Annotated in this window: 209 protein-coding genes, 4 tRNA genes and 1 other RNA gene (1 of these 214 only partly in view); 126 read left to right on the top strand and 88 right to left on the bottom strand. The window is 44.0% G+C overall.

Annotated elements, in window-relative coordinates; all coding sequences use genetic code 11:
* Positions 1-303: 303 nt before the first annotated feature.
* The gene (locus tag MHUN_RS05605; protein ID WP_011448099.1) at positions 304-786 is read left to right on the top strand and encodes a PAS domain-containing protein; all 483 of its coding nucleotides are present in this window, start codon (positions 304-306) and stop codon (positions 784-786) included.
* On the opposite strand, the gene MHUN_RS05600 is transcribed toward MHUN_RS05605, so the two are convergent.
* On the bottom strand, positions 773-2506 hold the full coding sequence (locus MHUN_RS05600; protein ID WP_011447340.1) for an IS1634-like element ISMhu4 family transposase: 1734 nt from the start codon (positions 2504-2506) through the stop codon (positions 773-775). The two genes, MHUN_RS05605 and MHUN_RS05600, sit on opposite strands and share 14 nt — an antisense overlap.
* Positions 2507-2586: 80 nt before the next feature.
* On the opposite strand from MHUN_RS05600, the gene MHUN_RS05595 reads away from it, so the two are divergent.
* The 6 genes from MHUN_RS05595 (at position 2587) to MHUN_RS05575 (ending at position 6791) form a co-directional block, all read left to right on the top strand.
* The gene (locus MHUN_RS05595; protein WP_011448098.1) at positions 2587-3633 is read left to right on the top strand and encodes a PAS domain-containing protein; all 1047 of its coding nucleotides are present in this window, start codon (positions 2587-2589) and stop codon (positions 3631-3633) included.
* Positions 3634-3781: 148 nt separating this feature from the next.
* Positions 3782-4105, top strand: a complete 324-nt coding sequence (locus tag MHUN_RS05590; protein WP_083758407.1) for a HEPN domain-containing protein — start codon at positions 3782-3784, stop codon at positions 4103-4105.
* Between the two features lie 6 nt (positions 4106-4111).
* Complete coding sequence (locus MHUN_RS19955; RefSeq protein WP_083758505.1) at positions 4112-4291, top strand: nucleotidyltransferase domain-containing protein; 180 nt, start codon at positions 4112-4114, stop codon at positions 4289-4291.
* A 293-nt stretch (positions 4292-4584) separates the two neighbouring features.
* Positions 4585-4980 (top strand): PEGA domain-containing protein, encoded by a 396-nt coding sequence (locus MHUN_RS05585; RefSeq protein ID WP_158498170.1) that lies wholly within the window; start codon positions 4585-4587, stop codon positions 4978-4980.
* Between the two features lie 334 nt (positions 4981-5314).
* Positions 5315-5827 (top strand): PEGA domain-containing protein, encoded by a 513-nt coding sequence (locus tag MHUN_RS05580; RefSeq protein WP_011448095.1) that lies wholly within the window; start codon positions 5315-5317, stop codon positions 5825-5827.
* A 334-nt stretch (positions 5828-6161) separates the two neighbouring features.
* Positions 6162-6791: a hypothetical protein gene (locus tag MHUN_RS05575; protein WP_143709375.1), complete on the top strand. Its 630-nt coding sequence runs from the start codon at positions 6162-6164 to the stop codon at positions 6789-6791.
* An 11-nt stretch (positions 6792-6802) separates the two neighbouring features.
* On the opposite strand, the gene MHUN_RS05570 is transcribed toward MHUN_RS05575, so the two are convergent.
* Positions 6803-7051, bottom strand: a complete 249-nt coding sequence (locus MHUN_RS05570) for a hypothetical protein (RefSeq protein WP_048067314.1) — start codon at positions 7049-7051, stop codon at positions 6803-6805.
* A 366-nt stretch (positions 7052-7417) separates the two neighbouring features.
* Between MHUN_RS05570 and MHUN_RS05565 the strand changes: the two genes are divergently transcribed.
* Positions 7418-7825, top strand: coding sequence for a hypothetical protein (locus tag MHUN_RS05565; protein ID WP_011448093.1), 408 nt, complete (start codon positions 7418-7420; stop codon positions 7823-7825).
* Between the two features lie 200 nt (positions 7826-8025).
* Here the strand turns inward: MHUN_RS05565 and MHUN_RS05560 are convergent, their stop codons facing one another.
* From MHUN_RS05560 to MHUN_RS05545, 4 genes are all read right to left on the bottom strand, one after another.
* The gene (locus tag MHUN_RS05560; protein ID WP_011448092.1) at positions 8026-9507 is read right to left on the bottom strand and encodes a DUF1254 domain-containing protein; all 1482 of its coding nucleotides are present in this window, start codon (positions 9505-9507) and stop codon (positions 8026-8028) included.
* A 143-nt stretch (positions 9508-9650) separates the two neighbouring features.
* Positions 9651-10499 carry a phosphoribosylformylglycinamidine synthase subunit PurQ gene (locus MHUN_RS05555; RefSeq protein WP_011448091.1) on the bottom strand — a complete coding sequence of 283 codons (849 nt, stop codon included), beginning with the start codon at positions 10497-10499 and terminating at the stop codon, positions 9651-9653.
* 2 nt (positions 10500-10501) lie between these two features.
* Positions 10502-13441 carry a phosphoribosylformylglycinamidine synthase subunit PurL gene (locus MHUN_RS05550; RefSeq protein ID WP_011448090.1) on the bottom strand — a complete coding sequence of 980 codons (2940 nt, stop codon included), beginning with the start codon at positions 13439-13441 and terminating at the stop codon, positions 10502-10504.
* 157 nt (positions 13442-13598) lie between these two features.
* Entirely contained in the window at positions 13599-14918 is a 1320-nt protein-coding gene (locus tag MHUN_RS05545; protein WP_011448089.1) for an AIR synthase-related protein, read from the bottom strand.
* Between the two features lie 183 nt (positions 14919-15101).
* Between MHUN_RS05545 and MHUN_RS05540 the strand changes: the two genes are divergently transcribed.
* The 3 genes from MHUN_RS05540 to MHUN_RS05530 all read left to right on the top strand — a co-directional run bounded on the left by MHUN_RS05540 (position 15102) and on the right by MHUN_RS05530 (position 19730).
* A complete protein-coding gene (locus tag MHUN_RS05540; protein ID WP_143709373.1) occupies positions 15102-17615 on the top strand; it encodes a S8 family peptidase in 2514 nt (837 codons plus the stop codon).
* A gap of 72 nt (positions 17616-17687) precedes the next feature.
* A complete protein-coding gene (locus tag MHUN_RS05535; RefSeq protein ID WP_158498169.1) occupies positions 17688-19481 on the top strand; it encodes a S8 family peptidase in 1794 nt (597 codons plus the stop codon).
* 30 nt (positions 19482-19511) lie between these two features.
* Entirely contained in the window at positions 19512-19730 is a 219-nt protein-coding gene (locus tag MHUN_RS05530; protein WP_011448086.1) for a hypothetical protein, read from the top strand.
* Between the two features lie 26 nt (positions 19731-19756).
* On the opposite strand, the gene groL is transcribed toward MHUN_RS05530, so the two are convergent.
* Both groL and groES read right to left on the bottom strand, forming a co-directional pair.
* The gene (gene groL / locus MHUN_RS05525) at positions 19757-21367 is read right to left on the bottom strand and encodes a chaperonin GroEL (protein WP_011448085.1); all 1611 of its coding nucleotides are present in this window, start codon (positions 21365-21367) and stop codon (positions 19757-19759) included.
* A gap of 9 nt (positions 21368-21376) precedes the next feature.
* Entirely contained in the window at positions 21377-21649 is a 273-nt protein-coding gene (groES, locus tag MHUN_RS05520) for a co-chaperone GroES (protein ID WP_011448084.1), read from the bottom strand.
* 132 nt (positions 21650-21781) lie between these two features.
* Between groES and MHUN_RS05515 the strand changes: the two genes are divergently transcribed.
* Entirely contained in the window at positions 21782-22243 is a 462-nt protein-coding gene (locus MHUN_RS05515; RefSeq protein WP_011448083.1) for a winged helix-turn-helix transcriptional regulator, read from the top strand.
* Between the two features lie 16 nt (positions 22244-22259).
* Here the strand turns inward: MHUN_RS05515 and MHUN_RS05510 are convergent, their stop codons facing one another.
* Both MHUN_RS05510 and amrS read right to left on the bottom strand, forming a co-directional pair.
* Positions 22260-22736 carry a Mut7-C RNAse domain-containing protein gene (locus MHUN_RS05510; protein ID WP_052288819.1) on the bottom strand — a complete coding sequence of 159 codons (477 nt, stop codon included), beginning with the start codon at positions 22734-22736 and terminating at the stop codon, positions 22260-22262.
* Positions 22733-23740 carry an AmmeMemoRadiSam system radical SAM enzyme gene (amrS, locus tag MHUN_RS05505; protein ID WP_011448081.1) on the bottom strand — a complete coding sequence of 336 codons (1008 nt, stop codon included), beginning with the start codon at positions 23738-23740 and terminating at the stop codon, positions 22733-22735. The genes MHUN_RS05510 and amrS overlap by 4 nt, the downstream gene beginning before the upstream one ends.
* A 101-nt stretch (positions 23741-23841) precedes the next feature.
* Here amrS and pyrH point away from each other — a divergent pair, with 101 nt between their 5' ends.
* The 3 genes from pyrH to nth all read left to right on the top strand — a co-directional run bounded on the left by pyrH (position 23842) and on the right by nth (position 25329).
* Entirely contained in the window at positions 23842-24552 is a 711-nt protein-coding gene (gene pyrH, locus MHUN_RS05500) for a UMP kinase (RefSeq protein ID WP_011448080.1), read from the top strand.
* A gap of 45 nt (positions 24553-24597) precedes the next feature.
* Positions 24598-24672, top strand: a tRNA-Pro gene (locus MHUN_RS05495).
* A 9-nt stretch (positions 24673-24681) separates the two neighbouring features.
* Positions 24682-25329, top strand: coding sequence for an endonuclease III (nth, locus tag MHUN_RS05490; protein ID WP_011448079.1), 648 nt, complete (start codon positions 24682-24684; stop codon positions 25327-25329).
* Positions 25330-25427: 98 nt separating this feature from the next.
* On the opposite strand, the gene MHUN_RS05485 is transcribed toward nth, so the two are convergent.
* Positions 25428-25499: transfer RNA gene (locus MHUN_RS05485), tRNA-Ala, on the bottom strand.
* A 133-nt stretch (positions 25500-25632) separates the two neighbouring features.
* Here MHUN_RS05485 and MHUN_RS05480 point away from each other — a divergent pair.
* Positions 25633-26307, top strand: coding sequence for an MTAP family purine nucleoside phosphorylase (locus MHUN_RS05480; RefSeq protein WP_011448078.1), 675 nt, complete (start codon positions 25633-25635; stop codon positions 26305-26307).
* Between the two features lie 102 nt (positions 26308-26409).
* Complete coding sequence (locus MHUN_RS17270) at positions 26410-29313, top strand: PAS domain S-box protein (RefSeq protein ID WP_338040855.1); 2904 nt, start codon at positions 26410-26412, stop codon at positions 29311-29313.
* Here MHUN_RS17270 and MHUN_RS05470 read toward each other — a convergent pair.
* From MHUN_RS05470 to MHUN_RS05450, 5 genes are all read right to left on the bottom strand, one after another.
* Positions 29305-29691 carry a type VII toxin-antitoxin system HepT family RNase toxin gene (locus MHUN_RS05470; RefSeq protein WP_158498168.1) on the bottom strand — a complete coding sequence of 129 codons (387 nt, stop codon included), beginning with the start codon at positions 29689-29691 and terminating at the stop codon, positions 29305-29307. The genes MHUN_RS17270 and MHUN_RS05470 overlap by 9 nt on opposite strands.
* Positions 29692-29723: 32 nt before the next feature.
* Positions 29724-30098 carry a hypothetical protein gene (locus MHUN_RS05465; RefSeq protein WP_143709371.1) on the bottom strand — a complete coding sequence of 125 codons (375 nt, stop codon included), beginning with the start codon at positions 30096-30098 and terminating at the stop codon, positions 29724-29726.
* 79 nt (positions 30099-30177) lie between these two features.
* Complete coding sequence (gyrA, locus tag MHUN_RS05460; protein WP_011448074.1) at positions 30178-32697, bottom strand: DNA gyrase subunit A; 2520 nt, start codon at positions 32695-32697, stop codon at positions 30178-30180.
* The gene (locus MHUN_RS05455) at positions 32687-34699 is read right to left on the bottom strand and encodes a DNA topoisomerase subunit B (protein ID WP_048067810.1); all 2013 of its coding nucleotides are present in this window, start codon (positions 34697-34699) and stop codon (positions 32687-32689) included. Before MHUN_RS05455 ends, gyrA begins: the two co-directional genes overlap by 11 nt.
* Before the next feature lie 105 nt (positions 34700-34804).
* Positions 34805-35731, bottom strand: a complete 927-nt coding sequence (locus MHUN_RS05450; RefSeq protein WP_048067310.1) for a DUF475 domain-containing protein — start codon at positions 35729-35731, stop codon at positions 34805-34807.
* Between the two features lie 169 nt (positions 35732-35900).
* Between MHUN_RS05450 and MHUN_RS05445 the strand changes: the two genes are divergently transcribed.
* Positions 35901-36578, top strand: a complete 678-nt coding sequence (locus MHUN_RS05445; RefSeq protein ID WP_011448071.1) for a hypothetical protein — start codon at positions 35901-35903, stop codon at positions 36576-36578.
* Between the two features lie 3 nt (positions 36579-36581).
* Here MHUN_RS05445 and MHUN_RS05440 read toward each other — a convergent pair whose 3' ends face one another.
* On the bottom strand, positions 36582-36998 hold the full coding sequence (locus tag MHUN_RS05440) for an aconitase X swivel domain-containing protein (protein ID WP_011448070.1): 417 nt from the start codon (positions 36996-36998) through the stop codon (positions 36582-36584).
* 42 nt (positions 36999-37040) lie between these two features.
* Here MHUN_RS05440 and MHUN_RS05435 point away from each other — a divergent pair, with 42 nt between their 5' ends.
* Together MHUN_RS05435 and MHUN_RS17265 are read left to right on the top strand one after the other, a co-directional pair.
* Positions 37041-38204: a proteasome-activating nucleotidase gene (locus MHUN_RS05435; protein WP_011448069.1), complete on the top strand. Its 1164-nt coding sequence runs from the start codon at positions 37041-37043 to the stop codon at positions 38202-38204.
* Between the two features lie 11 nt (positions 38205-38215).
* Complete coding sequence (locus tag MHUN_RS17265; protein WP_011448068.1) at positions 38216-38719, top strand: hypothetical protein; 504 nt, start codon at positions 38216-38218, stop codon at positions 38717-38719.
* Here MHUN_RS17265 and MHUN_RS05425 read toward each other — a convergent pair whose 3' ends face one another.
* A complete protein-coding gene (locus tag MHUN_RS05425; protein WP_011448067.1) occupies positions 38720-39958 on the bottom strand; it encodes a proteasome-activating nucleotidase in 1239 nt (412 codons plus the stop codon).
* Positions 39959-39992: 34 nt separating this feature from the next.
* On the opposite strand from MHUN_RS05425, the gene MHUN_RS05420 reads away from it, so the two are divergent.
* The 11 genes from MHUN_RS05420 (at position 39993) to tpiA (ending at position 51905) form a co-directional block, all read left to right on the top strand.
* Positions 39993-40511, top strand: coding sequence for a multiprotein bridging factor aMBF1 (locus MHUN_RS05420; protein ID WP_011448066.1), 519 nt, complete (start codon positions 39993-39995; stop codon positions 40509-40511).
* Positions 40512-40803: 292 nt separating this feature from the next.
* Positions 40804-41604: a 2-amino-3,7-dideoxy-D-threo-hept-6-ulosonate synthase gene (locus MHUN_RS05415; protein WP_011448065.1), complete on the top strand. Its 801-nt coding sequence runs from the start codon at positions 40804-40806 to the stop codon at positions 41602-41604.
* Positions 41601-42374 (top strand): 2-amino-3,7-dideoxy-D-threo-hept-6-ulosonate synthase, encoded by a 774-nt coding sequence (locus MHUN_RS05410; protein WP_011448064.1) that lies wholly within the window; start codon positions 41601-41603, stop codon positions 42372-42374. The genes MHUN_RS05415 and MHUN_RS05410 overlap by 4 nt, the downstream gene beginning before the upstream one ends.
* A 6-nt stretch (positions 42375-42380) precedes the next feature.
* Positions 42381-43367 (top strand): 3-dehydroquinate synthase II, encoded by a 987-nt coding sequence (locus tag MHUN_RS05405; RefSeq protein WP_011448063.1) that lies wholly within the window; start codon positions 42381-42383, stop codon positions 43365-43367.
* A gap of 1 nt (position 43368) precedes the next feature.
* Positions 43369-44193 (top strand): prephenate dehydrogenase/arogenate dehydrogenase family protein, encoded by an 825-nt coding sequence (locus MHUN_RS05400; protein ID WP_011448062.1) that lies wholly within the window; start codon positions 43369-43371, stop codon positions 44191-44193.
* Positions 44190-44984 (top strand): prephenate dehydratase, encoded by a 795-nt coding sequence (locus tag MHUN_RS05395; RefSeq protein ID WP_011448061.1) that lies wholly within the window; start codon positions 44190-44192, stop codon positions 44982-44984. Before MHUN_RS05400 ends, MHUN_RS05395 begins: the two co-directional genes overlap by 4 nt.
* Positions 44975-46267 (top strand): 3-phosphoshikimate 1-carboxyvinyltransferase, encoded by a 1293-nt coding sequence (aroA, locus tag MHUN_RS05390; protein ID WP_011448060.1) that lies wholly within the window; start codon positions 44975-44977, stop codon positions 46265-46267. The genes MHUN_RS05395 and aroA overlap by 10 nt, the downstream gene beginning before the upstream one ends.
* Positions 46243-47625: a shikimate dehydrogenase gene (aroE, locus tag MHUN_RS18165; RefSeq protein ID WP_048067309.1), complete on the top strand. Its 1383-nt coding sequence runs from the start codon at positions 46243-46245 to the stop codon at positions 47623-47625. The genes aroA and aroE overlap by 25 nt, the downstream gene beginning before the upstream one ends.
* Positions 47622-48629 (top strand): chorismate synthase, encoded by a 1008-nt coding sequence (locus MHUN_RS05380; RefSeq protein WP_011448058.1) that lies wholly within the window; start codon positions 47622-47624, stop codon positions 48627-48629. The genes aroE and MHUN_RS05380 overlap by 4 nt, the downstream gene beginning before the upstream one ends.
* Before the next feature lie 9 nt (positions 48630-48638).
* Positions 48639-51143, top strand: a complete 2505-nt coding sequence (locus MHUN_RS05375) for a U32 family peptidase (RefSeq protein ID WP_011448057.1) — start codon at positions 48639-48641, stop codon at positions 51141-51143.
* Positions 51144-51221: 78 nt separating this feature from the next.
* Complete coding sequence (tpiA, locus tag MHUN_RS05370) at positions 51222-51905, top strand: triose-phosphate isomerase (RefSeq protein WP_011448056.1); 684 nt, start codon at positions 51222-51224, stop codon at positions 51903-51905.
* Here tpiA and MHUN_RS17255 read toward each other — a convergent pair whose 3' ends face one another.
* Entirely contained in the window at positions 51906-53585 is a 1680-nt protein-coding gene (locus MHUN_RS17255) for a response regulator (protein ID WP_011448055.1), read from the bottom strand.
* A 180-nt stretch (positions 53586-53765) separates the two neighbouring features.
* On the opposite strand from MHUN_RS17255, the gene MHUN_RS05360 reads away from it, so the two are divergent.
* From MHUN_RS05360 to MHUN_RS05340, 5 genes are all read left to right on the top strand, one after another.
* Positions 53766-54293 (top strand): hypothetical protein, encoded by a 528-nt coding sequence (locus tag MHUN_RS05360; protein WP_143709369.1) that lies wholly within the window; start codon positions 53766-53768, stop codon positions 54291-54293.
* Between the two features lie 73 nt (positions 54294-54366).
* Complete coding sequence (locus tag MHUN_RS05355) at positions 54367-54999, top strand: DUF47 domain-containing protein (protein ID WP_011448053.1); 633 nt, start codon at positions 54367-54369, stop codon at positions 54997-54999.
* Positions 55000-55002: 3 nt separating this feature from the next.
* Positions 55003-56208, top strand: coding sequence for an inorganic phosphate transporter (locus MHUN_RS05350; RefSeq protein WP_011448052.1), 1206 nt, complete (start codon positions 55003-55005; stop codon positions 56206-56208).
* A gap of 48 nt (positions 56209-56256) precedes the next feature.
* Positions 56257-56886 (top strand): DUF47 domain-containing protein, encoded by a 630-nt coding sequence (locus tag MHUN_RS05345; protein ID WP_011448051.1) that lies wholly within the window; start codon positions 56257-56259, stop codon positions 56884-56886.
* Positions 56887-56891: 5 nt separating this feature from the next.
* The gene (locus MHUN_RS05340; RefSeq protein WP_011448050.1) at positions 56892-58067 is read left to right on the top strand and encodes an inorganic phosphate transporter; all 1176 of its coding nucleotides are present in this window, start codon (positions 56892-56894) and stop codon (positions 58065-58067) included.
* Here the strand turns inward: MHUN_RS05340 and MHUN_RS05335 are convergent.
* Complete coding sequence (locus MHUN_RS05335) at positions 58042-58941, bottom strand: DNA glycosylase (RefSeq protein WP_011448049.1); 900 nt, start codon at positions 58939-58941, stop codon at positions 58042-58044. The two genes, MHUN_RS05340 and MHUN_RS05335, sit on opposite strands and share 26 nt — an antisense overlap.
* A 104-nt stretch (positions 58942-59045) precedes the next feature.
* Between MHUN_RS05335 and MHUN_RS05330 the strand changes: the two genes are divergently transcribed.
* The gene (locus tag MHUN_RS05330; RefSeq protein ID WP_011448048.1) at positions 59046-59702 is read left to right on the top strand and encodes a hypothetical protein; all 657 of its coding nucleotides are present in this window, start codon (positions 59046-59048) and stop codon (positions 59700-59702) included.
* A gap of 11 nt (positions 59703-59713) precedes the next feature.
* Positions 59714-60994 (top strand): phosphopyruvate hydratase, encoded by a 1281-nt coding sequence (gene eno / locus MHUN_RS05325; protein WP_011448047.1) that lies wholly within the window; start codon positions 59714-59716, stop codon positions 60992-60994.
* On the opposite strand, the gene MHUN_RS05320 is transcribed toward eno, so the two are convergent.
* Positions 60989-61468: a DNA-deoxyinosine glycosylase gene (locus MHUN_RS05320; RefSeq protein ID WP_011448046.1), complete on the bottom strand. Its 480-nt coding sequence runs from the start codon at positions 61466-61468 to the stop codon at positions 60989-60991. The genes eno and MHUN_RS05320 overlap by 6 nt on opposite strands.
* A gap of 16 nt (positions 61469-61484) precedes the next feature.
* Positions 61485-62522, bottom strand: a complete 1038-nt coding sequence (locus MHUN_RS17250) for a glycoside hydrolase family 26 protein (protein WP_011448045.1) — start codon at positions 62520-62522, stop codon at positions 61485-61487.
* Between the two features lie 139 nt (positions 62523-62661).
* Here MHUN_RS17250 and MHUN_RS05310 point away from each other — a divergent pair, with 139 nt between their 5' ends.
* The 17 genes from MHUN_RS05310 to MHUN_RS05235 all read left to right on the top strand — a co-directional run bounded on the left by MHUN_RS05310 (position 62662) and on the right by MHUN_RS05235 (position 83096).
* Positions 62662-63651, top strand: coding sequence for an asparagine synthase C-terminal domain-containing protein (locus MHUN_RS05310; protein WP_011448044.1), 990 nt, complete (start codon positions 62662-62664; stop codon positions 63649-63651).
* A 7-nt stretch (positions 63652-63658) separates the two neighbouring features.
* On the top strand, positions 63659-63928 hold the full coding sequence (gene gatC / locus MHUN_RS05305; RefSeq protein WP_011448043.1) for an Asp-tRNA(Asn)/Glu-tRNA(Gln) amidotransferase subunit GatC: 270 nt from the start codon (positions 63659-63661) through the stop codon (positions 63926-63928).
* Position 63929: 1 nt separating this feature from the next.
* A complete protein-coding gene (gatA, locus tag MHUN_RS05300; protein WP_011448042.1) occupies positions 63930-65225 on the top strand; it encodes an Asp-tRNA(Asn)/Glu-tRNA(Gln) amidotransferase subunit GatA in 1296 nt (431 codons plus the stop codon).
* Positions 65225-66649: an Asp-tRNA(Asn)/Glu-tRNA(Gln) amidotransferase subunit GatB gene (gatB, locus tag MHUN_RS05295; protein WP_011448041.1), complete on the top strand. Its 1425-nt coding sequence runs from the start codon at positions 65225-65227 to the stop codon at positions 66647-66649. Before gatA ends, gatB begins: the two co-directional genes overlap by 1 nt.
* A gap of 4 nt (positions 66650-66653) precedes the next feature.
* The gene (locus tag MHUN_RS05290; protein WP_011448040.1) at positions 66654-69449 is read left to right on the top strand and encodes a DNA topoisomerase I; all 2796 of its coding nucleotides are present in this window, start codon (positions 66654-66656) and stop codon (positions 69447-69449) included.
* 72 nt (positions 69450-69521) lie between these two features.
* Positions 69522-70208, top strand: coding sequence for a phosphoglycerol geranylgeranyltransferase (locus MHUN_RS05285; protein WP_011448039.1), 687 nt, complete (start codon positions 69522-69524; stop codon positions 70206-70208).
* 3 nt (positions 70209-70211) lie between these two features.
* The gene (locus MHUN_RS05280) at positions 70212-70967 is read left to right on the top strand and encodes an RNA methyltransferase (protein ID WP_011448038.1); all 756 of its coding nucleotides are present in this window, start codon (positions 70212-70214) and stop codon (positions 70965-70967) included.
* Between the two features lie 21 nt (positions 70968-70988).
* Positions 70989-71546: a dCTP deaminase gene (dcd, locus tag MHUN_RS05275; protein WP_011448037.1), complete on the top strand. Its 558-nt coding sequence runs from the start codon at positions 70989-70991 to the stop codon at positions 71544-71546.
* A gap of 119 nt (positions 71547-71665) precedes the next feature.
* Positions 71666-73498 (top strand): threonine--tRNA ligase, encoded by a 1833-nt coding sequence (locus tag MHUN_RS05270; protein WP_011448036.1) that lies wholly within the window; start codon positions 71666-71668, stop codon positions 73496-73498.
* A gap of 72 nt (positions 73499-73570) precedes the next feature.
* Positions 73571-73990 carry a 4Fe-4S binding protein gene (locus tag MHUN_RS05265; protein WP_048067307.1) on the top strand — a complete coding sequence of 140 codons (420 nt, stop codon included), beginning with the start codon at positions 73571-73573 and terminating at the stop codon, positions 73988-73990.
* Complete coding sequence (locus MHUN_RS05260; protein ID WP_011448034.1) at positions 73980-75749, top strand: aldehyde ferredoxin oxidoreductase N-terminal domain-containing protein; 1770 nt, start codon at positions 73980-73982, stop codon at positions 75747-75749. Before MHUN_RS05265 ends, MHUN_RS05260 begins: the two co-directional genes overlap by 11 nt.
* Before the next feature lie 177 nt (positions 75750-75926).
* A complete protein-coding gene (locus tag MHUN_RS05255; protein WP_011448033.1) occupies positions 75927-76640 on the top strand; it encodes an ABC transporter ATP-binding protein in 714 nt (237 codons plus the stop codon).
* 2 nt (positions 76641-76642) lie between these two features.
* Positions 76643-78049, top strand: a complete 1407-nt coding sequence (locus tag MHUN_RS05250) for a hypothetical protein (RefSeq protein ID WP_048067306.1) — start codon at positions 76643-76645, stop codon at positions 78047-78049.
* A 623-nt stretch (positions 78050-78672) separates the two neighbouring features.
* Positions 78673-78849, top strand: coding sequence for an SWIM zinc finger family protein (locus MHUN_RS19950; RefSeq protein ID WP_083758504.1), 177 nt, complete (start codon positions 78673-78675; stop codon positions 78847-78849).
* Positions 78850-78957: 108 nt separating this feature from the next.
* Complete coding sequence (locus MHUN_RS05245; RefSeq protein WP_011448031.1) at positions 78958-80184, top strand: tyrosine-type recombinase/integrase; 1227 nt, start codon at positions 78958-78960, stop codon at positions 80182-80184.
* Between the two features lie 367 nt (positions 80185-80551).
* Positions 80552-80932 (top strand): hypothetical protein, encoded by a 381-nt coding sequence (locus MHUN_RS05240; RefSeq protein WP_011448030.1) that lies wholly within the window; start codon positions 80552-80554, stop codon positions 80930-80932.
* A complete protein-coding gene (locus tag MHUN_RS05235; protein ID WP_011448029.1) occupies positions 80925-83096 on the top strand; it encodes a phage/plasmid primase, P4 family in 2172 nt (723 codons plus the stop codon). Before MHUN_RS05240 ends, MHUN_RS05235 begins: the two co-directional genes overlap by 8 nt.
* Before the next feature lie 415 nt (positions 83097-83511).
* Here MHUN_RS05235 and MHUN_RS05230 read toward each other — a convergent pair whose 3' ends face one another.
* Positions 83512-83955, bottom strand: coding sequence for a hypothetical protein (locus MHUN_RS05230; protein WP_011448028.1), 444 nt, complete (start codon positions 83953-83955; stop codon positions 83512-83514).
* Between the two features lie 168 nt (positions 83956-84123).
* Here MHUN_RS05230 and MHUN_RS05225 point away from each other — a divergent pair, with 168 nt between their 5' ends.
* From MHUN_RS05225 to MHUN_RS05210, 4 genes are all read left to right on the top strand, one after another.
* Positions 84124-84417 (top strand): hypothetical protein, encoded by a 294-nt coding sequence (locus MHUN_RS05225; protein WP_011448027.1) that lies wholly within the window; start codon positions 84124-84126, stop codon positions 84415-84417.
* A gap of 198 nt (positions 84418-84615) precedes the next feature.
* A complete protein-coding gene (locus MHUN_RS05215; RefSeq protein WP_048067304.1) occupies positions 84616-84873 on the top strand; it encodes a hypothetical protein in 258 nt (85 codons plus the stop codon).
* A complete protein-coding gene (locus tag MHUN_RS18940) occupies positions 84863-85027 on the top strand; it encodes a hypothetical protein (protein ID WP_158498166.1) in 165 nt (54 codons plus the stop codon). The genes MHUN_RS05215 and MHUN_RS18940 overlap by 11 nt, the downstream gene beginning before the upstream one ends.
* Before the next feature lie 218 nt (positions 85028-85245).
* Positions 85246-85809, top strand: coding sequence for a hypothetical protein (locus MHUN_RS05210; protein ID WP_143709367.1), 564 nt, complete (start codon positions 85246-85248; stop codon positions 85807-85809).
* Between the two features lie 139 nt (positions 85810-85948).
* Here MHUN_RS05210 and MHUN_RS05205 read toward each other — a convergent pair.
* Positions 85949-86020, bottom strand: a tRNA-Thr gene (locus tag MHUN_RS05205).
* 262 nt (positions 86021-86282) lie between these two features.
* On the opposite strand from MHUN_RS05205, the gene MHUN_RS05200 reads away from it, so the two are divergent.
* The 13 genes from MHUN_RS05200 (at position 86283) to MHUN_RS05140 (ending at position 105340) form a co-directional block, all read left to right on the top strand.
* Positions 86283-88187 carry a tetratricopeptide repeat protein gene (locus MHUN_RS05200; RefSeq protein ID WP_011448025.1) on the top strand — a complete coding sequence of 635 codons (1905 nt, stop codon included), beginning with the start codon at positions 86283-86285 and terminating at the stop codon, positions 88185-88187.
* 83 nt (positions 88188-88270) lie between these two features.
* Positions 88271-90115, top strand: a complete 1845-nt coding sequence (locus MHUN_RS05195; protein WP_011448024.1) for a tetratricopeptide repeat protein — start codon at positions 88271-88273, stop codon at positions 90113-90115.
* Positions 90116-90203: 88 nt separating this feature from the next.
* Positions 90204-91175, top strand: a complete 972-nt coding sequence (locus MHUN_RS05190) for a replication factor C small subunit (protein ID WP_011448023.1) — start codon at positions 90204-90206, stop codon at positions 91173-91175.
* Entirely contained in the window at positions 91156-91659 is a 504-nt protein-coding gene (locus MHUN_RS05185; protein ID WP_011448022.1) for a chemotaxis protein CheW, read from the top strand. The genes MHUN_RS05190 and MHUN_RS05185 overlap by 20 nt, the downstream gene beginning before the upstream one ends.
* Positions 91656-93197 (top strand): CheR family methyltransferase, encoded by a 1542-nt coding sequence (locus tag MHUN_RS17245; RefSeq protein ID WP_011448021.1) that lies wholly within the window; start codon positions 91656-91658, stop codon positions 93195-93197. Before MHUN_RS05185 ends, MHUN_RS17245 begins: the two co-directional genes overlap by 4 nt.
* Before the next feature lie 9 nt (positions 93198-93206).
* Complete coding sequence (locus MHUN_RS05175) at positions 93207-93758, top strand: chemotaxis protein CheW (RefSeq protein ID WP_011448020.1); 552 nt, start codon at positions 93207-93209, stop codon at positions 93756-93758.
* A gap of 102 nt (positions 93759-93860) precedes the next feature.
* Positions 93861-96335, top strand: a complete 2475-nt coding sequence (locus tag MHUN_RS17240) for a HAMP domain-containing methyl-accepting chemotaxis protein (RefSeq protein ID WP_011448019.1) — start codon at positions 93861-93863, stop codon at positions 96333-96335.
* A 10-nt stretch (positions 96336-96345) separates the two neighbouring features.
* The gene (locus MHUN_RS05165; protein ID WP_011448018.1) at positions 96346-98640 is read left to right on the top strand and encodes a hybrid sensor histidine kinase/response regulator; all 2295 of its coding nucleotides are present in this window, start codon (positions 96346-96348) and stop codon (positions 98638-98640) included.
* Positions 98637-99689 carry a chemotaxis-specific protein-glutamate methyltransferase CheB gene (cheB, locus tag MHUN_RS05160; RefSeq protein ID WP_011448017.1) on the top strand — a complete coding sequence of 351 codons (1053 nt, stop codon included), beginning with the start codon at positions 98637-98639 and terminating at the stop codon, positions 99687-99689. The genes MHUN_RS05165 and cheB overlap by 4 nt, the downstream gene beginning before the upstream one ends.
* Positions 99686-101041: a hybrid sensor histidine kinase/response regulator gene (locus tag MHUN_RS05155; RefSeq protein ID WP_011448016.1), complete on the top strand. Its 1356-nt coding sequence runs from the start codon at positions 99686-99688 to the stop codon at positions 101039-101041. The genes cheB and MHUN_RS05155 overlap by 4 nt, the downstream gene beginning before the upstream one ends.
* Entirely contained in the window at positions 101034-102335 is a 1302-nt protein-coding gene (locus MHUN_RS05150) for a hybrid sensor histidine kinase/response regulator (RefSeq protein WP_011448015.1), read from the top strand. Before MHUN_RS05155 ends, MHUN_RS05150 begins: the two co-directional genes overlap by 8 nt.
* Positions 102336-102396: 61 nt before the next feature.
* A complete protein-coding gene (locus tag MHUN_RS05145) occupies positions 102397-104517 on the top strand; it encodes a minichromosome maintenance protein MCM (RefSeq protein ID WP_011448014.1) in 2121 nt (706 codons plus the stop codon).
* Between the two features lie 49 nt (positions 104518-104566).
* Positions 104567-105340, top strand: a complete 774-nt coding sequence (locus tag MHUN_RS05140) for a hypothetical protein (protein ID WP_011448013.1) — start codon at positions 104567-104569, stop codon at positions 105338-105340.
* A gap of 8 nt (positions 105341-105348) precedes the next feature.
* Here the strand turns inward: MHUN_RS05140 and MHUN_RS05135 are convergent, their stop codons facing one another.
* Entirely contained in the window at positions 105349-106137 is a 789-nt protein-coding gene (locus MHUN_RS05135) for a carbon-nitrogen hydrolase family protein (protein WP_011448012.1), read from the bottom strand.
* 89 nt (positions 106138-106226) lie between these two features.
* Between MHUN_RS05135 and MHUN_RS05130 the strand changes: the two genes are divergently transcribed.
* Entirely contained in the window at positions 106227-108812 is a 2586-nt protein-coding gene (locus MHUN_RS05130; RefSeq protein ID WP_011448011.1) for a heavy metal translocating P-type ATPase, read from the top strand.
* A gap of 1 nt (position 108813) precedes the next feature.
* Here MHUN_RS05130 and MHUN_RS05125 read toward each other — a convergent pair whose 3' ends face one another.
* The 6 genes from MHUN_RS05125 to lonB all read right to left on the bottom strand — a co-directional run bounded on the left by MHUN_RS05125 (position 108814) and on the right by lonB (position 115387).
* Positions 108814-109473 carry an Ig-like domain-containing protein gene (locus MHUN_RS05125; protein WP_143709365.1) on the bottom strand — a complete coding sequence of 220 codons (660 nt, stop codon included), beginning with the start codon at positions 109471-109473 and terminating at the stop codon, positions 108814-108816.
* Positions 109474-109687: 214 nt separating this feature from the next.
* Positions 109688-109948: a DUF504 domain-containing protein gene (locus MHUN_RS05120; protein WP_011448009.1), complete on the bottom strand. Its 261-nt coding sequence runs from the start codon at positions 109946-109948 to the stop codon at positions 109688-109690.
* A 15-nt stretch (positions 109949-109963) separates the two neighbouring features.
* Entirely contained in the window at positions 109964-110734 is a 771-nt protein-coding gene (locus tag MHUN_RS05115) for a type I 3-dehydroquinate dehydratase (protein ID WP_011448008.1), read from the bottom strand.
* Entirely contained in the window at positions 110735-112024 is a 1290-nt protein-coding gene (locus MHUN_RS05110) for a TldD/PmbA family protein (protein WP_083758403.1), read from the bottom strand.
* Positions 112011-113345, bottom strand: coding sequence for a TldD/PmbA family protein (locus tag MHUN_RS05105; RefSeq protein ID WP_011448006.1), 1335 nt, complete (start codon positions 113343-113345; stop codon positions 112011-112013). Before MHUN_RS05105 ends, MHUN_RS05110 begins: the two co-directional genes overlap by 14 nt.
* Positions 113345-115387: an ATP-dependent protease LonB gene (lonB, locus tag MHUN_RS05100; RefSeq protein ID WP_011448005.1), complete on the bottom strand. Its 2043-nt coding sequence runs from the start codon at positions 115385-115387 to the stop codon at positions 113345-113347. Before lonB ends, MHUN_RS05105 begins: the two co-directional genes overlap by 1 nt.
* Before the next feature lie 85 nt (positions 115388-115472).
* On the opposite strand from lonB, the gene MHUN_RS05095 reads away from it, so the two are divergent.
* From MHUN_RS05095 to thsA, 4 genes are all read left to right on the top strand, one after another.
* Entirely contained in the window at positions 115473-116312 is an 840-nt protein-coding gene (locus MHUN_RS05095; RefSeq protein ID WP_011448004.1) for a ribose-phosphate diphosphokinase, read from the top strand.
* Between the two features lie 15 nt (positions 116313-116327).
* Positions 116328-116810, top strand: a complete 483-nt coding sequence (locus MHUN_RS05090) for an NOB1 family endonuclease (protein WP_011448003.1) — start codon at positions 116328-116330, stop codon at positions 116808-116810.
* Between the two features lie 22 nt (positions 116811-116832).
* Positions 116833-117429, top strand: a complete 597-nt coding sequence (locus tag MHUN_RS05085; RefSeq protein ID WP_048067800.1) for an orotate phosphoribosyltransferase-like protein — start codon at positions 116833-116835, stop codon at positions 117427-117429.
* Positions 117430-117508: 79 nt separating this feature from the next.
* Complete coding sequence (thsA, locus tag MHUN_RS05080) at positions 117509-119107, top strand: thermosome subunit alpha (protein ID WP_011448001.1); 1599 nt, start codon at positions 117509-117511, stop codon at positions 119105-119107.
* A 6-nt stretch (positions 119108-119113) separates the two neighbouring features.
* On the opposite strand, the gene MHUN_RS05075 is transcribed toward thsA, so the two are convergent.
* Complete coding sequence (locus MHUN_RS05075) at positions 119114-119476, bottom strand: hypothetical protein (protein WP_011448000.1); 363 nt, start codon at positions 119474-119476, stop codon at positions 119114-119116.
* Positions 119477-119827: 351 nt separating this feature from the next.
* On the opposite strand from MHUN_RS05075, the gene MHUN_RS05070 reads away from it, so the two are divergent.
* Positions 119828-119911 (top strand) — tRNA-Ser (locus MHUN_RS05070).
* Between the two features lie 67 nt (positions 119912-119978).
* A complete protein-coding gene (locus MHUN_RS19715; protein WP_011447999.1) occupies positions 119979-124565 on the top strand; it encodes a PKD domain-containing protein in 4587 nt (1528 codons plus the stop codon).
* On the opposite strand, the gene corA is transcribed toward MHUN_RS19715, so the two are convergent.
* The 3 genes from corA to MHUN_RS05050 form a co-directional block, all read right to left on the bottom strand.
* Positions 124562-125614, bottom strand: coding sequence for a magnesium/cobalt transporter CorA (gene corA, locus MHUN_RS05060; protein ID WP_158498165.1), 1053 nt, complete (start codon positions 125612-125614; stop codon positions 124562-124564). The two genes, MHUN_RS19715 and corA, sit on opposite strands and share 4 nt — an antisense overlap.
* Positions 125615-125652: 38 nt before the next feature.
* Positions 125653-127185, bottom strand: a complete 1533-nt coding sequence (locus MHUN_RS05055) for an amino acid permease (protein ID WP_011447997.1) — start codon at positions 127183-127185, stop codon at positions 125653-125655.
* 220 nt (positions 127186-127405) lie between these two features.
* Positions 127406-129424, bottom strand: coding sequence for a NosD domain-containing protein (locus MHUN_RS05050; protein WP_158498164.1), 2019 nt, complete (start codon positions 129422-129424; stop codon positions 127406-127408).
* A gap of 244 nt (positions 129425-129668) precedes the next feature.
* Between MHUN_RS05050 and MHUN_RS05045 the strand changes: the two genes are divergently transcribed.
* The 4 genes from MHUN_RS05045 to MHUN_RS05030 all read left to right on the top strand — a co-directional run bounded on the left by MHUN_RS05045 (position 129669) and on the right by MHUN_RS05030 (position 133213).
* Positions 129669-130076, top strand: a complete 408-nt coding sequence (locus tag MHUN_RS05045) for a bacteriohemerythrin (protein ID WP_011447995.1) — start codon at positions 129669-129671, stop codon at positions 130074-130076.
* A 67-nt stretch (positions 130077-130143) separates the two neighbouring features.
* Positions 130144-132165 carry an ATP-dependent DNA helicase gene (locus tag MHUN_RS05040; RefSeq protein ID WP_048067300.1) on the top strand — a complete coding sequence of 674 codons (2022 nt, stop codon included), beginning with the start codon at positions 130144-130146 and terminating at the stop codon, positions 132163-132165.
* A complete protein-coding gene (locus tag MHUN_RS05035) occupies positions 132165-132632 on the top strand; it encodes a methylated-DNA--[protein]-cysteine S-methyltransferase (protein ID WP_011447993.1) in 468 nt (155 codons plus the stop codon). Before MHUN_RS05040 ends, MHUN_RS05035 begins: the two co-directional genes overlap by 1 nt.
* Entirely contained in the window at positions 132629-133213 is a 585-nt protein-coding gene (locus MHUN_RS05030) for a molybdenum cofactor guanylyltransferase (protein ID WP_011447992.1), read from the top strand. Before MHUN_RS05035 ends, MHUN_RS05030 begins: the two co-directional genes overlap by 4 nt.
* On the opposite strand, the gene MHUN_RS05025 is transcribed toward MHUN_RS05030, so the two are convergent.
* The gene (locus MHUN_RS05025; protein WP_011447991.1) at positions 133210-134433 is read right to left on the bottom strand and encodes a hypothetical protein; all 1224 of its coding nucleotides are present in this window, start codon (positions 134431-134433) and stop codon (positions 133210-133212) included. The two genes, MHUN_RS05030 and MHUN_RS05025, sit on opposite strands and share 4 nt — an antisense overlap.
* A gap of 95 nt (positions 134434-134528) precedes the next feature.
* Here MHUN_RS05025 and MHUN_RS05020 point away from each other — a divergent pair, with 95 nt between their 5' ends.
* Complete coding sequence (locus MHUN_RS05020; protein ID WP_143709363.1) at positions 134529-134819, top strand: hypothetical protein; 291 nt, start codon at positions 134529-134531, stop codon at positions 134817-134819.
* A gap of 7 nt (positions 134820-134826) precedes the next feature.
* On the opposite strand, the gene MHUN_RS05015 is transcribed toward MHUN_RS05020, so the two are convergent.
* Genes MHUN_RS05015 through MHUN_RS05005 form a run of 3 tightly spaced genes read right to left on the bottom strand, consistent with a single transcriptional unit; the run spans position 134827 to position 138893 of the window.
* Positions 134827-135678, bottom strand: a complete 852-nt coding sequence (locus MHUN_RS05015) for a CheR family methyltransferase (RefSeq protein WP_011447990.1) — start codon at positions 135676-135678, stop codon at positions 134827-134829.
* Positions 135679-135705: 27 nt separating this feature from the next.
* Positions 135706-138045 carry a chemotaxis protein CheW gene (locus tag MHUN_RS18155; RefSeq protein WP_011447989.1) on the bottom strand — a complete coding sequence of 780 codons (2340 nt, stop codon included), beginning with the start codon at positions 138043-138045 and terminating at the stop codon, positions 135706-135708.
* Positions 138045-138893, bottom strand: coding sequence for a ParA family protein (locus MHUN_RS05005; protein WP_275039210.1), 849 nt, complete (start codon positions 138891-138893; stop codon positions 138045-138047). The genes MHUN_RS18155 and MHUN_RS05005 overlap by 1 nt, the downstream gene beginning before the upstream one ends.
* A 162-nt stretch (positions 138894-139055) precedes the next feature.
* Between MHUN_RS05005 and rnpB the strand changes: the two genes are divergently transcribed.
* Both rnpB and MHUN_RS05000 read left to right on the top strand, forming a co-directional pair.
* Positions 139056-139354: RNase P RNA component (gene rnpB / locus MHUN_RS17990), an RNA gene on the top strand.
* Between the two features lie 48 nt (positions 139355-139402).
* Complete coding sequence (locus tag MHUN_RS05000) at positions 139403-140143, top strand: SagB/ThcOx family dehydrogenase (RefSeq protein ID WP_011447987.1); 741 nt, start codon at positions 139403-139405, stop codon at positions 140141-140143.
* A 1-nt stretch (position 140144) separates the two neighbouring features.
* Here MHUN_RS05000 and hisF read toward each other — a convergent pair whose 3' ends face one another.
* Positions 140145-140960, bottom strand: coding sequence for an imidazole glycerol phosphate synthase subunit HisF (gene hisF / locus MHUN_RS04995; protein ID WP_011447986.1), 816 nt, complete (start codon positions 140958-140960; stop codon positions 140145-140147).
* 113 nt (positions 140961-141073) lie between these two features.
* Between hisF and MHUN_RS04990 the strand changes: the two genes are divergently transcribed.
* The gene (locus MHUN_RS04990; protein ID WP_011447985.1) at positions 141074-142300 is read left to right on the top strand and encodes an adenosylhomocysteinase; all 1227 of its coding nucleotides are present in this window, start codon (positions 141074-141076) and stop codon (positions 142298-142300) included.
* A gap of 9 nt (positions 142301-142309) precedes the next feature.
* Here the strand turns inward: MHUN_RS04990 and MHUN_RS04985 are convergent, their stop codons facing one another.
* Positions 142310-144217 (bottom strand): tetratricopeptide repeat protein, encoded by a 1908-nt coding sequence (locus tag MHUN_RS04985; RefSeq protein ID WP_011447984.1) that lies wholly within the window; start codon positions 144215-144217, stop codon positions 142310-142312.
* 57 nt (positions 144218-144274) lie between these two features.
* A complete protein-coding gene (locus MHUN_RS04980) occupies positions 144275-145618 on the bottom strand; it encodes a small ribosomal subunit Rsm22 family protein (protein ID WP_011447983.1) in 1344 nt (447 codons plus the stop codon).
* 197 nt (positions 145619-145815) lie between these two features.
* Between MHUN_RS04980 and MHUN_RS04975 the strand changes: the two genes are divergently transcribed.
* Both MHUN_RS04975 and MHUN_RS04970 read left to right on the top strand, forming a co-directional pair.
* Entirely contained in the window at positions 145816-146223 is a 408-nt protein-coding gene (locus tag MHUN_RS04975; protein ID WP_011447982.1) for a response regulator, read from the top strand.
* Between the two features lie 13 nt (positions 146224-146236).
* Positions 146237-146788, top strand: a complete 552-nt coding sequence (locus tag MHUN_RS04970) for a CheB methylesterase domain-containing protein (RefSeq protein WP_011447981.1) — start codon at positions 146237-146239, stop codon at positions 146786-146788.
* Between the two features lie 2 nt (positions 146789-146790).
* Here MHUN_RS04970 and MHUN_RS04965 read toward each other — a convergent pair whose 3' ends face one another.
* The 11 genes from MHUN_RS04965 to MHUN_RS04915 all read right to left on the bottom strand — a co-directional run bounded on the left by MHUN_RS04965 (position 146791) and on the right by MHUN_RS04915 (position 165591).
* Positions 146791-150789 (bottom strand): methyl-accepting chemotaxis protein, encoded by a 3999-nt coding sequence (locus tag MHUN_RS04965; RefSeq protein WP_011447980.1) that lies wholly within the window; start codon positions 150787-150789, stop codon positions 146791-146793.
* 205 nt (positions 150790-150994) lie between these two features.
* On the bottom strand, positions 150995-151744 hold the full coding sequence (locus MHUN_RS04960; protein ID WP_011447979.1) for a hypothetical protein: 750 nt from the start codon (positions 151742-151744) through the stop codon (positions 150995-150997).
* A 50-nt stretch (positions 151745-151794) separates the two neighbouring features.
* Positions 151795-155073 carry a NosD domain-containing protein gene (locus MHUN_RS17235; protein WP_158498163.1) on the bottom strand — a complete coding sequence of 1093 codons (3279 nt, stop codon included), beginning with the start codon at positions 155071-155073 and terminating at the stop codon, positions 151795-151797.
* 169 nt (positions 155074-155242) lie between these two features.
* The gene (locus MHUN_RS04950; RefSeq protein WP_143709361.1) at positions 155243-156229 is read right to left on the bottom strand and encodes a hypothetical protein; all 987 of its coding nucleotides are present in this window, start codon (positions 156227-156229) and stop codon (positions 155243-155245) included.
* Positions 156230-156819: 590 nt separating this feature from the next.
* A complete protein-coding gene (locus MHUN_RS17230; RefSeq protein WP_158498162.1) occupies positions 156820-158943 on the bottom strand; it encodes a S8 family serine peptidase in 2124 nt (707 codons plus the stop codon).
* Positions 158944-159129: 186 nt separating this feature from the next.
* Entirely contained in the window at positions 159130-160326 is a 1197-nt protein-coding gene (locus tag MHUN_RS04940) for a hypothetical protein (RefSeq protein WP_011447975.1), read from the bottom strand.
* Between the two features lie 58 nt (positions 160327-160384).
* Complete coding sequence (locus tag MHUN_RS04935; RefSeq protein WP_011447974.1) at positions 160385-161587, bottom strand: PKD domain-containing protein; 1203 nt, start codon at positions 161585-161587, stop codon at positions 160385-160387.
* A gap of 98 nt (positions 161588-161685) precedes the next feature.
* Positions 161686-162804 carry a DUF373 family protein gene (locus MHUN_RS04930; RefSeq protein WP_011447973.1) on the bottom strand — a complete coding sequence of 373 codons (1119 nt, stop codon included), beginning with the start codon at positions 162802-162804 and terminating at the stop codon, positions 161686-161688.
* Between the two features lie 59 nt (positions 162805-162863).
* Complete coding sequence (locus MHUN_RS04925; protein ID WP_011447972.1) at positions 162864-163724, bottom strand: coiled-coil protein; 861 nt, start codon at positions 163722-163724, stop codon at positions 162864-162866.
* Positions 163725-164231: 507 nt separating this feature from the next.
* Entirely contained in the window at positions 164232-165401 is a 1170-nt protein-coding gene (gene ftsZ / locus MHUN_RS04920; RefSeq protein ID WP_011447971.1) for a cell division protein FtsZ, read from the bottom strand.
* 19 nt (positions 165402-165420) lie between these two features.
* Positions 165421-165591 (bottom strand): ribbon-helix-helix domain-containing protein, encoded by a 171-nt coding sequence (locus tag MHUN_RS04915; RefSeq protein ID WP_011447970.1) that lies wholly within the window; start codon positions 165589-165591, stop codon positions 165421-165423.
* A 190-nt stretch (positions 165592-165781) separates the two neighbouring features.
* Here MHUN_RS04915 and MHUN_RS04910 point away from each other — a divergent pair, with 190 nt between their 5' ends.
* Genes MHUN_RS04910 through MHUN_RS04900 form a run of 3 tightly spaced genes read left to right on the top strand, consistent with a single transcriptional unit; the run spans position 165782 to position 168617 of the window.
* Positions 165782-166786 (top strand): pyridoxal phosphate-dependent aminotransferase, encoded by a 1005-nt coding sequence (locus MHUN_RS04910; protein WP_011447969.1) that lies wholly within the window; start codon positions 165782-165784, stop codon positions 166784-166786.
* Positions 166771-167364, top strand: a complete 594-nt coding sequence (locus MHUN_RS04905) for an NTP transferase domain-containing protein (RefSeq protein WP_011447968.1) — start codon at positions 166771-166773, stop codon at positions 167362-167364. The genes MHUN_RS04910 and MHUN_RS04905 overlap by 16 nt, the downstream gene beginning before the upstream one ends.
* Positions 167365-167387: 23 nt before the next feature.
* A complete protein-coding gene (locus MHUN_RS04900) occupies positions 167388-168617 on the top strand; it encodes a TIGR00300 family protein (RefSeq protein WP_011447967.1) in 1230 nt (409 codons plus the stop codon).
* A gap of 1 nt (position 168618) precedes the next feature.
* On the opposite strand, the gene MHUN_RS04895 is transcribed toward MHUN_RS04900, so the two are convergent.
* Positions 168619-169608, bottom strand: a complete 990-nt coding sequence (locus MHUN_RS04895; RefSeq protein WP_011447966.1) for an archaeosine biosynthesis radical SAM protein RaSEA — start codon at positions 169606-169608, stop codon at positions 168619-168621.
* A gap of 194 nt (positions 169609-169802) precedes the next feature.
* On the opposite strand from MHUN_RS04895, the gene MHUN_RS04890 reads away from it, so the two are divergent.
* The gene (locus tag MHUN_RS04890) at positions 169803-171005 is read left to right on the top strand and encodes a hypothetical protein (protein WP_011447965.1); all 1203 of its coding nucleotides are present in this window, start codon (positions 169803-169805) and stop codon (positions 171003-171005) included.
* A gap of 4 nt (positions 171006-171009) precedes the next feature.
* Here MHUN_RS04890 and hypE read toward each other — a convergent pair whose 3' ends face one another.
* From hypE to MHUN_RS04860, 6 genes are all read right to left on the bottom strand, one after another.
* Positions 171010-172005: a hydrogenase expression/formation protein HypE gene (hypE, locus tag MHUN_RS04885; protein WP_011447964.1), complete on the bottom strand. Its 996-nt coding sequence runs from the start codon at positions 172003-172005 to the stop codon at positions 171010-171012.
* A complete protein-coding gene (locus MHUN_RS04880) occupies positions 172006-172341 on the bottom strand; it encodes a hydrogenase maturation nickel metallochaperone HypA (RefSeq protein ID WP_011447963.1) in 336 nt (111 codons plus the stop codon).
* A gap of 133 nt (positions 172342-172474) precedes the next feature.
* Entirely contained in the window at positions 172475-173221 is a 747-nt protein-coding gene (locus MHUN_RS04875) for a small multi-drug export protein (protein ID WP_011447962.1), read from the bottom strand.
* Positions 173222-173270: 49 nt separating this feature from the next.
* Positions 173271-174338, bottom strand: a complete 1068-nt coding sequence (locus MHUN_RS04870; protein ID WP_011447961.1) for a GHMP kinase — start codon at positions 174336-174338, stop codon at positions 173271-173273.
* Positions 174335-174922, bottom strand: coding sequence for a ferredoxin domain-containing protein (locus MHUN_RS04865; protein WP_011447960.1), 588 nt, complete (start codon positions 174920-174922; stop codon positions 174335-174337). Before MHUN_RS04865 ends, MHUN_RS04870 begins: the two co-directional genes overlap by 4 nt.
* A 2-nt stretch (positions 174923-174924) precedes the next feature.
* Positions 174925-176187: a hypothetical protein gene (locus tag MHUN_RS04860; RefSeq protein WP_158498161.1), complete on the bottom strand. Its 1263-nt coding sequence runs from the start codon at positions 176185-176187 to the stop codon at positions 174925-174927.
* Between MHUN_RS04860 and MHUN_RS04855 the strand changes: the two genes are divergently transcribed.
* The 6 genes from MHUN_RS04855 to MHUN_RS04830 all read left to right on the top strand — a co-directional run bounded on the left by MHUN_RS04855 (position 176138) and on the right by MHUN_RS04830 (position 181010).
* Positions 176138-177583, top strand: a complete 1446-nt coding sequence (locus MHUN_RS04855) for a hydantoinase/oxoprolinase family protein (RefSeq protein WP_011447959.1) — start codon at positions 176138-176140, stop codon at positions 177581-177583. The genes MHUN_RS04860 and MHUN_RS04855 overlap by 50 nt on opposite strands.
* The gene (locus tag MHUN_RS04850; RefSeq protein ID WP_011447958.1) at positions 177580-178674 is read left to right on the top strand and encodes a histone deacetylase family protein; all 1095 of its coding nucleotides are present in this window, start codon (positions 177580-177582) and stop codon (positions 178672-178674) included. The genes MHUN_RS04855 and MHUN_RS04850 overlap by 4 nt, the downstream gene beginning before the upstream one ends.
* Positions 178675-178740: 66 nt before the next feature.
* Entirely contained in the window at positions 178741-179028 is a 288-nt protein-coding gene (locus MHUN_RS04845) for a glutaredoxin family protein (RefSeq protein ID WP_048067293.1), read from the top strand.
* Positions 179025-179528, top strand: a complete 504-nt coding sequence (locus MHUN_RS04840) for a ferredoxin-thioredoxin reductase catalytic domain-containing protein (RefSeq protein ID WP_011447956.1) — start codon at positions 179025-179027, stop codon at positions 179526-179528. The genes MHUN_RS04845 and MHUN_RS04840 overlap by 4 nt, the downstream gene beginning before the upstream one ends.
* 47 nt (positions 179529-179575) lie before the next feature.
* Positions 179576-179920 carry a hypothetical protein gene (locus MHUN_RS04835; protein ID WP_011447955.1) on the top strand — a complete coding sequence of 115 codons (345 nt, stop codon included), beginning with the start codon at positions 179576-179578 and terminating at the stop codon, positions 179918-179920.
* A gap of 64 nt (positions 179921-179984) precedes the next feature.
* Positions 179985-181010 carry a PAS domain-containing sensor histidine kinase gene (locus MHUN_RS04830; RefSeq protein WP_011447954.1) on the top strand — a complete coding sequence of 342 codons (1026 nt, stop codon included), beginning with the start codon at positions 179985-179987 and terminating at the stop codon, positions 181008-181010.
* 10 nt (positions 181011-181020) lie between these two features.
* Here MHUN_RS04830 and MHUN_RS17225 read toward each other — a convergent pair whose 3' ends face one another.
* The gene (locus tag MHUN_RS17225) at positions 181021-182100 is read right to left on the bottom strand and encodes a methyltransferase (protein WP_158498160.1); all 1080 of its coding nucleotides are present in this window, start codon (positions 182098-182100) and stop codon (positions 181021-181023) included.
* Positions 182101-182246: 146 nt separating this feature from the next.
* Between MHUN_RS17225 and MHUN_RS04820 the strand changes: the two genes are divergently transcribed.
* Genes MHUN_RS04820 through hisB form a run of 4 tightly spaced genes read left to right on the top strand, consistent with a single transcriptional unit; the run spans position 182247 to position 185644 of the window.
* The gene (locus MHUN_RS04820) at positions 182247-183449 is read left to right on the top strand and encodes a methionine adenosyltransferase (protein WP_011447952.1); all 1203 of its coding nucleotides are present in this window, start codon (positions 182247-182249) and stop codon (positions 183447-183449) included.
* Positions 183449-184351: an ATP phosphoribosyltransferase gene (gene hisG / locus MHUN_RS04815; protein ID WP_011447951.1), complete on the top strand. Its 903-nt coding sequence runs from the start codon at positions 183449-183451 to the stop codon at positions 184349-184351. The genes MHUN_RS04820 and hisG overlap by 1 nt, the downstream gene beginning before the upstream one ends.
* Before the next feature lie 4 nt (positions 184352-184355).
* Positions 184356-185066, top strand: a complete 711-nt coding sequence (gene hisA, locus MHUN_RS04810) for a 1-(5-phosphoribosyl)-5-[(5-phosphoribosylamino)methylideneamino]imidazole-4-carboxamide isomerase (RefSeq protein ID WP_011447950.1) — start codon at positions 184356-184358, stop codon at positions 185064-185066.
* Entirely contained in the window at positions 185063-185644 is a 582-nt protein-coding gene (gene hisB, locus MHUN_RS04805) for an imidazoleglycerol-phosphate dehydratase HisB (protein WP_011447949.1), read from the top strand. Before hisA ends, hisB begins: the two co-directional genes overlap by 4 nt.
* A gap of 90 nt (positions 185645-185734) precedes the next feature.
* Here hisB and MHUN_RS04800 read toward each other — a convergent pair whose 3' ends face one another.
* From MHUN_RS04800 to MHUN_RS04790, 3 genes are all read right to left on the bottom strand, one after another.
* Entirely contained in the window at positions 185735-185941 is a 207-nt protein-coding gene (locus tag MHUN_RS04800; protein WP_011447948.1) for a histone family protein, read from the bottom strand.
* A 167-nt stretch (positions 185942-186108) separates the two neighbouring features.
* Complete coding sequence (mtxX, locus tag MHUN_RS04795; protein WP_011447947.1) at positions 186109-186903, bottom strand: methanogenesis marker protein Mmp4/MtxX; 795 nt, start codon at positions 186901-186903, stop codon at positions 186109-186111.
* Positions 186887-187921 carry a methanogenesis marker 2 protein gene (locus MHUN_RS04790; RefSeq protein ID WP_239441570.1) on the bottom strand — a complete coding sequence of 345 codons (1035 nt, stop codon included), beginning with the start codon at positions 187919-187921 and terminating at the stop codon, positions 186887-186889. The genes mtxX and MHUN_RS04790 overlap by 17 nt, the downstream gene beginning before the upstream one ends.
* 106 nt (positions 187922-188027) lie before the next feature.
* On the opposite strand from MHUN_RS04790, the gene MHUN_RS04785 reads away from it, so the two are divergent.
* Positions 188028-189479, top strand: a complete 1452-nt coding sequence (locus MHUN_RS04785) for a replication factor C large subunit (protein ID WP_011447945.1) — start codon at positions 188028-188030, stop codon at positions 189477-189479.
* On the opposite strand, the gene MHUN_RS04780 is transcribed toward MHUN_RS04785, so the two are convergent.
* Positions 189469-189867, bottom strand: coding sequence for a UPF0146 family protein (locus tag MHUN_RS04780; protein ID WP_011447944.1), 399 nt, complete (start codon positions 189865-189867; stop codon positions 189469-189471). The two genes, MHUN_RS04785 and MHUN_RS04780, sit on opposite strands and share 11 nt — an antisense overlap.
* A gap of 17 nt (positions 189868-189884) precedes the next feature.
* Between MHUN_RS04780 and MHUN_RS04775 the strand changes: the two genes are divergently transcribed.
* Positions 189885-190430: an archaemetzincin family Zn-dependent metalloprotease gene (locus MHUN_RS04775; protein ID WP_011447943.1), complete on the top strand. Its 546-nt coding sequence runs from the start codon at positions 189885-189887 to the stop codon at positions 190428-190430.
* Positions 190431-190433: 3 nt separating this feature from the next.
* Here the strand turns inward: MHUN_RS04775 and MHUN_RS04770 are convergent, their stop codons facing one another.
* The 7 genes from MHUN_RS04770 to MHUN_RS04740 form a co-directional block, all read right to left on the bottom strand.
* Positions 190434-191276 carry a tetratricopeptide repeat protein gene (locus tag MHUN_RS04770; RefSeq protein ID WP_011447942.1) on the bottom strand — a complete coding sequence of 281 codons (843 nt, stop codon included), beginning with the start codon at positions 191274-191276 and terminating at the stop codon, positions 190434-190436.
* Positions 191277-191334: 58 nt separating this feature from the next.
* Positions 191335-192372, bottom strand: coding sequence for a M42 family metallopeptidase (locus MHUN_RS04765; RefSeq protein WP_011447941.1), 1038 nt, complete (start codon positions 192370-192372; stop codon positions 191335-191337).
* A gap of 1 nt (position 192373) precedes the next feature.
* Complete coding sequence (locus MHUN_RS04760; protein ID WP_011447940.1) at positions 192374-193477, bottom strand: pyridoxal phosphate-dependent aminotransferase; 1104 nt, start codon at positions 193475-193477, stop codon at positions 192374-192376.
* 5 nt (positions 193478-193482) lie between these two features.
* On the bottom strand, positions 193483-194082 hold the full coding sequence (gene hxlB, locus MHUN_RS04755) for a 6-phospho-3-hexuloisomerase (RefSeq protein WP_048067292.1): 600 nt from the start codon (positions 194080-194082) through the stop codon (positions 193483-193485).
* 61 nt (positions 194083-194143) lie between these two features.
* Positions 194144-195652 carry an MBL fold metallo-hydrolase gene (locus MHUN_RS04750; RefSeq protein ID WP_011447938.1) on the bottom strand — a complete coding sequence of 503 codons (1509 nt, stop codon included), beginning with the start codon at positions 195650-195652 and terminating at the stop codon, positions 194144-194146.
* Between the two features lie 5 nt (positions 195653-195657).
* On the bottom strand, positions 195658-195966 hold the full coding sequence (locus tag MHUN_RS04745) for a hypothetical protein (RefSeq protein ID WP_011447937.1): 309 nt from the start codon (positions 195964-195966) through the stop codon (positions 195658-195660).
* Positions 195963-196844 carry an Mrp/NBP35 family ATP-binding protein gene (locus tag MHUN_RS04740; RefSeq protein ID WP_011447936.1) on the bottom strand — a complete coding sequence of 294 codons (882 nt, stop codon included), beginning with the start codon at positions 196842-196844 and terminating at the stop codon, positions 195963-195965. Before MHUN_RS04740 ends, MHUN_RS04745 begins: the two co-directional genes overlap by 4 nt.
* 165 nt (positions 196845-197009) lie before the next feature.
* Here MHUN_RS04740 and MHUN_RS04735 point away from each other — a divergent pair, with 165 nt between their 5' ends.
* Positions 197010-197660 (top strand): hypothetical protein, encoded by a 651-nt coding sequence (locus MHUN_RS04735; RefSeq protein WP_011447935.1) that lies wholly within the window; start codon positions 197010-197012, stop codon positions 197658-197660.
* A gap of 6 nt (positions 197661-197666) precedes the next feature.
* The gene (locus MHUN_RS04730; protein WP_011447934.1) at positions 197667-198926 is read left to right on the top strand and encodes a hypothetical protein; all 1260 of its coding nucleotides are present in this window, start codon (positions 197667-197669) and stop codon (positions 198924-198926) included.
* Positions 198927-198941: 15 nt separating this feature from the next.
* Here the strand turns inward: MHUN_RS04730 and MHUN_RS04725 are convergent, their stop codons facing one another.
* The gene (locus MHUN_RS04725; RefSeq protein ID WP_011447933.1) at positions 198942-199325 is read right to left on the bottom strand and encodes a translation initiation factor IF-5A; all 384 of its coding nucleotides are present in this window, start codon (positions 199323-199325) and stop codon (positions 198942-198944) included.
* A gap of 83 nt (positions 199326-199408) precedes the next feature.
* Here MHUN_RS04725 and MHUN_RS04720 point away from each other — a divergent pair, with 83 nt between their 5' ends.
* The 6 genes from MHUN_RS04720 to MHUN_RS04695 all read left to right on the top strand — a co-directional run bounded on the left by MHUN_RS04720 (position 199409) and on the right by MHUN_RS04695 (position 204714).
* Positions 199409-200185 carry a bifunctional fructose-bisphosphatase/inositol-phosphate phosphatase gene (locus tag MHUN_RS04720; protein WP_011447932.1) on the top strand — a complete coding sequence of 259 codons (777 nt, stop codon included), beginning with the start codon at positions 199409-199411 and terminating at the stop codon, positions 200183-200185.
* 18 nt (positions 200186-200203) lie between these two features.
* On the top strand, positions 200204-201013 hold the full coding sequence (locus tag MHUN_RS04715; protein ID WP_011447931.1) for an NAD(+)/NADH kinase: 810 nt from the start codon (positions 200204-200206) through the stop codon (positions 201011-201013).
* A 57-nt stretch (positions 201014-201070) separates the two neighbouring features.
* The gene (locus MHUN_RS04710; RefSeq protein ID WP_011447930.1) at positions 201071-201784 is read left to right on the top strand and encodes a DUF169 domain-containing protein; all 714 of its coding nucleotides are present in this window, start codon (positions 201071-201073) and stop codon (positions 201782-201784) included.
* Positions 201785-201859: 75 nt separating this feature from the next.
* On the top strand, positions 201860-202378 hold the full coding sequence (locus MHUN_RS04705) for a tetratricopeptide repeat protein (RefSeq protein ID WP_011447929.1): 519 nt from the start codon (positions 201860-201862) through the stop codon (positions 202376-202378).
* A gap of 44 nt (positions 202379-202422) precedes the next feature.
* Positions 202423-204096, top strand: a complete 1674-nt coding sequence (locus tag MHUN_RS04700) for a CARDB domain-containing protein (protein ID WP_011447928.1) — start codon at positions 202423-202425, stop codon at positions 204094-204096.
* Between the two features lie 54 nt (positions 204097-204150).
* Entirely contained in the window at positions 204151-204714 is a 564-nt protein-coding gene (locus tag MHUN_RS04695) for a chemotaxis protein CheW (RefSeq protein WP_011447927.1), read from the top strand.
* A 4-nt stretch (positions 204715-204718) separates the two neighbouring features.
* On the opposite strand, the gene MHUN_RS04690 is transcribed toward MHUN_RS04695, so the two are convergent.
* Positions 204719-205735, bottom strand: a complete 1017-nt coding sequence (locus MHUN_RS04690; protein WP_048067291.1) for a phosphate uptake regulator PhoU — start codon at positions 205733-205735, stop codon at positions 204719-204721.
* Between the two features lie 105 nt (positions 205736-205840).
* Here MHUN_RS04690 and MHUN_RS04685 point away from each other — a divergent pair, with 105 nt between their 5' ends.
* The 3 genes from MHUN_RS04685 to MHUN_RS04675 all read left to right on the top strand — a co-directional run bounded on the left by MHUN_RS04685 (position 205841) and on the right by MHUN_RS04675 (position 208837).
* A complete protein-coding gene (locus MHUN_RS04685) occupies positions 205841-206290 on the top strand; it encodes a GNAT family N-acetyltransferase (RefSeq protein WP_011447925.1) in 450 nt (149 codons plus the stop codon).
* Positions 206277-207170, top strand: a complete 894-nt coding sequence (locus tag MHUN_RS04680; protein WP_011447924.1) for a DUF2156 domain-containing protein — start codon at positions 206277-206279, stop codon at positions 207168-207170. Before MHUN_RS04685 ends, MHUN_RS04680 begins: the two co-directional genes overlap by 14 nt.
* 248 nt (positions 207171-207418) lie before the next feature.
* Positions 207419-208837 (top strand): hypothetical protein, encoded by a 1419-nt coding sequence (locus MHUN_RS04675; RefSeq protein ID WP_011447923.1) that lies wholly within the window; start codon positions 207419-207421, stop codon positions 208835-208837.
* 5 nt (positions 208838-208842) lie between these two features.
* On the opposite strand, the gene MHUN_RS04670 is transcribed toward MHUN_RS04675, so the two are convergent.
* The 9 genes from MHUN_RS04670 to MHUN_RS04630 form a co-directional block, all read right to left on the bottom strand.
* Complete coding sequence (locus tag MHUN_RS04670; RefSeq protein WP_011447922.1) at positions 208843-210192, bottom strand: CAP domain-containing protein; 1350 nt, start codon at positions 210190-210192, stop codon at positions 208843-208845.
* 44 nt (positions 210193-210236) lie between these two features.
* Complete coding sequence (gene ruvB / locus MHUN_RS04665) at positions 210237-211250, bottom strand: Holliday junction branch migration DNA helicase RuvB (protein ID WP_011447921.1); 1014 nt, start codon at positions 211248-211250, stop codon at positions 210237-210239.
* Positions 211251-211256: 6 nt separating this feature from the next.
* Entirely contained in the window at positions 211257-211871 is a 615-nt protein-coding gene (gene ruvA, locus MHUN_RS04660; protein WP_048067289.1) for a Holliday junction branch migration protein RuvA, read from the bottom strand.
* On the bottom strand, positions 211841-212335 hold the full coding sequence (gene ruvC, locus MHUN_RS04655) for a crossover junction endodeoxyribonuclease RuvC (protein ID WP_011447919.1): 495 nt from the start codon (positions 212333-212335) through the stop codon (positions 211841-211843). Before ruvC ends, ruvA begins: the two co-directional genes overlap by 31 nt.
* A gap of 24 nt (positions 212336-212359) precedes the next feature.
* On the bottom strand, positions 212360-214522 hold the full coding sequence (gene ppk1, locus MHUN_RS04650; RefSeq protein WP_011447918.1) for a polyphosphate kinase 1: 2163 nt from the start codon (positions 214520-214522) through the stop codon (positions 212360-212362).
* 59 nt (positions 214523-214581) lie between these two features.
* Positions 214582-214908, bottom strand: coding sequence for a hypothetical protein (locus MHUN_RS04645; protein ID WP_143709359.1), 327 nt, complete (start codon positions 214906-214908; stop codon positions 214582-214584).
* A gap of 140 nt (positions 214909-215048) precedes the next feature.
* Positions 215049-215597, bottom strand: coding sequence for a CheB methylesterase domain-containing protein (locus tag MHUN_RS04640; RefSeq protein ID WP_011447916.1), 549 nt, complete (start codon positions 215595-215597; stop codon positions 215049-215051).
* Positions 215594-216007 (bottom strand): response regulator, encoded by a 414-nt coding sequence (locus MHUN_RS04635; RefSeq protein WP_011447915.1) that lies wholly within the window; start codon positions 216005-216007, stop codon positions 215594-215596. The genes MHUN_RS04640 and MHUN_RS04635 overlap by 4 nt, the downstream gene beginning before the upstream one ends.
* A complete protein-coding gene (locus MHUN_RS04630) occupies positions 215994-218555 on the bottom strand; it encodes an ATP-binding protein (RefSeq protein ID WP_048067287.1) in 2562 nt (853 codons plus the stop codon). The genes MHUN_RS04635 and MHUN_RS04630 overlap by 14 nt, the downstream gene beginning before the upstream one ends.
* Before the next feature lie 118 nt (positions 218556-218673).
* On the opposite strand from MHUN_RS04630, the gene MHUN_RS04625 reads away from it, so the two are divergent.
* On the top strand, positions 218674-220029 hold the full coding sequence (locus MHUN_RS04625) for a DNA-methyltransferase (RefSeq protein WP_011447913.1): 1356 nt from the start codon (positions 218674-218676) through the stop codon (positions 220027-220029).
* On the opposite strand, the gene MHUN_RS04620 is transcribed toward MHUN_RS04625, so the two are convergent.
* Entirely contained in the window at positions 219917-220588 is a 672-nt protein-coding gene (locus tag MHUN_RS04620) for a tetratricopeptide repeat protein (RefSeq protein ID WP_048067286.1), read from the bottom strand. The two genes, MHUN_RS04625 and MHUN_RS04620, sit on opposite strands and share 113 nt — an antisense overlap.
* Before the next feature lie 233 nt (positions 220589-220821).
* On the opposite strand from MHUN_RS04620, the gene MHUN_RS04615 reads away from it, so the two are divergent.
* Positions 220822-222324: a sodium:solute symporter family protein gene (locus MHUN_RS04615; protein ID WP_011447911.1), complete on the top strand. Its 1503-nt coding sequence runs from the start codon at positions 220822-220824 to the stop codon at positions 222322-222324.
* 76 nt (positions 222325-222400) lie between these two features.
* Entirely contained in the window at positions 222401-224236 is a 1836-nt protein-coding gene (locus tag MHUN_RS04610) for a KUP/HAK/KT family potassium transporter (RefSeq protein WP_011447910.1), read from the top strand.
* Here MHUN_RS04610 and MHUN_RS04605 read toward each other — a convergent pair.
* Positions 224233-224448, bottom strand: a complete 216-nt coding sequence (locus MHUN_RS04605) for a hypothetical protein (RefSeq protein ID WP_143709357.1) — start codon at positions 224446-224448, stop codon at positions 224233-224235. The genes MHUN_RS04610 and MHUN_RS04605 overlap by 4 nt on opposite strands.
* A gap of 120 nt (positions 224449-224568) precedes the next feature.
* Here MHUN_RS04605 and MHUN_RS19190 point away from each other — a divergent pair, with 120 nt between their 5' ends.
* Positions 224569-224721, top strand: coding sequence for a hypothetical protein (locus tag MHUN_RS19190; protein ID WP_011447909.1), 153 nt, complete (start codon positions 224569-224571; stop codon positions 224719-224721).
* Positions 224722-224816: 95 nt separating this feature from the next.
* Positions 224817-225188 (top strand): alpha/beta hydrolase, encoded by a 372-nt coding sequence (locus tag MHUN_RS04600; protein WP_204223027.1) that lies wholly within the window; start codon positions 224817-224819, stop codon positions 225186-225188.
* Here MHUN_RS04600 and MHUN_RS04595 read toward each other — a convergent pair.
* The gene (locus tag MHUN_RS04595) at positions 225169-225429 is read right to left on the bottom strand and encodes a hypothetical protein (protein ID WP_143709355.1); all 261 of its coding nucleotides are present in this window, start codon (positions 225427-225429) and stop codon (positions 225169-225171) included. The two genes, MHUN_RS04600 and MHUN_RS04595, sit on opposite strands and share 20 nt — an antisense overlap.
* 430 nt (positions 225430-225859) lie before the next feature.
* Here MHUN_RS04595 and hgcC point away from each other — a divergent pair, with 430 nt between their 5' ends.
* From hgcC to hgcB, 3 genes are read left to right on the top strand one after another with little or no spacing between them, the layout of a single operon-like run.
* Entirely contained in the window at positions 225860-226150 is a 291-nt protein-coding gene (gene hgcC, locus MHUN_RS04590; protein ID WP_048067284.1) for an HgcAB-associated protein HgcC, read from the top strand.
* Positions 226134-227180 carry a mercury methylation corrinoid protein HgcA gene (gene hgcA / locus MHUN_RS04585; protein WP_143709353.1) on the top strand — a complete coding sequence of 349 codons (1047 nt, stop codon included), beginning with the start codon at positions 226134-226136 and terminating at the stop codon, positions 227178-227180. The genes hgcC and hgcA overlap by 17 nt, the downstream gene beginning before the upstream one ends.
* Positions 227180-227488: a mercury methylation ferredoxin HgcB gene (gene hgcB, locus MHUN_RS19710; protein ID WP_011447904.1), complete on the top strand. Its 309-nt coding sequence runs from the start codon at positions 227180-227182 to the stop codon at positions 227486-227488. Before hgcA ends, hgcB begins: the two co-directional genes overlap by 1 nt.
* A gap of 203 nt (positions 227489-227691) precedes the next feature.
* On the opposite strand, the gene MHUN_RS04575 is transcribed toward hgcB, so the two are convergent.
* Complete coding sequence (locus MHUN_RS04575) at positions 227692-228123, bottom strand: arsenate reductase ArsC (protein ID WP_011447903.1); 432 nt, start codon at positions 228121-228123, stop codon at positions 227692-227694.
* A 115-nt stretch (positions 228124-228238) separates the two neighbouring features.
* Between MHUN_RS04575 and MHUN_RS04570 the strand changes: the two genes are divergently transcribed.
* Both MHUN_RS04570 and arsB read left to right on the top strand, forming a co-directional pair.
* Positions 228239-228643, top strand: coding sequence for an ArsR/SmtB family transcription factor (locus tag MHUN_RS04570; RefSeq protein WP_011447902.1), 405 nt, complete (start codon positions 228239-228241; stop codon positions 228641-228643).
* A 155-nt stretch (positions 228644-228798) separates the two neighbouring features.
* Positions 228799-230001: an ACR3 family arsenite efflux transporter gene (gene arsB / locus MHUN_RS04565; protein ID WP_011447901.1), complete on the top strand. Its 1203-nt coding sequence runs from the start codon at positions 228799-228801 to the stop codon at positions 229999-230001.
* Positions 230002-230103: 102 nt separating this feature from the next.
* Here the strand turns inward: arsB and MHUN_RS04560 are convergent, their stop codons facing one another.
* A protein-coding gene (locus tag MHUN_RS04560; RefSeq protein ID WP_158498159.1) for a DUF166 family protein crosses the window boundary here: on the bottom strand, positions 230104-230686 show its 3' portion. 92 nt of this gene lie beyond the right edge of the window; the window shows 583 of its 675 coding nt (coding positions 93-675); its start codon lies off the right edge, out of view — the gene reads right to left on this strand; the stop codon is at positions 230104-230106.

Below are 230686 nucleotides of genomic sequence, written 5' to 3'. Positions count from 1 at the left end.
TATTCAGCCACACAGCTGGTCATAACTGGATTGCTACACAGGATGGGGTTAAGAAAACGATGAATACCTTGATTTTTTTTTCATAAATCATGCTTGATGGTAACTGTTATTCTCCCGTATTAATGATTCTCATTCACCATGGTATCTGAATGATCAGGTCTGGACAAAGTCTGGACTGAGCTGAACCAGGTCGGGACCAGGTGAGAGTCATAAGCTGATATCAAATGCCTTTTCTCATCCTGTATTATTTATAAATATTTATAAACACAAAGATTATCATGTCAAAGATTGTTATCTCTGCTTATGGCAGAGGATACCGATATTCCAAGTCTGGTCCTCAAAAGCCTGAAGTCAAATCCCCGGGGACTGACCATAACCGATCTCTCGAAAAAACTTCATAAGGACCGCAATAGTATAGCCCGATGTCTGAATATTCTGAAAGCCGAAGGGAAAGTTGAATCAAAAACAATAGGTTCAGCCCACGTCTACTGGATATCACAACGGATTCCCCTATCTGCTTTTTTGTGTTTTACCCGGAATATGATCCTTATCGTGGATGATAATCTCAATATCGTCCAGGCAAATGAGCATTTCATACAGTTTTGTAATATGCAGAAAGAAGACCTCATCGGGCGGCATATCATTGAGGATATGATACCAGTCGTCTCATCTCCAGAATCCGTTGCGACGATTACCTCGACGAAAGGTGATCATGTCATGAATGAGATCCGCTACTCCACCGAAAAAAATAATCTCTTTTTTAAAATGGAGCTCACCGTTCGCTGATCTTAAATTCAGATTCCTGAATTGATCCCAATTGAGTATAAACACTAATATCAACATTCATCAGATTTAAAATCTCTCGATGCTTTTGATTTATCCCAGTAATTGTGTAAAAAACCTGTTCACCATAAAATGAAACTAACAAATAAATCTCTTTGAAAAACTCAATAATTCTTTCAGTTTTAGGATTATTTACTATTTTCGTTGGATTATATTCGAAAAGACCACTCAAACCCTGACCTCTACTTTTCAGCGAATCCCTGACTTTTTTCTCAATAATAACAAGTGGTCTCATTACAATAGTCAAAAACTTCACTAAACCATCAATTCTGTCATCTCGTTGAATAAACATTGGGGCAAGTGAAAGTGCCTTTCCCTTCAGCCGATGAAATTGATGCTCTATGATATACTGATCACGGTAAGTCAGAACAACATCTTGCATCGATAATTCATTTTCTGGTTTATTTGTTACATATACCCTCCATCCTGATAATTCCTGCGCTTGTTGAAGGGCTTGCAAGTTAATAGTTGGTTTAACCTCAATTCTCGTCGATTGTTCAATTCTGGCGGGATTGTTTCCGTATTTTCGTTTTGGAGTATTACTAATATGCTCGATATACTCAACTTCGAATACCGCTGTTAATCCCTTATCTCCAAGAATAGCATGTACTTTTTCTTTTGCTTCCTCGATTGTTCGGTAAATTTTCTTTCCCTTTCCTCTTTTATTCATTGAATTTATCTCAAAGAAAGCTTTTTTTACTTGCTCTTCAAGTGATAATCTGAATTTATTTGCATGAGCAAATGATTTTGCGTAGATTAGCCGTTCCTCCCAGGTTATGATTTTCCCCTCATATTCCATTGAATGAGATATTTTTTTCTCAAATCCTTCGGCTATAATCGCATCGCTTCCATCATAGTACGATCGTGAAACTTGTGTGAAGGAAAGATTAGACTCCTGATGTGCTATGATTGCAGAATAAATTTCCTGAGTAGGATGAGAGACTTCTGATAACGGGCATAAATAAAAGTCATTATTGATAGTCGTATACAAACGAGTTGCTATGGCACCCATTTTGCAATCTCCCACAAAAAGTAATCCAGATTGTCCCGTAGATTTTTTCACCTTTTCCATTGCAGGGATATAGAGAGGATCATCAGCACAATTTCCAGGGACTACACTAACGGTGAGGGGCAAACCCAGCACATCAAGCACTGAAAGTACGATTTTTATTTGAGGGAGGGAGGCGTCATCTTTTGAGTTGCCAAATTGTATTAATCCGTTTTTATCGATAATTCCATTGCTGTTTACTGTTGTCATATCAAGACGGACGATGTTTTCATCCGTTAAACCATATATACGCAGTGTAGAACGATTTAATTCAGATTCAAATCGGTTCCAAAGTTCATTATTGTGCAATAGAGATAATATACGAGCCAAATGGTCATCAGTAAAGCATTTTGGACTAAATTGAAAACCAATCAATTTTTCCAGTAAATTTTTTTTGGTAGTAACCCACTTCTCCAAGGGACACATACGATGATCATTTTCGGTCAGGCAGTAGCAGATCCAAATGGCAATCGTTTCACCAATCGGCAAACCCACCCAGTTTCTGTGAGGCGAATATACCTCATTCAAAATTCGTATGATTTGAAGTTCTTTTAATGTTTCAAAGATATATGGGATTCCGCCGATGTGTTCAATTTGATGTGTCGGAGCGATCATCCCATATATATGTACACTTCTCAGATATAAAGTTAAGCTTTATAATTTAACATTTACCTTATAAGATCAGCGAAAGGTAAGTGGAGGTTATTCAAACAATATTTGACGAAGGTGATACCGGTCTTACTATCATTCTTGAGGATATTACAGATACGAAAAAATACCTGAAAAATATGGAATTTCTAGCTCATACTGCCATGGAACTGGTTGATCTGCCATCCGATGCGAATATTTATGAGTATATTGCCGACAAGGTTTCAGAACTCCTCCCCAAACCCCCCCGGACCTGGGTTGTTTCGTATGATCCATTGAAGAAAGGGTACAAGATCGAGTCAATCCGGGATGCATCATTTTTCGAATGTTCAAGACAGCTCAATAACGGGAATGATGTATCCGGTCTTGTTTTTCCCATTCAGGAATATATGAGTAAGCCTCCCTATTATGAGACCGTTGAAACGATGAAGATTATGAGGGAGTTTCCATTTCGGCCCTTTTTTCCGTATGAACCGCTTTCTTTTTATGATATCTGTAGTGAGGTATTTTCAAGGGAAGTTTGTGAAGCCTTTATCGTGCAGCAATCAATAGGGAAGATGTGTATCGCTGGTCTGGCCTGGCAAAACCAGCTCTTTGGGTTTGTAGGGATGTGTCTTCGGCCTGATGAAGAACTGGAAAACCATATGGTTATTGAGTCATTTATTCGTCAGGCTTCCATAGCGATTGCCAGAAGACTTACGCAGGAGTGTATGAGCAAGAGTGAATCCCGGTTCCTGGATGTTATCGCATACATTGGTGATCCGGTTCTCATTACCGACTATGCTGGTGGAGTAACCTACCTGAATCCTTCGTTTATCTCTGAATTTGGATATACCATCGATGATATTCCTGAATGGAATACCTGGGTCCGGAAAAGTAGTCCTGATAGTAAAAACCGGGAGTTGTTGATGCATATGTATGAGCGATTGCCTGAAATGGCATATCAGGAGATCATGTGCTCAGTTCAATGCAAAGATAATTCTCTAAAACCTGTTCATGTCCGATGCGTTGTATCTCCTGATGGCATGAGGACGATAATTTTCCGGAATAGTACTAATATATCCGGTTCATCTGCATCGGCTTCGTGTATATAGATGGATCTAATTGTATAGAATCTGGCCTAATAGAAAGAAAATTCATCCATTAACAATTTTATCTTACCATTGACAAGGATATATGAATAATGGATCCTGAAGTATTAGAATGGGTATTTCAGGCAGAATAAGATTATGAAGATGCTGAATACCTTTTTCAAGGAAAAGATTTCCTAAAGCAATATTTTGTTGTCATTTGACGCTTGAAAAGGGGTTGAAAGCGCTGTATCTTTATTATTCAAAGACACAACCTCCAAGAACTCATAGTCTTGAATTTTTGATCCAAACTATTCCTGGTGGAATTCCTGAAAAGTATGATAATTTCATAGATCTATTAGAGGATATAAGCGTGAAGATACGATATCTTCCAATGCTTGAAACACTCGTCAATGATATTTCTGAAGAGACTGCACAGATGATAATTGATGATACCGGAGATTTTTTATCATGGATTCGTGGATTGAATCTTTAATACAAGATTTATCTGAAGAAATTAAAAAAAAACATTAAGCTCAATGCTATCATCATATTTGGTTCACACAATGAAGGAACTGCAACGAACGAAAGTGATGTTGATCTTGCAATAGTTTCTCCATCATTTATTGGAATGAGCTCACTTGATAGAAGAAAAGCAATAAAAAACCTATCCGTCAAGTAATTAAAATATACCGTAAACAAATTGATTACATTCTTCTTACTCCCGATGAGTTTGAAAACGAAATGTCTCTTCGAATGTCATTTATCCGCCAAGGTATTAATTTTCCTATTCCTGCTTGATATGAAGGCGAAGTATGAAGAACTACCGTTCTTTTCATGCTCCTCTCCCTTCCCTGGTAACGATTAAAAAATTCTACTGAGCGTAAATGGGAAACGTCACACCAGAAAGTTGATTATCCTCCGATTTTTTCAAGAAACCTTATCTTCAACCGGGGAAAATGTATGGTGCATCATATGATCAAGTATAGTATTGGAATGTTCGGACTCCTGTTTATCATGGGGTGTCTGGTATCTGTTGTAACAGCCGACTATGATTATAACGATTACTATGGAACCTGGGGAACCAAGTTAAAAACTGACTTTACTTTAGATTCAACTGTGAATACCGAGCGTGTATATAATCCGAACACCGGGTTTAGCATTACCAGCACCCCTCCCGGAGCAGAGATCTTTGTCAATGGTGAAAGTGTAGGTATTACCCGCTCATTAAAGGCGAAGGAAGTAAAAGGCCTTATTCCAGGTGAATATAATGTGAGCATAAGTTTTCCGGGATACAAGGATTATGCTGGTAACTATACGGTAAATGAGGGTGAGATTAAAAGTATTGAAGCAATTCTTTCAAAGTTGTAAGGTCTGATTCATAATCAAATTTCCCCTTTTTTACATCTCTTATCGCTGACTGATTTCAGCCATTTTAGCATCTTTTCTGATATTCGAGTGAGAAAATCAATGAAGTAGTTTTTTCATCATGATACCATTATAATAATTTCGCTTCCCAGGTTTTGATGAAATGGAGCTCTTTTCCAATATCGCATATTATTTTGCAATGAACTGCTCGCATGAGAATCCTGGCTAATCTCTGACACCGGAAATGGCCGTAAATTTTCGATGAAAAGTTGGGTAACTCTCAAATACTATTGAGTCACGAATACATTCATATCAACAAGTGATGTTGGTGAAATCAATGATCAAATATGCCTTGTGTATACTTTTTTTCATAATCATAGCAGGATGCCTGGTTTCAGCTGCCACTGATGAAGACCAAATTGACTGGTTCAAATATTATCTTGATCACCATCTCGGGTATGGATCCACATGGTATTATACCGGCATTCATGCTCCAACGTTTGATTATTCTGATATGTTCAAGACACCAAAAATTTCAAATATTCAGGATTTACTCAAACCCTCTGGTTCGGATACCAATAGTGCACAATCGAATTACTATCAAAACACCGGATTTTTGATTACAAGTTCACCACCCGGAGCGGATGTGTATGTGAATGGTGAATATAAGGGGAAAACAAGAAATTTGAACTCGTTGAAAGTATTTGGTCTGGAGTCTGGGGCCAATGAACTGGTCATTAAATATCCGGGGTATTTTGATTATACCCGATCGTTCACCCTGTTCCATGATGAGGTTCTGAACATAAAGGCGGTATTAGTGCCTCTTGGAAACTCAACCGGCGAGGCGTGAGAAGATCATATCCTCTCTTATACAATGTGATTGGGCCATGAGGAACTCACAGGTATTTTCTGTATTATATGCAAACATTATTATTAAGAGTTAGACCCACATTACCATTTTCTGAATATAGTACAATATTCGTAAATTTTTTATAGCGAATGATATTCCTCCTCGCATCAAAACATTTAAATAATAAATGGTATTATGATATGTTATATGAAAAAATGAGTCTTTATCTGATTACTATCTTCAGTCTTCATGGAGAATAAAAAGATAATTCGGTTTTTTTCATATACATGATTGGGATGGTGATATGTCTATGAATGTATTACCTGAGAAAAAAATGATATATTATTGTTTCCTTCTCATCCTTCTCGGTATGCTCGTGACCTTTCCTGTTACAGCAGTAACATTAGTCGATCTTGAGCTGGCATCAAAAGAACGAAGATATACTTCTGATAATCCAGTCCAACGAGTTAAAGCTAATTTTGAAATTCCGACAACCGGCTGGCTCACTGTCACCTGGAAAGTAGATCCCTATTATCCTGGATTTAAGTCATTAAAGACCCGCGGAGGTGGAGGATATTATCCAGCAGATAAGGGAAATGAATACCTTGGTCCTGAATGCCAGAAGGAAGAAACAGCTGCAATATCTGGATCTCCCTATAAAGTAGTCTATACATGTTATGTAAACAATCCGCAAGGAAACCGTCCCTGGGTTGCAGAACTCATTGCTCCTCATGAATGTCAGGCCTTTCAAGTATGTAATGAAGGAAGCCAATTTTCAGCATATCAGCGGTATACGATCGAATTTGAGAGTGATTCAGGAACGTATGATGATAATTATGGTGGATTAGAAGGAGGCGGATCCTGTGATTGTGATTCATATGATCTGACATATGAATCTGATGACTGCATACTGTATGAAGAAGATTGTTCTGATTGTTATTACGAATGTGAATATTACTGGTAAAATACCTTTTTTTAAATTCGTGAACCGATACGGATCATAGCAATCCCTATTCCACCGGACAGAACCCCGCTCCCTGAAAAATACAGGCAATTAATAATCCCTCTGGCATAGCCCAGGCATATCCCTGAAATGATTACCATTATCCGACCATACGATCTGACCGAATTGAGTCTGATTCCTTCAAGCCGGATCACATCGGTCCAGAACAGTCCCCATGAACGTACCCTTGGGTATAAGACAAGCATGAGCGGAAGACTCATTATAAAGACAGGAATAGATGAGCATATATTTTTCTCCCATTTAGCATATATGATTCAACCTTTTTTAAGAGATTGAGAATTTCGCTAAAAATTAATCAAATTGAAAACTCACGCTCGATTCTTCTTTTTTCACTACAATACTTTCCTAAGGTCGCGGTTGAACATGACATTTCAGAGATAGTATGGACACCGATTATAGAGGATATCTAAAAACCCCCCTTTGATGATCGCAAATTTATATAGTATTTATAAAACTTAATTTGTTGGAAGGGAGTTATTAGCTAATATCTATATATTGAATGTGTCTGATTCTGATTATCTGGGGTTGGTCGGTAATTATATGTTTTCAGGGAGTGATTCTATCGTATGAAAGGGTTAATGGCAGTGTTACTGTTGGGCCTGATTGTTGGTATGGCAGGAATAACGACCGCAGACATTCCGGATCTGGTCGGGAACTGGACAGGGCCGTATGTTGAATATAAGAGTGGTCAGGGTTTTTCTGAGGTAGAAAGCGGATTATTCTTTCTGAATATTACTGAGCAGAAGGACCGGATTATTATCGGATATTCCTCGTTTAAGAAGAGTGATGGTACTGAAGTTACCCGTGAACTTGCCGGAGTGATCAGTGCAGACGGAACTGAGTTATCACTTGCAGAACAGAATAACGGATATTCAAATGGGAAGATCATCGGTCCTGATGAATTTGAGCTGACATATCTTTCTGATAATGATCCGATAAGCGTAGCAATTGATAAATTTTACAGAATCACATAAATTTTCTTTTTTATTTGATTTTCCAAGGCAGATAATCAGGAGAGATGGCTATTTGCCATTTCGTTTAAATGAGGATTGTTAAGCAAAAGGGTTTATGTAGGCTTATATCTTAAAAATCGGTTGAATTTTTTTCTGATAATGATTCTAACCCACATAAAGTATATGAAAAGCCCAGAAAAACAGGAATGAAATCGGTTATCTCATACTTCTACGACCGATTCCCGGATTTCTGTAGAATTATCGTCTGAAATATTTTCATCATTCATAACCCTGACAATTTTCGGAGGGGTCCAGGTACTCTTTATCTTCTCCAGATCTGGCCCGTATATGCGTAAATAGATATGAAAATCTGCTGTCCCGACCGGTAGCCAGTTATTCATCATCTCCTCAGCTGGTTTGTCAGCCTGGAGCAGAATGTCCAGTGATCCATCCTCATTGAAGGTCACATTACTTCGGTCATTGATACAGTACCGGTCAATTTCATTCGGAATTAAAAAGTTATCACTTCCATAGATGGTAAAAGACCAGAACCCGTCATTCTTAACCGGTGGAAGCATGTCTTTATCGATATGAAGGCGATATGTATGAGCCCCAGTTAATATCTGGCCATCAGAGTCTGAATCGGCCTCAGGATAGATAGCTACATAGGTGGGATTGGCACCAAGTCCTTTGATGGCAATCAGTCCCCGGTACGCATAGACAGTACCCCATTCTCCGATTGGCTCGCCATAAAATTTCCAACCATCAAGAGCATTCATGTATTCTTTTGTTTTGCTGATAAGATCAGATTCGATCTGACCAACCATGGAATTCCACCGTTCAGGCCCGTCTGGTCCCAGAATAGCAGCATCAAAGATGAGGCCTGGTCCGACGTTTATCTGCTTCATTTTTTCCAGTATTTCAGTGTCATCCGGTGAGGGAGGATTTTTTATCATGAGGGCATTTGCCGTGGTAAAGAACTCTTCAGCTGACATGTTGAATACATATTCGGCTGGGTTGAAGTTGTATTTCTCATTATATGTTCCTTTTTCCGGGACATAGATCTCGTTATTCAGGTATACATCAAGGGGCACCAGCATCATTTTTTGCTGGATTGCTGTAACATTCGGGATGTCTGAAGGCCCGTTTACCACAGTCCGGATAATGATCCAGGCCATGTCTGTTGGTATCACGATATGTTTCATACCGTCAGGAACATCTCCCTCGTAATCTTTGCCGGTTATCAGACAGATGACTTCATCTTCTGGATTATCTGTCTTGCTCCCTGACCCGACCACATCAATGGTGTTTGTATAGGCATCCAAAAACTGTGCTGAGCAGAACCGATAGGTTGGTGGTTTCACAAAAACAAAAGCAGTATTATTCAGATCCAGAAATGCACTCGAATAGATATCATCAACGTTCGGTGAAACAACAAGTCTGTTTTCTGCTGTAAACACAAAATTACTGTGGGCCAGTTGGTTTATCGGTGCCTGTGTGGGATTCGGGACCTCAGTGTTCGTAAATTTTTTCTGCGTGGCATCAACCACAACCAATGGGTAACAGTATACATAGGCATCTTCAACGATATCCCAGAGATCTGTGTTCTGTGCATCGATTGGTTCGGCTGAAACTCCCCCTGGAGATGAAAGGGAAAATAGAAAAAGAGAAAAAATCAGCAGACATGTACCATCTTTTCGCATAGGTTACCATTACGTTACAAATACATAATGGTATAGGTTAGAATAAGTTACTCGAAAATGAAAGATTTTTGATTAGAATTAGTGGATGGTTAAAAATTTTGGAGATTCCCCTCCCTGAAAAAGGGACAGTTTTTCTGTGAGAATTATCTGAAATACTCAACGATATTTCGAAATAGTTTCATATTCATCGATTCGGTCGGAATCGGCTGCTGCTGACGTCGAAGTCTCTCTTTCTGTAATGGCCAGTCATATTCATTGACAAACTCCATAGCCCGCTCAGGGTGAGGCATCATGGCAAGGACTTTTCCGTCTGCTGAAGTGATTCCGGCAATGTCCGCGACCGAGCCGTTCGGATTGTAGGGGTATTCTCCGTCGGCAGGTTTCAGATTCTCCCGGCAGTAGGTGAAGGCTATCATCTTTTGGCTCCTGAGCTCAGTAAGCACTTCCTTAGAGCAGGAAAAGTTCCCTTCTCCATGAGAGACCGGGCAGACGATTCGTTCTATTCCCTTCGTCCAGAGGGTTTCTGAAGCCGGTTTGATGGTTACATAGCGGCATTCTAGCACCCCCTTCCGGTTTGGCATGAGAGCGATATCTCGTTTGTACTGCTTGTTAAATGCCGGTACAAGCCCAAGATTTGCGAGGATTTGAAACCCGTTGCAAATACCAAGGACCAGGTTATCTTCCTCGAGGAATTCGGTCACATCATTCCAAAGATTATTCCTGACCCGGTTGGCATAGGCATTTCCTGCTCCGGTATCATCACCATAGGAGAACCCGCCAGGGAAAACCAAAAGACGATAATCGCACATCCGGTATTTCCGGTCGATAAGATCGTTGATGTGAATGATGTCAGCATCCATGCCGGCACGTAAAAGCACCTCCCTGGTCTCAATCTCTGAATTAATCCCGTACCCGCTCATAATAAGCGCCTTATCCGGGATCAACTCCTGCTCCTTCTGTCCGGAGGCGTGTCGTGTCGCTGTCGGATTCATGATTAGTACCCTCCGAATGGTTTTTTATACGCAGATTCAAGCTCACTGACCGGAACAGATATTCTGAGTGAGGGGCCGGTTATCTGCAGGTTCTTCCCCGTTACCCTGCCAATCAGTGTTGCGTCAGATCCCATTGCCAGTTCAAATGATCGTTTCTTATCAGGATCAACCGTCACAATAAATCGTCCGAGTGTTTCTGAAAAGAGAAGGACATCTGATCGCAGGTCTCCGGAAAGGGTGACATCCATACCAAGTTTTCCACCGATTGCAACCTTGGCAAGGGCAACGGCAAGTCCTCCGTGGGTAACCGGGAAAGCAGATGCAACAAGATCGTGTAAAATAGCATGGGTGAGTCGATGGTATCTGGCCTTCATGGCTGGAATATCAATGGCAGGGACGATGCCACCGGAGATATTAAGATGAGCAGCGTATTCAGAACCGCCAAGTTCATCCCTGTTCTCTCCGATCAGATAAACGAGATCTCCTTCGATCTTCGCATCAAGGGAGACTGCTTTTGTCACATCCGGATGGATACCGATGGAGGATATAAGGAGCGTCGGGGGCACGGAGACCAGCACCGGATTACTCTCCCCGTCATATCCCCTGAAGTCGTTGAACATACTGTCTTTTCCTGAGATGAATGGTGTCTCAAACCCGGTGGCCCCGTCATAACAACCACGAGCTGCCGCTTTAAGCTGGGCCAGACGCTTTGGATCATCTGAAGAACACCAGCAGAAATTATCAAGAATGGCTATCGCATCAAGCGGAATACCAAGGGCGATAAGACCACGGATCGCGGTGTCAATACAGGCAATCGCCATCCGGTAGGAGTCAATCTCTGAGTAGGACGGGAAGATGCCCTGTGATAAACCCACTCCTTTCTTTGAACCAGGAACTACTTTCATAAGGGTTGCCATCCCCTGCACTCGTCCTGGTCCCTGGACCGGGCCAAGAACATGACCGCCCTGGACGGTATGGTCATATTGGATGGAGATGAACTCCTTGGAACAGATATTCTTTCTCGCAAGCATCTCTTTGAGGATCAGATCCAGTTGTTCCGGGCACGGTGGCATGGGATCTGATGGAACCGGGACTGTTGGTTCTGTCTTTAATTGTTTTACCGGAACACCGTCGTGCAGGAAGGAGAGTTCGATATCCATCACGACAGATCCATGATACTCCACAATACACCGGCCGGTGTTGGTGAATGTTCCGATAACCGTTGCCTCTACGTCCCGGCTGGCCAGGAGGTCCATGAATTCATCCAGTTTTTCTGGTGGAACCGCAAGTGTCATGCGTTCCTGTGATTCAGAGATCCAGATCTCCCAGGGTGCCATCCCCGGATATTTGAGCGGTACTTTATCGAGCAAGACATGACATCCATTACATTCCTTTGCCATCTCTGCAACCGAACAGGAGATTCCACCGGCGCCGTTATCGGTGATACTGGTATACAGTCCCCGGTCACGGGCCTCCTTGACGATAACATCGGATAATTTCTTCTGAGTGATGGGATCTCCTATCTGGACGGCGGTGACCGGACTTTTCGGGTCCAGTGCCTCTGAGGAGAACGTTGCCCCATGAATGCCATCTTTCCCGACCCTCCCGCCAATCATGACAATAAGATCTCCCGGCCGTGCCTGTTTCTCATAGAGCTTGCGTGTTCCGTCAGTTCGGGGCATTATGCCGACCGTTCCTGCAAAGACCAGGGGTTTTCCAACATACCGGTCATCAAACCAGACAAATCCCTGGGGGGTGGGGATGCCTGAACAGTTCCCGCCAACACCGACACCTGACACCACCCCGTCAAGAATCCGTCGCGGAGAGAGGATCGGATTTGACCTATTTTTCCCACGATAGAGGACCGGATTGCTCTCCGGGTCGCCGACACAGAACCCGTAGATGTTGATACAGGGCTTTGCTCCCAGACCAAACCCGATGGTGTCCCGGTTTACCCCCACAATGCCGGTTAGTGCCCCGCCAAAAGGATCAAGTGCAGACGGGGAGTTATGGGTTTCGACCTTATGGGTGACAAGATAATGGTCGTCAAAGATAATCGCCCCTGAATTGTCGGAGAAGACACTCAGGCAGATGTCCTTGTCGCCTTTTTGTGCCCGTATGGTATTGGTAGCTGCCTGGATGCAGGTTTTATACAGCCCTCTTGGCATATCATCGTCCATTGGTGAGGCAAAGATCGTATGCTTACAATGCTCACTCCAGGTCTGGGCCAGTGATTCTATCTCAACATCGGTCGGTTTTCTCCCCTGAGCTTGAAAATAGTCACGGATTGCATGCAACTGCACCAGATCGAGTGCGAGCGGGCCTCTTCTCTGTCCGGTCTCAGCGTCTATGATGCCTTCCTTTCCGATTCTGATAAGTTCCTGGTCGTCAACGTCAAGATCTACCGGTTCAGCAGTCGGGAGTTCGTGCAGGCTGACAACCGGGACAACTCTGTCCATCCCTGTCGTGCCGTACTCTGCTCGTGATTTTATATGAACCCGGTTGATAAGGGGATTGGCAAGTGTTGCGGCCAGGTTTTCAATCGCTGCTGGTGAAAGCCTTCCTTTGACAAAGAAGAGCTGAGATGAGTATACCGCTTCTCCTGGCCCGAATTTTCGTTTGGTGTAGTCTTCGATGGTCTGGCGTGCGGTTGTTCCTACGTTGTCGGTCACTCCGGGAAGAAACCCGACTTCAATGGCCGTATCAAAGTGTGCGATTGTGGCCGTATCAACGGTACATGTCTGTACCACCGGGTTTATGAGCTGAGTTCCGATCTCACGCAGTTCTTCAGGGCTAAAGTCATGTGAATTCGTTGAGATGGTATAGATATCGATCACATGAAGTTCATCAATGGGAAACCCAAGTGAACGGATCCGATCAGTTCTGACCTTTAGTCTGGGATCGGTTTTATATTGGACTTCTATCCGGTGGACATATGCCATGTATACCTGGGTAGTACTTGGTTGTAATCCATCATAAGTCTCAAGACTGAAGGATATTTAACGGGGTAAAAAAAGTATGATTAAAAATGACATATTTTTGGCTTTCCTGACCGTACTGTGTATATTCGGGGTAATCGGGGATGATGTGAGGCAAAGATCAGGGCTTGAGCCTTTCCATCACCCGCATCTTTTTGGCTATAGCGGCCTGTGCAGCCCGGTCAACCTCCGTTTTCATCAATTCAAAATCCTGTTGTTCTTTCTCTACCAGTTTCTTGAGCGGAGTATATGCCGCCTCTCTGAACCGTGGGTTAAATTCCTCTTCTTTTCCGTTTCTCAATAGAACTGGTTCAGCCCGGCCCTCTTCGACCCGGCCTATGACTGATGATTTAACCCCGATATCAGAGAGCAGGGCCTGGGCCTTTGAGATGACATCAGGCTGGGCGATGATGAGAAGGGCATCGATGGATACGCCAAGCGGATCGATCTCAAGGTCCATCAGCATCCGGTAAACGTGTGGATCGACAAGTCCCTGAACTGCTTCCTCTTCTACAATGAACCGAAGACCGGCAGTCTTTGCCATCTCGTGAACATCTCCCCGAAGTCCTCCGTTCGTTACATCGGTCATTGCATGGATGGAACCAAGCAGGTTACTTCTCAGGATGGCATCTGCCGCACGAAGGAAGGTAAGGTTGATAGTCCGATCTACCACGTCATGATACCCGTAGTAGAGGGCTGTTGTAGCAATGGTCCCCCCTCCGGCACCCTCGGTCATAAGAAGCAGATCCCCTGGGGCCGCCTGTCGTCGTGCGGTGATGTGGTCTGCAACTCCGACGGTCCCGACACACCCGGTCATGCGGTCACCAATGACCATGTCCCCGCCTATCCTGAGAGTTGATCCGCTGACAAGAGGCACCTCGGTCAGTTCTCCAACCGTCGTCACCCCGGCGGTATAATCAAAGATCTTTGCAACGTCCCCGTCATCGGCAACGTGAATGTCAGAAAACAACATGACCGGGCGTGCTCCCATCACATAGCAGTCACGAAGGGTCGCACGGGTCACATGAAAACCGGCAAGGTAAGGAAAATCTGAGAGACGTGAATGCATCCCGTCAACGGTGCAGACAATAAACTGACCCCCGGCCTGAACCACACCGGCATCATCCATATCTTCGACTCCCACGGTGGCCCCTGATTTTCCGATGATCTCTGCTATCTTCCGGTGTGCATAAAAGTCGCCGGTCCCTCGTGAGCCGACTCCGAAGGCACCCATAGTGACACCGGCCTTTTCATAGGTGAGAATGTCGCTCGTAAGATCAGAGGTAGCGGTCACTTCTACCAAGACCGCCTGTGCAAAGGAAAGAGCATATTCCCTGCTGGTCCCTTTTATCTCAACAATACGGTCAGCAAGATCTGATATAATATCCTGGGACGCCCTGCCTCTCTTCAGATTCCGGCGGGCATAACCCTCAACATCCATGTCACAAGGTTTGCCCTCCTAGTAAAATAAGGGTATATATGGCGAAAGACTTCTTATGATTCATAGGTAAACCTATTTCTCACTGGTGGGCCGGTGCAAAAGGATTTGGTTTTTTTATTACCCGTCATACTAGTACTCACAATATTTTCTATATGCGGGTTTGGGGAGGCAGACAAAGCCTTAGTGAGCGACAACTCCGCATCCGATATCCTGTCCAGCGACCTTCTTCAGATCTTACATAAGGCCTCCTGTCCGCCTGGTCAGTCGCCTGATGACATCATAGACAACATGGAGAAGAACGGGCAGATACGGAGAAATGAGACCGGTACCTGGTCAGTTCATATCCTTTTGGAACTTGAGAAGAATCAGACAAGTGAAAATATCCTCCCTTTGCTTTCTCATCCGGCAGAGGACACATCCTATCATCTTGTCACGGGATGGGCAACATCTGAAAACCTGACTCTTCTTTCTGGTATGAGCGGGATTAAAAGTATCATGCCAGTAATTCCTCCGGCCAGTTCAGGGTCATTCGAGAATATACTGGATGAACCAGCATCAGTTTTTGTTCCTGAAAATTCATGGAAGAAAAAACTCTCCACTGACCTTTTGCAGCTTCTTGATGATACCTACCTCTCTCCCGGACAGTCACGGGCAGATATGATGGCGCTCATGGAAAAGACCGGTGAAGTGAGGATTCGGGATGCTGATATTGAGGTCCGTATATCGGCGAAGACTAGCCCTTCCTTTTCACCCTCCTCATTTTTGGATTATTTCTCTTCTCCGGTTGCGGATTCGGTATATGGCCGTATCGGGGGATGGATACGGGCAGATAATATCACCCGTCTGGCCATGCAGGATGGTATACTCTCCCTTGTTGTTCAGATACCCCCCCGGACATCCAAAATAACGACCGAGGGCGATTATCTGCTTAAGACACGGGAATTTCGTAATATTTCAGGATTGTCCGGGGAAGGTGTCAAAGTCGGCGTCATATCAGACGGGGTTGATGGTCTTGAAGATCTGAAGGCTCTTGGAGAACTCCCGGATGTGGAGGTTATATCTGATACTGTTGGCGGTGACGAAGGACTTGCCATGCTGCAGATCATCCATGATATTGCTCCGAATGCAACACTCGTCTTTCATGACCGGGGATCAAGCCAGATAGAATTTGTCCGTGCCCTGGACCAGCTGATTATCCATGGTTGTAACATTATTTGCGATGATATCACCTATGTGGAACCATTTTTCGAGGACGGGTATATCAGTCAGAATATAATCGACCGTGTTCTTTCGTATAATGTTCTCTATATTACTGCAGCTGGTAACTTTGCAAAGGAGCATTACCAGGCTCCATTTCACGGGTACGAGGATCAGGGATATCTGTGGCAGGATTTTCAGGGATCAACCGGACGAGACATGAAATTTACCGTTCCATCAGGTCTTGCCGGGCATGTAATCCTGCAATGGGACGATCGGTTTGGCACATCGGCGAACAATTATGATCTCTTCCTGTATGATGACTCGGGGCGGGAGATTGCAAGAAGTGTAAATATTCAGGATGGAGATGACGATCCCATGGAGTGGGTCAGGTTTGTAAATTCTGCTGACCGACCACGGGAGTTTACCGTGAAGGTTGTCCAGGCAGCTGCAGAGGATGCCCTGCTCGAGATCTATGTCCTTCCCTTATCAGGCAGATCAGTTGAATTAGATCCGTACACTCCTGAAGATTCTGTTTTTGGTCAGCAGGCAGTAAAACAGGCTCTGGTGGTGGGGGCTGCGGCACCTGGCGGGAAAAATCTCACCGTTCAGGAGTATTCTTCCCGGGGGCCGGCACTTATCAGGTACCCTGTCTATGAGCTTCGAAAAAAGCCGGATCTGGTTGCGCCGGATCATATCACGGTTCTGACCGGTTCAATGCAACATGCAGTCTTTACCGGGACCAGTGCAGCCGCCCCTCATATTGCAGGGCTTGCAGCTCTTGTTATGAGTGGGTCTTTGGGTATGAAAGAGAGTGAAGTCAGGAAGATAATTCTGAATGCGACCGGTACATCTACTGATGCTTGGGATCCCGTATATGGGAGGGGGATACCGGTTGCAACAAACCTGTCACTTCCAGAGAACACATCAGGGAATATCTTGTACCCGGTGATGAATGGGTGTAATTTTGAGCCACGGATGTATGATGCAGCAGAAAAACTGCTCCTCTATCCTGGATGGAATATGGTATCAATTCCCTATCCACTTACGAGGGGGAATGAAACCGCACAGATCTTCAACCCGGTTCAGACTGCCTGCCATTCTATCTGGCGCTATAATCCGGCAGGAGGGTTCTGGAGTGTGGTTCGCCCAAATGATACTCTCCTTCAGATGGATGTGGTCTGGGTATATTCTGAACAGGAGGCTGGTATCAACCTGCATTTTGATACAACCGGGACCAACCAGACGGTGAAGCAACTGTATCCGGGGTGGAACCCGGTCGGGGTCCCAGGACGGGAGAGTATCACTGCACGGGATCTGCTCTCCCCGCTTACCGATGCATGGACTACGGTTTTGGTCTTTGATCCCAGGACCCAGGAATTCAGGCCTTCCATTATAAATGGTGGTTCAGGAACCTATTCTCCATCACGGTTATTATATCCGTCAGAAGGTTGGTGGATCTATATGAACCGGCCTGGAATTTTGTTCCCTGGCTGCTGACAAATCAGAGGGTTTTTGTCTCCCTGATACAGATGTTGAAGTACTCGGGCAGTATACATGGTGGGGCTTAACTTGGGTTGCCTGAATGAGAGCGGATGCTTTATAAAACCAGTGATGATGGGGTTCATTGGTATTCTCTTATTCTGTGGGCTCTTCATTCAGGTTTCCGGCGCTGATAGCGATGAAGTGCGTCTTATCGTGTATGCAGCTCCTAATGAGACTGGTGGCTATGAACCTGTTCCACCTGATGTCCCGCTTCCTGAAAATGTTACCTATTCTCTCCGGTCTCCCCTGCTTGGTTTTGTCGCAGTCGATACAGATCCAAATGAGACCGAATATGTCACAAATGAACTGTTAAACCTGCCGTGGGTTCATGAGATTGAGCAGGATGCACAGCGCAAGTCGGGATCTGTCACCAAAGATGACCAGATTATCAATAGTTCTCCTGACCAGTGGGCTCTTGTCAGAACCGGGGTTGATACGGTCAGACGGTCGGGTCTTAATACATCGGTCCTCAAAGTTGCAGTCATTAGTACCGGGGTAGATCTCTCTCATCCGGATGTCGGTCCCATTGACCAGGGCTATGACTGGGCAGGGCAGGACAGCAGACCTGAAGATGCGGATGGGTACGGGACTGCTCTCTGTGGAGTTATCTCCCTGATCGCAGGGAATGTATCACAGAATTCGACCAACTCTTCACTTGTTTTAATCCCTGAACGAATCGGGGTAACCGGAAATGATATGTCCGCATCCCGTTCTGCTCTAGCTATTGCTCATGCAACCGATGCCGGTGCTGATATCATCCTGATGGGATATGGCGGGACTGAACCTTCACGAGCCGAGGATCGGGCCATAGCTTATGCAAAGGACCATGGGGTTCTTCTCATTGCACCGGCTGGTGATGAGGATTCCAACGCCATGCATTATCCTTCTGATCATTTTGATGTACTATCAGTCGGATCCGTTGCGAAAACGGACGGTTTATCATACTTTTCCAATTACGGGATATATAACGAGCTTGTCGCACCAGGTGAGGACATTATCACTCCATGTCTGAACACGTCCTATTGCCGGGGCACAGGAACAGGATTTGCAGCTGCAGAGGTTGCAGGGGTTGCAGCTCTCATAAAGAACGGGTATCCGGGGCTGACGTCTGCAGAAATCCGCTCTCTGCTTCAGTCATCAGCAACTGACCTGGGCAGAACCGGGAGGGATATTTACTATGGATACGGGCTTTTGAATGCTCCGGCTGCGATGAAGGCCGCTGAGGATCTGACGTTGCAAAAGACCCTCATCGCATTTAATTCAGGCACCGGTTCCCGTGAGATGAGACGGACTCTTGGTTCAGGAAATACAACCCTGCATGAGCTGCAGCTGGTACCTGGCTGGAACTTTGTCTCAATCCCTGCCCCGCTCCGATCCCAGAAGACCTGTCGTGATCTCTTCTCAAAGGTCAATACCGATGGTCATACCATATGGACTTACAAAGGAATTGGTGGATGGATTGCTCAAAACCCTGAGATCTCTCCGGCACCTCTGGACGGACTTCTGGTTTACTCTGATGCACCGGTATCTGTGCCCCTTGTTCTTAATATGAACTCAAACAGTACAAAACCTGTGGAAAAGGGATGGAATCTTGCCGGATCACCTTTTCTGAAAGAGATCCCGGCCCGTGACATTCTTTCCCCGAATGAATCATCATGGGTGAGCATTCTTCCCTTTAATGTATCCACGCAGCAGTATGATCCGGCTATTATTAGTGGAGCAGAGGGCAGGTTCTCAGATACCCGGAATATCTCCCCCTTTACCTCGTTCTGGATCTTCATGGATACAAACGGAACGTTTATACGGTCATCAGAGGTATAAAATATTTGATCTGCAGGAGAATAGAGCACAATGGTCCAGCTCGGTGAACGGTTTTTATATGCCTTTGAAATAACCGGAGTATGCATCATCGGTCTGATATTTGTTGGTATGGCCATGACGTCAGAATCTGCTGATATGGACTGGAAACTGGTGATTGCTGCAGTTCTGTGTTTTTGTATCGCCCTCTTCTTTGGGGTGATGTATATTACGAACACAAAGGAACGAGAGAAAAGAAAGTTCAGAATGTGAAATGTGATCAGAATCTAAAAAAAAGATTAGATGATGATTGCAGCAGATGTCTTATCTTTTTCTTCGTCGAAATCGACAACAACTGCTTCAGTTGACAGGAGCATTCCTGCAATAGATGCTGCATTCTGAAGACCGGATCTGACAACCTTTGTCGGGTCAAGAACTCCTGCCTGGAGAAGGTCTTCATAGGTGTCAGTCTTTGCATTGTATCCGTAGGTCTCGCTTGCATTGCTCTTGATCATAGCGATGACTTCGGCTCCCTCGCGACCTGCATTATCTGCAATCTGGCGGAGTGGTTCTTCAAGTGCACGCTTTACAATGTTGACACCGATCATCTGTTCAGGGTCAGCCTTCATGGATTCAAGTGCCTTGATTGCACGGAAGAGGGTTACTCCACCACCGGCGACATACCCTTCCTCGACTGCTGCCTTGGTTGCATTGAGTGCGTCATCGATACGCATCTTCTTCTCCTTGACTTCAGTCTCGGTTGCTGCGCCTGCCTTAATGACGGCGACCCCACCGGAGAGTTTTGCAAGACGGTTCTGAAGAGTGGTCTTGTCGTATTTCTTCTCGGTGATATTAAGCTGGGACTCTATCAGTTTCTTACGGGTGTCGATGTCTGATTTCTTCCCCTTACCGCCTACGATGGTGGTCTTGTCCTGGTCAACCTTGACGGTCCGTGCCTGTCCAAGCATGTCAAGGGTGACATCCTCGATTGCAAGGTTGCGTTCCTCGCTGATGACGGTTCCGCCGGTGAGGATTGCAATGTCCTGGAGAACTTCCTTTCTGACATCTCCAAATTCAGGTGCCTTTACTGCACAGACCTTGATGGCGCCACGGATGATGTTCAGGATGAGGGCAGTCTGGGCTTCTCCGTCGACATCGTCTGCGATGATGAGCAGTGGCTTTCCGCTCTGGGCGATCATCTCAAGAACCGGGATTAAAGTTTTCAGACTTGAGATCTTCCGGTCGGTGATGAGTATGTATGGTTCTTCAAACTCAACAACCCGGCGTTCCTGATCGGTGACCATGTAGGGTGATATGTACCCACGGTCAAACTGCATACCTTCGACATGCTCAAGGGTGGTCTCAAGGGTCTTGGAGTTCTCAACGGTGATGACACCATTGTATCCGACCCTGTCCATGGCCTCAGAGATCAGGTTTCCGATCTCTTCGTCATTGTTTGCAGAGATGATTGCGATGCGGTTAATAGTCTCCTTGTCCTTGACTTCGATACTCTTTGCCTTAATGGAGGCGACTGCAGCATCGACTGCCTTCAGGATACCCTTCTTGATCTCGATTGGGTTTGCACCGGCGGTGATATTCTTGATACCCTCGGTGATCATGGCCTGAGCAAGCACTGTTGCGGTGGTGGTTCCGTCTCCGGTGGTGTCCTGGGTCTTGGAAGCAACTTCCTTGATGAGTTTTGCACCAACATTCTCGAACTTGTCTTTGAGTTCGATCTCTTTTGCGATGGTTACTCCGTCGTTTGTGACGACCGGGCCACCTGCCTTGTCAAGGACAACATTTCTTCCCTTTGGTCCCAGGGTGATTTTTACGGTATTGGCAACTTTATTAACGCCTTCAAGGAGTGCATGACGGGCGTTTTCATTGAACATGAGTTGTTTTGCTGACATGAATGACACCTAGTTCAGTTTTGCAACGACATTCTTGAACTCGACGATAACATAGTCTTCTTTGTCAAATTCAATCTCTTCCTGGCTGTATCCACCATAAAGAATAATGTCTCCTGGCTTGATGGGGAGTTCTTTTCCGTCTTCGAATGTTCCGACGGCGATTACTTCTCCCTGTTTCTTCTTTTCCTTGGCAGAGTCAGGGATGTAAATGCCTCCCTTGGTCTTCTCTTCCTGCTTATAAGGTTTAATCAGGACACGTGGTCCGATTGGTGTAATTGCCATACGCTAACTCCTTTGAAATGCAATATGCACATAATTGTTGATTAAAAATTCTATATATATTTTTCTAATTCCTTCAAGATCATTTCGATAATATTGATATGATATCAACAATAACCTGATTGTATCTCATCCATGCATCAGCGGCTTATCCTCCAAAACCTCCCCCGTCCACATAAAAAAGACCTGATTGAAGAGACCTACTGGTTATGCGACACCCTGGGTCTGTCATCCGGTCGGGATATCGATAACCTGTCAACGCAGATTATTCTGAAAATACTGGAGAATTTATCTGGTAATGACGGGATATCCTCAGAGGATCTCGGATCTCTGCTGGAGATATCGCAGGGAAGAGTAAATCATCATTTAAGAAATCTGTCACGTTCAGGGATGATCTACCGGGACCGTCGTCTTATCCATCTGCGGGGTAGGAGCCTTCGTGATTCAATACGGGAGATTCGCCGGGATGCAAACCGGATATTTGACGAACTGGAATCGGTAGCAGATGAAATTGACGGAATTATAGGAATCAGCGGGAAATCTGAAGAGAAGTCGCTTGTAATCAGAATGAAATCCGGAATTATGGTACAAAAATAAATCCTGCTACAATTTTTTATTTTTTATTCACCATCTGAAGCAGGTTGTCTCTCATATTTTTTGTATGTGTTCCTTCCCAGTACTGCCGGTTACAGACTGGACAATATACAAGTGGAATATCTTCTGGAATTGGTGTATTGGGTTTTTCGGGAGATGTTCCCTCCTGTAACAGCGCATTACATCGTGAACACCTTGTCAGTCTTATCTCCGGATGAATAAGGCCTGCCTGGACAAGTTGTCTGATCTGTGCAGCAAGATCTGATGAAACAAGCCTGATAGCATTTCCTTCTCCCCGTCGTGCAAGTTCTGCATCCTGTGTCAGAATAATCCTCTTCTCCTCCCCTGCGATCTTTAGGATATCAGTATCTTCACGGGGATTTCCTGGTGGTAGATCATTTGCGCTTCTGCAGTCATATCCCATAAAACGGAGGTATTTACATAATGATCCTGCCATCCGATCACAGAAAAAGGAGTATTCCTGGTCGCCAGTCATATGTATGTGATGATGCCGGTCTCTTTTCCACAATGGGCGCATTTGCCATGATGCAGATGAATTGGTCCGACTGTATATCCTGACCGCCCAATCAGGAGGTTATTGCAATGGGGGCACCATGTCTGTTCATATTCATGTCCGGGGACATTCCCAAGATAGGGATACCGGAGTCCTTTCTCCTTGGCGAGGTGGAAAGCACGTTCGAGGGTTCTGATAGGGGTTGCTGGTGTTTCCTGCATTTGGAAATCAGGATGAAACCTGGTAAAGTGAACGGGAGTGTCTTGCCCAAGATTGTCAATCACCCATGAGATTAGTCGGCCGGTCTCTTCCGGTGAATCGTTCAGGCCAGGGATCATAAGATGGACTACCTCTATGTGAAGCCCAAGTTCTTTTGCACGTATGGCTGTGTCAAGAACGGGTTGTAGACGCGCCCTGCAGACCTTATGGTAGAACTCCTCGGTAAAGGCCTTGATATCTACCCGCCAGGCATCAAGGTCAGGGGCAAGATCTGTCAGAGCATCTTCGGTCATGTATCCATTCGTCACGTATACGGTTTTCAGACCCTGCTGGTGGGCAAGTCTGGCCATATCCTGGGTATACTCAAACCAGATGGTCGGCTCATTATATGTCCATGATATCGATGATGATCCTGATGCAATCGCCCTTTTTACTCCCTCTTCAGGAGAGAGAGTCTTTTGCCGGATGCTGTCAAAACTGGCGTGTGAGATATGCCAGTTCTGGCAATGGCTGCAGGAGAAGTTACACCCGACTCCGCCCAGGGAATATGAGAGTGTTCCGGGGAGAAAATGGTATAGTGGTTTTTTCTCGATGGGATCAACGGCTTCAGATGAAACCCTGCCATAGGTCTCTGCGATTAGCTGGCCACGTATGGATCTCCTGACACCGCATATACCAGTTTTTGTATCAGCAATCCTGCAATGATGATTACACAGATTGCAATGCATGATACCCGCATCATCACGGGAATAGTGTCGCGCTTCCATGATTACCCTGTTTTGTATGAGAAAGATGGTGGCTGGTTTATAAATGATGTAATTGTGCTGAATAACCTATATGCTTTCGATCAGGTAACGTATGAGGTTGAATGCCTACTATCGTGCTCTCACTGGGCGGGTCTATTCTTCTTCCTGATATAGATCGTCCGAATATCAAACCCTATATCTCTGTTTTGACCAGAATTTCTGCGAAAAATCGTCTTTTTGTTGTTGTTGGCGGGGGTGGAACTGCCCGTCAGTATATCTCTCTGGCACGATCCTTCGAGGCGGATGAAGCGTTTTCAGATGAACTTGGAATCATGGTTACCAGGCTTAATGCGACATTGCTCGTCGGCGCACTCGGGCAGGCTGCCTACCCCTGTGTCGTTACCAGTCATACCGAAGCACTCTGCGCTGCTGAAACCGGGAAGATTGTTGTGATGGGGGGTATCACACCCGGGCAGACTACAGATGCGGTGGCTGCAGTGCTCGCAGAGCGGACTGGCGCAGATATTTTCATAAATCTGACTGCGGTTGATGGGATTTATTCAGCTGATCCACGCAAAGATCCTGCAGCAAAACGCTTTGAGACGATGAATCCTGCAGAACTCTTAGATGTTGTCATCGGTCAGCAGGCTGTGGCAGGAGTCAATACGGTCATGGATATTGTGGCCGTGAAGATGGTTGAGCGGTGCGGTATACCCCTCCTGGTGATGGACGGACGTGATCCTGCTCTTCTGGAATCAACCCTTGAAACGGGCAGATTTGTCGGAACGCTCGTTACCAGGAATGGAAAAAATCCATTTCCACTCAAAAAATAAAAAGGAAGGGTATAAATGGTACCGGGTTCAACATATGTCCCGCACGGGGTAATAGGGTAGCCTGGTCCATCCTAGAGCGTTTGGGACGCTTTGACCGCAGTTCAAATCTGCGTTACCCCATCTTCTTTTATGACTGATTTAGACCCTAATACGATTCTTTCACGTCTGCGGTCACGATACGATCTCTTAAACAGCAGGGATGAATTTCTGCATTTCAAAAATCCGTATGAAACTCTGATTGCTACCATTCTTTCCGCACAGACTACTGATCGGTGCGTAAACATGGTCACCAGGGAACTTTTTATGAAATATCCGGATGTAGCTGCCCTTTCAGAGGCGCCCGTTCAGGATGTGGAGAAGCTAATCCACCCGACCGGATTTTTCCGCACCAAGGCAAGGAATATCATTGCGGCATCGCAGATGGTCATGAAAGAATTTGATGGCCGGGTGCCTGATGAGATGGATGATCTGGTACGGTTACCAGGAGTAGGGAGGAAGACTGCAAATATCGTTCTTGATCATGCATTTTCCAAAACGGTGGGAATCGCTGTTGATACCCATGTAAGAAGGGTGTCCATGCGCCTTGGACTTACCGACGAGAGCGACCCGGATCGGATAGAAATGGATCTGGTACGGGTTTTCCCAAAGGAATTCTGGGCAGAGATTAATGGGCTCTTCATCCTGCATGGGCGACGAGTCTGTACTGCACGACATCCGGCCTGTGATAATTGTAATCTGGCTGACCTGTGCAGGTATGCATCATCAAATAAGATGTGATCTCTTGGGATGAGTAATCCCTGTATCATTCATCCTTTATTTTCACTATTTTCCAGATCTTCGGAGATTATTTTGTCAGAAAAAAACGTAAAAACTGATGGACCGAGCGGGAATTGAACCCGCGGCCTCTACCATGCCAAGGTAGCGATCTCCCACTGATCTACCGGCCCGCCTTATTAGGTTGATACTTATCACATATATACTCATCCATCTCTCTCGAAAAGATGGATTTCGTACTCGTTCCCTCTGTTATTCTTCCTGAAAGAATTTTGATTCCTGACAACCAATAGATTGACCTCATACATGCTTGGTATTATTGGTGGAACTTCATTACTGGACTATCAGGGCTCAGAATTTACAAAATTTGAACAACATACACCTTATGGCACAAGTGAATTATTTAAAGGTGAAGGATTTTTTCTTCTTCTCAGACATCAGAACCGATGTGCTCCCCATATTATTCCATATCGTTCCCATATCGCTGCGCTCAAACTTGCCGGCGCAGATCGCATCATAGCGCTTGGATCAACCGGTTCATTACAGGAAGATATCCCTCCGGGATCCCGTGTTATTCCTGATGATTTTATCTGCCTGACTCCGGTTCCGACCATTATGAATCACACAATCGACCATGTTAATCCTGAATTTGATGCTGATCTTCGGACACTTCTGATGAAACTCTCTCCTGAGGCAATCCAGAGAGGAACCTATATTCAAACCCGTGGACCCAGGCTGGAGAGTAAAGCTGAGATCTCATGGATGAAGAGGTTCGCAGACATTGTTGGAATGACCATCGGAAGTGAACTGACCGTTGCCGCGGAACTGGGACTTCCTTTTGCAGCTATTTGCACTGTAGACAATTATGCCAATGGAGTGTGCGATGCTCAAATCACCTATGAATCCATCATCAGAACTGTCAGGGAAAACCAGGAGAAAGCGCTTGATCTCCTCGGACGGATTATAAATTCGGTTAGATAATGCTTTACATCCCGTGTATCTGGATACCCCTTCGGGAGCAGATGGTTTTAATCATTTAGCAGAGTATCTTATGTTGTTCATCGTACCTTCAGGTGATTTGATCTGGCTGTCATCACAATCCTGACTATTGGAGATCCAAAGCAGTTTTCCTTTATAACCCAGTTATTTACAGAGAACGGGGCGAAGATATCCATTAGCGCAGCCTCTGATGTGAAGGACACCATCAATAAATTACAGACTGCTCATTATGATGTCGTCATTGGGGATTTTGATCTTGGAAAAGAAAATGGGCTGGATTTCATCGCGAAGGTAAAAAAACAAATTCAATACAGTCCGGTTACCATCTTCACCGGAAATCAGGCGCCGGCAGTGGTAAAAGAAGCGGTCAAAGCAGGAATTGATTATTTTTTTCTGCAGAATGATGAAACCGAACTGGAAACTCTCCGGCTGAATACATTTATCAGACAGATCGTCAGACAGAAACAAGGGGAAGAGGCGCTTCATTATGCAGACACCAATTTCAGGACCATTGTAGAAGCAACTGACGATTCCATCTACATGGTGGACCGCCATTTCAGGTATCTATTCATCAACAGTCCTCATCAGAAACGACTTGGTATTTATGGCGAAAATTATGAGTCAAAGATGTACAAGGATCTCCATACTGAAGAGGAGACCCAGCGTTTCGTTCATTCCTTAAACCAGGTTATTACGCATAACAATTATTTTTCTGAAGAGTATGAGAAAGAGGGCAGGTTTTACAATAGAAAGTTTATCCCTGTCCGATACCAGACGTCGCAGCAGACCCTTGCGGTAACGGTTGTCTCAATAGACATCACTGACCGCGTCAGGCTTGAAGATGAGGTGGCCAGGGGGGCATCACTGGTTACAGCAACATTTGAGTCCACGTCTGATGGAATCTTTGTTGTTGACCGGGTTGGGAAGATCATCAATTATAATCAGAAGTTCCTGGACATGTGGTTTGTTCCTGAGTCGGTTATTGGGGAACGGGACGAAGAAGTCCTGTTGGCGTATCTTGAAGACCAGCTTGAGGACCGCGAATCTTTTATTGAAAAGATCAATTACCTCAAGACTCATCCGGAAAAAGAAGCATTTGATGTTCTGGAGTTTCGTGATGGCCGGGTATTTGAACGCAATACACTCCCACAACGTATTGGCGGGACAATCATCGGCCGGGTCTGGACCTTTAAGGATGTAACCGAACAGCGAAAGACGCTTACCACGCTCCAGGTTACTCAGGCCAACTACCGGAGCGTTGTTGAGTCAACCGGTGATTCAATCTTCATGGTTGATCGTGAAGGCTGTTACCTCTTTATGAACTCATATCACCGGAACAAACTTGGGGATATTGCTGATAAGTATCTTGAAAAACGTATGCGGGTCATGCTCCCGCCAGGTGAAGACCAGCGGTTTGACCAGGCACTTCAAAGGGTGATTTCTACAAAGCGTCAGGTTCAGGATGAGTTCCACTGGCTTTCAAAGGATTATATCCGGCGGTTTACTCCGGTAAAGGATGATGAATCTGATGAGATCAGAGCGGTGACCGTAGTCCTCACAGATATTTCCGATTGGAAAGCTGCGGAACAGGAGGTAAAAAATAATGAGGAACGTCTCAAGATCCTCTTTGATTATGCGCCTGAAGCTTATCTATTGACCGATATTAAAGGTACCTTTATCGAATCCAACCGGGCTGCGACAGAACTTACCGGGTATACACCTGATGATTTGAAAGGACGGAATATCTTCACGATGGGTCTGATTGGGTCGATGCATATCACCAAGACAGCTGTTCTCTTTGCGAAAAATGCCCTGGGCCGGCCGACAGGTCCTGATGAGGTTCATATCAGCAGGAAAGACGGGAAGATTCTCTATGCTGAGGTTATGACCTATCCAATCCGGATTAGGACTCAGAGTCTTGTGATGACAATTGCCCGGGACATCACTGACCGCAAAGCCTCTGAAGAAGCATTAAAACAGCGTGAAGAGCAGTACCGACTGTTGGTCAATAATGCAGGTGAAGGTGTTTTTGTTCTTCGTGATACCAGGATTATTTTTGCAAATCCAAAGTCATCTGAAATATTTGGGTATACTTCACAAAACCTTACCCAGTCTACTATTTCAGATATTATCCATCCCGACGATCTGGAAGAATTCTCCACCCTTCTGGAACGTGCCCGTGAAGGAGAGCAGATACATGCCGGTGTATCTCTTCGTGCCTTAACAAATACCGGAGAACTTCGGTGGCTTGAAGTTGGTATGGCAGAGATTGTCTGGCAGAATAACCCGGCTATCCTGCTCCTGTGTATGGATATTACCAAGCAGAAGATAGCTCAGGATGCCCTTGTTCAGAGTAACCGAAAGCTCAACCTGCTCTCATCTATTACCCGTCATGATGTTCTGAACCAAATTACTATTTTACTGGCATACCTTGATCTTCTGAAAAAGAAGAATAAGGATCCTGACCTCGAGCCATTTATCGCAAAACAGGTAGAAGCGACCCAGTCAATTAGAAGCCAGATTGTGTTTACCAAGGAATACCAGGATGTTGGTGTCAAAGAGCCTCAGTGGCAGAATCTGGGATCTACCATTGCCAATGCCCGTGAGTATGGACGGGTGGAGTGTGTGAGCTGGGATGATAATCTCAACTCTATCGAGATATATGCCGACCCGCTTTTGGAAAAGGTCTTCTCAAATCTTATCTCAAATTCCCTGATGCATGGAGAGACTGTCTCTCAGATCAGGTTCTTTACCGAGGAGACTCCTTCGGCCCTTCTTTTAATATATGAAGATAATGGTGTCGGGATTCCTGAAAAGGATAAAAAGAAGATATTCCATCATGGGTTTGGAAAAAACACCGGTTTCGGGTTATTCCTGTCTCGTGAGATCCTCTCAATTACCGGACTTTCTATTACTGAAACCGGGAAAGAAGGAAAAGGTGTCAGGTTTGAGATATCAATACCACGAAACCTGTACCGGTTAGTGTAATTTTTTCAAACAATCTTCCACCTCTTCCATAAATTGATAAATATATGCCCTCCCATGAAAGATATTGTTGTAAACGAGGGCATCATTGAGTGATGTATATCCATGTACTAGGATATTTCGAAAACCTTTCATATGTCTGATTTTTTCACACAGTTCTGTGGAAAGACAATGTTCTGATAATTTTTCCAATATGGACAATTCATCTCCCGCTATACCTGAACATACATATCGATAGAGCATAGCACAAATGTCATTTATTTGTTCAATTATGATCTGTATTTGTCGCTCAGATGATCTTCTGATGATGAGTGATTTTTTATATTCATCGTAATTTTCCGGAAATATTTTGTTTAATTCATCGATATACTGGTCAAGCAAACGGATTGAATTGCGGATTCTTTCTTTATTGGTCACTCTATCATTATCCTGTAAGATGGTTCATAATCGTCCCATTGTCTGTTCGTTTTTAAGATTTTATCAAAAAGAATATCATCATCACGAATAAAGACTGGTATTCCTTCCCTGATAACTTGTATTTTTATATAAAGAGGGAGAAGAGAGAATAACGTAATATCCAGGGGAACCGTACCCATTGCTGCATAAGATCCTGAATAATGGAGTAATCTATCAAAGAAAGCAGATTGCTCATCATTATATGAAATGATACATATATCAATGTCTCTGAAATCACTTCTGTTTACTGAACTTCCATAGTGATACACTGCAAGAATGTCATTATCTTCTTTTACTTCTCTGATGAAACCCGGATATAACGGATGATTCATGAGGGAATAACCCGAGTAAATAGAAAGTGACATTTCTTCAATGTCTGTTTTTTAAGTAATAAAAGGCTTACACAAAAAATTATTCGTCAGAAGAACCGTTTTCATCCGGTCCCTCGTCGATTATTTCTGCCTGGGGTATATCATCACTGATATCTTTTTGCTCTTCCGGAGAGAGTGAGGTGACACCAACCACCCGGTCACCTGCCGCAAGTCTCATTATCCTGACACCCTGGGTTGAACGACCCTGTATCGTGATCTTTTCAACGCTGGTTCTGATGACAATTCCTTCAGCACTCATGAGGATGATCTCTTCTTCAGGCCCTGCGGAGAATGCCGTGACAATACCATCATTTCGTTTGAGTTTGATGTTTCTGACACCCATCGTCCCACGGCCATGACCACGGTACTCATCAAAGTTCGTCCGTTTTCCATACCCTGAAGAGGTGATGGTGAGGAGATGCTTCCCTTCTTCGATGACGGTCATACTGGTTACGATATCATCATCTTTCATTCGCATTCCGATTACACCAAGAGCATTGCGGTGTCGAAGAGGTATTTGTTCCTCATGGAACCGAAGACTCTGACCATATTTTGTCGTGATGATGATCTCCTGGCTACCATCACTGACCATGACATGTACCAGGTTATCACCCTCACGCAGGGAAATAGCGTTTACTCCGGTAGATCTCGGGCGTGAAAACTCATCCTGTGGGATCTTAATGATCATACCTCGTTCGGTCAGGAAGAGGAAGAACCGATCAGATGAGAACTCCTGGACCGGGATGACTGCGGTTACCCGTTCCTCACTCCGAAGGTCAAGAAGATTTACAATTGCCTTCCCTTTACTCTGCCTGGAGCCTTCCGGTATATCAAAGACTCTGAGCCAGTATGCCCGTCCAGTTGAGGTGAAACAGAGGAGATGGTCATGGGTATTTGCAACAAAGACCTGTTCTACATAATCTCCATCTTTAATGGAGATTCCCATAACACCTCTGCCTCCCCTGCCCTGAACCCGGTAGGCATCCACATCCATGTGCTTGACATAATTCTGGTGAGTCAGACAGACAAGAACCTGCTTGTTAGGGATAAGATCTTCCCTGACAATCTCCTGTAGATCACCGGTGATCTGGGTTCTTCTCTTGTCGGCGTATTTTTCCCGAAGTTCCTGAAGTTCCCGGGAAATTTCAGCCCTGATATTATCCTCGGATGAGAGAAGTTCGATAAGCTTTCTGATTTCAGCTTCCAGTTGTTCCCGTTCATCGATAAGTTTCTGCTTTTCAAGAGCTGCAAGCCGGCGAAGCTGCATCTGAAGGATTGCACCGGCCTGTGCTTCATCAAGGGAGAATTTGGCAATAAGTGCTTCCTTTGCCTCATCTGCAGTCTGTGCTGCTCGGATAGTCGTGATTACTGCGTCGATATTGTCGATTGCATGGAGCAGACCCCGGAGGATATGAACCCGTTCTTCAGCTTTTCGCTTGTCAAACTCGCTCCTTCTCGTAATAACCGTTATTCGATGACGGACAAACTGCTCAATCAGAGGGATAAGTCCAAGGATCTTTGGCTGACGATCAACGATTGCGTAGTTAATAATCCCAAAGGTGCTTTCAAGAGCAGTGTGCTTATAGAGGTGATTCAGGATCAGCTGAGGTCGTGCATCTTTCCGAAGATCGATGACAATCCTCATGCCGTCCTTGTCAGATTCATCCCTGAGATCCGAAATCCCTTCAATCCTCTTCTCTTTGACTAACTCTGCGATATGCTCGATAAGTTTGGCTTTATTAACCTGGTACGGGATCTCGGTGATGATGATCTGGTTGCGTTTTCCTGATTCATCTATCTCTGCAACCCCCCTGACGGTCAGTTTCCCCTGTCCGGAGAGGTATGCATTCTGAATCCCGTCGGTCCCCATGATGATACCTCCGGTCGGGAAATCAGGACCGGGCATAATCTGCATGAGTTCATAGACCGTCGTATCCGGGTGTTCCAGGTAGTGACAGACGGCATCACATACTTCTCCCAGGTTGTGGGGTGGCATTTTGGTTGCGATACCAACAGCAATACCGTCAGATCCGTTAATGAGAAGGTTGGGCAGTTTTGCCGGAAGGACAGATGGTTCCTGCAGGGATTCATCAAAGTTCGGGACAAACTCGACGGTCTCTTTTTCAAGATCGGTGAGAAGTTCTTCTGCTTCCCGTTTCAGTCTGACCTCAGTATAACGCATTGCTGCAGGGGCGTCACCGTCAACAGAACCGAAGTTCCCCTGACCGTCGACCAGCATCATCCGGTACGAGAAGGGCTGGGCCATCTTGACGATGGTATCATAGATGGATGCATCACCATGCGGGTGATACTTACCCATGACATCTCCGACTACACGGGCGGATTTTTTATATGGCTTGTCATGGGTGTTTCCCATCTCCCACATGGCAAAGAGTGACCGCCGGTGCACTGGTTTTAATCCATCCCTGACATCAGGAATTGCACGCCCGATGATGACAGACATTGCATAATCGATATAGGAGGATTTCATCTCCTCTTCGATATTGACAGGATTGACCTTCGGGACAAAGAGTGGCTGCTGGGATTCTTCAGATGTCAAGGTTCGTCACCTCTTTTGCATGCCGTTTGATAAAATCCCGACGGGCGGTTACATCATCACCCATCAGCTTTTCAAAGATCTCATTTGCGTATGCTGCATCCTCGATGACTACCCGTTTGAGCACTCTTGTCTCCGGGTCCATGGTTGTTGCCCAGAGCTGGGATGCATTCATCTCTCCAAGACCTTTGTACCGCTGAACGTTCACGCCTTTTTCACCCATCTCCTGTAAAATCTCTTTCATCTCCTCTTCGGTGTAGGCGTACTTCTCCTGTTTTCCCTTCGCAATCCGGTAGAGAGGAGGCTGGGCCAGGTAGATATATCCTGCTTCAATGAGTGGCTGCAGATATCTGAAGAAGAATGTCATGAGAAGAGTGCTGATATGGGCACCGTCCACATCCGCATCGGTCATGATGATGATGTGGTGATACCGTGCTTTTTCGATATCGAATGACTCGCCCACGCCGGTCCCGATTGCTGAAATGAGTGCCTGAATTTCATTATTTTTCAATATCTTATGGACCGTTGCCTTTTCAACGTTCAGGATCTTACCACGAAGGGGAAGAATCGCCTGGAACCGTCTGTCCCGCCCCTGTTTGGCACTGCCACCTGCAGAGTCTCCTTCCACGATGTATATCTCACTCTTTTCTGCAGAGCGTTCTGAGCAGTCGGCAAGTTTTCCTGGAAGTCCTGATGATTCAAGTGTGCTCTTTCTTCTGGCAAGTTCTTTTGCTTTACGTGCTGCTTCCCTGGCCTGATATGCCAATACAGCCTTGTCAACAATAGCGGCGAGTTCTTTTGGATGCTCTTCGAAGTATTCACAAAGTGATGCATAGACCAGTGAATCAACAATTCCTTTGACTTCACTGTTCCCCAGTTTCATCTTGGTCTGGCCTTCAAACTGGGGATTTGCCATCCTGACTGATATAATGGCAGTAAGACCCTCTCTGACATCATCACCCTTGAGGGAGAGGTTCTGGTCCTTGATCGCCTTGTTTTCCTTTCCCATTTTATTGATGGCCTTGGTAAGGGCAGATCGGAAACCCTCAAGGTGTGTCCCGCCTTCCTTGGTATTGACACTGTTTACGTAGGTGTATACTTTTTCTGAATATGCGGCTGCATACTGGAATGCGATGTCAACCTCAACCCTGGCTTCTTCATCTTTTCGGCTAAAAGAGATGACCGATTCATGGATTGGCTGAGCTTCGTGATTGAGATATCTGACATATTCTGATATCCCGCCCTCATAAGAGAAGACTTCGCTGCATTCCTCCAAATCCTCACACCGCTCGTCAGCAATGCTGATGGTGATCCCGGAATTCAGAAATGCGAGTTCACGCAATCGGTGAGCAAGAATATCATAGTCAAACTCAATCGTTTCAAAGATCTTCGAATCCGGTTTGAACCTGATCATTGTTCCGGAGATCTTGGAAAGATATCTATTCAGAAATTCTTCTTTTGTTTCCGGGCAGTTGTCGGGAAGGCTCCCGTACCGCTTTATATACCGATCCTTGATCTCTTCAAAGTCTTCTTCTTTTTTCTCAAGGTCTGTCTGTGGCTGACCTCGTGAAAAGAACATCCGGTACTCATACCCGTCTTTCCAGACCGTAGCAGTCAGTTCAACAGAGAGTGCATTGACAACTGAGACACCTACCCCGTGCAGACCCCCTGACACCTGGTAGGTATTTTTATCAAACTTTCCACCTGCATGAAGGACCGTGAGAACTGTTTCAAGAGCAGTTTTGTTATCATTGTCCTTCATCGGGTCAATTGGGATACCACGCCCGTTGTCCTCCACACTGACGCTCCCATCCTGGTGGATGACAACCTGGATATGGGTACAGTATCCTGCAAGGGCTTCGTCAATGGAATTGTCAACCACCTCATAAACAAGATGGTGAAGACCACGGCTATCGGTAGACCCGATATACATGGCCGGCCGTTCCCTGACCGGTTCAAGGCCCCGTAGAATTTTGATATTCTCAGAATTGTATGTATTGGACAGACAAAAACCTCCCAAAAAATATGTGATGCGAAAATGTGTCCAATACTATTGGTGTTTGTACAACTAAAACATGGTGATTCAGCTGCAAAAATATGCATGGATCAATCAGGCTGATTCAGTCTTACTCCCTGCTTCGCGCACTGATTTCATGTAAAATAACCCTACAACTGTGAATGTAATCACCGGCGAGACAAATTCAGGGATGTGAAATCCGAAACTGTCAATGAGCATGATAATCCCCAGACAAAGGATTGAATACATTGCTCCGTTCTTCAAAAACCGGTATTTTTTTATCCTGTCAATATTGCCGACGGTTATCTGTCTGACAGCAATGGCACCAAGGGCGTTTCCAATCAGAATGAGCGGGACTGACATAGTAAAAGCAAATGCCCCAAGAACTCCATCAATAGAGAATGTCGCATCAATGACTTCCAGGTACAGGATTTTACTTATGTCAGACATATCCCCGTTGATAAGTTTCTGCTCCTGCAGTTCTGCATTCTGGCGGAAACCATGAACAATAAAAAAGGCCGTGGATCCGACAACTGCTCCAAACGCCATCATGGCATTTTTTTCAATTGCAAACCAGACAATTGCCATGAGCAGGATGGATACTACTGCATAGAACCAGACCCCCTTGGAAAAGAAGTACCGTTCTCCAGGAAGCCCGAAGTGTTTCTCTTCAAGGAAGAGCCAGTGAAAAAAGAGAAAGATAAGAAATGTTCCCCCACCAATGAGCAGAATAGGGGAAGAGGTTTCTATGGCCTCTTTTATATCAGGATTGTCACTGAACATGGCAGTGAAAGCCTCCCATAAAGTCAGTTCAGGTGTTGAAAACCAGACAAGGAGGAGAGGAAGCAGTCCGCGGACCAGAAATACGGCGAATAGGATTCCCCATAGCAGAAACCATCTCCGGTATTTTGGTTGCATGGAGCCGAGCACTTCTGCATTGATGATAGCGTTATCAATACTACAGATTATCTCGAACATGCACAGACCTATTATGGTCAGGATGATTGTGAAGAGTTCCACAAAAGAAGGTATGAGACGAAAAGGATATGAATACCATCTATTCTGTTATCTTTACATGGCAGAAGATTGATAATTATAGCACGTATATTATCAGGATTAAAAGGGAGAGCACGATGGTACCTTCTGGTCACCAGTTCACTATATATATTCAGTCCTCCTATCCGATGATATGAAGAATCAGGTCCTCCTCATTCTTGTATTTATATTGACCATAGGTATTCTGTCATCAGGTTGTATAAATCAGGACTTAGGTTCGCTCTCTGATAGTGGTCCTGTTCCGGTATCGACCGCCGGAGAGCCGGTGGTAACAATGACACAGATCCCTTCTTCTGCAGAGCCTGTTCAGAAACGGGTGATGACTCCTGATACACCCGGTTCCGGGCAGCTAAGAGTTTTTATTGAGGACACCTTTCCAGAACTAACGAAAGCTTATATGGCAATCAGGACTGCTGATCGTGCTCTTGATGCAGCTGGTATTCAGGAAAAGGCGCTGGCTCTTGAGACGGCTATTAATGACCTGACAGATGAGTATTCCCTTGACCGGTCACTTCCTGAAAAAAATGTCTTCCCTGGTCTCACATCAAAAGAGGAAGTTATTTTTAACAAATACCTGGGTTTTATCAGATCTCTTGGATCCTATGCATCAAGTCTGAAACAGGCTGTGTACTGGAAGAATGCAGGGACTGATGCGGCATCTCTTGGAAATTACCGTCGATACCAGGATCTTGCAGATAATTATGGGAAGAAAGTGATTACCGATATAAAAACACTTGATGGCTATTGTTCGGAATGGGGATTTCCATACCTTGATAAAAAATATGTCAGGGAATATTCTTTTAGTTCCTGATTTTCAGACCTGATTCACTTTTTCATCAGGGATGGTCAGAGTTCCTGCTGTCCCGTCTACCTCTACGATTGTGCCGGATGGAAGGCTGGTAAGGGGAGTTTTAATCCGGTCGATCATGGGTATCTTTCCCATTATGGCGCCGACAACGATGATGGTCTCTGCTTCCTGGTTGATGATCGCCGCTGGAGCATGTCCATTGCGCGAGAGGGCATAGAGAATATAACTCCCGACTGTTGATCCTTTCCCATATTCAAAGGCCAGAACCGACCCCGTGATGTCTTTTCCTTCAAGCGGGTGACCGGGTTCTAATACAATTCCAGTCTCCGGATCTACGCCGGAGAGAAATGAGATTGGATCAGGACCAATGAGCAAGGGCCCTTTTCCAATACCACGCGATATTCCGCGTCCCTGTATTATCATGCACACTCACGTATAAGTAGAACGACTGGATAATTATGTACTATGGAACAGCCTCTTGCACGTATCTCCTGTGAAAATGAGATTCACTATCAGATCCGGATCCAGGAGCTGGAGGCCCAGAATCTTGAGTTGTCTATCAGATCAGAGGAATTAATCAAGGAAAATTCTGTACTGAAAAGAGAGAATTCACAACTCAAACGAATGCCCCTCTTTGTTGCGCTGGTAGTGGATGTTTTTGAAAATGGCGAGGTTTATCTTCGTCAGATGGGGAACAACCAGGAGTATGTAACTGTACTCGCTGATGAACTGCGCCCCCACATCTATCCGGGATGTAAAGTCGCTGTAAACAATGCTCTTTCAGTGGTGAAGGTGCTTGAAGAGACCTATGACTCAAGGGTCAGGGTAATGGAGCTTGATGAATCCCCCGAGGTGACCTTTGAGTATGTCGGAGGTCTTAGTGGTGAGATAGAAGAGATCAGGGAAGCGGTTGAATATCCGCTGACAATGCCTGAAGTTTTTGAGCGGATTGGTGTCGAACCCCCCAAAGGAATTCTTCTCCATGGGCCTCCGGGGACTGGAAAAACCCTTCTTGCAAAAGCAGTCGCTCATAATGCAAAAGCCACTTTTATCCGGATGAGTGGCAGTGAGCTGGTTCATAAATACATTGGTGAAGGTGCCCAGATGGTCCGCGAACTCTTTTCACTGGCACGTGACCGGGCCCCGTCTATTGTGTTTATCGATGAGATTGATGCAATCGGAACAACACGGACCAATGACGGGACAAGCGGGAGTGCTGAGGTGCAGCGTACCCTGATGCAACTGCTGGCAGAGATGGATGGGTTTGATAACCGGGGGGATGTCAGGATTATGGCAGCAACCAACCGGGTTGATATGCTTGATGCGGCACTTCTTCGTCCTGGTCGTTTTGATCGGATCATTGAGATACCGGTACCTGATATCATCGCCCGTGAGGAGATATTAAAGATCCATACCCGAAAGATGAATCTTTCCCCTGATGTAAATCTTGCTGAAATATCTGTTCTGACCGAGGGGCTCACCGGTGCACAGATTCAGGCAGTCTGCAGGGAAGCAGGTATGTTTGCCGTTCGGAAGAGTGCATTTGAAGTAACGAACCAGGATCTGCTTGATGCCATAAACAAGGTTACCGGCGAAGAGCATGATTCTGAAGAGCGGATGTTCCGCTAATATCGTTTTTTATGAATCTGCTGATTTTCAGCAGACCGGGGATAAGGTTATATCAGGAACTCAGGAGATCCGAGACCGCATGGAATGCGCTTCGGTTTTATGGTCCTGTAGAAACTCCGGTCGGCATAATTGTTAAGGTCAGTTCACTATCTGCAGCGCTCTCCCTGGCTTCAGATTTGAAGTACTTTATCAGGAAATTTGGGTCTGATTATCTTTTTGAGATAGCTCCTGGTATGTATTGTACCCCGTCCGTTGCCAGATCACGGTATCTTGAAAGAGAACCTCACGCAGATCCCTGGCCCTGGAAGATCTGGTACCGGGTCAAAGGAGATGGTAACCTGGTAAAATATGATACCTTTCCAGAATTATGCACTCGTGATAGAGATCAGGCGTGTGACGAGGATGTTTTCGAAGTACTCTGTTCTGAAGAAGAGTGCACCGTCTGCCGGCTTTGTGCACCTGAAGCTGTCAGACCGGACAATCTTCAAAAAACAGAAGAGGGAGAAGAAGAGTAATCAGGCAAACATAACGCCTGCGGTCGTCAACCTGTGATCCCTCTCAAAGTCACATCTGAATTTATTTAGAGCAGTCAGGAAATCTTCCTGATCAACTTGCGGGTGTTCCTTCCTGATAGCAAACATGCCGGCTTCCATACAGATTGCATTCAGTTCTGCTCCGTTTCTCCCTTCAGTAAGCCGGGCTACCTCCATAAGATCAACATCCTCTGACAGGTTCATACACCGGGTATGGACTTTCAGAATGGAGTATCTGCCTTCGGTATCAGGGAGAGGAATTTCAATAATCCTGTCAAAACGTCCCGGACGCAGGAGAGCTGCATCAAGAATATCAATCCGGTTTGTTGCACCGATAATTTTCACATCACCACGTGGCTCAAAACCATCCATGGCTGCGAGGAGTTGCATAAGTGTACGCTGCACTTCACGGTCTCCAGAGGTCATGGCTTCTGTGCGTGATGCACCGATGGCATCAATCTCATCGATGAATACGATTGATGGTGCCTTCTCTTTCGCAAGGTCAAATAGTTCCCTGACAAGACGGGCTCCTTCACCAATATATTTCTGGACCAGTTCTGAACCGACAGTGTGCAGGAAGATTGCATGGGTCTCATGTGCAACGGCCTTTGCAAGAAGGGTTTTACCCGTACCAGGAGGGCCATAAAGCAGGACTCCTTTGGGTGGGTTAATACCTATCTTCTCAAACAGATCAGGTCTTGTCATCGGAAGTTCGACCGCTTCACGAATCTCCATAATCTGCTTTTCAAGGCCGCCTATGTCCTCATAGGTCTCAGTCGGAGCGTCAACCAGTTCCATACCATATACCTGTGAATCATATGTGCTTGGGAGCACTTCCACTATAGCCAGGGATTGCTGATTTAAGGTACATCTGACACCGGCTTTCAGGGTGGTCGGATTAACTGCCTGTGACACCCTGACGAGAAACCGGGGCCCCGCACTAGAACGCACAACAACGCGGCCGGAATCGATGATATCAGTTATGGTTCCGACAATGAGCGGGGGGGTTTTCAGGTGTTCAATCTCGCTTTTCAGCTTCCTGACCTCCCGTTCGTACCGGATCTTCTGGGTCTCAATATATCGCTTATCTGACTCCAGTTGCCGTATCTGCTCTTTCAATTCCTGGTTTTGCGATTCCATTCCTGCAACCCGGTCTACTAAATACCGGTATAACTCGTCAGGAGTTTTCATGTCATCCGGGTGGCGGGCTGCTTCTGCCATCTGATCAATCAGGTATATAGGGGTAAGTGACTATATGATGTTTGCGAAAATGCAGTGTGAAATGTGCGGCGCAGAAGCCAAAGGCCCTTTGAAAAGGATCAAGATCGAAGGGGCCGAGCTCTCGGTGTGTAATGGCTGTGCAAAATATGGCACTGAAGTCCAGGGAGCAGTTCCCCGGACATCTGCAGCACAGGCAGTACGAACATCCGCCTATTCCGGTTCCACAAGACCACAGGTCCAACGATCCAGGGATCTGTTTGACCGGATGGGAGGCGATCTTGTTGAAGATTATGCTGACCGGATTCGGGATGCACGGATGAAACTGGGAATGACCCAGAAAGATCTTGCCCTTGCCATGATGGAGCGTGAGCTCCTCGTAAAGAAACTTGAAAAAGGCGAACTGATACCGGAAGATGAGGTTCGAAAGAAGTTGGAAAAGATACTCAATATCAGTCTGCTGGACGAAGGTTCATCAGAACCGACTGATCTGCACCACGCCAGGATGACTACCACGATGGGGGATGTCATCCAGATCAAGAAGGCGAAGAAGTAATTTTCCTCATTTTTTGTGCGTGAAATGATAATGTAGGCATTGTACATCATCCATGCTATGCTATGGCATGGCACGATAGCGATAGGTTTATAAGTAACAACACTGACCCCTGATCATGACAAACTGTGTGGAGGGTGTGAAGTCTGTTGCGTTCTGCAGTTCTGCTTCTTCCAGCTTGTCTTTTGTACCGAACGACCGTTCTGACGAGTATCGTTTTTATTCGTTCTTTTTTAGCTTTTATCAGTTTTTTTGGTACTGAGTGATTACTCGTATCAAAAAGGAGTGATCTGTTATGAGAGGGAAAGATATCAGACTTGAAAGAATCATGAATCGCAACACCAGAAAGACAATTATTGTTCCCATGGATCATGGAGTAACCCTTGGACCCATTGAGGGCCTTGTGGATCTTCCTGATGCAGTAAATTCTGTTGCAGAGGGGGGGGCAAATGCAGTCCTAGGTCATGTGGGTCTGGCCCTGCATGGTCACCGGCAACGGGGCCATGATGTCGGCCTTATTCTGCATCTCTCGGCATCGACTGCTATCGGGCCGGATCCGAATGAAAAAGTGCTGGTCAATTCGGTAACAAATGCCCTGAAGATGGGTGCAGATGCAGTTTCGATGCATGTGAATATCGGTGCCGATTCTGAAGCACATATGCTGACCGATCTCGGGCATGTTGCCATTGAATGTATGGAATGGGGAGTTCCGCTCCTTGCCATGATGTACCCGCGTGGCCGGAAGATTGATGACGAACATGCCGTGGAGCATGTACGGCTTGCGGCCAGGGTGGCTGCAGAACTAGGAGCTGACCTTGTGAAGACCAATTACACCGGTGATCCTGATACTTTCCGTGAAGTTACCAGGGGCTGTCCGGTTCCGGTTGTAGTGGCAGGAGGATCAAAGACGGATGATCTTACCACTCTTGAACTTATCGAAGGTTCGATGGAAGGCGGGGCAGCCGGACTCTCTATCGGAAGAAATGCGTTCCAGCATGCAAATCCGGCATCATTTGTCCGTGCTTGTGCAAAAATTGTTCATGACGGTATGAGTGCAGCTGAAGTGCATGAGATGCTGAAAGGAGGCATGTTATGATTGGAAAACAGATCCGTATCGAACGGATAATGGATAGAAATACCGGAAAAGCGGTAATAATCCCCATGGATCATGGGATGACTCTGGGACAGATTGACGGTCTTTTAAATATGACCGAGACTGTTGCCGAAGTATCTGACGGTGGAGCAAATGCCATCATCCTGCATAAAGGCCTTGTACGTCCGGGTCATCGGAGAAAAGGACGGGATATAGGGCTTATTATTCATCTTTCTGCCGGTACAAGCATGAATCCTGACCCGAATGACAAAGTCCTCATCTGCAGTGTTGAAGAAGCGGTATCACTTGGAGCAGATGCGGTATCCATTCACATAAATCTTGGTGCACCACAGGAATCAAAGATGATTGAATCTGCCGGCATGGTTGTCCGTGACTGTAACCGTTGGGGGATTCCTCTCCTCGCAATGATCTACCCGCGTGGGAAGGGTATTGATCCAAATGATCCACGACATGTCGGTCATGCGGTTCGTGTGGCTGAAGAACTGGGTGCTGATCTGGTAAAAACGAACTACACCGGTGATCCGGAATCATTTGCAAAGATTGTGAAGGCATCGTCCATCCCGGTACTGATTGCAGGTGGAGAGAAAGGAGAGGACCTGGACTGTTACAAGACCATCTACGATGCTGTCCACTTTGCAAAATGTGCCGGGGTCTGCATGGGAAGAAATGCTTTCCAGCGTGACAATGTTGCAAAATTTGTGTCCAATATATCGCAGGTCGTACATCAGGGAGTCCGTCCTGAGGCTATTTGAGGGAATATGAAACAGGTATTTGTAGACCTTCGTCCGTGGGATAAGGAACTTGCAATAGCCGCCCTTGAATCAGGAGCTGCAGGAGTAATTGCAGATTCAGCAGGTCCGGTCAGAGAACTGGGCCGTATTCTGGTCATCGCTCCTGATGGGGATCTAATTCCGGGGCAGGATATTCATGAGATTACTATTGGGAATACAGAGGACCAGGCTCGTGCAATGGAAGCTGCCAGGACCTGCCGCATTATCGTGCACACTCCTGACTGGACGATAATTCCTCTTGAAAACCTGGTGGCATGCGGGGACAATGTAATAGCCGTCGTTTCAGATATAAAAGAGGCTGAGCAGGCTCTGACTGTACTTGAAAAAGGAGTCTCGGGTGTCCTCGTGAAAACGGATGATCCGGACCTTGTCAGATCCATATGTCGGATGGTTCAGTCAGGAATATCCGGACAACAACTCCACCGTCTGACCGTAACCACTGTAAAACCTGCCGGAATGGGTGAGAGGGTCTGTGTCGATACCTGTTCTCTTATGGTTGACGGCGAAGGGATGCTTGTTGGAAATACATCATCCGGATTTTTTCTCGTTCATGCAGAGACGCTTGTAAATCCCTATGTAGCGCCCAGGCCGTTCAGGGTGAATGCAGGTGGCGTTCATGCATATCTGCAGGTTCCGGAAGGAAAGACTGCATATCTGGCTGACCTGAAGGCAGGTGACCGGGTGATGATAGTTCATGGAAACGGATCCTGCCGGGAAGCGACTGTTGGCAGGGTGAAAATTGAACGGCGTCCGCTCTTTCTTGTTGAAGCAGAGAGCGAGTGTCAGAAGGTATCAATTATCCTGCAGAATGCAGAGACCATCAGGCTTGTTCGCCCGGATAATTCGGCAGTATCTGTAACCTCACTCAAACCCGGTGATGTTGTCCTGGGCCGTGTAGAAAGTGGCGGTCGTCATTTTGGTATGGCAATTGATGAGACCATCATTGAGAAATAACATGAAGATTGGCATCATTGGCGGGACCGGGGGCATGGGAAATCTGTTTTCACAGGTTTTTCGCAACGCCGGTCACGAAGTACTCATAGCCGGACGGAATACTCCCCTAAAGAAAGAGGATATTGCCCGCCTGGCTGATGTCATAGTAATTTCTGTTCCGATCAGAGACACGGTCTCTGTCATTTATGAGATAGCCCCCCTCCTTGGTGAACATCAGATCCTGGCAGATCTGACTTCATTAAAGATTGATCCGGTCAATGCTATGATGTGTTCGAAAGCCAGGGTTATCGGACTTCATCCGATGTTTGGCCCGACTGTCGGGACCATCCAGGGACAGACGATAGTTGCTACCCCCGCCCGATGTCATGAGAATGATTTGAGTTTTTTTCAGAAGATTTTTGAAAGCCAGGGTGCCCGGGTTACGATAACGACAGCTGAAGAGCATGACAGGATGATGGCAGTGATTCAGGGGCTGACTCATTTTAAGGCAATATTGCTAGCCGGGACCATGAGGAGGCTTGGGATATCCCCGGCAGATACTGAATCATATATGAGTCCGGTGTACCGGATCGAAACCGGAATCGCAGGAAGATTACTTGCTCAAAATCCAGACCTTTACGCTGATATCCTCTGTATGAATCCTCAGGTTCCTTCAGTTCTGGATACCTGTAAGCAGGCGTTTGATGAGATGTTATGTATAATTCAAGAAGGAGATCGGAATGCATTTACCGGAGAATTTCTTGCATCCCGCGAATGGTACGGATCATTCTGCGACCAGGCACAAAAGGAGACTGACCTCCTTATTCAGGCGATGGTGAGCAGGTGACTCTCATAACTCTTGGTCCAGCAGGGACTTTTTCGCATGATCTTGCATGTATGATAGATACGGAGATCATTCTCGTCCCGACAATCGGCCGGGTTTTTACTCAGGTACTTCAGACCGGCATCCCGGGTCTTGTTCCTCTTGAGAACAGTGAAGCCGGTGGAGTTACAGCAACCATGGACGGCCTCATGCAGCATCCGGTTTACATCTCTGAAGAACGGTACATGCCGATTCATCATACTCTGGCATCACATACAACTCTCGATAAAATTTCAGTTATCTTCGCTCATCCGCAAAGTCATGAGCAATGCAGCAAATTTATTGATGATCTGGGCATTCCGGTCATTCATACCGAGAGTAATGCTGCAAGTGCCCTTGCCCAGAAAGAACGACCAGGATCTGGTGCCATTCTTTCACAGACTCTGGCTGATAGTTCAGGTATCCCGGTACTTGCCAGTAATATTGAGAATAATCCCGATAATATCACCCGGTTCATTGTGATTCGGAGAGAGCCCTACAGCAATGAACATCCAGAAAAATGCAGTATAATAGTTGATCCAGGAGAAAACCGCGCCGGTCTTTTATATGATCTTCTCAGTCCATTCAAGGAGACCGGAGTAAATTTGACCAGGATTGAATCACGGCCTTCAAAGAGATGTATGGGAAATTATGTCTTCTTTATTGACCTGCAATGCGAAGGTGAATGGAAAGAGGCAATTGATCGTATCAGGAAAATCACCAGGGTAAAACATCTGGGTTGTTATCATCTGACCGGAGAGAATCCATGCAGATGAACATAGGACGATGCGGACCGGTCTGTTTCAGCTGTTCAGCACCTCCTTCGAAAAGTTATACTCATCGGGCACTTATCATTGCGGCACTTGCAGATGGTCAGTCTGAGATCATCGGACAACTGGATGCCGATGACACACGAATGACTGCGCGTGCTCTTATGCAGCTTGGAGTACGGCTTGACTGGTCCAGAGAGAATATCCGCGTTCAGGGTACGGGAGGGCATCTAAAGGCCCCTGTTGAGGAGATTAACATTCAGGATTCAGGAACCTCGATGCGGCTCTTAACCGGAGTCTCTCTTCTTGCTGATGGCCCTGTCGTTCTGACCGGCAGTGGGCGAATGCAGGAACGACCCTTAGGCCCTCTTATTGATACCCTGAATAATGCCGGTGCAAAAATTACCTGTCTTAAGAATCCGGGATGTCCGCCGGTGAGGATAGATGGGACATTTCCTGCTGGAGATATGTATGTGGACGGGAGTATCTCAAGTCAGTTTATTTCATCTCTTCTGATTGCAGCTCCCTATGCAGACAATGATGTTCATATTCACCTGACCGGCGATCCGGTTTCGCTCCCCTATATTATGATGACTATTGACAGCATGCGTGCTTTTGGCGCTGAAGTTTTAGTCGATGGAGATGACAAAGAACCGGTTTTCACGATCTCTTCGCAGAGGAGGTACAAACCACAGACCTATGGTATTGAAGGAGACTTCTCATCATCATCGTACTGGTTTGCCCTTGCAGCGATCTGCGGGGGATCTGCTACCATATCAGGACTGAATCCACAATCTGCCCAGGGAGATCGGAGACTACTTGAGATCCTTGTCAATATGGGATGTTCCATAACCGAAAAACGGGAGTCGATCATCCTTTCCCGTGATCCAGATGTTCTCCTCAAAGGAATAAAGGTTGATATGGCTGATTGTCCGGATATCGTACAGACCGTCTGCATGGTTGCCGCGGTATCCTCCTCACCAACCCGGATAACCGGGGTCCACCATCTCAGGATGAAGGAGAGTGATAGGATTGCGGCGATTGCGAATGGACTGACTACTCTCGGGGGAAGAGTTGAGACAGAAGAGGATGTTATTGTCATCCATCCTGCTCCGTTGCATGGAGGAATCATCCATCCGGAGAATGATCACCGGACTGCAATGAGTTTTGCAGTACTTGGATGTTTTATCGGGGATGTTACAATCCTTGATGCTGAATGTGTGACAAAATCTTATCCAGGTTTTTGGGAGGAATTACGACGGATATGGCAAAACGCCGTATTGTGCTGATCGGTTATCGGGGGACCGGTAAAAGCAGTATTGGAAAGGCGCTTTCCCGAATGACCGGTCAGGGATACCTCGATACAGATCAACTCATTGAGGATGTGACGGGAAAGAAGATTTCTCAGATATTCGAATCAGAAGGAGAAGCCGGATTTCGTGAGATTGAGCAACATGTCATTGCACGAATACCATCTGATGCAGGGATAATCAGTACCGGGGGTGGAGCAGTTATTCGGCCTGTCAATGTCCGGATGCTGAGAATGAATAGTCTTGTAATCCTTCTGAATACAAGTCCTGAAGTGATTTTTAATAGGATTCATAAATCTGACCGTCCTTCCCTTACCGGACTTTCTCCCAGGGAAGAGATAGAACAGGTCCTGAAAGAACGAATGCCGATATACCGGAGTGTAGCTGACATTGTGATAGATACCACCATCACCACACCAGAGGAGGCAGCAAAACAAATTCTGAATCTGATTGAAAATGGAATTTGTGTTCCGGATAAACGGAAAGAGCTCTTTGCCTCTGTCATGAAGACTGCAATCCCATCAGGAGAAAAGATTCATCTTAAAAAGATATCCGGGGATTATGATATTTTCCTCTATGGAATTTTGGGATATCCATGTATGCATAGTAAAAGCCCGGGGATATACAATCATTTATTTGCAGATTATGGGATGCCAGCTCATTACACCTGGTTTGAACACAAGGATCCCGGTCGTTTCCTCTCACTTTTGCCAGGGACCGGAGTTCGGGGACTATCGGTGACCATCCCTCACAAAGAGACAGTCATTCCCTACCTGGATGAGATCAAGCATGATGCTGAATCCATTGGTGCGGTAAACACCATTCTCATTCAGGATGATAAAAAGTATGGATTTAATACCGACTGGAAAGGTATCTACCGGCCTCTTGAAGGGACTCATGGAGACACAGCAGTAATTCTCGGAGCGGGTGGGGCAGCAGCTGCGGCAGTATATGCTGTTTCTATGCGGGGATTTACACCGGTGATCCTAAACCGGACACCTGAACGTGCTGAGCATCTTGCAAGAAAGAGTGGTGCAGAGATTGGAACCCTTGCTGATATTGGAAAATATCATCCGGATCTTCTTATCAATGCAACGCCTATCGGAATGGGATCAGACCCGCATACCCCGATCCCTCCATCCGCCCTGGAACCTGGGATGAAGGTATTTGATCTGGTCTATACTCCCCGCGATACTCCCCTTCTTCAGGCCGCCCTGGCTTCAGGTTGCTCTGTAATCCCTGGAACCGAGATGTTTATTCATCAGCTCGCTGAACAGTTCCGGATTCTTACCGGGATTGAAACTCCGATCTCGCGACTTCGGGAAATACTGGCATGAATACCTTTGGTCGGAATTTTCGGGTTACCACATTTGGTGAGAGTCATGGAGCAGCAATTGGTGTGGTTATTGATGGATGTCCTCCCGGCTTTGCAATTTCTGAAAACGAAATTCAGTATTATCTTGATAAAAGAAAACCAGGACAGAGTGATTTCGTAACTCCACGAAAAGAAGCAGATGCAGTGCAGATCCTCTCCGGAGTGTTTCAAGGATATACTCTTGGCACTCCCATCTGCCTTCTTATTCAGAACACTTCAATGAAATCTGCAGATTATGATGAATTACAAGAGATATTTCGTCCAGGTCATGCAGATCGGGGGTATTTTGAAAAGTATGGAATACGGGATCATCGTGGCGGAGGGCGGAGCTCAGGCAGGGAGACTGCTGCACGGGTAGCAGCGGGTGCTATAGCCAGACGGTATCTTGAGAAAGAAGGCATCATTATCTCCGGTTCCCTGACTTCTGTTCATGGTGAAGAAGTTCCTGAAAGAATGGAACAGGTTATCCGTGACGCGAGGGATCAGGGAGAGTCTGTTGGTGGCGTGGTCAGTCTTGTGGTATCAGGATGTCCGCCTGGTCTTGGTGACCCGGTATTTGGAAAACTCGATGCTCTCATCGCCTATGCGATGATGGGTATCGGCGGCGTTAAAGCAGTGGAGATCGGATCAGGTGTAATGGCTGCATCAATGACTGGTTCGGAACACAATGATCAGATAACTTCCGAGGGATATCTTTCAAATAATGCTGGAGGTATTTTAGGGGGGATCTCATCAGGACAGGATATCCTCGTACGACTCAGTATCAAACCGACCCCGTCTATCAGGACTCTTCAGCAGACGGTGGATACGAATGGCATGGAACGGAAGATTTCAGTTAAAGGAAGGCATGATCCCTGTATTGCGGTTAGGATTGTGCCGGTGGCTGAAGCGATGATGGCACTGGTTCTCATGGATGCCCTTCTGGAGCAGAGAAAGATCATCCCAGATTGCAGACAGGAGCCATGATTATCATCTATGACTATTCACCTTCCCCTTCTTCTTGCACCGGCCGGATCACCTGAAGCTCTCATCGCTGCCTGTGCTGCCGGTGCTGATGCGGTCTATCTTGGTGGTCGTGAGTTTGGGGCACGTCAGTTCGCGTCAAACTTCTCTGATGATGAACTGAAAGATGCGGTTAGATATGCTCACCTTCGCGGTATTGAGGTATATGTGACCGTAAATACTCTGATAACGGAACAGGAGATGGAAAGAGCACTTTCGTACCTTCTGTTCCTGTTTTCTATCGGGGTAGATGCTGTCCTTATTCAGGATATCGGACTTCTTTCCTATGCACGACAGTTCATCCCTGATCTCATTCTGCATGCATCCACGCAGATGGGTGTCCATAATATTCCTGGTGCCCGGTATGCTGCAAAAAACGGGTGCAGAAGAGTCGTGCTGGCACGCGAATTGACCGGAGAAGAGATAGAAGAAATTTCAGAGGCTTTGAGCGAATATACGGTTGATCTGGAAGAGTTTGCACATGGGGCTCTCTGTTATGCATACTCAGGCCGGTGCCTGTTATCCTCACTTGTCGGAGGGAGAAGCGGGAACCGGGGGATGTGTGCTCAGCCCTGCCGGAAACAATACCGGATGATGGAAGGACCACTTGACCAGTATGGCAGGGTTAATGCTGCCCGTGAGATTGGAAAATCCGGATACCTGCTTTCAACGAAAGATCTCTCACTCTATCCGTTTCTTGATAAAATTGTCAAATTGCCAATTGCTGCTCTCAAAATTGAAGGCAGAATGAGATCTCCTGCCTATGTTGCAACTGTCACCTCAATCTATCGAAAGGCTCTCGATGCAATCAGGACCGAATCATTCCATCCAGATCCTGAAGATATTGCAGATCTCTCGATTGCCTTTTCCCGTGGATTTACATCCGGATATATCAATGGGTCAGATTATTCACAGGTTATGGGCCGTGATTATCCTGGTAACCAGGGATATTATCTGGGTTCTGTCATCTCATCAGATAACCGAAAAATCAGGGTAAAACCAGTATCGGATATTACTCTCCGGCAGGGTGATGGACTTGTCTTCAGAAATGAGCATTTTATGGAGGGCCTTGTCCTCAGGGATGATCCGGTTTTTCGAGATGGCTTCATAGAATTGAAGGCTCCCTTTGTCCCGAAGGCCGGTGTCTGTTGCTATATAACGGGAAGAAGGGAACTGGAGCGAAAAATTTCAGCCCTTCTTGCCCAGCCGGATGAACGGTATGCTGGGTCGCTCACGATATCATGTTCTCTTCTGTTCTCTCCTGAAGGGATCATTTTTGGAAATGGAGTTGTATATGACAGACGTGAACATGCATATCAGTTTGAATTCATAGGTCCTGATATCGTTGAACCTGCAAAGACACGATCTCTGACACCGGATCAAATCCGGAAACAACTTATGAAGACCGGAGGGACGGTTTTTACCTTCGATGATATTAAGATCTCCGGTGAAGAAGGATGGTTTGCTCCTGTTCGTGTACTAAATAGACTCCGGCGTGAGATCCTAGAGGCCGCTGAAGACATAATTATTCAATCCCACCTTCCAAAACCAGAAATCGTTTATAATATCCGGAACGTGATTGGTGACCATGTATCTTCTGATAATAATGGTAATCAGAAACCGGCAATAGAGAGATCTAACCTGATAGTTCTTGTCTCATCCATACCTGATGCAAATACTGCTTTGAATCATGGTGCTGACCGGGTATATCTGGATTGGCAGGATTTCCCTGATAAAATGTGTGGATTATCAGATCATGCTCGTAAGATCGGCATTGTAGTCCCCGGAGTGATTCGCCAGAAAGATCTGGCTCTCTTCCTTACTCATCTGAAAAAATTTGCTTCTTTTGGTATCCGTCATTTTCTCGTCGATTCAGTTGGTATTGGTGAATATATCCTGGAATGTAACCCCGATTGTTCGGTTTCCTCTTACTATGGTCTGCCGGTGACAAATACCGCATCGATAACATCATGTGACCGGTATGAGTTCTGCACCCTGTCTCCTGAATTGTCAGAACAAGAGATCTCTGATATCTGTCAGGTATACAGGAAAAAAACCGGCCCTTCCATAGCTCTATGTTGTCAGGGTCTCATTGAAGCCGCGGTTACAGAAGATCATATATGTGCATATGCTCACAAACAAAAAGGAACCGGGCTCGTTCTTCAGGATGAAAAGGAGTATTCATTCCCGGTATGGTGCGAACAATCAGGAAGAAGTCATATCATGAATTCATCTGAGCACAGCCTGATTAGTGAATATCCGGTACTGTATCAGATGGGAATTAGGTGGTTTATTATTGACGCCCGCGGCCGGGGTGTTACCTATTCAGGTGAAATGACACGGTTATGGAGGAGACGGATGATGCCTGATATTTCAGAAGAAGAGGTGCATCAGTTGAGAGATACCATTATCAGTATGAGCTGGGGAGGAATAACCCGATCAGGGTACAGAAGGGGTCTTTGTAGTGTTAAACCATAACCAATAAGACTCCTTTATCGTGTATCATACGTGAACAATTGTTAACTGATAAGTATTCCAACGACGAATGAATGCCATATGAAACAACAGTCATTGAAAACACCACTCGTCCTCGTTAATCTGAAGTGTTATACCGAATCAATCGGAAACGGAGCTCATCGGATTGCCAGGGCCGCCCGTGAAATAATGGATGAATCTGGGGTTACCATTGCACTGGCACCATTATATACAGATATTCATCCCATAAATCATCATTATGATATTCCGGTTTTTGCCCAGCATGTAGACCCGGTTGATCCTGGTGCCCATACCGGCCGAATGCCTCTGGCTGCGATCAAATCTGCAGGAGCAATCGGATCACTGGTAAATCACTCAGAATACCGGCTGAATGTTGCAGACATTGAAAAGAATGTCAGTGCCCTGAAAGGTGCCGGGCTTCTCTCATGTGTCTGCTCGAATAATGTGGCAACCACTGCTGCTCTTGCTGCCCTGAATCCGAATTATGTGGCAATTGAACCACCAGAACTTATTGGTGGAAAAATATCTGTATCTGAAGCAAATCCGGATATTATTACTGACTCTGTAGATGTTGTCAGAAAAATCAGTCCTGCAGTAAAAGTTCTTACCGGTGCCGGAATCCACTCAGGAAAATGTGTAAAGACAGCAGTTGACCTGGGAACGGATGGAGTCCTGCTGGCATCCAGTGTGGTTAAGGCAGAAGATCCTGCAGCAGTTCTTCGCGACCTTGTTTCACTTCTCTGATTATTCTGAGTAATGGGGATCGAGAGTGATAAGAACCTCAGCTTCCCCTCCGTTTTCCGGGACCAGCAGTCCTACCATACAGTACAGATCTTCAGAGGTTCTGGTAACCGAGCGTGATGTCAGGAAAGAAATGCCATTTCCAGTCGATATCACTTCACGAACTGCATCTGATACTTCCATCTCACGGAGAATCCGGTTTTTACTGAGGGATGTTCCAATTATCTCACTTTTTCGTGCATCCAGTAATTCCAAGGCACGGGGATTAATATCTTTGATAACTCCATCTCCTGAAACCACAAGTATTCCGATGTGGATGGCACGGATGATATTTTCATATCTCTTCTCCGATATTCGAAGACCCTGCTCAATTTTACAATAATTGGTAATATCCCTGCCTAACGTAACAGTTCCTATCTGGTTTCCTTCGGTATTGACAAATGGGACCGTGATAATATCCAGTTCAGTGACCTCTGATCCGGTTTTGAGAGATATTCTCCCATTTATATTATGATGGCTCACATTTTTGCACTCTGACATTCCATGATGAATAAGTCCACAGGGATAATCCTCCTCTCTTTTGCCTACCGGATCACTGGTATTTTCTGCACAGAGCAGATGAGAACCTGCCTGGTTTACAAAGAGGAATGATCCATCAATATCTTTTGCCCATAAAATGTCCGGGACCGTATCACAAAGCCGTCTCATCAGGGCATACATGGATGCATATTCTTCCTTGGCTGCAATAAGCGATCGTCGCATCTGATCCTGCTGGATAGCAGAACCTATCATGGCTGATGCGGCGAGCAGAGCATCAATCTCCACACCAGTCCATGTCCGCTCACTCATGTAATCAGCAAACCAAAAGATACCCCAGACTTTCTGATCAACAAAAACCGGAAATACGGCGATGGATTTTGCACTTATTCCACCCTTAAGAGGATCATACATCTGGATCTCTGATGCATTGAGGATGAGGGTCTCACCCCTTACAAGACGGGATAAAAGTCCCTTTTCCACCGGGATATTATTGGTTTTTATGTATTGCTCCCGTTCATCTGTCTGAATCGTAATCCTTGTCCATGAAGCTATATTTTTTATGGAGTGATGTGTATCTGTGTCTTCTGAATCTGAATTCAGTCTGAACAGTCTGACGGTATCCACTTCGGTTGCCAGACCAAAAAGGGTAATTGCCTCCTGCAGGGCCCGATCAAATGCTTCACCACCAAGAAACAGATTCGCGACCAGGCTGACGGCTTCCAAAATACCATCTCTTCTTTTAAGTGCTATGCGCGTATTACGCTGTTGAATGGCATACTCCACTTTATGCTTGAGTTCGGCAAACAGTGCTTTTGGTTCGCCGCCTTTTTGGATGTAAAAATCTGCTCCGGTATTTATAGCATCAATGATGACTGTCTCACGCCCTCTTCCTGAAAAAAGGATGAACGGAATGTCCTGGTCAATATTTCGAACCTCTTTTAAAAAATCGAGCCCGTTCATTATTGGCATTTCATAGTCTGAAATGATGCAAGAATATGAACCCGACCTGATAAGATCCAATGCTTCTTCAGCTGAAGAGGCCACATCGACTTTGAGTCGTCCACCTTTTTCAAGGCTCAACTTGGTTAAATCACATATGACGGGCTCGTCATCAACATGGAGTACACGGACTTCAGAATTCACTCACTAACCTGCCCCTATTTTTTGTGCATACCCTTTTTTAATGGTTTCTTGTATCCGGTTACAATAATCTGGATTTTATTAAATGATTTTCAGGGCTGATACCTTCAAATGTCTCCAGAGATAAACTCAATGATCAATAGAGGTTTATAGGAGATAATTATGCGTTTTTGTCTGACATATATGTCCATCATATATCTGTCAATTTTTCTCATGTGTATTTATCCCTGTATAGGGGAGGATGTCGGTATATCGGGGAATCATACCAGTAATGACACCGAATTTCTGTTTATGATGAACCAGTACTGGATTCCTGATTTATATGAGATCAAAGGACGGGTTGATGGCTCTGTCACCTATGACATCCCTGATGTGCTGAATCTCTCTGTAGAATATGCAAATATTCGCCTGAAGAAGAATTTGAATGAAACGTACTCGTATAATGTGTCACAGGATTTGTCTTATTTGAGGCAGGCATATAACCGGACAGTCCAGTCAGAACTGACCAGTCTGAACCGGATTCCTGGATTAAACAGATCAGATCCTCAGTACCCTGCACAGATCTCCGGGATTACTGCCCGCCTTTCATTGTATGGTGCATGGCTTGAATATCAGGTAATGCAGCGGTATTCGGTGCAGAACAGAACCTTTCCAGCACTTGCAACCGTTCCGGCAGACGAATTTTTTGCAATAATGAGCAATATGACCTGAAATTTCAGGTCCTTTTGTGTAATTTGGAGCCGGAACACATACTCATATAATATATCAGGTATCACCAGAAGATATGCGGATACGGAATATTATTCTCCCGGAAGATCAATATTTTCTGGAAATTTTTCGTGAAATATCTGAAAAGATAGTTCAAGCCTCATCGCATCTGACCGAACTGATATCTGATATGAATCAACACAGGGGCATTACCTGCCAGAAGATACATCAGCTTGAGCATGAATCTGACGAACTGTTAAGAAAAATTTTTGCAAGATTGGAGGAGTCACTTATCACTCCTCTTGAACCAGATGAAATTCACCGTCTTGCAAAAGCTCTTGATGATGTCATTGATATCATCGACTGGGTTGCACATCAGATATGCAATTATCAGTTGATCGGGACCTACCCCCATTTGAATACCTTTGCCGAATTTATATCTATATCAGTCGCAGAAATTCGGGAAGGTGTTGGACTGCTCGGGTCCTGGAATGAGATTCATGAGATAAAAAACTCCTGTCAGAATATCAATCATGTATATAACCGGTCCAGTGATCTCCTCTCTTCTGCTGTAACTGAACTATTCTCTATGCAGGATCCGATACTTCTTATAAAACTCAAGGATATCTATGAAAATCTCGAAGAGGTTTTGCAGGAATGTAATGATGTGGGACATGTCCTCAATGAGATTATCATTCGTCATACGTAAGCCATGGAATTTATCATCATCTTTGGGATTTTCCTGGCACTATTATTTAATTTTGTCAATGGTCTGAATGATGCCGGGAATTCGATTGCCACGATAGTAGCCACACGGGCAGTGAGACCACTATATGCCCTCATTCTGGCGGCAGTCTGCAATATTGCAGGACCATTTTTATTGACGACTGCTATTGCAAAGACCATTGGAACCGGTGTTGTACAAGCGGGTGCCCTGACTCCTGTAACTTTGGTAATTGCACTTTTTTGCGGGGTCCTGCTCCTTAGTATTTTAACGGCGAAAGGATTTCCGATATCAGCAAGTCATGCCCTTATCGGATGTATGGTTGGATCATCAATCGCAGCATTTGGCCTTTCCACGGTAATATGGCCGTCTCTTCTGATGCTCCAGTCTGTTGCCATGTCTGGTTTTGTGGGAGCACTCTGCGGAGGAGTTTGTCTTTCTATCATCTTCTGGATACTCAAAGGACCAGTAAAGCTGGGAGTTGTAGCAGGAGCTGTCGGGGGGTTTTCCCTTATGATTGTTTCTCTTATGGGCGTTGGTGCTCTCGAAGTAAGCGGCCTTCTGGCGATTTTTATTTTTATCGTGATATCCCCGACTATCGGTTTTCTTGGAGGGTTTTTTCTCGATATCCTGGTCTCTTATATCTTCAGATTTTCCCGGCAAAGTACAAGAAATAAAATTTTCTTCCCCCTTCAGGTCGTCGCCGGTGGAATTCAGGCGATAGGACATGGGGCCAACGATGGCCTGCATGCAGTGGGTATTATCGCCGCCCTTTTTATTGCCGGAGGTCTGGCTGAAGATTTCTCGGCTCCATTCTGGGTGATGGCAGCATCAGCCCTTGCCATCGGCGCCGGGACGGTCTTCGGAGGGTGGAATGTCATTACCAGGATGGCAAAAGGGATAACCCGGATTCGGCCATACCAGGGATTTTGTGCATCTACTGCAGGAGGGCTTGTCATATCTGCCCTGACAATATCCGGTATTCCTACCTCCTCCACTCATATCATCAGTGGCTCTATCGTCGGGGTCGGTGCTACCAGGGGAAAAAATGCTGTTGACTGGAATGTTGTGAGAGATATTGTAACGACATGGATAGTTACGTTCCCGCTTGCGGTTACGACATCTGCGGCATGTTATATTGGGTATTCATTTTTTCTGCAGGCAGGTCTTATCATCCTTGATATGGTATGGTGACAGACCGGTGTCTTTTTACGTATGTAAGGGGTATTTGTTCAGATTACTGTGGGGATTAAGGAATGGCTGATTCCACAGGACAAAGTATTTTTTGACCTTTTTGAGCAAATGGCCGGTATTGTAGTTCAGGCGGCCGACAAACTGGAGCAGATGGTTACAAAAAAGACTGAGCCTGAATCAACCTATAAAGAGATTAAAGAACTGGAACACAGGGGCGATTTAATCACCCATGAAATATACGAACATTTAAATCGCACATTTATCACTCCGCTTGATCCGCTGGAGATATCAAGACTCGCATCAGCACTTGATGATGTTTTGGACTACATTGATGATTCGGCTGAGAAACTTTTCATTTATGGAATAAAGGACTATGACAAGACGATGCAGAACTTTGCCCAGCTTATCAGGTTGTCAACAGTCCAGCTGCAATGCGGGGTGAAGGGAATTCGTTCTTTCAGGAACAGTAATCCACTGGAAAGTTGTGGCATAGAAATTAACAGGCTTGAGAACATGGCAGATGATCTGTTATCTCATGCAATCCAGCGGCTGTTTGCCTTGGAAGATCCCATGACGACGATAAAATTAAAGGATATTTACGAGTGTCTGGAGACTGCTACTGACAAATGTGAAGATGTTGCGAACGTCCTTTCGGATATCAGTATCAGGCATTCGTGATCAGTATGGAAAGCATCCTCATCATTGGCATTGCTATCGCTCTCCTTTTTAATTTTTTAAATGGTCTTCATGATGCGGCAAATTCCATTTCTACCATTGTTGCAACCCGTGTCCTGACACCCCTGCAGGCAGTTTGTCTGGCAGCATTTTTTAACCTTATTGGCCCGTTGTTCTTTACCACGGCTATTGCAAAGACGATTGGGAAAGGGATTGTGGCACCTGAATGGCTTACGCTTGAGGTTATTATCGTTGGTATTCTCGTCGCATCTTTCTGGATTTATGCGACTGCATATATCGGGATTCCGATATCATCCACCCATGCGATGGTTGGGGGTCTGATTGGAACTGCGGTTGCCTATGGGGGGATGAGTGTTGTCATCCTTCCTTCATTGCCGTTGATCGGAGGGGTGATTCTTTTCGGGCTTATCGGGGCACTTATCGGTGCAGTCTTTCTGGCAGGGATTGCCAAGCGAAAACATGAGCCCGATCTTAATCATTATCTGAAGATAGGAGGATTTTTTGGATTTGTGTTCTCAATTCCCCTTTGTATTATGTTCCATATTCTTCCTATCAGCGGCCTATTAGGAATCATTCTCTTCATTGTCATCTCACCATCACTGGGATTTGCAGGAGCGTTCATCTTCGGATGTCTGGTTATCAGGTTATGCCGGAATGCAGACCAGCAGGTAATGAATAAAATATTTAATAAACTGCAGATCGTATCGGCTTCGTTTTACAGTATCGGTCATGGGAGTAATGATGCACAGCATGCAATGGGTATAATTACTGCTATGCTGGTTACAGCAGGGGTATTGAATGACTTCCATGTCCCTCTCTGGGTAATCCTCATGTCTAGTGCGGCAATATCACTGGGAACCCTGACCGGAGGATGGAAGATCGTCAGGACAATGGCGAAGCGGATTACTCACCTGCGTCCGTATCAGGGCTTTTGTGCTGAAGCAGGCGGCGGTTTTGTTCTTTTATTTGTAACACTTTTTGGTGTTCCGGTATCCAGCACTCATGCAATCAGTGGATGTATCATGGGGGTTGGTGCAACGCAGGGAAGTTCAGCAGTTCAGTGGTCTATTGTGAGGCAGATTGTCACGGCATGGATCATTACGATTCCGCTGACCGCAACGTGTGCTTATTGTGTATTCATGGTAATTCAGCAGATCTGGTAACCTCTCCTTTTTCCAAATCGCGGGTAGCAAAGAGATATTGTTGGGCATATCCGGCATAAGGACCAAAGTACTCCCTGCAGAATCCGCCAATAGTATCATAGGGGAGTTTTCCACTCTTATCGGTGTGGATAAGACTGGCGTATTTATCTTCAATTATCTTCCGTATCCGGATGTCCACCGGGACTGCATTGAGATGTTCAAATGCAAAGAGTAAAACGCAGTCTGCAACTTTTGGTCCGACTCCGGGTAAATTCATCAACGTGTCTTTTGCCTGATGGTATTCCATTTTTCTGACCTGATGAAAGAAGTCAGGATGCTCATGAATATACTGAGCGGTTTTTATCAGGTAGGGAGCCCGGTATCCTGTCAGGCATTCCCGAAGTTCTGGTTCCTGGCATTGAGAGAGTACTGCTGGATCCGGGAACGTGTTCTCGAATAGTGTGCATGAGGTGCCATATCGCCCAAGAATGAGGTTGATTCGTTTCCCGATAGTGCTGACATTCGAGTTTGCCGAACAGATGAAACTCACCAGGCATTCCCAGGGATGTTGCCTGAGTATCCGGAGTCCCCGTGACTGGCTGTACCTGGTTTCAAAAAATCGATCTGGTGAACCTTTGTATGCGATGATATGTTCTCTTATGGATTCGATAATATCAGAGATGGGATCAGATAACCCTAAAAACCGGATGACATCCTGCTGTGATAATCCATCATATTCGATGAGAATGCCCTTCTGTCTGATTGTTACAATACTCCCATTATGTACCCCTTTCCATGTATCCCTTGTTTTCTTCCATCCAAATATCTGCCCGCATGAGAGTGAGAGATCGAGATCGAAAGGAAGTTGTGACTCTGTGAGTGAAAAGGATTTCACAAAAGAGCATATGTCTGCCTGATGTAAAGAGAATATCTCATGACGACAAAGTGAAATATAGTTACACAGAAATGCTTTTAATTGGAAAAGCAGGTAAGGACGTTATGACCAGATTATCACTATTCGGTGTACTCTGCATTTTTTTATTTGTATGCAGTTTTTTAGTATCAGGGGAAGAATCTGTTACAGGTGAACAGACACCTGTTCTATCAGGGCCAGGTGATCAGGAAGTATCCGACTATCTAAATGGGTCTATAAACCTGGTTGCGGGTTGGAATTTTGTATCTGTCCCCCGACGTCTGGCAAATGATGCAAATACAGCCTCTATTTTTAACGGTCTTGACTCTGCCGGTCACAGTATCTGGACCTATAATCAGAAGGATGGAGGATGGAATGATCTGACGGCTGATGATAAAATTCTCCCGCTTGAGGGATACTGGGTTTACTCCACCACTCCATTTCGCGTTCACCTTCGTTTTTCAGATGACCCCCTCCAGGTCCCCCCGGTAAAGGATATGACTGCCGGATGGAACATGTTTGGATTTACTGGAAATACTCCGGCATCAGCCCGTGATTCATTGCTTTCTATCAGGAATACCTGGACTGAGGTTATCGGGTGGGACCCTGCTATCCAGCAGTTTGAGGTAACCATCGTCAATGGTGGATCAAATGAGCAGGCTGATTCAAGGATGTTGGAGCCCACCCGTTCATACTGGGTATATGTGACAGAATCCTGCAGCCTTGCAAGCATTGGAGCATAAAAGGAAATCCTATGGTTCAGATAGAGAAGGTTTTTGGAAGAGAGATCATTGATTCACGTGGTAATCCCGCTGTTGAAGTAGATATAACTCTGGTCGGCGGGTATTTTGGACGGGCAGCATGCCCCTCCGGAGCATCGACCGGAACACATGAAGCAATAGAAAAGCGTGATGGTGATTTTCGTTTTTTTGGTAAAGGTGTTAAAAAAGCGGTAGAGGCTATCAATACCGATATTCGCAAATCCCTGTTGGGAATGGACAGTACTGATCAGCCTGCTGTAGACAACCAGTTGATTTCATTGGATGGAACGGATAACAAAGGCCATCTTGGAGCAAATGCGATCCTCCCGGTTTCCATGGCAGTAGCTCGTGCAGCTTCCCAGGCATTACAGGTTCCATTATATGAACACCTTGCAGACCGGACATATCTTCTCCCGGTTCCGTATATGAATATTTTAAATGGAGGTGCCCATGCAAACTGGCAGGGAGCGGATTTCCAGGAGTATATGATAGCTCCGGTCGGAGCTCCTGATTTTCCTGAAGCTGTCAGATGGGGATGTGAGGTCTATCACACTTTAAAAGCAATCCTGAAAAAACGAGGTCTCTCAACTGGTGTCGGGGATGAGGGGGGTTTTGCTCCCAAAGTCTCATCAAACCGGGCTCCTCTGGATTTTATAACCGAAGCAATTGAGATGGCCGGATATAAACCCGGGAAAGATATCTCACTTGCACTTGATCCTGCATCGAGTGAGTTTTATTCAGATGGTGTATATGAATTGAAGAGTGAAGGGAAGAAACTCTCATCCGAAGAAATGACAGGATATTATGAGGATATGGTCGCAGTATATCCGATCATCTCCATTGAAGACGGGCTCTCTGAAGATGACTGGAATGGGTGGATTGCGATGACAAAAGCCATCGGAAAGAAGGTCCAGCTGGTCGGAGATGATATTTTTGTGACGAATACGAAACGCATTTCACGAGGTATTTCAGAAAAGGCAGCAAATGCAGTCCTCATCAAACTGAACCAGATAGGGACAGTCACTGAGACAATATCTGCCGTTACTATGGCGCGAAATGCCGGGTGGAGTTCAATGATATCACATCGGAGTGGTGAGACTGTGGATTCCTTTATTGCGGATCTTACGGTAAGTCTCGGCACCGGCCAGATTAAAACCGGGGCACCCTGCAGGGGAGAACGGGTAGAAAAATATAACCAGCTTATGAGAATTCATGAAGAACTCGGCTCCCGTGCAACTTACGCAGGAAAGAAAAGGGAGATCAGGCACCTATAGAAACTTGGTTATTTCTCTCCACCGTTTGATTTTTTCCTCTAGATGTACTGCATGAGCAGGGCTGGATGATGGCAGATAGATAGTTTGTAAAGATATATCCGGAAAAAATTTTCTGAAGCCTTTTTCAGCTGCCCGGCCATTTAAAAAAATGATCCTGATATCCTGATGATTCAGGATGAGAGTTTTCAATTCGTTTGGAACCGGGTCCTTGATATGGGCATCTGCACTTTTCTCTCTTGAACATGCTGCATACACGTCCCATAATCCTATTCCATGATTTAATAGAAGTGAGATACGGGTAGTATATGTCTGATTATGCGGGATATTGAGAATTATTTCCATGATCTTCCAGAACATGTTCCGGGGATGAGCATAATATTCCCCGGCTTTTATGGATAAGACTGAGGGGTAACTTCCAAGGATCAGAACTCTGCAATCAGAAGAAAGCAGAGGAGATAGTCCGCATTTGTGCATGGGATTTATTAAAAAATTATGAACAGGTCAGAAGCCCCTGGATCTGTATGGTCTGCAGACCCGATTTGAATGCAGCTGCCACCGTTGCATTATCCTGCAGTCTCATTGATGTATCATGAAGTGGATTATTATCATTCTTCCAGGCAGCATTGAGCCAGATAAGACCCTTGATATCAGGCCAGGTCTGTCCGGAAAGTGATGAGAGAACATTTGATACAAACGTAGCAGGATCCTCAAATCTGCTCTGCACATCTGTCCCGGTGATAAGCAGGATGGGTTTTTGGATTCCCCCTGCCTGCAGGGTGGACAAAGTACTATAAATGGCATCGCTGAATTTTTTTGTTCCGGTCTCAAAGGGTTTTTTGGTTCCAAACAGCGATACTGCCACTAGGTCACAATATTCATCTCCTGGATAATACCCGGTCATATTATTCCATTCATCTGCTGGCTGACTCTCTGCATTTACATGATAAATCCAGATAAGATTTGAGGCACCCTCTTCTCGCATAATACGAATAATATGGCGGTATGCATCTTTGAATAAATCCTGACCCTTCTGGTTACCATTCCAGTATCCGTTCCAGGGATAGTTCCACTGGTTTATTTCAGTACCATATTCAATGAGGATCGGTGAACCAAAAGATCTGGCTTCCCTGGCCCAGGATATGAGTTCTCCATCAAATTTACCCAATGCAATGTTGCTAAGAGTATAGAACGGTTCTTTCTGATATGGTGTATCAGAGCTTCGCATCATGAACCTGATATAGGGAACCATTCCTTCATTGCGCAGGGTTTTTGCATTTTCTGCAGGAAATTTCCGGTCATTCATCCATTCATCTGAAAACACTCCAATTGCTATAGGTCTTCCGATTTTTTCCCTGAACGCCTGAATCTCATCCAGAAGGATATGTTCTTCTCCGGATGGAGTTTTTTCTGGAGCAAATACCCCAAGCGCAAGGCCCCCCTCCTCTCCCAGGCAAAAACCTGGGGGCAGAGCTGACGCAAATGAACAGAACAAAGTAAGGATTATTATCAGTCCGAGTCCTCGATTCATAATTACTCCCCCCTTCATAGCCACAAACCTATTGGAGGTATATATATTTGTATGGTAAAAGTCTGTCTCAACGTGATCAGGTGGTGGAAGAGGTATTCAGATCACATTTATAATTCGTGTAGCTCACCTCCTGAGATATATGCATCTGACCGGTTGGATCGAGCTGGATGGAATACCGTTATCTCATGAAGAAATTATTCAAAAATTATCCGAGGATCCTCAAATTGTCACACACTTTGGCGGAGAATTCTATCTAGAATATGATTCATGTGTTGCACGGGATCATTTTGGCATTATTCAGGGTCCATGTCCGGCCGGGACAATCATCTGCAATGGTTCTGTTACTGGTTCGGTAAAGCCGTCCTGCCCGTGTCTTCCCCTTGCTGATGCAATCAGGACTGCCATTGAACTGAGATCAGATTCCGGTATTACTGCTCTATCCGGTGGTGTGGATTCAGCTCTGGTAGCAGCAATCGCAAAACGTCCCTGTCTAGTGGTAGGCATGGAAGGATGCCATGATATCAGGCAGGCTACTGCAGTTGCACAAGTTCTGGATCTTCCCTTACACGTAAGGACTATAACACCGGAGGATGTCGCAGCAGCTCTACCGGTTGTTATCTCCCTCATTGATGATCCAAACCCGGTTGATGTGGCCATTGGAACAACTCTGTTTTTTGTTGCAGAAACAGCCCAAAGTCTTGGGTATGAGCGAATTCTGACTGGTCAGGGAGCAGATGAGGTCTTTGGAGGATATTCCAGGTACCTGGAGACTCCGGAACATCTCCTGGAAGAGGTCTTTGCCCGTGACTTTGCTTCTCTTCCCCGTCAGGGATGCCGGGATCAGAGTATTGCAGGATCCATGGGTGCCTACCTGTCAATGCCATATCTTGATATCAGGGTTGTATGCGCTGCACAGGCAATACCCCCTCGTGATCGGGTTACGGGTGGGGTCCGAAAAAAACCACTTCGGGAAGTTGCCAGACTGTATCTGCCTGAATCATTCGCATATTATGATAAAAAGGCAATGCAGTACGGGACCGGGATCTGGAAAGAGATAAAACGGATTGCCCGGCAGAATGGTTATCACAGTTCTGTTTCAGATTTCATTACACATTTAAGGAGGACGTAAACGTACAATGGTTACCGCTGAAGACGTCAGAAAAATAGCAAAACTCGCTGATGTCGGCATTGATGATTCCGAAATAAATGAATTTACGAACCAGTGTTCAGGTATTCTTGAATATTTTGCCGTTCTTGATACCCTGGATCAGAATCAGCCGCTTATCCGTGAACGATATAATATTCTTCGTGACGATGAAGTTCTTCCCTCCTTGTCTCAGGAGGAAGCCCTGCAGAATGCAGGCCAGACAGAAAAAGGGTACTTTAAAGCACCACGGGTGATGTGACGTGAAAAAGCTGACATTTCATCCGGATGATTCTGTTCATGCGTTTATTACCACCATTCCTGAAGTTACCTATGGTGACGGGCCGCTCTCCGGGGTCACCGTTGCGGTGAAGGACAATATATCAACAAAAGGAATTGAAACCACCTGCGCTTCCAAAATATTGAAAGGATATATCCCTCCCTATGATGCCCATGTGGTCACGCTGCTTAAAAATGCCGGAGCAGCGATTGTCGGGAAGACCAATATGGATGAGTTTGGTATGGGCACGACCACTGAGAACAGTGCCTATGGCCCGACATTAAATCCACTTGATCACCAGCGGGTTCCTGGTGGTTCATCAGGAGGATCTGCTGCAGCAGTTGCAGCCGGCCTTGTTGATTGTGCCATTGGTTCAGATACCGGTGGTTCAATCAGGTGTCCTGCAGCTTTTTGTGGTATTGTCGGATTAAAACCGACATATGGGAGAGTCTCCCGTTTTGGTCTTATTGCGTATGCAAACTCTCTTGAGCAGATTGGACCGATGGCACGGGATGTACAAACGCTTTCAAACCTTTATTCGGTTATTGCCGGCCATGATTCCCGTGATGCCACCTCGGTTGACAAACCCTACAAACATAATCCGGTATCTGACATTACGGGCCTGAAGATTGGAGTGCCTGATGAGTTCTTTGGCGAGGGTGTAAATCCAAACGTTGCTGAAGTAGTCAGGCAGGCAATTGATACACTTGAGTCAATGGGCGCAACGGCAGTACCATGCACTATACCCTCAATGAAATATGCCTTATCAGCATACTATGTCACCTGTACCAGTGAAGCATCCAGTAATCTGGCCCGGTTTGATGGCGTAAGGTATGGTCCTGCTGTCGGGACGCTGAAGAGCTGGCATGATGCCTACTCCGAGCAGAGAAAAGCCGGGTTTGGAAAAGAAGTTCGCCGTCGGATCATTCTGGGGACATTCTCACTTGCAGCCGGGTACTATGGCAGGTACTACCAGAAAGCCCAGACTGCACGACAGATGGTCAGGGATGACTTTGAACGAATATTCAGGGATGTAGATGTAATTGCCGGCCCTACTATGCCAGATATTGCTTTTAAACTTGGGGAGAAGAGTGACCCTTTGCAGATGTACCTCTCTGATATCCTGACCGTCCCGGCAAACCTGGCAGGAGTTCCTGCCTTGTCTGTGCCATGTGGAAAAATAAACAGCATGCCGGTCGGATTACAGCTTATCGGACGATATTTTGAAGATGAGCGGATTATTGACACTGCATATGCCTATGAACAGGGGAGAGCATAATGGAAGACCTGGAGACAATCATCGGCCTTGAGATCCATTGTCAGCTGAACACGAAGTCTAAGATGTTCTGTAGCTGCTCAACGGATTTTCGTGACAACGAACCGAACACTCACACCTGCCCGGTCTGTCTTGGTCTTCCGGGTAGTATGCCGATGGTAAACAAGCGGGCCATAGAGTTTGCACTGAAGGTTGGAAAGGCGCTCAACTGTACCATAAGGGATGAATCAGAGTTCTCAAGAAAGAACTATTTTTATCCTGATCTGAATAAAGCATACCAGATCACCCAGTATGACAAACCTCTTGCAGAATGGGGAAAACTTCTGATTGACGGTGATAATGGTGAGAAAGAGGTCAGGATTACCAGAATACATCTTGAGGAAGATCCCGGACGTTCTGTCCACATGGGGACCACTGATCGGGGAAAATATACTCTTGTTGATTACAACCGTGCGGGTATCCCGCTTATTGAGATAGTTACCGAACCTGATCTCCGGTCTCCAAAGGAAGCTCGGAAATTTTTGAACAAACTGCGGGCAACTCTTGAATATCTCAATGTATTTGACTCGGAAAAAGAAGGTTCTCTTCGTGTTGATGCAAACATATCACTGAAGGGATCAGAACGGGTTGAGGTTAAGAATATCTCCTCCTATAAAGGTGTGGAAAAGGCACTCACCTTTGAAGTAACCAGGCAGCGAAATCTGCTCCGGCGTGGCCAGATCGTTACACGGGAGACCAGACATTTTGTTGAGGCACGGGGGGTGACCACGTCATCCCGTTCAAAAGAAGAGGAGAATGATTACCGGTACTTCCCTGAACCAGATCTTCTCCCCCTCCGGGTTGCATCCTGGGTTGATGCCATAGAACTTCCTGAGCTTCCCGATGCACGAAGGGAACGGTTTATTTCACAGTACGGAGTCTCACCAGAGCATGCAAAAACCCTGACCGGCGGTCTCAAACTTGCAGAGTTTTATGAGACGGTTGCATCAGAAGATCCTGCCCTTGCTGCCACGTGGACCGCAGACTACCTGCTTGGTGAGCTCAATTACCGTGACTTTTCCATCGATGCAATGCCTTCAGACCTCTTCCGCGAACTCCTCACACTTATAAAATCCGACACTATTACCGACAAGTCTGCGGTGGAGATACTCCGGCTGATTCTTGATGCTGTCAAAGATGGGAAAAAACCAGAGCGCCCTCAGGAGATAGTGAGCCGGCTCGGACTTGCAAAGACCAGTGGTGATCAGGTCACTGCAATGATACAGGAAGTAATCGCCGAGCAGCAGGCAGCCATAGATGATTATTATGCTGGAAAGATGCAGGCGCTCAATTTCCTCGTCGGGCAGGTCATGAAAAAATGCCGGGGACGTGCAGATCCCGGACATCTGAATACGCTTCTCAAAGAGATTCTGGATAAGAAGGTCTGATATCATGCATCTGATTATTGCCGAAAAAAACATTGCAGCAAACCGGATAGCACAGATCCTTTCCGGAAAGGATAAAGTTTCGGCAAAAAAGGAGGGTGGGGTGAATGTATACACCTTTGGCGACAAGATATCAATCGGACTTCGTGGCCATGTGGTTGAGGTCGATTTCGTTGAAGGGTATACCAACTGGCGGTCACAGGAACGACCTCCCCGGTCATTAATCGATGCAGAGACCATTAAACGTCCTACAGAACCTGCAATAGTAAAATTGATCCATAAAATAGCCAAAAAGGCAAACCGTGTTACCATAGCAACTGATTTTGATACCGAAGGGGAACTTATCGGGAAGGAGGCATATGAGCTGGTCCGGGCAGTCAATCCGAAAGTGCCCATTGATCGTGCACGGTTTTCAGCTATTACCAAGGAAGAGATCAACCGGGCCTTTTCAGAACCCAGTGATCTGGATTTTGATCTTGCAGCGGCAGGGGAAGCCAGGCAGGTAGTTGATCTCATCTGGGGAGCATCACTTACCAGGTTTATCAGTCTGGCTGCAAAACGGGGTGGAGGAAACATACTTTCCGTGGGACGTGTCCAGTCACCAACACTTGCGATGATAGTTGATCGCGAGAAAGAGATTGAGTCTTTTATTCCCGAACCCTACTGGGAGATCTCCCTGACAACTGAGAAAGATGGTCAGTCTATTATTGCACGTCATGCAGAAGGCCGTTTTACTGATAAGAAACTCGCCGATGCGGCATATGCCGGGACAAAGGATCCGCTTGTTGTTACCGAAGTCAAGGAAGGAAAACGGGTAGACCGGGCGCCGACTCCATTTGACACAACCCAGTTTATCGTTGCCGCAGCACGGATTGGTTATTCTGCAGCAAATGCAATGCGAGTTGCAGAAGAACTCTATATGAACGGATTTATCTCATATCCGCGTACAGACAATACCATCTATCCTCCATCCCTGAACCTTGACAATATTCTGACCACGCTAGAAAAGACAAAATTTGCCCGGGATGTTGCTTGGGTCAGGAAAAACAGGCGGACAAAACCGACCGAAGGAAAGAAATCCTCAACCGATCACCCTCCAATCCATCCGACAGGTGTTGCGACCGAAGAGCAGCTTGGTGAGAACTGGAAATTGTATGAACTGGTAGTACGCAGATTCCTTGCAACCCTGTCACCAGATGCCGAGTGGGCAACCATGCGGATCGGGATGGATGCAACCGGACAAAATTATGTTGCAACCGGATCCCGTCTGACCGAGGCCGGATGGAGGACGGTATACCCATACTCAGAGGCGAAAGATTCCATCCTCCCTGTAGTCAAAAAGGGAGAAAAACTGAAGATACAGGATCTGAACCTTGAAGAGAAGCAGACGCAGCCACCACCGCGGTATTCACAGAGTAAACTTATCCAGGTGATGGAAGAGCTGGGTCTTGGGACAAAATCCACCAGACATGAAGTGATCCAAAAGCTCATCTCCCGTAAATATATCGAAGGAAATCCACTCCGGCCAACTCTTGTCGGGAAAGCTGTAACTGAATCACTGGAAGCGCATGCTTCAACCATCACCAGACCTGATATGACCCAGAAGCTTGAACAGGCGATGGAAGCTATCAAGGTCAGAAATAAGTCCCGTGATGGGGTGGTTGATGATTCCCGAAAGATGCTTCATCAGGTATTTGATGAATTGGAACCAAATGAGGCAGTCATCGGCCAGGAGATTATGGGTCAGACAGATGAAGAGCTGACCATCGGACCATGCCCGGTGTGCGGAAAGGATCTTCGTATTCGTCGGAAGGGTGGTTCTCAATTTATCGGGTGTAACGGGTATCCGGACTGTACTTGTAACATATCTCTTCCAGGGACGATGTGGGGATCAGCGGTCAGGACAAAGAAGGTCTGTGAGGTTCATAATCTCTTCCACGTCAGTCTTATCGCAAAAGGTGCCCGACCGTGGGAGATGGGATGTCCGCTCTGTCAGCTCATCGAGCAGCAGAAAGAGCACTATGCAAAGATGCCCGCAATGACCGAGGCTCTTCAGCAGAAACTTCTTGATGCAAAGATATTTTCATTGTATGAACTCTCGAAACTGGAGCCTGCAGTTCTGGCGAAAAAGCTAGGAATCACCAAAAAGCAGGCTGAAACGTTAATTCATGAAGCAAATGACGTTCTTGATCTCATCCGGAGAAGATCGGAATGTAAAAAGTTCATGAAGCAGTTTGTACCCCCAAAACGGGGCCGGAGTCATACAAAGGTCATGAACGGTTTTACCGAGTCGGGGATAAACTGCATCGGAGACATTGCATCGGCTACCATTGAATCACTAAAAAAGACCGGACTCTCCGAAGAAGAAGCAAAGACATTAAAAAGTGAAGCCATCTCCCTGATTGCGAAAAACCAGCTTAAAGATATCGGCATTCCTGCCGTATCACTAAAGCGGTATCAGGAAGCCGGTTTTTTAACACCAGAAGATATCGCCTCTGCTCATCCGGCATACCTTGCATTCAAGACCGGCATCTCCATTGAGACGGTTGGAAAGCACGCAACCCTGATTACGCAGTCATTAGGAAAGCCGGATCCGGTAAAGATATCCAAAAAAGCATTTGAATCAGGGAAAATTGAACTTACCTCCCTTCCCGGGGTCGGGGAGTCTACCCTTGAGCACCTGTATCGAGCTGGAATCTTTGATAAAAAATCCCTTATTTCTGCAGATCCGGCTAAGGTTGCAAAATCAGGTGGCCTGTCAAAAGATCATCTGAAAAAACTGCAGGCTGCAGCAGTGGTATGATCCCCCGGATCTCCCGAATGTTTTTCAGTCAGAAGTAATGAAGCTGTACAGCACTTTTGAGGACAGGCATATATGCATACAAAATGGAAGACCTGGGCTCACGTTACCAAGCTTGACCCGGACAAACATCTCACCGAAGATGAAATCGCAGAAATTGCAACAAGTGGAACAGATGCCCTCATTCTTTCAGGCACGCTCAATATTACCAAAGACAACATGTCACAGCTCCGTGACCAGGTGAAGGAATACGGGCTCCCACTTGTTGTTGAACCAGCCGGACCTGAATCAGTAATTTTTCACGGCATCGATCTGTTGTATGTTGCAAGCGTTATGAACACCTCCGATGCCCGGTGGATAGTTGGCAAACACCGTGACTGGGCAATGAATCCTGATATCGTATGGGAAAAGGTCATTCCCGAAGCTTACATTGTATTAAATCCAAACTCAGCAGTGGGCCGTGTTACGGGGGCTGACTGCGGGATTTCTGCTGAAGAAGTGGCCGCATATGCTTCCATCGCTGATCATTACTTCAAATTTCCGATAGTATATATTGAATACAGCGGTATGTACGGAAATCCTGACATTGTAAAACGGGCCGGCGAGGCTATCGATCATGCGGTTCTTTACTATGGCGGTGGCATCGACTCCGCAGAAAAGGCTGCAGAGATGGCAAAATATGCTGATACGATAGTTGTTGGAAATGCAGTCTATGAAAAGGGTGTTAAGACCCTTCTTGAGACCGTCCAGGCAGTTCAGTGATAAATGCCCCATATACGGATTGTCCTTGTTGAACCGCTATATGAGGGAAATGTAGGATTTGCCGCCAGGGTGATGAAAAATTTCGGATTTACCGATCTCATCCTCATCAATCCCTGTACCATCGGAAACGAAGCCAAAATCCGGGCTTCACACGCGGATGATGTGCTCGAACATGCAACTGTGATGACACTAGATGAGGTATTTAGAACATCACACCGGGTGATTGCCACAACCGGATCACTCTCTTATTCTGCCTGTCATCCGACCCGAATGCCCTTTTATTCTCCTAAGGAAATCCGGGATCTTATTAGAGATCTAGATGGAACGATATCAATCCTCTTCGGGCGTGAAAACTGGGGGCTTTCAAATGAAGAGGTGAGACGGGCAGATATTATCTGCACCATTCCGACATCACCTCTCTATCCTATCATCAACCTCTCCCATGCTGTCGGAGTTATCTGTTATGAACTCGCAAATCTCCCAAAAGGAGTCATACCTCTGGCGACAGTAGATGAGATGAATCATCTCTATGAGCATATTGATCAGTACCTGGACCTGGTGGATCATCCAGGGTTCAAACGAGAATCGACTATGACCCTGATTCGACGGGTACTTGGGCGGTGTAATCTGACCTGGCGCGAGTGCAGTACCATTCATGGTCTTCTCAGGCGTTCTGAGTGGCATTTTGCACCACCACAGGGAGAGGAAAGCTCTTCACATCCGGATCGTACTGATCCTGATCATAATGATAAACAGTAATCGGAAACAACAGATCGGTACATGATCCTTGTTGACTGGCAGATAACGGATCGCATCGAGCGTGGATATATAGGTATTGACCCGTATAATCCTGAGTTAATACAACCAAATTCAATTGATATCAGGCTTGGAAATCATTTTGTCTGGTATACACCAGGTGATGAGATTATTGATCCATATATCCGTGATACTGTGACCGGCGGCACTGAGGAGATGACTGCCGAAAGTATTGTCCTCCATCCCGGCCAGTTTGTTCTGGCAGAAACTATGGAAGCCATCCGCCTGCCTGATAACATAGTAGCCAGTATTGAGGGAAAGAGCAGCATTGCACGACTTGGTATTGAGCTTCATCAGACCGGAGGATGGATTGATGCCGGATTTGCCGGCTCTATCACCCTAGAGATGTGTAATGTAAATCAGCGCCCGGTCAGGATGCATGCCGGAATGCCAATTGGTCAACTGGTCTTTTACACGACTGAGCGGGCACTTTGTCCGTACAATGCTAAAAAGGATGCAAAATACTTAAACCAGCGACAAGCCACGCTTTCACGATACTACGAGAATAAAAAACGAGCATGATACGCTCATATCTTCAATACTTTTTTTAAGAAACGTTTGTTCACATTGATGGAACCTACCCGGGTTTTATACCCGATAAACATCAACATATATGGATATTGTACGGAGAGATCTGATTCATGCGCCTTCTTTTAATACATTCTGATTTCATTGAATATGAAGCGAAGAAGAAAACAAAATTTGCAGAGGATCCCTGTAATCCGGCCGATCGCCTCGATGATGCCCTGGTAGCATTTTGTGCGGTTGAGTCACCGGATGCTGATGATATTGATGATGTCATATGTCAGACGGTCACCGCAATAGGTGAGATGGCCGGTAAGGTAGAATGTAACCGGGTAATGGTATACCCGTATGCACACCTCTCCTCTGATCTTGCAGCACCGGATCTTGCAGTTGCAGCCCTGAAGGCTATCGAAGAATCCCTGGAAAAAGCAGGATACGAAGTTAAACGAGCTCCTTTTGGATGGTATAAATCGTTCTCCCTCTCCTGTAAAGGGCACCCGCTTTCAGAACTCTCCCGGTCAATCACCCCATCTGAAGATGCGGTAAAACCTGAGAAGAAACATATTGAACATAAATTCTTTGTTCTTACACCCGAAGGCACTATTCATGATGTTCAGGAGTACATGGATGACTCTCCGTTTGCCGCTCTTATAAAAAAGGAGATCGGGACCGCTGTGCCGGTAGGTGGCGAACCGGTCCATGTTGATCTGATGCGTTCCAAGGAGTTTGTGGATTATGAACCGGTATCAGATGTCGGTCATCTCCGCTGGCTCCCCCGTGGAAAGCTGGTCCGTGATCTCTTAGCAGACTATGCCCTATCCCTTGTTCTTGACTATGGTGCAAGTCCGGTTGAGACTCCGGTCATGTATGATCTTGCTGATAAAGCCATCTTTGAACACGCAGACAAGTTTGGTGAGCGGCAGTACCGGTTCAAATCAGGTAACCGCAACATGATGCTCCGATTTGCAGCCTGTTTTGGTATGTTTACCACCATGCGGAGTATGCATATCTCACCAAACCATCTGCCGATGAAGATGTACGAGCTTTCGACCTATTCATTCCGTCATGAACAGAAGGGTGAGGTTATTGGTCTGAAAAGACTTCGTGCTTTTACCATGCCTGATATGCATTCTCTGTGCAAGGATCTTGAGAATGCCCTGACCTGTTTTGAAGAACAGCTTGCCATAGGGTGGAAGACCGGGCGTGACTTCGGGACCCAGCTGGTTGCAGTATTCCGCTGCACTGAGGAATTCTATTCAGAGTATGAAGGCTGGATCAAAAAGATTGTAAAAGACTCCGGTGTTCCAATTCTGATTGAAACTCTTTCAGACCGTGTACATTACTGGATAGCAAAGATTGACCTTGCTGCAATCGACGGGCAGAATCGGCCGATTGAAAACCCGACCGTCCAGATTGACGTTGAAAGCAGCAAACGGTTTGGGATAAAATATCATCTTGCTGATGGAACAGAAGTTTATCCACCAATTCTTCACTGTTCTCCAACCGGTTCAGTTGAGCGTGTATTTTGTGCAATTCTTGAAAATACTGTGAATCAGAAGGTTGCACATCTGCCCACCTGGCTGACCCCAACCCAAGTTCGAATAATTCCGGTCACCGATAATCATCTTGGATATGCAAAAGACATTGCAGAAAAACTTACAAAGGCACGGATCCGGGCCGATATTGATGATCGAGATGATTCCTTAAATAAAAAGATCCGTGCAGCAGGAATGGACTGGGTATCATATGTGATCGTGGTTGGAGATTCAGAGATGAACTCCGGAAACCTTACTGTTACTGTCCGTTCTGAATCTGAACCCAATAAACCACAGAAGATTACCTGCACTGCAGAGAAGCTGATTGAGATGATCGGGAAAGAGACTTCCGGAAAACCATTCAGACCTTTATACACTCCCCGGATGTTATCTCTCAAACCGAGATATATCTAAAACCTGTTTTTCTGTTATTCTCTTCTTACTAATTTTACGAATATTGATTATCTTTCATTCCCATTTCATCATATGCCAAAAAAGCGGCTCTCTGTCATCGACGCTGACAGGTGCGTCGGGTGTCAGTCCTGTATGTTTGCCTGTACCCGAAGGCTTGGATTTGGCGGAGTATCCAAATCTGCTATTCATGTAAGTTCAGTCGGGGGGATTGAACGAGGTTTTTCGGTGAGGGTGTGTCGGGCATGCCAGGATCCCCCTTGTGTTCATCTCTGTCCTGAAGAAGCTCTCCTGCCCCGTCCGGGTGGAGGAGTTACCCTCAATAAAGATAAATGCACCGGGTGTAAAAAATGCCTGGAAGGGTGTATCCTTGGGGCAATATCCTGGGATCATGAAGAGAACCGTCCCATTATCTGTATTTATTGTGGGTATTGCGCACAGTACTGCCCGTACGAAGTTATTGAACTGCAGGAGTTGATGGCTGATGAGTCCTGAAGCACTGTTATCACGGGTTCTGTTTATTGATCTTTCTTCGTGGTCATTCCATACAGAAGAAAGGTCCGATCTGTTTCAGGAACGACTTGGTGGTGCCGGAGCAGCTATCAGGCTGCTGGAGGAATTCTGTCCACAAGGGGCTGATCCATTAGGTCCGGAAAATCCGATTATATTTTCCGTCGGAGTTGCTACAGCACTCTTCCCTCTCGCTTCGAAATGTGTTGCAATGTTTAAATCCCCTCTGACCGGAAATCTTGGTGAGAGTCATGCAGGGGGCCGGACAGCAGTTGCAATCAGGTCGGCTGGATATGGCGCCATAGTTATCACCGGGAAAGCCTCACATCCGGTGTATCTGTCTATTACAAAAGATGGTGTTGCATTTCGTGATGCCCGGGCATTGTGGGGGACTGGCCGGAGTGATACTGCAGCACGTATCATCCGGTCAAAAGATGGAACACCAGGAACCAGGACGATATTACGGATTGGAAGAGCCGGAGAGAATCTGATCAGATATGCAAGTGTGACTTCAGAAACCTACCGGCATTTTGGCAGAATGGGGCTTGGGGCAGTATTTGGATCTAAAAAACTTAAGGCAGTTCTGATTTCAGGGGATAATCTCATCGAGTTATCTGACCGGAAGAGATACCGGGAACTTTATGACCGGCTTTACGACCAGGTAACCAGATCTCCCCTTATGCAGAAGTATCATGAGATAGGAACACCGGTAAATGTGAAATCACTCTCTGCAATGGGATCTCTTCCGGTGAAAAATCTCACTGAACAGAGACTGGGGGGCTCTGATCAGTTATCTGGAGAAGAGTTTGCCAGGCTCTTTCTCTCCCGTCGTGTTGCCTGTTCCCATTGTCCGGTCAGTTGTATTCATATCGGTCAGATCCGGATTCCCTATCCGAATGATCCGTACTTTTACAAAACCATCCCGGTGAGTTATGACTATGAACTGATCTATGCTCTTGGATTCATGCTCGGTGTCTCTGATCCCACTGATGTTCTGTATCTGATTGACATCATTGAACAGATCGGAGTTGATGCCATGTCAGCCGGTGTCTGCGCCGCATGGGCAACTGAAGCGATGAATAATGGACTAATTGATGAAGAAATGACCGGAGGTATCAGGCTCTCGTTTGGTGATGCCAAGCATTATCTTGCATTTTTCGAGTCTCTGGCACGACAAAAGGGTGAGTTTTACCAGATCCTGGGGAAAGGAGTGTCGTTTGCAGCCTCAGTCTATGGTGGCGAAGAGTATGCTCTTGCCTTTGGGAAAAATGAAATGCCCGGGTATCACACCGGTCCTGCGGCATATATCGGATATATCTGTGGAGCTCGCCACAGCCATCTTGACAATGCAGGGTATAGTGTTGATCAGAAGCCTGAAGAAAAATTCCCTGAAACACCGGAAAAAATTGCTGAAGAATTGTATGAAGAAGAAGCGTATCGTCAGATCCTATCAGGCCTGGTGGTGTGTTTCTTTGCCCGTGGCCTGTATACCCGTGAAATAATTCAGGAAGTCTTGTCCGTCTGTGGGATACCCATTACGGTGGAAGAACTTGATATCCTTGGAAGATCGATCCTTGCTGAAAAATACCGTTTTAAAGTCCGTGAGGGTTTTTCATTAGAGCCAGAATCCATACCTATACCAAAAAGAATTCTTGAGCTCCCATCCGGCAGGGGAGAAATTAATGAAGAGGTTATCCGGAGAGGAATTGCCCGGTACAAAGAGTTACTTGAAAAAAATATGTGAGTTCTGAATAGTGACATTGATTTTTATCAGTCCGGATAAATTTGCTCACTATCTGTCCCGAAAAATAATCGATGAAATACAATCTTCTCCAAAATTCTGGGAAAGGCTAATAGTATTTTTTTATAATTAACCAAACCTATCTCTCACTATACGAAAATGAATAATAGTCGCGGTACCATGGAAAATATTATTAAAACCGAATCACTGACCAAAAAATTTGGTGATCTGATCGCAGTCAATGCAGTAACCCTGAACGTCAGGAAGGGATCTCTGTTCGGTCTGTTAGGTCCGAACGGATCTGGAAAGACAACGATGATAAAGATGTTGACCGGTCAGATAGTCCCTTCATCCGGGAATGCCCATGTTTTTGGTCTTGATGTGGCAACTGATCCGGTAGGTATCAGAACTTTGGTTGGAATCATTCCAGAACAGGAATCTCCGCCAAGTTTCCTGACTGCCATGGAATACCTGGAATTTATCGGTGATATAAGGAAGATCCCTGATCTGGAACAAAAAGCAGACTGGTGGTTTGATTTTCTTGAGTATGAGGATAAAAGAAATGTGCTCTGCAAGGATCTCTCCCGTGGAACCAGGCAGAAACTGATGCTCACTCAGGCATTTATTCATAACCCTGAACTTGCCCTCATTGATGAACCGCTTATCAACTTTGATCCAATCATGCAGGACAAGGTCAAGGCATTCTTTGTTTCATATACGAAGCAGGGGAATACGCTCTTCATCTCCACTCATCTACTGGAAACGGCTGAAGAGATCTGTTCTGAAGTTGCAATTCTCCATGTGGGAAATCTGCTCTACACCGGAACCATGGAGTCAGTCAGAGAGGGCAATCGTCATCTGTCAGATTTGTTCCTATCACTTGTCAGGACATAACCATGGCAGGGCTTTTTTACAATATGTTAAAGGAAGAATGGCGGATTCATTCGACTATGTTCGGGAGTCTTAATTTTGCCCTCTTTCCAGTTATGATATGTGCCATTGCGTTCATGGGTACATTTCTTTTTCCCCTGATCCAAACGACAATGCCGATTGGCGATCTTGTCATCCTGATACATGCACAATATCTGATGCTGGGATTCATGGTTGGAGCATTCGGCCTTCTTGGGAATGAAGTAATGAACCGCCGGTTTGGTCAGGCCAGCCTTCTTGCATTCTCTGCCCGGACCCTGCCTCTCAGCCCCCGGTATATCTTCACTATTTTTGTGCTTAAGGATACCTTGTATTATTTTTTCCTCTGGATCTTTCCCCTGGGTGCCGGTTTTCTTGCGGGATCACTCTTCACCGGAATTCCGGTTTTTTATCCGTTGAATATCCTTCTAACGCTGACTCTCTCATTTCTCACCGGTATGTCTGTTGTTTTTTTCCTGTCATCACTGTACGGGCGATCAGTAAGGGCCCTCTTTCTCTTTCTGATTTTAGCAGGTTTTGTATTTCTTGGATGGTTCATGTTCACCGGAACAAACCCGACAACACTTTTTCCACCGCTTATACTCTTTTACCAATTTTCCTGGCATCTTCTTCTTGGAAGCGTTATGTTGGTTCTGGTTCCCTGTTGTATTGCTCTTCTCCTGTTTTCACCTGATATTCAATCCGGTACAAAAAATTACCCGAACCGGATGAAACCCCTCATTCGTCATCTCAACCGATTTCCAAATCCGCCCCTTGCTGCAAAAGATGTAATAGATCTCTGGCGGTCCGGGAGTATTGTTGGTCAGACTATCTTTTCATTTCTGGTACCGCTTATCACCATCTGGTTCTTTCTCTCCCTGCTTGATGAGTATGTTTCTACTATTCATCTTCTTCTCACCTTTGCGATGATTACCGGAATTATCGCGTCAACCATGTACACCTGGCTGTGTATGTTTGATTCATTCAGTATCTACGCTCTTCTTCCGCTTCATGTCAGAGATGTTATTACCAGTAAAATTACCTCCTTTACACTCCTTCAGGTGATCCCGATCTTCTTTATGGCAGTGATTACTTTTCTTTCCGGTCAGGGAGAATTCCTGCTCCCGGTTCTGGTATTGACCTTATCGGTGTCGTATTATGTCCTAGCGGTATCTATCTGGCTGACTGGATTATCTCCCAATGTTCTGGTGTATAATGGCCGGGTGATGGTTCAGTATTTTCTGCTTATCGGCATTGCGTTATCGATATTTGGTTCATTGACTGTGATGAATCCCTGGTTTGGTCTGGCTGGAGTTGGGCTGTTTATCCCAGCTTTTGTGCTGGTACGATTAGGGATGAGGAAATGGGACCGGGAGGAGGTGGTTGTGTATTAAATCTATTACCTGTTAATCAAGAGGTATCAGGAAAAATCTTATGAATATTTACCGATATTCATGAAACACATTGGCAAACTCATTTCTATCCTTCTTCTTATGCGACAATCTGTAGGCTTGTTAACCGGTATGTTTCTTTCATATCTCTGATAATCTTACAATAGACTGCTGCTTATTCATGAGACACGTGTCGATTACTGTGGTGAATAGAAGGGTATTTGAAGATTTCGATCATGGTTTCTAAATATCTTGTTCGTCGGTAAATTTCATGAGAAGTTTGACCGGCTTCGATGGGTCATTGAATTAAAATCATCTCTCATAATGAGTGGGCGGGAATGAAAATATCCTTGGAAGAGTTCACTATTCGGGAAGAAGATGCCATCCAGATTCACAGGTTTGGAGAAGGACTTAAGCAAGAGTTTCCCGAAGCAAATGTTCGGTTGTTTGTGATATATTGTATAGAAACCTGGTTTTTCAGGTTTTGGAAGTGACGGAGTAAGAACCGGGTTAGTGATAGGGCATATATGAGTGACCCTCTTGCTAATCTTGATCTATGATACCCTTATGATAGAAAGATGAAGAATCGAATAATCCAGAAATATTGAGGAAGAGGAAAGCATGCCATATGGCTCGTAAACGAAGGGGCAATAGTTCGAAAAGATCTGAATGCCTATTTTGTTCATGAGAGATCAAAAGAGTATATAGTCATTGAAGATGGATGCACCTGTCCGGACTATGAGCAGAATGAAGACCTCTGTATCCATATGATTGTTGTTGAGATCGCTCGATCTGGCGATTAATTTAAAAAAAAAGATTTTTAGATCCAGAAAGTTGAACTCTTAATGTTAAGCCGCTGGGGGGATTGTTAACATAAGTTTAATGCCTCAAGGAATTAATTAATATACTATATGCCAAACAATCCGAATCAACATTTTTACAGATCTGATGATCAATATCGTGAACAAATTGACCGGACACTAACCCGCAAAAAGGAAGCGTCCGAAATTACAGAGTCTGATGAGAAGATCATACGGGCGTTTATTGCTGAACTCCGGGCGGTAAATGGTATCAGCGATACCAGAGCCTCGAAACTTGTTAGCAATATATCCGGACTTCGCCGATGGTTGCCACCATTTGATCAAATGGTCACATCGGATATTTATCATGCAATTGATCAGATTCAGCATCATGGTTTCAAACAGAACACAATGGCTGATCTCATTCGAGGGATGCGAAGGATCGCACTATACCTATGTGAAAATAATATGGCTGCACCTGGGCTTGATGCTTTGAAGATTCGAAAGATACATCCGCCTGGTTATGATTCGGCGACTAAAGACATATCAGATCTATTGACTCCCGATCAAGTGATGAGTATGATTAGTCACGCTGGCAGCATAAAGAATCAGGCTATTATTAGCACGTTATACGAAGGCGGAATGAGAATTGGTGAGATAGGTAACTTACAATGGAATCAGGTAAAGTTCCATGAAGAGCACGTGTCTATCAGCACCACATTTAAGACTGGCAAAGCGAGGACAATTCCTCTATTTAACAGCCGTGGATATCTGGCACAATGGAAAAATGAATATTCAGGAAATGCAGATAAACCGGGGGCTTTTGTATTTGTAAAAAGTGATGGAAGTCCATATTCCTATGCCGGACTAGTAAAAATGATTCGGAAGGCTGCAACCAATGCAGGCATTGAACATACGATAACCCCCCACGTGTTCAGACATAGTAGAATCACGCATTTGATAAAAGAAGGTTGGAAAGAATCAATAATCAAAAAAATGTGTTGGGGCAGCGTCGAGACTGATATGTTCAAAGTTTATTTACATCTCTGCGATGAAGATATCGAAAATGAAGCAGCGGGATCATTAGGCATTAAACGGCGTGGAAGACCAACAATTGAGTCGAAGCGGCTTGAACCTATCCAATGTCACAAATGTGGCGTTGTCAATCCGTTTACTCATTCGTTTTGTTCATCATGTGGAGCACCGCTTAACAAGGATGCAATTCAGACCGCTGAAGCAGCGACATCGATCTTAAGTGACTTATTGACCGGGGAAAAAGGTGAAGACATCCTTCGGGAGTTAATTCTTCTGCAAAAGAAGAAAATAACTTCAGAATGAATAGATCATACAATACTTTTTTATACTTTCACTGTCTAATATAGTATTACTATTTATAGGTATCGGTTTTTTATATTTTCAAGTCAAACAATATTATATGAAGTATCACACTTCAGAAACTCGAAAACGCGAAAGAGTAACTGTTTCACTCGATGGCGCTATAATTGAACGCATTGACAGCAAGCGCGGGTTAATTAACCGATCACGCTATGTCGAAGAACTTCTAAAAACGGGTATGGAGGCCACCAATGGAAAACAATCAGCCTGAACAGCCAAAACGTATATCTCGTGAATGCCTTCGAGCACTACCTGAACTGTATCAGAAAATTGCAGAAATAGCCGAACGGCGGGGGTTAATTGAACTTATATGATCGAGAAAAAAAAGTGCCTTCTTTCACCACAAAAGAAGACAAACAAACACTCACGCTGTAATCATATATTACACGTTTCAGCCAATAAGCGTTTCGCTCAAAATGCTTCAGCGATTTGGGCTCGCTTGATGCGAGGAAAATATGACTTTCCATCGCAGGAAGAGCGAAAAGCAGCAATGGCTTTTGCAAATGCCATAAATCTTCATTTCGCTAGCAGAAAGAAACCCTTAATGCTTCCTGTAATTTGTGGCGATCTTTGCTCGCATCACAAAATAGGAAGAAATGATGTTTATTTTCCTATCGGACAATGGAATGAAGCGCTTCCAGTCATGCTGAAAGTTCTTGCCCTGATCAGGAAGGTTGATCGCCATGACTGAAGCGGTAAGCGTTCAGAACCATTCTGAAGAGGAAACATGCATCCCTCCTGAAATCATGGCTCTTGGTGATAATATTCGTGTCATTCCTGTTAAACCGGGTATAAAGAAACCTATCGGGGACAAATGGCAAAACGAAAACAATCATCCGCTCGATTATCGTGGTATCCACTATTGGTTTAAAAACGGCAACAATTACGGAATTATACCGCAGGGCGATCTCGTTATTTTAGACGCTGATGAACCGGAAAAGCTCGGAGAGGTCATTGATTACATCGGCGATAGCCTCACTGTTCGGACGCCTTCCGGGGGATACCACATTTATTTTTATTGCGCCGAATTGGGCACTAAAAAGATAATCCTCTATGAATTTGAAGAAAATCACGACGGGAAAAGAAAAAAAGGTCTTCATCTTGCCGAGATATATATGGCTGGTTGTCGTGGCTTCGTGGTTGGCGCAGGAAGCCGAACTGACAAAGGGGTTTATCGTGTTGTAAACGCATCAGCACCTCGGAGACTGCCAGATCCGGGAGATTTTAAGCGTATAATCAGACCATTTCGGGATGACATAAAATACGACGATGGCAGTCACAAACAAAACCAAAAAGAAAGGGATTCAATCCCAAAACTCTATAAAAACGAAGTATATCAAGACGGTGAACGAAACAACGCCTTAATTTCTTTGGCCGGCCGTTTAGTGGGCACGGGGATCACAGATGAATCAGAACTGTTTCGGATGCTTTCAGACGCGAATAATAATCGGTGTATACCAACATTGGATGAGGCGGATGTCCAACGCATAGCCCGAAGTGCCCTTCGATATGAACCCAACCAGCGGCGCCCATTAACCGATTTAGGGAATGGTGAGCGCTTCTTCGATATGCATGGTGAAACCACCAAATTCATACCAGCATGGCAAAAATGGTTTATCTGGGATGGTCATTTATGGCGGGAAGACCGGAAGCAAGAGATCCGCAAACTTGCCAATAAGACCGTTCGATCGCTGTATGTTGAAGCCTCAAAAATCGAAGAGGACGACTTACGAAAGAAATTGGTTTCTTGGGCTCGGGCATCCGAAAGCGCATCTAAAATACAGGCGCTTTTAACTTCTGCTGCTGCACTGGTCGCTGATGTTCCTGAATCGTTTGATAATAAGCCAGACTTGTTCAACTTAAAAAATGGAACATATAACCTTCACAGTCATGAATTCAGGGACCATCTCCAGGCGGATATGCTCACAAAATGTGGCAATTTCTCATATGAGCCTAATGCTTCTTGTCCTGTTTGGGAAAAGCACATACAGACCATATTTTTGAATGACCAGAGTTTGATTGGTTCATTTCAGGAATTATGTGGATACTCGTTCCTTTCAGGTAATCCTGATGAAATCTTCGTTATTTGTCATGGTTCGGGGAGAAATGGCAAAGGCAAAACCCTTGACCTTCTGAAGCATTTACACGGCGATTATGCTAAAACTGCTGATTTTAAGACGTTCCTCACTCCGAGTTACACCAATTCAGGATCAAATCCCAGCCCTGATCTGGCTCGGCTGTATCGTTCACGTCTGGTTATCGCATCTGAAACCGGTAATGGCTCCGTTCTTGATGAATCGATTATAAAACGCCTTTCTGGCAATGATACCATATCGGCAAGGTTTCTTCGACAGGAAATATTTGAGTATACACCCGAATTTGTAATATTTTTGCAAATGAACCCCATACCACGCTTTAACGATTGGGATAAAGCCATTGAGAATAGGCTTTGGCTGGTGCCATTCAATCATTATTTCGAACCAAAAGACCGCGATCCGGATATACTTGACAAATTCAAGGCTGAATCGGCAGGTATCTTCTGCTGGTGCATGGAAGGCCTGAAGCGCTATCAGGCGCTTGGTCGGCTCACCCGGGCTGCTGCAATCGAAACGGCTTGTGAATCAGTCCGGAAGGAAAACGACAGTATATCGTGTTTTATTGAAGATTGTTGCACCTTAAGCGGTAAAATTTCAAGAAAAGACCTGTATAACCATTATGCTGTGTGGTGTGGTGGTGTCGACATGTGCCCTGAAGTGCCCCGAAAATTCACAAGTGCCCTGCTAAAAAAACACGGGGTTAAAGATGGCGTAAAGTCAAACGGAGTTAGATATTTGCAGGGAATTTCTATCCAGTAACCCGGATCAGGGCACATAGGGCACATACCCTAAGTTAACCCTATATAACATTTTTTTACATACAACTTTAACTTAGTACAAGTGCCCTATGTGCCCTATAATAATATTAAAGAAATAAAATAAAAAAAATATTGGCAATAAAAGCAAATAAAAAACCTTATATGGTCATAAAAAATTAGGGCACTTATCGAAAAAAAAGCAGGGCACTTGGGGCACTTGTGATCTATGTGCCCTGAAAAACGAACACACACACACAAAATGGTTATATCTCCCCACACTGCTGGTTTTTTGATTTGAAGATCCATAATCCCCGAAAAGTCGGGTATTCTAACTCCCTCACTTTCGAGGGAGATAAAAAAAGATGGTGGTTTTTGGAGATAGATAAATATGGTAGAACGAGCCTCAAATCAAGATATCAGCGTAAATCTTGGTTTTCATCGACTAATTTGATTAATGTTCTTACATCGAAGATACAAACCGCAAATAAGACCTTTTGCTGTTCCGGGTCTTTAATATTGTTCTTTTCACAAATGGTTTTGAATTCATCGAATTTTGCTTTACGATTTGCTGAAAACCACTGTATACAACTCGTATAGTCTAACAGACGTTTGTATGCTGTTCTTTTCCTTTCAGTGAGTTTTGGTATACCGTCAATATCGGGCTGCCCCCCCGGAAGCCCCCAGCCTGCCCGGAATGAATCACAGGCTTTTAAGAAGGCCTCATGGCATTCAATGCGTGTTTCAGCCTTGGTTTCATTTCTAACTAATTCGGCTGCGTCAACAAACGTTTTACACGCAGCATCAGCGGCTTTAACGATTTGGCCGTATATTTCTTGAGATTTTATATTAAGTTCAGACATAGAAATTCCTTCTAGAAGTAAGCGCGCGGGCGCGCCTGTGGGGATGAAGGGACCACAGGCACGGTCTCCACGCGCTACATTAATATTAGATGCGCGCGTATTTATAAACAGCGGTTAACGCGCATGTATCGCGCGCTTAAAATAACATAAACTTAAAGAGGCGTTTATATGTCTGAAAAAGTTGTCTATAACTTCCAAAAAACAGATGTGATCCCCCCGTGTCACAGTATGTCACGGTCAGAAATCCTAAAAGTTTTGAGTGAAATCATCAGACTGTGCTGCAAGAAAACTTCAGGAGAAGGCCGGATTCGAGATCCAGAAGCAGATAAGATTCGGATTCAGTATCTCCGGACTGCAATTATGGCAGCATCAACAGCGCTTGCAGGACTGAAGGATCTTCAATTGGACGAAATAGAAACGAGATTATCAAAATTGGAGGAAGGAAATCATGACTCAATATAAAAAATATTGTGGATTCAAAGTTCCATTACTGGATAAGAATTTCTGTCAAGCATCGGGCACGAATATCTGTTTATCGAGATGTATGGCCTGTTATAGTGCTCTGATGGTCCGAAGTGCTGTTGCAATTCAAAATTCAAGTCCGGCTGAAAAACTCACGATTGGTTCATTTAACGCAAAAACCGGGAGATTTGAACGAGTATGAACCCAAATACACTTAAACGATTGATAGCACTTGAGAACATCCGAAAGACTGTGTCTCCTGGTAGGAAGGGCAGGAGCCATGAGGAAGTGGTAACCTTGCTGACAGATGTATATCCCTCTGTGTGGTCAAGTGATGCAACCTTACAAACACGTGAGGAACGCTATCACAAAAACCTTGAACTGCTTGAAGAGTGGAGTCATACCAGTCTTCAGGATAAATTACAAAAACATTCGGGGCTGTTCAATGAGATTTGAATCCATCCAGAGGCGGTTATCAGACCTTGAGGAGGCATATAATGAGGCCGCCTTCTCTGTGGTTCTTGAGCGTGCAGTTTTTAGGAAAGGATCGGCCCGCGTTGTAGGAACGATACTTGTAAAGCCGGGGACAGGTGGTTACGTTGCAATCTGATGAGCACACTAGAGAGTGGGCAAGCAGACACCTATTCTTCCGGTCAGAAATCCCCCGGATAGAACGGCTGGGAATTGCTAGAGATGCACCCATACCTGGTGAAATGGGAGAGCACGAATTATAATTCTTTTTTTGTTTGGGTATAACTTGGTATAACTGACGGTATGAAAGCCTTAAGTATGACCGAGTCATACTATGGTTATACCAGAGGTGAAGAGATGAAGACCGCAATCAGTATGCCAGATGAACTGTATAATGCTGTCAAGGAGTATACAGGAGACAAACCTTTCAGCACAACCATATGTGAATTAATCAGGAAGGCTCTCTATGGCGAGGTTATACCGAATCATACCGCAGTTATACCTTCCATATCTCCCGGTGAGTTGGAAGAGATTAAGGAACGCATTTCCACATTGGAGGCATGGCGTGAAGAAGTATTGGAAAGTCATACCTACGTTATACCCGAAGTTATACCAACAGTAGAAGAGAGCGCTCCAATAGTTGAGGAAGTCATACCCGAAGTTATACCAACAGTGGAAGAGGTTATACCAACAGTGGAGACAACCATACCGGGAGATGATGAGCCTATACCCATAACTCCGAGTATGCGGGCAGAGATGATCAAATGTATCGAGAGATTTGTTTCCCATGGTCACATGCAGAAGGAAGCAGCACAGAAGATCGGTATGCCTATAGGTTCATTCAATAAGATAGGAAATGAGAAACACCCATTGGTGAACATCCGGCCTTCGTGGTATCGTGCAATCTTAAGGTTGTCATAGAGCACCCTAGAAGTGCCTATCTTTTTTTAGCCTATAGTTGATATGGTTTGATAGTAACTTTCTGATATCGTGAAGATATGGGTTTATCTTTTGAGAGAACGAGACAATATATGTTTAGGGCATTATACTTCGGTATTAGAGCCGCTGGGGGGACTTGAACCCCCGACCTGCTGATTACGAATCAGCCGCTATACCGCTAAGCCACAACGGCGTGCCCCGTACTATACGCATGATGTATATTAAAAAATATCCCAAATCGAAGGTCTGGATTTTCGCGATAATCAACAATCATCCTGTCAATCTTTTCGATGAAGGATAAAATTTCAGACCAATATCACGTATATTTTTCTCAATGAAAGTTCATTTAAAAATATATCTTTCATACAATAAATAAGCCGGTATATTGTTGATTGGTCTCTATAAAAATAATAAAGAAGAAACTATTTCTCTCCCTCCTATGTGATATATATGGCATGAAGATCGGAGCAATACTCCCGGTTCTTGCGTTACTTTTCCTGTCAGTGCTGACTGCAGGAGTTGTAGCAGAAGAGAATGCAACGGGATCCGGGTGGTATGATCAGGGGCTCACCGCTCTTGAGAATGAAAACTACGAAGAAGCTATCTCCAACTTTTTAAAAGCAGTCGAAGAAGATCCACAGAATGAACAGGCATACTCCAAACTTGGTGGATCTTACCTGATGACCGGTGATGTTGAATCTGCAATTTACGCATTTCAGAATGTAACCAATTTAAATCCTGAAAACGGAGTTGCATGGGGCAATATCGGATACCTATACCTCGTTGGAAAGGAAAAACCCGACCCGGTCCCGGCACTTGAAGCCCTGACGAAGGCTGTGGAGGTTAAAACCGATGATCCAGGAATCTGGACGAACTATGGTATTGCGCAGCTTCTCAATACCGACTCAGAATCTGCACTTGAATCATTCAATAAAGCTATTGAACTTATGCCTGATGGTTCCCGTGCATATTACTGGAAAGGAATTACACTCTCTGATCTTGGTCAGCCAGAGGAAGCCCTGACTGCATATGAGAAGGCAATCGAATTGAATCCTGAATTTAAAGATGCCCTGTATGCAAAAGGTATTGCAGAAAGTGCACTGGGTAAATTTGATGAAGCAGAAGCAACCTTTAACCAGGTACTCACCATAGAGGGAGATTACTCTGAACCATTCCTGACCGTCGGAAGCGATTCTGATGTCTGGGACCGGAAGGGACGTATCCTCTTTGAAGTCCGGAACAATCCTGATGAAGCACTTACCGCCTTTAACAAGGCAGTTGAACTGAACCCCTACAATGCAAACGCGCTCTATTACAAGGGTCGGGTTCTCTATGACCAGGGAGATCTAACCGGAGCAATGGAAGCATTTACTGCAGCATCAGAAGCAGATCCCCAGATGGGTGTTGCACATTACTGGAAGGGACAGGTATACATTGACCAGAGCGACAGATCAGGAGCGATTGCAGAATTCAGAACTGCAACTGAGTTAAATCCGAATCTTGCTGATGCATGGTACTATCTTGGTGGTCTGTTAAGTGACGAAGGCTCGTATGATGAAGCAACAACAGCACTTGACAAGATGATTGAACTGAGACCTGATCTTGCTGATCCATATTACCTGAAAGGTCTGACTCAATATCAACTTGAAAACTACCAGGATGCTGCTGACTCACTTGAACAGGCAACTGCACTCAATGCATCTCAGATGACTGAAGATGATCGCTCTAAGGCATACTATACGCTTGGACTGGCACGTGTTCAGAATGAAGATAATCAGGGGGCCTCAGAAGCCTTTGCAAAGGCTGTTGAACTCAATGCAACCAATGCGGTCGCATGGAATGATTATGGTGTTGTCCTGAATGAGCTTGAAAACTATGAGGAAGCACTGAAAGCCTTTAATGAAGCGATAAAGATCTCTGACTCTGAAGCAGAATACTACTATAACCAGGGAACCACTCTTGTAAAACTGGACAAGCTCGATGAGGCGATCGCAGCATTTGATAAGGCAGTCGCGATTGAACCAAGTCCACGTGCATATCTTGCAAAGGGATTGGCATTAATCACCCAGGAGAACTTCGAAGAAGCTCTGAAGGCATTTGAATCAGCAATAGCACTTGATGATACCAAAGCTGACCTGTGGGCACAGAAGGCATTTGCTCTCTACAAACTGAACAAGATGGATGAGGCACGGGCCGCAGTCGATAAGGCCCTCTCCTATGATCAGGAATTCAAATATGCCCTTGACCTCAAGGAGCTTATTGAGAATCCTGAAGGCGGAAATGTCACTCCGTCACAGTCTGATGGAGAAACAAATGTAACTGAAGAGGTTGGGGAAGGAACCCCTGCATCCTCCAGCTAATTCTTTTTTTTCCGAAAGTTCAATTATTCTGGTGCTGATAGGTACAATCATCTGCAGGACATATCCTGCATGTCAGGTCCTGTATGCACACGAATGAAAAAGAACTGATAATGCAGAGAGCCGCTTATCATGCAAAATGTGAAGAATTTGATATGGCTCTCTCATGCATTCAGATGATTATCGATGAAGATCCCGAGGACTCTGTTGCGTGGTATAATAAAGGGTACACTCTCCATCTGTCTGGAAAATTTGATGAAGCCAGAGACCTGTTTTTAAATCTCCATTCCCGGTTCCCGGAGAAAGCTGATGTCTGCTTTGAGATTGGACGAATTGCACTCAAGAGAGGAGATCTCAGTGAAGCAGAAGAATACTTTACCAAGTGCATTGCATTAGAACCTCTCCGACCGGAACCCAGAATTGAACTTGGAAAGATGTGGTATGACTCGGGGTATTATCATAAATCTGCAGATTCATTTACTGAGGCACTGGTTTTTGATCCTGATAACCCGGAAATCCGGACCTATCTGGGTTTGATATCTCATAAACTTGATAAACCTGAAGAGGCCGAACGATGGTTTCGCGAATCCCTCGACTATGATCCTGATAATACAGAAACTTTGTTTTATTGTGCCAGGCTCTATGAGGAGATGGGTCGATGGGAGGATGAACTCTGGTGTTATAACCGGCTCATAGAAATTGACCCTGAACAGGTCATCCCCTGGCTAAAAAAAGGGATGCTTTATCTTTCACGGGATGATCTTTCCATGGCAGTATCATTTTTCCGGATGGCTTCCCGGCTTGATGCAGACAGCCACCTCCCTCATCTGCTCCTCGGTCTTGTATACAGTACTCTGGACCGCCATGAAGAAGCAATTGCATCCCTTGAGAAAGCAGTATTATTGTCGGATGAACCAGATATTCTGCTCCAGTATGGCCGGGTCCTTGGGGCATGTAACCGGTACGAGGATGCTTTGGATGTTTTTGATTCAGTTCTGATGCAGCGTCCCGGCGATCCAAACGCTGCCGAAGGATATGCACGATCTTTATACCATCTACAACGATGGGATGATCTGGTGTCATTCTGTGAAAAAGAGAGAGGAGAAGATCCGGATAATTCCTTCTGGATAACAACCCTTGCCCGCGTATGGGGCTGGCATCTTTCAGAGGTTGATAAGGCTGTTACAATTCTGTATAAATGGCTGGATCAGTATAATGGAACTCAGATCTCACTCGTACTTGCCGATCTGCTGGTGCATTCAGAACAGTTTGAAGAGGCCAGAACTTTATTGTCTGCTCTACTTGAAAATAAACCAGAAGATTATCAGATTTTGTTTCGGTATGCCTCATTACTTGCCCAGATTAAGGAATTTGAAAAGGCTGCGGAGCAGTTTGAACTGCTCTTACATCAAAGACCTGCTGACGGGCATCTGGCATACCTTGCAGGTCAGGCCTGTGAACAGTCAGGGGATCCAGACCGGGCGCTCGAATTTTTCACCCGGGCGGTTACCAGTATACCTGATAGTGCTGAGATCTGGCTTTCCCGTGCACGGGTATTATTTGAACTCGGGCAATTTGCTGAATCTGCAGTAAATGCTGCACAGGCAGCCTCTTTGAATCCTGACTGGTCTGATGCATTTCTTCTAAAGGGGATGTCAGAGATCCATGCGGAAGAGTATGATAAAGCCCGGATAAGTCTGACCTGTGTCACCACTCTGGACCCTGAAAATCCGGATGGCTGGAGAAATTTAGGGGATGTCCTGCTTCTGGCGGGTGAAGAGGCAGCAGCACGTATCTGCTATGAACGGACACTTACCCTAGATCCGGAAGATCTCAGAGCACAGGATGGGTATAAAGTATGCACAGATATTCTCATCGGCAGGTCTTCTTCAGATCAATCTGAAGAACCTATATCGGATGAACATCAGTAATATATAGAGTAAGAATGGGCATCATTCCAGATCAATGGAGGGATGCCTATACAAATAATCTGGTTTACGTCCGGAGGATATTAGGAAGATGGAAGAGACACACGCCATTTGGATAGAGAAATACAGGCCACGGGTTTTGGAAGATATCATCGGACAACAGGAGATAATTGAAAGGCTTCGTTCATATGTAGCGAAGCGTGAGATGCCGCATCTGCTCTTTACCGGAAATGCAGGAACCGGGAAGACAACCGCTGCAGTTGCTCTGGCACGTGAATTTTTTGGTGAAGACTGGCAGATGAATTTCCGCGAACTGAACGCATCTGATGAACGGGGTATCGATGTCGTTAGAAATCAGATCAAGCAGTTTGCCCGGACTTCGCCTTTTGGCGGATCAACATTTAAAATTCTCTTCCTTGATGAGGCTGATGCCCTGACAACTGATGCACAGTCTGCTCTTCGCCGGACAATGGAGACCTATGCACAAACGTGCCGGTTTATTCTCTCCTGTAACTATTCGGCGAAAATTATTGATCCCATTCAGAGCAGATGTGCAATTTACCGCTTCAGACCGCTCGGGCGACAGGCTGTTTCTGAAATGGTGAAACGGATAAGTGCTGATCAAAACCTCACGGTGACAGAAGAAGTCATTGATGCAATATTTTACGTCGCTCAGGGAGATATGAGGAAAGCTATTAATGCATTGCAGGGTGCAGCGATTCTTGGCAGGGATATCAGTCCGGATATGATCTTTGCAATAACAGCAACGGCACGTCCGGAAGAGATTGATGACCTTATTGACCTCAGTCTTGCCGGTAATTTTCTGGGAGCGGGGAGTTCTCTTCAGGCCTTACTTCATGACCGTGGCATTGCCCCTCAGGAGCTCATTAGTCAGTTATACCGTGCGGTGGTCAAACGGGATCTCCCCGAGGCGGTGAAGGTCCGGCTTATTGATTCACTCGGAGAGACGGATTTCCGGTTATCAGAAGGAGCCGGAAGTGATATCCAGATGCAATCCCTTATTGCAAAATTTGTGATGTACGGTGGTAGGAACAGTCGGTAATCCCAGTTTTTCTCAATCTTCAGTCTGTGAAGATTCTAAAGATATCCTTGTTTTTACTGTCCGGAATGTACGGTTTGGTATTCCTGCTGTCCTTCTGGATCATGTCATCCGTATGGTTGCCATAACACCGGTGGATGATCCTCCCCGTGGCATTGTCGGGATTATCAATTATCATGGTGATGTCCTTCCGGTCTTCTCCTTCAGAAGATATCTCTCACTTGATGAGAAGTCACCTGCCATTCAGGATTTTTTAATCATCGTCAAGGAGGAGCGACATATGGCGATTATTGCAGAAACCATCTCCGGGGTATATCATATTGAGGATGAGGTCATCTCTCCTGAACAGCTCTGTGCTGGCATGAAGGGCATCACCGGCATATACCGGTGTGATGATGGTCTTTTGATTATTTCGCATCCGAAAGATCTGCTGGGTATTGAAGATCAGGAGAAAATCAGTGCCATAAGGGAATATCTTGATTTATGAGCGATGTTCTGGATGAAGCAGCTATCGGGACAATCAGGGATTTTATCCTAGCTAACACCGGGATTTTGTTTGATGATCGGCATACCCATGATCTGTGTCGACACATCGCTTCTGCCTGCACTGATCTGAAAATTCCCCTCGAAACCTGTGTTCAGCAGGTGAATGATTCATCATTTCAGGTTCGTTTCCTTGAAATCCTGGTTAATTACATTACCATTGGAGAGACCTACTTTTTCAGGGATAAGAACCTCTTTCTTTTCCTCCGCGATTCATTGCTTCCTGATCTCATCCGGTCACGAAGACAGGAACACAAATTATATCTTCGGATCTGGAGTGCTGCATGCAGTAGCGGGGAAGAGCCCTATTCCCTTGCAATCCTGCTCCGGTATCTGCTTGTAGACGTAGATGACTGGGATATTTACTTACTTGCGACTGATATTAACCAGCATATGCTCAATCGTGCCCAGGAAGGCCTTTATTCCCGATGGTCTTTCAGGGATGATCCACTTATTCCGATTGGGTCATATTTTTCTCCGACTCCAGACAACCGGATGAAAATTGATGATTCTGTCAGAACCATGGTTCGTTTTGAACGGATGAATTTAATTCATGACTCTTCCTTTTATAATGCTCTGGGACCGTCATCCCTGGATCTCATTCTGTGCAGAAATGTCCTCATGTATTTTTCACCAGAACAATCAGGTGAAGTCGTCAGTCATCTGGTAACCTCCCTTCGGACCGGAGGTTTCCTCATTGTTTCTCCCCAGGAAATAGGGATAGTCCAGGGTCAGTTTATCAGGATGCATCACCATGGCTCAGTTTTTCTTCATGAAAAGGTTGATCAGAACAACCTAGTCGCTGCTGAAAAAATTTCTCCATCCTTATCTACCACATTCTATAGTGATGAATCCGTACCGGTAACAAGGGTGATCGAAGGAGATCTTTTTCATGAACCGGATATTCATGATATACCCGACTTTCCTGGTGACATATTTCTGGATGAAGAGAATAAACCTGGTGATTCTTCTGGGGTGGTCTATCTTCTCGAACCTGATGATGAGGGATTCGATCGTCTTATTTCCGAGAACCGTCTTGAAGAGGCCGGTAAGATGATCTCCCAATCCGCACCTCAGTCTTCTCCTCACTGGATCAGGCAGATGGAGATATTAATCAGGGCGTACGCAGGAAATGGAGAATATGATAAGGCACTTGGCTGGAGTGACCGGCTTATTGCTGCAGATGTTTTAAATCCCCGGCCATATCTGTTAAAGGCAGCAGTTCTTGATGAACAGGGGCTGTACAATCACTCTCTTCAGTCACTTCGACAATCGTTATATGCATTTCCTGATTATCTTCCCGCCCATCTTGCTATAGCAGGGATTTATAAAAAAACAGGCAGGCCTGATCTCGCCAGGCATCATTATGAACTGGCGATTCATATTCTGGATTCAAAGGATGAAGATACGATCCTTGAAGAGACAGAGGGAATACCTGCTCGGAAGATGAAAGATATGATTCAGATGCTTCTCGGGGGATGATTTTTCATTATGGAACAGATGTTAAACCAGGATAACCGCGACGAGTCTGAAATTTTACTGGAGCGTGCCCGTATACTGGCAAAGCCTCTGGAAAAAGAAGAGAAGATGGGAGAAGGAGTTGAAGTTCTTTCTTTTATGCTCAATGGTGAACGGTATTGTGTATCCATGGAGTATGTGAGAGAAGTAACCCAACTTCGTCATTTAACTTCTCTTCCAGGTACTCCTGATTTTATTTTAGGGATTATCAGTATCAGAGGCCGTGTCATTTCAGTTACTGATTTACGAGTTTTTTTTGACCTCCCAAGAAAGGGACTCTCTGATTACAATAAAATTATCGTTCTTTCGGGAGAGGGGATGGAATTTGCAGTCCTTGCAGATCAAGTGGACGGTGTTTCATGGCAAAACCTTTCTCATCTGACTCCTCCTCCTGACACAATCCGGGGTATTGGAAAGGAATTTCTGATCGGTGTGTTTCCTGGTCCTCTCATCCTGATAAACAGCCGGGTAATTCTTACTCATCCCAAGCTTATCGTTGATCGTTCACGAGATAAGGAGCGTTAAATATGGATGAAAGGTATACCTGTCCCATTACCAAATTCGGACATCTCGAGAAATCATTATTGCTGTCGGTTACAGAAATCTCAACAATTTATGTGGTAAATCATGAGCATCAATTCATTCTTAAATAACATTAACATCGGGAAAAAACTTTTCGGAGGCTTTATCCTCGTCATTCTTCTTATGTCGCTCATTATTGTGACATGTCTTATGAGTGTAAATAAACTGACCGATGATGTTGATCAACTCTATTCTGAACAGACAGTACCTCTGATGAATGTAGGAAATATCGAGGTCGGGCTTCATTCGATCCGATCTCTTGTATTTCGTTCCCTAGCCCTCCCTGAAGAACGGGAACAGGATCATGAGAGATTATTAGCAGAAATAGATAAAATAGAGCCTATCATCGAAGAGATGAAAAAGGCCGGTATGAATGAAGAACAATATCAGTATTTCCTCACATTCACGAATCAGTGGGATCGATATAAAAAAGCTGCTCTCCAGGTATTTGAACTGGAAAAAAGTGGGAAAGAACGGGAAGCAAAAATTTCCATCATGAATGGGGGAGAACATGCAGAGGCCAGACGTGCAACTGAAGCTACGTTCTCCGCTCTTAAAGATTCACTCCTGCATGGTGCACAAAAAACCATAGAGGCTGCTGAAGCAGAAAAGAATACCCTCATTCTTATTATACTTGTTGTCGGAACCGGTTTTGGAATTATTTCCTTGTTGGTTGCGTATATTCTTACCAGGAATATTACCAGTCCCTTAACTGAACTTATGGATGTGGCAGTAAGGATTGGGCGGGGAGATAGTACTGCACGTGTGGATCTGGTTCGGAATGATGAGATCGGAGTATTAGGTAAGACGGTTAATGACATGGGAACTCACATCGCTACTATGGTAGAGGATGCACACTCGCTTTCTGAAGCTGCAGTTAAGGGTGAGCTGGCATACCGCGTCGACGCTGATAAACATGAAGGAGACTTTCAGAAGATCATCGCCGGAATGAATTCAACGCTTGATGCATATGTCAGACCAATGGGGATCACTGCTGAGTATATTAATGAAATGGCCCATGGAACTATCCCCCCGCCCATTACTGAGCCGTTTGCGGGATCTTTTGAAGAAATAAAAATCAACCTGAACAATCTTGTTAACATTCTTAACGAAAGGAATCGTGACATTGAATTGCTTATTTCTAATGGTATTGCAGGTAATCTTGATTACCGCGTTGATATCACCAAATATTCCGGATACAGCAGAGATATGTTTGGGGGAATTAATCAGATGCTGGATGCGATCATCGGACCGCTGAATATTGCTGCTGAATATGTTGAACGGATTTCATATGGAGATATTCCTGATAAGATCACTGAGGAAGCAAGGGGGGACTTCTCTCTTATTAAGAACAATCTGAATCAGTGTATTGAAGCTGTCAATCTTATGATAAACGATGTCCGTATGCTTTCAGAAGCAGCGGTGGAAGGTCGGCTTGATATAAGGGCTGATACGTCACGCCATCAGGGAGACTTTAGAAGGATTGTGGAAGGAGTGAACAAAACCCTTGATGCCGTCATTGAACCGGTCCATGAGGCAATGCGTGTATCTGGTGAATATGCAGCAGGGAATTTTACTGCCCGTGTTGATGAGAAACTCCATGTCAAAGGTGAATATGTAACCTTTAAAGAAGCCCTGAACAGGATTGGTATTGAACTATCCAGAATGATGACGATCATAAATGATGAATTGTACCGGGGTGTAAATGTTCTATCTGCTGCATCCACAGAGATTTTATCAGTCACTGCTCAGCTGTCTTCCAGTACCGCAGAGACTGCGTCTGCAGTGAATGAAACTTCGGCAACTGTGGAAGAGGTACGGAAAACAAGTGAGGTTACCAATCAGAAAGCAAAGGCAGTTGCAGAAAAGTCACAAGCGGTTAACCAGGTTGTGAAGAACGGACAGGCATCGGTTGAAGAGATCATTACCGGTATGAATCATATCAACCAGCAGATGGAATCTATCGCTTCAAATGTCATTCGCCTGTCTGAACAGAGTCAGGCAATCGGTGAGATAATTGCGAGCGTTACTGATATTGCAGAACAATCAAATCTGCTTGCGGTGAATGCCTCGATTGAGGCAGCTAAGGCAGGAGAATTTGGAAAAGGATTTGGTGTTGTTGCACAGGAGATCAAAACCCTTGCTGAGCAGTCAAAGCAGGCAACAACAAATATCAGAAACATTCTGACTGATATTCAACGGGGCATCAGTTCGACGGTAATTTCTACTGAGCAGGGTACCAAGACCGTTGCAACGGGTATGAAACTGACAAAGGAGGCACAAGAAGCGATTTTAATTCTGAATCAGGGGATATCTGATGCTGCACGTGCCGGAATTCAGATTACTGCTTCAAGTCAGGAGCAGGTTGTGGGAATGGATCAGATCTCCATAGCCATGGAAAATATCAGAACGGCTGCACAAAATAATCTTGAAGTAAGCAGGCAGGTGGAAAAGACCGCTCGCGATCTCCATGACCTTGGGAATAGTCTGAAAGAGATTACTGAACGGTTCAGAGTCTGAGAAAAGAGTCATGGATCTACAGGATGAGGAGTTTCTTGCGAAATTGCTTGCTACATTTGGTGAGGAAGCAGCAGATCATCTTCAGGCGATTATTGCCGGAATACTGGTGATCGAGCAAGACCCTTCCAGGTCTCAACAATCAGAGATAGAACCTGTCTATCGTGCAACTCATAGTCTGAAAGGAGCAGCCCGTGCTGTCGGTCTGAAGGATATTGAGACGATATGCCAGCATCTTGAATCGGTCTTCTCTTCTGTCCGGAAAGGTGAGATGATTCTTAGACAGGTTGAGTTTGATCTGATTCATGACGTGATCACAACCCTTGAATTACTTCTTGCCGGAGATAAAAAGGTAAAAATCACCCCAATTATTCAAAAGTTGAAAACAGCTGTACATTCCTCGCAAACTCCTCCTATTCGTGAAGTTTCACAAGATCCCCCTCAAAAACCAATTATCCGGAAACCTGCAACTCCACCAGATACGAGTCAAAGTGAACCGGTTACTCCTGAACTACTCTCAGTATCTTCAACGGGAAAAGGGATTGCTGGACCGAAGATTCGGATCTCTGAAGAACGTCTTACTTCTTTGTATGAAAGCGCTGATGACCTGCTTTCTTATCGTATGTCTGCGGGATCACACCTCTCTGAATTAAAATCAATCTCGCGGAGTGTGCAGACATGGAGGTGGAGCCTGAGCCGGGTTGAAGGGGATATTGCAAATCTGAAACGACAGTTCCAGGGAACAAATGATTTTTTAGACCGGCTGCTTCACTTTATTGATACCACCCGTGACATCATCGGAAGTTGTGAGACAAAGCTTGATTCAACCATAAGGGCGATGACCCAGGATCACAGTGAGATGGATTCTGCCATCACCCAGCTTATCGAAAGTATCAGGGAAGTTGTACTGGTTCCGTTTTCATCGCTGACTGATGCATATCCGAGAATGGTCCGTGATATCGCCCGTGAACAGGGGAAGAAAGTCTCTCTTAGGATAACCGGATCAGATATTGAAATAGACAGACGAATTTTGGACGGTATCAGAGATCCCATGATACATCTCATCAGAAACGCCGTAGACCATGGGATTGAACCTGAAGAAGTCAGATTACGGGATGGAAAACCCGCAGAAGGAAATTTGTCAATTGAAATTGTTCATAACCGGGCCAATCAGATCTCCATTACCATTTCTGATGACGGAAAAGGGATTGATCCACAGACCGCAGTAGCAGTTGCAATCAGTAAAGGATTGCTGGATGAGGATGAAGCACAAGCCCTGACCGATAGAGAGAAAGTGCGGTTGATATTCCAGTCAGGATTTACCACATCATCACATGTTTCCACAGTATCTGGCAGAGGTCTAGGTCTTGCTATTGCACAGGAGAAGATTAACCAGGTGGGGGGTATTGTAGATGTAGAAAGTATTCCTGGTAAATTAACCCGGTTTCTCCTGACCGTTCCAATTACTCTTGCGACATTCAGAGGAATTTTAGTATATGCTGAAAACCGCCCGTTCTTTTTACCACTTAATGAGGTGGAACGGGTGATGATTCCCGATGCATCAGATATCACCACAATAGAGGGAAGAACGGTTTTATATCTGGAGAATCAGGCAATTCCAGTTGCCTTGCTGAGCTCAGTACTTGGATTATCATCCGGCTCACCCCAGTCTGAAGATGCCCGTTCTTTGGTACTTCTCAGGACTCCAAACAGGCGTTTTGGTCTTATAGTAAACCAGATTGGCGGAGCTCAGGAGATAGTTGTCAGGGATCTTGGTCCGCAATTAAAGGATATCAGGTTTGTAAGTGGTGTTGCCATTCTGAGTAATGCCCTGATAGTGCCGGTTTTGCAGGTAGAAGATATTGCAGAAGAGATGCAGGGGAAGACCCGAATCGGAGTGTCTGAACAAGAATTGCCATCTTCATTATCAGGCCGGCGAAAGATCATGGTAGTGGAGGATTCAATCACTTCGCGGATGCTTCTGAAAAATATTCTTGAAGGGGCCGGGTATGATGTTGAAACTGCAGTTGATGGACTTGATGCGTTCACCAGACTCAAGACCCTCCCGGTTGATATTGTGGTATCAGATGTAGACATGCCACGAATGAATGGGTTTGCTCTTACCGAAAAGATACGTTCTGAAAAGAAATTATCTGATCTTCCTGTAATACTGGTTACCTCTCTTGACTCCAGGGAAGATCGGGAACATGGTATTACCGTCGGTGCAAATGCGTATATCATAAAATCCAGTTTTGACCAGGGGAATCTTCTCGAAGTGATTACTAGACTTATAGGGGCAGGCAGATGATTCGGGTACTGCTGGTGGATGATTCACCGGTAACTCTTATGGTACTTCAGAGTATATTGGAGAAGGAACCGGATATTTCTGTTATAGGTCAAGCAAAGAATGGAAAGGAGGCGATCATTCTTGCTTCCCGTCTTGCTCCTGATATTATCACTATGGATATCAATATGCCGGACCTTGATGGGTTCGCAACTACCAGACAGATAATGGAGCGGACACCCGTCCCTATCATCATCGTCAGCGGTATTGACAATCTTGAAGAGATTCGGGCTTCATTCAGAGCAGTTGAAGCAGGAGCCCTGGCTGTCTTCCGAAAACCTCCTGCATATGGAGATCCTGACTATGAAGAGGCAGTTTCTGAATTTGTGAATGCTATTCGTACGTATTCTGAAGTGAAAGTTATTCGAAGGCGATCTAATCATCTGAAAGTTCCAAAGCCAGAAGCCAGTACTATTCAGATTCCATTTCAGATTCACCAGGATATTCGGGTCATTGTGATTGGTGCTTCGACTGGCGGGCCACAGGTCATCCAGGAGATTATAAGTAATCTCCCTCTTGGATTCCCTCTGCCATTAGTTCTGGTCCAGCATATGTCCCCCGGCTTTATAGAAGGCCTGGCATTGTGGTTGACTGAATCAACCGGTTTTCCTGTCAGTATTGCAAGGGAAGGAGAGGTGTTACAACCAGGAAAACTATATGTCGCACCTGACGGGATACATACCGGAGTAACATCAGATCTTAGGTTTTCATTCTCAATAAGCCCACCTGAGCATAATTTGCGACCATCAGTTTCTTATTTATTCAGGTCTGCTGCAAAAAATCTTGGATCACATGTATTAGGCATTCTTCTTTCTGGAATGGGGTCAGACGGAGCAGAAGAACTTCTCCAGATCAGGCAAAATGGCGGGTGTACTATCATCCAGGACCGGGATAGTTCATTTGTATACGGGATGCCTGGTGCGGCAGAGATGCTGAACGCTGGCATGTTCTCTCTTCCTCCTGTCGAAATTGCCAGGTTTTTACGATCACTATCTGAACGGAGGCAATTGTGACAGCATCACACAAGTTCCGGATACTTGTCGTGGAAGACAGTAAGACTCAGGCTGACATAATCAGACACTATCTTACCCAGGAAGGGTATGAGGCGGAATGGGTTGAATCCCCTGCATCTGCATTTCTGGTTCTTGATCATACGCCCTTTGATCTGATACTTACCGATATTGTCATGCCGGGGATGGATGGATATACCTTCTGTCATCTGCTCAGAAAAGATGCCCGATTCTCTCATATCCCTATTATTTTTGTCACTCAGTTATCCGATCCGACTGATATTATCAGAGGTCTTTGTTGTGGTGCTAATAATTTCATTATAAAACCGGTCAGAAGGGAGCAGTTGATCAGGGAAATATCTCTTGTTGCAGATAGACCGAATCATCCCGCTTCAAACAGGTCCGATTCTGATAGGATACCATTTGTTTATGAAGGGCATGAGTATCTCATAAGTTCATCACGGGAGGATCTGCTCTGCATCCTCATGTCAATTTATCAGACTGCAGCATTAAAAAATTCAGAACTGGAACAAACGACCAGGGAACTGAATGATTTCACCTCACATCTCGAAGAGCTGGTAGAAGAAAGAACACAGGCATTATCAGTGACCAACGAGATTGTTGAACATCTTCTAATGCAGAGAACAGACCTCATAACCCGGATTGGTCATGATTTAAAAACCCCCCTGACTCCGTTGTACGCATTTTTACCGTATTTATATCAGAAAGAATCAGATGAAGAAAAAAAAGAGATTCTTTCTCTCCTGGTGAAAGATGTTACCGTTTTGAAGCATCTGGTTGACCGGATTCTCAAACTGTCACACATCACCCTTGATTCATTCTCTGACATGAAAACCAGTGCAGATATTCATTTGATCTCACTTGAAGTATTAGGAAATCACTCATATCTGCTGGAACAAAAAGGGATAACGGTAAAAAATTTTATCCGTCCCAGGACTTGTATCCGGATGTCTCATTTTCATGCAATGACAGTTATGGAAAACCTGGTCTCGAATGCAATCATGTATAATAAAGATATGGGAAGTATTACCCTTACCTGCGAACATGAGGCAAAAAAGCAGGTACTCAGTATTCAGGATACCGGAATAGGACTTACACATGATCAGATTGGCAGGGTTTTTGATGATTTTTATAAAGCCGATGAATCACGACATGACCATTCAGTTCATGGTCTTGGTCTTGCAATAGTGAAGCGTATCATTGCATTATACGGAGGAACAGTATCAGTAAAGAGCCCTGGACCTGGGGATGGCTCAACATTTCAGGTCTTCCTGCCTGATACTGATTCCATATCAGAATCTCCGCCTGTCCAAAAAGGAGGTCTTCATGGCTGATATTCAAAATGAAACGGTTTCAATTCTCATTGCTGAGGATAGTAAGACTCAGGCTGAAATATTACGTCATCTGCTTGATAAAGCAGGATATAAAGTCAGAGTGGCATATAACGGCCGACAAGCGCTGGAGGAGATACAAAAGGAACTCCCGACTCTGGTCCTGACTGATGTCATGATGCCTGAAATGAATGGGTATGAATTATGTAAGACATTAAAGGCTGATCCAGAGACCAGGAACATCCCGGTAATTTTGGTAACCCAGCTCTTTGATCCCAGGGATGTGCTTTCCGGACTTGAATGTGGAGCAGATAATTTTATTATTAAGCCATATGAAGCCGCATATCTTCTTGACCGTATTAAGGTCATTCTGGCAAATAGGACCATCCATCAAGATGAATCTGTTGAACCTGGAGTATCGGTATTTTTTTCAGGAAGTACTCATGTTATTACTTCGAACCGTCAGAAGATTCTGAATATCCTTCTTTCTACATATGAGATTGCAATTTCTAAAAATAATGAGTTGAATGAGGCGAAAGACAGACTTGCTTCTGTAAATGATCAGCTGAGCGATGCGAATAATGAACTTCTCAGGATCAATGAAGATTTGAAAAATGAGATATCAGAGCGTAAACGTGTTGAGTTATCGCTCTCACAGGCAAATAAAAAACTCGGGCTTCTCTCATCCATCACCCGTCACGATATGAAAAATACCATGATGGCTCTTCTTTCATATAATGAACTTGCGAAAATGGACAGTCCGGATCCTCAATTTCAGGAATATCTGGAACGTGAAGGTCAGCTGCTCTCCAGATTATCTGCCCAGATCGAGTTTACCAGACTGTATGAAGAACTGGGGGTAAAAGGTGCGGTCTGGATTCGGCTTGAAGATTTGATTCATAAAATGAGTTCAACATTTACCCAGATCGCAGTAATCGTTGATCCGGATGTGAATCAGTACGAAATTTTTGTTGACCCCCTCATTGAAAAGGTTTTCTATAATCTATTTGATAATGCACTTCGGCATGGTGAACACGTTACCACTATTCATATGAGTGCATGTGAGAAAGAGGGTATTTTGGAACTAAAAATTGCTGATGATGGAGCGGGCGTTGCTGATGGGGATAAAGAACAGATTTTCGGGCGCGGTTATGGAAAAAATACCGGGCTTGGACTATTCCTCGTTCGGGAAATCCTGTCAATTACCGATATTTCAATCATTGAAAATGGAAAACAGGGAGAAGGGGCCTGTTTTGTTCTGAGCGTTCCTCATGTTCATTTTCGAAAACTCTCTTAATCTTGTGGATCAAATACATATCCTCATTTCATGAACAAAATGCATTGTAATTCTGATCTTCATGGTACCAGGAAAAGATGTAGAATCGGTTGAGATTACAGACCGTGATGCAGACTGGCACCGGTTTCTCAAGACACGATATAAAAAAGAACTCGATGAATTATCCCGTGAATATCCTTACAAACGCTCGCTCTATATAAATTATCGCGATATTGAGAGTTTTGGTAAGACCGGGACTGAACTTGCTGATGAACTTTTGGAAAACCCTGGGAAAGTAATAGGAGATGTCAAAGATGCTATCCGAACCCATCGGCTTGTAAAAACCAGAAAGAAAGATGAGCAGCCAGATATTAATGTCAGATTTATCAATCTCCCCAGGAAGATTGCAATCAGGGAAATCCGTTCTGATCATATCGGCAAGTTCATTAGTGTTGAGGGAATTCTCCGGAAAACGACCGAAGTAAGACCTCGAATCACTCTGGCTGTATTCCGATGTCCTGCCGGTCATCGTACCGTCAAAGCTCAGTCATATGGTCCCTTTGTAGAGCCGGACGGGTGTCAGGCAGATGGATGTACTCAGAAGAAGCTTGAGCTCATTCCCCGGTTTTCACGATTTGTAGACTCTCAAAAACTTCGAATTCAGGAGTCCCCTGAGGGACTTCGTGGCGGTGAACAACCGCAGACCATAGATCTTGATGTGATTGATGATATCTGTGGTACTTCTGCACCTGGTGACCGGATAGTTGTCAATGGAATCCTCCGCTCGATTCAACGAAATTCGTACGGAACAAAGTCCACGATATTTGATATCTATGTGGAATGTAACTCTATTGAAGTAGCTGAAAAAGAGTTTGAAGAGGTGAACATCAGTGAGGAGGATGAAAAAGAGATCCTCGCCCTTTCCAAAGATCCAAATATCTATCGGAAGATTGCACACTCCATTGCTCCTACAATCTATGGAGTGGATGATGTCAAGGATGCAATTGCTCTTCAGCTCTTTGGAGGAATTGCAAAGGAGATGCCGGATGGGAGCAGGCTTCGCGGTGATATTCACGTCCTCTTAATTGGTGATCCTGGAATTGCAAAGTCCCAGATGCTCAGGTATGTTGTCCGTCTCTCTCCCCGGGCAATATACACCTCCGGACAGTCAACAACATCAGCCGGTCTTACTGCCACTGCAGTTAAAGATGAGTTTGGAGACGGTCGATGGACCCTTGAAGCAGGTGCTCTGGTCCTGGCAGATATGGGTGTGGCCTGCGTTGATGAGATGGACAAGATGGATAAGCATGACCGGAGCGCTCTTCATGAAGCTATGGAACAGCAGTCTATTTCTGTTGCAAAGGCTGGTATTACGGCAACGTTAAAATCCCGATGCGCTCTTCTCGGTGCAGCAAACCCCAAGTATGGAAGGTTTGATGATTTTGTTCCGATAGGGGATCAGATCAATATGCCCCCTTCTCTGCTGTCTCGATTTGATCTCCTCTTTGTCCTAACAGACAAACCTGAACATGAGCGTGATCTGGCAATAGCGGAGCATATCATCAAGGCTCATAGTGTTGGAGAACTTATCGCACAACACAACCGTGAACCAATCCCCGGTGTGGATGAAGAGTATATCACCGAACAGCTAAAACCGGTCACTCCGGAGATCGATCCGGCAATGTTCAGAAAGTATGTGGCTTATGCGAAACGAAGCTGCTTCCCCCGGCTCTCAGACGAAGCACGCGAAACATTGATTGCATACTACATGAAACTCCGTGACCTTGCGGATGCGAACAAACCGGTCCCGGTTACTGCCCGGCAGCTTGAGGCAATTGTCCGGCTGGCAGAGGCATCAGCCAGAATCAGACTCTCTTCTGTCATAGAAAAGAGTGATGCAGATCGGGTCATTACCATTATCGATACTTGTCTGAGGCAGGTAGCATATGATCCATCAAGCGGTTCGTTTGATATTGATATGCTCGCAACCGGTGTTTCTAAGAGTAAACGTGATCTTATCAGAAATATTAAGCAGGCAATACGGGATATTGCAGATGAGAATGGCAGAGCTCATAAACCTGATGTGATAGAAATCGTCCGTCAGCAGGGATTTGACCGTGATGAGGTGGAACGCCAGCTTACTGCGATGCTTCGTTCCGGTGAAGCAATGGAGCCAAAACACGATGTGGTTAAACTTATATAATCCCTTTTGATGGGAATCCTGTTAATGGAAGCGGTACCAGATATTGGGTATGACGTGTTCACCAGTGCAGTCACAACGTGCACTCAGTTTCTCTCTGGTGGTCCTGACAACCCTTATCGCACTTGTTTTTTGTGGGTGGGGGACTGGTGTTTTTGCTGATAAGGTAGTGACCCATCTTTCAATTGGGACCGATCCTGCTGATCCGGGTGAAAATCTCCCATTCACCGTGAAAGGGATCCTGACTGATGCAGAAGGTACGGTTATGGGTAATAAGAAAGTATCCCTTGAACGATTGGAAGAAAATGATCCGGAAAGTGAATATGAATTTCTGGCAGTGGCAACTACTGATATTGAAGGGGCATATTCATTTTTCCGACCGGCAGCATCACCGCCTGAATATCTCAGAGTCAGATATAATGGAAATTCCCAGTTTGAAGGAACAGTAAGTGAGATTGTATCAGGTCATATCTCAAAAGAGCCAAAGGTAAAGACCGGAATTATCCCACAGGTAGCCAAATCAAAGACAAAAATTACCGCAAAGGCATCCCCTTCCAATCCATTCCCTGGTCAGGCGGTCTCCATCGGCGGACAACTGATGGGTGAGAACGGAGCCCCACTGTCAGGGAAAAAGGTAATTTGTGAAGCATCCGACCGGGTGGGAACAAGAAGCGACTTTTCTATTCTTGGTATCTCGACCACAGATGAGAAAGGCTTTTTTAAATTTACCGCCAGTGGAGGATCGACGACCACCTTTATTCAGGTCAGGTTCCCAGGCGATGATGAATATGATGAATCAGTGAGTGAACTGATTTTAATATTGTAAACCCTTTTTTATCTGGCAAGTAATTCAGTATAGTCAACCTTCTCATAATCCTGATGAACCGGGAATTTTTTTCTCATAGTGAGTGCTTCTTCTTCGTGAATATCATAAAAAATTAATTCTTCCAGATCACTTCCCCGTGCCCTGATAGTTCCATCCGGTCCGGCAATACATGTCCCTCCTGTATAGGTATCGACAGGAGTGATACCGACGGTATTCACAGAAGCCACAAAGGTCTGAAATTCCGCCGCTCTACTTGTTGTGAAAAGATTAAAATGTTTCATCCGGGAGGATGGCCAGGCTGAAGGGACAATCATAAGGAGGACCCCTTTATTCCGGTACGCTTGAAAGAGTTGTGAAAATCTGAGATCATAGCATATGGCAAGACCAATTGTGCAGGAGTTCACGGTACATGATCCCAGTGTCCTGCCGGCTGAGTAATGAAGATCTTCTCCAGCTGGAGAAAAAAGATGAATCTTGGAATATTTCGCAAGTGTCCGCCCATCAGGTCCGATAGCAATACAGGTGTTTAAAGGGTTTTCTTCACCTTTTTCCCGATATGATCCAATTAATCCGATACTCACCTCTTGTGCAATCTCACGCATCTGATCTACGAGTGCTCCTGTTTCTTCTGTTGTATATGATGTATCATGGGGATCCCAACCGGTTAGTATCTGCTCTGGAAATGCAATCAACTCAGCATCTCCTTCTACTGCCTCAGCAGCATATTGTCTCATCTTTTTTAATCCGGATTCCGGATCATTCCAACAGGGTGATATCTGTGCTGCACAAAGGATCATATATTATCATCTGGTTTTATTATCCAAAATGAGTTTTTGAGTTTCATTTATCTCCATAGAAAAAGATGGTTCTAAAAAGAGGTTCCTGTATGGCAGAGGAGAATAAAAAAGAGATTGAATTGGAGATATCCGGAATGCATTGTGCCACCTGTGCAGTTACGGTTGAAAAGAGTCTTTCATCAACACCGGGTGTGATGGAGTCAAAAGTAAACCTTGCAACAGGGAAGGCACGGGTATTGTATGATCCTTCACAGGTATCCGTTTCAGATCTGACCGGGGCTGTGGAAAAGAGTGGGTTTTCGGTCAAATTTGAAAAAGCGGTTATAAAGGTTGGAGGAATGACCTGTGCCTCCTGCGTTCAGACAGTTCAGAAAGCCCTGCAGACCTTAGATGGTGTGATATCAGCCGATGTGAATCTGTCGAATGAGCGGGCATATATCACTTATAATCCTTCTCTTGTAGATATAAAAAAAATCAGGGATGTCATTGATAATGCCGGATATCAGTTTCTCGGAACTGACCGTGATGAGATAGATGAGAGTGAAAAATTACTGGAAATACAGTTAAAAAAGCAGTTTTTTAAAATCATCATTGGTTTTAGTCTCTCTCTGGTTCTTATGGGCATGATGTATATTCCGGATCATGATATGCATCTGATGTCATATGTTCAGTTCCTTATTACAACTCCGGTTCTGTTCTGGCTTGGTACTCCTATCTTTCGTGCTGCTTTTGGTGCTCTTCGGAATAAAACCCTGAATATGGATGTCATGTATGCGATGGGAATATCGGTTGCATATCTTGCAAGTGTTCTCGGAACATTTTCCATTATTCTTGATATGAATATGTTGTTCTATGAGACTGCACTTATGCTTACCGCGTTTTTATCTCTTGGCCGGTATCTTGAAGCGCGGGCAAAAGGGCGGACATCATCAGCAATAACCTCATTGATTGGATTGCAGGCTGACTCTGCGTCGGTTATTCGTGATGGGGTTGAGATAGACATTCCTGTTCAGGAGGTAATCCCTGGAGATATCATTCGTATGAGACCGGGAGGAAGGATTCCTGTAGATGGGATCGTGGTATCAGGTTCAAGTTATGTTGATGAGTCTATGGTAACCGGAGAACCTCTGGCTGTTTTGCGCGAACCAGGGCAGGAGGTCATCGGAGGCACTCTGGTAACAAACGGGGCATTTATTTATAAAGCTACGAGAGTTGGCTCTGACACGATGCTTGCCCGGATTATCAGACTGGTTGAAGAGGCCCAGGGGTCCCGCCCTCCTGTCCAGAGACTTGCTGATTATGCTGTTACCTGGTTTATTCCTGTTGTTCTTCTTATTGCTTTTCTTGCATTTCTCTATTGGTATGGTATTAGAGGAATGGATCTTCGGTTCTCCCTTCAGACCCTGATTGCAGTTCTTGTTGTAGCGTGCCCGTGTGCTCTCGGTCTTGCAACACCGACTGCGGTAACGGTTGGAATCGGGCGTGGGGCCGAACTTGGTATACTTATCAGGAATGGGTCGGTTTTAGAAATAGCTGATAAAATTACCGTGGCTCTTTTTGATAAGACGGGAACCATCACCAAGGGAAAACCAGTTGTCACCGATGTGGATTCATTCATCGGTAATCCCAGACTCCTCTTGTCCATGGCTGCATCTCTTGAAATTCTCTCCGACCATCCGATAAGTTCTGCCATCCTCGCAAAAGCACACCACGAGGGGATTGAACCTGCAGAGGTCACATCATTTCAGAATATTTCCGGGAGCGGCCTTTCAGGAACAATATCCGGAGGGGTGGTCCGACTGGGAACCCGTGATTTCATCGTATCCGAAGGGATCTCATTTGTATCTAACGAAGAAGAGTTGGTAACCCGGCGGGAAAGAGAAGGGAAAACAACAATTCTCATCTCACGTGACGACCAAATTCTGGGTCTTATCTCTATTGCGGATCAGGTAAAGCCAGAAGCTGAACGGGCTGTCAGGCTCCTGAAAGAGATGGGTATCCGGTCCGGTATGGTTACCGGTGATAATCAGATTACAGCCGATGCAGTCGCGTCTATGGTGGGAATTACCGATATATTTGCCCGGGTATTACCTGAAGGGAAGGAAGATCAGGTAATTCAGATTCAAAACAATGGAAATGTGGTGGCATTTATCGGGGATGGAATCAATGATGCACCTGCTCTTGCACGGGCGGATACCGGAATTGCAATCGGTTCTGGCACAGATATCGCTATTGAAAGTGCTGATGTGGTTCTGGTTAGGGATTCACTCATTCATATACCAGCAGCTCTCCAGTTAGCTAGGAAAGTAATGGGAAGAATCAGGTTGAATTTATTCTGGGCTTTTGCGTATAATATTGTTCTCATCCCACTTGCGGCCGGAATTCTTTATCCTGTAATCACGTTCAGACCTGAATATGGGGCTCTTGCCATGGCATTCTCATCGGTTACGGTCATCAGTCTTTCTCTTCTTTTAAAACAGTATACACCCCCGGCTCTTATGCAGGAAATGAAATCAGGTATGTACATGAATAAAGAAATTGATCCGATATGTGGCATGTCAGTGGATCCGAATACTGCCCAATTCAAATCTACCTATGAAGGAAAAACCTATTATTTCTGTAATAAAGGATGTAAGGATACTTTTGATAAGAATCCTGAACAATATAAAAAATAATTTATTCGTATACCGTAATTTTCAGTACTCTTGAGGAGGTTGCACTATATCCTTCATCACCGGAAAATACCGCTTCAATCTGCACAGTTCCACTCTCAACAACCGGAAGACTGAATGAATATTCTCCGCTGAGGTCTGTTGTAACAGATCCTGCTTCCCTCCATTCAAGCATTCCACCAAATGCGCATCCACCAAGACATCCGACCGGGCTTGAAGCAAGCCTGTACAAGATCTCTTTATGTGGAATGCCTTTCCCTTCACTGTCTGTTAACCGACCTTTAAAAGTGACATAATCACCGGTTTTCGGAAACGTAGGCCAGCCGCTTAATGTTAATGCAGTCTTTTTAGGTTCATTACCCGGAACTGCAAGAACCGAAACTTTTTCACTGTATATTCCGGTATACAATGCTTCAAAACCCCAGTCCCCGCCAACATCAGCTATCTGGTTATATCTGAAAGTCCCGTTTGATGTAGGTTTTGCCAGCATGAAGGTGTCGGCATGTGAACCAGAAGGCGCAGTAATGAGGATTATTACATCAGATGGTTGTGTTCCGAATAATGACCGGTCAATCTGGCCCGTAAGTGTGATTTTATCACCAATAATGACCTCATCCTGAAGTTCTTTTAATTGGATGAGGTCAGATGGATGAGTATTTTCCATGTTCTCATCCTGATATGCACACGTGTGAGAGATAAGAATAATACATGCACATACCAGGATGAACAGGAAAGAAGTTATTTGCATTTCAGATCCCTATCGCATCCCGTATATGTACTATATTTGTGTGCGGCCTTATCAGGTTTGAGGAAGATTCAGATTTAACTGGAGGGTCTGAAAAAGGATATTGCAAGTTATTCAATCAGAGTCTGTATATCTATCTATGAGTACGAGACCAGATCATCCGGCTATCATAGGTTATCCACCAGATCCGGTGGTACGGGATGTACACCTCTTCCTCATATGCAAAATGATGGTTTATAACAATATACCGGTTTTCAAGTCTTGTAACTTCAGAGCCATGTATTGTAGAACAATTTCCACTGGCCCCCCGGTTCAGATATCCAATGACTACTTTTGAGAAATCGCATGCCGGGTCATACCAGATACGAAGTAGTATCCGGTGTGTCGTCCTCATGAAAAAGTGAATTCATTAAAATTCGAGATGTTTCCTATACTGTTCAGCCCGTTCATAATAGCCAGATGCATCTCCTGACCTGACCGGTCTTCCTTCAAACCAGGGATCGACAAATCCAGGGCTGAGCAGATGGGCAAGAAGTTGCATTTCACGAAGACTATATTGGCCGGGTGAAGTCTCGCTATGGATGTAACAATAGGTATATAGAGAGCCAAAAAGACAGAGCAGAGGCCTGGCATATCGATATACAGTTCCGGTTACACTCATAATAATAGGGTAGGGACAAGCAGCAGTAATTTTCAGAAGTCTGATGACATCTTCTTTTGTCTGAGGCTGTACAGCAATTTTTACAATATCGCCAAAAGAATGAAGCTCTTCTATAAGAGCTTGCATTTCATCATCATCAGGCATCCGGTTCTGGTGGCAGGACGCTATTATGGCTTTATTGTGCTCTTTCACCTGTGGGGCATGGTCCTTAAATCTGATTTCCAGATCAATAATATCTACAAGTCCGATATAAGGTTCTAATTTCTTCCACAGCCCTGCCGACCCTCCTGCATATGCCCCTCCTTCATCACTACTCCGGACAGTGAGTACCATCGGGCCCTGAAAGGAGGTCCGAAGTGAGTGTAATGCATCATCGATCGGCTCGGTAATTAAATCCAGTCTGATTTCCAATGCATCGGCCTTGGTAACCTCTGGTGAGAGTAATTCACGGGTACTTGATAAAGATGCGATAATTTTTATAAGCCGGTTGGGATCTGCCTTTAGTGCATCGGATGTCATTTATCCTCTCCCGATGACAGAAATGCCTGATAATCTGACAGAAGGCACAATAGTTGAACCAAGTGTTCGGGTATCCGTGCTACACCCCTGAATTTTATGGAGGATATCAAAGATATTTCCGGAGATCATCCCGGTCCTAATTGGCTCCTGAAGTTCTCCATCATATGCAAAGAAAGGTGATGAGAGTTCTACTGAGAAATCGCCTGACATGGGGTTTGCAGTATGTGCACCGATAAGGTCATGTACATATACAGATTTATCAGAAAGAATATCATATTCGGGTCCTTTCAGTATGAGATTATGGTTTCCGATAGCCGGAGCACCGGATTGACCGGTCCGAACAGCACTGGCTGTAGGATTTTCCCCGTACCGGTATGCTGTTCTCAAGTCATAGGCAAATGATCGAAGAATACCGTTCTCTATGAATGGAATCTTCCGGACAGGCATTCCTTCACCATCCCATGCACAGTTGGCAACCCCTCGTGAGTCCATTGGATCATCAATCAGAGAAATCGTATCCCCTGCAACATGCTCTCCCATTTTTCCGGCAAAAACCGAACGTCCGGTATGAACATTTCTTCCTGAAAGTGCAGGGATGACTGCAGCATCAAGGAGCTGGGAAATTGCCATTGGTGAGAGAACCACGTCGTAAATCCCTGTTTCTATCTCTTCTCCTCCCTGACCACGGGCTGCAAAAAAGGCGGCTTCTTTCCCGGTTTTTTCAGGATCTATTATGTCAAGGTTCCATGCCGTATCAGATTCATAGCCTGTGGACTGACCGGCAATCATCTCCAGACTGACATGAACCTGTGTTCCGGTAGTACTATAAAATAAACCATTACTATTTGCAATGGTATGTTCTGATATAGCGACCGATGCTGATCCTGAGGTGATATCTGCAGTATATGCCTCAGCACCTGTCTTCAGCCGGTTGATAAGATCAATAACGAGGGCCGGATCGGTAGTTATCCGTTTGTCAAGGGCGAGGGGTTTCTGGTTTACTTCTTCAGGCCCTGGAAGCCCTTTCCAGGGAAGAGGATCAGAAAACCTGGCACTGGCACATGCTGCTTCAAGACAGTTCTTCCATGTCTTTGGATTATCTGTACAGGATACTCCAATCTTTCCATCTTTAATAATCCGGATGATAATGCCGGATCCTTTGGATTTACTTCCGATGGCAATACTATCCCGTTTCAGATCTGCAGCAATTGATTCACTATGAGCATAGAAAACCTCAGCCTCATCAGCAACCTGTTTTGCAGCCCGGAGAATATCTTCAATCAATTTCACACCCTCCTACTACTGCATTGTCAAGCAGAAGATGTGGCGCCCCATCGGTAACCGGAACTGTCTGTCCACCTTTACCACAATATCCCGGATGCAGCGCCAGATCATTACCGATAAGGGAGATGGTATGCAGGGTCTGTAATATCTCTCCGGACAGGGAAACATCACGAACCATAGTGGTGCATTCTCCGTTTTCAATCAGAAATCCATACTCAGCATTAAACTGGAACATCCCCCGTCCGGGGTCTACCTGACCTCCCCGTGATCCCTTGAGTAGGATTCCTGATCTGCATTCGGAGATGATCTCATCATAGGTAGAATCACCGTTTTCAATAAAGGTATTACTCATCCTGACAATCGGCTCAACACCCGGCATCCCCCGGCAATGACCTGCAACCCCGTCACCTACGGATGCAAGTGTCTCTTTGGAATGAAGATATGCAGACAATATCCCATTTTTGATTATCTCTGTCCGTTTTGTCTCTGTTCCTTCGTCATCCACCGGACAAAAACCAAATTGCGGGAGTGATGGATCATCAACTATCGTGAGGAGTGTTGATCCAATCTGTTCGTTGATCTTTCCTTTCAAAATGGAGCTTCCCTCTTTCACCAGGTCTCCTTCTGAGGCATGACCGACTGCTTCATGAGCAAAAACCCCGGCAAGTTCTGGATCCAGAACTACCCTCATCACTCCTCCTTTCGCCGGTTTTGCATCAAGGAGTTTTTGGGCGCGTTCTGTTGCTTCTCTGGCAAGATCCTGTCGATGCCGTATGTTCAGGCCGGATATGGTATGATCCCGTTCGTATCCCATCTGGACAATGCCTGCACGTGATGCGACAGCAAGGACTGAAAAACCGCATCTGCACAGGTGATAGGTGTATGCATGACCAAGACAATCGGAGAATGAAACCGTTTCATCTTTTTCGATATAGTTAATCCGACGGCTGACAATATCCTGCCCGTTCGTTGCCTTATACATATCAAGCAGGATAGTAACTTTCTCATCAAGACTTACGTCTGCCGGATTTTCTTTCATCGCAGGTACAACATGGAGGTGAGATGGTGTCTCCTGAATCGGGATATGTATGTTCGTAACCTGTGATGCAGCATATGCTTCCTGAATGAAGGACTCCGGAAGGGTTTCAAACTCAGCCTCTTCGCCAGATACGGAGAGTATTCCCCATCCCTTTTCTCCAAGAACCCTGATGACTGCTTTATCAAAAAATGAGGAGCCTGCTTGTTCCACTCTTCCATTGTCCACGTCAATCTGGGTAACCTCTCCGGTAACCCTGCGGACATCGTAGTAACGGTACGGGAGAGACATCAGACTACCGTCCGGGGTGCAGAAATATCAGTTCCCAGAATCGAACGGGTTGTGGACCATGCGATTGTTTTCAGCTTATCAAGGAACATCTCACGGTTGTCAGGAACCAGGGCAATCTTGAGTACCTCATCTATCTTTTCTACCGGAATGATCTCAATGGTTGATAAAAATTCATCCTCAATGAGAACATCACCAAGATTTGCCTTTGGTATGAGGACTGTCCTGATACCTGCCCGTGCTGCTGCTTCAATCTTGTAGGTGACGCCTCCGACCGGAAGGACATCTCCTCTGACTGAGAGGGACCCGGTCATTGCGATGTCTTGTCTGACCGGGATTGATTCTAGCGCACTGATAGCTGCTGTGGCAACCGTAATTGAAGCAGAATCACCCTCCACCCCCTGGTATGTTCCGATAAACTGGATATGAATATCAATATTTCTAATATCTTTTCCTGTAAATCTCTTCAGGATGGCTCCTACGTTCTTGATTGACTCCTGTGCAATTTCTTTAAGAAGTCCTGTTGCGATGATGTTACCACCATCACCTTGTGCCGGAGTAATTGCAGCCATAATCGGGAGGACGGATCCAGCATCACTCCCCATGACTGCAAGACCGTTCACCCGTCCGATCTCAGTCCCTTCAACGACAGCAAGTTCATATTCACGTGTTCTTCGTATCATCTGACCGGATATCTGATCTTCAATGGAACGGGCAGTTTTCTTGGCTTCAAGAACATGGCGTCTGGTTGTAAGCTCTGCACCCTCCTGTCGTGCAAGATCACCGGCAACCCTGATAAGACCCCCCATGTCCCGAAGTTTCAGGGTCAGGTAGCCTTTCCGGTTTGAACGTCGTTTGGCTTCATGGATGACTTCATCAATGGCAGTCCGGTCAAAGTGAGGGATCATACCATCATTTTTGATCTCCTGCGCGATAAATCTGATAAATTTTTCCCGGTTTTCAGGAGTATCGGGCATGGTATCTTCCATATAGATCTCATAACCGTTTCCTCTGATACGGGATCTCAGGGCCGGATGCATCCCTTCAATAGCGTCAAGATTACCTGCTGCGACCATGACAAAATCACATGGGACTGGTTCAGTCCTGACCATTGCTCCTGATGAACGTTCACTCTGACCGGTGATTGCGAACTGTCCTTCCTGCATTGCGGTCAGGAGACTCTGTTGTGAAGGAAGACCCAGGGTATTAATTTCATCAATAAAGAGAACTCCCTTATGTGCACGATGAATGGCCCCTGCCTCAACCCGGTCATGTGCAGGAGTCTCAAGTCCTCCAGACTGGAAGGGATCATGGCGGACATCTCCGAGAAGAGCACCGGCATGTGATCCGGTCGCATCGACAAAAGGTGCTGTTGTTGTCTTATCATTGGAGACCAGAAGTTTAGGGACCATCTGTTCTTCCCTGGGAGTGGCATACCGCAGAGCCATGAAGATAAATGCTGCAGCAATAATACCCATCAGCCACTGGTAGGTGATAAAAGCATACCCGATGATACCGATCATCAGGATCATGATGAGGGTATTTCTGAACTGTATCTTCTTTTTCGCTTCTGCTTTATGAGCAGTGACAATCTCTTTGCCACGGCCGGATTTCACAGTTCTGATGATAGGTTCATTTTGATCGTCAGAGTTTGGATATGCAAGAATATCCTGCATCTCTTCCTTTGGAAGCAGCTCAGCCATTGCCTTTGCCAGCATGGACTTACCTGTACCCGGAGTCCCGATCATCATGACATGTCTGCGCTGGATTGCTGCTTTTCTGATTACCTCTACCGCATGTTCCTGTCCGATTACCTGATCAATGAGTTTTTCAGGGACAGTAACCGACCGTGACGAGCCATCATCTACTGGTATCTGGGGTTCTTTCTCTTCAGATGCAGCTGAAGTATCAGTCTTTACAACAGGCGCATCTGTTTCATCATCCAGTGTATCCACTGGTTCTATACCCGGAACATCCCATACTTTGGTAGTTTCCGGAGTATCTGGTTGAATTTCTCGCTCCGATGGTTCGTTCACCCGATTCATTATAATATCGACACCTGCAAAACCGTTCGTGGTAATAATTTCATGGACAATTGTTTAAGTACTTTCAGCAAATCTTAATGAGATTATGAAGGTTGTCAGTACGCAACGGTCTCAGGTTCTTGCCGGCCGGCTCGCAACTGCATTGAATATTCCGGTAATTGATACCAGATGGCAGAAATTTCCTGATGGAGAGATCTATGTGCGTGCAGAGCAGCCCGCAGAGAAAGTGATTATATGTGGAAGCATTCTTACTAGTGATGATCTGGTCGAGCTGCTTCTGTTAAAAGATATTTATTCCGGGTCCGACATTTCACTCATCATTCCTTATATGGGATATGCCAGACAGGACAAGCAATTCAATTCTGGTGAACCCCTCTCTGCACGAGCGATAGCTCACATCCTTGGAATTGGTGTATCACGAGTCTATACGGTAAATATCCATGAAAAATCAGTATTGAATTATTTCCATACTGAAGCAACTGATGTCTCTCTTTCCACTCCGGCAGCAGCGTATATTGATACGTTATCGCTTGAAAATCCACTCATCTTAAGTCCTGATGAGGGAGCGCTTCATCTTGGACAGGATGTTGCTTCTCATGGGAATTGGGATTGTGATTATCTCCAGAAGACCCGTATATCCGGGGAACAGGTCAGGATAGAACCTAAGTCAGTGCCGGTAGCAGGGCGTGATGTGGTCATTCTTGATGATATTATCTCGACCGGAGGAACTCAGGCAACCGCTGCAATGATGCTGTATGAACAGGGAGCTCGGTCGATTCATACCGTAGGAATTCACGGTGTTCTGGCTTCTGGTGCCTATACGCGACTCATCAGTGCTGGAATTGCTTCAATCTCCTGCAGTGATACGGTTGAACGAGCCTGTAGTACCTATTCAGCAGCAAAGGTACTGGCAGAATATCTCTGATTTTTGGTTTACCTGATGACAAACGATTCTCTTCCGGCATTGATATTGGATACATCCGCATTTTTTATTTCCATCCCTGTTACCGGAAAGATAATGACTGTTCCACGGGTTATCGCCGAACTAAAGGATCTTAAGGGGAAAGCAAGACTTGAAGTATTACTCTCACAAGGACTGATCATATCAGAGCCGGATCAGAAATCTCTCATGACTGTTCGGAATGCCGCCACGAAATCCGGAGATGGATATGTCTTATCTGAAACAGATACTGATCTTCTTGCTCTTGCTTTCGAGGTCCATGGAGTAATTTGTACAGATGATTTTGCTCTCCAGAATACCGCACAATATCTGAATATCGATGTCCATCCCATGATGCAGAAGAAGCCAGAAATGCGGATATGGAAACTTCGGTGCTCGGGGTGTGGGAAGTATTATGATGTCATGCCTGCTGACTCTATCTGTCCGATATGTGGTTTGCAGGTAAGACGAAAAAATAAATAGATTGACGAAAATGTCTGTTCAGATGTCTACCCTGGATGAGTTGATACAAAAAGCACGGCACCTGCGGAGTGAAGGTCACAGCCCCGGGCAGATTGCTGATGAATTGTCCCTCTCTATGGAGACCGTGACCTGGCTTCTGACTCAGGAGAAAGGAGCGGCTACCCCGAAAGATGTACATATAGATTGGACTGCCGTATCCGGCGAATCTCAGCTTTTGGTGGAGAGTGCCCAGATGCTCCTCTCACGGCTTCATCTGAAAAACCCTGAAGGACCCGTTCCCCAGGTGTATGTGGGAATAGCCATATCCGGAATTCCGCTAGCAACCCTGATGGCAGTAACAGAGGGTGTACGAATTGGTATTTATCATCCTGCCAAACATGCCGGAGGAGATGAACCAATCGGATCCATGAGCGGTAATTTTGACATTCATGCCGGAGAGAGAATAGTAGTGGTGGATGATGTTATCACCTCCGGCAAAACCTTGCAGGAAGTAATTAACTATATCAAAAGGCATGGTGCGGTTCCTGTAGCATGTTGTGTTCTCTTTGATAAGCGCGGCATTCGAGACATTGACGGCGTTCCGGTTTACAGTCTGTTTAAGGTCTCCCGAATAGACTAACCGGTTTCATTATGAGACACGAACTCACAATTTTTATATAGAACTTTAAATCCACCTGTATTGAAACGGAGGATATTCTATGCTTGCTCAACAACCGGTAATCATTCTGAAACAGAATGTCGAGCGTACACAGGGATATGAAGCCCAGCGCTCCAATATAGCAGCAGCAAAAGCACTTGCTGAGGCGGTTCGGTCCACCTTAGGTCCACGTGGAATGGATAAGATGCTCATTGATGGGACCGGAGATGTCACCATCACCAATGATGGTATTACGATTCTTGATGAGATCTCTGTCCAGCATCCTGGGGCAAAGATGGTCATTGAAGTCTCTAGAACCCAGGACGAAGAGGTGGGAGACGGGACGACCACTGCTGTCATTCTTGTAGGCTCACTTATGGAACAGGCAGAGTCCCTGCTTAACAAGAAGATCCATCCAACCGTCATCTGCCGTGGATACCGGATGGGAATGCTGAAGGCTCTTGAAATTCTGCAGTCAATGGCATCTAAGACTGACGCATACAATAAGGACGTCATGAAGAAGATTGTTCAGACTGCAATTACCGGCAAATCAATTGAGGACGTCAAGGATAAAATTAGTGATATCTCTGTTGAAGCGGTAATGAAAGTTGCCACCAAGGATGGAAACAAGGTAACGGTGAATGAGGATGATGTTAAGATCAAAAAGCACACCGGCGGAACCATGGATGATGCAGAACTTATCATGGGCTGCGTTATTGACAAGACCCGCGTTAACCAGGAGATGCCAAAACGCGTAATCAATGCAAAGGTTGCAATTGTTCAGAAGGAGCTTGAGATCAAAAAGACAGAGGTCAAATCAAAGATCAAGATCTCAAGCACTGAGCAGGTCGAAGCATTTGCAGAACAGGAGCGGAGTGCATTAAAGGAGATGGCAGATGCTGTGGCAAAAACCGGAGCAAATGTTCTCCTCTGCCAGAAAGGAATTGCAGATGCTGCCCAGTTCTACCTTGCAAAAGCAGGAATTCTTGCCATTGAAGATGTTCCGGAAGCAGATCTGAAATTTGCAGCCCGCTCACTTGGCGCAACAATTGTTACAAAAGCTGAAGACCTGAAAAAGAGTGACCTTGGTGTTGCAGAGAAGGCAGAGCAACTTGATGACGCAGATATGGTAGTCATAACTGGTGCAAAGAACCCAAAGACTGTGACTATTCTTCTTCGTGGTTCTACCTATTACCTGGTTGATGAACTAGAACGTGCTGTTGTCGATGCAACCCGGGTAGTCATGGATGCAATGGAAGACGGACTGTTTGTGCCAGGTGGAGGAGCAGTTGAGAGTGAACTTACCGTCCGCCTTCGTGACTATGCTGTTAATGTCGGTGGACGTGAGCAGATCGCCATCGAAGCATATGCAGATGCATTCGCTGCTATACCAATCACCCTTGCGGAAAATTCCGGTTATAATCCAATCGATAAACTGGTAGAGTTAAAGAAGGCACATGCAGAAGGGAAGAAGAACTTCGGACTGAATGTGTACACTGGTAAACTGGTGGATATGCAGAAAGAAGGAGTTATTGAACCAATCAGATGCAAGAGGCAGGCAATACAGAGCTCAGAAGAAGCTGTAGAGATGCTGCTTCGGGTTGATGATATGATGGTATCCCAGTCTGGTAAAGGCGGAAAGCCAGAACCAATGGAATAATCTTTTTTATTCTTCCAGATAATATCCGGTTTCGGGAAGTCTGTTCAGCTGTCTTTTTTGCTTCTTTTGTTCGAGTACATCAAACCCTTTGATCATAAAATTAATCTTTGCAGCCTCTTTTTCCAGCCGCTGATCATCCTCTTCCAGTTTCTTTAATACGTTTTCAAGCATTTCAATTACTTCAGGAGAGGTTCTGGAACGAGAACCTTTCAGAATTTCAAAAACATCCTCAAGATACATTCCTGAAGCTTTTGAAATAGAAACGGCAGAAAAACCCCGAAGACGTGCAAGTAAATCAGGAGGAAAGGGAACCGACCAGGAAATTTTTTCACCATTCTGCTTATCATCATGTGATCGAAATAGCCCCATGTACATCCACCATCATATTATTGCAGTGAATATTCTGCCTGATACATTATGAGACTACTATATCCAAAAAGATTATCTCTTTTATGCATGGACATATGTCCTTTACAGAATAGTAGTGTCCGACCCTCAGGATGGCAGGGGTGATCGACCGGGCCGGACTGGTATCGGTGATACCAATAGTTCTGGAACATATTTCTCTATAAGAGTAGTGATCTGCCGGGCAAAATCGCCGGGCAAAGTCTAGGTAAGGTGGTAAAAAAATGGGACTTCATGATTCCATAGTGACATAGGATATCTTTTTGATGACGATATTATTATCAAACGGAAATGATAACATGTTAAAGCATCTGTGCCGAGGTAGTCTAGTCCGGGAAGGCGGTGGTCTCGAAAACCACTGGTGGTAACACCTCGGGAGTTCAAATCTCCCCTTCGGCGTTCATTTTTAAGATAATAATTTTTATATATAAAAACTCATATGGTTATATCACGATGGGTTGGGCATATGAAATTATGTATTAAATCAGGAGTAGTCGGGGTAATTCTGTTATCTTTGATCCTGTGCATTGGTACATCCACTGGAGACTTCCCTCCAATTAGTGTGCAGAATGCGCATACAACCATTACAGCAGATTTTACTGCTGATAAGCAAGAAGGAAATGTTCCTTTTACGGTCTCCTTTACCGATCTCTCTACTGGAATACGCGACCACTATGAATGGTCATTTGGTGATGGTGAGAGTTCATCAGAACAAAATCCGGTTCATACGTATTTTTCACCCGGTGTATATTCGGTTTCGTTGACTGTTTCAGGAACTGCCGGTTCAGATAAAAAGACAAGAATTGGATATATTTCGGTTTCAGAACCTGATTCAGAATCAGTCTCATCGTCTGAGCCGGTTCTTACAGAGCGCACCTTAGATACCAAGTCTTCTATTGTCGTTCAGAACGGAGAGATCACGGAGCCTGAAGATCTGGTGACTGTTCTGAATGTGCCAGAACCAGTATCAGAACATACTGTACCTGCAACTCCTGCACCCGTTCCTGCAGTATCATCGATCCATGCTGATTTTTCAGTGGCTGATGCGGTTGGTCTTTCGCCTCTGAAGGTCAGTTTCACTGATCTATCAACAGGACTGGTATCTTCCTGGTTATGGGACTTTGGTGATGGGACCACATCTGCAGCAAAATCTCCAATACATATTTACCAGACAGATGGAACGTATGATGTCTCATTACACATTGAAGGTGATGGAAGTACTGATACAATTACAAAAACCGGAATTATTCAGGTAATCACTCCGGTGGTGTCATCATTTACTGCTGAACCAACTGAAGGAACCACTCCTCTGCAGGTCAAGTTTAACGAACAGACTTCCGGAACTATAGTCTCGAGGGAATGGTCATTTGGAGATGGATTATTTTCAGAACTTGAAAACCCAACCCATGTATATGAAAAACCTGGAACATATGAAGTATCTCTCAAAGTGACCGGTACCCATAATGATGATATTCTGACCAGACCATCATATATTATAGTTCACCCTGATCTTCCGCCACCGACCCTGGCCCCAACAACTCCCACTCCGGTACCTGTTTCTTCTTTTTCTCCTGTTCCTGAACCAGTACTGCCAACTCCTATAACTGATAATATCCCAGTTCTTACTGAATCAGTTCCTTCTCCTGCTCCTGAAGATACGCGTAACCCAATATCTGTTGAGTCCGAACAAGTACTTCCAGAACCTGAAGAAATTGTCTTACCAACTGATACCATCAACCAAATTTCAAAATCATCTGAAGATACTGAAGTTACAGGAGAAAGCATTGAACCAATTACAACAGCCGCAATACATGAGACATCTGAACCTGTTGCTTCCGTATCTGAACCTTCTGTGAACTTTGTATGTACACCTGCGTCAGGCGATGTTCCACTTTCGGTTCAATTTACCGACACATCAACCGGAGAGTATGAAACAAGATACTGGGACTTTGGCGATGGTTCAAACTCTACTGAACCGGCTCCTACTCATATATTTGACAAACCCGGGGATTACCCGGTAAGCCTTACTCTGCATTATGCCGGCTCTGAAGAAGGAATTGTAAAAACTTCGGTTATATCTGTACTTTCACCTCCAAAAGCTCCGGTTGCAGATTTCTCTATAAGCAGCACAGAAGGGACTGCTCCCTTTGCCATAGTATGTACTGATCAGTCTGAAGGTGAAATCAATGAATGGATCTGGGATTTTGGCGATGGTAAGGTAATCAGAGGTAAAAATCCCACTCATACCTATATTTTGCCCGGCCAGTATTCCATTACGCTGACCGTCAGGGGACCTGGCGGGAAAGATGAATTGCGTGAAAATTCAGTTATTACCGTGCTAGAAGCCCCTCCAGTTCTCAAAGCAAAATTCTCTGCTGATCCGGTTCAGGGACATGTTCCCCTGGATGTATCATTCCATGATGAGTCAACGGGTATAATTACTGCATGGGACTGGGACTTTGGTGATGGAATTTCATCAACCGAACAAAACCCTGCCCACGTGTATACCAACCCTGGAACATATCATGTAAAACTTGGTGTAACTGGTCCGGATGGTACAGATGTTCTTGTAAAAGAGAATTTAATCATTGCTGAAAAATCTATTGAACCAGTCCATGCTTCTTTCTCTGCCCTTCCAATTTCAGGAGATGCGCCACTTACCGTTGCATTTACTGATAAAACAACCGGTGATGTCGAAAACCTGACCTGGATATTTGGGGATGGGTTTACTTCCAATGAAAAGAATCCTGAGCATACCTATACAAAACCTGGTATCTACACCGTTCTTCTGAATGCGGACGGACCGGGTGGGAATGACAGTGTGGAAAGGACAGACCTGATATCTGTTCTGGGATCTGCACTATCCCCTGAATTAATCATCAATGCTGAACCTGCGAAAGGAACTGCTCCTCTCACAGTCACATTTGGAAAATCGGATGTCGGCAATGTGATGAGTTCGCAATGGAGTTTTGGAGACGGTAATACCTCCAATGAACCATCGCCTGTACATACCTATGCAATGCCTGGTGTCTATACTGTGAGTCTCACAATTCAGGATTTCCAGGGACAATCCCGTACTATTACCAAGAATGAATTTGTGAATGTTACAATGCCAATCCCGCCACCGGTTGCGAATTTCTCAAGTAACGGCACAGAAGGCTATGCCCCGTATTCAGTCAGGTTCACCGATCAGTCACTCGGTGAGATTACTGAATGGATCTGGGACTTTGGTGATGGATCGTCTGCAAAAACACAAGATGCTGTTCATACCTACAATGCCACCGGTTCATACCTTGTTTCACTCAATGTCAAAGGACCTGGTGGAGAGAACCGATATTCTGCTCCCCGGCCGGTTTTGGTTAAGGAACCAGTTCCTGTAATTCCTGAATCGAAAGCTGACAATATTTCACCGATTCAAACAAGAGGTGAGGAGCCTTTTATTATTTCTAATGAGTCGAATCAATCGAATCAATCACTAATAGTTGTCCCGGTTATTTCTGAACCAATGGTTGTTCCAAATCGTACTAGTCTGAATGTTCCTCCTAATGAGTCTTCAGATAATCAGAGTGCACGTATCAATGGAACAGAAAAAATAGAGCCGGATATACTGATCCCGATAAATAAGACAGAAACCCTTACTAATGTATCGAAATATGAGGTAGGCAGAGGTACTGATACGAAAGAAAGATCTGAAATACTAATTCCAGAAATTATAGTATCAGAGAAGACAGGTCCCGCACCTCTTACCGTTGATTTTAGTTCATCATGGGTAAAGGAAAATGGAACCTATCTCTGGAAATTCGGGGATGGAATGACCTCGAATGAATCAGAAGTTACTCATACCTATACAAAACCAGGGATCTATTCTGTTCACCTGACTCGCGAATTTGAAGGAAATACACAGGAGATAATCAATACCAATCTTATCAATGTGACAGAATCCATATCAATCCCAATTGCATCATTCTCTGCTGACCCGGTATCAGGCCCGGCACCATTGCATGTTACATTTAGAAGTGAATCTACCGGTACAATATCTGATTGGATTTGGAACTTTGGAGATTCATCAAATGGAACTGGTGAGACGGTTAGCCATACCTACACCCATCCAGGTATCTATACCGTCGGTGTTCAGGTTCATGGTCCTGATGGCTCCTCGACAGAAGTAAGAGAAGATTATATTACAGTAGGTACCTCTCTTACTCCACCACAAGCACGATTCAGAACTGATAAAAGAACCGGATATGCACCATTAACGGTCCGGTTTACTGACCAGTCACTGGGAAAGGTATCTGACTGGAAATGGGACTTTGGAGATGGAGAGATCTCCACTGAAAGAAACCCGACTCATGAATTCAATAAGACCGGTGTCTATTCAGTATCATTGACAGTTTCCGGACCGTCCGGAACAAATCAGGTCAGCAGAAAGGGATATATTGTAGTTTCACCTGAACCTGAACCCCTTGTTGCTGGTTTTAGTCTGAAACCATCAGAAGGAATAGCTCCCCTCTCTGTACAGTGCACCGATGAATCTACAGGAAGTATAAATCGGTACCTCTGGGAGTTTGGAGATGGAGCGGTTTCGGAATTCAGACATCCATCTCACCGGTATACCGCACCTGGTTCATATATTGTCAAGCTCACGGTGTATGGACCGTCAGGAATCAGTTCAGCTGATCAAGTCGTGACAGTGGGACCGACCTATTCAAAATCTGACCGGATAAATCCATCCATATTCTCTTCAGACATTAGCAAGAAAAAGAATCAATCTGATATGAATGATTTAGATTTATCGGAGACATCCAAACCAATAGCTGATTTTGCTATCAACAAAAAGAGCGGAAAAACTCCTCTGTCCATCACCTGTGAAGACCGTTCTTCAGGAACGATTGAATCATGGTCATGGAACTTTGGTGATGGCAGTAATTCTATTGAACAGAATCCGGTTCATTCATATATCAAGCCAGGAACATACACCATATCTCTGACTGTAAAGGGTCCGTATGGTGTTTCAACGAAAAAGTTGCGTGATGCAATTCAGGTATTTGATTAAATCCATTTTTTCCATCTGAAAATCGCTGCCATACTGGTTGTAATGAGGATCATTATACCAAAAATGATTATAGGTCCGGCAGGGTGATCAATACCCGGAAGATATGAGAAATTCATTCCATAGACTCCGGTAAGAAAGGTCAGTGGGATAAAGATAACTGCAATTACAGTCAAAACACGGACTATCTCATTGGTACGGTTTGATACTGAGGAGAGATATATTTCCATGATTCCTTCAGCCATTTCTCGGTGAATATCAAGATCTTCAGAAATTTTTATCACATGATCATATACATCTCTCATGAATATCCTGGTAGAATCTGTCAGGAAATCAGAATCGGATCGTTCCAGGTGCATGATAACATCCCGAAGTGACCAGACCTGTCTCTTGAATTTTATGAGTGTATGTCGAAATGACTGAATTTCTATGATGATATCCGAATTTGGATCATGAACGACCCGTTCTTCTAGTTTTTCTGACAAATCCTCGATTCTTTCGAGACCAAAAAAATAGGTATCGACAACGGAGTCGATAATTGAATACATCAGGTAATCGACGTCATGTGTTCTGAATTTTCCATTTGGAAGAGAAATGCGGGTTTTAATATTCTCAAAAGGGTTGCTGGTTTCTGATATTGATATTAGCAGTTTTTCTTTCGTAATGATGTTTATCTTCCGTGATTGCAGTTCTGTACCATTACTGAGAATAATATCAAGAATTATAAAAAGTGTATCACCAAAATCTTCAACCTTCGCCCTTCCCTTGGTATTAAAGACATCTTCAGCAATTAATGGATGAAGGATTGCATCGGACAAGATCTGATTTATTTTATCAATATCTTTCAGTCCTGAAATGTGAACCCAACAGATCCCATATCCGGATCGAATTTCCGAAATGTCAGATGCTTGTATCTCTGGAAAAATATTAAATCCATCAGCAGAATATATCAGAGCAGAAACTTTGGTAACTTCCGGTTCATGTTTCCCTATGTAAATCGGGATACCTGGCGGGAGACCAGTCTTTATTGAAACATGGTCCTCATATGGCACCTTCTGTACTGGTTGCATCTATGTATCAAAAATGGAGATTATGAGGGTTTATGTTTTTCCGGGAAGAGTTCTTCAAAGGGTTTTTCATCTTCATGACGGATTTTTATGCCGCTTATCGTCCCGGTTTTTCTCCCTATGTAATAGATGAGCATGGGAACAGCCACTGCCGGGACAGAAAGATAGAGGGAGCCTCTTAGATCCTCATTGAATGCAAGGATGACCAGGGCAAATATCTCAAGAATAACACCGATCATTAAGGGGAACCATGGAGATAATGGAGCTGGGGCTTTGATATCCTGCTTTGAATAGCCTCGTTCGTAAACACGCCTTCTGAATACCACTTGAGAATAACAGATAGATATCCAGCAGATAGCACCGGTAAATGCTGATACTGATAAGAGCCAGAGATACAGTTCACCCTCACCATTGGAGAACCACCACATGCTCAGAACTGCCCAGCACATGAGAAGAGTAAAGAGTGTGGCATACATTGGCGTGCATTGTTTGTTTAGTCTCGAAAAAATTTTCGGTGCCATCCCTTCCAGTGAGAGACCATACAGTGCTCTTACCGATCCATAAAATCCTGAATTTGCACAGGAAAAAGCTGCGGTTAGAACTATGAATGATAAAATTCCTGCAACTTCTGTAAATCCGTATTTGGAAAGAGCGAGAGAGAATACACTATCTGACAATCCCGCTTCCGAATATGGCAGGATCATGACAAGCAGTAAGATGGGGATGATATCAACACGTAGAATCCGGTATACAACCTGCCGACATGCCTTTGGGACAATCCTGTCCGGGTTTTGCGTTTCTGCAGCGGCGAGTCCGACAATCTCTGAACCCTGAAAGTTGACAAGAATGAGAGCAAGGTTACTGATGAGGATAAAGACTCCGGCTGGGAAGATGTCCGTAAAGGGATCACTATTCGGTGGGAAAAGCACACTCAATCCGATCGGGCCTCCGGATCCTATAAAGCCAAGAATGATAAGGGCTGCAACTATGCAAAAGACTCCGTTATGAATGATTTTTATAAGCGAGAGCGTACTCTCAACAAATCCAAATCCTCCTACATGAATAATATTCAGAAGGGTAATCATGGTAAGAAATATAACGGCCCATGCAACTATGGGAAGCTGAGGGGCAAAAACATGCATGATTATTCCCCCTGCCACAGCCTCAGATGGAATATAGGCACACCAGTTAAACCAATAACTCCAACCAGTTCCGACAGCCCATGTTGGCGAGATGAATTCTGCCGAATGACTTATAAAATTACCCTGTCTGGGGACATTTACCAGAAGTTCGGCAAATGACTGCATCACGGTCCAGATAACAAGACCTCCTATAGCATACAAAAGGATAACACTAGGTCCCATTTCCGCAATAAGATAGCCTGAACCCAGGTAGTAGATTGAACCAATGATCCCTCCGATAGCAATCAGACTTGCCATCCAGGGACGGATTCCCCGTTGAAGTCGTAATGATTTTGCTCTTCCTGCAAGAGGCACGGGATTATCGACCGGCGTATGTTCACATAAACAGCCGGTATTTTCATCACAGGTAGTCACTAATGAAGCCCCCTCCTATTAATCATGCGTAAACAACTCCATTTTATTAATTTCCCCTCCATATCGTTCCTCGATTTTAAATACTCTGACAATAGTGCTTCCAAACTTCAGCATCTCAATAAAAAATAGTTTCTATTCCATTTTACGTTTAAAAACGAAATATTTTCTTATAAAACAGAATAATTTTCCTTCAATATTCTGATATCTCTAATTTATTTTTTTATTTCTTTATTATTATATGAAATAATGAAACTACATCATTCAGGTTAATTTTCCCATCACCACTGAAATCATATAATGAACTGGTATCACCAGATGAGACCATATTCATATATTTCACCACATCCTGCAAATCTTCCCGGCCATTCTGGTTCAGGTCAGTATTCATGGTAGATTCGATGATATATTGTGATGATAAGGGGTGATAGTCTATGTTATACAATTGAATAATATAGGGATCAATACAGCAACCATTTGGATCTGTGGTACATATATCCGAAAATCCCTCACCTTCAGGATCTCCCCAGTAATTACCAGCTGGATAAGTATTATCAGAAAAATACATGTTGGAGGTGTTCCAGATATTAATAGCATTTTTATCCTGAATCATACAGTTTTTATAATTTTTAAAGGTATTATATGCAAAGAGATTTTCGTTCCCAGAAATCAATAAAATCCCTCTGTTCTTATTATTGGTGAATGTATTACGGAGGATAGTACTCTGATTTGCCCTTAAGATAAGGCCGGTATCCTCATTATTAAGGAATGAATTATTATACAGATCTACCGGGCCTGAGAGAATTACTGAACCGGCATAGGTATTGGATAGAAACCTATTATCAGTGAGATTCAGATTATCAGAGTCTGATACAAGTCCTGCATAAGAACATTCAGAGAATTGTGACTTGGAAACGGTGATACTGTCACACCCGCTCAACGTAATCCCTGAAGGCATTCGTGATTTTAATCCGGTAATCTGTGTCATATAGATATTTTTTAATATCCCCCCTGTTGCGTTGTGAAGATAGATGCCAGATGGGCTTTCCTGACCATAGATTGATGTCAGGGTAAAATTATTGGTATTGCTTATATAATATCCACTCACCAGGTTTCTTTCTGCATGAAGATTGTTGCATATCAGATTGTTTGTTCCAAATTCTGACCTAATGCCAATACCATTTTCTATGAAAGAAATATCTGTGAGGGTAAGGTTTGAGCTATTAGCAAGGATAATCCCTGCACAATTTTTTGATAGCACGAGTTCAGACAATGCAATATCCGATGAGTTGACAATGATGACCATCGAAGGGTTCATTGATGGTCCAATCTTTCTATCACGGACATCTTTCAGATAGATGAGTGTTCGTGAGTCTATCGTATTGGTATTTGAAATATGGTGATTATAGTAACGAATATCTGAGGCAGAGATATCAAATCCAATCCGGTTGTTTTTTAATGAATTTCCTGTTAATGTCATGTCTTCAGTATCTAAGAGAGAAATCCCCATGGTGCCTGAAGTGATAACATTCCCGGTAATTACAGGTTGCACCACTTTTATCAGTTCAATACCTGATTCCTTGTTTTTATCCAGAATTGATTTTTGGATGTCTGGAGATGAACCTGATTGGATTAGTATTCCATCTCCTGAATTGACAGAAATATCACAATCTGATATTTTTAGATGTTCTGTTCCATTATCGGCCCGAATACCAAACCCTGGATTGGTAGAGATCTGACTGGAAATAATACTGGTCTCAGAAGAGTTAGTGATATAAATACCTCCTGAATTACTTTTTCCAGTCTTCCCATTCCCGGTTACCTGGGAGTTAGTTATTTTTATTTTATTCGAATCTGATATCTGGATACCGTATCCACCGGTAATTTCATTTCTGTTATTTTGAACCGTACACCTGGTTATCTGTATATTCTCTGATGTCTCTATCCGGATTCCTGTTCTCATATGAGAGATAAGATCTGCTTTTTCAAGGTTGATTTCATGTGAGGTATCGATTAGAATCCCGGTTTCAAAATCCCTTATGGTAATATTTCTGATTGTAATATTATGCATCATCATTTCAGGATGTTGTATTGTAATTCCGATCGATCCTGAAGACATATTTCCTGTTACAATATTGCCATGTCCATCAAGGATGATATCTGAATGGGTGATGTGAATTGCTGAATCATTGATAAAAACTGATTCATTCAGATAATAGACTCCAGGTTTTTCTAATGTCACAGGATAGGTTATGAGGATATTCTCATCAAATGTATCATCACCAAAACTAAATCCCGAGATATATAATAAGAAAATAGTAAAAATGATGACAAATTTTATTTTGAACAATCTCTTCAGATTATATGTGTTCTGTATAATATCCATAGTATCAATATATTTTTGTTTACATATAATTTTCACAGGAAAAACCAGTATCGGTCATTTCATGAATAAATATTATATGAAGGATGGGTAGAGCTTTATCATGGCATTTCTTAAGTGGTCTGAATCCCTGAGTGTTCATGTTACAGAGATTGATGAGCAGCATCAAAAACTTATTCAGCTCATCAACACGCTGCACGATGCAATGCTGGAAAAAAAGGGAAAGGAAGTCCTTGGGAAAATTCTGGATGAGCTCGCAGCATATACAGTCTATCATTTTTCAACCGAAGAGAAATATATGGAGCAGTGTGGTTACCCTGGACTGGCTTTTCATAAAAAGGAGCATGATACTTTTGTTGGGAAAGTTGAATCACTTATCCAGGATTATCAGGCCAACAAATTAGGGATAACTATTGAACTTATGACATTTCTTAAGGACTGGGTATCAAATCACATTCAGATAACTGATAAAAAATATTCTGATACTTTCAATAAAAACGGAATTATATAATATTTCTTTTATCATTTTTTGCGGTCATTCGTATCTTCTTTAAGCATTCAGGGTCAATCAGCTACAGATGAATGAGTTGCAGGACTGGTTTGCCTATTCTTCATTTCGGCCCGGACAGGAAGAAATGTTACACAGGGCTTTTGAAACTGCCAGAACGGGTGGCGTCCTCCTCATAGATGCACCAACCGGATCTGGAAAATCTTCTGTCGTCTCTGCATTATTAGCTGGACGTAGAGACCGCCAGATAATTGTTGCAGTCCGGACCATATCCCAGCTTACCACCTATATACGGGAACTAGAACTCATTCGGAAAAAACAACCTTGTTTAAAATTTTCATATCTGGTTGGGAAAAGTTCAATGTGTCCTCTGGGCGGTTCAGGAGATACCTACCGGAAATGTGAGGCTGTCAAGGGATTCTCAACGGCGCTTATCCGGGAGCGGGCTGATCGGGGATCATTGGATCCATCGAAAGATAAGGTCATCCTAGATCAGATAAGGAAAAATGATCCGGACCATCCGATCATCTGTCCTTTTTTTATCCGAAGCCGAATGGCAATTCAGAATGAAAAGGCTGGAGGTCTTCGTTTGGTTCCGTCTGATGCATGTAAACGCCTTTCTACTCAGGTTATTGAAAGATGTATTAAACCTGACACACTACGCGAATCATGTGGGGGGCTATGTCCCTATGAGGTCATGGCACAGGCTTCATTACAGGCTGATGTCCTCATCTGTAATTATCATCATATCATGGACGAGCAGATCCGGGAGCAGTTATACCTGAATCTGCAACGGGAGCCTTCTGAAATATTGCTGCTCATCGATGAAGCACATAACTGTGGCGATGTGATGCAGGATATTATGTCAGTCAGTCTTGATCATCGGGCCCTTGAACAGGCAGATCATGATATTTCCTCAATAAAAAAGGAAGTCAAAGACCTTGAAGCAATAAGACGCCTTATTCCTGGCATAAAAAAATTTCTTGATGGTCTTCGTCGGTCTGCTGTAACTGAGGACTGGTTTGATCCCCAGTTATTCAGTCGTATGATACTTCGGGAGTCACTCTATGGCACAATGGAGGAGGTTGTCGATGAGTTCATGGATCTTGCTGAAAATATTCGAGAGACAAACAGCAAACGGGGTGATTTCAGAACAACCGGGATTGAACGACTCTCTGCATTCCTGTACCGGCTTCACAATTCAGGGACAAATCCTGCATACCTTACACTTTTTCGAAAGGATAATGAGAATATCTATCTTGAAGTCAGAAATATTGATCCATCTCCCGCTCTCTCAACTCTTGCACGTGAACACTTCTGTTCTGTATATATTTCCGGAACATTAACACCGCTGAGCAGTTATCAGCAGCTCTATTTCAGAGCCCTTCCTGTGGATTATCCTGTTTCATCATTTTCACTTCCCAATCATTTTCCAAAAAAGAATCGGATTGTACTCACAACTGCAGATATCACCTCGGCATATTCTCAGCGGCAGTCAGATGAAAATTTGAAAAGGATGATCTCTTATATACGTACCTTCTGTACAATCCCTGGAAACCTTGGTGTATGGTTTCCCTCTTACCAGATGCTGGAATCAGTTACCAGGGAAGTTGAGATGCATCTTCATGACCGTGAGGTATTTATTGAGCCCAGGGACAGCAGTGAAGCAGGACCATTACTGACAAGATTTATGAGTCTGCCAGGGAAGGGGAAAAAAGGAATTTTATTTGCCGTATGTGGAGGTAAATTTTCTGAGGGACTTGATTACCGGGGAGAGATGTTGACCGGAGCCATGGTCATCGGTCTTCCCCTTGCTCCGTGGAACCAGGTAAGACAGATGATCATGCACTATTATACGAGGCAATATGGTGAGGAAGGAAAATTTATTGCCTACACACTTCCTGCGCTGAACAAGGTTCTCCAGGCACTTGGAAGAGTTCTCCGGACTCCGGAAGACAGGGGTGTGCTTATCATCGGCGATAATCGGTTTCTGGATCCCTCCATTAAAGAACGACTGCCAGGCTGGATGCAGGAGGAGATACAGGAAGTTAATGTTCATTCATTCCCTTCATTGTTAAAAGGTTGGAATTAATGGAAGGATCTGCCAGGTTTGGACTCTGGTTTGTCTATATCAGATGGGATTCAGATAATGTCGTCAGCAGAATCCGGTTTGTAAGACAGGGTGTTTCCGGTCCGGTTCCTCTTTCCCTTTCACAGTATCTGGCAGGAAAGACTACTACTCTTTCTCCTCTAAGCAGTCTTCATGAACAGGATGATACGGTATTTGGTAGGATTTACCGGGAAGTCAAGACAATCCCTTATGGAGAGACGAGAACATACAAGGAGATTGCAGAGTCAGTTGGAACAGGGGCACGGGTTGTTGGAATGGCTATGAAAAGAAATCTTACTCCTATTTTGATCCCCTGTCACCGGGTCGTTTCAACCGGAGGTCTGGGTGGATATACGCCAGATATCTCAATAAAGCAGGATTTACTGAACCTTGAAGAACGGGTTAGAAAACGCATGGGAATTACAAACTCATCCCTCCATTTATCATGATTTCAGCACTCATACTGGTTGGCGGACTTGGCACGAGGGTCAACGGATATCCAAAGTATCTGTTTACCTATGAGAACAAGACTTTTTTGGAGAGACAGACAGAAGAACTCAGGTCCTGTTCTGATGAAATCCTGATAGTCTGCCGTGATGAGGATCAGGTAGCAGTTCTCCCTGTATTAAATCAGGTTAGATATATTCAGGATTTACGGAAAGGTCAGGGGCCGGCAGGGGGTATTCATTCCGGGGCCTGGCATGCAGGAGGAGAATATTTTTTTGTTACTGCCTGTGATATGCCATTCCTGTCCTGTATTGTTATCAGACACCTGATTAACGCAGTAAAAGGATTTGATGCCGCGGTTCCGGTATGGGAAGATGGTAGATATGAACCACTCTGCGCTGTATATCGTCGTGATGCTGTCAGAGAGTTTTATGAAAAAAATGATGAAAGACGTCTTTCATCCCTCATTCAGGACCTTCATACCCGTTATATTCCGGTTCAGGAAATTCAGGCTCTGGTCCCGGATAAGGATGTTTTTTGCAATATTAATGATCTGAATTTACTTTCAAAAATAAAAAATTAATTTGTCTGGGTTATTCTTCCGGAAACTAACGTTGCAAGTCTTTTTAATTCATCAAGAGAGACCGGAGGGACAGAATAACTGGTCAACTGGACAAGATATGGTCCCTGTCTGAAAACCACACCTGTTTTTCTGATAGACTCAAATCCATACCCTTCATCACCAGCGGTAATAGCTATGTGTGTTTCTCCTGAATTCGCGGTTTTCGTCTGTGCATATTGTGTAACAGCATCCTGAGAACCCGGGAATTTGGAAATATCCTGAGTCAGTTTCGAGCCTGATGAGGGTAGAATTAAAATCGATGAATATTTCACCGGAGTATGAATAAGATCTCCGGTTCTCTGCCATCCCTGACCCATATCAGTCTCCTGCAGAAATACTGATGGTAGTAATCCGGACTTGATTTTTTTATCTTCAATAAGTGAACTTACATTTGAAAATGCATTCACGGTTGAATTATCGACCGGGATTTTCATCGCAATATCAGCAGCAATTGAGTCACCCATAAAGTCAAACTGGAAGGTCCCAGCCCTGCGGATTGCTGCTGTTTTGTTAGTCATGCTGTATGTTTTTCCATATCCCTCCCGTATTATCTCCTGGTTTGTGTCCATATCATATACACGCATTTCAAACCATGCATCCTGTGATGGCCTGACTTTGGTATACTTAATGGTTCCTTCTTTATCGCCGGTTCTTTTATAGACTTCCTGTTCGTCGGTTACCATTTTTGGATAAAATCCTAATTCAATATAGAGTGGCGGAGTGACAAGGTGATATGCATATGCAGAAGCATTTTTCATGAATGACTGATTTAATATCTCATATATTGTCATAAACTGCCGGTTGTCTGTTGATATTGGTCGGTTATAGGGGAGATATGAAGTCTGTGTATCGCCCTTGAGCTGGCTGTAATCTTTCGGAGTTACTTTTACAAATGATTCGTTTTCAACCGGTGGTAATGGTGTTTCAGGTGAAGAAGTAGAAACCGGCTCAGTTGCTCCCTGCTGATCGGATGGACCTGGTGACTGAACCGGAGGAGTCATGGTCTGATTCTGATTTTTTACCAGATCTTTCATATCCCCACTCCCTTGCGAAACCGGTCCATATGATGACGCTTCCTGTTCCCCGGTTGGAGGTGTCACCTCAACACATCCGGTAATGAATGCACACAGCATCAGGATAGCAATGATTTGTATGGAAATTGGAACCCTGATAATTTTCATATGGTTATCATTAGACGGCCTTAGTTATCTATCTTCACCTGATCTCATGGACCTGTATGTGTCCAATGATGATCACTCCGTGAGATTGATATCGTATGAAAAGAAATCTGGAAGCACACATGAAAATCCTGAACATCAGAATGTGGGGACCATTTTATTTATTTGGGTTACTTCTGGTGCTTTATATCATGTGGACCGTGGAAGAAATCCGCCCCCAGGGTCTGGCGTTGTTTATTAGTACTTTCTTTGTTCTGATCCTGGTAGGTCTGAATTTTTATATTATTTACAGCGAAATTAAAGCGCATGAAGAAAAGATCGATAAAAACCGGGAGTTATCTGGCCTGGAGCCAATTCCGAGAAAAAAGGGATTTCTAAAAAGAGGATAATTTATTTTTACGCTGCTTTCTGGAAAATTTTAAGCATCGGTTTATAGGGTCTGAACAGGTGTTCAACATCTTTTGACATATATTCAGACATACCCATAATATAGTATCCATTATTCCCCAGACTTTCATAAACGAGTTTTACAAGATCCTTCTTTTGTTGTTCATTAAAATATATCGTTACATTTCTGCATGATACCACGTCAAACATCCGTGCGACCGGAACACCTTTCATGAGATCATGAGGTTGGAACCGAACCATATTCCTGATGTGATCTTTTATCCGGTACTTCCCATCTTCAGTTTTATCGAAATGTCTGTTAATCTGGGAATCACTCAGGTTTTCCAAAGCATTCTTCTCATAAATTCCATCTTTTGCCCTTTTTAGAATCACTTCATCGATATCTGTTGCGGTGATGACATTACTGAGTGAAATCCCAGGTTTTGCCTGATCATACAGGAGTATTGCATAAGTATAGGGCTCTTCTCCTGATGAACAACCAGCACTCCAGATTTTTATGGATCTCTTCTCCTGGATAATTGATGGAAAGATCTCTTTTCCAATCAGATTGAATACATCAGGATCCCGAAGAAATTTTGTGACATTTATAGTCAGTGCATTCCTGAGTTTTTCTTCTTCTTCAGGATGAGTCTTCAGATATTGATGATATTCAACAAAATCTTTTGATCTGGTTGAATTCATCCGTGAAAGAAGCCTTCGTTTGATATAATCCTGTTTGTAACTGGTGAGTTGAATATTGAGTCTTTTCTGAACATCAAGAATGAGTTCCGGAAGTCCCTTCTCACTCACTTGTGGGACATTAATCTGGGGAAAAACGGGGGGTATAATTTTTTTATCCATGATATGTTTCAAAGGAGAACAATTCTTTTAGTGAAGACTTGCCATACGATTTAATATTTCTTTCATGTCAAGCCAAATAACAAGGTTTGCTTCCTTCTCTTCTCCTTCACGTTTCTCTATAAGGTCATCATGAGTGACCTTAATGATGCCTTTAATCCTGGTTTGAATCCGCTCATTGATTTCATCTCCAAGAGCAGTTACCTGACGCACCCCGATTTCGGTGACACTTCGAACATTATCCACAATAATTCCAAGATGTTCTCCATGCGCTGCATCAGGAGGAACGATGATAATCTTCTGGCCACTTCGGTCTTTCTTAATCCGTTCTCCAAGAAGTACTGCAAGATCTATGACATGGGTTACTTCACCTCTCAGATTGATGATACCAATGATATAAGGAGGAGTCTTTGGAAGTGGGGTTATTGGAAGCATCTCGACGACTTCCCGAACCATCCCAATATCCATTGCATATCTTCCACCGGATAATTCAAATTCAACGATATCTATCTGCCCGGATATATCTTCAGAAGTTTTCATTGCAGAACGTTCCTCTTGAAGATTATTTTTTATTGAAGTCAGTTCGGAATGTAAACTCTCTATCTGATTCTGTAATGATGCGATTGATTCCTGTGCTTCGGATTGATCAATAAACCAGTAGATATTTTTATCAGGCAAAGAGATACTCGGCTGAATCTGAATCTGATATGATTTCAGACCTGCGGGATAGAGTGATGAAAATACCAAAGATCTGTTCTCCCTGGCCTGGACCGTATGAGAGATGAGAATTTGTGCATATTCTGAAATATTTTCATCCTGAATTCCGCTCCAATCTTTAAATGACTGATTAATTTCTTTTATAATTGAATCTTCAATAAGAAGTCCGGGAATCGAAATGGAAGAGAATTGAATTGATTGGGAAAAATCTGGATGAATATCAGTCTCTGTCTGAATAGACGGTGAATCATTCTGTACTGTTTCAATGATATCCGGACTTTGTTGCTTATCCTGCTGGATTGGAACATCAACCGGTGGTTGAAGAATCAGAAGATATTGATTCTGATTTGATTGATGATTGGCAATGAGGAGACCTGAGTAACATTGCACCCCATATGGTGACTCAATACAGATGTTGTCTGGAAGTATCTCCATCTCTTCACTCGTTCCAGAAAAACCGGATACCCTAATCCCGATGTCTGACAATCTCTGGCCTTGTAATTGTTCGGAAGACACGCCTATAAGCTCTGAAAGACCTTCATTTGCGAGGATAATTTCAGATGCATCATTAAACAGAACCATCGGTGAAGGATTGAGGTCCAGAAGAGTTTTTAAAAAGGACGTCCTCAGTTCCGAAAGATTCTGAGAGATTTCTTCGGTATTATTGACCTCCTCTTCTTCATCAGGGAAGAGAACGAGTAAAATGTATGCCTCTTCTTCACATGTAAGAGGAAATAATTCGATCCATACCTGAATAGAGGTATTGTCACGATGCAGAATTGATGTCTGATATGCGATTTTTGTTCCGGTTGTTATAGTTTCTTCAATTTTTTCTTTTATCTCTCCGGAAAAGCCACAACTTGCAATATCACGAAGATAGATATCCTGATAATCCCGTGCAAGATATTCCAGAAGTGCATTATTTATATATTTGATTGTGTTATGCCCATCGATTATTGCAACCGGAAGAAGGATTTTTGATAGTGCTTTCTCTAATATCTCTCTGGATACTACTTCTTTTGTTTTCGGCTCTCCCGGGGGCAGATAGGGTATAAAGAGTTCGAGTGAAACTGCATCATGATCAAAAGGAACAATTGGGGGTTTTATTGTAACAATAGAATATTGGTTGCCGTCCGGAGCGGTAAAAGGTGGTTTATCAGAGACATATTTAGTAATAGGTGGAAAATGCCTGGTTATTTCACTCCGTTCAACAGAGAAGATCGAGCAGAATATGTCATTTGCATCCATGATCTGCTGTTCAGATCCCAAAAGAACCATAGGGATGGTATGATACTGAAATATCTCCAGTGCTCTATCAAATTCAGTATGAGCGGAAATCAGATCGGAGAGGTAACTTTCATGTTCCTTTTTTATTATGTCCTGTTCTTCTTTCAATAGATCTAATTCTCTGGTCAGTTCTAGAATGGCCTGTTTTTCATTCTGAAGGATTTCAGTGTCCTGTTGTAACCGGTTTAATATTGGCACAAACTCTTCCGGTACTTCCGGGATTTCCCCCTGTTTAAAGTTCAGAATCCTGTTGATAATTTCTGTATAGTCTGGAACAACCATCTCCTTTTCTGGCTGCTTTTTATCATTTTCAGTGACCATGAACAGCCCTCTTCTCCCCGAATGTTTATTCTCACCTGTATCCATTATTTCCCCCTTGTCTTCCATGAGTCTATCACTAATGCTGCTTTTTTAAATCCTGACATGGATGGATCATCCGGAGCCAGAGTTATTAGTGGAACACCTTGTTTTAAAGAATGAGATACATCTCTTCCTTCCGCAACCAGGATTACTTCCGGGATTTCTATCCGTATTCTGTCTTCAAGCTGACTTCGTATATCCTGCAATGAGTCAGGTTGTACCTCCGGTTTTATACCAAACAAATGTTGTATTTTTTCCAGAAAAGTTTCTGTTTTTTCTGATGGATTATTCCATCTGTTCAGGATTGCCATACTGATATGAATATCAACTCCCAAGATCTCTTTGATGTCCCGAATAATCATGTTAATATGATCATACCCGGCGACAGCAAAAAAATCAGAAGAAAAAACCATGACAGAATGATCGGCAGCAATCATTCCGTTCATGAGAAATTGACCAAGGAAGGGAGGGGTATCAATCAGAATATGATCATATCTGTTCTTAATTACATCAATCCCCCTTTTCAGAATATGATACCGGTCCGGGTTTTTGTATAATATCGCTTCTGCGCCGACAAGATCAAGATGAGAGGGGACGAGATCTATGCCAGACATAGTTTTTATGATAAAATCTGACAGGAGAACTGAATCTGGAGATGATGAACATCTCTGCATGTAATATTGATATATATGTTTCTGAAGAGAATCCGGATAGACTCCAAGACCTAAAGTCGCATTTGCCTGGGGATCAGTATCTATTACAAGTACTGTTCTTCCCATATTTTTTAGGATCCCTGCTATCTGTAGGCAGGATGTTGTTTTTCCTGTTCCACCTTTATGATGGATAAATGCAATAGTGGTAATACGATTCCCCTTTCGTAATTAGAATAATCAGGATATTTCTATAAATAAATGACGGTTTATCGGGCATTACCGGTCTCTTCACCCAATACTATTACTGATGCCAGGTAGTAATTTTTACATATTCTTTTTCTCTTTTGATGCTGATTAAGATATGAGAGGGAGAGTGCGGCCGACGGTAACGATTTTTCGTAGCTGAGGAAAGTCCCCCCACCAACCGGGTACGCAGCCTTGCTTGTCAGGGGTGGTGAGAATCACGGCTATGGACCAGAAACGATACGGAATGTCCTGAGTTATGATGCATTCCTGCTGAGCGAAGACGGACATCACCGATGAAACGGCGAATCCCTGCGGGTGCAAACCGAAACAGGGCATACAGATAACCCGGTATCTGCCCGGGTTCGGTGCTAAGCTGAATGCCGCAATGAACAGAAGGGGGCTTACTCCTCCCACTCATCTCATTATCGTAAAGTTCAGGTAGCTGTCACGCATTATTGCTATACATGCAATCTGACTCCTCGTGGACCGGTCACCGGTTTCTTCAGGAAACACTCTTTCGAGATTCTCATCAAATAGAAGAAGAACCGAAAACCCGTGTATGTGGCGTATGTGAACCCAATCAGAAGATCATACTCTTGCCAGATCCAAGTGAGATCCCTCTTGCTCCCGTTATCTTATGGGATGCCTTACATGACAGAAAGTCTATTCGCGTATATTCTTCGGAAGAGATACATAAATGGGAACTATCTATTCTCCTTCATTATACCCAGGGTGTCAGGGAAAAGGAGAATGGTTCAAATTTTCGGACTGTCCCTTCAGCAGGTGCATTACATCCCTTTGAAACACGCATTGTGGTAAACCGGGTAAATGGATTGGATCCAGGTATATATCGGTACCTCCCCCTTGACCATGCTCTTGTCAAAGAAGAGTGTCATTCCGGGGATCATGAGTCTGTAGCAAAGATATGCAGAAATCCAAACCTGGTTGCATCATCAGCAGTATCCTTCATCTGGACCGCTGTTCCTGAACGTATGATTTGGAAGTTCGGACAGAGAGGATGGAGATATCTGTTCATTGAAGCTGGTCATATCTGCCAGAATCTGTATGTGGTATGCGCAGGTCTTTCACTTGGAGTATGTGCGATAGGCTCATACAATGATAATGATATTAATTGTATTCTGGGGATAGACGGAGAGTCAGAGTTTTGTATATATATGGCATCAGTCGGGAGAAAAAAAGAGTAAATTATTGCGTATGAGGGCGAATTGCTATCCCTTTTTTCGATAAATAATCTTTAACATCAGCAATTGTCATCTCTCCATAATGAAAGACACTGGCTGCAAGGGCTGCATCAGCTTTTCCGTACACAAAGCCCTCATAAAAATGATCAAAAGTCCCGACTCCGCCTGAAGCAATCACTGGTATTCCAACTGATTCAGAAATTGCAGATGTAATGGGTATATCAAAACCTTCCTTTGTTCCGTCGGTTTCCATAGAGGTAAGCAGGATTTCCCCCGCGCCACGGTTTTCAGCTTCTTTCGCCCAGGCAATAGCATCTATTCCGGTCGGTTGTGATCCCCCGTGTGTTACTACCTCGTACCAGCATGAACTCTGGTCTGGCAGAGGTATCATGGTCTTCCCAGGCTCAGGAGAGGTTCTCCTTTTTACATCAATGGCAACGACCACACACTGGGTTCCAAAGGCCTGAGCAGCTTCGGATATCAATGCAGGATTCTGAACGGCGCTTGTATTTATTGAAACTTTATCAGCTCCGGCTCTCAATGTTTTTTGAACATCGTCGAGTGTTCTGATACCCCCACCAACGGTCAGTGGGAGGAAAAGTTCATCAGCAGCCCGCTGGATGACGTCTATGATCATCCCCCTGTTCTCTCTGGATGCCGTAATATCAAGGAAAACTACTTCATCTGCACCCTGTTCATTATACCGGCAGGCAAGTTCAACCGGATCGCCGGCATCCCGAAGGCCAAGAAAATTTGTTCCTTTCACAACTCTTCCGTCCTTGATGTCCAGGCAGGGGATAATCCTCCGGGTCAGTGTCATTGGTGTAGCTTCTTGTTCGCTGTACTAAAAGAGGATTATGGAGAGATGATTTAATACTACCGGAGAAACACTTATGGAAAATTTTCCTAATATTCGTACCTTACGAGGAAACCATGGATTCTGGAAATTTAAAAATTGAATGGGCACGGCAGTACATGCCTGTACTCAGCGCCATCTCTGATCGATTTAAAAAAGAAAAGCCCTTTGCTGGTAAAGTCATCGGAATGGCTTTACATGTCGAAGCAAAAACCGCGAACCTTGTCAGGACACTAGCTGATGGAGGGGCAACGGTCCATATTACCGGGTGTAATCCACTCTCTACCCAGGATGATGTGGCTGAAGCTCTAGGAAAGGTCCCGAATGTATACTGTTATGCCAAACGCGGATGTTCGGTTGATGAATACTATCAAGCCATTGATACTGTCCTTGATGCAAAACCAGTCATTACCATTGATGATGGGATGGATCTTATCCATCGTCTTCACACCGTAAGGCAGGATGTTCTTTCTGGTGTAATTGGGGGATGTGAGGAGACTACTACCGGGATCCATCGTTTGCGTGCAATGGCTGCTGATGGAAAGCTCCTCTTCCCGGTCATTGCAGTCAATGATACACCAATGAAACATTACTTTGATAATGTGCACGGGACAGGAGAGAGTGCTCTGACCGCAATCATGGCAACAACGAATTCTCTCATTGCCGGAAAATGGATCGTAGTAGCTGGATTTGGTTTTTGCGGACGCGGTCTGGCACGAAAAGCATCAGCACTTGGTGCAAAAGTTATCGTTACCGAGATAGATCCCCGACGGGCCCTTGAAGCACATATGGAAGGCTTCCATGTGATGTCCATGCAGGAAGCTGCACGGGTTGGTGATATCTTCATAACAACAACCGGAAACAGGGATGTCATTACCGGTGATCACATGACAGTCATGAAATCCGGTGTCATTCTATCGAATGCAGGTCACTTTAATATCGAGATCGATGGCATCTGGCTCTCTTCTCATGCAGATACTATAGAAGAACGCGATGGTATTCATTCATATCATATCGGCGGTAAAGTCATCCATTTACTCGCAGAAGGCCGTCTTGTGAATCTGGCAGTTCCAAAAGGGATGGGTCATCCAATAGAAGTTATGGATCTCTCCTTTGCATTACAGGCACTCAGCACCGAATACCTTGCCCTTCATCATGTTGAATTAAAGCCTGATGTTCATCAGGTCCCTGATGAGATTGACAGGATGGTTGCATCATACAAACTTGCATCCCTGAATCTTTCCATTGACAAACTGACAAAAGATCAAGAAGAATATATGGGAAGCTGGGATCACGGGACCTGAAGAATAAAATTAGTGTGCAAGTCTTCCTTTTATGGAAGCTGCAATTTTTGTATCCAGATTTGCGGCTTTCTGAAAGCACATAAAAGCTTCTTTTTTCAGCCCGGCATCTTCAAGAATTACTCCTTTATTCAGGAGAGCACCGATATGTTTTGGATTTAGCTTCAGAGTCTTATCATAGCATTGCAGAGCTTCTTTATGTCTGACGAGGTCTGTATATATCAGACCCATGTGATACCATGCTGATGCAAATGAGGGATCAACACTCGTGGCTTGTGAAAATGCCTGTAATGCTTCAAAATATTGTTCGAGCTGACGGTGAATCAGACCTTTGTTGAAATATGCTTTTGCATGGAATTTATCAAGTTCTATCACTTTATCATATGAATGAAGGGCTTCGTCGTAATTTTTCGCTTTATGGAGGATTAGTCCGCGGTTGAACCATGCTTCAATATTATGCGGATTTCCGGCGATAGCGTGTTCATAATATTCCAGAGCATCGCTATGACGTTTCAGTTTATGTAGGCACAATGCCCTATTTTTCATCGCATCTAGGTGTTTTGGATTAATCTTTAAGGCATTATCATAGCATTGTAAAGCCTCATTGAATTTACCAAGTTTATAAAAACACAATCCTCGTAGACTCCAGGTGTCAGGATTCCATTTATCAAGAAGAAGACTCTTCTTTGTTGCATCTAGAGCTTCTTCAACTTTTTTCATCTTTAATAAAAGATCAGCTCGTGCAAGCCATACGCTGACTTCGCGAGGCTGAATCTCTAAAAGTTTACCTGAACTTTGAAAAGCTTCCTGAATCCGTTCCATTCTGATAAGGCTGCGAATTTTGTATAGCCATGCAGATAAATTTCTTTTATCAAGTTCCAATACTTTATCGAAAGCATTTAGTGCTTCATAAAATTGCTTATCTTCAAAGAGGCAGATTCCCCTGTTCAGTCGAAGATTCAGATCTCTCGGACTGAGCTGGATTGCATTATCAAAGGCATTCCCTGCTTCTTTGTAACGCTTCAGATTTTTTAAACAGTACCCTTTATAAATAATTGCTCGCAGTTGTTTTCTATCTTCCTTTATAACCCGATCAAAGCATTCAAGCGCCTTATCATCCTGATGAAGATGAAAGAGGCTGTATCCCTTAAAAAGCCAAGCTCGGATTTGAAAAGGATCTTTAGCTAGTACCTTATCAAAACAGGTGATTGCTTCTTCGTATTCCTTCCGGTTGTGATGAATGAATCCTTTATAAAGCCAAGATAATGTCAGTTCTGGTTGAATGGTCAGAGATTTTTCGATAAAGGGATATGCTTTTTCAAATTCCCCGGCCTGGACCAGATTTACCGCAGTAACATAACAGACATTTCCGAGATCCTCCTGGGATAAAAATCTCTCAGCACTCTCCTTTTTCTCTGTTACTTCCTCTGGGATCTCTTCAGAAATTTCAATCGCTTCAATTTGCTCATCAGATATCGAGGTATCAAGTACAGTGCCAGCCGCAAAGTCTTCTTCACCAGCTGGTACTTCTTCACTCTCATTAGTTTCCGTCTCTTCGGTTACTTCTATTCCCAATGATTCAGTGTCTGAAGAAACCGGTTCTTCGGCATTTGCTATTGCTGTTGCGATCTCTTTTACCGTCGTCCGTTCAGGTTCGGTGAGTGTTGAATCAGGTTCGATGACTGCAATCTCTTCTGCTTCAGCATCATCAGCAAACTCAGGTTTTTCTGGTTCTACAGTCGGAGTGGTTTCCTGCTCCAAAGGAGTTTCAATAATATCAGGTTTCTCTTTTGTTTCTGTCTGTTTAAATGATGAAACATCCCGGATGAGAAAAGAAAGCATCTGCTCATACTGCTCTGCTGATATCTCTCCTTTTGCAAAGCGTACCTGCAGAATTTTTATGGGATCTTCATCTGACATCGATCACCCTGTATTGAAACACTTGTCTGCAATACTCATTAACAATTAACCGGTTATCTATTTATGCATTGCAGAAACTCGTGTTCGTGCACCTGCAACAAGATTAAATGATCCCTTTTTTGGATTCCATCTGACACGAACCTCTGATATTTTTAAAATATCTCCATAATCTGCAATTTTTACCGATTTAATCTCTTCATTCTTTAATGAGCGGGGGATAATAAGATAAACTTTTGCTCCTCCTGATCCGTCACATATGAGAAAAATGGCAAATTCCCGGTTACCAATGTCCATTGACATCTTTGCTCCAACAATGGTAACAGTTTCTCCAAGGTAATCTTCAAGTTCACCGAGCGGTATGGTTCCTTGAATAAATGAATCAGGACAAACCGGAGCAAGTGGTTTTTTAGTGAAGATACTATAGGAAAATTTAATATCGGTATTCATAAACCGATACCCATCCTGACCCTCACTTAACAACTCCATCAATCGTGGGGGTTTTAATTCAGAAAGTTCTGCAAAGGACCAGCATGTTTCCGGTTCACATGGGCCCGGATGGATATATCTGCATGGACCATAGAGAAATAATCCTGATTTCTCCAGATTCTTTTGAAGAATACGCAATTCAGTTGAATGTCTAAGTTCTGCCGGTTCTACCAGAATCAAAATTCCATCATCTGTCAATGATGAACAATATTTTATCAGGAGGTCCGCTTTTTCTTTGCTGCTCTCTCCAGGAAGTTCAGCCAGAACATTCTGGCAGGTGATCATGGTATACGTACCAGAGTTTTGCGGCTGCCATGTTCTGATATCCGCATGCTGTAAAAGGTCAGTTGTTATTGGCGATTCAGATGCAAATTCAGGAACAAGAAATTTAAAAGCCTCTATGAATTCTTCAGACTGCTCTATGGCATCAATGGTGAGTGTTCCTTTCTTCCTCTCTTTCATAAACCATGTGAGAGCGAGCGGAACAACTCCGGGACCGGTTCCAAGGTCAAGTACTCTGATATTCTCTGGAAAAACTCCGGATTTATCAAGTCTCTGGATGATATAATGAAATTGAATTATATAACACGGAGCCTGGTAGGCAAGATATGCGAAAACATCATATCCTCTTCCATATTTTGCATGCGGGGTTTTACTCCAGTATCCTGCTTTCTGAGCAAGGATAGATTGTCTGATTCGTTCAAGTGTTGCTGGAGTATCCACAGGTTTACCTGTTTTATTCTCAATATATTTTTCAATTAATCGTTCCAGCCGGGAAGGAATTTTCAGAATTTTTCTTTGATATTTTACCTGTTTGGTACTCTTCTGCCGGCTTTCTGGTAATCCCCCGTCCCTTTTCTTTATCCGGTAATTATTTTTTTTATGAAATTTTGTAAATGGTTTATCTGAATTCATATCAATCAAAGTTTTAATGTGATAGGATCTTCTATGAATGAACAAATAAACCAACTGCAGGTTTTTTATATCTTTCTAAATAAACCATGGTTACCTAACCATCTCCTGAATCAGCACTACAGAAGTTTTTTAAATTGACAATCCTTTTAACCAATAATAAGGCAGAATAATATAGTCTGAATCACAATAATTTTCATATGGATCCATCAATTGATCCTATATCATCAAGTTCACAATCTGGTCTCATGGTCGTAGATGATGATGAGGACATTCTCTTTACTGTGCACTCTTTATTTAGAAAACGCCCATTTCCGGTTTTTCTGGCACATTCTGGAAAAGAGTGTCTGGATTATCTGGAAAAAGGATTCAAAGGGGTGATTTTAATGGATATAATGATGCCAGGTCTTGACGGATGGGAAACAATTCAGGAGATTGTAAACCGGAATCTGATGCATGACCTCATCATTTCTATGTTCACTGCAAAGGATGTTCCGGATACTTCTCTTGACCACCTGAAAGAATATGTCTTTGATTATATTACCAAACCTTTTGAACCAGAAAACCTCATCGCGCTGGTTGATGATTATATAACCATGTTGGATTAGTGCGGTACATATAATGAACATCCTCATTATTGGTTCTTCAACTGGTGGTCCACGAGTAATATTTGACATCTTTACCGGCATACCTGCTGTACCGATGGCAATAGTAATCGTTCAGCATATGCCGGAATCTACTACATCCCGATTTGCACGCAGGCTCTCCCAGCTGAGTTCCATGAACGTCATCGTACCAAACGGGGGAGAGGTCTTAAAACCAGGATCACTTTTCATAACTCCCGGCGATAATCATCTCCTCCTTAAAAATAATGAAACAATTGTACTTGATAAGTCAGAGAAAGTCAATTTTGTCCGTCCTTCTGTTGATGTGACAATGATGTCCCTGACTCCAGATCCAAGAAATTTTCTCTATGGTCTCATATTATCCGGGATGGGGAGTGATGGAGCGCAGGGGCTTTCGTATATGAAAAAGATTGGAGCACAGGTGTTTATCCAGGATCCAGATACCTGCACTATCAGAAGTATGCCTGAGGCTGCATTCCGTCTGACTGATGTTGATCGTGTATTATCTCCTAAAGAGATACACGATTTTATAATCTCAATAAAATAAAATCAGGAAGTTTTTCTTAATGTGAAGACTTCCATTTCATTTCTCATATTACTGACTGCTTCATTAATCAGATTTATAATTCCGTTAATCTGCGATACCACTGCCAGGGCTTCTTCACTTGTTGCTGAAGAATGGGTGGCATCATCGGCAGTCCGTTTGACCAGCGTACTCATCTCATTTGCACTTGCTGTGATCTCCTCAAATGAGGCTGCCTGTTGTTCAGTTGCTTGTGCAATTGTCAGCATCTTCTGATTAATATCATCAACAGCTTTTGTGAGTTCTGTAAAAACATTGAGGGTATCTGATAATGCACTGTTCCCTTCAATGACAGCTTTTCCTGCTGCTTCAATTGCATGGGCAGCACTATCGGATTTTCGTTCAAGACCCATGATCATATCAGCGATTGATTCAGCTGAGGTTCGTGATTCCTGAGCCAGGGCTTTTACTTCAGAAGCCACAACTGCAAATCCTCGGCCGGCTTCACCTGCCCGTGCTGCTTCAATAGCTGCATTTAATGCAAGAAGGTTTGTCTGGTTTGCAAGATCGGTGATGATATTGACGATTTTACGGATCTGATCCATCTCACTTCTGATTGCACCGATAATCTGCTCAACTTCAGAAGATGATCTGGTAATACTCTCCATTCCTTTGTCAGCAGCACCTGCATATTCAGTACCCTTCTTTGCGAGCGTATTTGCATCTTCGCTAAGTCTTGCAACTGCGTCAGCATTTGCAGAAATATCACTTACCATTATGGTAAGGTCAGCCATAGCACGTAGGACCTGATCAATTCCCTCTTCTGCTTTGGAAGCATTCATTGATGTCTCTTCAGCATTCTGGGCTATCTCACGAGCACCTTTGCTGACATCCTCAACACCAAACTGTGCATTGTTTGAATGTTTTGAGAGAGATTCAATCTCCTCATTCAGGTTTTCAATAGTTTTTGATATATCTGTGCCGATTTTATCAAGTGAATTTTTGAAATCGGCAAATTCGCCTTTAACAACTAGATTTGGATTAAAGGATGTTGCCAGATTACACCGGGCATACTCTTTCGCAACTCTCATTGCCTCTTCAATAGGTTCAACAACTGCATCGAGCGTTTCATTAATTCCTTTCACAAGCGTTGCATAAGATCCCTGATGCCGGTTCACATCAGCCCTGGTATGTAATTCTCCGGCAGTTGCAGATTCAGACAGGTGGTTCACATCTTCAATCAGAAGACTGATGGCATCAATACACTGGTTCAGGTTATTTTTAAGCTCGTTGAAATCCCCATGATACTCTTCTGTTATTTTTGGGGGCAGATCACCTTTGCTAATCCGATCAATATATTCAGCTGCAAGGTTTAAGGGCCCAATATAGGTATCAAGCATATTGTTCAGGCTTTTAATCATGTTACCATGATAGCCCGAGTATTTTGAAGGATCTGCCCTAACATCCAGTTTTCCTTCCATGCCTGCCTTTGTTAGTAACTGAATGTCTGCCCCCCGCATCTGTATGACATCAATGAGTGCATTCAGATTATTTTTAATCTCATTGAAATCGCCACGATACTCTTCAGTGATCTTTGGAGGAGTATCACCTTTGCTAATCCGGTCAATATATTCCGCTGACACGTTAATAGGTCCGATGTATGCATCGAGCATGTCATTAATGCCCTTGATCATCCGACCATTTTCACCTGGATAGCGGGAAGGATCTGCTCTGACGTCAAGTTTCCCATCAAGTGCAGCTTCGATGAGCATCTTAATATCATCGTTTCTCATGTGGATAACATCAATGAGAGCGTTGAGATTGTTTTTAATCTCATTGAAGTCTCCATGATACTCTTCAGTGATCTTTGGCGGAATATCTCCCTTGCTAATCCTGTCTATGTATTCAGCTGATACGTTAATTGGTCCGATATATGCATCGAGCATATCATTGATACCCTTGATCATCCGACCGTTTTCACCAGGATATTTCGCATAATCTGCCCTTACATCGAGTTTTCCCTGTATCGCTGCCTCAATGAGCATCTTAATGTCATCGTTTCTCATATGGACAACATCAATGAGAGCGTTGAGATTATTTTTAATCTCATTGAAGTCTCCATGATACTCTTCAGTGATCTTTGGCGGAATATCTCCCTTGCTAATCCTGTCTATGTATTCAGCTGATACATTAATTGGTCCGATATATGCATCGAGCATGTCATTAATGCCCTTTATTAACCGACCGTTTTCACCAGGATATTTCGCATAATCTGCCCTTACATCGAGTTTTCCCTGTATCGCTGCCTCAATGAGCATCTTAATGTCATCGTTTCTCATGTGGACAACATCAATGAGAGCGTTGAGATTATTTTTAATCTCATTGAAGTCTCCATGATACTCTTCAGTGATCTTTGGCGGAATATCTCCCTTGCTAATCCTGTCTATATATTCAGCTGATACGTTAATTGGTCCGATATATGCATCAAGCATGTCATTGATACCCTTGATCATCCGACCGTTTTCACCAGGATATTTCGCATAATCTGCCCTTACATCGAGTTTTCCCTGTATCGCTGCCTCAATGAGCATCTTAATGTCATCGTTTCTCATGTGGACAACATCAATGAGAGCGTTGAGATTATTTTTAATCTCATTGAAGTCTCCATGATACTCTTCAGTGATCTTTGGCGGAATATCTCCCTTGCTAATCCTGTCTATATATTCAGCTGATACGTTAATTGGTCCGATATATGCATCAAGCATGCTATTAATCGATTCTATCATCTTTCCATGATAACCGGTATATTTGGAGGAATCTGCCCTAACATCAAGTTTTCCTTCAAGACCTGCATTTGTAAGAAGTTTAATGTCAGCAGTCCTCATAAGAATGACATCAATCAGGTTATTGAGGTTGTTTTTGATCTCGTTAAAGTCCCCACGATATTCTTCAGTGATCTTTGGTGGAGTATCTCCCTTGCTAATCCTGTCGATGTATTCAGCAGATACATTCAATGGCCCCAGATATGCATCCAACATCTTATTAATACCTTCAATCATCTTCCCGTTTTCACCCGGGTATTTTGAAGGATCTGCTCTGAAATCCAGTTTTCCATCCAGGGCTGCCTGAATAAGCATGTTAATATCAGAATTTCTCATGTGGACAACATCAATAAGGGCATTGAGATTATTCTTAATCTCATTGAAATCTCCCCGGTATGCCTCAGTAATTTTCGGAGGTATGTCTCCCTTACTAATTCTGTCTATATATTCTGCAGAAACGTTGATGGGACTTATATACGCATCCAGGATTTTATTCATTCCTGCCAGCATATTTCCGTGATATCCAGGGTATTTTGTAGGATCTGCCCGGGCATCCAGAATGCCTTCTTCAGCTGATCTGATCAGAGTCTTTATATCTTCTCCTCGCATTTTGGAGACATGAACAATCTGATTTAAATTCTGAATTAATCTTCTGAAATCTCCTTTGAACTGATTTTCATCATTGATATCTGGGATTTTTCCCTCGGCAAAATCAGAAATCCCAAGAGAGACCAGCCGTATTGGCACATTGATCGCCTCAATACCCTGATCCAGGTGCTCTACAATATCAGTAAACCCCCCCCGGTATTTTGTTGTATCAATTCTGAGTGTCAGATCACCCTGTTCAAATGAATTGGAGAACCTGATGATATCTTTTTCAAGCATTAACAGGCTGGAGCGAATGCTGTCAATCGTATCAGTAATATCCGCAAATTTTCCAGGTAGCTTTGATACTTCTGTATGAAAATCACCTTTCTGAATTGATCCTAATGAATCCCGTATGATTGAAAAAAAATGTTGATATTGATCTAATATTTCATTAAAGAGAGATCCTACGCCTTGTTCTTCATCTGACATCCTGCTTGTATCTATCCTGGTATCAGATAAACCGGATTTATGAAATTCTATAACCTTTTTTATTTCAGACTGGAGTTGACCATATCCGGTTGTATCCAGGTAATCATCAGTTCCCTGCCTTCCCATTTTATTCACCCATCAATTGTGTGAGTATTGGAGAGTTTACGTTATCATTATATTTATATTACAATGGTAACCGTACGAATATCTTACCAGTGTAACGAATAGTAATTCGAAACGATAATTCTAAACGCAATTCTATCTGGCAGATAAATAGGCCAGATAAAGATTGAGTATTTCAAAATAATAAATGAACAAAAAAGGAGAATGTTTAAACAGTAGATTCCTCGCCAGGCTGCATCACCGGGTTCTCTTCCGGTGGATTGCTGACAAGATAATCTTTCTGCTCATCGTAATTAAGGGTCCAGTTCACTTCTGGCATATCAAGAAGCATTGCCTCGGTCTCTTCGGTAAGGTTGCCACTGACCTTAGTTCCGGTGAACGGTCCCCATGTTCCGTCAGAGTAAGAGAATATACCTTCAAGTGCTGTTGAGTTCAGGAAGGTAATCTCAATTACACCTGCTGAATACGGGGGCTGGTATGTTGGCTCTTCCCACCAGATACCATCCATGGTCGGTAATGTCTCATTTGAGTAGCTGAAATTACCCTGGATGTATCCCTGGTTTTCACCATTCATGTATGAACCACGGATGATATCATCACCGGTCAGTTTCAGATTCATTTCCCCGAGAAGATCTGTATCCCATACTCCGGTGACATCCTCAATCTGTGTCCCATTTGCCCAGAATCCCCAGCTTCCAAAGTCCCATGAAGAGTAGGAACTGTAATAACTGCCTCCCCATCCTCCTCCCCATGGATAATATCCCCCATATGAGGTGCTCGACTGCTGACTGTAGCTTTGAGAGTATCCACATTGTGTTCCGAACCATGGATCCCATGCACATCCTGATGATGCCTGATATTGAGAAGAATAGCTGGATGAATACCATGCTGATCCAGTCGCTACCAGAGAGAGAACCATGATACAAACACTAACCATGAAAACGGTAGTCCGCTTCATGTATTGAAATCAGCACTTCATGTAAAAAAGTATTATGGATAGCTGATCAATCAGGCAGCATTAGCATATGCTCGTTCTGATTCGGCTATATTGCCCATAGCTTTGAATACGTCCCCCAAATTTTTCCAGGCTGATTTATATTTGGGATCTAAGATAACAGCTTTCTCAAGGGATTCTATAGCTTCAGGGTATTTTCCAGCTAAAAATAACGAATAACCCTTATTGTTAAGAATAAATGCATTTCCCGGGTCAATGGAAAGCCCTTTGTCGTACATTCTCACAGCATCCTCAAATTGTCCTGCGCGAGTGAGAATATTGCCTGCTTTATTCCATGCATCAGTGAGTGAGGGGTTAATGTCTAATGCCTGACGGTATAGTTCTAATGCACGGTCCGGATTTCCTGTTTTATCATAGGCAAATGCCAGGTTAATTAGTGAATGAGTATCCTCGCTGTCCAGTGATATGGCTTTTTCAAAAAATGGAATCGATTCAGCATATTTTTGCATATCCACTAAAAGGATATCTCCTGCAGTAGACCAGAGTTCCGGTTTTTCTTTATAAATGGGTAGGATGGTATTCAAAGCCTGCATCGCTTCATCATACTGTTTGAGTTCCTTCAGACAGAGAGCCTTATCCCGCCAGGCCTGATAGTTAGTCGGGGAAAGTGCAATTGCCTGTTCATATGCAGCAATGGCTCCCGTATAATCGCTACTGCCCATCAGGATTTTCCCTCTAGTTACAAAATCTTCAGCAGTTTTTGGTTCAGGAAGAGGGCCCAGTTCTGAAAGGACAGCCGGGGACAAAGACTCACCGGTATACTTCAAGGGCAGTCCATCAATATTTCCAGAAAAGACCGTAAAGGGAAGATCGCATATACCATCCGCATTTTTGTCCTGACAAGTCTGGGAATATCCTTTCCCATCTGGTAGAGACCAGACATTACCGCCTTTTACCGGACCTCCGATAATGTTCGTCGCTGTTGTCATAGGATCATTCCATTGATAATTGGGTCTTCCTCCCTCCTGGATGCGAACATTCTGGAAGTTTTCAAGATAGTTGTTTACAATCCGGTTGATCTGATCTGAACCCACTGCATTGGTAATCAGAATCCCTTCTGCAAAATTCGCAATAATCCGGTTATCTGAAATGCTGTTATGGCCTGAAGGTTGGAGCATGATGCCCGTTGCATCATTTCCGACGATTTCATTATAGGTTATAATATTATTGTCTGAATAGTATGCATTCAATCCTCTGACATTTCGTACCAGACGGTTTCCGGAAATAGTGTTTTCAGAACATTCTGAAAGCAAAATGCCAGACGGATTATTCATCTGACAGGTATTATTTGTGATAGCGTTTTTATGTCCGGATAATAGGGTGATTCCTCCATTCTTATTTCCTGCACAGAAATTATTATCAACCTGAACAAGATTCACGCCATGATCCAGTTTAATGCCATCATAATAATTATCAGTTACCAGATTTTTGTTCACCATGGAAAGGGATGAACCATCCAGTACGATACCATATAGATTCTTAGTAATCTGGTTATCTTCAATAGATAGATCAGTAGAACTGGCATCTGCATGAATTCCGGCATATCCATTTCCTATGGTGACAGATTTTTGTATCCGGATATTCCTGGTATTTGAAAGATCAATCCCTCTGTTATTATAGAGTAGACCACATGAGTCAATAAGAAGGTTTTGAACTCCTTTCGCTGAAATTCCTGCATATGTTCCGGTAACATTCAGATTTCTGATTGAAATATTTGAAACCGGTTTGTTTTCAGGAGACCAAATGAGTATCCCTGTTTGTAAGACCGGAGCTTCGGTTCCAAACCGGATTGATATGCCTGATATTGAGTGACCATTTCCATCAATATTAATATCTGAACCGGTAATTGTCAGAATGGTTTCAGAAAAGTCGATGATGTCATCACCCAGGATATATGATCCGGGTTTTGAGAGAACGGCCGGTTCAGTGAGGATAAATTCGTTTGGAGGAAGTTGTTCAGAAGGTATAATGATATCAGGAATTACTGGTGTCTGATTTGTGCCTGGTACTTCAGGGGTCCTTCCTGCTTCCTGAAGATAGGCATGAAGTGAGAGAGCATCAGCAAGGCCATATCCATAAATGGCATCCCATCCGGGGGTTCCCAAATCGGTGGCACTATTCAGGAGTGCATCACGCAGTTCAGTATTTGGGACTGTCGGATACAGACTTTTTACTAATGCAAGCAATCCTGCAATGTGCGGTGCAGCAGCGCTTGTGCCTGTGAATGGTGTTGGAAAATCACCAGCCCCTGTAACACTGACTCCGTCAACACCTGTAATTTCTGGTTTTTCCCTGACATCAGGGACCGGATAGGCAATTGTGACAGTACCCTGAGATGAAAAATCCTGAATTTTCTGATTTTCTGCGGAAAGGGCAGCAACTGAAATCACATTGGGAAGAGCCGCCCAACCGATGATTGAATCATTAGGAGTCAGATATTCTTTTCCGACTACAACTCGTGTAGCATCAGTTTCGAGTAAGAGTTCAAGGTGTGATCCCTGTCCTTTGCCTTCTTTTGCCCGGATCCGAACCTCGGCTTTTTGAACTTTATCTCCAACATTCTGATAATCGATTTTTTCGTAGGGTTTCTCTTCTCCGGTCTGCACCTTATTTCCGATAGCAACATCTGAGTCGCTCTGCAGATCATGAATGAAGAGATCAAAGTCATTTGATGCTGCCGTATAGGGATCATCCCATTGTAAATGGAGTTTCACTCTCCCACCAGGCTGAATTTCAAGAGGAATTCCGGTGGAGCCATTAAATGAATGATATCCTTCACCACCATCAGAGAAAACTGCCTGATAATGGTTATTGGCAGTATTCCCAGCTGAACTAATAATCAGGAGATCAGGATTTTCATCTATAATTTTGGATATTTCCTGTGCTATTGTTCCATCTTCAAAATACGGGACTTCATAATTAAACACATCTTCTACAATGATTGTTGCGCCGGCATTTATGAGGTTTTGAAAAGCTTCAATAAATTTCTCTTCTCTCCCTCCTCCAAAATCATGATAGAGAAGAGTGGCTCCGGGAGCAATATCGTGGATAATCTCCATCATTGCAGTTCCTTCAGCTTTTTTGCCTTCTTTTAATATTACGAGGCTATCGGGTAAGTCACCTGATCTTTGAGCATCTGCTAAACCTTTTACTCCACTCGATACTACACCGACAATTACTCCAGCTCCATCAGCATTCGTCAGATTTCTCAGTTGATCCGTTTTCAATACATAATCGCCTTCTGTATGGGCCGATCCAGCAGCTGTTACCAAGTTGCATAAGAGAGAAAAGAATAAAACAAAAAAAATACCTGCAAAAATTTTGTTATTATTAGATTTTTTTTTCACATTTTTTGTCATAGTCCACCGTTCCTAAAGAAATTATTGTTCTAAGCTGTACTATTTGAGAGTTTATCTGCATCGTTGAAAAATAAATGATACGTTAATACCAGGTTATTGAACCCCAGTCTGATATAAGTGGATAATTATCAAAATTTTCCTCTTCCTCTTCAATACTCTCATCCGAATCACATCTGAAATTCTGGTTTTTGTCAACACAGTAATCTATCTCTTCACATTGCTCATCTGGATAGCAATTCCTGATAATCATCTTATCCAGATCACACACCAGATTACGATCGCAGTCAATGCAATAATTACATTCATCCGGATTATTGCAGATAATGAGATAACATTCTGATATGTCACAGATCTGATTTTCATTTTCATCAATGCAATATACGCAATCCTCACCAGGAAGACAATCAATGACTTTAAACGGCCCTTTTCCTTTTGGTAACTGATAATAGAGGATCGTACTCTGAGGAGTTTCGCTGAAACTATCACTTTCATCTGGCTTTTCTGATGCGTCCTCATCGAAAATATCCGGAATAAGACTGATTTGAATAGGAGATTGCGGCTGCTCACTGATTCCTGATTCTGTCGGACCTGGTTGCGGTGGTTGCGTTGGTTGTATAGGTACCTGTGGTTGTTCACTTATCGGCAGAAGGGTTTGAGTTGGTGTTATGGTTGGTGTTTTTGTGATTGTCACAAAGGGAGTCTGCACAGGAACTTGTGTCTGACCGGTAATGACTTGTGAACTTTGAGTAGGTTTTGGCGTATAAGCAGGTGTTTGAACTGGTTCCTGTGTTATCATGGGTGTGGGAAGGGTCTGAGTCTGTGTTGGTTGTGATATAAGTGTTATTTCTTCGTTTTCGTCACAAATACCATTGCCATTACAATCATGACAAAATCCCGAAGAACAGGTAGAGCATTGAGTAATACATTGATCGGTCTGGGGAAATGCTCCAGTGGTACTCTCATCTGACAAATTGCTGATTTCTGGTTCTGTAGCAACCTGCATGGGTGTCTCTGCAGATTGAGGAGTACTAAGAGGAGGCCCTCCGGTCAGCGGCAGCCCGGTATACATATCAAAAAGGATCCTATTATCCAGATCAAAATAGTATTGCGCGAGAGGTATCCTCTCCGTTGAATACTCCGTCACCAGAACCCATCCCTTTTCTGGAGAAAAGCAGGTTTGTAGATTTCGGTCATAAATCCAGGTGATGCCCAGTAGTTGATCATAAAAAGTCCCTACTCTGATCCCCTTTTTCCAATGGTTAGGAACGATAATTTCTACCCTGTTTACTCCAAATGGACCGAAGGAAATTGGAACTGGAATAACGACAGCTTTTCTGTCTGTCAGAAATTTTTGAAATGTTATTTCCATCGAATATTTGATTGGTGGAACAATGTTGGAGAGAGAAAAAACTGAATCCTGGAAAGGGACATTCGTGCCTGAAGGAGTGGTCTTCATTAGTTTGGGACCCGTTTCTTCTGCCTGTATCTGGTTTATTGTTCCAATTAAGCAAACAATTGCAATCATAACTAAAAAGATATTTATTATTTTCATTTACACCACATCGTGATCCTGTTATATGAGACGCTGTGGTAATGAAGGTTTGGAGGATTGCTCTCTATTTTTCTTCTGATAAAAATTAAAAATTAAATTTAAGAGATTTAGCAATGCCAACAGCTAGTTGGGTGTGGAGTCGGGTAAGTATAGATGGTTGTCATTGAAATTTCCTCTGAATATGAAAATGGAACAGAGGAAGTTGTCGGTGCTTTTGTAGGCTGGGGAGTTCCATTTGGATCATCACAAATTCCATCATAATTTGCATCTGGACAGGGGACGATCCCGGTGGGGGTTACTGTGGGAATGATATCAGGTGCCTGCTCTTTTGGCGTATAAATATCCTCTCTACGGTTATCACGGATAATATTGTCTTCAAGAATGGTGTTCACGCTGCCGATTGTATCAATCCCGTAGAGGTTTTTCTCAATTGTGTTTCCTTTTACCAGATTGTCAGAAGAACCATCTTTGATAGCAAGTCCCTTATATGAGTTGCCGGAGAGCAGGCAGTTCTCGATGAGTCCATTATCTGATCCATACAGACCAATACCAATAGCGTTGTGTGACAGGGTACATCCATCAATATGAAGTTTCTCCAGTTTTTTTCCAATGATGGCATTCGTCGTCCCCTCAATCACCATATCTCTGATAACTACATTTTTCAGTTTTCCTGAATCCGGGGACTGGATGAGGATGGCATTCTGATCTATCGGGGTATTATCGATGAACTGGACACTTAATCCCTCAATTCTTTTTCCCCCACCCTGGATGGTAACATCAGAAGACATAATCGTTATGATTGAACCGGCAGAGTGCACGATATCCTTCCCAAGTGTATACGTTCCTGGTGAAGTGATAATGACGGGTCCTGTTATCTCTCCTGATCCGGAGAGCATAACCGGGGGTTCCATCTTGGATTGTATGGATTTAACCGGTTTTTGAGCCAATGATGAATCAAGAGGATTATCTGGTTTTAATCCCTGTAATTTTTCATACATTTTGATGGCATCAGGCAGACCATATCCGAAAGCCGGATCCCAGCCAGGTTCACCAAGTTCAAGGGCTGTTGAGAGCAGAGCATTTCTCATATCATCTGCCGGTATGGAAGGAAACAGACTCCATTCAAGAGCAAGAAGTCCTGCAATATGAGGTGCTGCAGCACTCGTTCCTGGGAATTTTTTAGGGAATCCCCCTGCACCGGAAACAGCAACATTATTGATTCCGGTAATGTCCGGTTTTTGTCTGACCGTACTCTCCGGATATGAAATGGTTACAAATCCCTGGGAAGAATATCGCTCAATTGAATTGACTTTTTCAGGTGATATCGCAGCTACTGATAATACTCTTGGAACCGCTGCCTGTCCGATAATGGAATCCTCGATAACCAGATGTTGTCTGGTGATGTATACTTTATCTTTCTGGGCGTTTATGAAAAGTTCTATATTTTTATCTTCAACAGAAGGGTTTTCTTTTTTTATCCTGAGCTCAGCCTGAACAAGGCTTTTCCCATCATTGATATAGGTAAATTTTTCTTCCGGAAGAGTGCTCCCATCCTGAATTCGTTCACTGAGTGCAATCAGTTCCCCATTCTCTTCAAGATAGAGATTATAATCGTTTGCAGAATTACCATACATATCGTCCCATTGTAAAAATGCGGAAAACATCCCTCCCGGCTGAATGGCGATAGGAATGCCCCTCATCCCGTCAAATGAGTGATACCCAGACCCATCATCAGAAAATTTTGCCTGGTAATGAATTTCTGCATTATTACCTGCAGCACTCACGAGAATCACTTCAGGGTGCTCATCAAGTATCCGGTTTAAATTCTGTGCAGTATATCCATCCTCAAAATATGGTACCTGCAAAAATCCGACATCATCAACAATTATCCTGGCACCCGCATCTATGAGGGATTCTATAGCATAGATAAAGTCATTTTGCGCCCCTCCACCAAAATCATGATATAATAGAGGTGCACCAGGGGCAATATCATGAATGATCTCCATCATCGCTGTTCCTTCGCTTCCCCGCCCATTCATGAGAACTATGACATTTTGAGGAAGGTCTCCAGATTCCTGGGCCTGTATGAGTCCTGCTGCACCATTTGAAATAATTCCTATTCCAATACCTGACCCATCTGCTCCGGTTAGATTTCTCAATTGATCGGTCTTGAGAATTACATCTCCTATGGTGTGTGCCTGACCAGCACCAAACACTGGTTCAATAATCATGAGCCCTATACAAAAAACGAAAAACAATTTTAAAAATACCGTGAACCGAATTGTGTATGTTTTATCTCTGTTTACTGATATAAACCGAGCCATCATATCCATGTATTCATCATTCATGTACGTGGTAATAAATACTCGTGAAAATGAGTTTGTGATGTTTTGAGAAGAGAGTTGCAAAAAGAGATTTTATAGTAGGTCTTCAGGTTCTGATTCTTCATCACAGAAACCATCACCATCTGCATCTCTGCAGAATTCTGCTACTGTACATCCGGATGGTTCAGAGCAATCCATGATTAACAGAATATCTGTATCACAGATATTATCTCTGCTTCCCATGTAATCAAGCCCCCATTTCTCTTTGCATTGGATGATTGCATAATCCAGAAGTGTGCATGCGCCATCATCATCAATATCAAGACAATATTCACATTCCTGGAATGGGTCACAGGCCACAATCGGGCGAACGCCACTTAACGGAAGAGCAACCATATAATAAATAGTCGATTGCGGATCTTCACTCAGACCACCCTCAGCCGATATTCCTGGTGTCACCCCTGGGGTAACTGGCAGATTTATCTGGATAGGCTGTTGTGGCTCCTCACTCACTCCACCAGTCTGTGTTTGAGGTTTAGATGCGGTAATAACGGGTTTTCCTGATGATTCTGTATCATCGCATACTCCATTCTGATTACAATCATCACAGAATCCTGAAGTACAGGAGGTACATACAATTCTGCATGGATGGGTGTTAGATGAAGGGGTACCTGATGAAGGAGTAGTTGCTGCAACAATTGGAGAAGCACCGGTATATGGAGAAGGTGTCTGCCCTGAAGGCTGCGACGGGCCCGCCTGCTGACCTTGCTGCCCGGTTGAACCTGAGGGCTGAGATGTACCAGCCGTGCTCATGATAGTTGCTCCGGATTTCATCTCCCTGAAGACGCCTGATTTTGGATCATAATAAAATTGGGCATACACTTTTCCTTCTTTCGTAAATTGGGTGACTAAAAACCACCCATACGTCGGTGTATAAAATTTCTGAAGGACATTGTCAAAGAACCAGCTGGTCTGTGTTACGGGATCAAAAAATGTTCCAGATCGAGTTCCCGGCTGCCATTGTGGAGGGATTACCTCATTCGGTGGGATAGTACCAGGCCCTCCGGCAGGAGTAGGAGATGTTGCCGGTTTTGAGGGCGTTCCTCCTGTCATTACAAGAGTAGATGTACTAAACCCAAGATTACTTGAACTACTGCTTGATGAAAACCCACCTGATGAACTTGTGGAAGAGACTCCTGATGACATGGAGAATGCAGCACAAAATCCGACAGTAATAAGAAGAATACAGAAAATTACTCCAAGGATTTGAATAAATCGTATTTTTTTCATAGAAAATCACCTCTTGAGTGTGCAAGTCATGAATATTATTGTGCCAGCTTAAAATGTATTATGGCAGGATCTTTACCTGCAATTGAGATATACATCCTCCCTCTTTTCCAGGCTCTCCAGTAATCGCATTTGCGATATATACTCCTGGAGATGTCTCTTTTGCCTGGATCATAATGACATGTTCACCATTTTTATCAAGTGCCACCAGTCCGTATAGTCCTGTTGCATAAGCAGATTCATTATCGACAATTAACTCAGTTATTGAGGCTCCTGTATTTTTATCAGGAACATATTGACCAATCGAGAAAGGACCCTCTGGTTTATCAAAGACCATTTCATTATCCAAAATGACAGGAGGATTCATTTCTTCTGAAGTATTCCCTTCTTTCATGGATATCCAGAAGTATACTTTTTCCAGAGGATTACCATTGACGGTGATCATAAAGTCCTCACCAGACCTGATGGTCTCTGATTCAGTAACCAGAGATAGATCTGACTGACAGGAATATCCCTCCTCTGGTGTCGGTTCCACCATGAATGCATATTCAGATGGTGCATTTTCTGGTGTACTCATACTTTGTCCTGGCTCCCCCTCCGTTGAGGAAGATGCTGATGAGGAACTTACAACCTGCTGATCAGGAATGCCTGTCCCCGGAGTCACAGATATGTAATTTTTCCTTTCCTTCATTCCTGTGCTTGAATCCTTTGCAATTTTTAATGTGACAGTGTATGTTCCCGGTGTTGAGTAAATATGAACTGGATTTTGATCAATAGATGTTGTACCATCTCCGAAATCCCATACCCAGGTCTTTGGCTCACCTTTCGAGAGGTCTGCAAAAGAGACTGCAAGTGGTGCCGGTCCTGATTGAGGGCCTCCGGTAAAATCAGCAGAGAAGGAAGGGAGACTCATTGGCATAACCGGCATGAACGGATTGGCAGTAACCGAAATTGCCTGATTAAATGTAGCAGTGTCTGATCCTCCCTGTGCATCCAGGACAAGGAGGGTCACGGTATATGTACCTGGAGTCATGTAGGTATGCATGGTCCGTGGTCCGTCACCGGTATATCCGTCACCAAAATCCCAATGCCATTCAATTGGTTTTCCTACTGATGCATCGGTAAACATAACATTCAATGGTGCAGTTCCCTTGAGTGGTCCTATCCGGGCATCAGCTGTAATAGCAGATACCTGCACGCAGAAGAGTCCGGTTACGACAAGAAAGAGAATAAGAATTTTAAGACAATTATTTATATTCCCCATAATCAGCCCTCCATGAGATCTGATATGGTCAAAAGAGACGGATGAGAATTTATAGATGTCTCTTGAGCTACTGACCGGAATATTTTAAATGAAAATGATTATGCCTGTGAAATAGTCTCATTTTCATTCATTGCCCACATGGATATAAAATGCTGGAGAATGATTCCGACGAATGCACAGACAAGTCCGCCAATTGCACCTTGAATTATGTATGTTATACCAAGATCCTGTGTTATTGGAAATTGAGAGAGATTCAGGTTTGAAAGGGTATAACTCATCCCTCCAAAGGCAAGTACTCCGATTGCACTTATGAAATAGGAAAAAATTACTGCGCGTGAGAGACTCTCTCGTTCATAGAGGAAACTGTCAATAATTGATCCAAGTGAGGTAGTTATTGCTGCAAGGGTAAACCAGGCGACTGCTCCCCATAAAAAGATGATGGCCATCGGGAATATTCCACTCCCGTCCCAGTAATTGGTAAGTGCTGATGTCCCTTCCATCACTCCTATGATCGCAAAAATTAACCCCCCGATATAGGTAACAAAGGAAAATCTCCCACGGTAGAGTGTGGATCTAAGATCAATTACTTCGCTTCTGACAACCTCATCCAATGAAAATCCTTTATAGAGTAAATACCCCCCGACACACCCGGCAATTACTATAGTTGCGATCTCCGGTCTGTTTACTGCATAGCTGATTGCATAAAGGAGGAGCGTAAGTCCTGGGAGCACCAGAACAATTTTTGATATTTTTGGATCGCTGATAAGTTTTTTAATGATATAATATGTGCCTTCAAGGTTTGGCATCTGCGAAACTACCACCCGCTGTATTGATGTGACTGAAATTTTTCCCTGAATGATGGGAAGTATATATTCGTCTTCACCCCCGTCGGTGACAAGAATGCATTGATTACATCCGGTCTGCGAAATCACATCATCAAGTAACCGGGCTATCTTGCGGTCACCTTCAATAAACCTGAAATGGTTTCCCCCGATAACCGCAACTTCTGCTTCCTCTCCATCAGCAATGAGTTTGTCATACGTGGAGATTGCCTGGAATATTGCGTTCAGATCTGAATCCTCAGGGTCTGAAAGGGCAAGGCGTATAGCGGCATCAAGGCAGGCCTCTCTGCCTATTACCGGACTTTCAACGGAAGCTTTAAACCCAATATCATCATCGCGGTCGATATTGAGGACTAATGTTCTGATGAAACCCATTACCAAGATATTGGTTGCATCTCTATAAATGACTTCTTTGCAAAAACGAAAAAAAGGGATTATAAAAGTCTTGAACGCTGAAGAAGAAGCAGGTCTTCTGTGGTGAGCTTTTCTCCTGCCTTAAACTGTGAAAAGATTTGTTCTGCTTCCTTTCTGACTTCTTTCTGCTCTTTTGTGGTCTTGACCTTTTTGTTCTTCTTTCGAAGTCCGCCAATAACCTTGTCATAATCGCGGAGTTCCTTCTGGCAGGCGATGAAGAGTTTGTGTTCATTGTCGGCAGCTTCCTGTGCCTCGACAAATTTCTTATGTGCTTCATCAGCCTTTTCACGGGATAAATCTGCCTTCCGGTAACACTCTACCATGAGGTCATGGTGTTTCTGGGCATCTTCTGCCAGCTGAGTAACATGGTCATGGATCTCAGATGCCTGACGACGGAGCTCCTTTGCAAGCGTTATCTTTTCCCTGATCTCTTTATTCTGTTCGATTTCAGCTTCCTGCTCACGAAGCTGTTCCTTCAGGGCTTTGATCTTTTCAATGAGTTCACGTTCTTTTTCAGTCGTGAACACTTCGGTTTGTTGTCTGAACTCAAGGTGTTCAATCTGCTTGTGAAGTTCTTTGATACTCCGGCTTTTTATACCGCCATGTTCCTTTTTGAAAGCATCGATCTCTCCAAAGAGGACATTTGCCTGTTCATTGAGCTCGTTTCTCTTATCCTTAAGTTCCTGAACTTCCTTATTGAACTGATCCCGGAGTTCCTTGTGCTTTTGTGCTTCTTCAACACATTCACGGGTCTGATTGTTCAGAGTATTCCGCTCTCTGGCATACTGGCTGGCCTGAGCATTGTACTCATTTCTTTTTGTCTTGTGATCTTCAGATCCCGAGATAGTAACTTTTCTTTTATCAATCAGTTCATTCAACATCGTTAACCAATCCTCGCATTAAAAGGCACGTCTGGTATCCCCTACCGGTGCGAGAGATGGGACATACGTAAGAGCAATACGTAGTATGTACAAAAGGACGTGTGAAAACGGGCAGAATCAGAGATAGATAACGCTTCAGGATTCCCGTCAGGAATGCCTGCCACCCGAAATGAGTGGTATAACATTCATCTGTTCGACTACAGTTCTTGTTCGCTACACGATCCACGTATGTTCGACTCCCAATACCAAAAGGCTCCGAAACAAGAGACCCATCGTTCATAAAATCGCGAAGGGATCCTGTGTGACCTTCTACTATTAAGAAGACAACATCATTTTTATAATTAATGTCTCCTGATATTTCCTATTCTGATAGATGGAATAGACATCTTCTTATGTACAAATAGGTTCTGGACCTGAAAAACCATAAATTTAATTGTTTTTTAAAAAAAGAAAATAAAAAGAGAAATTTCAATATTGAGGTCTATGGCAGTTGTTTTAAAGTGTGTTTTACATCCACATGATGTCAGGTCCGCTTGCGTAATCCATTGCTGCGGTGACTGAGCGGGGTTTTATTCGCGCAAGGTCAGGGGATTTCGGATAACGGATCTGTTCTTCTATTCTGTCGAGTTTTTCCTTGTAGGGCTGTTTTGGTTTGGCGATAGTGTCGCCATTTTTCACGCCGGTCATGATGGCAAGAACACGTACTTTTCCTTCCATATCTGAGCGGATACGGGCTCCCCAGATAACATCGGCATGAGGATCAAGTTCATAGGTCAGAGAGGAAGCGATCTCTTCGGACTCTATAAGCGTCAGATCACTCCCGCCGGTGATGTGGATCAATGCCCCGGTTGCGCCGCGGTAATCGATATCAAGCATCGGGTTGGAGAGACATTCTCGAACAACAGATTCTGCTTTATTCTGTTGTTTTGACTCTCCGACAAGCATGGTTGCGACGCCACCCTTACTCATGATTGCTCTGACATCAGCATAATCGATGTTAATAAGTGATGGTTCAGTAATCGTTTCGGTAATTCCTTTTACTGTCTCACCGATCAACTGGTCCATGACTGAGAAAGACTGTGCAAGCGGAAGGTTTGGAACAAAACTCTTCAGCCGGTTATTGTCAAGGAGAATGACCGAATCACATGCCTTTGACATGGCCTCAAGTCCGTCTTCAGCCCGAATCAATCTGGCCTTCTCGACATCAAACGGATAGGAAACCATACCGACAACAATGGCTCCCTGTTCCTTTGCTATCTGCGCGACTGCCGGAGCAGATCCTGTTCCAGTACCCCCTCCCATACCTGCAGTGATAAAACAGAGATCAACAGACTCAAGAAGACTTTCTAATGTTGGACGAGCCATTTCTGCAGCTTTTCTGCCGATCTCAGGATAACCTCCTGCTCCAAGTCCTTTTGTCAGGCTCTTTCCGATGAGGATACGCTTGTCGGCCTGGATCATATCCAGATGTTGTTTGTCAGTGTTAATGGCAATCGTCTCTGCGCCGGAGACCCCCATATGATGAAGACGATTTATGGTATTATTTCCGGCACCACCGCATCCAATGATGACGATTCGTGGTTGTCCATCTATATCATCATCATAGTTCTGCGATATATTCTTGAGTTCTTTTTCTCGTTCCGCGTTGATGACTGCGGCATTGATGATACTCTGCATACTTTTATCCCCCTCACGTCTAAAATGACAGTTGATCACTGTCAGCGAGCACTCTGGTCGCCCGCTTTTCGATGAGCATACGTACAGCATCCCTGATAGCCTCGGAGACGGTGGGAAATTCACCCGCCTCAACCATCTTCTCCAGCAGCGTTATCTGCTGTTCAGGCAACCGGATGGTGATTCGCTTCATACACTAGCCTCATGATCTGACATCTGTCGGTCATATGTCTGTCACACGTCTGACATAAAGGTGACAAAAGTCAGACACAACGAGATACACAGAATACAATCCATAAATATATAAAGGTTTCGATTTATTCCTGAGTGAAAATAGATAGCTGTAAACAATCAGGTGTACATGAATAGGAAAGAGCTGTCAGATGAGATACAAATCTGAACTTCGTGCTGTTCATGGGGGCAGAGCAAAATATATTGCAGGAAATGAAAGAGAAATTCTTGATTTCAGCGCCAATATTAATCCATACCCTCCAAAATTAGATCTTTCCATACCTGAAGACGCATTGACCCGGTACCCTGATGATGAGTACTTGGTATTAAAAGAGGTAATTGCCCGTCATCATGGATGTAAACCTGAACACATCACCGTAGGAAATGGTTCGGTTGAGGTAATCAGAACATTATGCCACACCGTTCTAGATCAGAATCGGACCTATTTTGTTCCTGATCATACGTTTGCTGAATATGAATTGTCTGCACGACTCACCGGGGCACAAAAAGCAAAAACTGAAAAAGAATCCACTCTTTCATTCATCTGCAACCCGGACAATCCCACTGGAGTTCTCCTGCCAAAGCAGGAGATAATATCCCGGTTTTCTTGGATAAGATCTGATCAGATACTATGCATCGATGAAGCATTCATCGACCTATCAGATCCATCCCAGTCTGTATCAGATATCAGAGATCCTCGTTTATTTGTTCTCCGATCATTAACGAAAAGTTTTGCAATCCCCGGAATCAGATTCGGATATGGAATCGGTGATCCGGATCTTATTGCATCCATGGAGGTTATGCGCCCCCCCTGGACGGTCAATGCCTTTGCTGAAAAAGTAGTTCTCTCTGCATTTTCTAAATATCACGATCTGGAATACTCACGAAAGATGATAGAAGAAGAGAAAACCCGGCTGATGGAGACCATCACCACAGTTGGATGGTCCTGTTCAAAAGCAAGTGCCAATTATCTTCTCATAGAGACTGACCGGCCATCTGGGTATATCACCGATCTCTTTTTTAAAAACGATATACTGGTCCGCGACTGCAGCTCTTTTGGTCTCTCGACAAGTATTCGGATTGCTATCCGGACGAAAGAAGAAAATGACCGCTTTATTGAGGTACTGGAGAAGATTTCTGCATGTTTGCACTCATAATGGCAGGTGGCAGAGCATCCCGGCTTGGAATGGGTGAAAAAGCCCTGACCAGAATTCATGATAAACCTCTGTTGTCATTCGTTCTGAATGCGGTAGAAATGGCAGAGCTGGAACCAGTGGTTATTGTCTCCCCCTTGACTCCATATACTACAAATTATTGCAGAATGCATGACATTCCGTGGATATGTACAGACGGGAAAGGATATGTGCAGGACATATGCCAGGCAGTTGGTGAATTATCTATCTCCGGGCCCTTTCTGACCATATGTGCAGACCTTCCGGGTATTACTGCCGATCATATACGTAAGATTATTGAACAATTTCATGAATCTGGCCGTCCGGCTTGCTCAGTATGGGCTCCTGATCCAAAGAAGACCAGTTCTGATACGTTTCCGGGTATACCTGTTGGTATGAACATCCTTACTGGGAGCATGATCGATAGAGAACAGGATGAAATCCAGATAATTATTCCAGATCCTCTCCTGACACTGAACATCAATACGCCGGAGGATTTGAAGACAGCAGAGATAATGCTTAAGCGTATGAAATCTTCTGACGTTCAACCAACTCTCTTATAGGGCTACGATCTAACGTCTCAGGTATGACTGATTCCCGGGAGATCGAACTCGACGGGCATATAATTGATTCTGGGATCATGGAACATGTTCTTGACTCCATCCTTGATATGGGCGGGGACTTTGAGATCCTGGAATTTTCTGTCGGAAAAAGAAAAACAGATACCAGCTATGCCAGAGTGCTTATTACCGGAACAGATAACGGAAATCTGGACGCTATCATCAGCACCCTTCACCGGCATGGGGCACGGCTGGTAGACACAGAAGATGTCACTTTGGTTCCAGCTGAAGGGAACCGGATCGTTCCCAAGGGCTTTTATTCAACAACAAATTACCCGACGCAGATTCGTATCGGCAATGAGTGGATTCATGTTGAAAATATTGAGATGGATTGTCTGATAGTTGTCTCACCTGATAAAAAATCAGCCAAAGCCACACCAATGTCGAAACTTCAGAAAGGGGATCTCGTTGTCATCGGTGAGCATGGTGTGAAGATAAAACCCCCGGAGCGTTCCCGTTCTCATGAGGAGTTTGAATTCATGGGCGGAGTTATCTCTTCAGAACGTCCGACAGAGACAACTATCCGGAAAATTGCCCGGGAAATTATCGACACCCATAAAAAAGGGTTAAAGGTAGCTCTGGTAGGAGGGCCTGCAATTATTCATACCGGCGCTGACGAAGCCTGTGCATCCATGTTCAGAGAAGGGTATATTGACATTCTCTTTGCGGGAAATGCCCTTGCCACTCATGATATTGAGTATAATTTATTCGGTACTTCGCTTGGTATGAATATCCGGTCAGGTGAACTGGTTTCTGCCGGGCACAAAAATCATCTCTATGCTATTAGTGAAATCATGCGAGCTGGTTCGATCAGAAAAGCGGTAGAAACAGGGATTTTGGGATCAGGAATCATGTACGAATGCATAAAAAGGAATGTTCCCTATGTCCTTGCCGGCTCTATTCGGGATGACGGACCCCTTCCTGATGTCATCACCGACGCGATGGTTGCCCAGGATGAGATGAGACGATATGTCCCTGAAATCGGGATGGTCCTCATGATTGCAACGATGCTGCATTCGATAGCAGTCGGGAACTGTCTCCCATCATATGTTATGACCGTTTGTGTTGATATAAATCCGTCAACACTTACCAAATTGATGGATCGGGGTACCTCTCAGGCGATCGGCGTTGTAAGTGATGCAGGAGCTTTTTTCCCCATGCTCCTTGATCAACTCCATCAGATACAGAAAAAATAAGTTATCTGGTAAGAGGCATGGACCAGGAGCGTTCCTGACTCATTACATATTCCCATTCGTTTTTGCAGGTGCAATCCATCTCCATAACTGATAGCATAAGCTCCTGATCTGCGTTCAGATTATAATCCTTTATTGCGTCCAGTATCATCCCATCGCATGATCCACAGTTATGCGGTCCTCTCGCCTGTCCTCCACCGATGGGATCACAGGTCACGTGTGCTGGTGATTTGGCAAGGATTGATGCAACACTCCAGAGATAAGGTGGGCGGTAGGCCTGTCGCTTCCACAATGTTTCAAGGTGTGTGTTTCTTTGCACTGTACAGGGATTCATGGAGATGAGGTCAGTGGATGGCATAATATTCTGGATTGATGTAATCATGTCATCATATGCTTCTCGTTCTGTCAGGTACGGTGGTTTATGAAGGAGATAGGTCTTCACTTTTCCACCGGCTTTATGAATTACTTCTGAAGTTTTGAGGTAGTCTGAATACTGCAGGCCTTTGTCAATACATTTCTCCCTGATTTTATCCGAAGTTGTTTCAAGACCTATGGCGACATAAATATTTCCCGCTTCTCCTCCTTCCTTTATATGAGAAACATACCGGGAGATCTGTTCGGCGTCAATGTATTCACATCGCGACTCAACAATCAGCGTTTTCCCTTTGACCAGTTCGATGAGATGATCCTGAATCTCTTTCGGGACCTCCAGAGGATCAAAGAAACTTCCTGAGGTATACACCTTCACAACATGCGGATTTATCTTTTCAATCTGCTCTTTCAGGCGTTGTATCTGTGCATACATCAGCCGGGTAAGTTCATCTCCTTTGATGCCAGAGAATCGTTCATGACGGTATTGACATATTTTACACCTATTCCACGAACATCCTCCGGAACGAATGATTGCAGTCACGCTGGGATGAATTTCTCCTGCAATATAGTCCTGACCTGACCAGATTGCCAATGGTTCTTCAGGGTTTTTGATAGGTTTCATAATTATCCTAAGTCTATGAAGTCTGAACGTTGCTGCCTCACCAGGGTTTTTCATTTCTAATAAGGAATAATTATCATACTATTCCTCAAATCATAATCACCGGTGAGGAAACAGATGGGTATTCATTACCCGACCAACAATATATTAGGTTCGAGAGTTCCATCATATTGACCAAGCCGACAAGAGGGCAACATATGAATCTTCGTTATGTTCATACAGCAATTACACTGGTCCTCCTCATCCTGATATGTGGGCCAGTCAGTGCATATTATCTGTCCATTGATGCACCTGCCCAGGTTAAGGTAGGAGAACCCATTCTTGTAACCGGATCAACGAATACTCCCCCTCCTGATAAAATTGACATTATTTTTTCCCATTCATTAAATGTTCCCATAGAGATTGAGAGGCAATCAATTCAGATTACCGAGAAAGGCGAAACTACATTTAACGTGACATTTAAAACTGATGGTCTTGAGAAAGGAAATTATAAGGTAGAAGGTCTATCTCAGTCACAGAGGGATTTCTCCGCCGGTTCACGTTCAATCAGAGTTGTAAAATTAATCGATCGGTCAGATCTGATAACCTTTACGTCACCTACCTGGCAGGAGTTTGAAAAAATACTTAACATCGAAGCAAAAATATCAGGATACAAGGAAAATGCTATTCAGATGGAAGTGGCGAAGGATCATAAGACGATCTTTGGTCCTGAATCTATTCCGGTTACGGGAGGCAGGGTAAAATATGAACTCCCGATTTCAGAACCTGGGACATATGAAGTATCATTCACAGATTATGATGGTTTTATCGGTAAATACTCAATAGTTTCAGAAGAGAAAGATCAATATCATCTCACTGGTCCAATAGAAACCCATGAAATACCTGTTGCATCAGCTATAGAAACAGATATAAAAGAGACGGTGAAACCAACAGCAACTCCGTCCCCTGTCAAAGTTGAAAAGATTTCAGGTATTTCTGCACAAGCAGAGGTCTCACGGGACAATCCGGGACTTTTTATTATTTCAACCAATAAAACACCGATTACAATCCAGGTATCGGGAAATACTGATATGGTTTTTGAATATAAAACATCCCAGGATGGTGCCAGTGTTAAAGTGAATGAAGAGATGGGGACATCACCTGAAATGGTTACAATTTCAGATTCAGTATCAGAAATTTATTTGAAAGTCTATCCGTACAGTTTTAAAGCAGCAGAAAAAGTGACCATTACCGCAGATACAGCAGAGACAATATCACTATCTGATGTCTCTGCAAAGGCTTTTGGAATGCCCCCCCGATATGGAAGCAATGAACAGAAAGGAGAGGAGACACCAGTACCGGTTGTTCTGGTTCTTATCAGTCTGGTTATCGGAATGGGTGTTTTTATAAAAAGAAAATAAATTTTTAGCAGACACGCGGAACCGGATCACCCATGGGTGTCTCTATAAACCGCTCGCCCCCGGCTGCCGTTTCCATAATTACTCCGGTTCCTTCCTGAACAGTTCCGATAATTGCTGCATCTTTTCCATATCTGTGTCCCTTCAATACTTTCAGAATAGTTTCTGCATCATCTGCCGGAACTCCCATGACTACTTTTCCTTCATTTGCCACTTCAAGCGGATCGATTCCAAGTAACTGTGATGCAGCTCGTACTGATGATCGGATCGGAACTTCCTCTTCGGATATGCGGATCATGACCTTTGATTTTTTCGCCATTTCATTGATGGCACTTGCAAATCCGCCCCGAGTCGGATCTTTCATGGCATGAATGGTTCCCGCGTTCATGGCAGCATGGACCATTCCTGATAGAGGAGCAACATCTGAAATTATCTGATCTGCAAAATCAAACTCTTCTCTGCTTGCAAGAACAGCAAATCCATGATCCCCGAGTGTTCCTGATACAATGATGGCATCACCAGGTATGAGTCCATTGTCTCTGACGATAGTCTCCGCAACACCTATTCCAGCAGTATTTATTGCAATCTGATCCAATGCCCCCTTTTCCATTACCTTGGTGTCACCGGTAACGAGTGATACATTTTCCTCTGAAAGGGCTCTATCCATGGAGTCTACAATTTTGGACAATGTATCAAAATCAAATCCCTCTTCGATTATGAGTCCACAGGAAAGTGCGAGAGGTCTCCCACCCATCATTGCGATATCATTTATCGTCCCGCAGACTGAAATCCGCCCGATATCGCCACCTGGGAAAAAGAGGGGCCTTACTACATGCGAATCGGTGGTGAAGACTACCTGCCTATCTCCAATGGGAATGACTGCTCCATCGTCAAGCGCTTCAAGACCTATCCCTCCGGCATTAGTATTGGTAATTTTAGAGAAGAGGTCAACAACTTCACCCATAACCTCTCCACCTGCTCCATGCATTAATGATATTTTCATTTAATCAGCCTCGACTTCGATTCGTGTAACTACCACTTCTTTTCCTTTTTCAATCTCCGGGAGTTGACCACATTCCGGGCAGACAAAAATTTCACTCCCAATATATCCGCATGAACAACGAGTCTGTGGTTTAACTTTTGTACATGTCAGTTTTGCATCTTTAAACAGGGGATCATCTTCCACAATGGTAGTAAACAGAAACTCCACCTGATCAGGATTGATTATTGAAAGCTCTCCGACATCCACATAGATGTGGGTTATCGACGTTGCATTGTTATCAAGGGCAGCTTTTCTCGATGTGACAACGATATCATAGGCAATTCCATATTCATGCATCAGAAAAAAACTCCTACGTAAAGGGTTTGTCAGATCCAAGGTTTACCCGAGACAAGTTAAAGGGTGCGATATGAACCCGGCTCTCATTACCAGTAAAAAAGGATTCAGATCAGGTATCAAAGTGGTATTTATATTATTTATTAAAAGATTGTCTGCATTTATGAACACATCCGGAGATCCAAGAACATACTTTACTGCCTGTTTTTGTTTTATAAAATCCATATGATAAAAGTGGTAAGATGATAATAATAAACATCACCGCTATAAGAACATACCAGACATTCACATCCAGATATTCATGCAGGGCATATACTGAATAGCCGATAAGAAAGCTCGATAAAAACGAACCTATTGCTATTGCAGCGAAAATTTCAATTGATTTAAGTCCAATCATCTTACCAATAACTGAACCACTCACAGAGCCGGTGCCCTGCAATGGAAAGAAAACAAAAAAAATCAGACCAATAAAATAAAGCTGCTCAAGCCATCGGTGTTTACCAAGATATAATTCCCCTTTTCTTATAAGATACCGGATTATATTTCCAAGGTATGGAACATTACAAATCAGTTCAAAATTCCATATCATAAACAGACAACAGGCGATATCTACCCAGAATATTGACAGACACATGATCTGAAACGGAAATCCAAGGGCGATACCTGCAGGAATAATACTCTCTTTGCCTGCCGGAGGAACAAAATACAATAATAACAGACCACCCAGCTGAAGAGCGGTCGTGTCATCATAAAGCCAGAAAAGTACTCCTATCAGAACACCAGTCAATAAAAATGGTATCGTCAGGCGTAATACCCGGTTTATAACAGGAGAAAACCAGATAAGCCCTCCTGATATATAGCAGCCGAGAGGTTTAATATCCATGAATACACGTCACCGGAAGGTAAAAAATTCTATATTTGATTGGTTTTCTTTAGAGAAAAACAAGACCTGAGTTATTCACTTTTGTACTGACGGCAATTTCAAGTTGCAAAGGAGTAAGTATGGATGAGAGTTTTTCACGTGACATATCAGTGATTACTGCTATTGATGGCCCGACCGAACTCATACCGATAAATTCTAGTCCGGCTTTTCTGAGTTTATGCATATACTGATATAATTCAAAGGAGTGATGCTCAATTTCAGCTCTTTTTGATCCTCTGAACTCCATCTCCCACATAGAGTCGCCCATTTTTTTCAGATCATCCTGATTGAGTGCGGGAATGAAGTCCATCATAACGATATATGCTTTCAGTTCACGGTCCCGGTAATCAAGTGAACGTGCCTTGTTCATGAGCAGGGAAAATTCCTCTTCTCCTGCTGATGAGATTGAACTTGGGGGGATTACTATGTGGACATTTTTTCCTTTAGCAAAAATATGCTGATGAACAACCGTCAGATTATCACCAAGGATAGCCATTCCTCCTCTGCCACTCACTGCAGGACCTACCCCGGTCTCAAACCCGTAGGCAATCATTCCCCCTTCTGTCTCTTCAACATAATTGTTACCGATGAGTATTCTAAGTTGATCAAGGGTTAATGGATCTCCAAGAGCCCTGTTTACTGCAGCTGATAACGCGGTGAGTATAGTACTCGTGGAGCCAAGTCCTACATGTTTATAGTCATGGTCTTTCGCAGTAACTGAAAATCCTCCCGTATATCCAACAGTTTTTGAAAATACTAGCAGGAAATGTTTGATTATCGCAGGCCTGGAATAATTGATCTCAAATCCTTTCTCAATACACCTGACTTCCACTTCAGCAAAAACGTCAATAGCAAACCCAATACCCCCGCCTCCCGGATGTCCGGGTGCAAACCGGTTCATATCCAGAACTGTCAGATGTATCCTGCCAGGTGCCTGTGTCCTGACAGGAGTTTTTACAGGCGAGAGTGAATAGGATTTTTCAAAACCACAGGTATTCATATTCTCGCCAGGATGAAATGACGTAAAGTCATACTCAACCAGGTCCAGATCTCCCCCCCTGATCTTCAGGATTGTCATGTAACCGGCCTCCTATCAAAGAAAATATTCTTCCCGGTAACTGAGAGCGGGATCCCATAAGCGCAGGTACAGTCAGGAAGCAGGTGAAGAGATAATGCAGCAACTCCGGCAGTGAAGAGAATTCGGTTGTCTGCATTATGAATTTGTGCTGTTTTCGCTGCAGATCCAACTGCGATACCGAGATCGGCCATTCTGATCACACAATTCGGGCCGGTAAAGAGTGACCGGACTGGATTTTGGGATGCCTTCTCGCGCATCTCCTTACAGGTCTGATATCCACACCCACCACAATTAAGTCCAAGGTCCTCTGCCCCCTTACACCCGATAAGAACGCATACTTTACTATCCCGTATGTTTTGTGCGTCACGGGGAAATGGAGGCAAACCAGTTTTATTTCCGATTGCGATCATCTCATCCGCAATACGATCCATATCATTTCCGGTAACAATCCGGGTTACAATAGTGTCAACACCCTTTCCTTTTGGTGCTGTCCGTGCAGAGACTGCCATAAGTGATGCAATGATCATCATGGCATCCTGTTCAGGATCCATAACCAGAATATCCTGAAGAGTATTTATCTTCACTGTTACCTGACTTTGGTGTGATGGTTGATGTAGGAAAGTATAGCGCTGTAGGCCATTTCTGACCCCCGATATGCCTCCTGCCTTGCCGGGTCAGGTTCTGCCATAGAACGGGTCTTCATCTCTTCATACTCATGCAGAAGAAAATTCATGAATAAAAAAAGATCTGAGTTGTCATATCCGAATCGTTCTACTGCCAGACCGCATGCACGATCCCATCCCTGCTTTGCATATGAGGAGAGATTATATTTTGTCGGACTGTGCTTCATTTCAATTAGCATCTCAAGCATTTCATCAGGACTGACTGCCCCTTTATGTTCTCTGAATTGAGATGTCACTTTCCGGAAGAATTCACTCCACTCTTCATTCCACCGTTCCTGCAGTTTTTCCGGATATTCCTCTCCTGCTTTAGGGATGCGCTTAATAAACATCTTCGAAATTTCACTCTCAAATCCTTCAACATCCTGAGGGAAAGAGAACGTAATAGAAATTTCACCACCTGGATCCTGCTCTGATGTATAAATAACAGAATAGGGAATTATGATATAATCCCCAGATTTTATTTTCACGACAAGTCGGTTATTTGTTGCATATACCATGCAGGATTCATAATAAAAATTATCAAACCTGACCTGCATCTTCTCCCTGGTTTTCACAATCTCAAACTGATCAAGCCCTTCTTTAGACCTAGTAACACCTTCAATAAGAAGGAGTTCATCTTCTTCTGTCTGCATGGATTGCTTTTTAGAGGCAATTTCTGATTGATACTGCAAAACCTGTGTATTAATAAATTTTTTCCAATAATTCGGCCATTTCGGATCATCAAGTACCTTCAAACCGCCCCCTTCTTTGCGCTTTAGCCCATGCATGAAAATTCTGACATACTCCTCCTTTCCATCAAAAAACCTCATGGGAGTATTACACCTGATGCATACGTAGGTGTTATTTTCAACATATATCTCATGAATGAGTTCATAGGATAATTTTATAACCTGATTTTTCTGGTTTTTTATAATTAGCCGATAGTTGGTCACGTAAAATTTTGTTATGAACCGTGTTTTCGGATTAAAAAAGACTGCGGCAACTCCTTTTTTTAGTAATGTTTCTCCTTTCAGACAGCCGGTGTTCATGAGAATTGCCCTTGGTTTTCGAAAATTTATCTGAAGTGTATATGCATCATCTGATATATGTTGGGAATCTAAAACCCCGTGAGCAATCATGTTTACCGGGATAGATATCGGAGGGACAAATACTGATATTGCTGTCATAGATTCTCAAATCAATACCTATAAAGTACCAAATACTGACGGGCTTGACAATGCCCTTCAAAAAATTTCCTCATACGGGCGCCTTGCTATCAGCACTTCTCAGCCATTGAATGAGATTATCACCGGTCATACCGCAGATATCCGGACAATAACTATACCGGGACCAGGCCTGGTATATCCTGGTGCGGTAAAAGGATCGGTTTCACATCGCGGAGATATTGTTGAACCAATTGATCCTGAAGAGATAAAAAAAATCATGAAGGGTCAGCATGCACGGGCTATAGCGATTGCCGGCAAATTTTCTGTCCGGAATGATGCATTGGAAAAACAAGTATATGATATTGTATCACAGTTTTATTCTGATGAACAGATAGCCCTTAGTTATCCCATAGGGGCGTTAAATTTTCCCGCACGAATTCATACTACAAAATTGAATGCCAGGATAAAGGGGAAAGTCGCATCTCTCATCAGGCAGATTCAGAGGGTAAATCCGGATTTCTTTTTTGTCACATCGACCGGAGGGCTGACCTCACCTGCCCGTGCTCTTGATAACCCGATGCTGCTTTTTCATTCAAGTCCTGCAACTGTCGCAAACGGAGCATATTACCTGACCAAAAATGAGAACTGTCTGGTGATAGATATCGGGGGAACAACAACTGAACTGGTCCCATTAAAGGATGGAAAACCTATCCTCGAGACGGTTGTTTTGGAAGGTGCCAAGACGATGATTAAAGCAGTATCAGCTATGAGTATCCCCTTTGGTGGCGATTCATGTATACGATCAGACCTCTGTCCTTTCAGGGCGGGTTCCTCCCGTTCGTTTGGGGGAGGTGAACCGACCCTGACGGATGCTTTGAACGTTATGGGGGCAAGAATTGGTGACGCCGAGAGATCTGAAGTTCTTGACCATACAACTGCTCAGAATGTTGTTCACCGGTATCTGGATATGGTCGCCTCTGCTGTAAAAGAATATCATCCTGAGGTTCTCATCGGAACTGGATACCTGGCTCATTATCTTCTTTCTGATATTGCTGAACGCGCACAAACTGTCGGGATTGTACCTGAGCATGCCGCATCTGCCAATGCTGTGGGTGCTGCAGTGTCAAAAGTAAGTCTTGAAGTACACATACATGTTGATTCGGAGCGGAAAAGGCTGACTTTAAACGGGATATCCTACCCTTATAAAGATACCAGAGATGAAGAAGATCTGCTCTCGTATGCAACTGAACTGGTCAGGGAGATTGCAAGAAAAGAAGGGGCACCTGAAGAAGATATCGAAGATATTGAAGTACTATACTTTTCTTCGTATGATGTGGTGAGAGGTTGGAGAGTCACAGCAAAAATTACTAACATGGTCCTTGCGATAGCTCCCGGAATTTCAGTGGAGGCATTATGACGTGCGGTATCGTGTATGCTCCATCATATCTGACTCATGAACAGAGTTCATCACACCCTGAACGACGTGAACGCTTATCATACACTCTTGACCAGCTTGAAGAGGAGGGAATCTTTGATCTCCCTCAGATACGTCTTCTGACCCCAAAGCCTGCGATGAGAGATGATGTGCTCTTAGTCCATACGAAGGAATATCTGCATTTTCTTGAAGAAGCCTCAGTCAACGGTGCTATAATAGATGCAGATACCTATGTACCAAAAGGATTGATTCATGATGCACTTCTCGCAGCAGGGGGAGCAATAACCGGTGCAGATGCAGTACTGAACCAGGAGGTAAGGAATTCTTTTGTCCTGTCACGGCCGCCCGGGCATCATGCAGGACGTTCACATGGGGCAGGTTTTTGCTATCTCAATAATGTTGCCATAATGGTTCGGTATCTTCAGCGCAGGGGCCTTAGGAGGATTATGGTCCTTGACTGGGATGCACATCATGGAAATGGAACAGAAGAGATCTTCTATGATGATCCTTCAGTCCTTTTTTGTTCAGTACATCAATATCCCTTTTATCCCGGGTCCGGACGATTTGAGGATATCGGGATTGGTGATGGCAAAGGATACAATATAAATCTCCCAATTCCAGCTGGGAGTTCAGATAAGGTCTATCGGTATCTTCTCGAGGAGATCATTCTTCCTCTGGCTGATGAGTACATGCCAGATGCCATTGCAATTTCTGCAGGTCAGGATAATCATTTCACTGATCCCCTAACCGGACTTGCACTGACCGCGCAGGGGTATGCTCGTCTTATGCAGGAGATGTGCATTCTTGCCGATTCTATCTGTTATGGGAGAATTATTGCTGTCCTTGAAGGAGGATATAGTGTTGAAGGAGGTCTCCCGTACACGAACCTTGGTCTTATTGCAGCAATGGCTGGTCTGGATATATCTGCTATTCGAGAGCCTGAAATATATCGGGAGGTATTAGAGAAAGCAGTATCTGATGAAGCCTTTCCGATTGTAATTAAGATGGTCACTGATCTTAAGAAAAAGCTGGCAGATCACTGGTATTTTATCCGTCAATATAATTTCAGGTAACAGGTTGATACACTCTTCACCATATCTCCTGCCCTTTTATTGCGAAAGAGAACAGATACCAGATATATGGCGATAACTCCTGTTCATGTTGAGGGTATTGATAAGGGATCAATAATGTTGTATGCCCTTTCTACCTGTATTCATTGTAAACAGACCAGAAAACTTCTTGATGAATTAAAAGTAGCCTATGATTACCTGTATGTTGATCAACTCAGTCGAAGCGAGATGGATGAGGTACTCAAAGAGATGGAGAAAGTAAATCCACGGGGATCATTTCCGACTTTGGTAATCAATAATAACAAGGTTATTGTGGGAAGCAGGCTTGATGAGATACGAGAGGCGCTTTTGTCATGACACCGGATGTTTCAGAGAACTTACTTGATAAAAGGCATAATGAACTTATACAGGAAGCTAAAAAAAGCGGATATAATCTTAATCCCGATACGGTTTTTACCAGAGGGTTGGTTGAAGGACTTTTAATCAATGCCAACAGATATGGATACGAATCATGTCCATGCAGACTTTCTCTCGGAGATAAGGAATCTGATCTTGACATTATCTGCCCCTGCGATTATCGTGATGATGACCTCAGTGAGTATGGAGCATGCTTTTGCGGCCTTTATGTATCAGACACTATTGCCTCGGAGAATCTTCCGGCACCGGTGGTTCCGGAAAGGCGACCTCTTGCTTCTGAACGAATGAAAAAGTCTTCATCATCAGTTCCGGCAGGAGGCCTTCCATTTCCGGTTTATCGCTGTAAAGTCTGCGGATATCTTTGTGCTCGGAATAATCCGCCTGAAAAGTGCCCCATTTGTAAGGCTGAAAAAGAACGGTTTGAGATCTTTCTCCGGTAGGCTACCAACCAATATCCTCTTATCCTATTCTGCAGACATTAATTCCCGTGACAGCATCTGCAACACTTGAGATCGTCGGTTATTCAGATTCTGAATGTTCCCCTTTTCCCTGTGATGAGAACAGAACCTGTGGTCTCTCTTCCTGTGCTCCTTCGGGAAGTCTGGTAAAGGCGTTTGAGGCTTTGAAAAGTAGAGTTTTAAAAGAATTTGGAGAGTGCGTTACTCTTAAACTTACTCTTCTTGATGATGGAGCTCCTGACTATATAAGAGAGATATATGAACGTGATCATCCTGCAATCCCCATGATATTAATTGAGGGTAAGGTAATTCCAGTAGGCAGAATCTCATGGGAACCGATTCGTGATGCGATAGCATCTGAACTACAGGCATGATGATAATGCCTGCCTCCTGTGTCAAAGTATATTACCACCCTGAAAGAGAAATAGCGGTTATAAGATGACCATTACAACCTCCCCGGATGACCTTTTTCACGCTGCACCGGTTATTGCGTTTGAACGTAATAATTCGGATATATGGAAAATAAAATCCATTTCTGCTAATAATTTAAAATATGGCATTCTGGTGAATTCAACAGATGGGGAGACTGACATCCTTTCCAATATCTACAAGGATGATCAGGATCTGGTTTCCAGAAAAATGGGCGGGGCCTTACTGCAGAAGAGGCCTGGCATTGAGCTTAGGTACAGAATCCGCGCCGGGGCATATTATCGGTGGGTTGAGGAATACTGTTCCCTTTCTTATGATAATGCAGGTCGGCCACAAAAAGCACTCAGCTATTTATGGATAAGTTCTCTTCCGATAGAATGGGCATTATTATATAAAGGGTCTGAAATCTGGAATACGTTAAATTCAAAAATACGGCATGATATTTTAAACCAACTTACCGCAATACTCGGATATCTTGAACTTTCAACTGATTTGATAACAGATCCTACATTGATAGATTTTACCCAGAAAGAACAGAATGCTGCTGAAAAAATTCGTGACCGGTTAATCTTTACTTGTGAATATCAGAAGATCGGAATGCTTGAATTCTCCTGGATATCCCTGTCAGATATCATAAAAGAAGCTCTGAATGAAATTGTGATGGATCCAATCCAGGTCTTCATAGATACCGGGAACTCTCTGATGTATGCAGACAGAAATTTCAGGCTTGCCCTTGAGAAAATTTTAGCAAATATTCCGGAACACGCAACCGGTGCTACTACAGTTCACATCTCTCTAGAACCAGACGGTGACGGGGGGAAGCTTATTATCCAGGATGACGGTTGTGGTATTGTCCAGCAGCAAAAAACCAGAATATTTGATCTTGGTTTTGGAAAGGGTAGTGGATATGGATTATTTTTAGCTGAAAAAATTTTATCAATCTTTGAGATCACCATTCAGGAAAATGGAGTCTTCGGAGAAGGCGCACGATTTGAGTTGATGATACCCTCTCATATTTTGGAAATCCGATCCTGATTACCTCATCTCACCCCATTTTTTGTGCAATCATCATGGTTACTCCATAATCCTGAATATAGGGATCAGAAACCCTAGTAACTGATCTGATGGTAAGTCCATTATCTTTTAACGCAGATCGGTATTCCTCTGTCAGGAATTTTTTATTCTTACTCCATGTTTTCTTTGGCAAAGTTGCGGTGTCAAATGTCCAGAGGAAAAATTCAAGTTCATGAAGTGAATCATAGGGCGCATTCTCATCACCTGGCTGAATACTCACAAAAAATCCTCCTTTTTTCAAAGCATCGGAGATTTTCCCTACCATGTCAGGACTTTTCCCACTGGGGTTAGATGATGAAAGGATAAGATCATAATCCCGGCCAATTGGATCAGAGAAAAAATTCCCTCCCATTACCTTGACCCTTCCTTCAAGATGGTATTTTTCAATATATCCGGTTGCCAGTGGAACAACTCCGGGTAAATCAAATATTATTGCGCTGAGGTTGGGATTTTTACATGCAAGTGCGATTGCGTACAGACCATGTCCCCCACCAAGGTCTATCATTTTTTTCATATTCATAAATGAGGAGAGAGATGTTACTCCATTCACTACTTCCTGAAGTCGTCCACACAACGCATTCTGCGCCATCGATGGCAATGATATATCAGCAAAGAACTTTTCTTCAACAAATATTTTCGGGCCGGATGTCAGAATATCAGAAAGAGGTATCCAGAGGTCTTGTAGATGCTGAATAGACTTTTCCAGATATGCTCCCTGAAAATACGGAGAATGACTGGTGAGATATGTTGAAGCAACCGGCGTGTTTCGTATCTTTCCATCCTTATATTCAACAAGACCGGTTTTTATTAAACTCTGAACGAAATCAGTAACCGGATGTGGATATTGAATTATATCTTCTAAATCATGTTCATTTTTCCAGTCTTCCAGGGTATCAAATATTCCTAATCTGACCGATGCACCAATCAGGCAGAGAAGTCTTGCGCCATCGTTATTGGAATTTATAATGGAGAAAAAATTATCCGGGGGAACAGGTGGAAATTCCCATAACGCTTTACAGGTATTATCCGTGTTGTCTTGTGTATTTTTCATATTCTGGACCATTGATTTTTGTTCAGTTGATGAAGGTCATGGAGAAATTTATCGGTAATCTCTTATTCCAATCTCACCGAATTTGTACAGTATTCTGTACCTGTCCTTGGTATATCTTTCTGATTTAAATCGTACAGAGGTCTTTGATGAGCAGAAATATCACAATTGAAATGCTGAACCAGATCCCGGTTCAGGATCAACAGATTGAACTGGTCGAGAGGAAATGTCTTGGTCATCCTGATAGTATTGCAGATGGAATAGCAGAGGCAGTCAGCCGTGCATTGTGTAATACCTATATAGACCAGTTTGGCGGAGTTCTTCATCACAATACCGATCAGGGTGAGATAGTTGCAGGAGAATCAATGCCGAAATTTGGCGGTGGAAAGATCATCAAGCCTATATTTGTTCTTCTTGATGGTCGTGCCACTAAGGAATTCAATGGTGAAAAGATTGCCGCAGATACCGTTGCATTAAAAGCGGCCAAAGACTACCTCCGGACAATCCTGCCTGAACTCAATCTTGACCAGCATTTAATCATGGACTGTCGTCTTGGTACCGGGTCAACGGATCTTCGGGATGTCTTTAAACCTGAAGCAGGACAAATTCCACGCGCAAACGATACATCATTTGGAGTTTCTTATGCTCCATTCTCTGACATAGAAAAATGTATCCGTGAGATCTCTTCATATATCGATACCACGCTCCGTCCCAAATACCCGGTTTATGGAACTGATATTAAAATCATGGGGCTTCGCCAGGGTAACACCATTAAACTCACTATTTGTTGTGCGATGGTTGACCGCTATGTCTCATCCCTCTCTGATTATGTAAACTACCGTGAGAAATTAGCAGAGGAAGCACTGAAAGTAGCAAAAACCTGTACTGATAAAAAAGTAGAAGTTTCTGTTAATACTGCAGATTGCGATATCGAGTGCAGTCTGTTTCTGACGGTAACCGGAACATCTGCAGAAATGGGTGATGATGGTTCTGTGGGAAGAGGAAACCGTGCCAATGGTCTTATCACTCCGCACCGCCCGATGAGCATGGAAGCAACCAGTGGGAAAAACCCGATTAACCATATCGGTAAGATCTATAATCTCCTTTCGAATGAACTGGCACACACCTGTGTAGAGAAAGTCGATGGTATTGCAGAGATTCAGGTCCGGCTTCTCTCACAGATTGGTTCACCTATTGACCAGCCGCTGGTAGCAAGTGCACAGATAATTCCAAAGCCGTCATTTACCGTAAAAGATATTGAAAGAGATGTTTATGAGATCATTGACTCCGGTCTTGAAAACATCACCTCTGTTACAGAACGGGTAATCAGAGGAGAATTAAAGACATTTTAATGACCAAAAATTCTTCTCCGATCTCTGATCGGACTCCTGTTTTTCATGTCCGTATTGCGATCCCGAACAAAGGGCGGATATCTGTTCCAATCAGGGAATTAATTGAAAAATCCGGTCTTGGGATTATTGATAATGGTGATCGGACCCTGATCGCCCGGACCCGTGATCAACACGTGGAAATCCTCTATGCCCGTCCGATAGATATCCCGGAATATGTCGCTTCTGGTGTTGCAGATCTTGGGATTACCGGTCATGATATGGTTGTGGAACGAGGTTCCGCAGTGACGGAGCTTCTCAATTTGGGATTTGGATCAGCTTCTGTTGTTCTTGCAGTCCCGGAAAATTCAAATCTGAATTCCCCCAAAGATCTGAATGGGAAGCGGGTATCAACAGAATTTCCTGCAATTACCAGGAAATATTTTAAAAAAGCTGGTATCATACCGATTATTGTTCCGGTCGGGGGAGCTTGTGAAGCAACTCCGTCTCTTGGCATATCTGATGCCATTGTTGATATTTCAAGTTCTGGATCAACTCTTCGTCAGAATCACTTAAAGATTATTGATACTGTTCTTGAAACAAGTACTTATCTTATCGCAAATCCCCGGTCATGTATTGATAAAAAAGAAAAGATTGATGAGATTCATCTGGCACTCGAGAGTGTATTGAATGCCCGGGGGAAATGTTATCTGATGATGAATGTAATACGCAGTTCCCTTGATGATATAAGAACCATTATTCCTGGAATGGGTGGACCCACCATAATGGATGTGGCGTCTTCTGCCGATATGGTTGCTGTTCATGCGGTGGTTGACGAGGAGAAGGTCTACCAGCTTATAAACCGCCTGAAACAGGCAGGTGCACGGGATATACTGGTAATGAATATTGAGCGCTTAATCAGGTGAAAAAATGATTGTCTTTCCGGCAGTTGATATCCTGGGTGGCCGGTGTGTTCAGCTCGTTCAGGGGAAACGGGAGACCGCTACCAGCTATGGCGATCCCCTTTTATGCGCAGAATCATGGATAAACCAGGGAGCAGAAGCCCTTCATATCGTAAATCTTGATGGGGCGTTCGGATCTTCGAAACTGAATGCTGAAAAGATAACCGACGTCATTATCCGGACTGGCGTTAAAACCCAACTCGGCGGAGGGATTCGATCCCTTGATGATGCCCGTTCCTGGCTTGACTGCGGGGTTGATCGTATCATTATCTCCACATTTGCTGCTGATGATCCGGAATGTCTTACCATTCTTTCTGAAGAATATGGAAGTGATCGGATAATGGCAGGGGTCGATGCCAGGGCAGGAGAGATGGTGACACATGGATGGGAACGTCCGGCAGGTGACTTTCTTGAGTGGGCTGACCTGTTTATCAGGAAGGGAGCTGGTTCATTACTGTATACCAATGTTAGTGTCGAGGGCCTGTGTAATGGAATAGATCCAAAACCGATTCGGGATCTCTTAAGCACCGTGAGTGTTCCTGTTGTTGTGGCAGGTGGTATTACCTCACCATCGGACATAAAAATTCTGAAAGAAGCCGATGCTGCAGGTGTGGTCCTTGGGTCTGCTCTTTATTCTGGAAAGATAACACTTCAAGAGGCGTTGGAGGCAGCAGGATGAGAACTGCAGAAATAAAGAGAAAGACTAAAGAAACAGATATCACGGTTCGTTTTTCACTTGACGGCTCTGGCAAGGGGACAATTCATACCGGAATTCCATTTTTTGATCATATGCTTGATTCATTCACGAGACATAGCAGATTTGATCTGGATATTCAGGCTATCGGAGATCTTGAGAAGGGTCCTCATCACACCATTGAAGACATTGGTATCGTTCTGGGGCAGGTCTTCACACACGCTCTTGGTGAGGGAAGAGGTATTCAGCGATTCGCAAGTGTCATCGTTCCTATGGATGAGTCAAAGGCAGAGGTAGCACTTGATGTCGGGGGTCGCCCGTATCTTGTCTTTGAGGGTTCATTCAGCGGACCGGTAGAAGGAGTTATCGAGTCCTGGCTGGTTCGACATTTTTTTGAAAGTTTTATTCAGAACGCGAAAGTGACGGCTCATATGAATGTATCCGGATTTTCGGATCATCACAAATGCGAGGCACTCTTTAAGGCATTTGGAGTTGCACTGCACTCAGCAACAAAAATTGTCTACGATGACGGACAGGTTCCAAGTACAAAAGGTGTGCTGTAACGAAAGAAATCAACCCCATCCGAGCACACATATAATTTTTTTGAGGTAAGGAGATTCTTTTCCGGAATAAGTCAAAGGTGGAGAATGCTTTTAGGCATTCTCTGCGGCCATCTTGACGTCTTCTTCCTTAATTGTTTTTCTACCTGCATGCTGGGCAAGGCGGTTTGCTTCCCTTGTCAGGTTTGCAATGTAGTCTTCAGCTTTTGCTACAAGAGCTGCTGCTGCATCGCTTCCCACACGCTCAGCCCCATTCTTCTTTGCAATTCTTACAACTGCTGCAATAGGTAAGTCTGCCATAGTCCTCTACCTCAAAACAAAGTATATTGATATCTATTTAAATATTTCGAGATTATCTCGAGATTTTCGATATTCTGACCTGATAAGAGTAGATTTTAATATTTCATGAGATTAGGTTTCAGAGTTGACCAATCGGATGCATTATTGTAAAGAAATAAAATTCCGGTTCAAATTGAAGATTTTTTCAGGAAAGATAACTCAATGAGATTATCTGCGAGATTTAGCGCGTGAAGATAGTTCGGGTTAACGCGCGAAGTATCTACAAAGATTTTCGGGATATTCAGGACTGGTGCCCCATAAGAACGTCCTCTCCCAAGAAATAACAGTGTTCTGAAGATTAAATTACCCGATACTCCATCAGGAGCTACAATGAATCCTGAGTCCTTTACTGCCTCTTCGATGAGTATGCCTCTGTGAACCCCTCCGGACAGACGGGCAACCAGTTCTGCATCAGCAAGACTTCTGTCAACGGCAGGATGACGACCGACATCATCCAGACGACCACCTGACAGAATGGTCACCTTTTCCGAAAGCCCGAACTTCTGACAGAGTGGTTTTACTTTTTCAATAAGCGATACTTTGTCAGAAATGGTCCATCCTTCATCTATCCCTACCGGACCAAGGAAGAAATGAGAGCCGTCTGCAGTCTCCAAAAGGACTACTCGTTCAAGTGTGGATACTCCGGCTGTCTCTTTTAATAGCTGCAGTGTATGATGTGAGGATAATGTCCCCCGAATCGCTGCATCAAGTGTCCCGGAAAAAAGATCTGATATCAGATCCAGCTCTGGATGTTCGGAAATAATTGAATGAAACCGGGGTGGTACAGATGTATGAAGATCCGTATGCAGGTAACACCTGATCGTTGACCTGCCTGAATAGGATGAGATACCAAAAAATACCCGTTCGGGATCACTTCTGATACCAATGCCAATGACTGATGATTTTTCAGGGATATGTTCCAAGATGCATTACCCCTCCGTTTTTCGAAAAGTCAAAGACAAGTGCAGAGGAGTTATTATTGTGAATACGAAGTTCCCCTGAATCATTCACGGTCCCAATACTACAAACGGTCATATCACACTGATGAAACAGGCTGACAATAGTGCCAACATGTTCCCTCTTTGCGGTTAGTACAAAACCCATTCCTGGATACATCCGGAGCCAGTGATCAAAGGTGATTTTATACTCATCCAGGTCAGGATGTGGCACTGCTGTGAGATCAATATCTGCTCCCTTTCCAGATACTTCAAGTAACATGCCCAGTGTTCCAATGATCCCCGGATTGGATATGTCCTTCCCTGCTGTAACGAGTTTTCGGGATCCAATCTCCTCCATTATCCTGATCTGACTACGAACCTCCTCTGCGGTTCGCAAGGTTGCACTGTCCCAGTTTAATACACAAGACGGATGAACCCTGCCTTTTAAATCTATTGCAATAAGAACGTTATCTCCGGAGCATGCTGTATTGCTGTAGATAATATTATCCAGTGGGGCAATACCGAGGATTGCAACATCAATTACGCTGTATGGAGTGTCCGGATGCAGGTGCCCGCCGACGATCGGCACACCAAATTGTCTGGACGCATCATGCATACCCGCTATGACCTGCTTTTTTATGGTATCATTTGAAATTGAGAACACATCTACCATGGCGAGTGGTTTTCCTCCCATGGCAGCAATGTCATGAATATTTACAAGGACTGCACAATACCCTGCCCAGTAGGGATCAGCATCCATAAGTTTACTCCAGATCCCATCTGCTGCCAGGAGCAACGCATCAGATCCGTTTTTAATTACTGCAGCATCTTCCCCAAATGATGCGACAACAGCCTGAGAATCAATCTGAAGATCCCGAACCATTGCACCAATTTCACTTTTCCGTCTCACTCCGTCATATGTTCTGACAGCCTGTGCTATCTGTTCGGTGGAGCAGGTGTATTCTCCCATGGCCCTAATTCTCACTCTTTTTTTCTGTTTCATCACTCATAAAATGTCTTATTTGGTTCAGAATTTACCAAAGGCCAAACTCCATGCCTGTCAGTTAAGTTCATGTGGTTTATCTTCATAGGCGGCACATATAATCGGGATGGACTGGGCTGAGAAGTATCGTCCCCGGCATCTGAATGAGATGGTGGGCAACCGGGAGGCATTGCACCAGATGAGTGAATGGGCGACCCGGTGGACTGTGGAATCCCCTCCTCTCATACTCTATGGTAAGCCCGGTATAGGAAAAACTTCCAGTGCATGGGCACTTGCACATGACATGAACTGGGAAGTTGTGGAACTCAATGCAAGCGATCAACGAACCAAAGCAGTCATTGAAAAGGTTGCAGGTGGAAGCGCAAGTACCGGCTCACTCACCGGTGCCGCGAGAAAACTCATCATTCTTGATGAAGCAGACAATCTTCAGGGAAATGCGGATCGCGGAGGAGCACGTGCAATCGCGGAAGTAATACGGCAGGCACGTCAGCCGCTGATTCTTATAGCCAATGATCTCTATGGGCTTGATGGTACTATCCGGAACCTGTGTACAAAAGTTCAATTTAAAGCACTACCAGCAAAATCACTGGTTCCAAGACTTCGTGAGATCTGTTCACGCGAACAGCTGACCTGCTCTGCCCAGGCATTAACTGACATTGCCGAGCAGTCTGGTGGTGACATCAGATCTGCAGTGACCATGCTCTATGCGTCTGCCATTGGGAAAGATACCGTGGGTGAAGATGATGTATCTATATCTGCAAAAGACAGTCGTGCCAGTATTTTTGATCTTGTTGCTGCAACGTTAGGCTACCGTCAGGTTCCTTCACTTCTTGATATGTCAATGTCTGTGGATGAAACACCGGATACTATCCTTCAATGGATTGAAGGAAATCTTGGTGTGCTCCCTGACAGAAAAAAGACAGCACAAGCCTATGCTGCATTATCCAGGGCAGATATGTACCTGGGATATACATTTCTCACCCAATATTACACATTATGGCGGTATGCAACCTCAGTCATGCTCTACGGGGTACATGATGTAATGAAGGGTCGGCCATCAGGATATGCCAAGATCATGCCTCCGTCACGATGGAGACAGATGTCTGTTGCGAAAAAGCAGAAGACAATACGGGAACAGTTGTTATCCGATATGGGAACATCAATGCATATGTCAGCCTCTACAGTCCGGAACTTATATCTCTGTCCGATCTCTCTGCTTGCAAAACAATTCCCTGAGCAGTTTGCGAAGAGCTATGATCTGGATGTGGATAAGCTTGACATCCTGATACATGATCCCGCCACATCAAAATCAATAATAAAGAAGATCGAAGATGAGAAGAAGCAGATTGAAAAGGAACTGAAAAAGAAGAAGAAAGAGGAGGATGCAAAGGGCAAGAAAGCCAGGGGATCGAAGAAGGAGAAAGAACCCATAGTAGAGGAGACCCCTTCGATTGATTCATTCTCCAGTCAGGAACCGGGAAATCCCCCTGAACAACCGTCCACTGAACCGGTGGAAAAGGATAAGAAATCGTCTCAGTCAACCCTTTTCAGTTTTTAACATATATATGGAGAGGGACTTCACATCCGGGAAGGGGAGCCGGCCGGGCTGCTCCTTCAAACCCCAGATGGTAGACGACAAGATCTGCATGAACAGAGTGTGCAAGTCTTATAAGTGGAGGAATCATCTCTTCCACCGGTCGTATTGCATAGATACAATCACAACCCTGATAGAGCCCTGGTTCGGGATCTGACACATCATCTTTCACGTACGGGATCCATGAATTGAGGGGCGGATCGATGATATCCACACATCTGATCAATATCCCGGTTCTGAATAACAGGTTTGCAGTATGGAGGTTTGTTCCGGCTCCAACTTCAATTACTGAGCGGTACCGTCCGGCGATGAACCTGGCAATCGCCGTCTCAATATATTTATACCCGCTCATTACCCAGTTTATTGGAGATGAATATCCTTATTTTTTGGGATCGGGACGCTCCGGCCGGTCTTGAAATACCGGTTGCCCGGATCATCTCTCAAATCATGGATATTCCGGCTGAAGTGTGTGAAAGCCCGGTTCTTTATAACGGGTTTGACAGGAGCAGAAACCAGTTTGATGCAAGTGCAATATTAACCTGTCTTGATGTTTTTTCCCGCCGGAATGAAGAAAAGAGATTTATTTTACTGGTAACCGGAGATGATATCTTCAGACCGGGCACCAGATATGTATTTGGTCTCTCCCGTCCAGCAACAGGGACTGCTGTAATCTCATCTGCCAGACTAAGAAATGAATACTGGGGTCTTCCATCTGATGAGATGATGCTTATTGACCGGTTATCACGAGAAGGAGCCCATGAGATTGGTCATCTCTTACATCTTGATCACTGCACCAATACTTCATGTATCATGGCAAACCCGCTCACCCTTGATGATCTTGACAATAAGAAATCAATGCTCTGTCAGACCTGTATGAGCAAAGTACAAAATAGTCCGCTATCAGTTCAGCTTTAAAAATTATATGAATAATTTTTCTAGAATCTCCAGATTTTCACGTGCTATCTGGTTATCAGGATTCAGCTGAACTGCCTTTCGGTATGCTTCAATGGATTCATTATATGATTTCATTGCATAGAGCACATTTCCAAGATTATACCATCCCTGGTCAAATTCAGGTTTAGTCTGTGTTGCATTATATAAGGCATCCCGTGCTTCTTCTGTTCGCCCTGTCAGATAGAGGATCCTTCCAAAATTATTCCATGCATATCCATTTTCAGGATCAAGACTGGTCGCTTTGGAAAGTGCCTCTACTGCTTCATCATATCTCTTATCTTCTGCATAAGCCCATCCCAGGTTATTCCATGCATCTGAAAAATTAGCATCCAGTTCAAGGGCTTTATTCAGAACAGAAATAGCTTCTGTAAGTGCACCAGTCCTGATAAGTGAATATCCTTTTGTACTCCATGCATATTTATTGTCCGGGCCGGTTCTCGTTGCAGTCTCCAAAGCCTCCAGCGCTTTTTCATAATCTCCAAGTTCATTATATGCCCATCCCATGTTTGTCCAGGCAATCGTATGATTGGGTTCTAATCTGGTGGCATTCTCAAGGGGAGGTATTGCATCACGAAACCGGCCCAGATTATTCAGAGCATATCCTATTGAATTCCAAGCCTCCGGATTTGTAGAATTGGATTTGACATACTCCTCCAGGATGGCCAGTCCTTCCTTAAAAGAACCGTTCTGTATCAGATCTATTCCAGGTGCAGGGTCAGTACTGGTATTCGCTGCATGGCTTGCGGGTAAAAAGAAAAAAACTAAAGACAGGAGTATGAAGAGATGGAGAGGTGTCTTCAGAAACATAATAGTATGAGATAATCATTAAAAAATAAAGGTTTTATTGATTTGTGATCTTCAATCTTCAGATCTTTGGTTTCTTTTTTAGTGCTTCAACAAGCAGGTCAATCGTAGCCTCGATATCCTTGAGATCAACCACCTCTACCGGGGAATGGATGTATCGAGATGGGACTGATAAGGGGATACTGGGGATCCCATCCCTGACAAGGTTAATAATCGAGGCATCAGTATTTCCTCCGTCGCCTACTTCCAGCTGGTATGGGATTTTCATCTTATCTCCGGCAGATCGTAGCCATGCGACCAGCCGGTTATCAGCCAGTAACCCTCTCCCTGATGCACTTGCCAGAACCAGGACCGGTCCTTTTCCCATCTCAACCGATGCTTCTTTTTTGGTTACACCAGGATGATCTCCTGGAATCGTAACATCGGTTGCAATTGCAAAATCAGGGTGTAAAGCAAACGCACTGACCTTTGCCCCCTTCAAACCGATCTCTTCCTGTACGGTAAATACTGCATAAACGGTCATTGAGGTCTTCATCTTTTTCAGTGTTTCAATGAGGACCAGAACACCCACCCGATTATCCAACGCTTTCCCGGTAATCCGATTATTTGCCAGATGAATGAGTTCCTGTTCAATCGTTACCGGAGTTCCTATCTCAATACCAAGCTCTGCAACTTCTTCTGCTGATGATGCTCCGATATCAATGAACATATCCTCCATCTTGATCTCTTTTTTCCGGTCCTCCGGTGTCATGACATGTGGAGGTTTCGATCCAATCACTCCAAAAACCGGCCCTCTCGTCCCATGGAGGACAACCCTCTGGGTATGAAGAGTCGGATTGAACCATCCTCCGATCCCTACAAATTTTATAAACCCTTTTTCATCGATATACTGGACCATAAGTCCGATTTCATCCATATGGGATGCAATCATAACTGAAAGTCCTGTGCCCTTTTTTACTGCGATAAGGTTTCCAAGTCTGTCTTCAGAAATTTCATCGACATATCCCTCCAGTTCTTTTCGGATAATTGATTTGATATTTCCTTCAAATCCTGAAAGTCCATGTGCATCGGAGAGTTTTTTTAATAAATCATAAACCATTTTATACCTCAAGAACCGGTCTCATTCGTTCGATTGCAGCCATAATATTTTCCCGTGAAGTGGCATAACTGAATCGGGCATATTCTGCACCTGATGGTCCGAATGCATCACCTGGAACAACTATTACGCCGGCATCCATTACTTTTTGTGTTCTCTCCTTTCCAAGTGGAACAAATGCATAAAAAGCACCCTGCGGTTCAGGGAATTTTACACCCATATCATGAAAACCTGAAACAAGAATGTCCCTGCGTGCTTTGTATTCATCCCGCATCATCTTCACACAGGACTGATCGCCGGTATAGGCTGCTATCCCGGCATACTGGCTGATTGAGGTGGCACAGGTCTGACAATACTGATGAACTTTCAGACACTGTTCCATGTATTCCGGTGGACCGGCTATAAATCCAAGACGCCAACCGGTCATAGCATAGGTCTTACTTGCGGCATTGACAGTAATCACGTCTTCTCCAAAGGTCCCGGCGCTTGCATGAACCGCATCATAGATGATATGCTCATATACTTCATCAGAGAGAACAGTTACGCCTGTATCCATGGCTGCTTCTGTAATCGAGCGGATTTTTTCTTTGGACTCGACTGTTCCGGTTGGATTACAGGGTGAATTAAGAATAAGTAGTCGTGCCCCTTCCAGTTTCTCTCGGAGAATATCTTCCTGAATGTGCAAATCCTTTGTAAGTGGCACGAAATCCGGTTTTCCCCCTGCAAGCTGAATGCACGCCTCATAGGAGACAAAACCCGGATCTGTTAAAAGAACACGATCACCAGGATCAACAATACTCTGAATAGCAATAAAGAGCGCTTCTCCGGCTCCAGCTGTCACAATGATCTGTTCTGGACTGTAATGCAGATTATTTTCATTTTTAAATTTGTCGGATAATGCCTCTCGTAATTCAGGGATACCTGCATTGAATGTATATCCGGTTTTTCCCTCTTCAATTGCTTTTATCGCTGCATTTCTGATATGGTCAGGGGTGACAAAATCCGGCTGACCAAGTGTCATATTGATAGAATCGGGTTTTGCAGCCTGGAAAAATTTTCTGATTCCCGACATTTCGATTGCCTGGGCACGTGCTGAAATTTTTTTCATCAGAATCACTCGATATTTGCATGCCGGTCTTTGAGTTCTGACTCATCCGTCTGTGTGATTTCCATCAGCCGTGATATAACAGCATCACAAAAGGTCATCGCTGCTGTCTCAAACAGAGTTCCAAGCGGGGCAAATGACCGGTGCTCACCAAGCATCTGTCTGGTATCGTACTCCTTACTCTCATCAGGAATGCTGTCACGGTAGTTTTCAATGATAACTTTTGTATCAGAGATTTTTCCAATCGGAGAGTCTGGGTTTGAAGTGATAAGAGAAATCCGTCCTCCAATCTCTTTTGCCGTCTGGACAATTTCCACAATGGTTCTTGTCTTTCCTGATCCGGATAAGACCACAATAAGATCCCCTGTTTGCAATGCCGGCGTGATAGTCTCACCTACCACATAGCTCATCATCCCAAGGTGCATGAGCCTCATGGCAAATGCCTTTGCAACAAGACCAGAACGACCTGCACCCATCACATAAATGCGTTTGGCATCCAGGAGTTCTTTAATAAAATGAGAAACCTCTTCATCAGAGATATGATCTGCGATGGCATTTATCCGTGACGCCATCAGTTGCATCATATCCTGCACACGGTGCTGATTCATATCTGTGTATACGTTCAGATGGAATCCTCATCAGGATATCGCACCTGAACCCATCTACTGGTCAGTGACGGTAGGTAGCCGGCTCGGTCACCGGGGTCAGTTCACCGTTCTCCATCACTGAAACAGGCCCGTGTCCACAACAGTACAGAAGGCGTTTTCCGCTTTCCTGAAGCTCCTGATCAAGTTCCAGTGCCAGCTTTGCCAATGCTTTTCGTTCACTTTTTACAAGATCCGGATCCACATTCACCGTCGTGACCAGATATACTGCGAAATTATTGTACGCACTTCGTTCAGGACTCAGGTGTTTCAGGTTGAGGATGGTGTCCGAAGTAAATAAGACTCCGGCTTCCTTGCAGAGGATATATATCAGACCATGCTGATGTCCCCCATGCCCCTCTAGTATCTCAAAGTTGTACCCGCCAGCATTGAAGGTTGAAAGAACTGGAAATTCACCCCGCTTTACAACCCCTGGACCGGGTAAAAGAGTCACTTCCTCCGGAGGCGTCATCCGTGCAAACAGATTTATCATCACTGTATATACCTGTTCAAGGACCAAATCCTGTGTTGTGGCTCCCCATGCACGATTATTGGTTTTTATGATATCCCAGGTCCCCTCATGGGTATACACCGGGGCATTAAAAAATCCGGCAGCACCACAATGATCAGTATCCCCATGGGTTAGAATTATCCGGGTAAAGTCATCTTTTCCGCCAAGGCCATAGGCAGCAAACATGCGGAGAACATCCTCATGATAAATACCATATCCGGTGTCAATCATGATTCGTTCATCCGGTGCATCGATGACAAAGATAGAGCCTCCGCCCGGAAGCTGGAAACAATAGAGTGTCAGCGTGTCCGCAAGGGCAATCTTTTGAACATCTGCGTAAAAACCATCCCCGGTTGTTTCCTTCAGGCGTTTTCCGTTTAGCAGAATTTGTTCAAGCACATCCTGGTATTCTTTCCCATATTCGGTCAGTTGTTGAGCGACATGACTAAACTGGTGTAACAATTCAAGAATATGCGGGTTTTCTACGCCATCGAGGATTTCACTGACCCGTGCCGCATATCTGACATAAAACAGGCTTCCATCATCGCAACTGTCTCCACAGTCATACCCTTCAATCTTTACCGGATATTCAGCTTCAATCGTTCTGATTAACTCTTCAGTTTTATCAGGATTTAAGACCCTGAGCATGATATGTAGGGCATCCGGATATTTGCCACGGTTATCAAATGAGAGAGAACTAATTTCTGCATTATATGTATCCAGGATAGTAAGAATTCTGTGCAAAGTCCCGGGAATTTCAGGAACGATAACAGTAAACTGAACACTTTTTGGATAGGTCACGGTAGTCTGCAGATATCCATCATCCAGCAAAGCCTGCGCACCACGGGTACAGGCCCATTCATCACCTGATACGGAAAAAAATGCGGTAACCGGATCCAGCGAACGATTGAAATGGCACCTGGTTATGGTAAGTCCTGATGCAGCAATAATACGGACCGCATCAAGAAGAGATCCGGTATCCGGAATCCTGATGACAAAGAATTCATTGCGATCCTGGGACATGGTGATTACTCTGATACGTAACTTTCCCGTTCAATAAAGAGACCGCCAAATATGGTGCGCTCTATCATCTCTGAAACGAACCGCATCTTCTGTGCCTCTTCCATATCACTGTTCCGATGAATTTCAGAGTGTAACTGAAGTCGTAGAAGGCCAAACCGTAGTTTTTCAAGAAGGGTTTCATTTAATGTTATTGCCTCACGATAAATCGGTTCGATGAGTTGAGGAAATTGATTTATGTCCTCAAGGCATTTCACAATTTCAGCATAAATCGGGAGATTTTCTTCTCTCCCACAAAGAACTTCCAAGTAATTCATATCTGTTTTTCAACAATGCTGACCAGGTGTTCCATGACGGTATCTACCGCTTTCCAGGTCGGAGAATCCTTTTGTCTGATAATGAATGGTCTTCCTTCGTCACCGGCCTTTCTCACTTCAGGATCAAGAGGAAGGCTTCCAAGGAATGGGACATTATGATCCTGTGCAATCCGCTCGCCTCCCCCTTTGCCGAAAAGATCAACTGCTTCTCCACAATGCGGACAAACAAATCCGCTCATATTTTCAATAACACCAATAACATTCAGTCCAAGCTGTTCCACAAAAGTGATAGCTTTGGTTGAATCCAGGGTGGATACCTCCTGAGGAGTTGTGACTATAACTGCACCACGAACATTCGGAGCAAGTTGTGCGATAGTTAATGCTTCATCTCCAGTTCCCGGCGGGAGGTCAACAACAAGATAGTCTAAAGAACCCCAGGCGGTGTCCTCAAGGAACTGCTTAATTGCTCCTGCTTTCATGGCGCCACGCCAGATGACCGGGGCATGTTTTTCAGGAAGCAGGAAAGCCATTGAAACAACTTGTAATGAGCCGGTTACTTTTACCGGGACGATTTTATTCTGGTCTGCGAGAAGTTTATGATCTTCTATACCAAGCATTTTAGGGATATTCGGGCCATGTATATCAAGATCCAAAAGACCTACCTGCTTTCCATGATTCGAGAGGGCATAAGCAAGATTTACGGCAACCGTGGATTTTCCGACTCCACCCTTGCCTGATAAAACCAGTATTACGTGTCTCACATCAATGTCAGCTTTTGGCGGTAATTTTCCGGCTGCTGTCGGGCAAGTAGCGCCTGATGGACAGGATGAGCAGTTATTGTCACAGGATTCAGGGGTTGGTTTTTTTGCATCAGACATATTTTTCATCCTCATACAGTGATTCCATATTATTCGATTCACTTTGGCATAAATAAGATCATGATTCTCTATGTGAAGTAACGGATTTTTCTGAGATGGGAAGGGTCATGACTTCACGATATAAATATTTCAGTCGCGTATGTTCTATCAGAAGAGGGCTGCCAGATGGAAAAAAGGGATGTAATAGTCATTTTAGCAGCAATAATTGTCGTATTAATAATGGCGGTGGTGGTAAAGCCGATTATTACCGGACAGCCGGTGATATTTTTACCTGAATCTCCTGCGCCGGTTGAACCTGTGATGGAACCCTATCTTACTCCTGAACCGGACTATCAGGTATCTCCGGCAACTCAGGAAGCGACCCCTGGCGAGACTCAGGAGGAGCAGGTACTTCCTGATAAGACTTCAGTTCCTTCATCAGGTGCTCTTCCTACACCACAGATGACTCCGATGACCTGGCAACCAAATCCTGATAATCCGATGCCGGCAATTCAGATGACGAACTATGCAGAAATTGTTGGAAAGTATACAGGCTCTACCTCACCTTTCAGAATTCCGACTCCATATTGGGAATTGCACTATAATGTCACACCTGCTGATGAAAATGCAGTCTTTTCAATGGATGTAAAGGAAAAATCTGATGAGGGAGAAAAAACTATCCGGACTATTACCTGGAAGGAGGGAAAATCTCCTGATCCACGGGAGTACCGTTTCTTTGAAGGTGGAAAGGATTACTATCTGAATATAATTGGAAATAATTTGAAAGAGTACAGAATTACTATCCAGATACCTTTAAAGTACATTCGCGATACCTAGGTACATATGGAAAAACGGGATATCATCGTCATTGTTGTTGCTATACTTATTGTTCTGATAATGGCGATGTACATAAAACCTCTTGTGACCGGGAAAGAGGCAAAACTTATCCCGGATGAGATATCGAATATTTTTTCCCAAAAAAATGAAACGGTTGAAGAGGTGAATTTTTCCATAAATAATTCCAATATGTCCTTACCTTCTGACAACCAGACATATAACACATCAGTTAATGTCAGCTCAAATGAAAGTGAAGTAAATATCACTTTAACTCCTACAGTAACTCAAATCCAACCTTGGAATGGATCTCCGGTGGTTTTACCACCAGGGAATCTTACTCAGCAGGGGATGGTTCCCCGTGAATATGTATCTTCATATCAAAGATATTCTTTCATGGAACCAGCAGTCCAATTAAAGACATATACTACAATTTCAGGAAAATATTCTCAAACAACCAGTCCGATTACAATTCCTTCAAAATATTGGGAAATTTGGTATACTGTAGAATTGCCTGAGGATTTGCAAAACCCAATGTTAGAAGAACAATCAGAAGATGATCCGAAAGTTCAGTCATTATCTGCGGTGAACCCGTATTTTGAATTTTCTGTGATAAATGCTGAAACAAATCAGGTAATTAGAAGAGTAATTCCTCCTGGCGGTCTTGATCCAAAAGTCTGGAAAGGAACTTTTGGAAGAGGTGAAGATAGTAAAACAACTATTTTATCCGAGAAAGGGGATGAGATAGAGGTTAACTGGGATCCAAGGCCTTGGAAAGAAAAATTTTTTGAGGGCTATAATACTTACCGGCTCGATATCCACTCTCGTTTTATTACATCATATTCATTAGACATTAAATTACCAGATCCTGTTTCTCTGGAGAAAACTGATGTATCCAAAAATGATCTCAACAGAAGTACCCCTTCATCAATTTTCCGTCAGATTATGGATTATTTCATCATGCTTTATAATGGTGACTTAACCCTGGAACCAAACAAAACAGAATTCTGTAATCTTTTTTCAAGTGAAGTACTTAAAAACCGTGGATGTGATGGATGTATCCGGGAAATAAATCAGATGAAATCATCCGGAGTAAATATCTCTGAATACAAGATTGATAATTCGTTCTATCGATTAAATGAAGGAAATCTGAAAGGTTCCTTTATATGGGAAAGGAATGGAAGCGAATATGTTACTTCACATGAAATTCCATTTGTAATCGATAGCGGATACTGGAAGATGGATATCCTTCCAATAATCAGATTCTAAAACAGGTAAAAAAAATTATAAGAAATCTATTTTTCTCTTTTCCATGGAGTAGATATACATCGTCTCTTTTCCTGCCTCGATCCTGTCTTTCACGTCATCAGTAACTGTAACCTCAAAATTTTCAAAGCTTTCAAGGTCCATCATCTGAACAACATTCCCGGCAATAGAAATTACCTGGGCATTTCTTCTCTCAACAATAGGCGCATATACCTTTGCTGATACCGGCTGAACAATTGATCGCTTGACACCATCAAAAATACCGACGACATCAAGACGAGCCTTCGCAGCACCATGTTTCCCAGGTTTGGATACAGATATTGACAGGATCTTACACGGTTCATCATCAACTAACAGATATTTTCCTTCTTTCAGCTTACCAACTTCAGTCTGCTCTTTCATAAAACACCTTGGGAAAAGCTGGTTATATTTACGTGTCACCCTTACATAAATACACCGTCCGAATTTGAGCTCAGGGAACTCTCATGGATTTTTATGAAGCTAGTTACACCATATTCACCGCAATACGATCAGCCATTACTCCTCTTATCGGAACTCCAGAGGCCGCAGTAAATACCGGAAACGGGGCCGACGGCACCCCTACGAAATATATAGATAAAATCGCAGAGGATATTGCCGTATCCGTCATTAAGAAGGAACAATTATGCCGTCTTCTCATCAGTGAAGAGGCCGGGAAAGTTGTTATCGGCGGAGATACCGGAACAATCTTTCTTGATCCGGTAGACGGAACCTATAACGCCCTTATGAATATCCCGTTTTTTGCAGTATCACTGGCATATGTGAAAGATGGAGTCCTGAAGGAAGGTTTTGTTGGCAACCTCTCCAACGGTGATATTTTCACCGCGAAAAGAGGTGAAGGATCCTGGTTGAACGGTGTTCCCCTTCATGTCTCTGATGTATCTGAATTACAGGCCAGTGCAATGAGTGTATATGGCAAGCATTTCCAATATGATCGGGTAATCCATCTTATACGAAAGATAAGGAGGTTCCGGCAGTTTGGTGCTTCAGCCCTGGAACTCTCCTATGTGGGCGCAGGGAAGATCGATGGTTTTGTTGATCTTCGAAGGACACTCAGGGCAACAGACGCCGCTGCGGGTATCCTGATACTTGAGGAAGCCGGCGGGATTGTAAGTGACCGGGATGGGAACCCTCTTACCCTTCCTGATGAGGTAAGTATCGGCAACTGTCTTGTCGGGACAAATGCCTCTCTTCATAAAAAAGTGATTGAATATCTTCGGTGAGCAGAATTGTCCACAACCATGAATATTCTTATTGTTAACCGCTATGGCGATCCGGACGTTGAGGAATTCTCCTATGAGCTCGAGAAATTGTTGCACCATCACGGGCATCACACATCAATATATAAAGAAAACCTGCTTGGAGAGGCCCCGCCACTCTTTTCCGGAGAGCATCCACCTGACCTTGTTATTGTAATCGGAGGAGACGGTACAATACTGCTTACGACTCAGCGAATGCCGGTTCAGGTGCCGATTATTGGAATCAATTATGGAGAAGTCGGATTCCTGGCAGACATTGAACCAGAAGAGATGAGCACGTTTGTCTCTCACCTTACAGAGCCGCTCCCATTAGAAGCGCGGATGCGGATTGAACTTCGGATAAACGGGCAACATATCGGGACGGCACTGAATGAAGCATTGATTGTAACAGATCGGCCGGCAAAAATGCTAAAGTTCCTCATCCATATCAATGGAAACGTAGCAGAGCGGTTCAGAGCGGACGGATTGATAATCAGTACTCCGACTGGTTCTACGGCATATGCCATGAGTGCAGGTGGCCCTATTGTAGACCCCCGGGTTGAGGGATTTCTCATGGTCCCCCTTGCCCCGTTTATGCTCTCAAACCGTCCACATCTTATTGACTCTTCAAGAACGGTATCAATAACCCTTGAGGCGACAAAGCCTGCAAAACTTGTCATCGATGGACAGACTGAGATACACCTGGAGACCAGCAGCACTATAGAACTCTCAAAAAGTCCAAGTCCTGCCTTATTTATCGACGCAGGGCAGAATTTTTTTGAAAAGATAAACCGAAAACTTCGTCATCTGTAACCAAAAAGAAAGTTTTAATTCTGTCCCTGTATGATATGCACGAGAGGACTGAGTATCATGCAGGACACAATCCGAACCAGATTTGATTACGCGGAGGCTTCGAAAATTTTAAAAGAGACTCTGAATCTTGACGGGTCTCCTGTCGCATTCAAATTCTGTAAGACAGCAGAAGACATTCCTGAGGGGATGCCTCATATCTCTGAAACGGTCCGTCATTGTCAGATGGTAGGGATGGCGAGGAAAGAAGGGAAGATCTTTTATGCGACCCTTGAAAATCACTCCTGTATGGGTGGGTCCTGGGCTCTTGGACTCAGGGAACTGACACCAAGTCTGAAATCCGGTGAATTTTACTACAAACTGGGAAAATTTGAATCATGGCCTGCCTGTAAAAGGACCATTGATCGCGTCCCCCATGTGGAATCGCTGACCACGCATGCTACCTTATATGCTCCCCTGGAGAAAACGCCCTTTGATCCGACCATTGTTCTGATTGTTGCAAAACCAAAAGCGATGTTAAAACTTGCTCAAAGCCACCTCTACCGTCTTGGTGGTCGAATCACATCAAACTTCTCCGGAATACAGTCCGTTTGTTCTGATGCCTGTGCGCAGGTGTATCTTTCCGGCACTCCGAATTATTCCCTTGGATGTGACGGGTCCAGAAAATTCTCCGGAATCGAGGATGGAGAAATGGTAATGGGCATTCCTATTGAGATGGTCCCGGAAATTGTCGCCTCTTTGAAGATCGTTACCGGAGCAGCAGGATCTTCATAATCTTTTTTTGCGAACCCTCCCCTGAGGGAGAAGAATCTTAACAATGGCAGAATACAGATAGGTACGAGTATCAGGATGCTGAAAAAATATCCAATCGTATTTCTTATCCCCATGTTGGTTTTGGCCGCATCAGGTGCGCCTGTTTACACCGGAGAAGAATTGTTCGAGATTGGGAATGAACACTATGCACAGGGGTCACTTGAAAAAGCAATCGAACTCTGGATGCAGGCGAAACAAATAGATCCTTCCCTCTCTGCGAATGCATGGTATAATACCGGTCTGGCATATGCGGCAATGAAGGAGTATGAGAAGGCGATAATGGCATGGAATGAAACGATTATGCTGGTTCCGAATTCTTCTATGGCCTATGATAATATGGGAACGGCATACGGCCTTCTGGGCAGATATGAAGAAGCAGGCATGGCGTATGATATGGCCATCGCAATAGATCCGGATGTAGTAAAATACCGGATCGATAAAGAGCTTTTATTAAAATCTGCACCAAAGGAAGAGACTCCGTTATCTCCATTGTCTGCATTTCTTGCCCTAATTACTGTGCTTGGAATACTGAGCAGGTATTCCGGGGACTCCTGATTTTTCCCAAAAAGGTTTTTATCGGGCAGGAGATATCCTCATACATGAATCATCGGATATTGACATTCGGTATTATCATACTATTTCTCTGCTTCTTTGGCTCATTCACCGGGGTTCCTAACATTTTTGATAACCAGGAAAATTTCTCCTGTTCATTCGGAGGAGTACTGGCTGATTCATCCATTGTCCCGGAAATTACCGGATTATCAATGACTGTTCCGGACCATGTTCAGGCCGGGACGTATCTCCGGATAGTAGATATTCTCAGAAATCAGGGATTGCACGCTTCAGGCCCCTTTTCCATCGGGTATGTATTGGAAGACCCTCTCGGAGTTTTTAAGGAGAGAATGCTCGGGACCGTCACCATTCAAAACCTTGTTCGTGGCGGGCAAAAAAAGATAAACACAACCTTTCCAGTCCCGCCAGATATCCGGGCAGGAAATTATATGATGACCCGGCTGATAAATCCGGAAGAATCCTTATCTGAAGATTCACGGAAATACCTTTCAGGCGGGAAGAAGGAACTGAAAATACTGGATTATAGTGAGGGACTTACCGGATACACAGATGACCTCATTTACTCCGGCGATGCAGGAACGCTGCTTATTCGTTCCACAATAACGAATACGGCAGGACAAGATCCAATAGAGACAAAAATATCGTATTACCTGTCTCAGTCTGGTCTCATCTCCGATGATCTGATATCCCTTGGAGAATCTGATAATCTGATAGTTCCGGTAGATGAGCAGATCAGAGTCGATTCAACCTTATCACTCCCAGAAGACATTCCCGATGGAGAATATTTCCTGATTTCAGCATTCCTTCCCCTGGAAATGGTCTCCGATGACTCTTCATTATACTGGGTATCAGAAGAACCAATCTCGCTTTCAGTCACCATTCCCACACAAGTCACTTCTGTCCCTGATGTTGTACCTCTTTCATCATCCATAGAGCCAGATATCATGACTGTTAAAACAGATTATCCTGATGTCATGTATATTGGAGAGTCTTCAAAGATTACCGATTCGATAACCAATATCGGATCTTCTACTGCAGGGATAGTCCGGGTTGAATATCTCCTTTCATCTGATGACGACGGTTCAGATGCACGACATCTTGACTGGTGGACCCTACATAATTTGAAAGGTGGCGAGACAAGAACCGGGCAGGTTACCGTTGGGATACCTGGTGGCACTCATACCGGGATTTATTACCTGACAAAAAAGATTACCGTGACATCGAGTCCTCCGGAAAAAAATACAGCCAACAATTTCTGGACCGGGAACCGACCTGTCCGCATTGAATATAATCCGTCGGCACGAATTCCGGATCTGACCCATGTCACAACAAAATTCCCCTGTGCTCAGCCCGGAGATACTGTGGAAATTACCGATACCATTACGAATATTGGAAATGCATGTGCAGACCATACACAGGTTGCGTATTATCTGTCACCCTATGCATCATTCGATCCCTCAACGGCACGATATCTTGGGGTCTGGGAAATCAGCAGGTTATGTGTCGGAGAACAAAAGACCAATACGATCACTGTTTCAGTACCTGCCGACCTTAGTAATGGTGAATATTACTGGTTCTCTGTCATCGATCCCTGCACATTTATGCCGTATTGTGGAGATGAAATGCCTGAACTGGATAAATCAAATAATATTAACATCGGCCGCCTTTATATTGGCCCATGTGTTTTTTGCGGATGCTAACCTGGCTCCACGTTTTCAAATATTATTTTTATTTACACGTTCTAACTGTAATCCATGGCCGGCATAATTCCGGGTATTGCGTCTTCTCCCTCTTCTGATTTAAATGGATTATCTCCTCATAAAATGACTGGAAAAACTGATGAAGAGGGTGCGGAGGAGTCATTTCAGGTTGTGGAATTTCTCCTTGGACAGGAACATTTTGCGATTGACCTTTTTGATGTAAAAGAGGTTGTTGAGTATACCAGGATTACCAAACTACCAAACAGTCCGACATATATTAAGGGTATTATTGATCTACGAGGTGAAATTACCACCATTATTGATTTGAAACAGCAACTGGCAATCACCTCATCCCATGCTGCATCAGAAGAGGAAAAAAGAATTATTGTCCTGGATGATCGGATTACCCATTCAAAAATCGGTATCATGGTAGATGATGTTCTCACTGTCTCGACCTATTCGGCAAGTCATGTGGATGAGACGGCGACATCAGGAGAAGAATCATCTCATATTCTTGGGATAATTAAAAAGAAAATAAAAGATAAGGATAAAGAAAGAACTGAACTTGTAATTTGGCTTGATGTTAAGACACTTCTTCGTGATATGGGTCAGATTTAAATAATCAGAGAGCTTTCTTCTCAAACATCATCTCATAATTTATCACATTTTCTGCAATATCAGCAGAATACTCTCCTGAGCGCCTGATACTGTCGGTTATGTTTCTTAGCGGCACGGCAATGTTCACCGGAAGTGAGAGGAGCTCGGTATTTATTTTTAAGAATGATTCTTCCAGATCATGCATGTATTCTATCATTTTATTTGCCTTTTTCAGATCATGAGTGAAGAATGACTCAACACTCTTTTCAAATGTGGTTAATGCGCCCTCTGATGCTTTCCTGATGTGGCCCTGTATCTCCCCGGCAATTTCTGCCTCCTGGATCTTTTTTGCGTTCAGGGCAATTCTGACACTGTGGTCACCAACCCGTTCTATGATTCGTGCTACCTGAAAGTGAGGAAGCATTTCTGATATGTTCATGTTCATTTTTCGTGATAAGTGAACATTATGCAGAATCATATTTGTCTGACGGGCAATGAGCCAGAATAACCGGTCCACATCATTATCCCGTTCAATCACATCGGTGATAAGATCAGAATCATGCGCGATAAATGCATCAATAGCGTCGATATGCATACTTTTTACAATTACAAACATTCGTTTCAGCGAATTTTGAATCGGCATCTCCAGCGGATTTAAAAGATCTTTTATGAGGATACTGGTATCTGTCTCTTCAATGAACTCAGGGCCGATGACCATGTTGGAAAATTCCCGAAGTTTCATTCGTATGGTCCCGGTCATCCGGTCTTTTGTAGTTATCTGAATGGCATTATATCCGGCGATATAGATCCCGATAAGGAGTCTTAAGAAGAGATCAGGGTCGATTCCGGTATCAATCTCCAGATTTTTCACGCGCTGAATCTGATCTCCGGTTGTATTTTTAGTAATTAACAGCGTCCCGTCTGGTTGTACTATTACACCCAGGGGATCATTCTTCCTGATGTGGGTTGATTCTACCCAGTCTTTCGGAAGGGTGATCACATAGGATGACCCTCCGGTCATTTGAACCCGACGTATTTCCATATTTGATAGTAATTATGTATAGTATCATGAAAATATATATTGTATCTATGTATTTATGTGCTGATTTCTATGTATTTATATAAAATATCCTGTAGGTAACATGCCATGAATAATTCTTCCAGCGATTCAATTCAATTTTTAATAACTGATATCTGGGATACAGATGCAATTGTGACCCTTTACAAAGAAGCCGGGTGGTGGAAGGATGAATACCATCCTGATGAGATACCAGAATTTATCAGAGCATCTTTCCGGTTTTGTGTCGGGGTGCATCAGCCGGCCGGTGAAACAGTAGCAACAGGGAGGATAATCTCTGATGGTACCAGTACCGGAATAATTCAGGATATGTGCGTTTTAAAAAAATTCAGGGGTCAGGGAATTGGCCATAATCTTCTGGCTTTCTTGATTAAAACCGCACGCGATGCCGGACTTTTCCGGATTATTCTGGTCGCAGAGCCTGGCACCAGTCCGTTTTATGAGCAATCTGAATTTATTGCTGATAAAGATAAGATATTTCTTTTATACCAGAAAGGGCGTGACAATGAAGATACATGAAGAAGATTTCCACCCGATAGAGCTTGAGGATAAGGATATTTTTGATAGGATTTATCGGGATTATCCCATTCAACATTCTGAAAATACATTTGGAACATTATTCTGCTGGCGTTCGTATGGTCATTATAAGATTTGTGAACATGAGGGATGTCTCATCATCAAAGGTGAGACTGAAAATTATCATTCATACCGGTTTCCTATCGGCCCTGTAAAACCGGATGTATTTCATGCGACCATTAAACTTGCGCAGAATCTTGGAGAAGAAGCCCCACTTCTCATATTAGAGCCATGGCAATATTCCTGGATGAGGGAGCATTATCCAACCCTGAAATTAAAGCCGGATCGTGAATTTTTTGATTATGTTTATAAATCAGAGATTCTTGCCTCACTTCCCGGTCAGGATTTTTTGTCGGTCAGAAAACAATTAAATAAATTTCGACGGAAATGCCCATCAACGGTAGAACTTATTTCTGAATCCAACATGGATGAAGTTTTGGAATTTTTGGTAAAATGGTGTCAGCAACGTGAATGTGATAAATATACTATTTTAAAACATGAAAAGGAGGCAATTAATGAAGCAGTTCAGTATTTTGACCAACTTGGCTTTTCTGGAATTACGGTAAACCCGAAAGGAGAGATTGGAGGGATTGCAATCTTCGAAGAACTGAATCCTACAACAGCCGTCGTTCATTATGAAAAGGCATTACCTGACTGTGAGGGTATATACAAGGAAGTTAATATCCAGACTGCACTATATCTGAAGGACAGATATCATTACATTAACCGGGAGAGTGATATGGGAATTCCCGGACTTCGTGAAGCCAAAGAGCGATATCATCCGGATCATATGGTAAAATTGTATTATCTGGAAAATTCGTAATTATCATATATAATCTCTTTTTAAAACGAGGTCTCTTTGTATAATAAGAAACTTGAACCGATATATAAGTCAGATTGAAAAGAAGACATTATTAAGGCGTGCATTCTCATTCATTTCAAAGTATACACGAACTATAAGAATTATTTTTGAAAGGTTCGCATTCCACAATAATCTTTTCACCTGGGATTATCATCGTTTATATATACAACGAATTTTATACTTCGTGCATCAATACTACATCTGCGTTCATGAATCTGTTACCGTCAGGTGTCCGGATTTTTTTACTTGCAGGATTGATGGTAGCGTCAGGTATGATATGTCTCATAACCGCAGCAGATTATTCAATCGGGACTATAATTGAGGCAACAGGCCCGGTTCGGGACAGTTTTACCGGCACCTTTTCTCAGGCAGATGGGAATGGTACAAATGTTTCCGGTGTTTATTCAGATTCAGTCATGACCAATGGCGGTTCTCTTTCCCTGACTAAACAGGTAGATATGTCTGAAAAATCATCAGGGCAGGGATTTGAGACACAGAAAGTAGTGGGGTACTCATCAGGAACATCAGGAGGGCATCTGATTGCAGATGAATATGTTCTGACCTCTTCAGATATGTACTCGAATAAGACACAGGGGGCTATTTGCTTTGGAGATCCCTACCTTGTATCTTCATGTATTTCCGGAGAGCAGTCAGCATCATTCTCAATAGCGAATGCAAAGACTCTGACCCTGGCATCGGCAGGCAGAAGTTCGAATGGGACTCTGGATTACTCCCTTTCAATTGGAACCCCTCAAAGCAACGCTTCAAACCCAGGATTAGAAGGAACAGTCATCTCTGCCATTCATGGAAAGACCAAAACACAATCCGGAGAAGTTTCGCTCTATGACAGGACACTCATTTCAGGACTTATTACCACCTTCACCAGATTATATCATGGCGGGGAACAGCAGGAACTTTCAGAGATGACTTCCACAACCGGATCAGTTCATGATAAGACCATACTGGAACAGAAATACAGCCAGAATGATACCACATCAGGAAAAATCAGTTCCGGTACTGCTGTATATGCCCAGGATGTTATGACCAATGGAGGAAAGACTCATGAAACAAGACAGATATCCGGTTCTGGCAGCATCTCTTCTGAACGATTAGTTGAATATACTTCAGATGGGGATAGATCTATTCAGGCTTCAGAGCATGTAGTCGCTACCCGGATGAGCGAGGGCCAGGAAGATTCAGGAACACCTGCCTGTGCTCTTGGTGGAACCACATCATCCGGAGAAGAAAAATCTCCGTATAAGCAGGCATCAGCACAGACCGGGATCGCCGGAGTATCATCCGCACGGATCAGCAGTACCACCAGGATCAGTGATCCTGAACGATCAGATGAGTTGAATCTTGAATATAATGCCAATGTTATGATCCCGATCGGATTTAATGCATCGATGGTTCAGGAGATGAAAGATACCGATAATGACGGGCGGTTTGAAGATCTGAATGGGAATGGACGTCTTGATATGCATGATCTGGTTCTTTTATTCCAGAACTTCCGATGGATTGGTGAGAGCAACCTCTCCCTTCGGATTGATTTCAATAAAAACGGGCGTGCTGATTATGCAGATATTGTCACGATATTCAACTCTATGAATCAGACGTCATCAAAATAAGGAATTTAAAAAAAGTTCTGGGTTGCATAAAAATACTCCCCGTCAAATCGGGTCCCGATACCAATTTTTTCAATCGTCGGGTTGATGAGGTTTTTATTATGCTCAGGACTATTTATCCATTCAATCATCATGACATCCGCGACATCTTCTGGTGTTGTAGGATCAACAAATCCGGTATATGCCTTCCCGATCGTATGTCCTGCTGCTATCCGTATTATATTTTCAGCAATACCGGTCCTGATACTGCCATCGTCCATTCTTCGTGTTACATCATATCCCATCAGTTCAGCTCTTCCGGTCGGGTCAATTCCTTCAGGGGTATAATGGGAAAAGTAGGATCTCCGTATCATATCGGTTGTATGATCCAGGGCAAGGGTGCAGAGATCGGTATCAAAGGTAAGGGGTGAAAGGCCAAGATATTCCCTGTATTTATTTGTTTTCAGAAAAAGGTACCCGGTTATCTGGTCATTGTATGATTCTGAATAGAGATTTTGAGGATAGGAGATAGATATCGGATCAGGATAGACAAAAATATTGTCTGTTTCATCCGTCTCCTGAATCATACCCGTATAATCAATAATTCCTATCAGGTAATAGAAGCCTGGTGGGATATGTTCAGGTATCAGGTCATCAGATATTCCCTGTTCATTCATGTATCCATATATTGAAAAGACTTGTTCCTCCCGAAGGCGGCATCCATCGATGATATCCCTTTCCGGAGAGAGGAGGAATAACAACTTGCATGATCCGGCAGCGTCAGTATTTGTGTTTAGAATCCTGTATGTTATTGTGAAGGGTGAATTTGGCGATGAGGAATTGGTGCTGACAGAATCAATAGAGAGTTGTAGATTTGGATCTCCTCCTTTCCAGGGAAGATTTTTCCGGATGTAAACCGGCTCAGGGGAAGTGATGGTATTATCAGAAAAAATAATTTCTGGTTCGTATGCCCGGATACTGACTTTCACAAAATACTCTCCATCCCGAAGATCCATCGGCACATCAAAGGAAAATGGGATTTTTCCCCTGGTTCCTGGTGCCATCACATCTGTCCCTCTGCTTCCAAGCCAGATAGATTGGATCCCCTGGGTTGCGTTCTGCGTAAGTAGCACATCCATTGAGATATGACTGGCCGGTACCGGGCCACGATTGGTTACAATAACAGAACCTGAAATAGGTTTACCGCTTTCTACCGAATTGGGAATGATGAGATCAGAGAGGGAGAGGTCAGGGGTAAGGGTATAGGGAGTTGATCGATTGTCTGTCTCTTCTGACGTTAAATCCGCTTGTAATGGAGAGATTATGATGAGACAGATGAATAAAAAAACCAGAGTACTTGTGGGTTTGGACCAGATCATACTGATCTATTGATCATTATCTCTTACAAGCTTGCAGGAAATATTCAGAGAAAGGAGGTGAGATCTCTGGTATGGGAATTTCCCAGATGATCCCGTGCTGCACTGGTTATCATCCGGCCCTGGGGGGTTCTTTTTAGAAATCCGATTCTGATAAGGTATGGTTCATATACATCCTCAATGGTCCTCGGCTCCTCACCGACTGATATTGAGATGGTTTTCAGACCGACCGGGCCGCCGTCAAAGTCATTGGCAATCACTTCGAGGATTCTTCTGTCCAGGATATCAAGCCCTTTCTGATCCACGCCAAGCGCAAAAAGTGCAGTATTGGCGATATTTTGGTCTATTGATCCCGTGCCCCTGACGATTGCATAATCATATGCTCTTTTTAGCAGTCGGTTCGCAATCCGGGGTGTTCCTCTGGACCGTCCTGCAATCTCTGCAGCCCCTTCAGGAGTGATGGGAATGCCCAGAATTCCGGCTGATCGAGTGACGATTACCGTAAGTTCGGATGGATCATACAGATCAAGCCGCAGGATGATACCGAACCGATCCCTGAAAGGAGAACCGAGAAGACCAAGACGGGTGGTTGCACCGATGAGAGTAAACCGCTCCAGGGGAAGCTGTATGGTCCGTGCTGAAGGCCCTTCACCGATCAGAAGGTCAATTGTATAATCCTCCATGGCCGGATAGAGTATCTCTTCAATGACCGGAGACAACCGATGAATTTCATCAATAAATAAAAAATCCCTATCCTTCAGAGGGGTAAGGAGAGCTGCCAGATCTCCAGGCCTGTCGAGCACCGGACCGCTTGTCGTCTCGATGTGTGAATTCATCTCCTGGGCGATGATGTGTGCAAGCGTGGTTTTTCCAAGACCCGGCGGTCCAGAGAAGAGGATATGATCAAGCGGCTTATTTCGTTTCCTGGCGGATGTAATCGCCACCGTTAGCGCATCCTTTATCGAATCCTGACCAATAAAATCTGCCAGAAGCCCTGGTCTGACGGAGGGTTCATCCTGCTCTTCATCATGGTTTACCGGGCTTACAAATCTGGTCTGCATGGTTTCTCACTTTTTCCGAAGGAATACGAGGGCTTCCCTGACAAGTTCTGATGAGGATACGGTTTCTGTATCCAGTGCTGATCTCTCTAAAGCTCCCATTGCTTCCTCACGACTATATCCCAGAGATAACAATGCAAGAACGGCGTCCTGGATTTTTGTTGATGAAGTGGGTGTTTGCGGATACTGAATCTTCAGTTCTGATACCTTTTTCTGAAGCTCCAGGATGATCCGTTCTGCTCCCTTCTTCCCAAGTCCCTGGACCTGTGATAATATCTCTGGTTTTTTGGATGAGATGGCATCACAGATTTCAGGAAGAGATAGTCTGCTTATAATTGCAAGTCCGGTCTGTGGGCCGATGTGAGATACTGATATGAGAAGGCGGAACATCTCTGTCTCTTCAGGAGTATAAAAACCATACAACTGCATGAGATCCTGACGGATGATAAGTTCTGTATACAGAATAATCTCATCATCTTTTGTGATAGAGGTAAGGACTGATTCCGGGACACGGATGCGATAACCAATCCCCCCTGCCTCAACAATGACCGATCCTGTTTCATATCCGATAACCAGACCCCTGATTCGTGCTATCATCTCATCCTCATCCAGTTCACATGACAAAGTGCCAGTGCCAGTCCGTCAGCAGCATCATCCGGCTGTGGTATCTCTGAAAGACGGAGCAGTCGCGTAATCATCATCTGGATCTGTTTCTTGTCGGCCAGACCGGATCCGGTAATCGCGAGTTTTACCTGCTTTGGTGTATATTCAAAGACCGGAATCTGATGTTTCGCCGCAGCAAGAATGATAACTCCTTTTGCTTCACTGACCTGCATCGCAGTCGTGGTATTGCGGGAGAAGAAGAGTTTTTCACATGCAAGACAGGCGGGGGCATAGGTGCGGATAAGATTCTCTATTGAATCATAAATTGAGAGTAATCTGACCGGTGTATCTCCGGTTTTCGGGGTGGTCTCAATACATCCCCATTCATATGCAACCGGAGTATTTTTTTCCTTACCGACAACGCCATATCCACATCTGGCAAATCCTGGATCGATGCCAAGAACTGTTTCATTTCCGGTGTTCACATCAATTACCTTACAATTCCTGAACTAGATGTCAATGTTTTTATGCAGCTTGCCATTTTCTTCATCCATATGTTCATTCCAGATCCCCCGGTGGGCAATGAGCCATTCCTGTGCATGTAAAGCCTCCCCTTCAGGAACTGCCCTGATATATGATCCATCTTTTGTCAGAATCCGCTTCTTCACGGTGTCATTCAGGTGTACCGGGAGAATTGTTGAGATTATCTCTCTTCGAATCCTCTGATCCAGGATGGGAAATAGTACCTCTATCCTCCTGTTCAGATTCCGTGGCATGAGGTCCGCACTCCCCATAAGGACAATCTCATCCCCTCCATTATGGAAATAGTAAATTCTTGAATGCTCCAGGAACCGTCCGACGATAGTGGATACTGAAATATTTTCAGATACTCCTGGTATCCCTGGCCGAAGACAGCAGATCCCCCGTATCTGAAGATCAATCTTTACACCGGCCTGTGACGCACGGTACAATGCCCGAATCATCTCTGCATCCTGCAGGGCATTTAATTTCAGGATGATATGGCCGTCCTGATGCTCTTTCTGGCGCTGAATCTCCCGTTCAATAAGAGAGAGAATTCCCCGTCTGATGTATTTTGGCGAGACCATCAGATGGTTATAGGCCATATAATTTGAGTATCCGGTCAGGGCATTAAAGAGATTTGAAACATCCGAAGCGATCTCTGGATCAGCCGTAAAAAGACCAATATCTGTGTAAATTCGCGCAGTTGTAGCATTATAATTCCCTGAACTCATGTGGACGTACCGAATGATTCCTTCACGTTCTCTTCTGACAATGAGACACAGCTTTGCATGGACTTTTAGTCCCATAATTCCATAGACAACATGGACTCCGGCATGTTCCAGGGCTTTCGCCCATCCGATATTATTCTCCTCATCAAACCGTGCCTTGAGTTCTACCACAACCGATACTGCCTTCCCATTTTCTCTGGCATCAAGAAGGGCCGCAATGACTGGTGATTTTGCACCTGAACGGTACAAGGTCATCTTAATTGCGAGAACATCAGGGTCATGGGCCGCCTGGTTTACCAGCTGGATGACCGGCTGAAAACTCTCGTAGGGATGAAAGAGAATAAAATCCCGTGCCTTGATTTTTGTAAAGAGGTTCTGTTCGTTCTCTATCTTTTTCGGAACAGAGGGGATGAAAGGAGTATCTTTCAAATCCGGCCGGTTAATGTCTACAAGACACATGAGATCAGCCATACCAACCGGCCCTGACAGCCGATAGAACATATGGGGAAATCCGGCCATCTTCTCTGCCATCATGGAACAGACCGATTGATCCATCCATGAAGAGACTTCAATTCTGACAGGTCTGCCTACCCAGCGGCGTCCGATAGATTCCTGAACTGCAACGAGCAGGTCATCTGCTTCATCTTCCTCTATCTCAATGTCTGCATCCCTGGTCACTCTGAATGGATAGGCTGCCCTGACGTCCATTCCCGGGAAGAGAAGGTCCAGATTTTCTGCAATAACCTCTTCTAAGAATATGAATTCATGCCTTCCCCGAATGTTTTGTCCATCACCAACCACCGGTACCGGGATAAGGCGGGGAAATAATTTATTTGGGATCTTGATCCGTGCAAATAAATCCTCTTTATGCCCTCGTTTTCTGAGTATCACGGCAAGATTTAATGCAAGATTAGAGATGAACGGAAAGGGATGTGACTTATCAAAGGCAAGAGGTGTAAGTACTGGAAAGATTTCTTTAATAAAATAATTACGAATATTATATTTTTGTTCTTCATGTAAGGTTTCATAGGTATGAATGATGATGCCTTCTTCTTTTAAGGCAGGAATTATGTCATCATTCCATGTTTTCACAGCTTCTTCAAGGAGAGGAACAAGTGTATGATATATGGCGTCCAGTTGTTCTCCGGGTGAGAGACCATCAGGAGATGCCTTGGTTACTCCTTCCTGTAGCTGCTGATGAAGACCTGATACCCGGATCATAAAAAATTCATCCAGGTTATTTGCAAAAATGGATAAAAATTTCACCCGTTCGAGAAGAGGATGAGAATGATCCTTTGCTTCATCCAGAACATGACGGTTAAACTGAATCCACGAGAGTTCCCGGTTAAAATACAAATTAGGATTTTTCAGATGTGGATTTCGTGAAAAAGTTGTATGTGAACTCTCCTGTTCTCCTTCCATTTCTTTTCCAGAATTATAATGAGAAAAAAGAATAAGTAATTGACGGCGATGGAAGGAGATTAGAGATCTGTTCCACTCTCATAATGAAAAGACTTCATAAAGTTTTTGATAAATCCACTTACCGATGATTTGTCAGAGAACGACATAACCACCGATGAAGACTGATTATTACCACGTGCCTCCAGGGAAGATCCAGAAAATCCGGTGCTTACCCGACCAACATCAGCATATCCCTGGGCTGAGATCCCATAATCTAAACCTTCAGCCGTCTTTAATCCATCCTCTGGATATTCTAACCCTTCAATCATCGGGGTGTCGTTCCATGAGGTAAGATTTGTCTGATTTGAACTATTTCCTTCATCAGCAAGGACAGGGAATGATATCATACATATCATACAGATACATAGTATCAAAAAGCCGAATATTTGTTCCAGGTACATGTCTTTTCTACTGGATTTCATAGTTCTATCATATTAATTGGCAGGTATTAATGAATTGTTTGTGGTCACAGATGAACTGGGTGGTATTAAAACTGAATGATAGCATGCTTAATTTTTTCCGGAGTCAGAATAAAATCAACTCCTCCAGTCTCTATTGCCGCCTGTGGCATACTTTTAATGGGTGCAGTTGCCGGGTCCTGTGCAATGGTAATCGCACCTAATGTATGCAGAAAATATATACCATCAGCACCATCTCGTCCCATACCGGTCAGTACAATGCCCATGATAGAATCATCAGTTTTTTTCTGCATTGACAGCATGGTCAAATCAACAGCTGGGCGGACACCATGTAGTTTCTCACTATTATTGAGGGCAAAGGTTCTATTATTTTTTATCAGAAGATGGGATCCGGCAGGAGCAATGTAGATATGTGGCGCTGCCAGTTCCTCTCCTTCACTCGCGACAGAAACCGGCATTTTTATAAGTGATGAGATATGGTTGGCTAAAGTCCGGGTAAAGGTCGGAGGGAGATGCTGTACGATAACAATGGCTGCATTCACAACTGGAAAATCAGAGAAAATTGATTCCAGTATATACGGGCCGCCTGTAGATGAACCGATTATGATGATTTTCATTCTGTAGTTGTTCCATTGCCGGTTTGATTCCGTACAAAACCCATAAAAAACGTGGTTTTTTCAATAAGATCCTCATTATCAAAAGGCTTTGTTATGTAATCAACAACATACTCCTGAAGACCAATCATTTTTGCATCAGGAGCATTCTTTGCGGTGAGCATTACAATTGCGATCCCCTGCTCAAGACTATTATCAAGAATTGCCCGGATGGTATCCCACCCATCCATCCCCGGCATCATGATATCGAGAAGTACGACTCCTGAAAATCCTTTTTTTAAGAGATCAATACATTGCCCTCCACTATCTGCAGAAATGATATGAAATCCTGCATCAGAAAGGATGGTCTTTACCGCTATTCTGACATGCGCATCGTCATCCACAATCATTACATCTCCTTTATGCTCTGCCATTTTCTTCCCCCTGTTTTTGGATAATAGTCTGTATCAGTCCTTCTCTTTTTTTAAGAAATGTATCCGGATTTTTCTTGAGGTGAAGATGAAACATGGATCCTTTTCCTGCACCGGCACTCTCAACGGTAATAATCCCATGATATATTTCAGCTACCCTCTTGGCAATTGCAAGGCCAAGGCCATGTGACCCACGCTCATGACGGGAGTTGTCAGCGCGGTAAAACTCCTCAAATACCCTTGAGATATGTTCTGGTTCGATTCCAATTCCTTCATCTTTGATAGAGAGCATTACGGAATCTCCCAGATCTGTTGCATCAATAGTAACATTGCCATTAATAAATGAGTATTTAATTGCATTCCCGATGAGATTTCCTAAAATGGTCTCAAAATGCATCGGTGACATCAATACCTGATACTCATCCGGAATATTGTTTGTAATTTTCAGACTTTTCTGATGAATAAGATAGGCATTGTCACTCACTATCTGATCGATCATTTCCCTGATATGTATCTTCTGGATGTCAGAGATCATATAAAGGCTGTTCATCTGTGCGAGATCAAGAATTGTAGTGACCAGTTTTCTGATGGTAGAAACATCCTCTATGGTATTATCCAGGAGTTCGCACAATTCGGGATCAGTTACTTTTTTCCTGATGTATGGAAGAATCGCAACAAGAGGTGTGAGTGGTGTCTTCAGATCATGACCGATTATCTGGATAAACTCATCCTTCTGTTTTAACAAATCCTCTATCTGAACAGTCCTTTTCCGTACCCGGTAATCAAGATCCCGGTTCATATCAAGGAGCTGGGTCCGCATCTCATCCAGTTCTATCGTCTTCTTCTCAAGCTCGGTAGCATATTTCATCAGGTGATTCTCTACGTCTTTCCGTTCAGTTGTATCCTGTAATATGCCAAAAGAACCCTGAACGATCCCTTTCTTAATTAATGGTTTCCCTTTTATCCGGAGGTATTTAAATTTCTCCTCCTCCAGACTAATTCTGAACTCAAAATCAAATTCAATTCCCTGTTTCACAGCGAGAGGAAAATAATGAAGAAATTTATCAGTATCATTCGGATAGGTACGGGAGATAAAATCATCAATGACCACGTCATTCCGGTCAGGGGGGATTCCAAGCAGAGAGAAGACTTCAGGCGAGACTCTGAATCGTTCCAGATGATTATCATATGACCAGACACCCATCCTTGCAATTCTCTGGGCCTGTTCAAGTTTCCATTCAATATCTGACAGTAGATCACCGTATTGCTTCCGTCTGGATATATCCCGTATGACCCCTTCAATCCCCTGAAGCATCCCATCGTCATCATAGATAAGACGGCAACTGATCGAAGAGTAAATAATCTTCTGATCCCGGGTAATCAGCTGAATTTCATAGTCTTTCACTCCTTCACTACTGATAATATCAGAAAGAAAAATCGGCCAGAACTCAGGAGGATGGACAACATTTTCAAGAGATGTTCCTTGCAGATTTTCTACTGACTGATATCCAAGGTTTTTCACCATCGAGGAACTGACCTTGATGAGATATCCTGATTTATCAGTCATAAAATACATATCTCCAATCTGATCGATGAGACTTTGGAATTTCTGTTCGCTTTTCGCGAGTGTTCCTTCGATCTGACGTCTGGAAAACCGGGTTTCGATAATCCCGGCAAGAACCATCAAAGTAGTCAGTTCAACCTGTATCCACCGCCGTTCTTCTGCTGCATCCCAAAAAATTAGTATTCCGGTGAGATACGAATCCCTCATAAGGGGGACCATTACCAGTGAACCTGACTCCCGTTCTTCAAGCAACTTTTGAATAAATCCGGTTGTTTGCTGTTTTCTGAAAATTATCGGTTGATGAGACTTCAGCTCTGACATAATAGATAAAAATTGCGGGTCGTTTCGGAGTTCATCCATATCAGTTCCGATTAGAAACCCGTACCGATGAGACCAGAGAAACCGTTCCTGGATAGATTGAGGCGGTGAGATCTGATCAATTTCCAGGTACGATGAATATTGCACCTTCATGACCGCACCCACACGACTCATTATCTGCTGAATCTGCTCTTCAGGATGCATATCCAAAAGATGTGAACTGATTATTTCCCTGATAAGGCCATGAAGGGTATTGATTCGATTTTGCTCAGTACTCAGATAATATTCAGCGGTGATGTCACATCCGGATATGAAGATCAACGTTTCCTGTTTCTCATCAAGAAATGATGTTATGGCAATTCGATAGCAATGAACCAGATCATCATCGGAGTGAAATAGTATATTTTTATGTGTGGATTTATAAGTCCCGGTTCCTACTTCGGTAATGTCCTGACTCAAGTCACGAAAGGGGCTGTCAAAAGTGAGTATATTAAAAGAGAATGATTCTTGTTCTAAAGGAATCTTTAAAATATCCTTAAATTTCTGATTCGCAAGAATAATTGTTCCTGTCAGATCTATGATACAGGCAGGGCCGGGCATATTCAAGAGAAGAGAAATAAGAGTCTGTTCAGACTGAACACTGTGCCCTGTATTATCTTTGATGTTCAATCTGGTCCCCCTGTTCTATTATCTGGGATGGATAGTTATAAACATATCAGATATCACCCAAAGGTCGGTATCAGGTACTCGTAAATGGTTATAAAACAGAAATCTTAGTCATATTTTTATGAAGAAGGATTCAATCACCCCAAAACAAAACCCCGTTCTCATTGAAATCCCACTATCTCGTGATCTTTTACAAAAAGAGCTCTCAGTTCTTCATTCTTTGAATAGAAAATATTCAGGCAAAGAGATCGCACTGGATGTCAGGGATCAGACACTTATCGCACAGTTATGGAAACTTGATCCCACCCAATATGAATATTCTATCAACGAATTCATCACGCGTACAGGTCTGAATGATCACTATCTGGCTGGGTTAGAAAATCCCTTTTCTTTACTTCTAAATAAAATAGTCTCAATCGGGAGTTATGGAATCCGGTATCGGAAACGGGTATATGCAGGCTATGCTGATGAGCGGAAAGTCACCGGAAGAAAAGAGAAGGAGTCTGAGCGGGGATCTTTTTTCTATGCTGAAGGAAATTCATTCTCTCACCAAACACATCCTCTTCCGGATGAGTACCTGGATCAGATCATTTGCGGTGATAGTGAAGAGATCCTCTCTCGCCTCCCTGAAAACTGCATCGATCTTATTATTACCTCTCCTCCATACAATTTTGGTCTTGAATACTCATCATCAGGAGACAGTGCTCACTGGCAGGCATACCTGGATAAACTCTACCGGGTCTTTGCCCAGGGTATCAGGGTACTGAAATACGGGGGACGGTTCATTGTAAATGTCCAGCCTCTGTTCTCAGATTATATTCCCCTTCATCATCTCATTTCATCATTTTTCATGAATCAGAAGATGATCTGGAAAGGTGAGATCCTCTGGGAGAAGAATAATTATAACTGTAAATATACGTCATGGGGGAGTTGGAAAAGTCCCAGCAGCCCGTATCTGAAATATACCTGGGAATTTATCGAGATTTTTTGTAAAGGGACATTGAAAAAGAGTGGAAAGTCAGAGGATGCAGATATCTCTGATGAAGAGTTCAAATCATGGGTTGTAGCAAAATGGTCAATCGGACCTGAACGGAGGATGAAACATTTTAATCATCCGGCTATGTTTCCAGAAGAGCTTGTTGAACGGTGTCTGAAATTATTTAGTTTTCAGGGCGATATCATTCTGGATCCCTTTAACGGGGCCGGGACAACGACAGCTGTTGCAGCAAGAACAAACCGCCATTTTATTGGCCTTGATATCTCATCAGAATATTGTGATTGTGCCAGGGAAAGATTACTTCAAATCCCTGCCTCTTCAGACAGAAAAAAGGAGAAACAAAAAAAGACATCTGAAAAAAGTGTTCTCACATCTTCTTTCGAAACACCGAAGCGAAGAGGACGCCCGCCAAAACAACGGGTATTGACAGAGGAGTCTTCTCAGCACCATCTTGACCGGTTTTATTCTGATGGATCGTAAGGGACTCTGTTGCAAACTTCAGATTGGATAAAGCCTGGGGATGTGCCGGTTCAATCTGAAGGGCTCTCTCTGATGCATTTATTTCTTCTTCATATTGAGCCAGGCCACCATGTGCAGTTCCTTTCAGCACCCATGCTTCCACCAGAGTAGGGTCTTTTTCCAGTGCAGCCTCAGCTGCGGTCAGGGCTTCCTTATACCGCCCGGTTTCAATGTAGAGTGATGCATGCGCAGCCAGTACGAATGCATTATTCGGATGAGACTGTTCTGCCTGCTTCAACAGATCTTCTGCCTCTGAATATTCACTTTTCTGAGAGAGCAGACTTGCCTTTGTTATCTGGGCAAGATAAAAATCTGGCTGGATCTGTAGTGATTTATCTATCAGGTTCATTGCCTCTTCATAGGATCCCTGTCCTGCGGCATCAACTGCCTGGTTATAGTATGATAATGCATCAACAACAGGTCCTTCAAGCCCTGCTGATGCCGGAACTATACAAAGGAGCACCATGCCGATGCAGAATAAAAAGAACTTTGTCTGCGCTTTTTGATCGAAGAGACTCATCCTATGTACTCGGCTTCCATAATTTAAGGAATTGTCGGATTTTCTAGGTCTAATCCAGATTAACCGAGGAATCGGGTCAGACACCATTCGAGCCTGTTATATGTTAGCATGGCACAAAGATGCATGGATATGTTTGGGTTACCAACAGAAACTATTGTTATTGTAGGCGGAGCTTTTGTTTTCTTTACCATTCTTCTCATTCTCTGGGGTCTGTATTTCAGAGGTGAGGCATAATGGCTGATGGAGCAACCATTGGAATTGTAGTAATATATTGTCTGGCAATGATTGGGATCGGGGGATGGGCATCCCGGAAGATAAAAAATACTGAAGATTATCTTGTAGCAGGCCGCTCTCTTGGATTCTGGGTATTTGTTCTTCTTATGATCGGAACTGTATGTTCCGGAATGTCTCTCCTTGGAGTCTCCGGGCTTGGATTTAAATTCGGATGGCCGACCATCTGGGAACAGATATTTGTTCCACTCTCGATAGCCTTTTGTATCATCTTCTTTGGAGTGAAACTGCATGCTATTACCCGTAACACCGGGTACATGACCGTGCAGGATTACCTGGCCCACCGGTATGAAAGTCCGACCGCCCTTCGAACGTTGTCAGCAGTAGCAGGAATAATTGTATCGCTCATCTATCTGGTCGGACAGTATACTGCAATAGCTATCGTTCTTATGTGGCTTTTTGAGATTCCACTTTGGCTGGCACTTATCATTGCAACCCTTGTTGTAACGATTTATACGACCATCGGCGGTCTGTATGCTGTTGCCTGGGCCGCACTGATCCAGTCTTTTATTCTCATCCTTGGCGTTGTCATCATGGCACCGATCATTATCTTCTATGCCGGTGGGTTTACTCATGTCAATGAATTCATGGCATCAGTAAATCCTGATCTGGTTCAGCCCTGGATGGCGGGAGGGATGGTCTTTACTCCTGCATACCTGGTCTCTTTCGGAGTTTTATTGATCATCGGTCTTGCCTGTGCACCCCATGTCATTAATAATATCCTTGCCGTGAAAGATGCCCGGCTTTTTACCTGGGCTCCACTTCTTGGATTCCTTATCTATGGGGTCGTCATGTTTTTATTAAAATTTGCCGGATTTGCAGGCATCGTCCTTGTACAGGAAGGAGTATTCACTCTCCCGGATGTTCCAAATGCACAGGATTTTGTAATTCTATATGGAATACAAAATGCGATCCCCCATATTGCTCTGTGGTCTATCTTTGCCGTCATTGTACTTGCCGCGGTCATGTCAACTACTGACCGGCTCATGCTGACTATCGGTGCCATGTTCTCATGGGATATTTATAAGAAGATCATCAGACCAAATGCCCCAGATACGCAGGTTCTCCTCATGAGTAAGATAGTCGTCATTCTTTCAGCCCTGGTTACCATGATAATCGCATTAAACCCCCCGGAGATGCTCGCGTTCCTTATCTGGATGGGAATTGGTGTGATGCTCTCAACCTTTGCCGTTCCGCTTCTTGCCGGTCTATACTGGCGCCGGGCTACCCGGATGGGCGCAATCATCAGCATGGCAGCAGGTCTTGTATCTGCGGGAATATTCGGAGCATATTATCAGTACGTGGCTAAACTTCCGCTTCATTTCAGTTTTTATGCGGTAATTATCTCATGCATTGCAATGATTATTGTCAGCCTGTGCACGAAACAAACCAGTGAAAAAGTGCTTGACGAGACGAAAACCGGATGGTACATCCGCTGTCGCTGATAGTTTTATTTTCATTGTATACTCTTTTTTTTTTTCTCCCGGTCCCATATTCCGATCATCGGGAATTATTAACTGAATGAGTAGAAGAACTATAAGTAAGACAATGGAACACCCATCAAAAACGTCTATCATAAAAGCTGCAGGACTGGTATTTGGTGATATCGGGACCAGTCCCATTTACACTCTTGCAGTTTTATTCCTCTTCCTTCCGCCCACTCCGGAAAATATCATGGGTGCAGTATCCCTGATCTTCTGGACGCTTCTCATCATGGTCACCGTTCAGTATACCTTCCTTGCCATGCGTCTTTCTGAAACCGGTGAAGGAGGCACTCTCGTCCTAAAAGGGATTCTTATTCCGCTTTTAAAGAAACCGAAGGGAGTGGCAGTATTTACCCTTCTTGCTACCCTTGGTATCTCTTTGATGATCGGTGAATGCGTTATCACTCCGGCGATATCGATACTCTCCGCGGTTGAGGGCGTCCGGCAGATTCCCGGATTTGAACTCATTGCCCAGGACTGGCTGATTTTCCTTGCAATCCTTATTGCCCTGGGTTTATTTTTATTCCAGAAGAGAGGAACTGAAGGGGTTTCCCGGACCTTCGGACCGGTTATGGTCATCTGGTTTTTAACATTATTCATATCTGGTGCGATTTCAGTCGCTTTCAGCCCGGAGATACTTTTGGCCATCAATCCCATATATGCAGTAGAATTTTTTATCCATAATGGACTTCTGGGCTTTTTCTCATTATCCATGATTGTCCTGTGTGCAACCGGGGCTGAGGCATTATTTGCCGATATGGGCCATCTTGGCCGTGAACCCATTCAATATGCCTGGGGATTTGTTTTTATTGCGGTATTTTTCTCATATCTGGGTCAGGCAGCATATTTACTCAGGAATACCGATGTCATAAACCCCTTGTTTGAGATGATATTTTCATTATCTCAAATACTATACATTCCATTCCTGCTTCTCATGATTATTGCAACCATTATCGCTTCACAGGCGGTCATAAGTGGTATTTTCTCTATTATTTACCAGGCAATTACCACTCATCTTCTTCCCATGCTCCCGGTTGATTATACATCTGATGAACTCAGGACCCAGATTTACATCAACACCGTAAACTGGCTTCTTTGTATTGCGGTCATCTGCGTTCTTCTCATATTCCAATACTCAGAACGACTGGCAAGTGCCTATGGTCTTGCCGTGACCGGAACTATGTCCATCACCGGTTCATTTATGATTGCCATCTTCCTGCAACGCCGTAAATACCTCTATATGGGAATAGCACTCATTGTGACTTTGGTAGATATCACCTACTTCCTGTCAACGGTATCCAAGATCACTCATGGTGGTTATTTATCACTCGTTATCGCAGCAATTCCATTCACCATAGTTATCATATACACCTCCGGACAGCGGGCGTTGTACCGGTCCATGAAACCGATGGGTCATGATCAGTTTATCAAGAAATACACCCGTGCATATAAAACCGCCCGCCATCTCCGGGGGACAGCCCTGTTCTTTGCCCGCTCTTTAGACCAGGTTCCGGCATACATCTCCCGGACGATGTTTAATAATGAGATAATCTATGAGGAAAATGTCATTATCTCTTTGGATATCAAGGATGAGCCATATGGATTTTCATGGCATTTCGATAAATCAATAGAACCTGGTCTTTCCCATCTCTCCATCAGTTACGGATACATGCAGATTATTGATCTGATGCGAATCATTCGTGATGCCGGAATAGAAGAGAAGACAATCTTTTATGGGATGGAAGAGATTGTCACCCGAAATATTATCTGGAAAATATTCAGTGCCATTAAGAGACTTTGTCCATCATTTGTCCAGTATTACCGGCTACCTTCCCATAAGGTTCATGGGGTAATAACCCGGGTGGAACTCTAATTGTCCGTAGATTTCCGTTCACTCCTTTTTTGAATTAATTGCTTCCTGGTCAGCCAGATATGGAGGGTACACAGGATACAAAATGGCCCCCACAGAAATGAATGATTCCGGATTGATATGAATTTATCATAAAGACCAAAGGTCAACGGGGTGATGATACCCGGTTCAGTAATTTCAAGACCGGAGACAATCATGAAAACTGTACAGGCCATGAGAGCATAAGCAACCAGGCAATGAACGTCCCGTCAGCTCATGTCAATCTTACATTATCTGATAGAAGCGGATAATTTATTGCTGCATATGTCAAGATATGATATTCAGGTGATTCACAAATGTGCACCGTAGGCGGACCTGTTGATATCGAATTTGATGAAGGATTGAAAGCAAAGAATTACAAGTGTAAAGACTGTGGCGGCAGTTTTAGTTCCCTTGGTAAGAATATCAGATGTCCTACCTGTGGTTCTGATAACTGCGTTCCGACATGAATGTTCTTTTACAGGAAGGGTATCTCTGTATCCAGGCCCCACTGTCATTTCTATTGATAGGAAGGGTTCTCTCCCCCTTTCATCTTTTTATCGAAATGTACGGCGATGAATATTGTCACTATCTGGAAGAGGGGGATCTGGTTGTGGTTTCTGCACCTGAAGGAGGGGAGATTGGACAGGCGATGATACTTTTAGAACTCATCCGGAAGTATCATGCTCCCCTGGTAGTCCTCCCCAAAGGACATCCGGGGAGTAAACGACTTACCATGGTTGTGTCTGCCGGAGATCATATCGAGATAAACTGCTCAATACAGCGGGGGACCCATCCTGAACAACATCTGCTCTGTGGTTCTGAAGATTTGGCAGGAATAGTACTGAAACGATCAGAAATGGGAGTTGATATAACCGGGGGAGATCAGATGTCCATAACGTCACTGGATCGGATGATTATTCCTTCTCTTTCCTGATAGAACCCTCATTTTTAAATATTGTTGTGAACCCTTCTGATATACTTTTTATTTTTCTTTTCTGATTATAGAGCACGATGCGGGTGTGAACGTAAATGATAGCGATGACAAGAAGTAAATCTACCACTCCAATCAGAGCAATGGGGAGGTTGAACCCAAAATGGGAGAGTGCATATGCATCGATCATGGGAACCATCAGGATGCCTGCAAGGAAACAGAGTATCCCCGTTATTACAACCATTCCATCGTTAAAGTTCATATAATTACTCTTATGTGATGTATTCGGTATTGTAGGTATTATACTAAATGTTTCAAAAAACCCTTTTTTTAATGGGGCATGTCCTTAAGCTTAAAACAGGAGATCTTAAGTTCATTTATTGGCCGTATAAGGGTTAAAATCGAAAAATAAATCCATGAGGAAAGGGCGCATATTTTTACTGAAAAAGATCTTCAATTTGCTTTTAAAAGTAAAAAATACGGCCTAATCACATCATCATATCCGGACGCTATTCAATCGATCTATGAGGCAGGACAGATGGTAGCTTGCATAGTGTTTTGATAATACAGGGCTGTTATTGATTACCAATTATTTCTGATTCGTATTTTTTATCAGATTAATCTGATTATTCTGAATATATTAAATATGATGAAATACAACGGATATGAAGAGTATGGCCAAAGAAAAACCGGAAGATGATAAGCATACTGACCGCAATTTCTGTAGTTGTGACCAGAAGACGACATGCAAGGTTGAATCCATTCTCACGATTGATGAACGGGGTCAGATGGTCTTACCAAAAGATATCAGGGAACGTGCCGATATTAAACCCGGAGACAAACTGGCTCTCATCAGTTGGGAGAAAGAAGGTACTATCTGTTGTATGGCACTGATGAAGGCAGAAAACCTGAGCGGGATGGTAAAAGATGTCCTCTCTCCACTCATGAATGACACCGGAGCATAACATGGAAACATCATGCTGTTGTTCATGTTCAGAACCGGATACAGCCTGTTCTTATTCAATACCTCAAACAGACTCAAATATTACTATTGCAAACAGAATTGATCATATCCTGGCCAGATGGGGATATAAACGCTCAGGTCATGTAGTTCGACCAGGCCTTTATCGATTGGGCAATCCTGATGCTGATTCACCGGTCTTTGCATCTGCAAATTACACTATCAGCTTTGATACTCTTCGATTAAACCTGAAGGGATTTGATGCATACATCCTTGTACTGGACACAAAAGGGATTAATGTCTGGTGTGCAGCAGGAAAAGGGACCTTTGGTACTGATGAACTGGTAAAAAGAATTGAATCAACAGGGCTGTCTCACATTGTTTCCCATCGGAATATTATCGTCCCACAATTGGGTGCGCCCGGGATATCTGCGCATATGGTTAAACAGAGATCCGGGTTTACGGTTGAATATGGTCCGGTACGGGCTGCTGATCTTCCTGAATATATGAGAACCGGGAAGGCTACCTCTGAAATGCGTAAGGTATCCTTTCCTATACAGGATCGGCTTGTATTAATACCAATAGAACTGGTACATGTTGCCATTCCGACCATCATTATCTCTATCATTCTTTGGTTGTTAGCAGGACCAGCGGCCGGAGTTGCTGCAATCGCTGCTGTCATAACCGGTACTGTCCTCTTTCCAATACTCCTACCCTATCTCCCGACTCAGGACTTCTCAATGAAGGGATTTATTCTGGGAGGAGTATGTGCAGTTCCATTCTCGGCGATGTATGCACAATCAGCAGATCTTCCGGAATGGGCACTGGCTGCAGGAGCAATTGTCCCTCTTTTGATTATTCCTGCAGTTGTTGCATACCTGGGACTGAATTTTACCGGGTCCACGCCATATACTTCACGAACTGGGGTAAAAAAGGAGATATTCAGATATGTTCCCATAATGGCTGTCATGACAGGTATCGGGTCGGTCATTGGAATAGTTCTTAGTATTTTTCGATTAGCAGGAGTGATCTGATGTTTCATTCATATCTTGACAACTCTTTGAAATTTTATAAGAATAGATGCATCAACTGTAAACGATGCACCGAGGTTTGCCCTCATGGTGTGTTTTCTGCTGGAAAATCTCATGTTAATCTTGTATATCAAGTCCGGTGCATGGAGTGTGGTGCATGTGCATTGAATTGTCCGGTTCAGGCAATTGAGGTTGAGAGTGGTGTGGGATGTGCCTGGGCAATGATTAGTGCTGCTCTTCGGGGGAGAGATATGGATAGTGGTGAGTGCAGTTGTGGAGGAGATGCAGGGTCTTGTTGTGGTATGAAATAGGATGGATAGGCTGTTGCAGTAAAATCTTATAAAATATTGACGGTTTCTATTTGATTCGAAGGGGGCCTCTTTGTATCCTATTCAGCTCATCTCATAAAATGACAGAAATTTCATTAAAACAGAAGTAACATCTCTCATTTTTAAGAATTACTAATTTTCAAAACCGACTCACTCCTTCAAAATTGAAATTTCTGTCATTCAATTTATAAAACAAGAACTCCGCCAGGTTTGACATTCTCGTCAATCCATCTAATAATTTCATCCCGTACAGCCCGGAATGCCGATAATTTCTCTTCATCAGATCCTATCACTGAAGATGGATCAATAAAGCCCTGATGGATTGTCTTCTTTGCTCCGGGAAAAACCGGACAGACTGATTTTGCCCCATCGCAGACCGTAACAACGAAATCAATATCAGTATCGAAAAATTCCAGGAGCGGTTTTGAACGATGATGTGATATATCAATGCCAATCTCATCCATGACCTCTATGGCAAGAGGATGGACATGGGTAACTTCAGTCCCTGCGCTATATGTAGTATACCGATCTCCATATCGGTTTTTGAGATATCCTTCGGCCATTTGTGATCTGGCGGAGTTATGGGTACAGATAAACAAAACAGTCGGTTTATGCATAATATGAGTATGTTACGTGAGCATTATAGCCATATGAGGATTTTCTCAATAGTCTCTATAGATATCATAAGACCATCGAAATATTGAACTTCTCATCAGGGAGATAAGATGTACCATGAAAAAGGCCGCTTGCAGCACGAATTGTGCAGACCCTGCAATACCACCCAAAATACCTCCTGAAGTTCTGGAACCTCTGATGACAATAGGTGGTCTGGAAGGATTATCAAACCAAATCATGCCCAGGAATGCGATTATGCAAAACGTCTCTCTCTTTAAAGCATTATCAGACCCATTTCGGATAAATATCCTCTCCATGCTTTCAATTCAGCCTCTTTGTGTCTGTATTATCAGGGAGTTACTGAAAATATCAGATACCCGGCTTTCATATCATTTGAAAAAATTAAGTTCGATGGGGTTGATTGAAGGAACATCCCAAGGTAACTATATCATTTATGAACTGACTGATCTCGGAGTAAAAGCATTGTCTCTCTGTTCAGAAGAGAAGAAAAAAAGACCTTAAGGGAAAATTTTGTTATACAGTAATTTTTCTCTAAAAAGTATGCCTGTTTTTCGTTGATTTTCATCCTATTACCGAACATATCAGAGATACCATAGAATGTTTTGTGATTTGACCTCTCATAAAATTCAAATAATTTTGAATCACAATTGTGTATCATGAGTAACACAGAACAGGCATTCCCGAATCCCCCACACAAATCAAAAGGTCTTGGCTTTTTTGAAAAGTATCTCACCATCTGGGTTTTGATCTGTATCGCCCTTGGAATTCTCCTGGGCCGGTTTGCACCACATGGAGCACAGTACCTTGATGGCCTTTCCATTTATATCGGAGAAGCTCCTGTCATATCTATCCCTATTGCCCTCTGTCTGTTTTTTATGATGTATCCCATTATGGTAAAGATCGACTTTGCCGAAGTACTCAAAGCTGGGAGGAATATCAAACCTGTAACTCTGACCCTCTTTGTGAACTGGGCAATTAAACCATTCTCCATGTATATCATTGCCTCATTTTTTCTTGGGTATCTGTTTCTTCAGTTTATCGGTCCAGATGCATTGGATCTTGTGAAGATGCCATTTGGAGTGGATCTTCCTGTTGGGGCCACATACGGAGATGGAACCGTAGTCCTGGAGAATGGGGTAAAGATGCTGGAAATTCCCCTCTGGAGGAGTTACCTTGCTGGGTGTATTCTGCTTGGCATCGCCCCCTGTACGGCAATGGTTCTGGTCTGGGGATATCTGGCGAGAGGAAATGACGGTCATACTTTGGTCATGGTCGCAATAAACTCCCTTTCGATGCTCGTCCTATACGGCCCTCTTGGAGGATTCCTTCTCGGTGTTGGACAGCTCCCGGTGCCATGGGAGGCTTTGGCATTATCAATCGCAATTTATGTTGCTCTTCCCCTTATCTGTGGATATCTATCCCGAATTCTTCTCATCAAATATAAAGGAGAAGAATGGTTTAAGACAAAATTCATGCATCTTCTCACCCCGGTGACTATTATCGCTCTGTTAGTCACATTGATCTTGCTCTTCAGTTTTAAGGGAGAGGTCATCCTGAATGATCCTCTCACGATTCTCTGGATTGCAATTCCACTTTTTATTCAGACAATACTCATCTTTTCTTTAGGATATATCCTTTCAAAAGCATGGAAATTCTCGTATGAAGATGCCGCCCCTACTGCCATGATTGGGGCATCCAACCATTTTGAGGTTGCTATTGCTACGGCAACCATCCTTTTTGGTCTTTCTTCAGGAGCAGCCCTTGCAACGGTGGTCGGAGTGCTTATAGAAGTCCCGACAATGCTTACCCTTGTAAATATGTGTCTTCGGACCAGAGGATGGTTCCAGTTGAGGTCTTAATCCGAGGTAAACTTTTTTAGGGGTATGAATAGTTCAAAAAAGTTTTTACTAAAAAAAGAAACCTGCTGCAATGGGGAAGTCTTTTGCTCTTTCCGGACATGGCTATTCATTAGGAAAAGAGCATCCTATCTTTTCCAGCACCTGAATCAGTTCTTCCCATTTTTTTGGATTCACCCCTTTCAAAGCCCGCATCAATTCTTCTAGATGAATAATTCCGGCCTTCTCTTTATCACAGGTCTTACCAAACCGGGGAGCACGACAATTATGACATATAGAAAGAGCAAACCTGCTTAATGCCTCCTGGTCCAGAATCTGACCAGAAATTTCAGATGCAGCAGCGTCAGTTGATCCACATGGAGATCCCCGGATTGTTTTGCACCAAACAATGCGATCTCCATCCATCACCAGGTAGAAGACCGGTCTGCCAAACACCTTCGCATATTCATTTACCTGACAGAACTTCGTATTGGGCAGTACTGAACACATCGTTTCCGGACCTATAACAGCCGGATTGAATTCATGTGCCTGAGCAATGAAACCTGGTCCGAGATTTATCCCAAGCAGGGCCGGAATGCCGGTCCGGATAAGTTCCATGGCGATATCCGGATGCCGGAGATAGGAAATGTACAAATCACAGGGAGGAATGGTAAGTTCTATTTCATCGACTACTGGTGAAGAAGGGTAA

Source organism: Methanospirillum hungatei JF-1, from assembly GCF_000013445.1.
Lineage (GTDB): Archaea > Halobacteriota > Methanomicrobia > Methanomicrobiales > Methanospirillaceae > Methanospirillum > Methanospirillum hungatei.
This window is presented reverse-complemented; position numbering and strand designations above follow the sequence as displayed.

What these genes read in the sequence shown, in the direction of transcription:
- groES (WP_011448084.1), bottom strand. Translation starts at nt 21,649, where the DNA reads ATGGCAATTACACCAATCGGACCACGTGTCCTGATTAAACCTTATAAG.
- MHUN_RS05255 (WP_011448033.1), top strand. Translation starts at nt 75,927, where the DNA reads ATGGAAAATATTATTAAAACCGAATCACTGACCAAAAAATTTGGTGAT.
- MHUN_RS05195 (WP_011448024.1), top strand. Translation starts at nt 88,271, where the DNA reads ATGCACACGAATGAAAAAGAACTGATAATGCAGAGAGCCGCTTATCAT.
- aroE (WP_048067309.1), top strand. Translation starts at nt 46,243, where the DNA reads ATGGCAAAACGCCGTATTGTGCTGATCGGTTATCGGGGGACCGGTAAA.
- MHUN_RS04870 (WP_011447961.1), bottom strand. Translation starts at nt 174,338, where the DNA reads ATGACAATCCTGAAGATCAGGGGGGGAGATCTGGACCTGGTTGAGTAT.
- MHUN_RS05425 (WP_011448067.1), bottom strand. Translation starts at nt 39,958, where the DNA reads ATGGCAGAAGCAGCCCGCCACCCGGATGACATGAAAACTCCTGACGAG.
- MHUN_RS04700 (WP_011447928.1), top strand. Translation starts at nt 202,423, where the DNA reads ATGAATCATCGGATATTGACATTCGGTATTATCATACTATTTCTCTGC.
- MHUN_RS04725 (WP_011447933.1), bottom strand. Translation starts at nt 199,325, where the DNA reads ATGAAAGAGCAGACTGAAGTTGGTAAGCTGAAAGAAGGAAAATATCTG.
- thsA (WP_011448001.1), top strand. Translation starts at nt 117,509, where the DNA reads ATGCTTGCTCAACAACCGGTAATCATTCTGAAACAGAATGTCGAGCGT.
- MHUN_RS18940 (WP_158498166.1), top strand. Translation starts at nt 84,863, where the DNA reads ATGAGATTTGAATCCATCCAGAGGCGGTTATCAGACCTTGAGGAGGCA.
- MHUN_RS05165 (WP_011448018.1), top strand. Translation starts at nt 96,346, where the DNA reads ATGGATCTACAGGATGAGGAGTTTCTTGCGAAATTGCTTGCTACATTT.
- MHUN_RS17230 (WP_158498162.1), bottom strand. Translation starts at nt 158,943, where the DNA reads ATGATTATTGAACCAGTGTTTGGTGCTGGTCAGGCACACACCATAGGA.
- MHUN_RS04880 (WP_011447963.1), bottom strand. Translation starts at nt 172,341, where the DNA reads ATGCATGAATATGGAATTGCCTATGATATCGTTGTCACATCGAGAAAA.
- aroA (WP_011448060.1), top strand. Translation starts at nt 44,975, where the DNA reads ATGCAGATGAACATAGGACGATGCGGACCGGTCTGTTTCAGCTGTTCA.
- MHUN_RS04740 (WP_011447936.1), bottom strand. Translation starts at nt 196,844, where the DNA reads ATGTCTGATGCAAAAAAACCAACCCCTGAATCCTGTGACAATAACTGC.
- MHUN_RS19190 (WP_011447909.1), top strand. Translation starts at nt 224,569, where the DNA reads ATGTGCACCGTAGGCGGACCTGTTGATATCGAATTTGATGAAGGATTG.
- MHUN_RS04785 (WP_011447945.1), top strand. Translation starts at nt 188,028, where the DNA reads ATGGACTGGGCTGAGAAGTATCGTCCCCGGCATCTGAATGAGATGGTG.
- MHUN_RS05560 (WP_011448092.1), bottom strand. Translation starts at nt 9,507, where the DNA reads ATGCGAAAAGATGGTACATGTCTGCTGATTTTTTCTCTTTTTCTATTT.
- MHUN_RS05355 (WP_011448053.1), top strand. Translation starts at nt 54,367, where the DNA reads ATGCGGATACGGAATATTATTCTCCCGGAAGATCAATATTTTCTGGAA.
- MHUN_RS04875 (WP_011447962.1), bottom strand. Translation starts at nt 173,221, where the DNA reads ATGGATATTAAACCTCTCGGCTGCTATATATCAGGAGGGCTTATCTGG.
- tpiA (WP_011448056.1), top strand. Translation starts at nt 51,222, where the DNA reads ATGAAACAACAGTCATTGAAAACACCACTCGTCCTCGTTAATCTGAAG.
- MHUN_RS05585 (WP_158498170.1), top strand. Translation starts at nt 4,585, where the DNA reads ATGATCAAGTATAGTATTGGAATGTTCGGACTCCTGTTTATCATGGGG.
- MHUN_RS04925 (WP_011447972.1), bottom strand. Translation starts at nt 163,724, where the DNA reads ATGTTGAATGAACTGATTGATAAAAGAAAAGTTACTATCTCGGGATCT.
- MHUN_RS04895 (WP_011447966.1), bottom strand. Translation starts at nt 169,608, where the DNA reads ATGAAACCTATCAAAAACCCTGAAGAACCATTGGCAATCTGGTCAGGT.
- MHUN_RS05415 (WP_011448065.1), top strand. Translation starts at nt 40,804, where the DNA reads ATGAGAGGGAAAGATATCAGACTTGAAAGAATCATGAATCGCAACACC.
- MHUN_RS05285 (WP_011448039.1), top strand. Translation starts at nt 69,522, where the DNA reads ATGCATACAAAATGGAAGACCTGGGCTCACGTTACCAAGCTTGACCCG.
- MHUN_RS04745 (WP_011447937.1), bottom strand. Translation starts at nt 195,966, where the DNA reads ATGAATTACTTGGAAGTTCTTTGTGGGAGAGAAGAAAATCTCCCGATT.
- ppk1 (WP_011447918.1), bottom strand. Translation starts at nt 214,522, where the DNA reads ATGGAAGGAGAACAGGAGAGTTCACATACAACTTTTTCACGAAATCCA.
- MHUN_RS05530 (WP_011448086.1), top strand. Translation starts at nt 19,512, where the DNA reads ATGGTCCAGCTCGGTGAACGGTTTTTATATGCCTTTGAAATAACCGGA.
- MHUN_RS04990 (WP_011447985.1), top strand. Translation starts at nt 141,074, where the DNA reads ATGGATTCTGGAAATTTAAAAATTGAATGGGCACGGCAGTACATGCCT.
- MHUN_RS05580 (WP_011448095.1), top strand. Translation starts at nt 5,315, where the DNA reads ATGATCAAATATGCCTTGTGTATACTTTTTTTCATAATCATAGCAGGA.
- MHUN_RS05600 (WP_011447340.1), bottom strand. Translation starts at nt 2,506, where the DNA reads ATGATCGCTCCGACACATCAAATTGAACACATCGGCGGAATCCCATAT.
- MHUN_RS05420 (WP_011448066.1), top strand. Translation starts at nt 39,993, where the DNA reads ATGATGTTTGCGAAAATGCAGTGTGAAATGTGCGGCGCAGAAGCCAAA.
- MHUN_RS05250 (WP_048067306.1), top strand. Translation starts at nt 76,643, where the DNA reads ATGGCAGGGCTTTTTTACAATATGTTAAAGGAAGAATGGCGGATTCAT.
- MHUN_RS19715 (WP_011447999.1), top strand. Translation starts at nt 119,979, where the DNA reads ATGAAATTATGTATTAAATCAGGAGTAGTCGGGGTAATTCTGTTATCT.
- MHUN_RS04845 (WP_048067293.1), top strand. Translation starts at nt 178,741, where the DNA reads ATGGCGATAACTCCTGTTCATGTTGAGGGTATTGATAAGGGATCAATA.
- MHUN_RS05085 (WP_048067800.1), top strand. Translation starts at nt 116,833, where the DNA reads ATGTCTACCCTGGATGAGTTGATACAAAAAGCACGGCACCTGCGGAGT.
- hypE (WP_011447964.1), bottom strand. Translation starts at nt 172,005, where the DNA reads ATGAAAATATCATTAATGCATGGAGCAGGTGGAGAGGTTATGGGTGAA.
- MHUN_RS05510 (WP_052288819.1), bottom strand. Translation starts at nt 22,736, where the DNA reads ATGACTGGCGACCAGGAATACTCCTTTTTCTGTGATCGGATGGCAGGA.
- MHUN_RS04670 (WP_011447922.1), bottom strand. Translation starts at nt 210,192, where the DNA reads ATGATCTGGTCCAAACCCACAAGTACTCTGGTTTTTTTATTCATCTGT.
- MHUN_RS04890 (WP_011447965.1), top strand. Translation starts at nt 169,803, where the DNA reads ATGAATCTTCGTTATGTTCATACAGCAATTACACTGGTCCTCCTCATC.
- eno (WP_011448047.1), top strand. Translation starts at nt 59,714, where the DNA reads ATGGTTCAGATAGAGAAGGTTTTTGGAAGAGAGATCATTGATTCACGT.
- MHUN_RS05280 (WP_011448038.1), top strand. Translation starts at nt 70,212, where the DNA reads ATGCCCCATATACGGATTGTCCTTGTTGAACCGCTATATGAGGGAAAT.
- MHUN_RS05090 (WP_011448003.1), top strand. Translation starts at nt 116,328, where the DNA reads ATGACAAACGATTCTCTTCCGGCATTGATATTGGATACATCCGCATTT.
- hisA (WP_011447950.1), top strand. Translation starts at nt 184,356, where the DNA reads ATGATTGTCTTTCCGGCAGTTGATATCCTGGGTGGCCGGTGTGTTCAG.
- MHUN_RS05310 (WP_011448044.1), top strand. Translation starts at nt 62,662, where the DNA reads ATGCATCTGACCGGTTGGATCGAGCTGGATGGAATACCGTTATCTCAT.
- MHUN_RS17240 (WP_011448019.1), top strand. Translation starts at nt 93,861, where the DNA reads ATGAGCATCAATTCATTCTTAAATAACATTAACATCGGGAAAAAACTT.
- gatC (WP_011448043.1), top strand. Translation starts at nt 63,659, where the DNA reads ATGGTTACCGCTGAAGACGTCAGAAAAATAGCAAAACTCGCTGATGTC.
- MHUN_RS05020 (WP_143709363.1), top strand. Translation starts at nt 134,529, where the DNA reads ATGAAAAGAAATCTGGAAGCACACATGAAAATCCTGAACATCAGAATG.
- MHUN_RS04710 (WP_011447930.1), top strand. Translation starts at nt 201,071, where the DNA reads ATGCAGGACACAATCCGAACCAGATTTGATTACGCGGAGGCTTCGAAA.
- MHUN_RS17265 (WP_011448068.1), top strand. Translation starts at nt 38,216, where the DNA reads ATGAATCTGCTGATTTTCAGCAGACCGGGGATAAGGTTATATCAGGAA.
- MHUN_RS04910 (WP_011447969.1), top strand. Translation starts at nt 165,782, where the DNA reads ATGAGATACAAATCTGAACTTCGTGCTGTTCATGGGGGCAGAGCAAAA.
- MHUN_RS04905 (WP_011447968.1), top strand. Translation starts at nt 166,771, where the DNA reads ATGTTTGCACTCATAATGGCAGGTGGCAGAGCATCCCGGCTTGGAATG.
- MHUN_RS04775 (WP_011447943.1), top strand. Translation starts at nt 189,885, where the DNA reads ATGAATATCCTTATTTTTTGGGATCGGGACGCTCCGGCCGGTCTTGAA.
- MHUN_RS04645 (WP_143709359.1), bottom strand. Translation starts at nt 214,908, where the DNA reads ATGATATCATTCCCTGTCCTTGCTGATGAAGGAAATAGTTCAAATCAG.
- hisF (WP_011447986.1), bottom strand. Translation starts at nt 140,960, where the DNA reads ATGACACTGACCCGGAGGATTATCCCCTGCCTGGACATCAAGGACGGA.
- MHUN_RS04680 (WP_011447924.1), top strand. Translation starts at nt 206,277, where the DNA reads ATGAAGATACATGAAGAAGATTTCCACCCGATAGAGCTTGAGGATAAG.
- MHUN_RS18155 (WP_011447989.1), bottom strand. Translation starts at nt 138,045, where the DNA reads ATGGATACAGGTGAGAATAAACATTCGGGGAGAAGAGGGCTGTTCATG.
- MHUN_RS05435 (WP_011448069.1), top strand. Translation starts at nt 37,041, where the DNA reads ATGGAACAGCCTCTTGCACGTATCTCCTGTGAAAATGAGATTCACTAT.
- MHUN_RS05130 (WP_011448011.1), top strand. Translation starts at nt 106,227, where the DNA reads ATGGCAGAGGAGAATAAAAAAGAGATTGAATTGGAGATATCCGGAATG.
- hisB (WP_011447949.1), top strand. Translation starts at nt 185,063, where the DNA reads ATGAGAACTGCAGAAATAAAGAGAAAGACTAAAGAAACAGATATCACG.
- MHUN_RS05245 (WP_011448031.1), top strand. Translation starts at nt 78,958, where the DNA reads ATGCCAAACAATCCGAATCAACATTTTTACAGATCTGATGATCAATAT.
- MHUN_RS04975 (WP_011447982.1), top strand. Translation starts at nt 145,816, where the DNA reads ATGGATCCATCAATTGATCCTATATCATCAAGTTCACAATCTGGTCTC.
- MHUN_RS04720 (WP_011447932.1), top strand. Translation starts at nt 199,409, where the DNA reads ATGGATTTTTATGAAGCTAGTTACACCATATTCACCGCAATACGATCA.
- MHUN_RS05025 (WP_011447991.1), bottom strand. Translation starts at nt 134,433, where the DNA reads ATGAAAATTATCAGGGTTCCAATTTCCATACAAATCATTGCTATCCTG.
- MHUN_RS04705 (WP_011447929.1), top strand. Translation starts at nt 201,860, where the DNA reads ATGCTGAAAAAATATCCAATCGTATTTCTTATCCCCATGTTGGTTTTG.
- MHUN_RS05480 (WP_011448078.1), top strand. Translation starts at nt 25,633, where the DNA reads ATGCTTGGTATTATTGGTGGAACTTCATTACTGGACTATCAGGGCTCA.
- MHUN_RS04985 (WP_011447984.1), bottom strand. Translation starts at nt 144,217, where the DNA reads ATGTCAGATGAAGATCCCATAAAAATTCTGCAGGTACGCTTTGCAAAA.
- MHUN_RS04730 (WP_011447934.1), top strand. Translation starts at nt 197,667, where the DNA reads ATGGAAAAACGGGATATCATCGTCATTGTTGTTGCTATACTTATTGTT.
- MHUN_RS04750 (WP_011447938.1), bottom strand. Translation starts at nt 195,652, where the DNA reads ATGTCCCAGGATCGCAATGAATTCTTTGTCATCAGGATTCCGGATACC.
- MHUN_RS05350 (WP_011448052.1), top strand. Translation starts at nt 55,003, where the DNA reads ATGGAATTTATCATCATCTTTGGGATTTTCCTGGCACTATTATTTAAT.
- MHUN_RS04675 (WP_011447923.1), top strand. Translation starts at nt 207,419, where the DNA reads ATGAATCTGTTACCGTCAGGTGTCCGGATTTTTTTACTTGCAGGATTG.
- MHUN_RS05240 (WP_011448030.1), top strand. Translation starts at nt 80,552, where the DNA reads ATGATCGAGAAAAAAAAGTGCCTTCTTTCACCACAAAAGAAGACAAAC.
- MHUN_RS05215 (WP_048067304.1), top strand. Translation starts at nt 84,616, where the DNA reads ATGAACCCAAATACACTTAAACGATTGATAGCACTTGAGAACATCCGA.
- MHUN_RS05400 (WP_011448062.1), top strand. Translation starts at nt 43,369, where the DNA reads ATGAAGATTGGCATCATTGGCGGGACCGGGGGCATGGGAAATCTGTTT.
- hgcA (WP_143709353.1), top strand. Translation starts at nt 226,134, where the DNA reads ATGACACCGGAGCATAACATGGAAACATCATGCTGTTGTTCATGTTCA.
- MHUN_RS04820 (WP_011447952.1), top strand. Translation starts at nt 182,247, where the DNA reads ATGAGCAGAAATATCACAATTGAAATGCTGAACCAGATCCCGGTTCAG.
- MHUN_RS05565 (WP_011448093.1), top strand. Translation starts at nt 7,418, where the DNA reads ATGAAAGGGTTAATGGCAGTGTTACTGTTGGGCCTGATTGTTGGTATG.
- MHUN_RS04635 (WP_011447915.1), bottom strand. Translation starts at nt 216,007, where the DNA reads ATGGCAGAGCATAAAGGAGATGTAATGATTGTGGATGACGATGCGCAT.
- MHUN_RS04780 (WP_011447944.1), bottom strand. Translation starts at nt 189,867, where the DNA reads ATGAGCGGGTATAAATATATTGAGACGGCGATTGCCAGGTTCATCGCC.
- MHUN_RS04615 (WP_011447911.1), top strand. Translation starts at nt 220,822, where the DNA reads ATGGCTGATGGAGCAACCATTGGAATTGTAGTAATATATTGTCTGGCA.
- MHUN_RS04840 (WP_011447956.1), top strand. Translation starts at nt 179,025, where the DNA reads ATGACACCGGATGTTTCAGAGAACTTACTTGATAAAAGGCATAATGAA.
- ruvB (WP_011447921.1), bottom strand. Translation starts at nt 211,250, where the DNA reads ATGCAGACCAGATTTGTAAGCCCGGTAAACCATGATGAAGAGCAGGAT.
- MHUN_RS04610 (WP_011447910.1), top strand. Translation starts at nt 222,401, where the DNA reads ATGAGTAGAAGAACTATAAGTAAGACAATGGAACACCCATCAAAAACG.
- MHUN_RS05440 (WP_011448070.1), bottom strand. Translation starts at nt 36,998, where the DNA reads ATGATAATACAGGGACGCGGAATATCGCGTGGTATTGGAAAAGGGCCC.
- MHUN_RS05445 (WP_011448071.1), top strand. Translation starts at nt 35,901, where the DNA reads ATGAAGAATCAGGTCCTCCTCATTCTTGTATTTATATTGACCATAGGT.
- MHUN_RS05190 (WP_011448023.1), top strand. Translation starts at nt 90,204, where the DNA reads ATGGAAGAGACACACGCCATTTGGATAGAGAAATACAGGCCACGGGTT.
- MHUN_RS05225 (WP_011448027.1), top strand. Translation starts at nt 84,124, where the DNA reads ATGTCTGAAAAAGTTGTCTATAACTTCCAAAAAACAGATGTGATCCCC.
- MHUN_RS04790 (WP_239441570.1), bottom strand. Translation starts at nt 187,921, where the DNA reads ATGAAACAGAAAAAAAGAGTGAGAATTAGGGCCATGGGAGAATACACC.
- MHUN_RS04575 (WP_011447903.1), bottom strand. Translation starts at nt 228,123, where the DNA reads ATGCATAAACCGACTGTTTTGTTTATCTGTACCCATAACTCCGCCAGA.
- MHUN_RS05340 (WP_011448050.1), top strand. Translation starts at nt 56,892, where the DNA reads ATGGAAAGCATCCTCATCATTGGCATTGCTATCGCTCTCCTTTTTAAT.
- MHUN_RS05235 (WP_011448029.1), top strand. Translation starts at nt 80,925, where the DNA reads ATGACTGAAGCGGTAAGCGTTCAGAACCATTCTGAAGAGGAAACATGC.
- MHUN_RS05015 (WP_011447990.1), bottom strand. Translation starts at nt 135,678, where the DNA reads ATGGATAAAAAAATTATACCCCCCGTTTTTCCCCAGATTAATGTCCCA.
- MHUN_RS05105 (WP_011448006.1), bottom strand. Translation starts at nt 113,345, where the DNA reads ATGTCTCTCCCGTACCGTTACTACGATGTCCGCAGGGTTACCGGAGAG.
- MHUN_RS04605 (WP_143709357.1), bottom strand. Translation starts at nt 224,448, where the DNA reads ATGGCCTGTACAGTTTTCATGATTGTCTCCGGTCTTGAAATTACTGAA.
- MHUN_RS05410 (WP_011448064.1), top strand. Translation starts at nt 41,601, where the DNA reads ATGATTGGAAAACAGATCCGTATCGAACGGATAATGGATAGAAATACC.
- MHUN_RS05265 (WP_048067307.1), top strand. Translation starts at nt 73,571, where the DNA reads ATGCCAAAAAAGCGGCTCTCTGTCATCGACGCTGACAGGTGCGTCGGG.
- MHUN_RS04860 (WP_158498161.1), bottom strand. Translation starts at nt 176,187, where the DNA reads ATGACAGCAATATCAGTATTTGTCCCTCCGATATCTATCCCGGTAAAC.
- MHUN_RS05405 (WP_011448063.1), top strand. Translation starts at nt 42,381, where the DNA reads ATGAAACAGGTATTTGTAGACCTTCGTCCGTGGGATAAGGAACTTGCA.
- MHUN_RS05095 (WP_011448004.1), top strand. Translation starts at nt 115,473, where the DNA reads ATGAAGGTTGTCAGTACGCAACGGTCTCAGGTTCTTGCCGGCCGGCTC.
- MHUN_RS05545 (WP_011448089.1), bottom strand. Translation starts at nt 14,918, where the DNA reads ATGGATGTTGAGGGTTATGCCCGCCGGAATCTGAAGAGAGGCAGGGCG.
- MHUN_RS05570 (WP_048067314.1), bottom strand. Translation starts at nt 7,051, where the DNA reads ATGAGTCTTCCGCTCATGCTTGTCTTATACCCAAGGGTACGTTCATGG.
- MHUN_RS04900 (WP_011447967.1), top strand. Translation starts at nt 167,388, where the DNA reads ATGACTGATTCCCGGGAGATCGAACTCGACGGGCATATAATTGATTCT.
- MHUN_RS04830 (WP_011447954.1), top strand. Translation starts at nt 179,985, where the DNA reads ATGACCATTACAACCTCCCCGGATGACCTTTTTCACGCTGCACCGGTT.
- MHUN_RS04625 (WP_011447913.1), top strand. Translation starts at nt 218,674, where the DNA reads ATGAAGAAGGATTCAATCACCCCAAAACAAAACCCCGTTCTCATTGAA.
- MHUN_RS17250 (WP_011448045.1), bottom strand. Translation starts at nt 62,522, where the DNA reads ATGAATCGAGGACTCGGACTGATAATAATCCTTACTTTGTTCTGTTCA.
- MHUN_RS05000 (WP_011447987.1), top strand. Translation starts at nt 139,403, where the DNA reads ATGCAATCTGACTCCTCGTGGACCGGTCACCGGTTTCTTCAGGAAACA.
- MHUN_RS04950 (WP_143709361.1), bottom strand. Translation starts at nt 156,229, where the DNA reads ATGTATACCGGGCTGCCGCTGACCGGAGGGCCTCCTCTTAGTACTCCT.
- MHUN_RS05145 (WP_011448014.1), top strand. Translation starts at nt 102,397, where the DNA reads ATGGTACCAGGAAAAGATGTAGAATCGGTTGAGATTACAGACCGTGAT.
- MHUN_RS04850 (WP_011447958.1), top strand. Translation starts at nt 177,580, where the DNA reads ATGACGTGCGGTATCGTGTATGCTCCATCATATCTGACTCATGAACAG.
- MHUN_RS05270 (WP_011448036.1), top strand. Translation starts at nt 71,666, where the DNA reads ATGCGCCTTCTTTTAATACATTCTGATTTCATTGAATATGAAGCGAAG.
- MHUN_RS05040 (WP_048067300.1), top strand. Translation starts at nt 130,144, where the DNA reads ATGAATGAGTTGCAGGACTGGTTTGCCTATTCTTCATTTCGGCCCGGA.
- MHUN_RS04715 (WP_011447931.1), top strand. Translation starts at nt 200,204, where the DNA reads ATGAATATTCTTATTGTTAACCGCTATGGCGATCCGGACGTTGAGGAA.
- dcd (WP_011448037.1), top strand. Translation starts at nt 70,989, where the DNA reads ATGATCCTTGTTGACTGGCAGATAACGGATCGCATCGAGCGTGGATAT.
- MHUN_RS04970 (WP_011447981.1), top strand. Translation starts at nt 146,237, where the DNA reads ATGAACATCCTCATTATTGGTTCTTCAACTGGTGGTCCACGAGTAATA.
- MHUN_RS04765 (WP_011447941.1), bottom strand. Translation starts at nt 192,372, where the DNA reads ATGGTTTATGATTTATTAAAAAAACTCTCCGATGCACATGGACTTTCA.
- amrS (WP_011448081.1), bottom strand. Translation starts at nt 23,740, where the DNA reads ATGGAAGCGCGACACTATTCCCGTGATGATGCGGGTATCATGCATTGC.
- MHUN_RS04915 (WP_011447970.1), bottom strand. Translation starts at nt 165,591, where the DNA reads ATGAAGCGAATCACCATCCGGTTGCCTGAACAGCAGATAACGCTGCTG.
- MHUN_RS05605 (WP_011448099.1), top strand. Translation starts at nt 304, where the DNA reads ATGGCAGAGGATACCGATATTCCAAGTCTGGTCCTCAAAAGCCTGAAG.
- MHUN_RS04770 (WP_011447942.1), bottom strand. Translation starts at nt 191,276, where the DNA reads ATGTTTCTGAAGACACCTCTCCATCTCTTCATACTCCTGTCTTTAGTT.
- hxlB (WP_048067292.1), bottom strand. Translation starts at nt 194,082, where the DNA reads ATGAATCAGCACCGTGTGCAGGATATGATGCAACTGATGGCGTCACGG.
- gatB (WP_011448041.1), top strand. Translation starts at nt 65,225, where the DNA reads ATGGAAGACCTGGAGACAATCATCGGCCTTGAGATCCATTGTCAGCTG.
- hgcC (WP_048067284.1), top strand. Translation starts at nt 225,860, where the DNA reads ATGGCCAAAGAAAAACCGGAAGATGATAAGCATACTGACCGCAATTTC.
- nth (WP_011448079.1), top strand. Translation starts at nt 24,682, where the DNA reads ATGACTGATTTAGACCCTAATACGATTCTTTCACGTCTGCGGTCACGA.
- arsB (WP_011447901.1), top strand. Translation starts at nt 228,799, where the DNA reads ATGAGTAACACAGAACAGGCATTCCCGAATCCCCCACACAAATCAAAA.
- MHUN_RS05140 (WP_011448013.1), top strand. Translation starts at nt 104,567, where the DNA reads ATGACGTGTTCACCAGTGCAGTCACAACGTGCACTCAGTTTCTCTCTG.
- MHUN_RS05515 (WP_011448083.1), top strand. Translation starts at nt 21,782, where the DNA reads ATGCATCAGCGGCTTATCCTCCAAAACCTCCCCCGTCCACATAAAAAA.
- MHUN_RS05075 (WP_011448000.1), bottom strand. Translation starts at nt 119,476, where the DNA reads ATGGGGCTATTTCGATCACATGATGATAAGCAGAATGGTGAAAAAATT.
- MHUN_RS05210 (WP_143709367.1), top strand. Translation starts at nt 85,246, where the DNA reads ATGAAGACCGCAATCAGTATGCCAGATGAACTGTATAATGCTGTCAAG.
- MHUN_RS17245 (WP_011448021.1), top strand. Translation starts at nt 91,656, where the DNA reads ATGAGCGATGTTCTGGATGAAGCAGCTATCGGGACAATCAGGGATTTT.
- MHUN_RS04640 (WP_011447916.1), bottom strand. Translation starts at nt 215,597, where the DNA reads ATGAAAATCATCATAATCGGTTCATCTACAGGCGGCCCGTATATACTG.
- MHUN_RS05230 (WP_011448028.1), bottom strand. Translation starts at nt 83,955, where the DNA reads ATGTCTGAACTTAATATAAAATCTCAAGAAATATACGGCCAAATCGTT.
- lonB (WP_011448005.1), bottom strand. Translation starts at nt 115,387, where the DNA reads ATGAATCGGGTGAACGAACCATCGGAGCGAGAAATTCAACCAGATACT.
- MHUN_RS05200 (WP_011448025.1), top strand. Translation starts at nt 86,283, where the DNA reads ATGAAGATCGGAGCAATACTCCCGGTTCTTGCGTTACTTTTCCTGTCA.
- cheB (WP_011448017.1), top strand. Translation starts at nt 98,637, where the DNA reads ATGATTCGGGTACTGCTGGTGGATGATTCACCGGTAACTCTTATGGTA.
- MHUN_RS04735 (WP_011447935.1), top strand. Translation starts at nt 197,010, where the DNA reads ATGGAAAAAAGGGATGTAATAGTCATTTTAGCAGCAATAATTGTCGTA.
- MHUN_RS04855 (WP_011447959.1), top strand. Translation starts at nt 176,138, where the DNA reads ATGTTTACCGGGATAGATATCGGAGGGACAAATACTGATATTGCTGTC.
- MHUN_RS05375 (WP_011448057.1), top strand. Translation starts at nt 48,639, where the DNA reads ATGACTATTCACCTTCCCCTTCTTCTTGCACCGGCCGGATCACCTGAA.
- MHUN_RS05115 (WP_011448008.1), bottom strand. Translation starts at nt 110,734, where the DNA reads ATGACATCCGATGCACTAAAGGCAGATCCCAACCGGCTTATAAAAATT.
- MHUN_RS05575 (WP_143709375.1), top strand. Translation starts at nt 6,162, where the DNA reads ATGATATATTATTGTTTCCTTCTCATCCTTCTCGGTATGCTCGTGACC.
- MHUN_RS05260 (WP_011448034.1), top strand. Translation starts at nt 73,980, where the DNA reads ATGAGTCCTGAAGCACTGTTATCACGGGTTCTGTTTATTGATCTTTCT.
- groL (WP_011448085.1), bottom strand. Translation starts at nt 21,367, where the DNA reads ATGTCAGCAAAACAACTCATGTTCAATGAAAACGCCCGTCATGCACTC.
- MHUN_RS04595 (WP_143709355.1), bottom strand. Translation starts at nt 225,429, where the DNA reads ATGGTTGTAATAACGGGGATACTCTGTTTCCTTGCAGGCATCCTGATG.
- MHUN_RS05120 (WP_011448009.1), bottom strand. Translation starts at nt 109,948, where the DNA reads ATGAGGACGACACACCGGATACTACTTCGTATCTGGTATGACCCGGCA.
- MHUN_RS05150 (WP_011448015.1), top strand. Translation starts at nt 101,034, where the DNA reads ATGGCTGATATTCAAAATGAAACGGTTTCAATTCTCATTGCTGAGGAT.
- MHUN_RS04600 (WP_204223027.1), top strand. Translation starts at nt 224,817, where the DNA reads ATGTACGGCGATGAATATTGTCACTATCTGGAAGAGGGGGATCTGGTT.
- MHUN_RS05550 (WP_011448090.1), bottom strand. Translation starts at nt 13,441, where the DNA reads ATGGCATATGTCCACCGGATAGAAGTCCAATATAAAACCGATCCCAGA.
- MHUN_RS17225 (WP_158498160.1), bottom strand. Translation starts at nt 182,100, where the DNA reads ATGAAAAATACACAAGACAACACGGATAATACCTGTAAAGCGTTATGG.
- MHUN_RS05135 (WP_011448012.1), bottom strand. Translation starts at nt 106,137, where the DNA reads ATGATCCTTTGTGCAGCACAGATATCACCCTGTTGGAATGATCCGGAA.
- MHUN_RS05035 (WP_011447993.1), top strand. Translation starts at nt 132,165, where the DNA reads ATGGAAGGATCTGCCAGGTTTGGACTCTGGTTTGTCTATATCAGATGG.
- MHUN_RS04800 (WP_011447948.1), bottom strand. Translation starts at nt 185,941, where the DNA reads ATGGCAGACTTACCTATTGCAGCAGTTGTAAGAATTGCAAAGAAGAAT.
- MHUN_RS04690 (WP_048067291.1), bottom strand. Translation starts at nt 205,735, where the DNA reads ATGGAAATACGTCGGGTTCAAATGACCGGAGGGTCATCCTATGTGATC.
- MHUN_RS05045 (WP_011447995.1), top strand. Translation starts at nt 129,669, where the DNA reads ATGGCATTTCTTAAGTGGTCTGAATCCCTGAGTGTTCATGTTACAGAG.
- hisG (WP_011447951.1), top strand. Translation starts at nt 183,449, where the DNA reads ATGACCAAAAATTCTTCTCCGATCTCTGATCGGACTCCTGTTTTTCAT.
- MHUN_RS05465 (WP_143709371.1), bottom strand. Translation starts at nt 30,098, where the DNA reads ATGAATCATCCGTTATATCCGGGTTTCATCAGAGAAGTAAAAGAAGAT.
- MHUN_RS04695 (WP_011447927.1), top strand. Translation starts at nt 204,151, where the DNA reads ATGGCCGGCATAATTCCGGGTATTGCGTCTTCTCCCTCTTCTGATTTA.
- MHUN_RS05290 (WP_011448040.1), top strand. Translation starts at nt 66,654, where the DNA reads ATGCATCTGATTATTGCCGAAAAAAACATTGCAGCAAACCGGATAGCA.
- MHUN_RS05360 (WP_143709369.1), top strand. Translation starts at nt 53,766, where the DNA reads ATGTCCATCATATATCTGTCAATTTTTCTCATGTGTATTTATCCCTGT.
- MHUN_RS04760 (WP_011447940.1), bottom strand. Translation starts at nt 193,477, where the DNA reads ATGAAAAAAATTTCAGCACGTGCCCAGGCAATCGAAATGTCGGGAATC.
- MHUN_RS04620 (WP_048067286.1), bottom strand. Translation starts at nt 220,588, where the DNA reads ATGAGTCTCTTCGATCAAAAAGCGCAGACAAAGTTCTTTTTATTCTGC.
- MHUN_RS05555 (WP_011448091.1), bottom strand. Translation starts at nt 10,499, where the DNA reads ATGAATCCGACAGCGACACGACACGCCTCCGGACAGAAGGAGCAGGAG.
- MHUN_RS04960 (WP_011447979.1), bottom strand. Translation starts at nt 151,744, where the DNA reads ATGAAGCGGACTACCGTTTTCATGGTTAGTGTTTGTATCATGGTTCTC.
- ftsZ (WP_011447971.1), bottom strand. Translation starts at nt 165,401, where the DNA reads ATGCAGAGTATCATCAATGCCGCAGTCATCAACGCGGAACGAGAAAAA.
- MHUN_RS04935 (WP_011447974.1), bottom strand. Translation starts at nt 161,587, where the DNA reads ATGGGGAATATAAATAATTGTCTTAAAATTCTTATTCTCTTTCTTGTC.
- hgcB (WP_011447904.1), top strand. Translation starts at nt 227,180, where the DNA reads ATGTTTCATTCATATCTTGACAACTCTTTGAAATTTTATAAGAATAGA.
- MHUN_RS04965 (WP_011447980.1), bottom strand. Translation starts at nt 150,789, where the DNA reads ATGGGAAGGCAGGGAACTGATGATTACCTGGATACAACCGGATATGGT.
- MHUN_RS04685 (WP_011447925.1), top strand. Translation starts at nt 205,841, where the DNA reads ATGAATAATTCTTCCAGCGATTCAATTCAATTTTTAATAACTGATATC.
- MHUN_RS05320 (WP_011448046.1), bottom strand. Translation starts at nt 61,468, where the DNA reads ATGCACAAATGCGGACTATCTCCTCTGCTTTCTTCTGATTGCAGAGTT.
- MHUN_RS05175 (WP_011448020.1), top strand. Translation starts at nt 93,207, where the DNA reads ATGGAACAGATGTTAAACCAGGATAACCGCGACGAGTCTGAAATTTTA.
- MHUN_RS04940 (WP_011447975.1), bottom strand. Translation starts at nt 160,326, where the DNA reads ATGAAAAAAATACGATTTATTCAAATCCTTGGAGTAATTTTCTGTATT.
- MHUN_RS05030 (WP_011447992.1), top strand. Translation starts at nt 132,629, where the DNA reads ATGATTTCAGCACTCATACTGGTTGGCGGACTTGGCACGAGGGTCAAC.
- pyrH (WP_011448080.1), top strand. Translation starts at nt 23,842, where the DNA reads ATGCCTACTATCGTGCTCTCACTGGGCGGGTCTATTCTTCTTCCTGAT.
- MHUN_RS05125 (WP_143709365.1), bottom strand. Translation starts at nt 109,473, where the DNA reads ATGGAAAATACTCATCCATCTGACCTCATCCAATTAAAAGAACTTCAG.
- MHUN_RS04570 (WP_011447902.1), top strand. Translation starts at nt 228,239, where the DNA reads ATGAAAAAGGCCGCTTGCAGCACGAATTGTGCAGACCCTGCAATACCA.
- MHUN_RS05380 (WP_011448058.1), top strand. Translation starts at nt 47,622, where the DNA reads ATGAATACCTTTGGTCGGAATTTTCGGGTTACCACATTTGGTGAGAGT.
- MHUN_RS04930 (WP_011447973.1), bottom strand. Translation starts at nt 162,804, where the DNA reads ATGGGTTTCATCAGAACATTAGTCCTCAATATCGACCGCGATGATGAT.
- MHUN_RS04980 (WP_011447983.1), bottom strand. Translation starts at nt 145,618, where the DNA reads ATGAATTCAGATAAACCATTTACAAAATTTCATAAAAAAAATAATTAC.
- MHUN_RS05330 (WP_011448048.1), top strand. Translation starts at nt 59,046, where the DNA reads ATGACCAGATTATCACTATTCGGTGTACTCTGCATTTTTTTATTTGTA.